The following is a 230,686-nucleotide window of genomic DNA, read 5'->3' as shown; positions in this document are numbered from 1 at the left end:
GGTTTTGTACTGAATTACATCGGTGACCGAACTCCTATTATTAACCAGTTCTTCGGTGGCGGCGCGATTGTCGTTATCTTTGGTTCTTCTTACCTATTCCACAGTGAATGGATATCTGGCGATATCGAACAACAAATCACAACCTTTACCAAAGGCGGCGGTTTCTTGTCATTTTACGTTGCCAGCCTAGTCACTGGCTCTATCCTAGGGATGAGCACTGCAACCCTTAAGAAAGCAGCTCTTAAATACATCCCTGTTATCTTGGGCGCTGTGGCCATTTCTTTCTTGTTTGCAGGTTTGATCGGCTTGTTATTCGGTAAGAACTTATTTGAATCCTTAATGCTGATTGCCTTGCCTATTATGGGTGGCGGCATGGGCGCCGGTGCCGTACCTTTGGTAGAAATCATGTCTGGCCGTACCGGAATGGACGCTTCAGATTTAATGTCTCAAATGGTGCCCGCTCTTGCTATCGGTAATGCCATCGCCATCGTGATCGCAGGTTTACTAAACAAAATTGGCCAAATACGCCCTACTTGGACAGGTAACGGCGAGCTAATCCGCGGAGATGCAACTGCTATCGTTGATAACGAGAAAAAAGAACCTCTAGATGTAGCCAAGCTTGGCCTAGGTGCTTTGATCGCGATCAGCATGTTTTTCTTAGGCACTCTGTTATCAAACGTGATTAGCATGCACACCTACGCACTGATGATTCTTTCGATTGCCTTGATTAAAGTGTCTGGCATCATGCCAGAACAGCTAGAGAAAGCAGCTCATGCTTGGTACACCTTTGTAGTCGGTAACCTAACACCCGCTTTGTTGGTGGGTATCGGTGTGGCTTACACTGACTTGAACCAAATTATCGATGCCCTATCACCTATGTACTTCGCTCTAGTCTTCGCCACTGTTCTCGGTGCGGCGATTGGTGCAGGTCTAGTCGGTCGCTTGATGGGCTTCTTCCCAATCGAATCAGCCATCACTGGTGGACTGTGTATGGCGAACATGGGCGGAACCGGCGATGTTGCGGTATTAGCCGCCAGCCGACGCATGCAACTCATGCCATTTGCTCAAATATCGTCCCGAATTGGTGGTGCCTTCATGCTTATCCTAGCGACATTTGCCATTCAACTTCTCGGTTAAACTTTACACCTGGGCTCTCTATGAGAGCCCTCTTAGCTTCTTTATACTATGGGACACTTTGAACAAACATCGCATCCCATGACCCTAAAGTCCTACCTTAGCGCTATTATCTTAGCGACCATCACCCTGACCATTTTAATTTCAGGGGCGTTGCTGGTATTTGTGACCAAGCAAACCTATATCGACGGTGTCAGCCAACGGGGGATGGAACTTGCCAAAGTCCTAGCTCGTGACGCACGAATTATTCAAGGAGTCCTCACCTCTAATCAAGGTACTGCTACCACGCTACAGGGCTATATCGAACCCATTCGCGCTGAAACTGACGCCTCCTACATAGTTGTTACTAACCAAAATGGCATCCGTCTGAGTCACCCTAATTCAGACCGAGTGGGCAAGACATTTATTGGAGACGACATACTTCCTACATTGGAAGAAGGTCGAGTTCAAACCACGGTTGCCGTTGGCTCACTGGGTCGAGCCATACGAAATTTCGCGCCCATTGAATACGACAATCAAGTTATTGGAGCCATTAGTATTGGTTACCTGGAACAGTCAGTCGCGGAATTACTGTTTGACTATTATCTTGGCGCCACTCTTTGGTTGGCGCTTATATATATAATCGCCATCGCTATCACGCTGGCGATTATCAGCAAATTAAAACGTACCTTTTTGCGCTTTGAGCCAGAAGAAATTGTACAACGCTTTAAAGAGCACAGCTTACTCCTAGATAGCATTCGTGAAGGCATCATTGCCATTGATCGACAGCATCGAATCACCGCCATCAATGGTGCAGCCGCTGGCTGGCTCACATCAGACCATCAAACCCATGAGCTAGTGGGCAGCCCTTTAAACAACCTCTCAAATACCCTATCTCTGCTGATTGTCGAAGCACTGACTAATCGCCATAAATGTTCTGTCACCTTAGGACAACACGAATTCGCTGTGACGCTTTACCCATTAACCGGCGACTCTAACCATTCAGGCTATTTAATTGTTCTCAACCACGAACAAGAAATGTCAGAACTAGAACGTGAGCTTACACGGACGACGGCCTATGCTAACCAGCTTCGTGCCCGCACCCATGAATACAACAACAAGCTTAATGTCATTTCTGGCCTATTACAGGCAAATAAAACCAGTGAAGCAATCAACTATTTACAGCGGGAAAGCGATGCTCATCAGCACATGCTAGGAAACCTAGTTAAAAGCATAGAGAACAGCCCCGTGGCAGGCATGCTACTGGCTAAATACCACTATGCTAATGAACATCAAATCACCTTTACACTAGATGAAGACAGCCAGCTCAAAAATTATGATCAATCAGTGAATGACGACCTCATTACACTCATTGGAAATCTCATTGAAAACGCCTTCTACGCGGTGTTGAACAATAAATCTAATGAGCAAGCTGACGTCACGCTTTTTATTAGTGATCGCACGAACCATCTAATGGTCACCGTAGAAGACTCAGGGGCAGGTATTGATAAAGCGCTCGCTGACCGGGTTCTAGACATGGGCGTCAGTACTAAAGAGGATGCAGCACAACACGGAATGGGGTTATACCTCGTTAATCGTGTGGTAAAGCATTACAATGGCAGCCTAGATTGGGAACGCAGTGAAGACAGTACAACAGTATTCAGTGTGTACCTTGATAAACGAGAGCTCAAAAAATGACCCAATACTCTGTTTTAATCGTGGAAGACGATCCACAAGCAAGTTACACACTTGAACAAGCCATTAATCAGCACCCGCTTTTTAATGTGATTGCTGCCGCTGAAAGTCTTGCTGAAGCGACTATGCATTTAGCCCATCGACCAGATCTGGTTCTGCTAGACATCACTCTACCTGATGGCAGCGGCATGTCGCTTCTAAGAGAAATCCGCCAAACAGACATTACTACCTCCGTGATCATGACAACCGCCGAGCGGGAGTCCAGCACCGTTGCCCAAGCCATTCAACACGGTGTGGTAGATTACCTGGTTAAACCATTACGTTTATCTCGAGTACATCAAGCACTGAATGATTTTGCTGCGTTCCAAAGTAAACTAGACAGTGCGGAGTCGGTTGATCAACTTCAGATCGATGAGCTAATGCGCAAAAATACCACCCAAAACCGCACTCGAAAAACACCGAAAGGAATTGATAGCAAAACCCTAGCCACCATGATGGAGCATATCAAATCCCGTACGGAGCCTTTTTCGGCCCAAGAAATCGGCAATGACCTAGAGCTAAGCCGCATTACCGCACGACGTTACCTTGAGTACTTAGAGGAACAAGGAATGGTCAGCATGAGCCTTAACTACAATACCGGCGGGCGCCCTAAACAGCTGTATCATGTGGTCGCTTCATAAGGGGCAGACTTTGATCGACCTTTGAAGCGTACATTCGCCACCAACAATGACCCAATAACCAAAGCAATTCCGCCCCACTGCAACCAACCCAGCGCCTCAGACAAAAGGGTCATTCCCAACAAGACAGCGACAATAGGGTTCAACAAGCACAACATACCAAAGGCATTCGGGCCAACTTGCTTAATGGCATTCACCGCAATCAAATAACCAATGGCGGTATTTAGAATCACCAACCAAAGCAGTCCCGGAATATGATGAGCTTCAGGCATAGGCGGAGCCCCCTGAAACCACCAAGCCACTGGAAACAGCAACGCCCCAGAAAACAATAGCTGCCAAGTCGCCACGCCTAGAATATCCGTCACCTGCCAATGCTTCGTTAAAAGAGTGGCAATTGCTATCATCAAAGTCGCCCCCAACGCACAAGCAACCCCTATACCGTCTAACTGAGCTGATGGATTCAGAAGCAACATCACCCCCACCAAGCCTATGAGGGCAGATAAAATGGCTTTTAAAGTCGGTGATTGACGCAATACTCCCCACTGAATCAGGATTAGCAATATTGGCAAAGTAGCTCCTAGAGTACCTGCAACTCCCCCGGGTAGACGAAATGCCGCCACCATCAATAGAACAAAAAACACCGCTATATTGAAAAAGCCCAATACAAACACTTTTTGCAGGTTCATGCGCGGCAAGCGACGTACAAACAGTAGCAAAAAGACGCCTGCACCTAAGGCCCGCCAAACCGCCACCCAAAGGACTGGCATATCTGTTAGAAATAACCCCACCGCCGCATAAGTACTGCCCCATAAAATGGGCGCGACCGCTGCCAACCAGTATGCATACATAAATCTTCTCTCTTTGAATTTATCTTTCACAAAAGATACTTTCGAGAAAGATATTGTATTAACACCTAACAATCAAGTATCTTTTTAAAAAGATACTTTTATATAAGAGAGCACCATGAGCGATCACGTGACTAAAATTCTCAACCAATGGGCAAACGTGCGCCCTGACCTTGATTGCACTCCCATGGGCATCATTGGCAGAGTTGGACGGCTAGAGAAGTTCCTGTCTCCGGAAATAGAAAAAGTCATTAGTGATCACAATATGAGTCGCATTGAATTCGATTTGATGGCGACGTTAAGACGCTCAGACACACCACTGACTCCCACAGAGCTGTATAAAGCCACCCTACTTTCCTCCGGTGCCGTGTCTGTGAAACTGGATAAACTGGTGACTCAAGGATGGGTAGAACGGCTACACAACGAGACAGATCGTCGTAGTTGTCGAGTGGCTTTGACCCAACTAGGAAAAGAAATCATCGACCCTGCTGTCAACGCCCATGTGACCAATCAAAAAAAACTCCTCGACAGTCTAACCGCCGAGGAGCATGAGGTATTAGGGAACCTTCTGGGTAAATGGCTTGGGGACCTGGAAAGTAAACACTAGGTCAATGCCAGCGCCACCTTAGTTCAATGTACTCAGTTTTGCGTAACGCTCAGTGGACGCCATACCCACGGCACGCTTAAGTTCATCTGGGGTTTGATAAGCCTGAGTCATTAACTGCTGGCCTTCAATTTCAGAGCTATCTAGGTAGTCATTTGAAATCAACCAATCTTGCAGGGCAACTTGGTCAAGCTGGCCATCCGGTGTTTTTAGCTTCTGCATGTCCTCATCAGACAACTGGGCAACACTGCCCCCTGGTAGGTAAATTGCGCCCGTTACAAAATCAACACCGAAGGCGATGACACCCGGTACAAACCACAACAACAAACCTACCGCATCCAGCGCAACGACCCCTAAATCGAGCTTACCGCCCTTTTGACCATTTCGCTCTGGGTAAATTAAGGTACCACATGCTGCGAGCTGGGAAACAACAAATGATCCAATAACCAGTTTGGTAACGCCTTTAGTCGTGATCTGCATCTTCTCTCTCCATTGCTGTGTTTCTTTACAATTTGACCGCTTATTAGAGAGAGTGCAAGTAAACGGGGGATCATCGCTATTTGTTCCATCTTTCTAACACATTAGTTAGAGATCTAAGTATTTTTCTTACGCTTAAACACTCGTCATAACTACATCTAACTTTTCAGTAATGTATTTTCCAATAGGAAAAGCACTGGTTGCCGCCGGTGACGGGGCATTGCAAACATGCAGACTACGCTTGCTCTGTGCGAACAGAAAATCATGAACCAAGGAACCATCTGACATCACCGCCTGGGCACGGATACCAGCAGGATATGGCGTTAGATCCGAGCGCTGGACACTCGGGCAATACTTCTGCACTTCTTTTAAGTAGCCAGACTTAAACCAGGAATTGTAGGTTTCCTTTAAACCAATCTTCCAATAGCCCTTAATAAGCCGCCAGTAGCCGGCAAAACTCAGCATGGTCGCCATATCAGACATACTGATATTAATCTTGCCGTAGCCTTCCCGCTTCCAGCCTTGTACTGCGTTAGGGCCTACAGTAACTGAGCCATCAATCATGCGGGTTAAATGAACCCCAAGAAAGGGCAAGTCAGGATCAGGAATGGGGTAAATCAAATGATTAACCACTTGATTATGATGAGATGGCAATTGGTAATATTCTCCCCGGAAAGGAACAATTTGAAAGTCGGTCTTAATGCCCAGCATTTTCGTCACTCGGTCCGCCATCAAACCAGCACAAGAGACCAAATAGCGTGCTTCCAAGTTCCCTTTGTTGGTCGTCACTTCTATACCCTCTTCTCTCTCAACCATGTGCTCTACGCAAGTCTGAAGTAACAATTCCCCACCCTGCTCTTCAAAAATCTGAGCCAGTTTGTCACACACCTGTCGATAATTAACGATCCCTGTAGAAGGCACAAAAAGCGCCCCTTCACCCACGATATTAGGTTCCCTTTTAAGCAACTCCTCTTTAGAGAGTTTATGCACTTCTAGATCATTAGTCTGGCAACGCTCAAACAGAGCATCCATTCGCTCTAGCTCAATGTTATTCGTGGCCACAAGCAGTTTGCCGCATTCATCAAATGGAATATCGTGTAGCTGACAAAATGCCTTTGTTGCCGCCGCACCTTCCTTACAAAATTGCGCTTTTAAACTCCCCGGAGCGTAGTAAACACCCGCATGAATCACACCCGAATTGTGACCTGTTTGGTGATGGGCAACTTGCGATTCCTTTTCCACAATCGCGATTCGCCAAGTGGGGTATTTTTGCTGCATCTGCCAAGCGGTTGATAAACCAACGATGCCACCACCAATGACTACCACGTCGAACTGTTTGGATGCCTGCTGATCCATATCTGCTCCATCATTTATACTATTGTTTAGATTAAGTATAAGAGCGAAGGCATTAGGATCCTATGATTGAAGGGGAAAATAGGCCTGATACTTTAGTCTCGGCCTATTTTCTTTGAGGATATTACTTTGCTGACACAGAATAGGTCATGGAGACTTTTCGGGAAGCCTGAAATTGCTCCATAGTTTGACCACGCATGGCAGCATAGACTTCAGGATTAGACAGCCCAAGGACTGCCGCCATTTTCTCAAGACAGAAAAAGATCACTCCATAACGAATCAAACCAATCCAATTTCTTTCTGATACTAGGTTTTTTTCTTCATCGGACAATTCATATTCTTCCATCAAAGCCCGCTGGTCCGTCACAAAGCGCTGGCGATGCTCCGGCTCAATAAGGCGTCTCAGAAACCCATTTAAACGATACGCCCTATGACTTGTCTCTACCGTAAAGGGATAAGTGCCTGATAAAGTGTCTAGCCCGTGAAGCTGCTCAAATGGATCATGATTGACCGCCTCTGTCGACTGCTGCTCTTCAAACACAACCGTTGCAATATTGGTCATGGATGGACAATAGCTGGTCTTATGGACACATTTGATGTCGTTAGACAAAGCACCACGCATAATGAGCCACATAATCACCTCAGCCCCTTCCATACCCCCTTTAATGGCATAGTCTGCATGGGTTAATTCAGTGAGTTTATTTGGGTCCGTTTCTAACAAAGAAAGAAACTCCTGGTCCCACTGCTCATCATTAAAACCACAACGCTCCCCATGCACTTGGTGAGACAAGCCCCCAGTAGCAACGATGGCAACGTTCAAGTCTTCCGGAAAGCTTAAAATAGCCTTGCGAAGCGCTTTACCAAAGTTGAAACAACGTTTGGCCGTCGGTGCAGGGAATTGCAGCACCCCTACTTGAAGAGGTACAACCTTGCCTTGCCACTCTCCAACTTCTCCTGGCACCATCATTGAGAAAGGTGAAAAAAATCCATGATCGAGAGGTTTTTTCTGAAAAGTAGAAATATCAAACTCTTGTGCCGCCATACTGTGGGCAATATGGCGAGAGAGTTCTTGATGGGCTTTGGCTGGCGGAAAATCTCGAGCACCACCCCCTTCATCTGCTGTGCAATATTGATCGTCTATCCCTAAAACAAACGGTGAATAGTGATCAAAAAAGAATGACGTCACATGATCGTTAAAAATGAAAAACAAAACATCCACTTCTTTTTCAGCTACCCATGATTTGAGCTGATCAAACCCTTCAAATATTGGCGACCAAATAGGGTCATTTTGCTTATTCGTGTCTTTTGCAAAAGCAATGGTAGGGGAATGAGACGCCCCTATTCCACCAACGATTCGAGCCATAGAATTTTTCCAGTGAGTTTTTATTATATGGCACCATGATAGATGCTAAAATATTCGAAACAATACTCAAAATATTAACAAACTGTTTCCTATTATGAACAATGCAAACTCCCTTAGAGATCTACCAAGTTTCTATTGGGTCGCGAAAACCCATAGCATCTCCCAAGCTGCTGAGAAGCTCGATGTGTCGAAAGCGACTATTAGCAAAACCATCACTCGATTAGAAGACCGCTATCGGGTTCGTTTATTTGAACGTAACTCCCGCAATGTGCGCCTCACCAGTGAGGGTCATAAATTATTAGAGTACGCCGAGCGTGTCATAGCCCTAGCTGATGAAGCCGACCACACCTTACAAGGGATGAAGTCCTCTCCCCAGGGTAGCGTACAACTGGCAGCCCCTCTGGCCTTCAGCAGAGAAATCCTAGCGCCGAGTTTGATACGTTTTCACCAAGAGTATCCAGACATAAAATTACGTATTCAGACCAGTGCTCACCCAATGGATGTACTTCGTGATGAAATTGATATGGCTGTGATTGTTGGGACTATGGATCATTCTGAATTGATCGCAAAAACCTTGTATAAGGGCTCTTTGAAATGGGTCACGACACCGAATTACCGAGACACCATGGGCACTTGTGTAACCCCAAATGATCTAGAAGCCCACATCCAGTATTGTGAAACTCGCTACAGCGTGAACAAGCTGGCTGTGTATGGACATAACAAGACCTACTACTTGCGGTTAGACGACAAAAATTGCTGTAACGACCCTTTGGTGGTAAGAGAGGCGATTCTTAGAGGCTATGGCATCAGTATGTTGCCAGAACAGTATTGCTCAGAGCATATAGAGAAAGGGGAACTAGTAGAAATATATCGTGATTTTAAGTTAGCGACTGAAGCGGCTCAACTGAACCTAGTCTACCCAAGTAGACTATATCGTTCCAAACGCATTCAAGCCGTGTCTTCTTTTCTGCAAGAAATCTGTGATGCTCTGTAAGAGATCCCTGAATCCCCAAAGTGAACCTATGGTTCAATAGGACATGACTAACATTGAAACTGACAAAACACCCAGGTCCATTTGGTAACATCCAGCGCTGCTGCAACCGTTACTATAGAGATTAATCTCATCTTAAAATCCTTCCTTTATTTCAGGAAAGTATCGAGCAGTTGGTTAGAAATTGCACGCAGCTTTGCTAAAGTCTGACACTCAAAACATAACTTTTGCGCAAAAAAAATCCTCGCCGAAGCGAGGATTTTATTTAGCTAATGTAAGCAGTGCTTACCAGCCAGTGATTTCTTTTAGACCAGCGCCGATGTCCGCTAGAGAGCGTACAGTCTTAACGCCTGCGTCTTGTAGTGCTGCGAATTTCTCATCAGCAGTACCTTTACCGCCAGAAATGATCGCACCAGCGTGACCCATACGCTTACCAGCAGGAGCCGTTACACCAGCGATGTAAGATACAACAGGCTTAGTTACGTTTGCTTTGATGTAAGCAGCCGCTTCTTCTTCTGCAGTACCACCGATCTCACCGATCATAACGATCGCTTCAGTTTGAGGATCGTTTTGGAACATTTCTAGAACGTCGATGAAGTTAGTACCTGGGATTGGATCACCACCGATACCAACACAAGTAGATTGACCGTAGCCAGCGTCAGTTGTTTGCTTAACTGCTTCGTAAGTCAAAGTACCAGAACGAGAAACGATACCTACTTTACCTGGCATGTGGATGTGGCCAGGCATGATACCGATTTTACACTCTCCAGGAGTGATAACACCTGGACAGTTAGGGCCGATTAGACGTACACCTAGCTCGTCACACTTAACTTTACAGTCAAGCATGTCCAGTGTTGGAACACCTTCAGTGATACAAACGATTAGTTTGATACCAGCGTTAGCCGCTTCAAGGATAGAATCCTTAACGAATGGTGCTGGAACGTAGATTACAGATGCTTCAGCGCCTGTTGTTTCTACTGCTTCTTTCACTGTGTTGAATACAGGCAAACCAAGGTGAGTTTGACCACCTTTACCTGGTGTAACACCGCCAACCATTTTCGTACCGTAAGCAATCGCTTGCTCAGAGTGGAAAGTACCTTGGCCGCCAGTGAAACCCTGACAGATTACTTTAGTATCTTTGTTAATTAAAACAGACATTATTTGCCCTCCGCAGCTTTAACAACTTGCTCTGCTGCGTCTTTCAGACTTGTTGCAGCGATGATAGCTAGACCTGAGTTAGCAAGAACTTCACGGCCTTTTTCTGCGTTTGTACCTTCAAGACGTACAACCACAGGCACTTCAACGCCTACTTGCTCAACAGCACCGATAATACCTTCTGCGATCATGTCACAACGAACGATACCACCGAAGATGTTAACCAATACCGCTTTAACATTGCTGTCAGAAAGGATGATTTTGAATGCTTCTGCTACACGCTCTTTCGTCGCGCCGCCACCTACGTCTAGGAAGTTAGCTGGCTTGCCGCCGTGTAGGTTTACGATGTCCATAGTACCCATTGCTAGGCCTGCACCGTTAACCATACAGCCAACGTTACCGTCTAGTGCAACGTAGTTAAGTTCCCACTGTGCTGCATGAGCTTCGCGCTCGTCTTCTTGAGACGGATCGTGGAACTCTTGCATTTTCTTCTGACGGTATACAGCGTTGCTGTCGATGTTGATTTTGCCGTCTAGACAGTGAAGGTTGCCTTCGTCAGTGATAACTAGAGGGTTGATCTCTAGTAGTGCGAAGTCATTGTCATGGAACATTTGAGACAAACCAAGGAAGATCTTAGTGAACTGCTTGATTTGAGTTGGGTTCAAGCCCATTTTGAACGCCATTTCGCGCGCTTGGTATGGCTGAGCACCTACTAATGGATCGATTTCAGCTTTGTGAATCAGTTCAGGAGTTTCCTCAGCAACTTTCTCGATCTCAACACCACCTTCAGTCGACGCCATGAATACAACACGACGTGAAGAACGGTCTACAACTGCACCAAGGTACAATTCGTTGGCTATGTCTGTGCAAGACTCAACTAGGATCTTAGCAACAGGCTGACCATTTTCGTCTGTTTGGTACGTTACAAGGTTCTTACCTAACCAGTTTGCTGCAAAAGCAGAAACTTCTTCGTAAGAATCAACAAGCTTAACACCGCCTGCTTTACCACGACCACCAGCATGCACTTGAGCTTTAACAACCCACTTGTCACCGCCAATTTTCTTCGCTGCTTCCACTGCCTCTTCTGGCGTGTCTACTGCGTACCCTTTAGATACTGGCAGGCCGTATTCAGCAAAAAGCTGTTTAGCCTGATATTCATGTAGGTTCATTTGATTATTCCGCTCATCTTAATGATTGACATAAGCTCTGTCCGAAGACAGAAATGCCGACTGAATCAGCCGGCAAATCGAATTTTTATTTGCGTTTACGGTTTGCTACGTGGATCGCATGTCCATCTACTGCTAGAGCAGCTTCATGTACCGCTTCACTTACTGTTGGGTGAGCGAATACAGTCAAAGCAATGTCTTCAGCTGTAGAACCGAATTCCATAGCAATAACTGCTTGCGCGATCAGATCCGCAGCGTGACCACCGATGATGTGGCAGCCTAGGATACGGTCTGTTTCTTCACATGCAAGCATTTTAACGAAACCATCAGTATCGTTTGCAGCCATAGCACGACCAGACGCAGCAAATGGGAATTTACCCACTTTGTATTTCACGCCTTCTGCTTTTAGTTGCTGTTCGTTCTTACCTACCCATGCAAGTTCTGGGTGGGTGTAGATAACAGAAGGAATGCAGTCGTAGTTCATTTGCGCTTTGTGACCCGCAATGATGTCTGCAACCATTACACCTTCTTCAGAGGCTTTGTGCGCTAGCATTGGGCCACGAACGATGTCACCAATGGCGAACACACCCGGTACGTTTGTACGGCACTGATCATCAACAAACACGAAGCCACGCTCGTCTAGGTTAACGCCAGAGTCACCCGCTAGACAGCCATCAGTAAATGGCTTACGACCAACAGCGACAATAAGCTTGTCGAAAGTTTGCTTCTGTTCTGCACCTTGAGCATCAAGGTAAGTCACTTCCACTTCTTCGCCTTTCACTTCGCTGCCTGTTACTCGTGCACCGACGCGGATGTCTAGACCTTGTTTCTTGAAGATTTTAGCCGCTTCTTTTGCTAGATCTTGGTCACATAGGCTCAGGAACTGGTCTTGTGCTTCTAATACAACCACTTCAGAACCTAGGCGCTTCCATACAGAACCCAGCTCAAGACCGATAACACCAGCACCGATTACACCTAGACGCTTAGGTACTTCACGGAAGTCTAGAGCACCTTCGTTATCAACGATGATGTCACCTGTGCGCGGCGCTGGTGGGATGTTTACAGGTACAGAACCTGTTGCAAGGATTACGTTGTCCGCCTCAAAAGTTTCTACTTTGCCGTCATGGGCAGTGAACTCAACTTTTTTATTAGCTAGCAACTTACCGAAACCTTCAAAGCTGGTCACACCATTGGCTTTGAACAAACCAGCGATACCGCCAGTCAATTGGTTAACGATGTTGTCTTTACGATCAACCATCGCGTTCACATCCATAGACACTTCGCCTACGCCAATACCGTGAACAGAGAATTCGTCTTTTGCATCATGATACTTGTGAGAAGAATCCAACAATGCTTTAGATGGGATACAACCTACGTTTAGACACGTACCACCAAGGCGAGGCTTGTCGTTTTTGTCCAACCATTTTTCGATACATGCTACTTTAAGACCCAATTGCGCTGCGCGGATTGCGGCAACATAACCACCTGGGCCACCACCGATTACGATAACATCAAATTTATTAGACATAGATTTATCCATTGTTGTTTATCGGGGCGTTATGCGCCCCGATAAGTTTCACTCATACACCAAAGTGGGTGCAATTCATTAGATTTCAAGCAGCAAACGAGCTGGATCTTCTAATAGCTCCTTGATTGTTACAAGGAACTGCACCGCTTCTTTACCATCAATCATACGGTGATCGTATGAAAGAGCTAGGTACATCATTGGTTGGATGACTACTTGACCATTTACCGCCATTGGACGTTCTTGGATTTTGTGCATACCCAAGATTGCTGTTTGAGGTGGGTTCAAGATAGGAGTAGACATTAGAGAACCGAAGATACCGCCGTTAGTGATAGTGAATGTACCACCCTGCATATCTTCCATACCTAGCTTACCGTCACGACCACGAACTGCGAAGTCCATGATGTTAGATTCAATGTCTGCAAGGCCCATTGCTTCAGTGTTACGTAGTACAGGTACCATCAAACCACGGTTTGTTGATACAGCAACACCGATGTCTTGGTAACCATGGTAAACCATGTCGTTACCGTCGATTGAAGCGTTTACGGCCGGGTAGCGTTTAAGCGCTTCCGTTGCAGCTTTAACGAAGAAAGACATGAAGCCAAGCTTAGTACCGTTGTGAGTCTTCTGGAACAAGTCTTTGTACTTGCTACGAAGCTCCATGACAGGACCCATGTTTACTTCGTTGTAAGTTGTAAGCATGGCAGCGGTTTGCTGGGCTTCAACTAGACGCTTAGCAATGGTTGCACGCAAACGCGTCATTGGTACACGTTTTTCTACGCGACCATCAGCGCCCAATGCAGGCATTGCTGCTGGTGCCGCTGCCGCAGGTGCAGGAGCTGCTGCTTTGTTTTTAGCTGCTGCTTCAACATCTTCTTTCGTGATACGACCACCTTTGCCAGTGCCTTTTACTTGAGAAGCAGACAAACCTGCTTCTGCTAGTGCTTTACGTGCAGCAGGGCCAGCAATACCATCTTCATCGCCAGACTCTTCTGTAGCGGAAGTCGCTTCAGCGGCTGGTGCCGCAGCCGGTGCTGCATCAGCAGAAGCGCCAGCAGAGAAGTTAGCAAGAACTTCTTCACTTAATACTGTATCGCCTTCAGCTTTAACAATGTCAGCAATCACACCGTCAGCAGGGGCAACGACTTCAAGCACAACTTTATCTGTTTCGATATCAACGATGTGCTCATCACGCTTACACGCTTCACCTGGCTGTTTGTGCCAAGCTGCTACAGTACCGTCGGCAACGGACTCTGGGAACGTAGGTGCTTTAATTTGAACAGTTTCTTTTGCAGAAGACGCTGCTGCCGCAGGTGCTGCAGAGTCTTCTTTAGGAGCTTCTGATTTAGCTGCTGGTGCATCAGTCGCTGCAGCGCCAGAGTCGAATACCGCAAGCACTTCTTCGCTTAGTACGATATCACCTTCTGCTTTCTTGATTTCTTTCAAAACGCCATCAGCAGGTGCAACGACTTCTAGAACAACTTTGTCAGTTTCAATGTCGACAATGTGCTCGTCACGCTTACACGCTTCGCCTGGTTGTTTATGCCAAGTAGCGACTGTGCCATCCGCTACTGATTCTGGAAAAGTAGGTGCTTTAATTTCAATACTCATTTTTTACCCTTATCTCTGACAGGCAATGGTGCTAGCCGACAATCGCGTCGTTAACCAGCGCTTCTTGTTCTTCAACGTGTACAGACATGTAACCCGCTGCCGGAGCAGCAGAAGAAATACGACCAGCAAAGCGGATCTTCAATTTCGGGAACAACTCTTCTAACACACGATTCATACGGTGACGGTTGGCATGCCATGCGCCTTGGTTCTTAGGCTCTTCTTGACACCAAACAAGCTCTTCAACATTTTTGTACGGAGCCAACGCTGCTTCGAAGTCAGCGTATGGGAATGGGTACAACTGCTCAAGACGAATGATCGCCACGTCCTCTTTCGCCAATTCTTCGCGACGGTTAAATAGATCGTAGTAGACCTTACCGCTACAAATAACGATGCGTTTCACATTCTCAGGCTTAACAGCTTCTGACGTTTCTGGAAGAACCGTTTTGAAGCTGCCCTCTGATAGATCTTCAAGAGTCGAAATCGCTTGCTTATGACGTAGCAAACTCTTTGGTGACATGATGATCAAAGGACGACGCATCGGACGAATCGCCTGACGACGAAGGATGTGGAAAATCTGCGAAGGTGTTGTTGGCACACATACTTGGATGTTGTACTCAGCACACAATTGCATGAATCGCTCTAGACGTGCAGACGAGTGCTCAGGGCCCTGACCTTCATAGCCATGTGGCAATAGCATTGTCAGACCACATAGGCGGCCCCACTTATGCTCACCACTGGTAATGAATTGGTCGATTACTACTTGTGCACCGTTAGCAAAGTCACCGAACTGCGCTTCCCAGATCACTAGACCTTTAGGAGAAGTTGTTGAGTAACCGTACTCAAACGCAAGCACCGCTTCTTCAGACAAGTACGAGTCGTACAGATCTAAGGTAGGCTGATCATCAGACAAGTGTTTCAATGGCACATAAGTGCTGCCATCTTTCTGACTGTGAATCACGGCATGACGGTGTGAGAAGGTACCACGACCAGAGTCTTGACCCGTGATACGGATAGGATAACCCTGCTCTAGCAACGTACCGAAAGCCAAAGTTTCAGCATAACCCCAGTTTAGCGGCATCGCCCCAGCAGTCATTTTGTTACGATCTTCATAGATCTTCATAACTTGACGCTGAACGACAACACCATCAGGAACTGTTGTCAGCTTTTTAGCCACTTCTTGAAGTTGAGCAAGTGGATACGAGGTATCCCCCGCATCAGTCCACTCTACCCCAAGGTAAGGCTTCCAATCGACAAACAACTCTGAATTTGGCTCAAGCACCAAACTTTTCGCCACATGACGACCGTTATCCAAATCAGCACGGTTTTCATTAACAAGCTGATCCGCTTCCGCTTCACTCACAACACCTTCACTGATCAAGCGCTCAGCGTATTGAGTGCGAGTAGTTTTCAGTTTGCTAATGATCTTGTACATCAATGGCTGAGTACCAGACGGCTCATCCGTTTCGTTGTGACCACGGCGGCGGTAACACACCATATCAATCACGACATCACGACCGAATTCGTAACGGTAATCCAGCGCTAGCTGAGTCACAAATAACACAGCTTCTGGATCATCACCGTTTACGTGGAAGATCGGCGCTTGAATCATCTTCGCAACATCCGTTGCGTATTCAGTAGAGCGAGAGTCTTCTTGACGGTTTGTGGTGAAACCCACTTGGTTGTTCACAACGATGTGTACCGTACCACCAGTACGGTAAGCACGTGTCTGAGACATCTGGAAGGTTTCCATTACCACACCCTGACCAGCAAACGCCGCATCACCGTGAATGGAAATCGGCACTACCGTTTTACCCGTCTTGTCTTGACGACGGTCTTGGCGTGCACGAACAGAGCCTTCTACCACTGGAGAGACGATCTCTAGGTGAGATGGGTTAAAAGCAAGTACCGTATGTACTTCGCCACCCGCAGTCATCACATTAGATGAGAAACCTTGGTGGTATTTCACGTCACCAGACGTATTCACCAGTTTCTTACCTTCGAACTCATCGAACAAATCTTGTGGGTTTTTACCCAAAGTGTTCACAAGTACGTTTAGGCGACCACGGTGAGCCATACCGATTACAACCTCTTTAGCACCCAGGGCACCAGATCGTTGAATCAGCTCATTCACCATAGGAATCAAGCTTTCACCACCCTCAAGACCAAAACGCTTGGCACCTGGGTAGCGGCTGGCTAGATATTTTTCCAGACCTTCTGCTGCAGTCAGACGCTCAAGCAAGGCTTTGCGCGTGTCGGCAGAGTACTCAGGGCGAGAACGCACGGATTCTACACGCTGCTGCAACCAAGCTTTTTCTTGGGTGTCAACGATGTGCATGAATTCGTAGCCGATCGAGCCACAGTAGGTCTTCTCTAGCTCAGTGACGATGTCTTTAAGAGGCATCGACTCTTGATTAAAGAACAGTGAACCTGTTTTAAATGGGGTGTCAAAATCTGCACCGGTAAGCTGATGGTAACCTAGATCCAAGTCTGCAACTTTATCGCGCTTTTGTAGACCAAGAGGATCCAAAGTCGAGTGCTGATGGCCTCGAACTCGGTAGGCATTGATTAGCTGAAGGACATTGATTTGCTTTTGCTCGTGTTCAGAGCTAGCAGCGACACCTGAAGTAACAGGCATATTGCGGAACTTGTTTTTACCAAGCTCTAAGAATTGTTGTTGAATAACGGAGTGTGGTAGATCGGTCGACTGTGCTTCACTGATTCTAGGCAACTGATCAAAACATTTCCGCCATTCTTCGGATACTGAGTTGGGGTCAACTAAGTAGCTTTCAAACAGCCCCTCAACATATTCAAGGTTACCCCCTGAAAAGTGAGAAGTGCTCCATAGCAACTCCATCAAACTTTCGTGCATTCTCGATCACCCTTTTATGTTCGAGCTAGCTATCACAAAACGTGATAACTCATGTTTTGTCGTACTGGCTACACCTTATACAGATACGCCAGATTATTATTTGCTTTTTACCATACACAAACAGCCCTATTCTAAAACACTAGAAGCTTCCCTTTTAGTGCAAAACAGTACTATTTGGTATTTTTTTCGCAGTCTGAGTAATTTCAACTGCAAAATATTAAATCCTGCACATTTCTATTATTTTTTTGATTTTCACTCGTGCATCAAATAACGCAAAAACGGCGACAATGATCAGATACATCAGAGTCGCCATTTTCCACATTAACCCAAGCGATAGCTTGAGTAATGCTATCGACTCACTTATTAGGTCGCGCGCTGCAACAACATAGAACGAATGCTGCCGATTGCCTTAGTCGGGTTCAACCCTTTTGGACAAACATTCACACAGTTCATGATACCGTGACAACGGAATACGCTAAATGGATCATCAAGATCACTCAAACGCTCCTGAGTCGCGGTATCGCGGCTGTCCGCCAAAAAGCGGTAAGCCTGCAACAGACCAGATGGGCCGACAAACTTGTCAGGGTTCCACCAGAAAGATGGACATGCCGTAGAACAACAAGCACACAAGATACACTCATAAAGACCATCAAGTTTCTCACGCTCTTCAGGGCTCTGAAGACGCTCGATTGCTGGCGCAGGCGTATCGTTGATCAAGAAAGGCTTGATCTTTTCATACTGCTTGTAGAACTGTCCCATATCAACAACAAGGTCACGCACTACTGGAAGACCCGGTAGCGGGCGAAGAACCAGCTTGTTGTTTTTCGCTGCAGCGGATACTGGCGTAATACATGCTAGACCATTTTTGCCAGACATGTTCATACCATCAGAACCACATACACCTTCACGACATGAGCGGCGGTAAGAAATACTTGGGTCTTGTGCTTTCAATAAATTAAGCACATCAAGCACCATCAGGTCTTTTCCTGCTGGCAGCTCGATTTCATAATCCTGCATGTAAGGCGCGTCGTCCTTCTCAGGATTGTAACGATAGATACTCACTAACATTGACATAACTCCTTAGTATGAACGGACTTTAGGTGGGAAAGCTTCCATTGTTTTAGGCGCGAAGTTCACATCACGCTTGGTCACTTTCTTATCAGCTGGATGATACAAAGAGTGCTTCAACCAGTTTTCATCATCACGTTCAGTAAAGTCATTACGGGCATGAGCACCACGGCTTTCTTTACGGAATTCCGCAGGAACCGCTGTCGCTTCAGCCACTTCTAATAAATTCTCAAGTTCAAGAGCTTCGATGCGGGCTGTGTTAAATGCCTGGCTCTTATCTTCAAGGTGTAGGTTTTCTACACGCTTACGGATAAGTTTAAGCTGCTCCAGACCTTTCTGCATGGACTCGCCTTCACGGAATACACCGAAGTAAAGCTGCATCACTTTTTGCAGTTCATCACGAACCTCAGCAACAGATTCACCACCTGTTGTGTTGTTCAAGCGATTCAAACGAGCCATGGCACGTTCAACGTCTGTGTCTGTGGCATCCATGGAATCAAAACCTTCATCCAAAGATTTTTTCACCTGAAGACCCACAGCGCGGCCAAATACAACCAAGTCTAGTAGAGAGTTACCGCCTAGACGGTTAGCACCGTGCACAGATACACATGCAATCTCACCACATGCGTACAGACCAGGAACAACAACGTCCTCACCTGCTTCATTCTGCGTCAACGCTTGGCCACCAACGTTAGTTGGCACACCACCCATCATGTAGTGACAGGTTGGCACAACTGGGATAGGTTCTTTAACCGGGTCAACGTGAGCAAAGGTACGAGATAGCTCAAGGATACCTGGCAAACGCTTGTTCAACGTTTCTTCACCAAGGTGATCCAATTTCAACAACACATGGTCACCTTTCTCGCCGCAACCACGGCCTTCCAAGATCTCAAGAATCATCGAACGCGCCACCACGTCACGACCCGCAAGGTCTTTAGCGTTTGGTGCGTAACGCTCCATAAAGCGCTCGCCATCTTTATTGATCAGGTAACCACCTTCACCACGACAACCTTCGGTTACTAGCGTACCTGCACCGTAAATACCCGTTGGGTGGAACTGCCACATTTCCATGTCTTGCATCGGCACACCAGCACGTAATGCCATGCCAACACCGTCACCAGTATTGATGTGAGCATTAGTAGTAGACTGGTAAATTCGACCAGCACCACCTGTAGCTAGAACGGTTGCTTTCGCTTTCATGTAAACGGTTTCGCCCGTTTCAACACATACCACAACCGCACCAACGATTGCGCCGTCTGCGTTTTTCACCAAATCAGTTGCGTACCACTCATTGAAGAATGTAGTACCACCTTTAAGGTTCGCTTGGTAAAGCGTGTGTAATAGTGCGTGACCTGTACGGTCTGCCGCTGCACAAGTACGTGCAGCCTGTCCGCCTTTACCAAAGTCTTTAGACTGTCCACCAAATGGACGCTGGTAAATACGGCCATTCTCTTTACGAGAAAATGGCAGGCCCATATGCTCAAGCTCAAACACTGCCTGAGGACCAACAGAACACATGTACTCAATTGCATCTTGGTCACCGATGTAGTCCGACCCTTTTACAGTGTCGTACATGTGCCAGCGCCAATCATCATTCGGATCTTCACTTGCAATTGCACAAGTAATACCGCCTTGTGCAGATACTGTGTGCGAGCGAGTTGGGAATACTTTCGTTATACAAGCGGTATCAAGACCAGACTCTGTCAACTGTAGCGCAGCACGCATACCAGCGCCGCCGCCGCCAACAACAATGGCATCAAAAGAAATTGTACGAATATTAGCCATTACCTATAGCCCCCAAAGAACCTGAACACCCCATACGACATAGATAAACATTACTAGGCCACATAGAGATTGAAAGAAGAAACGAACACCTGTTGCTTTAATGTAATCAGTTGACACAGACCACAAACCGATCCAAGAGTGGATACCAACAGACAGAAGCGCCAGCAAGCTAAAGATACGCATTGCCGTGGACTCAAATAAAGCGCTCCACTGGTCATAGGTAAGGTCAGGATTTAGCAATAGGTAACCGATGATAAAAATGCTGTACAAGGACAACACCACAGCCGAAATACGCTGCATCATCCAATCATAAAGGCCTGAACGGCCGAAACTAGTAATTTGCGTTACCATACCCATACCCCTACTAACAGAATCAGAACAACAGCGATCACAAGGTTCGCTTTGGCAGCTAGACGGCCGCTTTCAAGTTCTTCGAAATGCCCCATATCCATGAACAAGTGTTTAACACCTGCTACGAAGTGATACATCAAAGCTGACACCACACCCCAGATAATGAATTTCGCTAAGAAGTTGTTTTGCAATGTTTCAACAACCTGATCAAAACCTTCTTGAGATGACAAAGATTTATCGAACGCATAAAACAAGAACACCAAACCTACGAATAGGATGATCCCTGTCACACGATGCAGGATAGAAACGATTGCGGTTACTGGCATTGATATTGTGGAAATATCAAGATTGACTGGTCTTTTTTTGTTCACGACTCTATACACCACTTTGTTGATTGAATGGTCAATCAGACCCAAGTTCTACTTTCTCCGATGGCTGCTACACTATCAGATTACATAGGCCTCCAAGAAAATCCCATCGATTTGCAAACGACTTTGGGTGTTCGACTCAAACAGCACAAATAACATCGGCAAATCAATGAAATCATCGGTGCGCAATTATAGACTAGGGGAAAAACTTAAGACAAATAGACAGAACAAGGGGTTTTCAATGGTCACCATTCATAAAATGAATGCAACCATAAACAAAACCAATAGTGGTGCAAAATTACAAAAAACAGCACTTACGAAATCAGAAAATAAATCAATAAAATCAAACAGATAACAATAAAACAACAAACTAAATGTAAAAGAACCCCATCGATTACGTAGTTTTCTTACAAAGAAATATTAGCAATATGATATCTAACGTGGAAATTGCCACATTGACTTTATAGTCACTAAGACAGTATTTTTTCCGCACCTTCTGGGCCTGGAGAGTTAATTCAAGACTCTTTGCCCCGGACCAGAGTATGAAGGAGAACAAAAATGGCTGATAAAAAAGCTCGCTTAACAGTAGACGGTCTCGATAAAACCATCGAGCTACCAGTACTTTCAGGTACAGCTGGACAAGATGTAATCGACGTACGTGGCCTAGGTGCTAACGGCGTCTTTACTTATGACCCTGGCTTTATGTCTACAGGCTCATGTGAATCTGCAATCACTTACATTGACGGTGAAGCAGGTGTGCTTCTACATCGCGGTTACAAAATCGCAGACCTAGCTGAAAACTCAAGCTACCTAGAAACCTGTTACCTGTTGCTTTATGGAGAGCTTCCTACTGAAGCACAAGCCGCTGAATTTGAAGAGACAGTTAAAAACCACACGATGGTTTCTGAATCGATGCAAAAATTCCTAGACGGCTTTAGAAATGATGCACACCCAATGGCCATCATGGTTGGCTTGGTGGGCGCTCTTTCTGCTTTCTACCAAGACCATATGGACATCAACGACTCCAAACACCGTGAGATCGCTGCATTCCGTCTAATTTCCAAGATGCCAACACTGGCAGCAATGTGCTACAAGTACTCTAAGGGTCAACCAACCATGTACCCTCGTAACGACCTAAGTTATGCTGAGAACTTCCTACACATGATGTTCGCAACCCCTTGCGAAGAATACAAAGTAAACCCTGTATTCGCTAAAGCAATGGACCGCATCTTCATCCTCCACGCGGATCACGAACAAAACGCTTCCACTTCAACAGTTCGTCTTGCAGGCTCTTCTGGTGCAAACCCATTTGCCTGTATCGCTGCTGGCATTGCAACACTTTGGGGCCCTGCTCATGGCGGTGCCAACGAAGCCGTATTGACCATGCTTGAAGAAATTGGCGATGAAGCAAACATCGATGAATTCATTGCCAAAGCAAAAGATAAAAACGACCCATTCCGCCTAATGGGCTTCGGTCACCGTGTCTACAAAAACTTCGATCCTCGCGCCAAAGTAATGCGTGAAACCTGTGATCAAGTGCTTGCAGAGCTTGGCCAGTCGGACGACCCAATGCTTAAGATTGCGAAACGCCTAGAGCAGATCGCATTAGAAGATCCTTACTTCGTTGAGCGTAAACTTTACCCGAACGTAGACTTCTACTCAGGCATCATCATGAAGGCTATCGGCATTCCGACTTCAATGTTCACAGTAATCTTTGCCATGTCCCGCACAATTGGCTGGATTTCTCATTGGAACGAAATGATCAGCGGCCCATATAAAATTGGTCGTCCTCGCCAGCTATATGTTGGTCACACAGAGCGAGACTACCCGACTAAGAAATAAAATTTTCCAGTCACAAAAAAAGGCGTCCATTGGACGCCTTTTTTATTTCACATCATCAAATGCAGAAAGCATCCGTTACTCGTCATCTTCATAGACAATTTCAGTGATTACTTGAGCTCCGCAGTTAACACACTCACCTTCAATCCATAGACGCTGAGACGTTTCATATTCTTTTGGATTCTTCATACCCAAGTCCATTTCCATACACTGATTACACCAGGTTTGAGCCAAAAAATCCGCCTGCTCTTCTACTGGGCGAGCAAAGAAGTCTTTTGCAATTGGAGTCTCTTCAGGACTATCTGACATTAGTTACTACCTTTATATTCAAACATTTCCACCCGATTCGCATCAGGGTCTAACGCACTCAGAGATTTGGGTGACAACATAGAATTCAAGGCCACACTGTTTCTGAATTTATCCACCGAACCATCAAGCTCAAGCAACAACTCTACACTGTCTCCTTCTATAAGCTGAATACGGCTTTCTCGCACCACACCTACCTTATCTAGATATTGCTTAACATTCTGTAGCGCTTGATAGGTATTCACCCCAGTCACTTTAACAGGCAAAGACTGTCCAGAACCGGCCGAGCGAACCGACGCATAACGATTAGACAAGGCTTCCGCTAATTGCTCAACAATCATCTCATTAGCCACTGCCTCAGATGGTGCATTTACTGACAATCTCTGTGGCACAGCGCCAGGTGCAAACAGTACCCCATCCACATTCACAGCATTTCCGTATTGACCCATGCGCACAGCAAATACAACATCCGTCTGATAGCGCTCACTGGCCTGCAAAATTTCATCTTCAAAGAACCCCCAAAGGGCGCCAGCACTCAGAGCTTCAGCGTCTACCCTATCCTGCAAAGGTGCATAAGTAGGTAAACCAAGCTCCTTACCGTAAGCAAACATCTGCCCCAACTCCGCACTGGGTTGACGTGCACCAGAGACCGTACGCACACCGTCTTTTTCTTGTACTAACCACAGCAAAATACTGGGACGATTACTCCCCCAAACCGCCAAACCGTTGGCATATAGAAATCGATTGATAGATTCACTGTAAAAAGAAACATTAACTTGGCGAGCTGTCTGCAGCTCACCATCGAACTCCACCAAGTCCGGCAAATCTTGAATCCTATGCTGAGCCACCCAACCACGAGCACTCTTATGGGCCGACGCTAACACATCAGAGCCAATCGAAGCTTTTTGCCCAGAAACACGAAAAAGGACCTTGTCTACCGCCTGATTGAAGGCCTGATTCAGCAAATCAGACTCATTTAATCGAGCCGGCAACTGGACGGAAGCCTTGTAAAGATTGGCGACGTTGGCAGCCGATACTGATACAGAGAAAAAAAGTACCCAAGCAAATAAAAAAATATGTCTTAAAATCATAACCTTTCCCTTAGTGAGCACCCTATTCTACTGTCTTCTGTGCAAAGAACCATAGCCCTTATTTTCCACTGTGTTAAAATGCCGCTTTTCCCACTCCATGGTAATAAGGCACAGGCAATGACCGAATCGAATAAAACCTCGATCAGTTACAAAGACGCAGGCGTAGACATCAATGCAGGCAACGAACTCGTTGAGCGCATCAAAGGCGTTAGTAAAAAAACTCGCCGCCCAGAAGTTTTAGGCGGCCTAGGCGGCTTTGGCGCATTGACTCGCCTGCCACAGAAATACAAAAATCCAATCCTAGTTTCTGGTACTGACGGTGTGGGTACAAAACTTCGCTTGGCAATGGATCTAAATAAACACGACACCATTGGCATTGATTTGGTTGCCATGTGTGTCAACGATCTAGTTGTTGCTGGTGCAGAGCCTCTTTTATTCCTTGATTATTACGCAACCGGCAAACTAGATGTGGATGTTGCTGCAGATGTAGTAACTGGCATTGGCGAAGGCTGCCTACAATCAGGCTGCGCCCTAGTTGGCGGGGAAACCGCTGAAATGCCTGGCATGTACCATGATGGTGATTACGACCTAGCGGGCTTCTGTGTCGGCGTTGTAGAAGAAGATGAAATCATTGACGGCAGCAAAGTCCAAGCCGGTAATACTTTGATCGCATTGGGCTCCTCTGGCCCACACTCCAACGGCTACTCACTCATTCGTAAGATTCTAGAAGTAAGCGAAGCCAAGCTAGACCAAGAAGTTGATGGCGTTGCCCTGAAAGACGCACTGATGGCTCCAACAAAAATTTACGTCAAATCCATTCTGAAACTTATGGAGACAATCAACGTAAAAGCCCTTTCTCATATCACTGGCGGCGGTCTTCTAGAGAACATCCCTCGTGTACTACCTGAAGGGGCAGCCGCTTACATTGATGCTGCAAGCTGGACGCGTCCTGCCATTTTCGATTGGCTACAAGAACAAGGTAACGTCGATCAAGAAGAAATGTACCGTGTACTGAACTGTGGTGTTGGTATGGTTCTAGCCATTGACGCAGCAGACGTTGAAAAGACACTGTCTATTTTAACTGCCGAAGGCGAAAACGCTTGGGTTATCGGTGAAATCCGCACCAAAACCGACAAAGAGGTTGTCATCTCTGACCTAGAGGCCTCTGCGTGAGCTTTCCAGTCGTTGTTCTAATTTCTGGCAGCGGCAGCAACTTGCAGGCTTTGATTGATCAAAGCCTGCAAGGGAATCTCGATATTGAGATCAAAGCCGTCATCAGCAACAAAGCATCGGCGTACGGACTAGAGCGCGCACAAAAGGCAGGTATCCCAACTCATGCCCTAAGCCACAAAGACTTTGAGTCACGGGAAGCTTTTGACACAGAGCTCGCTGGACTTATTGATCACTACCAGCCCAAGCTAGTTGTGTTGGCTGGGTTTATGCGGATACTGACGGAAACCTTTACCCGTCGCTATGAAGGAAGAATGCTAAACATCCATCCTTCTTTACTGCCTAAATTCAAAGGCCTCGATACTCATCAAAGAGCCATCGATGCCAATGAAGCTGAACATGGCGTCTCTGTTCACTTCGTCACAGCGGAACTCGATGCTGGCTCTGTTGTCCTACAAGCAAGCACTCTTATCGAAGCTGGCGACACGGCAGATAAATTAGCTCAAAAAGTTCACGCTTTAGAGCATATTATTTATCCCTTAAGTGTAAAGTGGTTCAGCTGCGGACGACTTGAACTTAAAGACGGCTTAGCTTACCTTGATGGTAAACCATTGCCTGAAACAGGCATGAGATACCATCCAGATTTAAGTTAGCAGCAGGAAGTACTAACATGGGCATGATCAAGAAAGTCATATTTTTCAGTTTATTCTTTCAGATTATGCCCGTTTTAGCCTCGACACCTGCTTCGCCGGTTCATTTCATTCCTTCTTTTCAGGCCACTTACAGCACCATCTGGGAAAAAGGCATTAGCTTTAAAGTCGAAGGCAAACAAACCCTCACCCAACAAAAGCCCAACCTTTGGCATTTTGAATTTTCTGCTGACACCCTACTTGCCAGTTTAAGCGAATCCGTAACATTTAGGGCCACCAAAAACGCCATAAGGCCGCTCAACTATCACTATAAATCCCGCCTGCTAAATAAGAAACGAGAAGCCAAACTTACCTTCGACTGGAACAATATGAAGGTACTCAATGACGTAGAGAGCAAGCCTTGGAAAATGGACATCACCAACAAAACCATCGACCGCTTGGGACTACAACTTCAGGTTCGTTATGACCTGATTCATGGCAAAGAAACCTTGAAATACGACGTGGCAGATGGCGGTAAGATAAAGCATTACACCTTCAAAAAAGGCAAAACAGAACAAATCAAAACCAAACTGGGAACACTGGATGTTGTTAAAGTTATTCGCACCGACAACTTAACAGATAAAAGGCAATCTTACTTTTGGTTTGCCCCTGAATACGACTTTTTACTGGTGCGCATGGAACACCATGAGAAAGGCGAATCCTACATACTTGATTTAGAAAAAGTCATCGAACTCTAGCGTAATTGCTCTAGCAGGTTTATGTTGTCCAGTTCAGAATCATTTGCCCAATGATATGACTGACAACCCACATGGTTATAGAAAGCCATTACCCCAAGGCGCTCCGCACTTTTCAAATAGTCATCCAAAAGAGATAAACAACTGACCGGAACCACGCCATGGAGTGGATGATGACCAGATTCAGTGGAAATAAAATGGATCAGATTTGGCGATTTTTGAGCGCACTTAACAAGAGCTCTAATTGCCTGTTGAGATACCTTAGGCGTATCACATGGAAGCACTAATAAGTGGGAAGAGGAAAGTGAATTTTTGGCAGAAGCCAATCCACCTAAAGGGCCTTTATCTGAATACTCATCAAGGTCTGAGATAAGATAGTCAGAATAATCTCTATAAGCTTCTTGGTTTCGATTAACACTGATCAAAACCTTTTCAGAGTAAAGCTCAGCCAGATCCACTGCATATTCAATCAAAGGCCGACCAAGATATTCCTGCAGGCCTTTATCGACGCCAGACATGCGAGTTGCTTTGCCGCCCGCCAAGATCAAAGACTCTAAAGTAAACATAAAGAACCAACTGGTGCCTTAATTATCAAACAACTCCCCTATTGCGCCCCACTTAATGAGTCACCACACCCCGCTGAATAAGGAGAGCTAACGACAAACGATCTTTAACATTAAGCTTCTGATAAATAGCTGTTAAATGAGCTTTAACCGTACGCTCAGTAATCTCCATTTCAGTGGCAATGCGCTTATTACTAAACCCTTGTCCAATATACTCAGCGACTGTCTTTTCTCGCTCAGATAGCTCTTCAAAACCGCTAGAAGTATTGATAGTTACGTTAGAAACCGTCGCAGTTTGCTGAATAAGTTGCTGAATAAAATCCTTGCCGCCCCAGATTTCCCCTGAGTCGATTACGGATAAAACGAGCTTAAGTTGCTCCTTCCCGATAAAAGGCGAACACTGGCCATTTACACCCATAGATAACATTCTAAGCGCCGCAGCTTGACTACGTCGGTTTGGAAAAGCAACCAATTTAAGATTCGTAAACTTTTCTCGGAGCGCTACGACATCTTCTACTTTTTCTGAGAAATCTTCATCGCCAAGATAAACAAAGCAATAGTCAAAATTGCCCTTGGACAATTGATTTACTGTTTGTTCGAAATCAGTGGCTCTTATTTGTTCGACAGACGAGTCTAAAATAGTGGTCCAGTGATTCCATACTGATTCATTTGTGTTCCAGCACAATAGTTTCAAAATTCGCCTCATACCTGCAGTGTGCCCGCTCTATTCTATAAGGGAGCTTAACCAATATACGTTAAGTTTTGTAACACCGATTAGTCATAAAATACAATTTTGTAACTATCTTTCTCTTAACGCATTTTGCTTCGCTTTTAGTATGGGTTTGAGCAAGTAATCTAGTAATGTTTTCTTACCTGTGATCACATCGACAGTCGCCTGCATACCAGGAATAATGGCCAAAGGCGCTTCCTCTGTACCAAGATGACTATTATCGGTACGAACCCTCACAAGATAAAAACTATTCCCTTCTTCATCAACAATCGTATCAGCAGAAATATTTTCTACACGAGCGTGAAGGCCACCAAAAATTGCAAAATCATAAGCTGTTAATTTCACCACAGCCTCTAAGTCAGGTTTAATAAAACCAATGTCTTCTGGGCGAACTTTTGCTTCAATCAAAAGAGAATCTTCAATGGGAACAATTTCCATTAGATTCATCCCTGGCTTAATCACACCACCCACTGTATTAATTTGAATCTGCTTAACAATGCCTCGGACCGGTGAACGAACTTGAGTACGCTCTACTTTATCAGCAAGCGAAACACTGGTTTCTCTGATGCGATCTAACTCGGATCGTGCTTTAGTGAGCTCCTCTTGCGCTTCCGCGCGAAATTTAGCATTGCTCTCTTGAAGTTTGGTTTCTGCTTCTCTTAGGGAAGATCGTGCTCGAGGCAGAGCCAATTGCGTTGCCTGCAACTCCCCTTGCATCTGATTGACTTCCCGCTCCAATTGCAACAGTTCAACACGAGACACTGCCCCCTGCTCAAACGCAGGACGTGTGAGAGAAAGCTCTTCTTGGGCTAACTCAACACTTCCTTGGAGGTTATTTAACTTAGCTTCCTGCTCGACAATCTCTTGCTTTTTCTGATCAATCTGCTGCTCAAAAACCGACCGATTAGCCTGCAACGAATCTTGTCGATTCCGATACAAGTCCATTTCTCGGCTGACGATTTCTGGATATTGATTGCGCATGCGATCCGTAAACACAGGGGGCTTGTTTTCTGCTTCAGCAGTCAGACGTGCCGCACGTACAAGCAGGTTCATTTCTTCTACCTGCTGTTCCCGCAAAGAAGACAAGGCTTCTGTGTTCTCAATAGTCATGAGCAACTGGTCGCGGTCTACCGTTTGACCTACATGGGTATTAATCTCTTTTAGAATGCCGCCTTCAAGGTTTTGAATCACTTGAACCTGACTGGAAGGTATAACCTTCCCTTCTCCTACAGTTACCTCATCCAAGGACGTATAGTTGGCCCACACTAGAGCAGCGATCACAAAAATGAATATAGACCAGAGAATGATTCGACCACCACGTGGGGTTTTCAACATAAACGCGGCGTTACGATCAGACAAGAAGTCGAGATCCGTTTGCGCAACGGATTGGCGCTCTTTGGATTCGTTCATCATTAACTTACCTTCAACTTGCCTTGGCGTAAGGCTTCAAATACTTGAGCTTTAGGACCGTCAGCCACCATCCGACCATTATCCATCACAATAATTCTGTCTACTAAATCTAGCATGGAGGATTTGTGCGTGATAAGAACCAGAGTTTTATTCTGGATTGCTTGAGCTAAGCGTCGCTTCATACGCGCTTCAGTTGTATTATCCATAGAGGCCGTAGGCTCATCCAATATCAGTATATTTGGATCGAACAGTAGGGCACGGGCGATAGCAACACTCTGCCTCTGACCACCAGAAAGCAGCACCCCGCGCTCACCCACAACACTGTCTAAACCTGAAGGTCGTCGATTAGCGAACTCAGAAACACCGGATAAGTCTGCAGCACGAAGCACAGCGTCATCTTCAATGTATGGCACCCCAAGGGTAATGTTGTCTTTAATTGACCCGTAAAACAAGGTGACATCTTGGGAAACGGCGCCGACATTGCGACGCAAGTCCGTGGGATTGACTTGACGTATGTCCACCCCATCAATACGTATCGCACCATCCATTGGCGCATAGAGCCCAGTCATTAACTTACCAAGAGTCGATTTCCCTGAACCAATACGACCGATAATGGCAACTTTTTCACCCGGGTTAATTTTGAAGCTAATATCGCTTACAGCAGCTTGCTCTTGTTCTGGGTAAGCAAAACTCACCGTATCAAATTCAAACTGCCCATCGAACCGAGGACGGTGAACATACTTCACTTCGTCTGGTTGCTCTACCGGAGAGTTCATTATTTCATTGAGAGACTCAAAAGCAGACTTTGCTTGATTATAACGGGTTGATAAAGCTGCCACTTGGGCCATTGGCCCCAATGCTCGCCCAGTCAACATGACACAAGCAATTAAAGCCCCCATACTCATTTCTCGTTCCGAGATCTGGTACACACCAACGATCACCATAATCACAGTCGTTAATTGCTGTGCGACCATTGCAAATGAGGAACAGGATTGGGCCAGTTGACGGGTCTTAATGCCCCAATCAGCAATATTGCCCACAGCACTTTCCCAATGCTGCTGTAGCACACCTTGTGCATTGTTAAGCTTCACGCTTTCTGCATTGGAAAGACTCTCGATCAATACGGCATTTTTTTGCGAAGCCGTTTTCTGACCTTCTTCCACAGATTTACGTAATGGCACCTGGATAATCATAGAGTAGATAATAATCAAAGCGATGGTCACGAGCGGAATGTAGCCCACTGGCCCACCTATCAACCAAATTACCCCAACAATCAAAAACATAAATGGGATATCAACCAAGGTGGTAATAGAGGCTGAAGTAATAAAATCCCTTATGCTCTCAAACTCTTGCAGGTTTTTAGCAAAAGCCCCTACCGACTTAGGACGTGAGGCCATTGTGATATTGTTCACTTTAGAAAAAATGGTGGCAGATATTAAAATGTCGGATTTTTTGCCTGCCACATCAATAAAATAGGCTCGTAACGAGCGCAGTAAGAAATCAAACAAATAGACAACACTGGCCCCAATTGCTAATACCCAAAGGGTATCAAAGGCATTATTTGGCACCACTCGGTCATAGACGTTCATGACGAATAAGGGACTGGCCACCGCAAACACATTTATTAAAAGGGAGGCTATAAACACATCTCGATAAATGCGCCATGAGGATGTAATGGTTCCCCAGAACCAATGGCCTTTTTTACGCTCCTCTCCGGCTTGAGTTTGAGATCGCTTATCAAAGCGATATTGCGGACGAACAAAAAAGCAATAACCGGTATAGCTTTCTATTAGTTCGTCCAATGGCATATGCACTTCCCCCTCGCCAGACTCCGGACGAAAGATTTTCGCAATACGCTGTTTTTGATCCACTTCTAACAGCACACATGCCTGCTTATCTTTTAGCAAGAGAACGGTTGGAAGGACCAACTCAGGAATCTTTTCTAACGAGCGCTTCAAAAAACGCGCTTTGAGGCCAATTCGGCGGGCCGCTCGTAAAAATAAATCCGGCCCCATACTTTCAGTATTAACAGGTAAGCCTGCTGCTATGCCATCAGCTGTATAAGGGTTATTGAAGTATTTACTTAATAGCACCAAACAATCTAAAAGAGGGTTAGGATATTCAATCTTAGTGGGATCAATTTCCCATTGTGCTCCAGTTTCCTGAAGGTTCTCTGACTCTTGCTTTGTTGCTTGGGAACTCGATGTATTCTGAGAGATAGTAGACTCCGTAATCTGCTCAGTAGAACTAGCGGTTTGTTGACTAGAACTAGTCTCTGGTTTTTGTTTCTGGCCCGATTGTTGTTCTGACTGATTTGACAATTTATCTGAAGTCTCAGGTGCGGCCATATTGTCTGAACGAGATTCATTGCTTTTACTGAAAGACAAATCTTCATTCAATAATTCTCTTACATTTTTTTTGGGGGCTTCGCTCACTTTAGCATTTTCACTCTCGGTCACACCTTTACTTTCAGTAGCGTTGGACGGTGTACCTTTATCTCCTGACACTGCCATGCAGCCAACCCCCAAAAAATTGATTTAAACAGAACATCTTATGAATCAAGGATATAATAGACTAGAATAAACCCATCAATCATAGAATACTACGATCATCAGCGATTTATAATTCACTTAACCACATTGGAGGGATGCAACAATGCTCTATGCAAAAGTCAATGAAAACGGCGACATAATTGATGTTGCAACCCAACAGTCAGACGAATATACATTGCTTGTAGCACCGGATAATCCAGTAGTTGCTCAATTACTGGAAGCCAAACTCGACGAGAACTCGTCCCGCGAACTATTAGAAACTTCCGACCAAGATATGATGCGAGTCCTAGAGGACTTAATCGACTTACTGAGCGAGAAACGCATCATTCAATTCACGGAACTTCCTTTAGCCGCCCAGAAAAAGCTGTTAAGTCGTAAGTGGGTACGAGGCATTCAAAAAGGCCACAGTGATGCCCTCATCATCGAAAATGAACTAGACGATGATGCTTTGATTTAAAGCATCATCTCATTCATTTCTTAACCAAAACTTCTTGGACGCCCCACTCCGTAACCCTGAATACCGCTAATATCAAATCCTTTCAGTATTTCGATTTGCTCAGCCGTCTCAACACCTGTAGCAATCACTTCAATCTGCAAGCTATTAAACATTTTACACAAGGTGTGCATAAAGAAAGATTCGGACTCCTTACCTACAGCCAGCTTAGTATAAGAAGGATCTACCTTCACATAATCTGGCATTAGGGTCTGCAGGTATTGGAACGCCGAGAAGTGCTTACCCACATTATCAATCCCCAGCTTAACCCCATGACCTTTCAACGTCTGAGCTAACAAAAAGGCATGATCCTCTGATGCCAAGACTGTCTGCTCTGAGATTTCAAAGGCTAGCTTACCTTTAACCGCTTCCGGCACTTTGGTTAACAATTGATCCAACCAGCTCACAAAGGACATTTTTGCATAGGCTGAAGCAGAAAGGTTAATGGCATAAATACCTTTCACAGAAGGGTGTTCAATGGATTCAATCACCCGCTGAATAATTACTTGGTCGACCTGCTCCCCCAAGTCAAATTGTTCAGCTAAACCGATGAAGTAACCCGCATGATACTGCTTACCCTCGTAAGAAAGACTGGCGTAAAGCTCATGCTGCAACGATTTATTCAGGTCTTCAACACTGGCCACCATCTGGCTGCGCAATACAAAGCTGCGCTTTTCAATGGCGTACTCCAGCATCTCCTTCCACTCTAAACGGCCAATGGCCATTTCGTGACCTGTCTCACTGTCAAACAGACGAACTTGGTTCGGGCCAGCTTGCTTCGCAGCACGCAACGCCGCATCGGTTTGTGCCATGGCATTTGAGCGAGTCACACTGTTATCTATCAACACTGCCCCTATGTTCGCCACGTCTTCCGAGTAACTCACACGAGAACCTGAAAGCTCTTTTAGCTCACCCATTAGATCGTCCGCTAATTTAGCAAGTCGATCTTTATCTATGTTAGGAATGAGCACCACAAAGTCAGCACCACTCATTCGCGCCACTGTGGCATCGGAAAATCCTGAAAGCCCAACATTTAAAATAATGTCTGCAGCACTGCGAATAAAATTGTCCGCCGCCTCATAGCCACGCTCATTGTTAACCTTTGCGAGATCTAAGAGGTTCACCAGCACTAGGCCATCTAACGTACGATCCGTATCATCAAAATGCGCTTTGGCTCGACCTTCAAAAAAGTTCCGATTTCCCAGTCCACTAACAGGATCCTTAAACGCCTTGGCTTGCAACCACTGAGCCGTTTGCGCTTCAGCAGCGAATTCTTTTTCCAATTTCTCCGCCATTCGGTTCATGGACTCCACAACGGATTTTAATTCTCGGGTTTTGGGAAGTTCTGTCATACGAACAAAGCGGCGCTGCTGTATCGCCTCTGCCTGTTTTTCCAACTGCACTAAAGGCTTAAACAACCAGCGCAGTGCCAAACCACCTAATACAACAGAGACCAAGCCGATGACGACAAATGACAACAGCAAGGCCCGTGTTGCTTGCCATAACTGGTAATAGCCATAGCCAGCACTGCCAGTAACATACACCTGTCCCATTTCCGTCCAGCCATTGGAGACGACAGCCCGAGCTGTTGGCACTTCAAAATCGATCATGCTGGTAAACCAAGCCGGCACCCCAATGATTTTAGTGGTGTTACTGCGTTCAATATTGCTATCAGATTCGTAGATATGTACGCGCACATTGGAAAAATAACCACTATCAAATACCGCGTTCACACTACTTTCCACAGATACAAAATCTTCCATGGCCATATAGTCCGAGATCTGCATACTCAAGGTAGTCGCAGAGTCTTGGGTCGTTGAGTGCAACTGATTGACCAAATAATCTTTCGTGCTTTGGAAGTTAATCGCTAACACCACCATCAGCACCAAAGACAGCAGCAATATTATGGTTAATAGAAGTTGTCGAAAAAGAGTCACGCTCGTTCTCCTAGCTTTCCAAATCAGAAAGTCGATTGTTTAAGTCTGTCCATAAACTCAGACGCGATGAGCCACCCACCAATTCACCTCGCCCCTTTTCCTTAGACAGCCATAAGTTCTCGGCATTAAAAGAGTATATCGGCAGCAAATCTGGACGTTTAATTGCGGGCAGTATGGTTTTATTTAAGTTATCTAAAATAACCGGTACGGAAGTAGGCTTGTGATAATAAGCCAGTACCATGTGATGTTGATTCAATGTGATCGCTTTAACATAAACCAAGCGAAGTTTGTCATCGGGAACACCCAGCTCGCGCAAGGCGAAATATTTGGCAATGGTAAAATCTTCACAATCCCCTGCGCCTTTCCCTAAGAACTCTACTGGTGTGGCCCAATAGTCGTTTTTTCCCCACAGGTCGATATCATTCACAAAGCCCATCATGTTAAAGAAGTCATTTACCGCGTTTAACTGATCTATGACGCCTTTGCCTTGGGTATCCTCAACCATGTTACGCCAAGCGATAATGCGTCGCTCAGCGCGTTCTCCGTGCTGTAATCCGATTTTATGGGCGAGCGCCAAATACTTCTGTGAAATATCCGCCTGAAGCAAGGTCGCAATGAACATCAATGGCAAGACGATCAACAACAGTCGAAACATTGTCGTCCGTGCTAGCCAAGTGATGAGTCCGCGGATGCCCACTGCCATTAACGCTACTCTTTAGGACCCTTTGCAGCGAACTGAGCCAGTTGCTCTGGAGAGGCTTCTGCTTGATATTTGGCTTTCCATTGATCATAAGGCTCTTTGTAAACGATTTCTCTCGCTTCATCATACGTGAGCTCTTGACCTTGCTCTTCTGCAGCAGCCACATACCATTTGCTCAGGCAATTACGACAAAATCCCGCCAAGTTCATCAGATCAATATTTTGAACATCTTTACGGGAATCTAAATGCTCTAACAAACGGCGTAACACCGCCGCTTCAATTTCAGTTTTGTTATCCATGTTTACAACTTCTTAATCACGATAAATGTTTATGTTGCTGGGGCTGTTGTGCCCATTGTCTCTCGACCACTGCGGCAAAAAACGACGTCATTGCTTGACTGTCAAACTCAGTTGAAAGCAAGTCTAAAGCATAGGTGGCGGCCTCAAAGGTCGATAATGCATTTTCGCTGGGCGATTTACGAATCACATAATGACTTTTAGGCGGTATGGTAAATGACACCATTGGAAAGCTAGCCAATACATCATGGGTATACAGCATCTTCTTTGCCTTTCGCCAAGTGCCATCTAATAACACAATATTTGAGTAATCTGATGACTCATCCGTTGCCAGGATCTCTAGTGGTTTTGCTTTATCATCAGGATAAAGCAAAACCGTGTTTTTAGTTGTAACGCTTTGCAAGAAAGTGTGCCATTCTTCAGGGTCATCCACTTGCACTATTTGTGCTGGCTTATACCCTAAGATAAACAAACGTGCAGTATTCTTAGCGTGCCTGGATTCCTTTTTATCTTGTAGAATCCAAACCTTAACGGAGCCTGAAAGTGACGGTACCAAATCACATATACATTGTATCGCTGGGTAACTGCAGGCTTCGCAGACACAACGTTTATTAACCATCGCCTCAGCCATCAGCTAAGTTGATCTAAATACGCTTTAACGACATTATCCCAACCCAACTCAAGCGCTTCGACCGTCAAAGCGTGGCCAATGGACACTTCGGTAATGTGACCGGGAGCGCATAACAACCCAACATTTTCCAGGTCAAGATCGTGACCTGCATTAACCTCCAAGCCAATGGACTTCGCGGCTAAAGCGGCCTCTTGGTATTCTTCATTGACGGATGCTTGCTGATCTGTGTGGTAGGCATTGGCATACGCTTCCGTATAAAGCTCTACCCGATCAGCACCAACAGACTTTGCCAATGTCATATTCTCAGGGACGGGATCCATAAAGAGCACCACACGAATGCCTTTATCGCGAAGTTTTGCAATGACAGGGCGTAATGCATCCTGATCGCGCGCCACATTCCAACCATGATCGGAAGTCAGCTGATTTGGGTCATCCGGTACTAGGGTGCATTGATCTGGCACGACCTCTAATACCACCTCCAAAAATTTTGCATCAGGAAAGCCCTCAATATTCAACTCTCGGCCTGGGTATTGTTGTAATAACGTCTTAATGTCGTAGGCATCTTTGTAGGTTGCATGACGCTGATCTGGGCGAGGATGTATGGTGATACCAAATGCCCCTTGATCCAATGTGCGCTTTGCCATGGCAACCACATTTGGGTAGTCACGGCCACGAGAATTGCGCAGCAGGCCAATTTTATTCAGATTAACGCTAAGGTGTGTCATGAGCTGTCCTAGTCTAACTATTTTCCACATCAGTATAAGCCAATGACACAACTAACTTTAAGTACTAATTCTTAGAATTCCTATGGAGCGAAACAGTTATGCTACAATGGCCGCCAATGGTTAGGAGCCCACTTTGAACTACGAATCTTTTACAGACATTTATCAACGTGCCATTAAGCGTTTTGGTTCTGAAGCAGTATTAAAACAACAGTTAGTTGTGCCTAAAAACCCTTCGGAATTAGCGCAAATTTCCGATGATCGTTGGCTTGCTGCATTTACCCAAAAGATTTTTCAATCTGGGATGAACTGGCAAGTAGTACGCAATAAATGGCCAAACTTTGAAGAAGCTTTTTTTGGCTTTGATATAGAAAAAATGCTGCTGATTCACGATGAGATGTGGGAGGCAAAAGCCAAAGACCCTGCAATCATTCGCCACCTTGGAAAAGTAATGACCATTCGTGAAAATGCCCTGATGATCTCAGAGATCCAAGGGAAACACGGCAGTTTCTCAGAATATGTGGCTAATTATCCTGTGGCCTTCATCACTGACCTCTGGGCCCAGTTGAAAAAAGACGGGGCACGCTTAGGTGGAAATACCGGCCCTTATACATTACGCATCATGGGAAAAGACACCTACTTGATGACCCGTGATGTTGAAGGTTACCTGCGTAACACCGAGATCATTACCACAGGCAGAGACACACAGGCCGCGAAAAATGCAGCACAAGCTGCCTTTAATCATTGGCAGCAAGAATCCGGGCTCCCCTACTGTCAAATCAGCCAATGCATAGCATTTGGTGTTAACTGATATTATTTCCACGGAGATCAAATGGCCGATTTAACTATCGACATCGTTGCAGACCCAGTTTGCCCATGGTGCTACCTAGGTTACACACGCCTTAAAGCCGCCATAGAGCATTTGGGAGACGACTTTCGTTTCGACATTCACTGGCTTCCCTTTGAATTACACCCAGATGTGCCTAACAGCGGTGTTCCTCGCGCTGAATATTTGGGTAAAAAGTTTGGCAGCCAAGAAAAGTTAAACGAAGTTACCCACGCACTGCAAAACGTAGGTCAAGAAGCGGGATTAGAATTTAACTTTTCTGAGAAAGACGTAATACCGAACACTAAACTCGCCCATCAGTTTATTGCTCAAGCATCACGCATGAACTTATCAACCGCTATGATGACTGCTTTGTTTTATGCTTATTTCACATTAGGCGAAAACATTGGTGATGAAACTGTAATCACAAAAATAGCCAGAGATGTTGGACTTCAAGACGAAGACATCGAAGATGCTTTGTCACGTGAAGCGGAACTCTTGGTGGAAGAAAAGATGGAACGCCTAGCCAGTTTAAACATCCAGTCTGTTCCGACTTACATCGTCAACGAAAAGTTTTTGGTTCAAGGCGCTCACCCACCAGAGACCTTCGCAGAAATTCTCACGGATATCACTAAAGAAAATGGCGCTTAAAGCGCCATTTTCTTTAGCTGTACAAACAAATTTATGGGGTGCAAGCATTTATTCTTAAAATCTATCAGTATTTTAAAATAAATTAATATCTTTTTGTTGATAACAATTATCACTAACCCTAAAATCATTCTCAATTAGTATTGAGAGTGATTTTCATTTTATGTACGTTTGTCTTTGCAACGCCGTATCCGATAAAACGATCAAGAAATCGATTGCCGATGGCGCAACCTCTATGCGTGATCTTTATCGTGAGCATAATTTAGGCAATCAATGTGGAAAGTGCTGTAAGGATGTGAAGAGTATTCTGAATGAAGAGCTCCTCAAACTTGCAGAGGAGCTTCCTATCGCAGTAGTAGCTTAATTGATTGGTACTTAATTCATTAAAGATCAATCAATAGAAGATTCGCCCATTTGCGACTGTAAGTAATTCTCTAACCCAGCTGAGCCAATCAAATGCTGCTGTGTTTCCAGCCAATCAATCTGCTCTTCTTGCTCATCCTGAATCTTTTCAACAACTTCACGACTCATAAAGTCTTTCTTTGATTCACACAGCTTCACAGCTGCCTGAAGGTCCGGCAGTGTTGCTAGCTCAAACGCCAGATTTGATTCAATCATTTCCACACAATCTTCGCCAATGCGCAGACGCCCGAGATCCTGCAGATTTGGTAACCCTTCCAAAAACAAAATACGCTCAATCAATCGATCAGCATTCTTCATTTTTTGGATAGAGGTTTTGTAATCCGCTTTATCTAGTAATTCAAAGCCTTTGTCTTTAAACATACGGGCATGTAAAAAGTACTGATTAATGCCTACCAGTTCATTTGCGAGTATTTTATTCAAGCTCGCAATGACGTCACGATCACCTTTCATACTCGCTCCTTACATTTGAGATTGAATGTAGTTTTGCTCACCGATGACATCCATCAGACGAAGCTGTTTCTCTAGCCAATAAACATGATCTTCTTCCGTGTCAAACAGCAACTTCTCAAGCATTTCGCGGGTTTGGTAGTCCCCTTCTTCCTCGCAGATAGCAATCACATCACGTACGCAGGCCACCACTTCCAGCTCGAGGGTAAGATCATTTTGCATCATAGAACGCACGTCCGTACCCACTAACAGGTCGCGACGTTTAGTCATGCAAGGAGTGCCTTCTAAAAACAAAATACGCTTAATTAACCAGTCTGAGTGATCCTTCTCTTCATCCATCTCATGGTTAAGGCGCTCATATAATTTTGTGAGTCCCCAATCCTCATACATGCGAGAGTGGATAAAGTACTGATCAATTGCCGCGAGTTCATTTTCCAATAGCTTGTTCATGCTATCGATGACTTTTTGACTGCCTTTCATGTTTAATACCTCTTCAGACTACTGTATTCAAAGTAGCATCAATTTCTTACATTTTAAATTTTTCTAATCTATTACTCTGAGGGTTTACCTTCACCCACTTTTACTTCTAAGGTGTCGATCCTCTGGAAACCACGGGGAAGTTTCAAACCTCGACGCCCACGTTCACCAATGTATTCTTGTAACTCTTTCTCAGCGAAGGATATGAATCGCTTACCACTGTGAGCCAAAAGCAGGTCTTCAGGCTGTACAGACGCCATCGCACACACCCACTCTTCTCGATCCTTCGCACGTGCAGACGAGATACTCAGCATCTTATTGCCTTTGCCTTTTGCCATCTGAGGTAAGGACGCCACGTTAAACACCAACATGCGTCCTTCATTTGATACCACCACCGCACGACTTGTCTCAGGGTCTGCTACTTTCACCGGCGGTAGCACTTTCGCATTAACGGGCAAAGTCAGTGTCGCTTTGCCTGCTTTGTTCTTCGCATGCAAATCACCCAACTTAGCGACAAAGCCATAACCAGCATCAGAAGACACTAGATAATAGGCATCATCAGTATCTAAGGCAGCCGCAACAATATGCGTATCTTTTTCTAATGAAATACGACCGGTAATGGGTTCACCCTGCCCCCGCGCCGATGGCAAAGTGTGCGCTTTAATTGAGTAAGTACGCCCATTGGAAGCAAACAAGACTAAGGTTTGATTTGAGCGCCCTTTAGTAGATAAAAAGAATTCATCGCCGGATTTGTAACTCAAACCACGCTCATCAATATCGTGGCCTTTTGCAGCACGCACCCAGCCTTGTTTGGACAAGACCACTGTAATCGGGTCGTTGGACAACAAGTCTTCTTCGCTAAAAGCTTGTGCTTCTTTTCGCTCAATGATTGGTGTTCGACGCTCATCACCGAAGGCTTCGATCGCCTCTTCAATCTCAGTAATGATCAGCTTTTTAAGCTTACGATCCGACGCTAATAAGGCCTCGAGTTGCTGGCGTTCTTTTTCCAACTCATCCTGTTCGCCACGGATACGCATTTCTTCGAGCTTGGCCAAATGGCGAAGTTTTAACTCTAGAATCGCTTCTGCTTGAGTATCCGTCAGGCCAAAACGCTCCATCAAAACAGGCTTAGGCTTATCTTCCGTACGGATAATCTCAATCACTTCATCAATGTTTAAGAAAGCAACTAACAAACCCTCTAAGATATGTAGACGATTAAGTACTTTATCTAAACGGAATTCTAAACGCTTACGCACGACCCCAATTCTGAATCGCAACCACTCACTAATAAAAGCCGTCAAAGGTTTTACTTGGGGCAAACCATCCAAACCGATCACATTCATGTTTACCCGGTAGGATTTTTCTAAATCCGTGGTGGCAAACAAGTGGGTCATTACACTTTCAACATCCACTCGGTTAGATTTCGGAACAATGACGAAGCGAGTTAGATTCTCATGGTCCGACTCATCACGCAAGTCCACGACCATTGGCAATTTCTTCGCCTGCATTTGAGCGGCGATTTGCTCTAAAATTTTGCTACCAGAAACCTGATGGGGCAATTCATAAACAACGATCTCCCCTTCTTCCATGCGGTATCGAGCACGGGCTTTAACTTGCCCCTTACCGGTTTCATATAAACGACGGATGTCAGAACGTGGCGTGATAATTTCTCCGCCCGTAGGAAAATCAGGCCCTTGGACATACTCCATCAGGTCGTCCAGTTCCGCCTTCGGGTTTTGCAACATGTGAATACATGCCTGCCCTACTTCACGAAGATTATGGGGCGGAATGTCCGTTGCCATACCCACTGCAATACCAGTTGTACCATTTAACAAAAGGTTCGGCAGTCGAGCTGGCAACACTGATGGTTCTTGTAGGGTGCCATCAAAGTTAGGAATCCAATCCACGGTTCCTTGATTTACTTCTTTTAGCAGAACATCAGAATACTTTGATAAGCGGGATTCGGTGTAACGCATGGCGGCAAAAGACTTAGGGTCATCTGGTGCCCCCCAGTTACCTTGCCCATCCACTAATGGATAGCGATAAGAGAATGGCTGAGCCATTAACACCATAGCTTCATAACAAGCACTGTCTCCGTGGGGGTGGAACTTACCTAAAACATCACCCACGGTACGGGCAGACTTTTTGTATTTCGCTGTGGCTTTAAGCCCCAGTTCGCTCATGGCATAAACAATGCGGCGTTGCACGGGTTTTAGACCATCACCAATGTGCGGCAAGGCACGATCCAAAATCACGTACATGGAATAATTGAGATACGCCTTTTCGGTGTAATCTTTTAACGAAAGCGTTTCATTGGCTTCGAAGTTTAACAGGTCACTCAAAAGCGATTTCCTTTACTAGATGAACTCGGAGGCGAAAAGCCTAAGTATATCGATGACTTAACAATGCCAACTACTATAATGAGGCGTCATTTCAGCTGCAACCATTGCCGTGTCTGAATTCAGTAATAGTCTTGGATTTCTTTCCGTTGTAGACTGCAAATACTAGGAAATAAGGAGCAAAGCATCATGATGCAGACGCCTCTGGGCAATCAGGGCTGGCAAAAGATTCTTTACAACACGTCTCGTTTCAGGGTGTACGAAGTACAGTTAACCTTAAATGACCATGCCCAGCACAATTATGTCTTCCCTAGCGATGCCATGCTATTTGTTTGTGATGGTCAGCTGTTTATTCAATCTACTCTGGAAGAGTCTTCCCTTAAGACCAACCAAGCCGTCTGGATACGCCATAACTTATCGGTACGCTGTGTCACAGTATCCCCTAGCACCCGCTTCTTCGTCATTGTCTTTTTAGGTCAAACTTCTCGAGAGAATGCACGATTTGAACGGTTTGCCAGCGGTACGGAAGCAAAGAAGCAGAATCGAAATGGCGTCACCCAATGGACTGTAGGGGATAAGACATCAGCAAAAATAGAATGGCACATGTTTCCACCAGGCCACAAAGAGCCTTTTTACTACCTCAAATCCTCTGAGCAATTTGTTGTGCCCATTAATACTGAACGGGACCTCCTCATTGAATACACAGGTTCTGAACCAGTAGGCATAACGCCAAGCGGCCTGTTAATCCCAGCAGGTAAAACTCGTAGCTTGATTAACAACTCTGATAAGCCCATCACTTTCTTAAGTGTTGCCGCTCCCTTCCCTAAACAAAGCCGGGTACTCAAACTCTCTCGTTCAACGTAGGGTTAACGCTGTCAAAACGTGATCTTCCCAAACACCATTGATTTTAAGGTAATTGCGCGCCATCCCTTCTCTCTCAAAGTTCATCCGTTGTAGAACTGCGGCACTGCGATGATTTCTGGGCATGTAACAGGCTTGAATTCGATCAATATTAAGCTCAGATGAAATGTACCGGATGCCAGCCTGCAATACTTCTTGCATCAAGCCTTTTCCCTGGTGCTCATAGGCAATGCTATAGCCTAAGAAGCAAGACTGGGAAATTCCCCTCACAAACTGTGAATAATTACTGTAAGCCAACATTTCATTTTCGCCTGGTGACAGTAAACACAAGACACAGCCTCGATCTTCAATAAAATCCTTACGCATCTCCTTTATGCGCAGATAGCAGGTTTCTTCTGTGTAGTAGTCATCATTCCGTTGCGGCTCCCATGGGGTCAAATGGTCCTTTTGTTCATTGACGTAGCGATGTAGCAAAGGCATATCCTTAACGTCCAGTAACTTTAAAATGCCTCGAGGAGTCTTAATCACGGGAAAACGCCCACTCTCTTTCCAACTTTGGTTACTCACCGACACATCCTCCTGCACCACTTCCATGAGCTTTAAGCGATATTCATCAAACCAACACTGATTACCAATGGATAGAGTTCGACGCAGCATGGTGTGATTCATCCAAGCCTCAGCTTCCACTTTTGTGCGCCAGTAAATTGTTAACTGAGACCGCTCATCCGCCAGCCATTCAAAATACAAATATCCTGGTTGCCCCTGGGCCAGCTCAATGACTTTTTCTGTCATAACACGAAACATGACATCTTCACGCAGTTCAGAGGTGCTAAGGCTTACAGCAAAATACGGGGTCTCGAACACTAATTCCATGGAAATAAATCCTCTACATCACAAATAAAAATGAACCCACTTTAAAATTGATTGTCTATAATTTATACAACCTGAGATTAAGGACTTTGAGCACTATCTCAGTTTAGGAAACGTTCTAGCGGCAATTAGAAGATTTCCATGAAGTTCAATCGCTCCCACACGTTACATGGCGCTCCCCTTTGCGCCTCTAGGGAAAGTATATTAACCCGCTACAGCTGTAGCGGGTTTTTTTTACATAAAAAAAGCGAGGGACTTCAAGTCGCTCGCTTTTTCAAGTAATGCCTAAGACGGCTTAGGAAACTCGCTCACCATGAGCTTGCTTGTCAGCATGGTAAGAGGAACGCACTAATGGGCCACATGCCGCATGCTTAAAGCCTAGCTCTTTTGCTACCTGCTCGTAACGCTCAAACTCTTCTGGGTGAACGAAGCGATCCATTGGGAAGTGATGCTTAGACGGTTGCAAATATTGACCAATCGTCAACATATCCACATTGTGGGCACGTAGGTCTTTCATCACCTCAACAATTTCTTCAAATGTTTCACCCATCCCCACCATTAAACCAGATTTGGTTGGCACATCAGGACAACGCTCTTTGAATTTCTTCAATAGATCAAGCGACCATTGATAATCAGAGCCAGGACGCACTTGGCGGTATAAACGGGGGATCGACTCAAGGTTGTGGTTGAAGACGTCTGGTGGAGAAACTTGCAAAATATCCAGTGCCACATCCATACGACCACGGAAGTCTGGCACCAAGGTTTCAATCTCAATACTTGGGCTCAACTTACGCGTTTCATCAATACAATCCACAAAATGCTGAGCACCACCATCACGCAAATCATCACGGTCCACAGAGGTGATCACGACGTATTTCAAACGCATGTCACGTATCGCTACAGCAAGCTCTTTTGGCTCATCTTGACTCAATGCATTAGGTCGGCCATGAGCAACATCACAAAACGGACAACGACGGGTACAGATGTCACCCATGATCATGAAGGTAGCGGTACCGTTAGAAAAACACTCCCCAAGGTTTGGGCAGTTAGCTTCTTCACATACTGACGCTAATTTGTGTTCACGCAGAGTGCTTTTAATACGCGCGATCTCTGGTGATGCTGGCATTCGCACTCGTAGCCAGTCCGGCTTACGTGGGATTTCTTCGGTTGGGATAACCTTTACAGGGATACGTGCCATTTTGTCGGCACCACGTAGTTTCTCGCCCTGTACGACTCGCTTTTGCTGAGTTGTCATTCTTATTCACCCTTGTTGGATAGTCGGATGAGAATATCCGAGACGCTCAGCCAGTATATTTGCCAGCTGAACTTTCACCTGCGCCATAGACGTTTCCGGCTGTAGACGCTTCATATCAATCATTTGTAGGCCTTGGTAGCCACACGGATTTATCCGTAAAAAAGGCATGAGATCCATATCGACATTCAATGCCACACCATGAAACGAACACCCTCTTCGTACTCGTAAGCCAAGGGAAGAAATTTTCATTTCATCCACATAAACACCAGGAGCATCCGGCTTGGGGTAGGACGTAATACCGTTCGCTTGCAAAACGTCCACAATAGAATTTTCAATCAGTGTGACTAGATCTCTGACCCCTATTCCACAACGCTTTAGGTCAATCATGATGTAAGCGATCAACTGACCTGGGCCATGATAGGTAATCTGACCACCTCGGTCTGCCTGTATGACAGGAATATCCCCAGCATTAAGCAAATGCTCCGCTTTACCTGCTTGTCCCTGAGTAAACACAGGCGGATGCTCGAGCAACCAAATTTGGTCTGGGTCGTCTTTTGTTCGAGTCTGGGTGAAGGCTTTCATGTCTTCCCAAGTCGACTCGTATGGCACCACACCGAGGTCGCGGCACAGAAGAGTTTTCGGCATGAATTAAATGACCATTTTAACTGCTTCAACAGCCATTAGGTCACCGTGAAGCTTTGCAAGCTGCTCTTCACTTTGCGCATTAATGCGAAAACTGAAGCTAACAAACCGCCCTTTTGAGGAGCGGTTTAAACTGATCGTTGTATCATCGAAGTCAGGTGCATGCTTGCGCACGCACCCGACAACGTTAACTTGAGTGTCGTCAGCATCCATTGCAACGACTTTAATCAGGTAATTTTCACAAGGAAACTCGATTTTAGGCGCATCTGGTGCGTCCTGTGCGATATCACCTGTTTTATTAATTAAAGCCATATAAGCTGTATCACCGTTTAGAACAAGTTCATAAAGAACAATTTGATTTTATCGAATAAGCGTTTAAAGAAGCCGCCTTCTTCCACTGACTCTAATGCTACTACATCTCGCTCTAGCAAGATATTGTCAGGCGTACCAACAATAATTTTACCTAGCACATCACCCGCAGCAATCGGCGCTTCAATTTCTTGTTTCAGCTCAAGAGAGGCTGGAATAGAGTCGGCGTTTTGGCGTGGCATTGTCACCAATACATCTTCAGTAAAACCAACTTTTACAGAATCCGCTTCGCCGCCCCATACCTTAGCATCGCTTAAGGATTGGCCTGCATTATACAGCTTACGAGTCTCGTAGTAACGGAAACCATAGTTCAAAAGTTTTTGTGATTCTGCAGCTCGGGCCTCATCAGACGAAGTCCCCAGAACCACTGTAATCAAACGAGTGCCGTTACGAACTGCTGAAGCAGCCAAACAGTAGCCCGCGGCTTCTGTGTGACCGGTCTTTAAACCATCTACTGTCTTATCTCGCCATAACAATTTGTTGCGGTTTGGCTGACGGATATCGTTGTACGTGAAGTACTTTTCATTGTACATCTTGTAGTTTTCTGGGAAGTGAATGATGGTTGCACGGGATAGCAAGGCAAGATCACGGGCACTTGAGTAATGGTCTTCCGCAGGGAAGCCCGTTGAATTCACAAAGTGGGTGTTATCCATCCCTAATAATCGTGCATGCTGATTCATCAGATCAGCAAAAGCAGATTCACCGCCCGCCACATGTTCTGCTACGGCAACACTGGCATCGTTACCGGATTGAATAATGATGCCACGCATCAGATCTTCTAGGCGCACCTGAGTCCCCTCTCGAATAAACATGCGAGAGCCCTCCATACGCCAAGCTTTTTCACTGATGGTTACTTTATCATCTAAGGTAATATTGCCTTTCGCCAACTCGTACTCGGCAATATAGGCAGTCATCAGCTTAGTCAGACTTGCAGGTGGCAATGGTTCGTCACTGTTATGCTCAACCAAAATATCGCCCGTATAAGCATCCATTAGAATATAACTTTTCGCGGATAATTGAGGTGGCGCTGGGATCAAAGAAGGTGCCGCATTTGCTACGGACACGACGAGGGACATTGCTACAATAAATAGTGAAAAAAGTCGTTTCATACTGGTCAACGTTTTAGCCTGATTCGTGAGGTTGAGAATAATACTAGAGCAAGGTTTGAATCTCTAGCCTCGTAAAAGTTCCCCTAGGGAGTTAACGCTACTTTTACACTTTTACCAAACCCTGCTGACTCAAGTTTCGCTTGCCAAGCTTCTAACTTAGCATTTGAGTCATAGGGGCCAACGAACACACGGTACAATCCATCGTCGGATTGACGAGTTTGAATGTTAATGGCGGTATCGAACTGCTCAAAAAGTTTCTGTTTTAGATTATCCGCGGAGGATTCCTTAGAAAACGCAGCCAATTGCAAATGACTAAACAGAAGGTCATTTGACGGAGCTGACGCCGGTGCGACAACTGGGGAAGGCTCTATCGCCACAGGCGTTGATGGGGCACTTGCCACCGGCTGCTTATTGGTTTTCACAGACACCACTTCGCCTGGCTTCGGCGTAATCGCCTCCACCTTAACTCGAGCAAGCCCCTTATTGTGATAATCCAAGCGAGCCGCCGCGGCATAGGACAAATCAATCAAACGGTCCCCATGGAAGGGTCCCCGGTCATTTACTCGCACAATGACACTGCGCTGATTGTCTAAGTTTGTGACCTTCACGTAGGTCGGCAAAGGCAAAGACTTATGGGCGGCAGAAAAGGCATACATATCGTAGGTTTCGCCGTTAGAGGTTTTATGCCCATGGAACTTATTCCCATACCAGGACGCTGTGCCAGTAGCTGTATAACCTTCCGCCGAGTCCATCACATAATACTTTTTACCCCAAACCTCGTATGGAGATTTATTGCCTCCGCGGCTTTTGGGTTCATATTTAGGAACCAGATCAGGTAAGTGGTCTACATTGACTTCATCAGTTGGGCCGTGATCTTGAAGAATAGAATAACGACCGCCTCCAGAAGCCTTATCGTAGTCAATACTGCTAGACGATGCGCCAGCCTTGGTACCACTAAGGTGTTGAGTGCTCATACAGCCAGCTAAACCAGCCGAGCACATCAAGAAAAACAGTTTAACTACCTTCACTCTGAGCAATCCTATTTGCTAGTTCCAAGACAGCCATGGCATAACGTCGGCTGGGGTTGTAATCCATAATTGTAAAGAAGTTCTCATAGGCAAGCCAATAGGCTTTAGAACCTTCTTTATCCTGTAAACCAATGAGTCCTGCATCTCCATACACATATTCACTGGTGGACCAAACCCCTTTCTCTGACCATTCCCTTAATGTGTAAAGTGGTTTGCGCCCTTTGTTAATCAAATCATCAACCGCTGACTCATCATCCACTCTGGCAGTACTCACGGTATAGGCTCCCGCTTGCCAGCCATGATGTTTCATATAGTTTGCAACGCTACCGATCGCATCAGCATTAGAGCCCCAAAGATCTACGTGATCATTTCCATCATAATCAATCGCTAACTTTAAATAATTACTGGGCATAAATTGAACCATGCCTAATGCACCACTGTAGGAGCCTTTGGTGGTTCCTACCGTCCAGCCTTCTTGGCGCGCCAAAATAAGGTATGCCTCCAGCTCGCTGCGAAAATACTGGCCACGGCGAGGATAATCAAATGCCAAAGTAGCCAGTGAGGTAAAAACATCTCGATTTCCGGTAATACGGCCATAAGACGTCTCAACACCGATCAAAGCGACAATGACAGGCCATGGCACTCCGAACTCCGCCTCTGCTTTATCGAGCCAAGCCTTATTTTTCCGAGCAAAAGCAACCCCATCCCGCACTCTAACAGGGTCTATAAAGCGTTTACGATACTCGTAATATGGGGTAATCACTTCCGGTTGATTATCGGATTTAGTAATGACTTGAACACGTTTCTCTGTTTTCGAGAATATATCAACCAAAAGTTGGCGATCATACTGATGTTTGTTCACCATATGATCAATAAACTCAAGCACTTCTGGCTGTGAAATATAAGTTTTGGGTGTAGGCTCTGAAACAATTGGAGTGGGTTGAGAATCCACCGTAGCTGAACATCCTGTAAGAGCAAGTGTTACGCTCAGTGCAATAATTCGTAAAGACATTACTGGGCCCTTTTATGCGTTTGAATCGACATCAAAATACCAAAGGTCGCCATAATGGTAATAATGGAGGTGCCACCATAGCTGACCAGCGGTAACGGTACACCGACTACAGGCAAGATCCCAGAAACCATGCCAATATTTACAAACATATACACAAAGAAGGTTAAGGTAATACTGCCCGCCAACAGGCGAGCATAGTTATCTTCAGCGTACGCTGCGATGTAAAGCCCCCGAGCGATAACCAACAGGTAAGCACACATAAGCAAGGCGCAGCCAATTAGGCCAAACTCTTCCGCCAACACAGCAATGATAAAATCCGTATGACTCTCGGGAAGGAAATTTAACTGGGCTTGGGAGCCTTCCAGCCAACCCTTACCGTGGACACCACCTGAACCAATCGCAGTCTTAGACTGTATGATGTTCCACCCGGAACCAAGGGGATCGCTTTCTGGGTCTAAGAAGGTTAACACCCGCTGTTTTTGATACTCCCGCATCACCTGCCACAAGCTGTAAGCGGCAATAGGCGCTATCGCAGCCGCACTAAGGATGTAACGCCAACCAAGACCCGCTAAAAATAATGCAAAAATCCCGGACACACCAACCAACAACGCTGTCCCTAAGTCAGGCTGTTTAGCAATCATCATAGACGGCACAGCAATCACAATCAGCACCGTCACAATTTCTTTCAACGTAGGGGGGATAGGACGATGAGCAAAGTACCAAGCCACCATCATAGGCATAACAATTTTCATGATCTCAGAGGGCTGAAAACGCAGTCCACCTGGCAACGCTAACCAACGCTGGGCCCCTTTAGCGCCCACCCCAAACAACAACACTCCAACCAACATGGCGACCAATACAGCAAAGAGTATTGGTGAAGCTCGGCGCATATATTTAGGCGGCAATTGCGCCAGACCTAAACACACAGCCATACCAATTCCGAGACGAAGCACTTGGCGTTCTACCATGGCCACATCCTGACCAGAAGCAGAATAAAGTACAAACAAGCCTCCCGTCATCAGCAACAATAGAGCGAGCAATAACAGAATATCAACGTGAGTCAGCTGCCAGAGCCGAGCATTGGTAAAGGAGACTATACGCTGGTAAAGCGACTTATTCATCGACGCCCCTCAGTGAAATAATCGTAACTGGATGGATAATCGTCGTACAAATAAGCATCAAATAGCGCCTTCGTCAGGTCTGCAGGTTTAGAGCTGCTACCGCCATTTTCAAAGATCGCAAATACGGCAATTTTAGGTTTATCAGCAGGGGCAAAACCAATGAATAGAGCATGGTCATGGAGTCGTTTATCGAGGCTGTCCGCGTCGTACTCTTGGTCTTCCTGTAAACTGAATACCTGCCCTGTACCCGTTTTACCCGCTATTTCATAGTCCGTTCCACGAAGACGACGAGCCGTCCCTTTAGAATCCGTCACAACCTTTTTCATTGCTGTCACCATGCGTTCCCAGTTGCGTTGATCCTTCAGCTTAATTTGATGAAGGTTCGGATTACCTTCTTCAAATTCCGGCTCATGATCTGATACGGATTCCGCCATACGCGGATAAAACATCTTACCGCGCGCAGCCAAAGCAGATGTTGCAGCAGCAATTTGTATCGGGGTGGCCACCATAAAGCCTTGCCCTATCCCCACGTTTACAGAGTCGCCGGGGTACCATGGTTCTTTATAACGGGCCATTTTCCATTCATTGGAGGGCAACAATCCACTACTGACACCATGAAGATCTAAGATAGTCTCTTGACCAAAACCGAATTTAGATAAAAAGGTGTGTATTGGTGTGATCCCCATCTTATGAGCCAGCTGGTAATAGTAAGTATCCACGGACTCTATGATAGAGCGCTCAAGGTCAATCCAACCATGACCTGTACGTTTCCAGTCTCGATAGCGTCGGCCATTAGGGTTTATCTGATAATAACCTCGAGCGTAGTAGCTTTCATCCCAAGTTGAAAACCCGTACTCCAACCCAGCAAGAGCCATAAAGGGCTTAATAGTGGAAGCAGGCGGATACCCTCCACGTAAGGCACGATTAAACAATGGCAGGCGCTTATCGTCCCTAAGACGATCATAGTTTTTAACGGAAATTCCCCGTACAAAAAGATTCGGATCATAGCCTGGCTTAGATACCATAGCCAAGATCCCTCCGGTGTTTGGGTCAATGGCAATGACCGAGCCTTTATAATTGCCAAGCAGATCGTAAGCATATTGTTGTAGCCGGGCATCCAGGTATAAATGAACATCTTGCCCAGGGGTCGGATTCTGTCGTTCGATCTCAGACATAATACGCCCGCGGGCATTGACTTCTACCTTTGAGATACCAGGTTTGCCGAATAAGGTTTCTTCGTAGAACTCTTCTACGCCAGTCTTACCAATAAACAAAGCCCCTTGGTAAGCTAATCGGTCCACCCGTTCTAGGTCTTTGGAGGTAATGCGACCAACATAGCCCACCGCATGGGCGAATGCTTCGCCGTAAGGATAGAAGCGCGTTAGCTGAGCTTCTACTTGCACCCCATCTAACTGAAACAGATCTACGGACACTTTTGCCCATTCCGCATCCGTCAGTTGGGATTTAAGAGTGATGGATTGGTAAGGTCGGCGGTACTCTTTGAGCTTAGAACGGTAGTTTTCCCATTCCTCAGGAGAGATATCAATGACATCAGAGAGCTTCTTCTGGAGCTCGTCAAGATTACCCGCTCGCTCGGGAATCACGGTTAAACTATGAATCGGGCGATTGTCTGCCAAAACAATGCCATTACGATCGTAGATAAGCCCACGTGGAGGTGGCTCAGTCACCAACATAACGCGGTTTTCGTTGGCCTTGGTTTGGTACAGGTCATATTGCATCACCTGCAAATAAAACAAACGAGCCATCAGCACACCAACCATCACCAGGACAAATAACGCAGCAACAATAATACGGCGCTGAGTTAAACGTTGTTCCTGACGGTAGTTACGGAAGACCTGATGATGCTTGCCCAAAATAACACTCTAGCGATGGTACGGATGATTATTCATTAATGTCCAAGCTCGATAAATCTGCTCGGCTAACAAGATTCTAACCATGGGATGTGGCAAAGTAAGCTTTGATAACGACCAGGCTTGATCCGCTCTCGCAGTACAGCGTGGATCAAGACCATCTGGGCCACCCACCAACAGCGAAATGTTGTAACCATCCATACGCCATTGGCCAGTCTGTTCGGCTAACTGCTCCGTTGACCAAGACTTACCCAGCACCTCCAAGGCGATCACTTTATCGCCATTCGGGATAGCCGCCAACATGGCGTCGCCTTCCTTTTGAATGGCTTTAGCAATATCAGTATTTTTGCCTCGAGGTGACATAGGCAACTCAACCAGCTCTAATGCAAAATCTTTCGGCAATCGCTTAGCATACTCTTCGTAGCCTTGCGTGACCCATTTTGGCATTTTTGTGCCGACTGCAATTAAACGAACCCGCATCAAAAACGCCTTAACGCTGCTCTGGTGTGATATTCCACAGTTTTTCTAGGTCGTAGAACGAGCGGGCCTCTTCAGTCATTACATGAACGACCACATCGTATAGATCCACTAGTACCCAATCACTTCCCATCTCGCGACCTTCACTACCTAGAGGCTGGAGGCCTTTACTTTTAGCGTGTTCAACAACGTTTTGACCAAGGGAGTGCACATGACGTTTGGACGTACCGGTACAAATCACCATAAAGTCCATCATGTCTGTTAGTTCACTCACGTTTAGTACCGTGATGTTATCGCCTTTCACATCCTCTAATGCTTCGACTGCCAATTCGAGAATTTGTTCAGCTGATAATTGATCTTGGCTCATAGTTTTGGATAACCCTATTTATATAAAGAATGCGCTTCAATAAAGCGCTGTATTGTCTCAGGCACGAGATACGCAATCGATGCGTTCTCGCGACATAGTTTTCTTACCTGACTGGAGGAAATCGCTAACGGCGTAAAACTTTCCATCCAAATCTTTCCAGCGGGCGCGCATTGTAACTCAGCTACGTTCTGGGCTCGATGTTTTTCATAAAACTCTTCCAAGGTGGAGATAAAATCAGGCTCCCAGCCAGGGCGAGAGATCACCAGAATATGCGCCACGTCTAATAAACTTTGCCACTCAGCCCAGGTTGGCAAGGACAAAAAGCTGTCCATCCCCACTACCATAATGATAGGTTCTTCTTCCCCTAATTCATTACGTAGCTCCTGCAAGGTATCCTTGGTGTAGCTTGGCCCTTCGCGCAGAATCTCGCGGGGGTCTACTTCTAACCGTATGTCTGCTTGAATACCCAGCTCAACCATTTGCAAACGCTGCTCTGGGGTTACCGAAGGCTGATCTTTATGAACCGGCTGAAAACACGGCACCATACGCAGGCTTTTAAAACGAAAGAAGTCCAGAATATCCACAGCCGAACGCAAATGACCATGATGGATAGGATCAAAGGTCCCACCCATCACAACCGTACCGCTGTTTTCATTGACTATTGGGGTAAAAGACTCAATTGTCACGGGTGTGACCATCCCCTAATACGACGTATTTTTGACTGGTTAAACCTATCAACCCCACAGGTCCGCGGGCATGAATTTTATCGGTTGAAATACCAATTTCAGCCCCTAACCCATATTCGAAGCCATCTGCAAAAGCGGTAGAAGCATTAACCATTACGGAAGAAGAGTCTACTTCAGCCATAAATGCACGGGTTTTAGAGTAATTCTGCGACACAATGGCATCAGAGTGGTGGGAGCCATATTGGTTAATATGGGCAATAGCTTCATCCATGTCTGCTACCAACTTGATAGACAATTTAGGAGCTAAGTACTCAGTATACCAATCCTCTTCCGTAGCAGGTGCCGCCTCAATAATGTCACGGGCTTGCTCACACGCTACCAGTTCAACGCCTTTCTGGGCCAATGCATCTGCTAGGCAAGGCAATATCGCTTTAGCCACCTTGGTGTTAACCAATAAGGACTCCATGGCATTACACACACCGTAGCGGCGGGTTTTAGCATTCATAGCGATTTTAAACGCTTTTTCTAAATCCGCTTCGTCATCAATGTAAACATGACAGTTGCCATCCAGATGCTTAATCACAGGCACACGGGCGTCTGCACTGATGCGTTCGATCAAGCCCTTGCCACCGCGAGGCACAATGACATCAACAAATTCAGGCATGGTAATCAAACGTCCAACCGCTTCACGATCAACAGTGTTAATGACTTGCACCGCATCTGCTGGTAAACCAGCCGTCAACAAACCTGTTTGCACGGCCTCAGCAATAGCCTGGTTAGAGTAAAAGGCTTCGCTGCCACCACGTAAAATAGTCGCATTACCTGATTTAAGACACAGACTCGCCGCATCAATGGTTACATTTGGGCGGGACTCATAAATGATACCAATCACACCTAACGGCACACGCATTTTGCCCAGCTGGATGCCTGATGGACGAAACACCATATCTGTAATTTCTCCTACAGGATCTGGCAAGCTAGCCACCTGCTTGAGACCTTCTATCATGCCGTCAATACGTCCGTCATTCAGTTCCAAACGATCCAACAAGGCAGCATCTAAGCCCTTTTGTTTGCCGTTTTCTAAGTCCTTAGCATTCTCTTCTTTCAATCGAGGTCGTGCATCTTCCAAAGCATCTGCCATGGCGAACAAAGCATTATTCTTTTGTTCGGTGGTCGCACGGGTCAATAGTCGTGACGCGGCACGGGCTTTTTGACCAACTTCGTTCATGTAAGATTCTAAGGACATTGCTTTCTCTCTTTTTTGCTTATTAGCGAGTTTACTTCCCTATTCGGGCGCTATAGAAACAGATAGGCGCTATACTAACACATCTTGTAGAATCTCATTCCCAAATATTTGACGTAATTATTCATCCATTCCCATGTCAGAACATTTTAAATTCCAACAAATTGGCATCGCACACTCTTGCTACCAACAGAAATTTGGCATCCCCAGACAACCAGGTCTAGTGACGGAAGCAACGGCGAGCATAGAACTACTCCCGCCTTTCAATCGACTTGATACACTGGATGGGTTAGAGGGTTTCTCCCACATCTGGGTACACTTTATTTTTCACCAATGTATGAATGAGAAATGGAAAGCCAAGATTCGCCCCCCTAGGCTTGGAGGTAAAGAGAAAATCGGTATCTTTGCCTCACGGGCAACCCATAGACCGAATCCCTTGGGGTTATCCGTGGTAGAAGTTAAAGGCATTCGTCAGGAAGGTAAGCAAGTTTTCATCGATATCATTGGTGCAGATCTGCTCGACAAAACCCCGATTGTCGATATCAAACCCTACTTACCTTACGCAGACGCACTCCCCCATGCCAAAGGTGGATTCGCGCCACTGGCCACCCCCCTTACTAACGTTAACTTCAGTGAACTCGCAATAGACCAGCTAAAAGACTATAAAGATATCTATGACAGAGATTTGCAACCATTGATTGAACAGGTCATTGGCCAAGACCCTCGCCCCTCTTATCTAAAGGGGTCCGAGGGCAGAGAGCACGGCAACCAACTGTGGAATGCCAATATAAAATGGGTCGCTAAAGCGAATCAGTTTTGGGTCACCGAAGTGCAGTTCCCAAGGAGCGTAAAAGATGAACAAGTCCAAAATGCTCAACGCCTACAAGACTGTGAATAACTTACAGCCTAAGAGTGACGCCACAATAGGCGACAATTCACAGGAAAAAAAGATCTATCGATCAGAATATGATGAAAGGTTGATCAAAGAGTACCACTTTGCCAAGTTTCAGAAGAATTTACACCAAATTCAGAACAATAAAGAGCTCGCCGAACTGCTCGAAAAAGAGGATTGGAGTGAAGACGACATGAAGACTTTATTAGCCGCTTTTCGTTAACAATTTAACTATACCCATATTTATCCACACCTTCTGTGCATAGTTTATTTGTCAATCAAAGTCTGAAAAAAAGCATAAAAAAAGCGGACCATAAGGTCCGCTTTTTAAAAACATAATCCGTTAATTCGAATTAGTTTTGGTTCTCAAGTTGAGCTTTGATTAGGTCACCGATTGTAGTCGGGCCATTTGTCTCAGCTTGTTGTTTCTCAGAGTGAGATTTCAGTGCTGCTTTCTCTTCAGAAGCGTCTTTCGCTTTGATAGAGATAGCGATAGTGCGAGCTTTACGATCAACGTTTACGATCGCAGCTTCAACAGCATCACCTTCTTTAAGTACAGAAGAAGCATCTTCTACACGCTCACGGCTGATTTCAGAAACTTTCAAGTAAGCTTCTACGCCTTCAGCTAGAGTAACAACAGCACCTTTCGCATCAACTTCAGCAACAGTACCGTTTACGATAGCACCTTTGTCGTTTTCAGCAACGAATGCAACAAAAGGATCTTGCTCTAGTTGTTTAACACCTAGAGAGATACGCTCACGCTCAGCATCGATAGAAAGAACAACTGTTTCTAGAACATCACCTTTCTTGTACTTACGTACTGCTTCTTCACCAGTTTCGTCCCAAGATAGGTCAGATAGGTGAACAAGACCATCGATACCGCCGTCAAGACCGATGAATACACCAAAGTCAGTGATAGACTTGATGGCACCAGAGATCTTGTCGTTCTTGTTGAAAGAAGTAGCGAACTCTTCCCATGGGTTTGGAGTGCACTGCTTGATACCTAGAGAGATACGACGACGCTCTTCATCGATGTCAAGGATCATAACTTCTACTTCATCACCGATCTGAACAACTTTAGATGGGTGGATGTTTTTGTTAGTCCAATCCATTTCAGAAACGTGAACAAGACCTTCTACGCCTTCTTCAAGCTCTGCGAAGCAGCCGTAATCCGTTAGGTTAGTTACACGTGCAGTAACTTTAGTACCTTCTGGGTAACGAGCTTTGATTGCTACCCATGGATCTTCGCCTAGTTGCTTAAGACCTAGAGATACGCGGTTACGCTCGCGATCAAACTTAAGAACTTTAACGTCGATCTCATCACCTACAGCGATGATTTCGCTTGGGTGCTTGATACGCTTCCAAGACATGTCAGTGATGTGTAGAAGACCATCAACACCACCCAAGTCAACGAACGCACCGTAATCAGTAAGGTTCTTAACGATACCTTTAACTTCTTGACCTTCTTCAAGGTTAGCAAGAAGAGTTTCACGCTCAGCGCTGTTAGTCGCTTCCATAACGGCACGACGAGATACAACAACGTTGTTACGTTTCTGATCAAGCTTGATAAGTTTGAACTCAAGTTCAACACCTTCAAGGTGAGATGTGTCACGGATAGGACGAACATCTACCAAAGAACCTGGCAAGAAAGCACGGATGTTAGCGATATCCACAGTGAAGCCACCTTTGACTTTACCGTTGATAACACCCTTAACGATTTCACTTTCTTCGTATGCTTTTTCAAGTACAGCCCAAGTTTCAGCACGCTTAGCTTTCTCACGAGAAAGTTTAGTTTCACCGAAACCATCTTCAACTGCATCTAGAGCTACTTTAACTTCGTCGCCGATGTTAAGAGTGAATTCGCCGGTCTCACTTAGGAATTGAGAACGAGGGATAACGCCTTCAGATTTTAGACCTGCGTGAACTGTTACCCAATCGCTGTCGATGTCAACAACGATACCAGTAACAATCGAGCCTGGCGCCATTTCTACGCTTTTTAGGCTTTCTTCAAACAGTTCTGCGAAGCTTTGAGTCATTGTGATTCCTATATATACGGAACAACTAAATGTTCCCTGCCACATCACCAGCTATATGTGGGGTTAATTTACAGTGATTGCGACGCCAGTGGTTGCTGGTCCTGCCGTCGACTTATTCCTACTATTTTAGCACATTAATTGAGCACAAAAACAGATTAAAACTTAAATGTATGAAGCTTTTGATGCCTCAGAGAGCACAACTTCAACAACTTCATCAATACTCAGGTCAGTGCTATCGATCACCAGTGCACCCGCCGCCGGTACAAGTGGCGCCACAGCACGGTTAGCATCACGCTCATCACGCTCTTTGATGGTCTTAACTAGCTCATCAAAATTGACCTCATCTCCCTTGTCCTGTAGCTGAAGCATACGACGTTGCGCACGCTCTTCTGCGCTGGCAGTCAGAAAGACTTTAATAGACGCCTCAGGGAAAACAACAGTCCCCATATCTCGTCCATCCGCCACCAATCCAGGCGTTTGCGCAAAGGCGCGCTGACGCACCAACAGCCCCTCACGGACTTCAGGGATAGCCGCTAGCTTAGATGCCTGGTTTCCCACTGTTTCAGTACGAATCGCCTGGGTGACCACTTCACCTTCAAGGATTATTTCAACTTTGCCTTCTGGCGTTTGCAGGAACTGAATATCCAAATGCTCCGCTAACACCTTCAACGCTTCTACATCTTCAACTGACATACCATGATGCGACACAGCAAGGGCCAATAAACGATACAACGCACCACTATCAAGCAAATGCCAACCCAGCTTCTCTGCAACGATTTGACTTACCGTGCCTTTACCAGCACCACTTGGGCCATCAATCGTAATAACTGGGGCTTGATTTAACATAAATGTTCCTCTTCCTTAGATGTGTACTGAAGCCTTTAGGCCCAGCATCACAGCAATTTCTTCTAAATTTGGAATTTGTTCTAATATTTTTTGACAGTCACGTACGACAGCGCCGTTTCGACAACGGGCAGAAAGCAATAGGAATGCCAACGCCACTAAATCATTACCCGCACTGTCTAAATCGCCACCTTCAGGCACCTTGCCTGTGATATGCAACACCCCACCTTGCCACTGGCAGTCACCACCGATGTGGTTCACACCATCTACTAAAGTCGTCATACGATCTTCGTAGAAATAAGGCAATTGGGAAATCCCTTCAAATGAGCTATCTCCTTGCGCAAAAACAGCTGCAACCGCTAACAAAGGCAAAAACTCTCGGTATTCATAAACCTCCGCAGGAGAAAGATGAATACCCTTTAGTTTTGCAAACGACACCTTAAACGATCGCGTGCTAAATAATCCTTGAGGCTCTGAAAGCCAATCAATCTGAACCCCCATCTTAGGCAACAGATCAAATAGCAGCCGCCCTCGACCAATGGTGGACACCTCATTGATTTGCAACGAGGAACCAGGCAGTAATACGGCTAGCAAGGCACTCCAGATGACTTGTTGCAAGTCCGAAGGCAAATCAATCTCCGCTCCCTCCAATGGTGAAGGCATAACTTTTAGACATTGAGAGCCTGACATTGAGACACCAAAGGCAGAAAAAAGTCCCCGTGTCTGTGCATCAATAGCTATTTGCCCTTTAAACTCACTGTCTTGCTCTGCGTATAGACTTAACAAAAGCGCACTAGAGACCAACCGAGAAGATGGCGAACCAGGTAACTCTCCGGAGACACTTTTAATCACTGCAGGCGTCACTTTAAAGGGCAGACAATCCGCCGGCGCAGAGGTCACTTGCGCTCCTGAACGGGTTAGCAACTCAAGGAGATGCGTAAAAGGCGTATTTAATAAAGCACCTTCACCAATCACTTCAACTGGGAAATTTTGCCCCGCCAAAATAGGCAGTAATAAATACAAGCTAGTAGCCGATTCATGAACATTGACAGGGGCAATGGGTGCCCGCAACCCAGTTCGACCCACACCATGAATGCGTACAGCCCCATGACCAAACTCTTCAATGACTACGCCCATATCACGTAATGCCTGCATGGTGATTTTGACATCACCTGCTAAATCAACATTACCTAATTCACTGACCCCATCAGACAGGGCGGCCATAATAAGGGCTCTATGTGACAAAGATTTGTCACCAGTGAATTTTATTTCACCATTTACCGCTGAGGCTGGCGCCACGGCCATTGAGATTTGTTTTTGCTGAGGCTTGCCAATGGTACGTTGCTCAAGCAGACGCAAAAAATGATCCCGAGCAGACTTAGCTCGAGTAAACACGCCATACATGGAAGCGCCATCCGCCTCAACGATGGCCTGACGCATTTCAGCAAGACGATCGGTAAATAAATCGAGGGTCGCAAGGGTTGCGTCTTTATTGGCTAAAAACACATCTCGCCACATAACCGGATCACTGGAAGCGATTCGTGTAAAATCACGGAACCCCCCCGCCGCAAAGCGGAAGATATCCTGACTCCGATCGGCATTAGCCAAGGTATCCACTAGGGTATAAGCCAATAGATGCGGCAAATGACTTGAAGCAGCCAATACATGGTCATGATGCTCCACATCCATGCTCACCACATCTGCCCCCACAGCACGCCAAAGACGATGCAAACGGTCCAGTAGCTCAGGATCTGAGTCAGGAAGTGGCGTAACTATCGCCATATGCTTTTCAAACAAATGAGGGTTAGCCGCGAGTACACCACTCTTTTCTGCACCGGCGATAGGATGACCAGGGATAAAGTTCTCTGGGGCAGCACCAAACACTTTCGTCGCCGCAGCCACCACACTCCCCTTAGTGGAGCCAACATCCGTTAACAAGGTATCGGAGCGAAGATGGGGCTTAATCTCAGCTAAGACGGACTCCATGGCTCGCACTGGGGTTGCTAAGATAATAATGTCCATCTTTTGGATGGTGTCAGCATCAAGTTGCGCCGGATAATCAATCACGCCGGTAGAAACACCCAGCGTTAACTCTCCTGCACGACGATCTGCACCAAACAAAGTTGCCAAGCCTTGCTGCTTTAAACTCTTGGCAAATGAGCCACCAATCATCCCTAAACCGACGATCAGGACATTTCCGAACTCTTTATTATCTTGCATTATATTTATCTTTTTTAGCGTTACAGAACAGCGACTGGGTAAGATCCCAACACCTTCACTTCAGAAGCACGCTCGCGCAACTCTTCGATGACGGAACGGCACTGGGCATCTTCGCAATGACCGACAAAATCGATATAAAAAACATATCCCCACTTACTGATTAATGAAGGACGTGTTTCCAATCGAGTCATGTCAACACCGTGACGCTCAAAGGACTCCAGCAGGCGATACAACGCACCTGGCTCATTTTTTGCGCTCACCAACAAAGAGGTTTTATCCTTGCCACTTGGCGGAATTTTTTCATTGCCGATGATTAAGAAGCGAGTCGTATTATCTGGATGATCTTCAATATTCGCTGATACAACGGACAAGCTGTAAAGCTCGCTGGCGATATCACCCGCAATGGCAGCGACAGCCTTACCATTCTTACCTGCTTCTTCTGCCAAGCGAGCACCCTCAGCATTGGAGCTAACCGCCACGCGCTCTGCATGGGGCCAATAGCGGTCCAACCAAGCACGACATTGAGCTAAAGACTGCTGATGAGAATAAATGTGTGTCACATCATCTGGGTTCACATTGGGTGCCACCAAAAGATTATGGTGGATGCGCACTTCCACTTCACCACAGATTTTAAGGCGAGAGCCACGGAAGCTATCCAAAGTATGATTAACAACGCCCTCGGTAGAATTCTCTACTGGCACCACCCCATAGTTGGCTGCCCCTGACTCTACCTCACGGAATACTTCATCAATCGCAGCCATTGGGGCACTTACGATAGAATTACCAAAGTGCTTAAGGGCCGCCTGTTGCGTAAAAGTCCCCACAGGTCCCAAGAAAGCAATACGCATTGGCTTTTCCAGGGCCAAACATGAAGACATAATCTGACGAAAAATCTTCGCCATTTCTTCATTACCAAGGGGGCCTTCATTACGCTCCATGACGCGTCGAAGAACTTGTGCTTCACGTTCAGGGCGATAAAACACTGCGCTCTGCACACCCTGCTCTGCCATTTTAACTTCTGCGACTTTTTCCGCGCACATGGCACGCTCATTGATTAGGCGCTGGATTTGCGAATCGAGAGCATCTATGCGATCACGCAGTAATGGCAGGGTTGTCGGAATATCATCTTTTTTTGTCGACATGGAACGTATCCTATTACTATTAACCGTAACGTTTTTCGAAGGCCGCCATGAATTCAATCAAGGCCTCAACCCCAGCTTTTGGCATGGCATTGTAAATGCTCGCACGCATACCCCCTACAGAACGATGGCCTGCAAGGGTGCGCAATCCAGCGGCATCGGACTCTTTCAAGAAGGTCGCTTCAAGGGATTCGTCTGCTAGAACAAATGGCACATTCATACGAGAACGGTAACGAACATCAATAGGGTTAGAGTAAAAACCGCTATTATCAATAGCACTGTAAAGCATGGCAGCTTTTTCAATGTTGATTTGCTCCATGGCAGCAACACCGCCTTGGGCTTCTAGCCACTCAAACACCAAATCCGCTAGATAGATTGCAAAAGTCGGCGGAGTATTGATCATGGAATCATTTTTCGCCAGATTTTCAAATGACCAAACCGTTGGCAAGACATCATTGTTGCTGCGCGCCAATAGATCCTTACGAATAATATTGATCACCACACCCGCAGGGCCAACATTTTTCTGTGCGCCGGCATAAATCAGACCGTATTTGCTCACATCGATGTTACGAGACAAAATTGTTGATGACAGATCAGCAACAATCGGCAGATCCGTTTCAGGCAAAGCATCAAACTCTAAGCCACCAATGGTTTCATTTGGCGTCAAATGTAGGTAAGCCGCCTTTTCGTCTAACTCAAGGGAGGAGAAGTCAGGCACTGTGGTGTAATTCTGAGCCTTGCTAGAGCCTGATACGACAACATTGGCGTACTTCTTAGCCTCTTTAATTGCTTTCGTAGACCATGCACCTGTATCTAGATAACAAGCACTATCAAAGCCATTAGTTAGGTTGGCCGGAATCTGGGCAAACAGAGCCGAAGCGCCACCCTGAGCAAAAACGATTTCATAGTCATCAGGAATGTTCAGCAACCGAGCCAAGCGCGCTTTGGTCGACGCAAGAATGGAAACAAATTCATCACTACGGTGACTCATTTCCATTACCGACACACCTGTGCCATGCCAATCCAACAATTCTGCTTGTGCTTTTTCTAAAACCGCTTCTGGGAGCGCAGCGGGACCAGAACAAAAGTTATAAACTCGGCTCATTCTGCCTAAAACCTCATAAGGTAAGTGGTATATCTATACAAAAGAAGGCGCACTCGAGGTGCGCCCTGGGGGAACTTTATGCTTCCGTATCAGGAGCCTGATCTTGCGGCTCGTCGTTGACAACATCTTCTATTTCAGAGACTTCACCCTCTGCTGTAGCATCATCATCTTCAACAACACGCTCAACACCGACTAAACGTTCCTCATTAGACAAACGAATCAGTGTGACACCTTGTGTATTTCGACCCTGACAAGAAATCTCGGAAACACGTGTACGCACTAGGGTACCCATGTCTGTGATCAAGATGACTTCATCTGTTTCATCAACTTGAGTCGCACCCACAACAGGTCCATTACGCTCTGATACCTGAATACCGATAACCCCCTGACCACCACGTCCGTAGACAGGGAATTCTTCGGTCATAGTGCGCTTACCGTAACCATTTTCACAGGCCATCAGTACCGCTGTATTTTGCTCTGCGCTAGGCACAATCAAAGACACAACTTTAGCGTCTTCTGCCAGCTTGATACCGCGAACACCTGCAGCCGTTCGGCCCATGGCACGAACATCTGTTTCTTTAAAGCGGATCGTTTTGCCAGAGCTGGAAACAAGCATAATGTCATCCGACCCGGTGGTCTGAGCAACACCTACAAGCGCATCAGTTTCATCCAACTTCAGGGCAATCAAGCCGCTTGAACGAGGACGAGCAAAATGCTCCATTGCTGTTTTCTTCACGGTACCGTTAGCAGTCGCCATGAAGATGTAGCTGCTTGCAGCAACGTCCTCTTCTTCCAATTCAACTTCAGCTTCTGCGTCGGTCTTTTCTGGAGCGGTCAAAGGTAGCAATGCGGAAATATGCTCCCCTTCTGCCAAAGGCAATAGGTTAACAATCGGGCGACCTTTCGATGTACGACTTCCCAACGGAATCTCAAACACACGCAACCAGTACACTTTACCGAAGTTACTGAACAACATAACGGTATCATGACTGCTGGTAACGAGAAGGTGACTGATGTGGTCTTCATCTTTCATACCAGAAGCAGACTTACCACGGCCACCACGTCGTTGTGCTTTATATTCTTCCAAAGGTTGAGTCTTGGCATAACCCGTATCAGAGATGGTCACCACCATTGGCGCTTCATCGATTAAATCTGCGATGGTTAAATCTTGCTTAGAGGTCAAAATCTCAGTACGACGGGTATCACCAAACTGATCACGAGCATCTTCTAGCTCTTCACGAATCACTTCCATCAAACGATCTGGGTTACCCAAGATGTTTAGCAATTCAGCAATCAAATCGATCAACGACTTGTACTCGCCCAATAGTTTTTCGTGCTCAAGTCCCGTTAAACGATGTAAACGAAGATCAAGAATAGCTTGGGCTTGCTCTGGAGACAGGCGGTAAACACCATCATTAAAACCGTAGGCAGCATCCAAATCATCTGGGCGGCAAGCATCGGCACCTGCACGCTCAAGCATGGCGTTAACATTGCCTGGCTCCCAGCTTTCAGAGATCAGCTTTTCTTTCGCTTCAGCAGAGGTTGGAGACTGACGAATCAATTCGATCACACGATCAATGTTAGCAAGCGCAACCGCTAGGCCTTCCAGTACGTGACCACGCTCACGGGCTTTACGTAGCTCGTAAATGGTACGACGGGTAACCACTTCACGGCGGTGTTTCACAAAGCACTCAAGCACTTGCTTGAGGTTCAGTAGCTCTGGACGGCCATCAACAAGGGCAACCATGTTAATACCAAACACAGACTGAAGCTGAGTTTGGGTGAAGATATTGTTCACTACCACGTCTGGGTTTTCACCACGGCGCAGCTCAATCACGATACGCATACCGTCTTTATCAGACTCGTCACGCAGCTCGCTAATACCTTCAATCTTCTTCTCTTTTACCAGCTCAGCAATTTTCTCAATCACTTTAGCTTTGTTTAGCTGGTATGGAATCTCAGTAAAAACAATCGCTTGGCGATTGCCTTTATCCATGTCTTCGACATGATGGCGAGCACGCATGTAGATGCGTCCACGACCTGTTTTGTAGGCCTCCACAATGCCAGCGCGACCATTAATGAACGCACCTGTTGGGAAGTCTGGACCAGGAATAAACTCCATTAATTCATCAATGGTGATTTCCGGGTTATCAATAACGTTCAAACAGCCGTCAATGACCTCACCTAAATTATGAGGCGGAATATTGGTCGCCATACCTACGGCAATACCCGCAGAACCATTTACCAACAGTCCAGGAATACGAGTAGGCAAAACTTCAGGCATAAACTCAGTGCCATCATAGTTTGGCACAAAATCGACGGTTTCTTTTTCCAGATCCATCAGCATATGGTGCGACATACGCGCCATACGAATTTCCGTGTAACGCATGGCGGCTGCACTGTCACCGTCCACGGAACCGAAGTTACCTTGACCATCAACAAGTGTGTAACGCATAGAGAATGGTTGCGCCATACGAACGATTGTTTCGTATACAGCCGAGTCACCGTGTGGGTGATACTTACCGATCACATCACCAACGATACGGGCAGATTTTTTGTAAGGCTTATTCCAATCGTTTTTCAATTCATTCATCGCGTAAAGCACACGACGGTGAACCGGTTTCAAACCATCACGAACATCTGGAAGCGCACGTCCAACGATTACGCTCATGGCGTAATCGAGATAAGAACCTTTCAGCTCGTTTTCGATACTGACGGGAATAATTTCTTTGGCTAATTCACCCATAGATACAACCGTTCCTTATGTTAGGAGCAACATGTGCTCGTCATTGCAGACCGAGCAACTCCGACCATCTTTTTGTAAGCGCGGCATTATACCACAAGCATTTCACGAACACCTCTCCCCAATGGCGCTTTTATTCTCCGATTTCTTTTCACAAACCCAGCACTAAAAATACCTAGTCGCCACTCCCCCAAAACCACTATGCCCTTGGCGATAATCATGAGTTTGTGCGAAAGCAAGCTAAATACTCTGCTTTAGTTTGTGGCAAATTCTATTATCTATATAATGCAAGTCATCCAAATAGCGGTAAGCGTACGAATACCATATATATGCATAGTCACCTTGGCGCCGCCAACACGTTTTACATAGGAATGATGACATGACCACCAAGCAATCTAACGCCACCAATGTTGATCTAGATGAAGTTGCGAAGTTTGAAGCCCTCGCAAGCCGCTGGTGGGACAAAGACAGTGAGTTCAAACCACTGCACGACATCAATCCCCTGCGTGCTAATTACATTAACGAGCGCACTAACCTAGCCGGCAAAAAAGCCATCGATGTGGGCTGTGGCGGCGGTATTTTATCGGAAGCGTTAGCACAAATGGGCGCCCAAGTTAAAGGGATCGACATGGGCGAAGCGCCTTTGGCAGTTGCGAAACTACACCGTGAAGAAAGCAAGCTAGACATCGATTATGAACGCATCACAGCAGAAGAAATCGCAGACCGCGAAGCAGGCCAATACGATGTTGTCACCTGTCTTGAAATGCTGGAGCACGTTCCCGATCCATCCTCTGTTATTCGTGCCTGCATGAAGCTATGTAAACCAGGCGGCCACGTATTCTTCTCTACCATCAACCGCAACCCGAAGGCCTACTTATTTGCCATTGTTGGTGCTGAGTACATCTTGCGTATGCTGCCAAAAGGCACCCACGACTACGCGAAATTTATCCAGCCTGCTGAATTAAGCCAATTTGCCCGTCAAGCCGGATTGGAACTCACTCATATGACTGGCCTAACCTATAATCCTATTACCAAGGTCTATAAACTGAACGACAGAGATGTTTCTGTAAACTACATGATGCACACTCAAAAACCTGACACGAACTAGGAGGCAATTATGCTGGATTACCAAGCCCCTAATGACCTTTTAAAAGACAAAGTCATTTTAGTAACAGGCGCTGGCGATGGTATTGGCAAGGAAGCCGCGCTAACCTATGCAGCCCACGGTGCAACCGTTGTGCTTTTGGGTAGAACGACAAAAAAACTGGAACAGGTTTACGACCAAATTGACAATAGCGGCCACCCCCAAGCAGCCATAGTCCCACTGAATCTTGAGACGGCTGCTGAACACGACTACATGGAACTCGCCAACACCATTAAAAAAGAATTTGGCCGCCTTGATGGCATTTTACACAACGCCAGCTTACTGGGTGCCCGAACGCCTTTAGCTAACTTCGAACCCAGCACATTTGACCAAGTTATGAAGGTGAATGTGACTGCTCAATTTTTGTTAAACCAAGCACTGATCCCATTGCTGCAAGAAGCTCCCAGCGCATCCATTGTTTTCACCACCTCCAGTGTTGGACGTAAAGCCCGTGCATATTGGGGTGCCTACTCGGTGTCTAAATTTGCGACGGAAGCCATGATGCAATTACTGGCTGACGAACTGGAAAGCATCTCTAACATTCGCGTCAACGCGATCAACCCTGGTGCCACCAGAACGAGCATGAGAGCTTTTGCCTACCCAGCAGAAGACCCTAACACACTCAAAACACCTACCGACATTATGCCCCTTTACCTCTATTTGATGGGCAACGACAGTAAAGATATCAACGGCCAATCCCTCGACGCACAACCCAACCGCTCACCATCAGCGTAAGCAGTTGCACTGCATCATGGGTTCGAGATAATCTGAACCCATGATGTATTTACTTTCACAAAACACTTTTTTTCGCCATCTTCTCGTCTTTGTGAGCTTGGTGCTCACGAGCCCCTATTCACTAGGCACAAGCATGCAAAACATCCCCGGCAAAAGCCACTCAGACGCCAATAATTATCATTATTTGACCCTTGATAATGGTCTACAAGTCATCCTTATCTCAGATCCAAAGGCGGAGCGCTTCGCTGCTTCACTAGCCATTGGCGCTGGCAACCAACAAGACCCGAACGAGCACCCTGGCATCGCCCACCTACTGGAACATATGCTGTTCCTAGGCACAGAAAAATATCCAGATGCTGGCGCATACCAAACCTTTATACGAGAACATGGGGGCTCCCATAACGCCTACACCAGCAGCCAAGAAACCAACTTTTACTTTGATGTATTACCTGAGGCCTATCCAGAAGCTTTGGACCGATTTGCCCAATTTTTTGTGGCGCCAACCTTGGATGCAAACTACATCGCAAGGGAAATCAACGCGGTAGACTCTGAATACAAAGCCAAGTTAGATGACGAACGCCGCCGCACGAACGAAGCACAAAAGACCCTGTTCAATCCCCACCACCCTGGCAGCCGTTTTACCGTTGGCAATCTAGAGACTCTCGGTAACATTCCCACTGAAACACTCCAAAGCTATTTACAGAGGTTTTATGAGGATTATTACACCCCCGAGAACATGAGACTCACACTGGTGGCAAACAAATCACCAGAAACACTTGCCAGCTTTGCTCGTACATATTTTTCAGGCATAGAAGCCAGACCCACCCAGATAACACCCGAGCTACCTGCCAAGTTTCTTCAGACTCAGACATTCCAGGCCTTTAAGACCAACACCGAAAAAAGCCAGCTGAAGTTGATGTTTCCCATACCCAGCCAACTACGGCACTACCCCTCCCAGCCATATAGATATGTGAGCTATGTTCTTGGAGATGAATCCAGCAACTCCCTATTCGCAAATCTTAAAGAGCTAGGCTGGGCCCAATCGCTCCATGCTGGCATCAGCCAAGATGACGGCAACCAAGCACTTTTCGCCGTTACCATTAGGCTTACTGATGCCGGAGTTAAGCAACGTAACGCTGTGATAGGAAAGGTTTTCTCAGGGATCAAAAATCTACAGCAAGCGCCAACCAACCCCGATTACCTTCGTGAAATCCGAACCTTAAGCGAGCTAAATTACGCCTACCATGATTACATCCCATCGGTACGACTTGCTCAGGTCGCCTCATCGCGCTCACTAAACATCCCTCCTATGGATTTATTGCACAGCTTCAAAATTGAGCGAGACGCCACAGAAGCAGAAATAGCCCCAGTATTGAACGCACTAACCCCAGACAACCTAGTAATCCAATGGCAACACCATAAAGAGTTCCCAACAGAATGGGCTCAAGACGAACTAACATGGTCAACAGAGCCTTTTTACCAAGGACATTATGCTAATGCGTCCTTTAAAAAGGATTGGTTGCAACAGGACGATGAAACGAGCCAGAATTCAATGTATGGCTTACCTAAAATCAACCCATACATTCCAGAAGATCTCAGCTTAACCCAAGGGACTGACAGCCGCCCCACGGCTATATCTGACACAGAGAGCTTTGATTTTTGGCACAAGAAGAACAGCCAGTACGGCAAGCCCACCGGCATGATCTTTGGCTATTTTGGCTGTTCAGAATCCGCCAATGCCAGACAAAAACTGCTATTGCAACTCTGGGCACGCCTCTTCACCGACGCCATGAGTGAACAAACATATCAACCTTATACCGCAGGGCTAAATTACTCTCTTTACGCCCACAGCAATGGGCTAACCCTTCGCACTCAAGGCTACACAGACAAACAAGATGCCTTTTTCGAACACCTGATTGGTGAGCTAATGACTTTTCAGGCGACTCCTGAGCGCCTTACCATCGCTAAGCAAGAAATCCTAAAAGGCTTCAATAACCTAGATAGCCAACCACCCTATGCCTTAGCGCGCCATTACTTTTCACAAGTCGTGACCAAAGGCAGCTCTTCGATTGAAACGCTTCAAAACCTGCTAACAGACATCAAAACAGATGAGATCAATGACTTTATCCAAACCCATCTGTCTCAATTCCACTTTACCGGCTACATGACAGGGAATTTCGAGAAAGACAACGCGGAAACACTCTCCCAGATCCTGCAGACAAAGCTCAAGGGGCGACTAGGCGCTCACACTTATCAGTATGTGGAATTGAAATCGTTTGCACCAAAAAATCGCTACATCTACCGATTTAACACCCGCAGCGCTGATACCACCTTGCTATACAGCCTTATGGCGACTGACAGCAATGACGCCAGTTACACTGAACGCGCCTACGTTAGGATGATGGCACAACTTATTGGCGCTCGCTTTTACAATGAGTTTCGCACCGAAAAACAATATGGCTACATCGTAGCAGTCACCAACCAAACCATTGAGAAAACACCAGCTCTTGGTTTTTTGGTCCAATCCCCCAACACAGATATCGAAACGTTAGTACAGGAAATAGAGCGCTTTATAGTCGAAAACAAAGACTGGAGCGACAGCTTATCCGATGCGGAGTTCGAACAAGCTCGTACGGCAGTGCTGGCAGCCTTTACCAAAAAGACCACTTCTTTGAGGGAAGATGCACTAGAGGAATGGCCCCATGTGGTGGAGCCGGAACACAACTTTGCAGATCGAGCCAACTGGATTGCGAGCATTGAAGCCCTATCCAAAGACGAGTTTGTAGACTTTGTGAACGCCAAGATCAAGCGTAAGCAATCTGCCAGAGTAGTCATTGCAAACCAGTGGCAAGACACTGAAAACTGGACACCATTGATTATTGATTAATTAGCCGCCAATCAGCTGTTCAAGTCTCTCTTCGTCTGATAACTCAGCCTGCTGAGACTCTTCTGTCGTGGCGCCTGACTCAGGATCACCAAACACCTGATTACCAGGCGTCACTTCACTAAATTGCCCCTCATCCGGCACAACGGATTCTTCAGGATTAAGTGCCTCTTGGTCACGCTCAAGCTTCTCAGCCTGATCGCCAAAAATCCCCACCTCAGGCATCATACTCAGACGACGCTGTTGAATCTCTTCCGGAATATTACCAGTAAACAATACGGTAAATGGCGCCTCTCGAGTCCGGCGATTCACCTCTTCGTAAATCTCCTGCTCACGTTCAGCAGCTTTAGTCATCTCAAGATAGGAGGATTTACTAGGGTTCGCCGATACTACCATGTTGACAATATCTTGATTATTAGGCTGCTCAGCCGGAATGATGGTGACCGTGTCAGGGGAGCTTCGAACAATCTGGTGCTCACCACGGTAAACCTGATTCCCATAGATTACATCCACAGGCTCAACGGTAATTGTCTGAGCAAGTGCAATAGGCATTGAAGTAACCAATAAACTGGCGACGGTATTTTTTAAAAACATTTGCTACTCCGAGATTCCAATTCACTCTAAAGGAACCTCAAGTCAAAAAAAAGGAGGCTTATGTGCCTCCTTTGTTATCGACCGTAACCGAAATATCTTAAAGTGTAATTACATCAAATTCGACCTGAGGGTCCACATCGGCTTCGTAATCCACGCCTTCAACACCGAAACCAAACAACTTCAAGAACTCATCTTTGTAAAGTTGGTAGTCCGTCTCAGCAAATAAGTTCTCATCTGTGATTTGCGGCCAAAGATCACGGCAAGCTTGCTGAACATCTTCGCGCAATTCCCAGTCATCAACACGTAGACGATTGGCATCATCAACCAACTCTGCAGGAACATTGCCATTGTACAGACGCTCTGCAAACAGACGATAAACTTGATCCATACAACCTTCATGCAAACCTTTCTCGCGCATCACCTTGAATACCATAGACAGGTAAAGAGGCATCACAGGAATAGCAGAAGACGCTTGCGTTACCACAGACTTCAATACTGCGACGTTAGCACCGCCGTTTTTCTTAGCCAATTCAGTATCAATAGCCTTAGATGCACGATCCAAATCTTCTTTCGCTTTACCCAAAGCACCATGCCAGTAGATTGGCCAAGTGATGTCAGAACCAATGTAAGAGTATGCGACAGTACGCGCACCTTCAGCTAAAACACCCGCTTCATTCAAAGCCGACATCCAAAGTTCCCAGTCTTCGCCGCCCATTACAGTGACGGTTTGCTGCACTTCTTCTTCTGTTGCTGGTTCAATTTCCGCGTCGATGATCACATCACGGTTTGTATCAATAGCCGTTGAACGGTAAGGTTCGCCAATTGGCTTCAAGACAGAGCGAATCACTTCGCCAGACTCAGGCAGTTTACGAACTGGCGAAGCCAATGAGTAAACCACTAAATCGATCTCACCCAAGTCTTCTTTAATTAGCTCAATAACTTTGTCACGGGCTTCGTTAGAGAAGGCGTCACCGTTAATGCTTTTAGCGTACAAACCCGCTTCATGGGCAGCTTTGTCAAACGCCGCAGCATTGTACCAACCTGCTGTACCCGGCTTTTTCTCTGTGGCTGGCTTCTCAAAGAAGACACCAATCGTCGCCGCACCTGAACCAAATGCTGCTGCAATACGTGAAGACAGACCGTAACCACTTGAAGAACCGATTACCAAGACCTTTTTTGGTCCATCCTTGATCTCACCATTAGCTTTAGTTTTAGCGATTTGATCCAATACGTTTTGCTCACAACCCGTCGGGTGTGTCGTCGTACAAATAAATCCACGAATTTTCGGCTTAATAATCATAGTTAAGTCTCAACGTTATGTTTCCATAGGGTGCTGTGTACGCCATCGTGGGCACCAACACAAAGTTGGCGCACATGATACAATACCTCAACTTACTTGTCCCTTTTCTTTAACCCCCAAGATCCCAGATACCATGAACGTTTTGATAATTGGTTACGTATGGCCAGAGCCAAATTCGTCCGCCGCAGGCAGCCGCATGATGCAGCTTATCAGCGCCATGACAGAACAGACCTGGCAAATCACCTTTGCCTCCCCCGCCCAACAAACCGAACACATGGTTGACCTTGAGCCACTAGGCGTGACCAAGCAGGCGATCCAACTTAACAGCGACACGTTTGATCACTTTATAAAAGAGTTGTCACCGGATCTGGTGATTTTTGACCGCTTTATGATGGAAGAACAGTTTGGCTGGCGGGTTGAAAAGCATGCGCCAGATGCCTTACGAGTACTGAATACAGAAGATCTCCACTCGTTGCGAGATGCGCGTCATAAGGCAGTGAAACAAGAGCGTGAGTTTCAGATACAAGATATGTATTCAGATCTAGGCGTCAGGGAGATTGCCGCAATTCATCGAAGCGACCTGACGTTGATGATTTCAGAATACGAGACCGCCCTCTTAAGCCAGAAGTTTCATGTGCCAGACAGCCATCTAATGCATTTACCCTTCATGCTTCCTCCTGTTGAGAATGCGTTTAAACCTTTCGAAGCACGTCAGGACTTTGTTTTCATCGGCAACTTCCGCCATGCACCAAACTGGGATGCAGTACAACAGCTCAAAAACACCTACTGGCCAGCCATTCGCCAGCGATTACCCGATGCCAAGTTGAATATTTTTGGCGCCTACCCGCCACCCAAAGCCACTCAACTTCACAATGAAAAGCAAGGTTTCTTAATCAAAGGCTGGGCAGAAAACGCCTTAGACGTGATAGAAAATGCCCGCATCATGGTCAGTCCATTACGATTTGGGGCAGGAATAAAAGGCAAGCTAGTAGAAGCAATGCAGGTGGGCACCCCGAGCATCACCACTGCCATCGGCGCCGAAGCCATGCACGGCCTTCTCCCCTGGAACGGCGTTATCACAGATGACACTGAAGAGTTTGTCAATGCAGCTGTCAGCCTCTATCAGGATCAAGACTCCTACACTTTAATGCAGCACAATGGTCGAGAGATATTGCGCCAGAGGTATGATGGTGAGATTTGGAAGGCGCGATTCATTCAACGTATCACCTTACAAATGAGGCTACGTGATACGTTACGGAAGCATCACTTTTTAGGGAAGCTGGTGCGACATCATTCCATGAAAAGCACCCAGTACATGTCACAATGGATCACTCTTAAAAACGAGCGACAAACTGATCCTAGCTAACAAAGGCGCTTTGACTTTCTCGTTGACGGACCTTTTCCATCACCGCAAGTTGCTGCTCTCTCGTCATGGCTCCCCATCGACTGATCTCCATGCCAGTGCGATAGCAACCAAGACAGACGTCGTTATCGTCTAAAAAGCAGACATTGACGCAGGGTGATTTCACCGGTTGATCTGGCTTCGAACTACTCATCTTGTCCTGACTCCTGGGTTTGTGTGGCTTTTTGTTGAGCATTCCATTCCCGCAGGTCTTCGTAGTAAGTGTCCCAGACACATGGGGAGCATTGGCTTTCGCAGCATTCCCAATCTTCTGGCGGGGTCGGTTTTTCGTTCATTGGAATGACTCCATAAAAAAAGCTCTCACACCTTATTATACAAGATGTGAGAGCTCTATATCGAAGCGATTAATATTCAGCGTTGTGATACACGCGCTGAACGTCATCCAGATCGTTTAAAAGGTCTAGGAAACGCTCAAATTGCTCCACGTCTTCACCCGAAATCTCAGTGGTCATTTGCGGAACAAATTGAATCTCATCTACGTCAAACTCAATTTCACCAAACGCATCAAGGATGGCTTGACGAGCTTTACCGTATTCTGTGTTTGGAGTGAATACAGTGACTTTGCCTTCGTCATCAGACTCGATATCAGATACATCAACGTCCGCTTCTAACAAGGCTTCCATAACCCCATCTTCGTCGTCAGAGCTGAAAACAAAAATAGCGGAGTGGTCAAACATGTGAGACACACTACCCTGAGTACCGATTTTGCTTTTTACCTTGTTAAAGCAAGTTCGAACATCACCGTAGGTGCGGTTTGGGTTATCAGAAAGACAGTCTACAATCACCATGGTGTTGCCTGGACCAAAACCTTCATAACGAGCTGTGTCGAAGTCTTCTCCACCGCCACCTTTGGCTTTATCGAGGGCTTTATCGATAACGTGCGCTGGAACTTGATCCTTCTTAGCACGGTCGATCATGCTGCGTAGCGCTAGGTTACCATTAGGGTCAATACCACCCGATTTTGCGCACACATAAATTTCACGTCCGTATTTGCTGTAAACCTTGGCTTTTTGATCCGAGGTCTTCGCCATAGACTCTTTTCGGTTTTGATAGGCTCTGCCCATTACATATTCCTACTGTTCTATCGTTTAGAAAAAATAAATTTTACCGCTTACCGAGACGATAAGAAACTCCCCACACATGAAATGATAGAAGAACCCCCCTCTAATTCTTGATCGAATAATTATTCGGGTTGTCGCTTCTGAAATACTTGAGACAATTAACCGGCGGAAAAATATCAAGCAAGGGGGTACGGCAAGATGATAAGATATCGTTAAATGGTTATTTAATTATATCTTTTTCAACTAAAAACTACTTTAACACTTTGGAGACCCCTAATGTCTACAGCTCTGCATCGTTGGCTACCTTGGCTTCACCTGATAACAGGATCAACGATTAAAGCAGACATTATTGCTGGACTAACCTGTGCCTCCATGTCGATTCCGCAGGGGATCGCCTTTGCCGCCATTGCAGGCTTACCGGCTGAGTACGGCTTCTACAGTGCCATGGTAGCACCTATCATTGCCGTTCTTTTTGGCTCTTCATGGCATATGGTCTGCGGACCCGCCACAGCGATTTCCGCACTTTTATTCTCTTCTCTCGCTGGGCTGTACACGCCAGGATCGGCAGAATTTATTCAAGCCGCCTTAGCGATTACCTTCCTGGCGGGGGTGATTCAGCTCGCCCTTGGATTGGCGAAACTGGGGAATTTGACGAACTTTGTATCCCATGCGGTGATGGTTGGCTTTATTACTGGTGCAGCTTTACTCATCATGTTGAGCCAATTTCAACACGCTTTAACAGCGGAGCTTCCCAGACCAGAATCGATCTTAAGCTTTATTAATGCCCTGGCCCATGTAGGACCTCAAACCAACCTGTATTCCCTCGGTATCTGCGTCATTACTATTGTATCCGCCATGATTATTCGCAAGATATCTAGCAAGCTGCCCCATTACTTGATGGCGCTGATTGCTGGTAGTGTTGCTGGCTATTTAATGCAGGCTGGTGAACACGGCGTTCCTCTAGTGGGCGAGCTAAAAGAGGCAATCCCGCCTTTTGCATTAATTACATTCTCTTCTGATACGTTACGAGAATTAATTCCAGGAGCGGTGGTACTTGCCCTGATCGGGTTACTGGAAGCGGCTTCTATTTCCAAAGCGATCGCCCTCAAAACCCAACAGGAAATCGATACCAATAAAGAGTTTGTCGGACAAGGCATGTCTAATATTGTCGGCAGCCTATTCTCTAATTACATGAGTTCAGGGTCCTTTACCCGAAGCGGCATCAACGTGGAAGCCGGTGCTCGCACACCGTTAGCCATTATTTTTTCCAGCGTCTTCTTATTACTTATTTTGTTACTAATCGCGCCTCTGTTTTCCCATTTACCGATCCCAGCCATGGCGGGCATTATTATTTTGGTGGGTTGGCGGCTGATTGAATTCAAAGAGCTACTGCATTATGCCCACACTAGCCGCAGTGAATTATCCATTGCCTTAGTCACTTTACTCAGCACGATCGGCATTAGCTTAGAGTTCGGCATCTTGGTCGGGGTTGGCTTGAGCTTGGCGCTATTTCTGAATCAGACAGCGAAACCAAATGTGCGCATTCTGGCTCCCATGCAAACCCAAGAGGGTCGCTACTTCCATAACATCATGCATTTTGATTTGGAGACCTGCCCTCAGATACATTTTATCCGTCTAGACGGCCCACTTTATTTTGGTTCTGTGGACTTTATGGCGAAGCAATTTCACGACATAGAAACCCAAATGCCCCACAAGGATCACTGGGTCATCTTGTGCCGTGGCTTATCTGCAATTGATATGCAAGGCGCGCACTTCCTCAAACAGCTTGCTACTCGCCAAGGCAAGAATGGCACCCGAGTACACTTGGTTGCTCGCTACCTTTGGCAATTAGACCGCTTGAACACCTTCGGTGTCATAGAACATGTTGGCAAAACCCATGTCTACCCTGGAAAAGGGATTGCCATTGAGCAAATCGAACGAGATATGGATTTAAACCAATGTGCAAAGTGTGATAAATCTGTGTTTTGGGAATGCAATAGTCGTCGTGAACGGGGCCAAGCAGCGCAGGATCTATCAAATACTCAGCATTGATAGTAATTCCTCATTATTTACTAATGTAAAGATAGCCAGCTTAACCGTTTGGTCGATATAGTAGCATCACAGCTCAATACTTGATCCACCCAACTCACACAGGACAGCAGAAACGACTCTATGATTGGTTCCAAAGGCTTTCAAATCCGTCACAAACTTTTTGTCGTTTTTGTATTGAGCAACGTACTTTTGATCGTCTCCATGTGGCAGGTTTTCCAATGGAGTTTTGATCGCGGTTTCGTCACCTACGCCACGGAGCGTGATCGAGACTTCCTTCAGCAGATGGCCAACCGAACTGCCAATCTTTATATTTATTACGATGACTGGTACTTCTTAGTGCAAGAAAGTCGCCTAGAAAAAGAGTGGCAGACCGCCAAACTGGATAATATTCGCGATTTAATTCCACCACCAAGCACCCCAAATCTGGACTTGATCTACCCTTCGCAATATTACCGCCAACGGTTTTTATTGTTTAACAAAGATCAGCAACCCTTGATTGGTGAAGTCCCCTTTAAGGATGCCGAAACCCATGGGGTAATGGTCGACAATGAATTAGTGGGATATGTGGGCTTACGCTCAATGCGTGCCCTAGTACAAGACCAGACGCTTCGCTTTGTGCGCCAACAAGGTGAAGCCTTCTTATTAATTTCAGCATTTATGCTGACCATTGCCGCCTTGCTAACTTGGCCTCTCGCCCAATGGCTAAGCCGTCCAATTGGTACGGTTAGACAAGCTACGAAACGACTTGCTGCAGGCAAGTTCGACACCCGTATTAAGATTAAAGGCACTGACGAACTAGCGGATTTGGGTGGCGATTTTAACCACCTTGCTTGCACCCTAGAACACATGCGTGAAGCTCGTAAAAAGTGGGTAGCAGACACGGCCCATGAATTGCGCACCCCAGTGGCAATTCTTAGAGGTGAAATCGAAGCCATGCAGGATGGTATTATCAAGGTGACACCAGACTCCTTGAACTCCCTACAGCAAGAAGCGGTTCATATCGCTCGATTAATTGATGACCTGAACCAACTCTCTATGCATGACATGGGCAGTTTAAATTATGATATGGATGATTTGGAACTTAATGACATTTTAGAACAAACCGTTTCTTCGATGCATTTGCCATTTGATGAAGCGGGCATTGAACTAGAACTTGTAATTGTGAAAAAAGCGCCCATCATGATTACGGGTGATGCAGACCGTTTACATCAGTTGTTTTCTAACCTTATGAACAACACGTTGAAGTATACGAACGCACCGGGCAAATTGACCATTACGCTAACTAGGGAAGGCAAGAAAGCCGTTGTATTAATGGAAGATACGCCTCCAGGGGTTAGCGAAGACGATATCAAACGCATTTTTGAACAATTTTTCCGCGTGGAAAATTCACGCAATCGTGCAACCGGCGGGCGCGGCCTTGGCCTTGCCATCTGTGCGAACATTGTCGATGGACACCAAGGTTCTATTTCCGCCTATCAGCCTGATACTGAAGGATTGGGAATACGTATTGAATTTCCTTTAAATTAATATGGACTTGAGAACTATGAGCAAAGTACTGATTGTCGAAGACGAACCTAAATTAGCAGAATTGATGGCCGCTTATCTTGAGCAGGCAGGCTACGAGCACCACCATATTGATCGTGGCGATCAGGTCGTTGACTACCTAAAAAACAACCAAGCAGATCTGATGCTATTGGATTTGATGCTCCCCGGTCTGGATGGGGTTGAAGTGTGTAAACAAGTGCGCCAGTTCAGCGGCATGCCTATCATTATGGTGACCGCTAAAGCAGAAGAAATTGACCGCTTGATTGGCCTAGAAATGGGCGCAGACGATTATGTTTGTAAGCCATTTAGTCCACGTGAAGTTGTTGCTCGTGTAAAAGCGAACCTTCGCCGCGTAGAGCTTGACCAAACTGAAGCCCCTAAAACAGACGGCTTCGATCTGGATGCAGACCGTTTACGTGCAACCTACAAGGGCGAGCTAATCGACCTTACAACCGTTGAGTTCCAATTACTGCAGCTATTAATCAAAGAGCCAGGACGTGTATTTGGCCGTGACTTGATCATGAAGAGCATCTACACCGATAGCCGTGTGGTAAGTGACCGTACGATCGATAGCCACATCAAAAAATTGCGTAAGAAAATTGCTGCTGTTGCACCTGAATTGAATGTCATTCACTCAGTGTACGGTGCTGGTTACCGATTCGAGAACAACGACTAAACCTTAAATGCACGGCAGGCAACATGGATAGTTTTCTATCAGTGGTAGAGTTTTCCATCTCTATCACAGCCCCAATCTTCCTTGTTTTGATTGTGGGTGTTTTTCTAGAACGCATCGGCATGATCAACGATAACTTCGTTGATGTAGCGTCAAAGCTAGTCTTTAACGTTACCATGCCTGCCCTCATTTTTATCAGTATTACCGAGCACTCAAAAAACCCAGGCAGTCACCTGTCCCTTTTGATGTTCGGTGTTATCGCAACCTTTCTAACCTACCTAGTGCTGGAAGTACTTGCCAGCCGATTAATCCCCAAAAAAGCTGACCGTGGCATCATTGTACAAGGGGCGTTCCGCTCTAACATGGCCATCATTGGTCTTGCCTATTGTATTAATGCCTATGGTGACGAAGCGCTGGCCATCGCCTCAATCTACATTGGCGGCCTCATGATCCTGTATAACGTACTGTCGGTCATCACCATTAACCGCTCAATGGGCGCTAACAAAAGCATCAAAGACTCTTTGATCGCTATTGCGAAAAACCCGCTAATTATTGCTATCGTATTGGCCTTAATTGCCACTCAAATCAACCTTAAACTGCCAGATGTCGTCACCCAAGCAGGCAACTACTTTGCCCGGATGACACTTCCTCTCGCACTCTTGTGTGCAGGGGCCTCCCTTCGCTTTAAAGAGCTAAAGCAGGACCTTACCCCAGCAATGCTCTCCACCCTTGGCAAATTGATCCTAATGCCTGTGGTTTTGACACTTGGTGGCTTTCTAGTCGGTTTTCGAGGGATTGAATTGGGTATCCTATTCTTGCTGTCCTCCTCACCTTCCGCTTCGGCTGGCTATATTATGGCGAGAGCCATGAATGGCAATGCCGTTTTAGCCGCCAACATCATTGTCTTAAGCACTCTCTTCTCTTTACTGACGACCAGTTTAGGCGTGACAATTCTTGGATATTTGCAGTTGATGTAAAAGCTTTTTGTAAATTTAAATGAGAAGCACTTGCATTAACTAAAACCATGGTATTAAATAGTAATCATTCTCAAAACTTAAGAGTGATGACACTATGCGAATATCAGCAGACACACTATACGAACCCAGCGGTCACATTGCCGACCATTGGTCTAAGTTCGTCTCTGGTAGCCGTCATATAAAAGCAGCTGCTACCGCCAGCATTCAGCTGATTCAGCAGTCTACGTATGTAAAACAAGCCGTCACTATTGAAGAAAATTTGGCTCCAGGTCTGTATCTAACGTTTACCCACGATGAAGAGACATACACCGCTCACAACATCGTTAGTGCACAAGTAACACCTGTATATGAAGCCGCGACGGTCGATTGGTCTGTCACTCAAAAACAATCCTTTCATTGGTCGCAAATCTATTTAACTTGGGAGTTACTAGCCCAAATCACTGGCGAACAACTAGAAAACGTCATGCACTTCTTTAAACAAAGGGTTGCAATGGAAACAGGTGGAGCCTTTAACCTCACCGTATCCAGTGATCTAGTAGAAGACTTAAGCGCTGTATTTTCTCAACAAGGCAGCAATCTTGCTTTTACAGGCAAACTTTACAGCACCTTGTTTCAAGTGATTGAGCACATTCAAGTAACCAACCACTTATCACAATGTGAAAACTGCCAGAAAAAACTTTTTTCAGGCCAAAATCTTTTGGAAGCCAACTTTAAATTGACAGCGAAAACACTCGCTAGAAATGTTGGATTAACTCGTACAGCATTAGAAATAGGCTTCCCTATTATCACTGGCATGACCTTAACCGAATACCAAATTGAGGCGGCAATCCGCAAAGCCATGTCAAAGCAGTCATCGGATAACAGCTTAGATCTAGCTAAGTTGATCACCGCAGAGACAGGGTTAGCACAAGCGGATGTAGAAAAGGCCTGCGTCAAGCGATTTGGCGTTATGAGTCATCAGCTAGGCAGTATGCAATAACCCTTGAGGACACTATGAGCACAGCGAACAGCATCGGACTATTTTACGGTACAGACACAAGTAATACGGAAATGGTCGGTCAAAAGATACAGGAACAATTTGCAGAGTTAGATCAAGCGGTGGAGCTGCATAATATTACCGATGTAGACGTGACCGCGTTAATGGAATATGACTTTTTGATCTTAGGCATCCCTACATGGGATTTCGGTGGTATCCAGAGCGATTGGGAAGACGTAGGCGATGCCCTGTCGCAATTGGATTTAAATAACAAGGTGATCGCCTTGTACGGCCTAGGGGATCAATTTGGTTACGGCGACTACTTTGTAGACGCTATGGGCTGGCTCTATGAGAAGCTCAAAAACACTGGCGCTACATTTATTGGACAGTGGTCAACGGAAGGCTATGACTTTGAAGCCTCGTTAGCCGCAAACGAAGACAAATCCCAGTTTATTGGACTGGCTATAGATGAGGACCAACAATTTGACCTAACTGATCAACGTATTGAGCAGTGGGTTATACAGCTTTATGCAGAGCAGGCACTGGCAGCCGCGTAAGTTAAAACTGACTGGCTCATGGATTTACACACGACTCATTTGGCTTCCACTCATTCGCTGCCCCGAATGACCAAATTCGTGTAATGACATGATTAACTTACGATAAATTTCTGCATAAAAACACGCTTCCTTCTTTTCTCTCTCTCCTGCTTTTGAGGGAAGCGTGTTTTCTTTTTCTTCTAAGCTTTGTAAGCTTGTCTTCTCAACGAAATCAAGCTGACCTAATGAATATCACCCTTCTCGATCTAATTGTTATCTTTTCTCTTATGCTGATTGGCATCATGGTATGGCAAAACCTAAGCACCCGAGAGTCTGCCCTTAAGCTAGTAAAGCTTCACTGCAAAACACTCGACCTCCAAATGCTAGATGATTCTATCTATGGTGTGTATTGGCGCCCCACCTACCGTGATGGTCAACTACGAATTTTACGTCGTTATAAATTCACTTTTAGTACGGCAGGCGATACCCGCTATAAGGGAGAAATCGAAATGCTTGGCAGACGTCAAACTAAACTTCAGTTAGATCCTCACCGTATTTAATTGTCACTCAGTTACATCAAACTGAATCTGCTAAGTGCTTATAATCATTCGGTTTTAGGAAGAATAGGTAAAGATAGGCACATAAGTATTTACAAAACTCAGACAAAACCCAATACTCTAGCTATGGAATTTTGCCTACTAGAGACGATAGTAGAGCTATAACAAATACAATAATAACTACGCAGGTGATTTTAATGCTGGTAAATCTAAGCTTTAAGGCTAAACTGACGATTCTTTTGAGTGGTGCGATATTAGGTTTCGTAATTGTAACCGTAGTTGCCCTCAATGGAATGAACGCCCAAACATCAGCATCTGAGCGTTTTGAGTCTATTACTAAGGTCCGCAATGACCTCTCCTCCCTCGTAATTTCCAATATGGAATTATACGAGCAACTAGGTACGCTCAGTGACGACTCATATGAGTCTTACCTTTCCACCCTGACAACCAATTCTGAACAGTTTGCCACTGTCATCAATGAAGACATTGAATTAGTTGATAACCCTGAAACAGAAAGCGTATTAGCAGACATCAGCGGTTATTTAGAAAGTTACTCCAGCATTCTTAACGAATTAGTCACCCTAAAACATGATATCGGCTTTACTGCCACCTCAGGCCTAAAAGGCGAAATCTGGAACCTTGGGGAAGTTGTGGTCGAAAAAGTTTCGTTTTTAAGTTTGGTGAAACAAGAGTTCCTGCCAGTCCGTGAAGCAGAAAAGAACTTCATTTTCGAGCCCACCGCTGACAACCAAGCAGCTTTTGAAGAACGTTATGATAAATTCTACGAGCGGGTTGTTAACTTCGGTCTTGAAGAGCGATTTGGTGAGTTCATCGTTGCGTACCATGAAAAAGTGCAGCAGTACGGTGAAGTAATCGGCACTCTGAGCGGCCTTGAAACTCAGTTTGCACAGATTCGTAGTCAATACAATCAAGCCACTAACCAAGCTCAAGAACTATTGCGCTCTGAAGTAGTTGCTGCACGCCAGCAGGCAGCAGATCAATCACAACAGGCCAGCATCAGTGTTATTGTAGTGAGCGTCATCGTTGCTGTCTTAGCAGGCCTCATGATGATGGGAATTGGTCGAAGTGTTAATCAAACTCTTAGCCAAATCATTCGTGACCTGAGCAAGGTCAAAAACGGTGATCTCACTGCAAGACTTCCAGTTAACACCAAGCGTAACGATGAATTTGATTCCCTATGTAGCTCGGTGAATGAAATGACCAATGGCCTTGGCTCCGTTATCGGTGACGTCGTCCACACGACACGTGACGTGAGCGATATGGTGAGCAAACTTAACGGCGCAGTAGGCAACATTGCTTCAAGCAACCGTTCCGTGAGTGAACAGACGAACTCATTGGCTGCCGCCACGGAAGAAATTTCCACCACCATATCGAGCATTTCTCATACAACGGATGAACTGAGTGAGCAATCTAAGCACACCTATGAATCCGCGAAGTTAGGCTCCGAAACGATCAAAGGCGCTTTGTCTAATTTAGGTAAGACCATTGAAGTTGTGAACCAGACAGGCCGTCAGTTAAACGACCTTGGGCAATTATCCAAAGACATCGACAACGTGATCGCCATGATCAATGACCTTGCAAATCAGACCAACCTACTGGCTCTTAATGCTGCAATCGAAGCCGCACGCGCCGGTGAAGCAGGTCGAGGGTTCTCTGTCGTCGCCGACGAAGTACGCTCTTTGGCTGAGAAAACTGTCGATGCAACCGCTAAAATTACAGACATTGTTGGCACCATTCAGGTTTCAACACAGTCTGCAATTACTACCATGGCAAGTGGCCAAGAGAACTTGCGTTCGATTGAAGAATTCAGTGAAAAAGCAGAACTGGCCATTCGTGAAATCGAGCAAAATGCTCAAACCAGCTCAACCTCATCTGCGGATATGGCACGCTCCATTCAAGAAGTAGCGAAGACGGCCGTCCACATGAGTGAAGAAATGGATCGCATAGCTCAGCAGCTACAGCGTGATAATGGCGACATCAACAGTATTGAAGGCAATACTCGTCATATTCACGATCAAGTATCGGCCCTAGACGATAAAACATCCGTCTTCACAACACCTTAAACCCCCACCCTTAGGGGCAATAAAAAACCGGCTCAATTAACTTGAGCCGGTTTTTTTTGTTATATATGAAGCTTAATCTAGAAGTGCGATTACAACGCCGCGAACTCTTTTTCCCAACGCTTAGCTTCTTTCTTGGACGGTCCACCCACCGCATTGACAGCATGACGTAAGCGGGCACGTGTCATGTCTGGCCCCAGAATGGTCATGGAATCGAACACAGAGACAGAAGCCGTTGTACCTGCCACAGCCACAAACAATGGCGCGAAGAAATCTTTAGGCTTGACCTCCATTGCTTGAGCAAGGGACTTCATCTCAGCAAAGATCTTATCTTTTTCCCATGAACGAAGTGCTTCCAGCTTCCACAATGCAAATTGTAACGCCTTACGTAGAGTTTCCTCTTCCATTTTGATGTCAGCGAAGGACTCAGCCGTCACATTCAACTGACCTTTAAAGAAGAAGCCCGCCACATCTGCTACGTCCGAGAAGGTATCAATACGTGGGATGATCAATGGTAAAATAGCGTTCACATAGTCACTATTTAAGCCCCATTCTGCAAATTTCTGAGCAAAGTCTGCTACCGATAAGTCCTCACGAATCCAAACGCCGTTTAGCCACTTAAGCTTCTCCACGTCGAATACCGGGCCACCCAAGGACACGCGCTGGATATCAAAGTTTTCGATCATTTCAGACAAAGCAAATTTCTCACGCTCATCCGGCATAGACCAGCCCATACGACCAAGATAGTTGATCACAGCTTCTGGTAAGAAGCCCATTCGTTGGTAGTACAGAATCGATGTTGGGTTTTTACGCTTGGACAACTTAGATTTGTCAGGGTTACGCAACAAAGGCATATGGCACAATGTCGGCATATCCCAACCGAAGTATTGGTATAAAAGGATGTGCTTAGGCGCAGAGTTAATCCACTCTTCACCACGGATCACATGGGTAATTTTCATTAAGTGATCATCTACCACGTTGGCCAAGTGGTAGGTTGGCAAACCGTCAGCTTTTAATAACACTTGCTGATCAATTTGCGCCCAGTCAATTTCGATTTCCCCACGCAGCATGTCCTGTACGACACAGGTACCCTCTTCCGGCACCTTCATACGAATAACATAAGGCACGCCAGCGTCGATCTTGGCTTGAACTTCTTCTGCCGTCAGTTTTAGAGCTCGACCATCGTATTTTTGAGGCAGGCCTTGCTCTTTTTGCTCAGCGCGCATTTGATCTAGTTCTTCTGGGGTTTCAAAGGCATAGAACGCATGGCCTTTTTCCACTAACTCTAATGCGTAATCTTTGTAAATATCGCCTCGTTCGCTTTGACGGTATGGTCCATGGGGCCCACCTACATCTGGACCTTCTGCCCACTCTAGGCCCAACCAACGCAGTGCATCCAAGATCATTTTCTCCGATTCTGGCGTACTGCGTGTTTGATCAGTATCTTCGATACGTAGAATGAATTCGCCACCCATTTTTTTGGCAAAAGCCATGTTAAACAGTGCGATGTATGCAGTACCAACGTGAGGGTCGCCAGTTGGAGAAGGCGCAATACGAGTTCTTACCTCAGACATATCCTATCTCATTAATTAGGTTAGTGAATCCGCGTATTATATGCTTCTTAGTCGGTATCAGTAAGGGATAAACACATCTTTTCTAAATTGATCCTGAACTTTTAAAACTTGCCCAGATTAAAGAGACCTAAGCCTTAGAAGCAGGTGGGATAGCAAATTGAGAAAGGCGAACACCAACGTCCACATCCGTTCTCAAAGTCACCATAGAACGGGCAAACACGCAGTGCTCTAATTGCCCCTCTAGCAGTTTTTGGAATTTTGTTGGATAGACAGATAGATCCGCAAAAACACTCTCCAAATCAGGCTGTTGGGCGAGAATTTGTGCCGCGGATTTAGGGCCAACGCCTTTCACACCAGGAATATGATTGGTGGTGTCCCCCACCATAGCCCAATAATCAGGTAAGGCTTCACAGGACACCCCATATTTATTTTCCGCCCACATGCGATCGTAGCCTTGCTTAGCGAAATAGTCATATTGAAGGATATTGGGGTGCTTCAATAGCTGGGTATAGCCTTTATCCGTTGAGATAATCATAGCCCCCACACCATGTACACTGGCTTTATAAGCCAAGGTTGCAATCACATCGTCAGCTTCCCAACCCGCTAAGCGTATGCAAGCCCAGCCGTTAAAGCGAAAGGCCTTGGCAAAATCAGGCATGGCTTCGAGTAGGCTATCATCCATCGGCACACGACCAAGCTTATACTCTGGATAAACTTGGTGACGCCATGTTTTTTCAGGAGAATCAAATACTATCGCCACATGACTTGGTGAAAACTGATCCATTAGCTTCACCATGGCATCGATACACAGGTTTTGAGTACGCTCAATACGTCGTTCTGGGTCTGACTCACTTTCTAGCGCAGCGTGTAAGCGGCGAATCAAGTTTAAGCCATCAATGAGTAAAAGCCGGTTGGCCACAATCACCTTCCATGAAGAGTTCTATTTATTAGGAACCATTCTACGTTATTCTGGTAATCAATTGGAGAACGCTAATGACATAAGCTTAACCATTTTAAAGGAGCTCACGATGGATACATTAAAGCGTCTTGATAAGCCACTGCTTACTGGATTACTGCTTTCAGCCATGGCTGCCTATGCTGCACCAGACGCAGTGGTGATTGAGCAGCAAAGCAGCCAGATTACTGAAACACTTAGCGCGCAACAATCTCTTAGCTTTACCCCGATAAACGGCACTTTGATTCCTATGTCAAAAGGGTACAAACCTTTCCAACTGCCTGAATATGCTAATGCATCACTGCAAAATTGGATGGAACACTTGGGGCAACCTGTTGTAGTAGAACACAAGCAACGGGACCTATCATTAGAGGGTACTTTAGAGAGCATTTCTGGCAATTACTTCACATTAAGCGTCAAGCGCGTACCCGCTCGTTACCCTATCTCTGACTTCTATCTTGTACCTAAACTGGCTGCTATTGGCAGTCGTCAAACCCTTAATTACCAAGGTCAACTAACCTATCAAACCGCGGATCTTAGTTGGGCCCCAGAACTTTCACTGGTAGTTGATGACAACCAAGTCCTACTTATCCAGCAGGCAAACATCCGCAACCAGTCCAGCTCATCCTTGGCACTCAATAGCGCTTTGCTACACTACGGCCAATCCGCTAACAATGTACGCCCTATGTATAAAAATGCCATGGCCAGCGACAGCCGTATGGAGCTGGCAAGTGCCCCACCTGAGACCCAATACACCAATAGCGAAATCACCTTGGAGTTAGCAGCTCTAACCTTGCCTGCCACATCAGAGACTTTAGTGGATCTAGGGCAATATAAAGCCCCCATCGACCAGCGCAAAAATGCTGCTTTGGCCTACAGCTATCCGTCTTCCTCTGCAATAACGCTAAACTTTAACCAACAGATTGCTTTTAAAAGCCCCAAGGATCTTATTCCAGGTCAATACAGCACGCTTTGGCACAAGAAACCTTATTACTTAAGCGGCAGTCCCGTCACTCTGGAAAATACCCGTGAAGGCGCAAACGTCACTGCCACTTTAAATAAAAGCCTCGACTTAAAAGGGGAATTAACGCTTATCACGGAAACACAAGACAATAATAAAACCACACAAACATGGGAGCTAACTCTCGAAAACATGTCTCGGCAGGATCAAGCTTATGAGATATCACACCAATTTAACCAAGCCATAAAAGGTGTGTCTCTACGCTCTCTAGAGCAAATATCAGCGAATGCCTTAATGACTTCAGGCAATCTTGCAGCCAACAGCACTTATAAAATTCGCTACACTGTTGACCTACAGAAACGTCAGTAATGACCTTATCAAGGCCGCCTACAATCTAGCTGGGCGGCCACTAAGTACCATTTTTTACACAATAATAAGACTCGATTTGTCAATTCTGTATGATATTGTCAATAGTCATACTAGATATAGCATTTAGAGTAGTGTCCACTACTAACGCTGTAAGGTAATATAAATTTATTTCATATTAAGGCCAGAAAGACATCCATGAAAAAGCATATTATCGCGTCGTTCATAGCAGCGGCAGCTGCTCTTCCCGCCCACTCAGAAAGCCTCGTTCAAGTCTATAACCTTGCTAAGGCCCATGATCCAAGCCTACGTGCAGCTGCAGCCACCTACCGTGCTGACAAAGAACAGGTTGAAGTCACTCGAGGCAATCTTTACCCAAACATTTCATTCAGTGGCAGCTTGGGTTACACAAAAACTGACCCTGATTACCTTGATGATTCCTACAGTAATGTTCAAAACCAACTAGCAGTTAATCTTGATTACCCGATTTATTCACCTGCTTTGGAATATGGTGTTGACGCAGTAGAAATTGCCTACACCAGCTCAGGCATCGAATTCGAACAAGCGGAAGAGACCCTCGCATACAATACCTTGTCAGATTTCTTTGACGTGCTAACCGCCCAAGCCACTCTTGATACCACTCAAGCACAGGTTAAAAGCTACGCGGGTCAGTTGGACCGCGTGAAGAAACAATACGAAGTGGGTTTAGTATCCATTACCGATCTTCAGGACGCTCAAGCAGGCTATGACTCCGTTCGAGTGACGGCTTTGCAAGCTGAAGCCCAGTTAACCATCGCCTTGGAATCCCTATACCAACGCACTGGCCAAACAATCGAAAGCATCCCAAGCCTGTCAGAAGATTACCCAATCACAGTTCCAGCAGGGCTGAATGCTAACACCCTGATTGAGCGTGCTATGACTAATAACAAGAGTATTAAAGTGTTAGATCTGTCTGTTGAAACAGCCCAGAACAACATTAATATTCAAAAGTCTAATGGCCGCACGCCAACAGTCTCCATCACAGGTTCCGTTTCTCGTACAGACAACGATTACAGTGATGCGCCGTCTTCCATGCAAAGCGGTGTTGTGAATTCCGCTGCCATTGGCCTTGGAGTGTCTATCCCACTTTACAGTGGTGGCGCGATCAACGCATCGGTACGTCAAGCGACTGCCTCAGCTGAAGCGGCTTTAGAATCTCGTGAAAGCTCCATCCAAGACATCGAGCTTAGCATTCGTAACGCGGTTCTTACCCTTAAAACCATCGCAGCTCAAGTGGACGCACAACGCCAGCTGATCCGTTCCTCTCAAAGTGCTTTAGAAGCCACTCAAGCAGGTTACGATGTAGGCACACGTAACATCGTTGAGCTATTGGACGCACAGTCTACTTTCTTTGATGCTAAGAACACTTACGAATCACTACGCTACAACTTCGTATTGCAGCAGATCACCCTAGAACAACTTACCGGTGACCTAGATGAAAGCAAGATCGAAGCACTGGACAAGTGGTTGATGTAATCTGACATCTGCACCACAAAAAAGCCCAGCATTAATATGCTGGGCTTTTTTATAGGCCGTCATTGAGACTAAATCACTATTTGCTGATCAACTCAGGACACTGGGAAAACTTCACTAACACCTGATATAAGTTAAAGGCATCTTCGCTGCCCGCCAACTCACGAATAGAGTGCATACCGAAGGTCGGCAAACCGATATCCAAAGTTGCCACCCCAATTTCACCGGAAGTAATCGGACCTATCGTGCTACCACAAGCCATATCACTACGAACAACAAAGGTTTGCACGTCAAAACCAGCCTGTTGCGCCAAATCCTTATACACCGCCGTGGTTTCGCTATTTGTCGCGTAGCGTTGGTTATTATTAACCTTCACTACAGCCCCTTTGTTAATCAATGGCGCATGCAGTTGGTCGTGTTTCGAAGCATAGTTAGGGTGCAAGGCGTGGGCATTGTCAGCCGACACCAACATAGAGCGTTGAATAGTCTGAGTGTATTGCTCTGGAGAAGGTGTTAAGCGACGTAACACATCTTCAAGGAAGGGGCCGTTGGCACCGCAGGCAGACTGACTTCCCACTTCTTCATGGTCGGTACAAATAAGCAACGTTGGACGCTCATCATTAGAAGACAACAAGGCTTGCATACCAACATAGCAGCTCAACAAGTTATCTAATCGAGCACCACAAATGTAGTCCCCATGGAGACCAGTAATAGCGGCTTTTTGTACGTCGTAAAGAGACAACTCAAAGCTTAAAATGGATTCCACAGAGGCATCATCATGTTGACGGGATATTTGCTCTGTTAACCATTTATCTAAATCAAAGTCCTTATCCGAGCCGCACAAAACTGGCAAAATTTCTTCCTGAGGATTGACCTTAAAGCCCTCTGCAGAAACGGTTCGGTTCAAATGAATGGCCAAATTTGGCACCACCGCAATCGGATCTTTAAAATCAATTAAGCGACTTTTCAACGCCCCCTCTTTCGTTTTAAAGGTCACACGTCCCGCCACAGAAAGGTCTCGGTCTAGCCAAGTATGCAGCAACACGCCCCCGTATACTTCCACACCTAATTGATGGTGACCGAAGCGTTCCACATGGGCGTTTGGCTTGAGTTTTAGGCACGGGCTATCCGTGTGCGCCCCAATCATCCGAAACCCCTGATGGGCAAAATCCAAACTCGGAGCCGTAAAAGCGATAATAGAGGAATCATTACGGGTGACAAAATAACGCCCTCCTTCACTTATGACCCACTCATCTTGCTCGTTTAACTCTTGGTACCCTGCGGACTGCAGATTTTGCTTCATGGTAACAACGGCATGAAACGGTGTTGGTGAATCATCAAGAAATGACAATAATGATTGATTAAAACTGGCTTGATTCATAAATTCCTGCTAAGTCAATGATATAAAAAACGACTTTTTCACAACTGGACTGGTCTTGTGGGTACTAGTCTAATATGATTTTAGAACCACAGACAAAACAGTTAAGAGAACCGATCGCGGATGATATATAAACGCCTATTGTTATGTTTGCTTCCCAGCATCGCCCTTATTAGCGGTACTGCGTCAGCCTATGAAAAGCTAGAGCCGCCTCACGATTACGACAAAGTAGCGAAAGAAATCGTCGAGATGCTGGAGAGCGTCCACTATAACAAAACTCCCCTCAACGATGAAATCTCACAACAAGCGTTTGATCATTACCTCGATGCGCTAGACCCTTCACGTAGCTTTTTACTGCAACAGGACATCGACAGTTTATCTAAGTATCGCAATGACTTTGATGACGCCTTACGCAATGGTGAAACTCAGGTCGCCTACGACATCTATAATACCTATCTAGATCGCGCTGAAGTGCGTCTACAATGGATCATTGAACAAGCCCCAGAAATGGTAAAAGGCTTTCAATACGACTTAGATGAATCCTTCAACGCGGACCCAGACAGCCTAGAATGGTCAACCAGCGAAACTCAGCTGAATGATTATTGGCGCAAGCGCATTAAAAACCGCGCCCTAACCATGCGTCTCAACGGCGATGATCAAGAGAAAATCATCGACTCCATCGTGCGCCGCTACAAAAGCCAGCTAAAGCGAATCGAACAAACCAACTCTACCGATGTGTTCCAGAGTTTTGCCAACTCAGTGACTTCGGTTCTAGACCCACACTCTAGTTACTTTGCACCACGAGCTTCTGAAACCTTCAATATCAACATGAGCCTGTCCTTAGAAGGCATTGGGGCAGTTCTGACCATGGAAGATGACTACACCAAGGTGGATCGTCTCATTCCAGGGGGACCAGCAGAGGCCCAAAAAGAACTACAACCCGGTGATCGCATTGTGGCCGTTGGGCAGGAAAACGAACCATTCGTAGATGTTATCGGTATGCGTCTTGACGATGTGGTTGACATGATTCGTGGTGAACGTGGCACAAACGTCATCCTTGAAGTGCTGCCGGCCAAGAGCGCTGGCCAAGCCACTAAAAAGATCACCATCAAGCGCGACAAGGTGAAGCTTGAAGACCAATCAGCCAAGAAAAAAATCGTTGAAGTGGAACGTGGCGGTGAAACCTTCAAAATTGGTGTCATAGAGCTTCCGACGTTCTATTCCGATTTTGCAGCGATTCAACGGGGTGACCGAGATTACAAAAGCTCTACCCGTGATACGAAAAAACTCATCGAAGAACTTCGCCAAGAAGACATCACGGCACTCATCCTCGATTTACGTAATAACGGTGGCGGCTCTCTTCAAGAAGCCAACTCCCTAGCTGGGCTATTCATCCCAGCTGGCCCAGTGGTTCAGATCCGCGATGCTTCTGGTCGAGTGAGTATCCTTGGGGATCAAGATCGCGGTGTGACCTACAGTGGTCCTATGGCAGTATTGACCAACCGCATGAGCGCCTCAGCCTCCGAAATCGTCGCTGGCGCCTTAAAAGACTACGGCCGAGCATTGATTCTAGGGGGGCAAACCTTTGGTAAAGGCACGGTACAAGTGCTTCAGGACATGGACAAAGGCCAGCTTAAAATCACCCAAGCTAAATTTTACCGTGTTTCCGGTGTCAGCACACAGCATAAAGGGGTGATGCCAGACATCAAGTTCCCTTCCTTGCTGGATGAAAATACCGTAGGGGAAAGCGCCCTCGACAACCCTCTACCATGGGATAAAATCCACGAAACCCGTTACCCCGTTTACTGGGACTTCAACGAGTATCTGGACAAACTCACTCAATTCCATAATGACCGTATTAGCAAAAACCCGAATTTCATCGCTTTAGAAGAGCAAATCGACGATGTGAAAGCCCAACAGGAGCGCTACAAAAACATTTCTCTAAACGAGAAAGTCCGCAAGCGCCAATTGGAGCAGGGGGAAGAAAAAGAACTCGCTCGAGAAAACACTCGACGGTCGGCCCTAGGACTTCCCACACTGGACTCCATTGATGACATCGAGCCACTGGAAGACGATGTCTACGCGGAAGAAGCGGCTGAAGTCCTCCTCGACTTTATCGCGGTGTATCAGCAAAGCCAGAAATAACCCACTCAAGCGCCCCACTCGGGGCGCTTTTTGCTGTAAAGACTGGCAATCCAACAGGAAAACCACCGATAATATGTGCCTCAAAAAGTGACGAGCACTTTTCTCCTAACAAACGAAAAAGATACGTATTAAAACCCTATGGCTAAAGCTTCCTCTGACCGCAACACCATTGATCTATTTGGCAAATCCCGAGGCCGCCCACGTACCCAGCCATTAACACGAAAAGACCAATTGAAGGCGAACAAACGCGTTCAAAGACAAAAAGAAAAATCCTTGGGCATGAAACGGGTAGAACTCGTAGTAGACGAAGACACCGTTAAAAAGCTCGATGCCCTGTGCGACATGTCTGGGATTAAACGTTCAGACTGGCTCACCATGCAGATCGCAGTGGCCTTTAACAAAGCCAAGAAAAAACCTATTGCGGATTGAGATCAAACCATGGCAAAGCTTTATTACTACTACTCAGCAATGAATGCAGGCAAATCCACAACATTGCTTCAGTCAGCCTATAACTACGAAGAACGTGGTATGAAAACCTTCTTGCTGACTGCCGCCCTAGATGACCGCTATCAGCAAGGAAGTATCACCTCACGGATTGGCATCCAAGCCGATGCGGAGTTATTTACTCAAGCAACAGACCTGCTAGCACTGATTAAAACGCACCATAACCAAGAAAAAATTGGCTGTGTACTGGTGGATGAATCCCAGTTTCTAACGAAAGAGCAGGTCTATCAATTGTCAGAAGTGGTGGATCGACTTAAGATCCCTGTTTTAGCATTTGGCATCCGTACAGATTTTAAAGGGGAGCTTTTCCCTGGCAGTGAAGCGCTCCTAGCCTGGTCTGATAAACTGATCGAATTAAAAACCATTTGCCATTGTGGTAGTAAAGCCACCATGGTGATCCGTGTTGATGGAAACGGCAACGCAATACGGGAAGGCACACAAGTCGAAATCGGTGGCAATGACCGCTATATTTCTGTCTGTCGTAAACATTTCAAAGCAGCGATCAAGGATTAACAAACATTATGTGGTTTAAGAATCTACAAATCTTTCAATTGAAAGAGACGGAAAACTTCGACAGCAACGCACTGATCGCTAACATTCCAGAACACCCTCTAAAAGAATGCGGCTCCCAAGACGAATTCACTTTTGGGTGGATGCCCCTAATACGTAACAGTGAGCAATGGACCATTGTCAGCGATCGTTGTTTATTACTACGGGCCGGTAAAGAAGAAAAAGTACTTCCCTCTGCAGTGGTTCGAGAAGAGCTGGAAGCTAAGGTCGCAGAGATAGAGTTGGTCGAAGGCCGCAAAGTTGGCCGTAAAGAAAAAGGCGACCTAAAAGACGAGCTAGTCTTTACCCTACGCCCGAGAGCCTTTGCCAAACGCAGTGATATTTGGGCCTACATCGATCTGAAAGCCAAACTACTGGTTCTTAACAGCACCAATGCGGGTATGACAGAACAGCTGTTTAAACTGCTGCAAACCACTTTGGGCAGCTTTCCAATGGTCCCCCTGCAAGCTCAAGTCTCTCCCGCAAGTTTAATGACGGATTGGCTCATGAAAAACGAGCTGCCAGCGAGCCTTGAAACAGGGGACGAATGTGAAATCCAAGACAGCTCAGAAGACAAAGCCAAGATTCGCTTCAAATCTCTTGAACCGCTATCTGAGGACGTTACCCGCCATCTCGAACAAGGCATGAGTGTTAAAAACCTCGCCCTGCGCTGGACCGACAAGCTGTCATTCGTCCTAAACGACGACCTCACTCTGAAAAAAGTAAAATTCGACGACACCTTGAAAGAGTCTGCGTTTAATGATTCACAGGGCGGCACTTTGTCAGATATGGACGCTAACTTCTCACTCATGTCGTTAACCATTCGAGAGTTTTTTGAATCCTATAAAGTGTGGTTTGAGATCGCAGACGAAGAATAAACTTTTCCACAATTTGGGTGGATAACATTGGGGAGAAGCAAGGCTAAGCCTGATCTCACAACAGCCCCGAAATTCGGGCACGATTTGTGCCCATCTATCCCCTCAAATCATCCAGTAGCCACCATTAACGGATCCTTTAAACATGGCCACAGCTCAACAAGAAACACAATTAGCTCAACGAGTTACCGTTATTGGCGCTATTTGGGATGCGCTACTGGGGATACTCAAGATCATCGTTGGCTATCTGTCTCAATCCCAAGCACTTATCGCAGACGGTATCCACTCCCTTTCCGATTTGGTGACGGATGTATTCGTATACATTGCCTCCAGTAATGCCCGCCAAGCCCCAGACAAAAACCATCCTTATGGGCATTTGCGTTTCGAAACACTGACCACCGTTATTTTAGGGGTCGTGTTAATCGTAGTGGCCTCAGGCATCGCCTTTGAAGCCTTTAACAATGATCTCACCCCCACCGCTACTTGGTATGGCATTGGCGCAGTACTACTCACCATTGCAGTAAAGGAAGCTATCTTCCACTACACCAAACACGCAGGGGAAAAAATCGGCAGTCGCCTTCTGGTCGCCAATGCCTGGCATAGCCGCAGCGATGCATTATCTTCGGTAGCCGTATTAGCAGGTCTCATTGGCGTGTATTTTGGCTACGCTTGGGCCGATAAAGTAGCGTCCGTTGTCGTCGCTTTATTCATCGGTAAAATCGCCGTAGAAATGATTTGGGAAAATTTAGCAGAGCTAGTAGATACGTCTCCAGATCCAAAAGTGATTGAACAGATTAAAACGACAGCAGATAGCTTAAAAGATGTTATGGCCCCCCATGACGTGAGAGCCCGCTCCATGGCTGGGAAAATTTTCTTGGATATGCACATCCATGTGCCTGCCCACGCTACCGTGAGTGAAGGCCACTATCTGAGTGACCTCGTGAGCTACACGGTACAAAAAGCACACCCACAAGTGAAAGATGTCATGGTGCACGTGGACACCAACGATCACATCCAATCAGACACCCTTGGAGAAGATCGTGAGGGACAACGCCCCCCAGCATTGAAACTGCCCGCCCGCCATCAAGTATTGGCTGACCTAGGTTTTATTCTTCGGGCTCACAGTGCATATATCGATTTTGACCTGATTCAACTGCACTATATCAATAAGACCTTAAGCATTTATTTAACCGCCAATGCTAACAAGGCACCATCGGACAATTTTAGCCAATTGTCCCAAGCCATTTTGATGGATCTAAATAGCCTGCCTTACGGGCAGGATCACAGAGTCTTCTGGTCCTTCGACGAATAGCCGCATCTATTCGTCGTCTTCCGACTCCTCTTCAGGGAGTGAAAGCTGTTTATTGGTTTTCGCTCCCATGAGTCGCAAGCGTTCCGCCCGGCTCATCAAATTACCACGGCCCATGGCTAACTTTTTCATCGCCTGTTCATGGCTTCGAGTGAGGGCATCAATACGCCCACCAATATCGTCCATATCTTCCACAAAGCCCGCAAACTTGTCATACATGGCTCCTGCTTGACGGGCGATTTCAATAGCATTCTGGCTTTGTTTTTCGTTGCGCCAGATGTTCTGCACGGTACGCAAGGTCGCCAATAAATTAGACGGTCCCGTGATAATAATATTATGCTCAAAGGCTTCAGCAAATAGGCCATTCTCTGCCTGTAGCGCCAAGCCATAAGCGGCTTCAATAGGGACAAACATGATCACAAAGTCCAAGGACTCAATCCCTTTGAGATCATGGTAGTTTTTGGCGCTCAGCTCTTTCATATGGCGACGAATGGCTTCAAGATGCTGACGCAAAGCCTGTTGTTTATCTTGCTCGGTTTCGGCTTCAACATAGGCCAAGTAACTCACCAATACCATTTTGGAGTCGATCACTATTTGCTTGTTATCAGGCAAATGAACAATCACATCTGGCTGGTAGCGTTTGCCCTCCTCCGTATTCAGTGAGACCTGAACCTCATACTCCCGACCCTTTTCTAAGCCGGAGCGTTCTAGAATACGCTCTAAAATCACTTCCCCCCAGCCGCCTTGGACCTTGTTCTGGCCTTTTAGCGCTTCGGTTAAGCTCATTGCGTCGTCACTGATCCGTTGATTAAGTTGCTGTAGATTTTTGATCTCACGCACTAATGAGAAACGTTCACGAGCTTCTGCGTCATAGCTTTTTTCAACCCGTTGTTGAAATTGCTGAATTTGCTGCCCTAAGGGGGATAGCAAAGCATTCAATTGACGCTCATTTTCGGTGGCCAAATGAGCCCCCTGTTGACGCATAATATCTTGCGCCAACTGTTTAAATTGCACTTCGTTCTGCTGCTTCTGTTGCTCTAGGTAACGCTCTTTCTGCTGCCAGATTTCTTGAGCTGCGGCGAATTGTTGCTCAAGGGTTAAAGCCTCTTTTTCTAATTGATGCACCTCTTGCTGAGAGCGCTCCAGCTGCATACGCAAAGAGTCCAGTGACTGCACAGAATTTTCATGCTCAAACTGCCACTTACGCTGGATTCTCTGTACAATAGCCAGCGCAATCATGGCGGTTATGGTGAGCCCAATTACAAATCCTAAGGCAATCCATACAGATTGCTGAAACCAGTCCGTCATAGTCGTTAATCCGCCACTTTACCTTTAAAAACAAGCGCTTTTGAAAAATCGCTAAACGAAGTTTACATGGATTACTATCAGAGCCCAACACACGAACAACGCTTTGATCTGGAAATTAAAAATAGCCAGTTCATCACCACCATTCGTCGCACCAAAGGCCGAGACCAAGCCAAGGGTTTTATTGACGAAATGAACCAGCGTTATCCGGATGCCAACCATAACTGCTGGGCTTTTGTCGCGGGTGCCCCTAACAACGTGCATCTTTGGGATCAAAGTGACGATGGGGAGCCTAAAGGTACAGCAGGCAAACCCATGCTAAATGTCCTGCAGCACTCTAACTTTGGTGAAATCACCGTTGTGGTGACGCGGTATTTTGGTGGCATTAAGCTTGGCGCTGGAGGCTTGGTTCGTGCTTACAGTCAAGCAGTGGTTGACGCCTTAGATCAATTGGAATGGGAAACCATCTATCCCCGACAGCCCGTTTCCATCAAGATAGCCTATCCTTTGTTGGGTAAGGTGGAATATTGGCTGGAAAGCAGCGATATAGAAGTTGAAGAGAAACTTTTCTCAGACGACATTGAATGTAAGCTCGCGGTCATTGAACGCACCTGGCCAGACAACAAACAAGCCTTGATCGATATGTGTCAAGGCAACATCACGATTATTGAAAACGACAAAGAGTAATTATGTATCAAATCGGACAACGATGGAGCAGCCGTAACGAGCCAGATCTTGGCATCGGCATTATCACTGAAAAGCAACACAAATCCTTTGTCTTATTTTTCCCCGATGCGGAAGCCGAGCGTAACTATGCCAACTCTCAAACCAGCCTAGTTCGCCGTACTTTAACCAAAGGTGACCAGCTGTTTTTTGAAGGGGAAGCGTACCAAGTAGAGGATGTTCGTGAATACGATCTGCTGATGGAGTACTACATCGGTGACGAGTGGATCGACGAGTCGGAGATTGAGTTTCCTCGTAACGATAAAAACGAGTTGGACTCCATTCTCGCCCTATCCCCAGCTCGTCGTATGTGGTTCGACCTGCGCCGCAAAACCTTAGAATTTCAAGCCATACATTCTGCTAGCCCAGTCCGTGGCTTAATGGGATTAAAAGCAGAGCTTCTGCCACACCAAATTTACTTGGCACACGATATTGCCAACCGCCCTGCTGCCCGAGCTCTACTGTGTGATGAAGTAGGCATGGGTAAAACCCTTGAAGCGGGCTTGATTTTGCATCATCGAGTGCTAAACGGCCTTTCTCGCCGTGCCTTGATCCTGACACCAACCAACTTACAACACCAATGGTTGGTTGAAATGCTACGCCGTTTCCACCAACCTTTCTCCTTGATCAATGAGTCCGCTTATGAGGACTACATGGAAGGAGACGATAACCCATTTGATGACCAAGCCTTTGTCATCGCCCCAATCGACTGGGTCGCTTCAAACGGTAAAGCCGCTCAACATATGCTGGCGTCCGAATGGGATATGGTGATTGTGGACGAGGCTCACCACTTGTCATGGGACCCAGAAACACCCAGTATCGCTTATCAGCTAGTACAGCGTTTGGCAGAAGCCAGTGAGTCTTTATTACTACTCAGCGCCACCCCAGAACAAACCGGTGAGCTGGAGCACTTTTCACGCCTACAACTTCTGGACAAAGAGCACTACCACAGCTTTGAAGCCTACCAATCCCAGCAGGCCGAATTTAAACAAGCGGCGGAGTTAGCAGAGCAACTGCTACCATTTACGGAAGCAGACAACACCCTAGAGGCTTTAGACTGGAAAGCAGCCTTTGGCCAATACTTCACAGATGTGCAAGCAAAGGACTGGTTTGCAGAACTAGACAGCTCCGATAAAGCAGTCCAAAACCAAGCCGCTGTGGACGGGATAAACTGGTTAATCGACCGTCATGGCACAGGGCGTGAAGTATTCCGCAACACCCGTGCCGCCATTGGCGGTTTTCCTGAGCGTCATTTAAATACTTACCCACTGGCAAACAACGAATACTTTGAGTCAGCACAGCACCACGTATTGCCTGAATCTCAAGTAGATCATGGGCTATGGGAGCATGATCCCCGTTGGGAATGGCTAAAAGAATTCCTCGACACCGCACGTACCAAGGTATTGGTCATTTGTCATACCGCCGATATGGCTCGCTGGTTGAATGACCAACTCACCTTTGCAGGCTTTATCAGTGCTGACTTCCACGAGCAAATGCCTTTGATTCACCGGGATCGCGCAGCGGCCTACTTTGCTGACCCAGAAGGCGCACAAGTATTGGTATGTTCTGAAATCGGCAGTGAAGGCCGTAACTTCCAGTTTAGTCATAACTTAGTCATGTATGACCTGCCGGAGCACCCTGATCTTCTTGAACAGCGCATCGGCCGTCTTGACCGCCTTGGTCAGCGCAATACTGTTGAAATCCACGTCCCTTACTTGGAAAACAGCGTGCAAGAGCGTCTGTGCCATTGGTATCACAAGGCACTGAATGCGTTTAACCGTACCACTGGCGTGGGCGACAAGGTTAACGCATCCTTCAAAGAACCCCTTCAAGCGTACCTGCTTGGGAATGATGACGATGAAGCCCTATTGGACGAAGCCAAGGTCTACCACGAAGCCTTGTTAAAACAGATGGAAGAAGGTCGTAATCGCTTACTGGAAATGACCTCTTGCCGCCCAGGGGAAGCTAAAGTTTTGATCGATAAAATCAATGAACAAGCGACCCATGGCCTCCATGACTACATAGATCAAGTCACCCACGCCTTTAATATTCATGCAGAGTGCATCAACGACACCCCAGAGCAAGCTGCGTGGTTCCTTCGACCTTCCACTGACATGATGCTGGAAGCTCTCCCTGGCATTGAAGAAGAAGGCAAAATGCTCATGCTGGATCGCCGTCAGGCCAGCCAACGTGAAGACGTGGCCTTTGCCACCTGGGAACACCCGCTAATCACCATGCTAATGGATGAAGTGCAAGGCTTTGACTCAGGCAAACTGACCTCTGCGATCTTACCTATTGCTGCTCTGCCAGAAGGTACAGTATTGGTTGAGAGTATGTTTGTCATCGAAACCAGTGGACACCCTCGCTTGAAACTGGCCCAAACACTGCCAATGACGCCCATTTGGCAGCTTTCCGATGCGAACGGTAAGTTCCTACATAACCAATTCACCGCAGACAAATGGGCGGAGAAACTGAAAGGCGTGCCGAATCGCGTGGCAGAACAATGGATTGCTGCATTACGCAGCCAATTGCTGGATATTTTGCAAGCTCACCAGCTCAATGCACAGGATCAAGCACGTCCAACGGTCCATGCAGCCAAAGAAGCGTACCAACGTAAATGGCAAGGGGAAATCGACCGTTTGAGAGAGCTACAACAGCAAAATAGCGCCATTAAGGACGAACAAATTGAGCTGTTTGAAAGCTACTTATCAGAAGGCTTAGGACGCATAGACGAGCACCAAGTTCGCTTGGATGGGATTCGCATCATACTCACCACGAAACCTGGGTAGCGCCCCACGTGCTGGATATTTTATACGAAGATGATTGGCTGGTAGTGATCAACAAACCAGCCAACAGTTTGTCCGTCCCTGGTCGTGGGCCGGACAAATTTGACTCCATCCTAACAAGGGCTCAAAGCCACTATGGGGAAGCGCATCCAATCCATCGATTGGACTGCGCCACCTCAGGTTTAATCCTGATTGCAAGGACCTTAGAGTGCCAGAAGCGCATGTACGCCCAGTTTCGAGAGCGTCATGTGCAAAAGGAATACCGGGCAACCGTACGCGGCGAAATAATGGGCAAGTCAGGTGAAGTACGAAAACCCTTGCGCTGTGATTGGGATCGTCGCCCAAGACAAATGATCTGCACCCAGTGGGGTAAAGACGCCCTCACTAAATGGCAACCAGTTTGGATTGAAAACGGTCAAACTCATGTCAGCTTAACCCCAGTGACAGGGCGCTCCCATCAACTTCGAGTGCACATGCAAAGCCTTGGACACTCCATCGTTGGAGATGAGTTCTACGATCCAGAGAAACAAGACGGAGATACGCGTCTTTTACTCCATGCCTACCGTATCGAGTTTTATCACCCCTTTACCGGCGCCTGGGTCAAATTCGTCGCCCCCTGCCCCTTTTAATACCGCGCAAACAATGACATCAAGAGTCATAGTTTGCGCGACCCCCAACCTATCCCACACCCACCTTTCTACAACACAAATCCAAAGCGCCTTAGCGAGGCAGTCTAATTAAATCTCATCAGGACAAATCCGTGACAACAAATGCATTTGAGAACTATTTTCATGTTCTTTTTTGACACAAAATAGATCATTAAATGATACAAAATAAATCTCAAACAGAAACAATGTGCACAGAATAAATAACAATAAATTCATAATGTTAGAGATTAATTGAAATTTTACGTTTCATCTTTTGATCAATATCAATACAAATTTATGATTGATAAAATCAACATCTGAATCACACATTCAAACAAACCGTTCACTCGCACACCCATAGCGTCGTAGTTGCACTATTTATTACCCACATACCAGTCAGTGGGCGCAATCCTGCAATGTACTGACAATGGGTAGGCCTATTTCATCATTAGCCAGAATTTTGAAAGGATTGCTTTATGAACAGAAGACAAGTGCTCAAACTGTTCGGGCAGGCTACCGCTTCCCTTGCCGTAGCGCCTCACATTAGCGCCAAAGAGCTACATGGTTTCCCTCACGAAACCGCTCTTACCGAAGACCACCTTCCCAACCCTGCACAAACCGGTCGCTTTCGGGTGTTAACCAAGCAGGTTGATCGGGACACCCTATCCGCCGTTTATGACCGTCTTATCCCGGCGGATGAGTATGGTCCGTCTGCGACGGAAGCGGGATGTCTAGAATTCATTGACGATCAATTAGCAGGGGATTACGGCAGCGGTAAAGCCCTATATCTAGAAGGCCCAATGGATCGCGAAAACGAAATAAAGCTTCTTGGGAAGCCACAATTTCTTGCCACGCCTAAAGAGCGCTACCTAACGGGTTTAACAGCGTTAGAAGCTTATTCTCAAAAGCACTATAAGGTTGCCTTCGCGGCCCTTTCTCCTGATCAAGTCGACGAGTTCTTGCTTGCCTTAGAAGCAGACACTATTGACCTAGGGAAGGACATCGATGGCGCCGCATTGTTTGAACTCATGCTGCAAAACGCCCGAGAAGGCTACCTCGCCGACCCCATTTATGGTGGCAACAAAGACATGGCCGGCTGGAAGATGATTGGCTTTCCAGGTGCCCGCTACGACTACCGACCTTACCTTGCCCGCCGAGGGGAAGCATTGAACCTTATCCCAGTCAGCTTGATTCCAAACGATTAACGGAGACTTAACATGACAATAGAACGCAAAAAAGTCGACGCCGTAATCTGTGGCTTAGGATGGGCAGGCTCTGTGATCGCGGAAGAACTTACCCGAGCAGGACTAAATGTACTTGCCATTGAACGTGGTGCTTGGCGAGACACGTCAACGGACTTTCCTCCTGCAGTCGATCCTGATGAATTACGTTGGCAAACACGCCGCTCAATGACTCAGCCAATGAGCGTTGAAACCACGACCTTCCGAAACCGCCCCGATCAAAAGGCGGCACCCGTTCGAGATTGGAACGCTTACCAGTTTGGCTGGAACGTTGGCGGTGCAGGGACTCACTGGGCTGGCATGGCATGGCGATTCAACCCTTGGGACTTTGAAGTCCGCAGCAAGACCATTGAACGCTATGGCGTCGAAAAGACCGAAGGCTTACAACTGCAAGACTGGGGGGTTACCTACGAAGAGATGGAACCCTACTACGATCGTTTTGAACGTATTGCAGGTATTTCTGGCAAAGCGGGCCACCTTAATGGTGAAAAGATCACAGGCGGCAACGTCTTTGAAGGTGCTCGTACACGGGACTACCCTACTCCACCCTTAGAAGACACCCACTGGATGAGCAAGTACCGTAAAGTGGTTACGGACATGGGCTACCATCCATTTACCATTCCAGCTGGCAATTTATCCCAAGCTTACGTAAACCCTCTTGGTATCACCATGGGCCCTTGTACCTACTGTGGTTTCTGTGACTTTCATGGGTGTGGTAACTTTTCCAAATCTTCCCCCCAAGCCTGTATCTTGCCGGCCCTTATGCGCCGCGACAACTTCTCCGTCTTGACCGAGACAGAAGTTTTGCATGCAGTTAAAGACGAAGATGGTCAGACCGTAAAAGGCGTTAACTTTGTCACTAAAGAAGGCAAACTAGGTTTCCAGCCTGCAGACATTGTTATCTTTACCGCCTACCAAATGGATAACGTGCGCCTGATGCTGTTATCCGGAGTGGGCAAGCCTTATAACCCTGCTACGGGTGAAGGCACCATTGGTCGTAACTACAGCTACCAAACCTGTTCATCGGTTACCGGCTTCTTTGATAACGAAAACATGAACCCCTTTATCGGTGCTGGAGCACTGGGTGTTCAGATTGACGACTTCAACGCTGACAACTTCGACCACAGTGATCTGGACTTCATTGGTGGCGCAGGCATCATGGCTTTTAACACCAATGGTCGTCCGATTCAAAACGCTGGTAACGTGCGCCCAGGCACACGTCGTTGGGGCACAGAATGGAAAAAAGCCTATGCCCGCGACTACCAAAACGCCGCTTCAATCTTTTGTCAGGGGACTTCCATGCCCCACAAAGACGCTTATCTAGACCTCGATCCAGAATATAAGGACCGTCACGGTCAGCCGCTATTACGAGTCACTTTTGATTGGAATGAAAACGATCAGAAAATGGCCAAATATGCGACAGACAAAGCCATCGACATCATGAAGCGCGCAGGTGCCGTCGATATCATGGTAGACAACCAAGCAGAAGAAAGCTGGAACCCATATAAACAGCACAGTTCCCACACTATCGGTGGTGCTGTCATGGGAGCGGACCCAAGTACATCTGCTCTAAACCCTTACTTGCAAAGTTGGGATGCCCACAACTTGTTTGTCGTGGGCGCTTCTGCCTTCCCTAACAATGGTGGCTTTAACCCAACGCTGACGGTAGGTGCTCTTGCGGTCCGGGCTGCGCGCGCGATCCACGAGACCTACATTCACAATCCTGGTCCAATGGTTAAGGGGTAAACAACCATGACTCAAACAAAACGCACTATTTTAAAAGTCTTTATTGGGCTAGTTGTGATTGTGGCGGTCGTCGCGGGCGTTCGCCTATGGCAAACACTGGACACATCCAGATCGAATGCTGCGAACGATTCGGTCACCTTGTCGCAGTTTAAAAGCGATGACTTAGAGGCCATCAAACGTGGTCAGTATGTTATGCGCTTGGGGGACTGCTCTGCTTGCCACACCTCTGGTAACGGCTACATGGCTGGGGGCTATGAAGTGAAAACGCCTTTTGGCTCACTTTACAGCTCTAATATCACACCCGATCCAGAAGTAGGCATCGGCAATATGACAGAGCGAGATTTCTTTAACGCTGTGCGTCAAGGTCAAGGCTCCCACGGATTCCTATACCCAGCAATGCCTTACACGGCCTATGTTAATTTCACCGATCAAGACATGCATGACTTATGGGCATACTTCTCTACTGTGGCACCCGTAAACCATGATATCGATGAAACCCAAGACATGCCCTTCCCATTCAATGTTCGTCTGTCTCTGGCGGGTTGGAACATGCTCTTCTTTGACAATGAAGGGATAGAACCCGACCCTCAGCAAAGTGACGAATGGAATCGAGGCCAGTACATTGTCGATGGGGGCGGTCACTGTTCTGCCTGCCATGGTCCTCGCAATTTCTTAGGCGCTGAGATATCCAGTCTGTACATGCAAGGTGGCAACCTCGGTGAATGGTACGCACCAGACATAACTTCCAACCCACATCAGGGTATTGGTGATATGTCTAAAGAGCAGATCATGAGTTACCTAAAAACTGGCACTGACGGTATTGCGGTCGCTTCTGGTCCAATGGCAGAAGCCATTGAACACTCCACCCAATACTTCACAGAGGAAGACTTAGGTGCCATTGCAACCTACTTAAAGAGCATCCCTGCTTCTGAAGAGAAGGCACCTCATCCAGCATTACCTGTGACTGAAAAAATGACACTGAGCTACGAAGTAAACTGCTCTGCCTGTCACGGGCTAGAGGGTGAAGGGATTCAAGGTATGGCCCCTGCTTTTACCAACAACAATGTGATCCGAGCAGATGATCCGACAAACTTGATTCATGCCATGCTGAAAGGGGTTCGAGCAGCTCATACTGAGACCGTTCAAACTGCTGCGGGCATGCCTTCTTTCGCTTGGAAAATGAACGACCAACAGGTAGCTGACATATTGAACTATGTGCGTAATTCTTGGGGCAACACTGCCATTGAGGTGACTGCAGACCAAGTTGGAAGCATGCGTGAAAGTTTAGGTGCGCGACAAAAACTGACAGAAGCCAATTAGGCAACTGATCAGCGCCAGCACCAAAGCCCTGCCGCTGCCCTCGGCAGGGCTTTTTTTGAATTTTGGCACCTTTTAGGTGCTATGAAGCAAAACGCTCCAACCAAATAGTGTGGGCGGCTTGATGCACTAAACTATGACGTGCCGCCACGACACTATGATCATGGTCATACCCACCCCCAATGACACAAGCGACGGAAGCTCCCGAATTCAAAGCATGTTCGATCACATATCGATCTCGAGCCAAAATCCCAGCATCCGTTAAACGCACATACCCAAGGCGATCGTCCTTATGAACATCCACCCCTGCATCGTAAAACACAAAATCCGGCTGGTATTCGGCTAATAGTGCAGGGACATGTTGAGCTAATATGGCCAGATACTCCTCATCTTCCGCGTGCTTAGGGATCGGAATATTAATACCACTGAGTTGTTTCTCTAGGGGGTAGTTTTCTTCACAATGGAAAGACACGGGAATGACGTGAGAACTATCGTTAAAAAATGCCGTTGTGCCATCTCCCTGATGCACATCACAATCGATGATCATCACCTTTTTAGCCCTTCCGGTATGAATCAGATCTATTGCCGCAACTGCTAAATCATTAAAAATACAAAAGCCTGAACCATGATCCGGAAACGCATGGTGGGTGCCACCTGCCAAATGACAAGCAAGCCCATGCTCTAACGCCAAGTGAGCCGTGAGCATGGTGCCAGATACGGCCCGCAAGGTACGTTCCACCAGCCAATCACTCCAGGGTAACCCTATGTCTTTCTCTTCTTGTACGGTCAGTTGACCACGGATAAAACGCTGCACATAGTCCCCAGTATGGGCGCGCATTAGGGCTTCAAGGGACAAGGGAGCGGGTTGATGACAGTTATCTTGTGTCAAAATCCCTAAGCACGAAAGATGCTCCGCCAGCAAGCCAAATTTCGGCATGGGGAATCTGTGTCTATCTGGAAACGGGATACTGTAATTGGGGTGGTATACAAGAGGTAGTTTCAAAACAGCCTAAAGGTCAATCGATAGTGGAAAGGGATACCTTAACGTTATCGACGCTTAGCAACCAGTAGTTTTCGTACCGCACGATTGAAAGCATCCACCAGATGAGGGGGGACGCCTTTGCCACTTTCAGAGTTCACTTTTTGAATGGCGCGCATGGCGCTTTTTTTATACTCATCCCCTGACTTTCCCCACACCACGTCAATAAATTGAACAGCCATGGACAAGATAAAAGCCCCTTGAGGGATCATGCCACCCACTAGACCTTCGGGATAGCCCGAACCGTCAAACCGCTCACGGTATGCACTGACCATTTCAATGGCGGATTCCCAACCATCATGTTTACTGAGTAACTGTGCACCTACCATTGGGTGATTACGCTCGGCCCGTTCCCTGGCTTCGTCGTCGTCCTTACACTTTAGGATCATGGCCATGCCCATATTATGCATGTAGGACGCCGCCGCCAACTGTGCTCGATCAACCGGCGTGGCGCATTCTGAGTTAATCAGTTGGCAAAGTTTGAGAATACGCTCACCCCGCTCTGGAGAATAACCAAGCAGCTTATTCAACCGAGCACTAAACTGTTGAAACTGTTCGATATCAAGCTTTTGAGTGTCTGTATATTCCACTCGAACAATCAGATCTTCCTCAGGCGCTTCTTGTGCCACATGCTCGCTGTCCAACTCGCTCAACAATTCATCCGCTAAGCGTCGGCGCTGGGCTTGGTCTTCTTGTTCGTAAATTCGGTCTAGGTAGGTTTGTAATACGGTTAGCAGCTTGCTGTCAGCACCGTGGTGTTGATGAAGTTGATTTAACAATACAAGCACTTGGTCCAGCACCGTATTAATCAATTCACCAAAAATGGAATCATAACCAATATAGCCCCCGCGCATGCCATCAACGATCTCTTCCAATCGATGTAGAGCACCCACAAGAGGATCTAGGAAACAGACAGAGCAGTTCCCTTTCATACTATGTAACGAGCGAAATAAGGTGTCTAGCTTCTCATGGGAGAAACCAGCTTCCTCTATGTCGTTAATGATCGCTTCGATTTCTTGCTGAGCTTCGAGATAACATTCTAACAAATCATCTTTCAATTCTTTGTCTAACGCCGAGAACTCTTTGCAAGCAAACTGTTCCATATGATCGTTCCAACAGCTTCCACTTCGGTATTAAAGTGCTTATAGGGAGTAATTGTAGTTACAATATACGCCAGTATGAACAATGCGAATGTATATTTCTGCAACAAAACGTGAGGCGATATGGCTGTTTGGCTAATGAAATCTGAGCCCGATGAGTTCTCCATCGATGATCTAAAACGGTTAGGTAAGGCAAACTGGGACGGTGTACGTAACTATCAAGCTCGAAACTTTATGCGCGACATGTCCTTGGGAGATCAAATTTTGTTTTACCACTCGAGCTGTAAGGTGCCGGGGATCGTTGGTACCTCTAGAGTGAGTAAAACCGCCCACCCGGATCCCTCTTGCTGGGATGAAAGCAGCCCATACTATGATGCAAAGTCCACCGAATCTTCCCCCCGCTGGGATCAAGTTGAGCTCACTTATGAAAGTAAGTTCACATTCCCAATCACCTTGAGTGCCATGAAAAACATGGCTGGCCTTGAGGGTTTCAGCTTAATTCAAAAAGGCAGCCGCCTAAGTGTGATGCCCGTAGCGCAAAACTACCTAGACGTTTTAGGAGAAAATAGCTCACATTTTAAACAGACTCCTGCTTGACCTTCTGACCTCGCACCTATAAGTTAGCGACCAACAATACATTATTTCACAAGGATTGTGTTTTATGTCAGGACGACTCTTACCCATATTGGGTGGGTGCGTGTTGCTGCACTTATGGACTCCCGTGCACGCAAGCGACCTTCCCTACCCAGAAAGCCATAACTTTTCCCTAAAGGACAGTGATTTTGACGGTGTATTAGACGCCCAAGATGAATGTCCAAACACGCCTATAGGCATCAAAGTAGATAAGCGAGGCTGCCCTATTGAACCAGAGAGTTCCCAGCCAAACGGACAGTCAAAGGAAAGGGACATGTCTGTCTTAGAAATTAAAGTACCTAATCGACTCTAAATTAGTGGTAGCTACGTTCTCTTTGCTTGAAACTCATACCACGGTCAAAGTAGTAGCGTAGCGCCAATCCCATATAAGGAAAGATATCCGCGTTACCACCTCGCAACACAACCCCAAGAGCTAGGTGTTGGCGATATTTTTGGGGTTGCACAAAAGATTCTAAACGCCACCCTTCGGTAGAATCATAACGTTCCCGGAACAAAGCCAGCTTTTGTCCCTCACTTGGATACCAAATAAGACCCGCCCTAAGAGAAGTGGTTGCCCTAAAGTCATCATCAAATTTGGCGTAATCCCAGGAAAAAGTCACATCTTTTACATAGAGCGCTGCTGTACCGCGAACCACTTGTACCTGCTCAGTTTCATAAGCTCCTGACTTAGATTTCAACTGCAATGTACCCAGTCCAGCGCCAATACGTCCCTCTTTGACCCGGATAAACCCCATACCATTAAATTCTGATACAGCAAAATCCCCCAAATCAGGATCACCAAAGACATAGTTACTGTCTAAGTTAATTTGGCTGGATAAAAAGGATGTCATAGGAATATTCACAGTAAAATCTAAGTTAAATAACTCAACGTCAATCCCCTTGCCGCCTCCCAAGCCTATTTCAAAGTTAGGCAGTTCACGTTCTGCCAGTAACTCTCCTGAGAAGCCCACACAACAGAGCAACGCTGACGTTTTCAAAAATTTCATCTGCTATCCATTTCATAAACTAAGCTTTAAATGATAAGGGTTTTGAAGCCATGCGTCATCGCACAAATACTATGTTGTATAGAATTCACGCACAGAGACTCAGGCACCTATGGGAATCAGGGCAAAACCCCAATATAATGTGCGCCAAAGTCATCTGACTCATTTTTTATTAGGTTTACATTTTTACATGGCGAAAAAACTCTTTATCCAAACACACGGCTGCCAAATGAACGAGTACGACTCTTCACGAATGGCAGATCTACTTGGCGATTCCCACGAAATGGAACTCACAGACAACGCTGAAGAAGCGGATGTTCTGCTATTAAACACCTGTTCCATTCGTGAAAAAGCACAAGATAAGGTGTATCACCAACTGGGTCGCTGGAAAAAGCTAAAAGAGAAGAACCCGAACCTCAAGATCGGTGTTGGTGGCTGCGTTGCATCTCAAGAAGGAGATAATATTCGCAAGCGCGCCAAGCACGTAGATATGATTTTCGGTCCTCAAACACTACATAAGCTACCAGAAATGGTGGATGCGGCCGCTAACGCTATTCCTATTACGGATGTCACCTTCCCAGAAATCGAAAAGTTTGACCATTTACCCGCCCCGAAAGTGGACGGTGCAGAGGCATTCGTTTCTGTCATGGAAGGTTGCAGCAAATACTGTACTTTTTGTGTTGTACCTTATACCCGTGGCGAGGAAGTCAGCCGTCATTTTGAAGACATTCTAAAAGAAGTCGCTCAATTGGCTGAGCAAGGCGTGCGTGAGATCCACCTTCTAGGTCAAAACGTTAACGCCTACCGAGGTGAAAACGCCGCCGGTGAGGAAATGGACCTGGCGGATGTGATTCATGCAGTGGCTCGCGTTGCGGGAGTCGAGCGCATTCGCTTCACTACCTCCCACCCAGTGGAGTTCACCGACAGCTTGATCGAAGCCTTCCGCACCGAACCTAAGTTAGTCAGCCATTTGCACTTACCGGTTCAAAGCGGCTCCAACGCAGTGTTGGCTAATATGAAGCGCGGCCATGATCGTCAATACTACATTGACAAAATCAACCGTATCAAAGCTGCGCGCCCTGGCATTAGCTTGTCTTCGGACTTCATCATTGGCTTCCCTGGGGAAACAGAAGAAGACTTCGTCGACACCATGAATCTGATTCAAGAAATTGGCTTCGATCACTCTTTCAGTTTTGTTTACAGTCAGCGCCCAGGTACTCCTGCGGCTCAACTGGATGACACCACACCAGAAGATGTGAAAAAAGAACGCCTTGCCATCTTGCAGCGTCGTATTGTGCAACAAACCTACGACATCAGTTTAAGCATGGTTGGCAACATTGAACGTATTCTTGTAAGCGGCTACTCCCCCCGTGACCCAGGTAAACTTCAAGGGCGTACAGAGAATAACCGTATCGTAAACTTTCAAGCGGATGACCCACAATTAATCGGTAAATTTGCCGATGTGGTCATTACCGACGCATACCCTAACTCCTTGGTCGGCGAATTTGTCGGATCAGAGTTGGATGCAGATTTCGAATTAACTAAATAAGGTCAATCTTGGACACCACATCAACAACTTCTCAACAATTCCGTTTAGAGCCAGCTGACGCCAATGCGTTAGCGGCTCTATGTGGTCAATTTGACGACCACTTAAAGCAAATCGAGCAACGCTTAGATGTCACGATTCAACACCGTGGCGAGCTATTTGAAGTCTCCAGTGAAGACAGCGAGCACGTGGCAGCAACTAAAGTCTTGATTGAAAGCATCTATCGTGAAGCGCTCGCCCAAAAAGAAATCACCAAAGAAGCGATTCACTTATACCTGCAAGAGTCAGCGATCGAGTCCTTATCAAAAGGTAAGACAGATCGTGATCAGGTTGTGGTTAAAACGCGCAAGGCTTACATCAAGCCAAAGGGCAAAAACCAGCAAAACTATGTCCAGCAGATTCGTAAACACGACATCAACTTTGGTATCGGGCCAGCCGGGACAGGTAAAACCTATTTAGCTGTTGCCTGTGCCGTAGAAGCCCTAGAAGCAGATCGAGTAGAACGCATCATGCTGGTTCGCCCTGCCGTGGAAGCCGGTGAAAAGCTTGGCTTCCTGCCAGGGGACCTGTCTCAAAAAATCGACCCATATTTACGACCACTGTACGATGCCTTGTACGAGATGCTGGGATTTGAACTGGTTGATAAGTTAATCGAGAAAAACGTGATCGAGATTGCCCCTCTGGCATTCATGCGTGGCCGTACTCTGAATAACTCATTCATCATTCTTGATGAGAGCCAAAACACCACTCGCGAGCAGATGAAAATGTTCTTAACTCGTATTGGTTTTGGCTCCACTGCCGTGATTACTGGTGACCGTACCCAGGTAGACTTACCCCGTGGCACCAATTCAGGCCTAGCTCATGCGATGCATGTTTTGAACAATGTGAATGGCATCAGCATGACTCAATTTGCCGCATCAGACGTGGTTCGCCACCCATTGGTACAGCGAATCGTCGAAGCTTATGACAAATTCGATGAGCAGCAAGACGCAGAACGCAAAGAGCGCGATGCACAACGCAAAGCTGAACGTGAAGCAGAGCAATCGTCTAATGAAGGTAACTCCTAGTGGCTGAGCTAGACCTAGACATGCAAAATGCCTGTGAGCAGCTTGATGGCCTTCCAAGTGACGAGGCGTTTTTCACTTGGGCCAAGGCAGCTATGCCTGATCATGGCAACTTCGAAATGACCATTCGTTTAGTCGATGAAGCAGAAAGCCAAACCCTTAATCACGAATACCGTGGCAAGGATAAACCGACCAACGTTTTATCATTCCCATTTGAAGTACCCGATGGCATCGAACTCCCCTTGCTGGGAGATTTAGTGATCTGTCGTCAAGTTGTTGAACGGGAAGCCGTTGAGCAACAAAAGCCCTTAGCCCACCATTGGGCACATATGGTCGTTCATGGCGTGTTGCATTTGCGCGGCTATGATCATATAAAGGATGATGAAGCAGAGGAAATGGAGGCACTTGAAACTCAAATCTTGGCCACCATGTCTATCCCTGACCCCTATTTTGTTAATGAGTGAGTTTCTCCCACTATGAGCGAAGACCGATCGGGAAGTTCGAGCGATCAACAGAAATCTTGGTTTGAACGTTTAGCGCAAGCCTTCCACGATGAGCCCCGTAGCCGTGAAGACATTATTGAACTTCTGCAAACGGCTGTTAAATCCGAAGTCATCGACCGCGATGCTTTTTCTATTGCTGAGGGCGCCTTAGAGGTGTCTGAAGTACAAGCTCGCGACATTATGATTCCCCCATCTCAGATGGTGGTGATCAAATCCGAAGACGACCCAAAAACTTCCATTCGAAAAGTCATCGACTCTTCCCACTCCCGTTTTCCGGTGGTCGGTGAAGATTCTGATGAAATTTTGGGAGTATTACTGGCGAAAGATCTGCTGCCTTTATTGTTTAAAGACGGCGATGTGACCCTTGAAGACATACTAGATCGTTTACGTCCTGCGAACTTCATCCCTGAAAGTAAACGCCTAAATGTTCTGCTCAATGATTTCAGAACTAAGCGCTACCATATGGCCATCGTACTCGATGAATACGGTAGTGTGTCTGGCCTTGTGACCATCGAAGATGTATTGGAACAGATCGTTGGTGAAATCGAAGACGAGACGGATCGTCTAGAAAACGAAGACATCCAAGCGACTGAGCAACAAGGTATCTTCCTAGTACCGGCCTTGGTTTCCGTGGAAGACTTCAATGAATTCTTTAGCACTAATATTAGTGAAGAAGAATTCGACACCATCGGCGGCATCATCGTCCAGCAGTTTGGTCACGTACCTACCCGAGGCGAGGAAATGACCTATGAAGGCTTCCATTTCAACGTTGTGAAGTCTGATGGACGCCGGGTTAAAACCCTACAAGTGACCAAAGTTAGCGAAGAAGACACCATTTAGTCATGAATCAAAATGCCACCTTGAACACATTGGACGTTACAGGGTGGCGTTTACGCCTCCTAACGTCTGTTCAACACTCCCCTATTCGCCATACTCTATTAAGCCTTTTATTAGGTGGTTTAAGCACATTGAGCTTTGCCCCCTTTTACATTTGGCCTATCTATCTCATTAGTGTGGCTTACTTATTTGTTCTATTCCAATTTGCGCCTAACAAGCGCCAAGCCTTCAAATTCGGCTTTGCTAACGCCTTAGGCATGTTTGGCAGCGGCATTTCATGGATTTACGTGAGCATTGCCAACTTCGGTCAAGTGGGAATCCCCATTGCCGTTGGCATCACCTTTGGCTTGATCGCCGTCATGTCCATCTATTGGGGATTGCTGGGTACCAGTTTCAAAGCCTGCCAAAACAAGCTCTCAAGTCGCTTCCATATCGTGTTGTTTTGTTCGCTATTTCTATGCTTTGAATGGATCCGAAGCTGGTTATTTACGGGCTTCCCATGGTTATTACCCGGATACATCACTGAACCTAGCTGGTTGTTTGAACTGCTGCCTGTGGGGGGCATTTGGTTTGTCAGTGCAGTGTGCCTAATTAGCGCCGCAAGCCTTGGACACTTTTTCATCCAACCGACGTATCGTTGGCTGATAGTCACAGGGAGTCTTTGGCTTGGAGCCGGAGCGCTCAATTATGCTCCCCCAGCTTATGTGACACCTGTTGAGCAGCATAAAACAACGCTCATTCAAGGTAACTTAGCCCAAGACGAGAAGTGGCTCGCTGAGAACGCTGGCCCTTCCCTCGCCTACTACCAGCAAGCGACAGTTAATCATTTGGACAGTGATCTGGTGATATGGCCGGAAACCGCCATCACCTATTTACTAAGCCAAGTAGAACCCTATCTAGAAAGCTTTTCTAAAGAATTGGCGGACAGTCAAACCACCCTGATTACCGGCGTCCCTGTTTGGGATAAGAACCAAGGCACCTACTATAATAGCGTCTGGGCTACAGGCAATGGCTTTGGACTTTACCAGAAACAAAAGCTTGTCCCTTTTGGCGAATACATTCCTCTAGCGAGCTGGTTTGGCCCAGTGTTTGATTTATTTGGCATGCCCATGTCCCAGTTCAGCAAGGGAGAAGCCAATCAGCCAACCCTACAAGCGGGCGAGTTGAGCATAGCGCCATTTATTTGCTACGAAGTAGTGTATCCAAGTCTAGTTCGGAACATGGTACGAGACAGTGATGTACTGCTTACCATTAGCAATGATGGCTGGTTCGGGGATTCCATTGGCCCATTGCAACATTTGCAGATTGCCCAATTTAGAGCCAAGGAAGCGGGCCGTTATATGATCCGCGCCACCAACACTGGAGTGACTGCCATCATTGATGAAAACGGCCAAATCACCAGTGAACTGCCCCAATTTGTGCGGGCGACGCTGACCGGAGACATTACGACCTTCTCTGGTAATACGCCTTATGTGATGTGGGGGAATGGGATACTGTTTGCCCTAATGGGACTTTTGTGGGGCTTTGCTCTACTCCCAAACAGAAAGCGCAGCGCAGCTGCAGAGTAGATGGATTTAAGTTAAAGGGAGAAAGGGCTTCTCCCTTTAACAAAATTACTTTACGTTACTATTCCCCTTGGAAATAAAGCACGCCGTAGTGACACACTTCGCAAGTGTCTAACACACCCGCTTCATGGGTATTCTCATGACCACAATCCATACAAATATAGCGTCCTGATTGTGCTTCTTTACCCGCCACAGAACAACGCTCTAAGGGCACTGGGTTGTTATTGGCGTGATTCACCAACCAAAGTAATGCCGCATCCTCACGACGATCCAAATCTTCCAGAAGCTCTTCACTTTCGTCTTTAACCAAATGCCAATTCGCATCCACCCAAGCTTCCACATAGCCCATTTGGTCATGCCAATAGGCACGCATCAGTTCCACGTCCTCTAACAACCAATTCTTCGCGCCAGTTAAAGTTTTCTTCGCTTCTTCGACTAAATCTAAGTCATTATTGGCTTCTTTTTTCATAGATTCTACAACTCCATCGTTATGCGCCTTCTAATCGGTGCGGCATCTATATAAAATAGCGGATAATTCTAACTTCTGTTGGTGAACTTGGACCTCTATGGTCGCAAATCAAACTTTTTATGAAATTGTGACGCAATTCACCAAACACTCTTAACGCCTATCATGGGATGACTGATACACATGCAAGAACAATATAGTCCGCAGCAAATTGAATCTGCTGCACAAAACTATTGGGATGACAACAAAGTCTTTAAAGCCGTAGCGGATTCCAACAAAGAAAAATACTACTGCCTGTCAATGTTTCCTTACCCAAGTGGCCGCCTCCACATGGGGCATGTGCGTAACTACACCATTGGTGATGTGATCTCTCGTTACCAGCGTATGCTTGGAAAAAATGTTTTGCAACCAATGGGTTGGGACGCATTCGGCATGCCAGCAGAAAACGCTGCGATTAAAAACAAGACGGCTCCAGCAAAGTGGACCGACGAAAACATCGCCTACATGAAAGGTCAGCTGAAAAAGCTTGGCTTTGGTTATGACTGGGACCGTGAAATTGCCACGTGCAAACCTGAATACTACAAGTGGGAACAATGGTTCTTCACACAACTGGTAGAAAAAGGCCTAGCTTACAAGAAAACCTCCGCAGTGAACTGGTGTCCTGAAGACCAAACTGTATTGGCTAATGAACAAGTTGAAGACGGTGGTTGCTGGCGTTGTGGCACACCAGTTGTGCGCAAACACATTCCCCAGTGGTTCATCAAGATTACGGACTACGCTGAAGAGCTATTAAACGATCTGGATCAACTAGATGGCTGGCCTGAAAAAGTAAAAGCCATGCAGCGTAACTGGATTGGTCGCTCAGAAGGCCTAGAGTTCAGCTTCGCAGTGGAAGGCAAAGAAGAGCGCCTATCGGTTTACACAACTCGCCCTGACACCATCATGGGTGTGACCTATGTTGCTGTGGCCGCGACGCACCCACTTGCCTTAGAAGCCGCAGAAAGTAATGCCGCTTTGGCAGCGTTTGTAGAAGAAAGCAAACACACGTCTACCACAGAAGCAGACCTTGCTACCGTGGAGAAAAAAGGCATGGACACGGGGTTCAAAGCCGTTCACCCAGTGACGGGTGAATCCGTACCTGTTTTCGCAGCAAACTTCGTACTAATGGACTATGGCTCTGGTGCCGTGATGTCTGTTCCTGCTCACGATCAGCGTGACTTTGAGTTTGCTGAAAAATACGACTTGCCAGTGAAGCAAGTGGTTCAGCCTAGTGGCGAAGAGTCCATTGATTTGAGCAAAGAAGCCTTCACTGAAAAAGGCATCCTTTGTAACTCTGGTCAATTCGACGGCTTAGCTTTTGCTGAAGCATTTGACGCCATTGCTGCATTCATGACTGAAAAAGGCATTGGTGAGCGTAAAGTAAACTACCGCCTACGTGACTGGGGCGTCAGCCGTCAGCGCTACTGGGGAACACCAATTCCAACCATCAACCTCGAAGATGGTACTGTGGTTACGACGCCTCACGACCAACTTCCGGTTGAGCTACCGACAGATGTTGTGATGGATGGGGTTAACTCACCTATCAAGAACAACCCTGAGTTCTCTGCCACCACTTACAATGGTCAGCCAGCTGAACGTGAGACGGATACCTTCGACACCTTCATGGAGTCCTCTTGGTACTTCGCCCGCTACTGCTGCCCAGAGTCTGACGAGGCAATGTTGACGGAAGAAGCCAACTACTGGCTACCTGTTGACCAATACATCGGTGGTGTAGAACACGCTATCTTACACTTGTTGTACGCGCGCTTCTTCCACAAGCTACTACGTGATGCAGGGCTTGTGACATCTGATGAGCCATTTAAACGTCTTTTGACCCAAGGTATGGTGAATAAAGACGGTACCAAGATGTCCAAATCTAAGGGCAACACGGTAGACCCACAGGAAATGATTGAGCGATACGGTGCTGATACAGTTCGCCTGTTTATCATGTTCACTGCGCCACCAGAGCAATCTTTGGAATGGAATGACGCGGGTGTAGATGGTGCTTCTCGTTTCCTACGTCGTCTATGGGCGCTGGCTTACCGCCATACCAATGCTGGCACTCCTGGCCAATTGGATGTAGCTGCTCTAACAGCAGACCAAAAAGTATTGCGTCGTAAAACTCACGAAACCATCAGCAAGGTCAGCGATGACGTTGAGCGTCGCCAAACCTTCAACACGGCTATCGCTGCAGTGATGGAGTTGTGTAATGAGATCAGCAAGTTTGAGGATCAATCTGAACTTGGCCTAGCGGTTGAGCGCGAAGCATTGGAATCTGCAGTACTATTGCTGTCACCAATTGTGCCGCACATCGCTCACCAACTTTGGAGCGAGCTAGGTCACACAGATAACGTTGTTGACACCGCTTGGCCTACGGTAGATGAAGCAGCCTTGGTGAAAGACGAATTAACCATCGTTGTTCAAGTACTAGGTAAGAAGCGAGCAGAAATCACGGTTTCTGCCAAAGCTGACAACAAAGAGATCGAGGCATTAGCCTTAGCGAATGAAAATGTTCAGAAGTTCATTGATGGTAAGACGGTTCGTAAAGTGATCGTAGTACCAGGACGTCTTGTGAACATTGTCGCTAACTAATGGCAATGTGAACTCAATTGGGGATGGCTTAACCATCCCCTTTTACTTTTGATGGATTAACTATGCTTCAACGTCGTGCCAACCTCTGGGTCGCTGTACCATTCTTAGCGTTTTTCTTAACCGCCTGTGGCTTTCACTTACGGGGCCAAGCACCGATTCCTGCCGCACTACAGCAGCTGACCTTAAATCTAGAGACCGGCTCACCAGCGTTCGAACGAGACCTGCGTAATGCCCTATCACGGGCTGATATTTCGGTAGTGGATGCCCTCAATGCCACAGCCGACACTTATGAATTGCGCGTTAACTCATTGAGCACCAGTGATACAATTTTGGCTCGGGACTCTAGCAATGACGTTACCCAAGTAGAACGACGTCTCAGCGCTACCTACTTCATTCGGAACAAAGACGGCAAAGCCCTCTACGGTCCACGCAATGTTAGCACCTCCATTATTTTGGGTAACCAGAACGCAGAAGAAAGCACTAAGTCTGCCTACAACGCCCAGCAAATGGAAAATGCTGGCGGCCAACTTGCGGACGAGCTGGTTTATGACTTGAGCTACGCACCACTTTAATGAAACTTCGACCGGATCAACTCAACAGCGCCTTAGAGAAACAACTGTCTCCCATTTATATTATCTCTGGGGATGAGGTGCTGTTGTGTCAAGAAGCAGCAGACAGCATCCGTAAAGCTGCTCACCACCATGGCATTGAAGAGCGCCTACGCTTTGTGGCGGACGCTCAATTTGATTGGCAAGAAGTCATCAACGAACTACAAGCCCTGTCACTGTTCTCTTCCCGCCGTCTATTCGATATTCAAATAGACAAGCTCGGAGAAAAGCACTCCAAGGCACTTACCCAAGTGGCGGAGCATTTGGGACCAGACAACGTGATCCTTCTATCTCTGCCCAAGGTCGACAGCCGCACCCAGCGAGCGAAGTGGTTTCAGTCGTTAGAGCAGCAAGGCACCTTTATACAAGTTTGGCCAATTGACAGCTCCAGACTGCCTGCCTGGGTACAACAGCGAGCCAAAGGCCTTAATTTACACTTGTCCCGAGACGCTGCTGCAATCCTGTGTGAGCGTGGAGAAGGCAATCTTTTTGCCCTATCCCAAGAGTTAGAAAAGCTCGCCTTGAGTCATGGCCCAGGCGCCCAGCTGGATGCTCAAACCATCACTGAAAGTGTCACCGACTCCAGTCGATACTCCATTTATGATTTAAGCGACAGACTGCTCACCGGTAAATTGAAAGAAGCCCTGCACTGCTTACATCAGTTAAGGGCAGAAGGCGTGGAAGACAGTATCTTACTTTGGCTATACAACCGTGAGCTGGCCACCCTTAATCAACTCGGCGCACTGGCCCAGACTCAAGGTCTCCGCCAAGCCTGCCAACAGCTGCGCATTTGGGATAAACGTATCCCTATCTATGAAAGTGCTTTTAGCCGTCATAACCCTCAAACCATTGCCTACATGCAAAGTTACGTCGCCTTACTGGATCAAAGCATCAAAGGGCTAGACGGCCCAGATATCGAGCTAGGGTTTCGCAACCTCACCCTGATGTATTGCGGTATAAAGCCTGTTACAACGGAGTTGGATCTATAACTATGCTCCCTACAAAACATTGACGCGTATCAAAAAGCCACCTAAGTTTACATAAAGCCCCTAGGTTCACTATCCGCTAAAAATTACACTCATTCTTCTATTATTAAAAATATAGGGATGCGTCTATGTCTTGGTTTAAGAGAACGATATTATCGGAAAAGCATTTTGACGTACGCGAGTATTCTCATCTTGTACAAGTCAGCTCCGCTCAAATCAATTCAGAAAACTTATTGCCCTTATCTTTCGGCCACACTGGCACACAGCTGATACTAGCCTTCATTTCACCTCATTTAGATTTTGAAAACGTGGTGAAGCAGATCCAAGCAGCAACCCCCTTCTGTCATCACGTCATAGGAATTATGACTGCCGGGGAGCTAAACAGCTGTCAAGCCAACCTGTATCAAGAAGCAAGCAACACTTGGGACAATATCGTACTGCAAAGCTTCAGTGCAGACTTATTCGAACAAGTCTGTATACACACGATCCCTCTGCACTGCGAAGACATGCGCAGCGGCAATATTAAGTTAACCAAGGAAGAGCGCATCCGGGCTATTGAGCAAGAGTTTCGCAACATTCAACTCCCCTTCCCGATCCACTTTAATGATACCTTCGCACTGACATTTATCGATGGTTTATCTGCCTCAGAAAACTTCTTTATGCAGGGTATGTACGCCACAGACCTTTTTCCATGTCATTTCATTGGGGGATCCGCAGGAGGAACCTTCGATTTTAAGGAAGCTCTGGTCCATGATGGTACTAAAGTCGCCCATAACTGTGCGGTTGTAGCCTTTGTTAAAATGAAGCCCGATACACGTTTTGGTATTTTAAAGACCCATAACTTCGAGCGTACATCAGAATCCTTTGTGATCGCGGAGGCAGATGCCCTTCGCCGAAATGTCAGCACCGTCATTTCCAAGAAGAGCGGCAAGATCGTAAACATAATTGAGCTTCTGTGCGAACATTTCCATTGTGCCCCAAACGAGCTAGAGGGCAAGCTATCTGGTTATACCTTTGCGGTCAGCATTCGCGATGAATTGTTCATCCGTTCCGTAGCAGCCATTGACACCACGGCAGGCTTGATCCATTTCTTCTGTGATTTGGATTTTGGTGATGAACTGATATTAGTTAAAGCAAAAGATTTTGTGCAAAGCACCCAGCAAGCCTACAAAGACTTCATGCACAATAAACCTAGTCAACCTGTGGCAATGATCGCAAACGACTGTATTTTACGTCGTGTCAATAACACCACAGACCTGAATAACATCAAAGCTTTTAAAGATATCAAAGCTGGCGGTTACTCTACCTTTGGGGAAATCCTTGGTATTCATATGAACCAAACCCTAACGGGGTTATTCTTTTTCAAACATGAACCTGGGGAATCCTTTCACGACTTCTTTGTCGATAACTTCCCTATTCACTATGCTAATTTCCGTGAATATTTTGTTTTAACTCAGCTAAACAGTAAGGGACAGCTAAACAAACTACAGTCAGACTTGATCCATCATCTATCCGAATACCGTCCTTTACTGCAGGAAGTAACGGGTAGTTTTGAACGTGTGACAAGCTACTCCCAATCGACGCAGGATGTCATTACTGAGGTGACGGGGGAATTCTCTTCTTTTAGTGACGCTATTCAAGCTCAAGAATCCGATCGAATTGAAATGATCAACAATGTCAAAGAGCTTAAGGAAAATGCCGAACGTGTCCTTAGTATCTTAAAAGTCATCTCAGGCATTGCAGATCAAACGAATTTATTGGCTCTAAACGCAGCCATTGAAGCAGCTCGAGCGGGAGAAGCGGGTCGAGGGTTTGCCGTAGTCGCCGACGAGGTACGCCAACTTTCCCAAAATACCCAACAGAGCCTAGATCAGACCGGTGAAACCATTAATGCCGTTGCTGGCTCCGTTACCTCAATTGAAAAAAGCATTGAGAAGATTGATGCCTTTATGGGGAAACTGCTTGAAAGCACCACCATCTTATCAAATCAAGTAAGTAGCTTAAGGGACACCTCCAACATGGCCAGCCAGGATGTGCAAAACAGCATTGATGCCATTCAAGGCATGAGTCATAAGGTTGTAGCCATCGACAATGAAGTGTCAGTCATCGAGCGATTAAAAACCACCAATAACTTAGAGTGACCCTATAACTAACAAGGCCTCTAAAGAGGCCTTGTTTTATTCTGACACTTGTTCGTCATCACAGCGATAACTCTGGGATAAGGTATCACCGTCCCATGACTCCAAGATCACATCAAACCCCCACAGACGTTTAAAGTGCTTAATCACTTCCTTAGTATCTTCATTTAGAGGGCGACCTTGATCCATGGTATGTTTCAAGATTAAACTGCGATCCCCGTAGAGATTCACCTTTTGCACCTGAATATTCGGCTCACGATAACTCAAGTTATACTGCTGCGCTAAACGCTGACGAAGGGCCTTAAAGCCTGTTTCGTTATGGATCTCCTTCACTTCCACAAACGGATCCAACACATCATTTTCGATGCCAAAGAATCGGAAATCACGCATCACCTTCGGGGATAAAAACTGCAGGATGAAGCTTTCGTCCTTGAAATTCCGCATGGCGAAATCCAGCACCTCAAGCCAAGGCTTGCCGACCACATCAGGAAACCAATAGGCGTCTTCTTCTGTGGGGGACTCACACATGCGCTTAATGTCAGAGTAAATTGCAAACCCTAACGCATAGGGGTTAATCCCCGAATAATAAGGGGAGTCAAAACTAGGCTGGTACACCACACTGGTATGGGATTGAAGAAATTCGAGGATAAAGCCCTCTCCTACTTTGTGCCGGTTATACAGCTCGTTCATGAGCGTGTAATGCCAAAAAGATGCCCATCCTTCGTTCATGACTTGAGTCTGGCGCTGAGGGTAAAAGTACTGAGCCATCTTACGCACGATTCGAATCAGTTCTCGCTGCCATGGCTTTAGCAAGGGCGCATTTTTTTCAAGAAAATAAAGTAAATTCTCTTGGGGCTCCGCTGGAAAGACCCGCTCTCGCTTCTCTTTCTCTTCTGCTTTATCTAGTACCGGAATGGTTCGCCACAAATCGTTCACTTGTTGCTGCAGAACTTGCTCCCGCTCGTCTTGGCGAGCCCTTTCTTCTGATAAAGAAAGTGGCACTGGACGCTTATAGCGATCCACACCAAAGTTCATCAGCGCATGGCAAGAGTCCAGAGTCAGCTCCACTTCTTCGATGCCGTATTTCTCTTCACACTCCAAAATATACTTCTTGGCGAACACTAAGTAGTCGATAATCGCCGAGGCATCGGTCCAGGTTTTAAACAGATAATTCCCTTTAAAAAAGGAATTATGACCATAGCAGGCATGGGCGATCACCAGAGCCTGCATCATCATATTGTTCTCTTCCATTAAGTAAGCAATACATGGGGAAGAGTTAATGACAATTTCATAGGCCAACCCCATACGGCCACGTTTATAATTCTGCTCCACTTCTAAAAACTGCTTACCATAGGACCAGTGGTGATAACCCAAAGGCATACCAACAGAGGCATAGGCATCCATCATCTGCTCTGAGCTAATGATTTCAATCTGGTTGGGGTAAGTATCGAGGCCGAATTCCGCGGCAATTTTGCCAATTTCTTGATCGTATTGCTCAATTAAATCGAATGTCCAATCTGGCCCCTGAGACAATTGGCTCGGCATATCAGTGTTTGCTCGACTCATGCTGCCTCCTTTGGAATAAATCTCGGAAAACTGGGTAAATATCCCCCACATCGACGATATGCCGCATGGCAAAGCTTTTTGGGTGAGCTGACTGTATTTGCTCGTAGACGTGCCACAAGCTTTGATGATCCCTAGGGGTAATTTCGATATAGGTGAAGTACTGCACCAAATCAATAATGTCTTCTTCTAAGATTTGTTTACAGATCTTAGAATCATCGTCCCAGTTGTCCCCATCTGATGCCTGAGCCGCATAGATATTCCATTGCTCCGGTGAGTAGCGGTCTTTGACAATTTTATCCATCAGCTTCAAAGCACTGGAAACAATCGTGCCCCCCGTTTCTCGGGAATAGAAAAACTCCTCTTCCGTGACTTCTTTGGCACTGGTGTGGTGGCGAATAAACACCACATCGATTTTTTCGTAATTACGATTTAAAAATAAGTACAACAAGATAAAGAAGCGCTTCGCGACATTCTTGGTTTCTTGGGTCATGGAGCCAGACACGTCCATGATGCAAAACATTACCGCTTTGCTACTGGGTTTAGGTTCTTTAACGTGATGGTTGTAACGTAGATCGTAGGTGTCTAAAAACGGTGTACGCTCGATCTTTTGTTTCAACAAAAGTATTTGCTCATCCAACCATACCAATCGGGCTTTTTGCTCGGGTGAACTTGCCTCCTCAATTAACTGCTCGCGTTCCGCCTCAACCTCCGCTAATTTTTTCCGTGAGCCACTGCTCATCACCATGCGGCGAGCATAAGCATTGCGCATGGAGCGTACGATATTGAGCTTAGATGGCGTCCCTTCAGACACCACGCCAGCATGCTTTAAACTGAACTCTTTTAGCTCTTTTAGATCTTTACGCACAAGGTTAGGAAGCGCTAAGTCTTCAAAAACAAAATCCAAAAACTCTTCTTGGGAAATCTGGAAAACAAAATCGTCCTCCCCTTCCCCTTGATTAGACGCATCACCGCTACCACTGCCCTGACCCTGGCCTCCTTGGGGTTTATTAATTCGATCCCCAGGCGCAAACTCTTTGTTCCCCGGGTGAACGATAGAACCAGTCCCCCCTTGGCCGTGGCCAAAGGTGGGTTCATGAATGTCCCGCTTAGGGATGGTAATTTGTTCCCCTCGATCCAAATCCTGAATACTGCGCTGATTGACAGCCTCTTCAACCGCTTTACGGATATGCGCTCGATATCGACGCAAAAATCGCTGACGATTGACGCTGCTTTTGTGCTTCCCATTTAGGCGGCGATCAATTATGTAAGACATGCTTGCACCTCCTTTCTCGACCGTTTTTAGGCAACAACTTCACAACTACCTATTGGGATTTACGCACACGCAAGTACCACTCAGACAGTAAGCGTACTTGTTTTTCAGTATAGCCACGCTCCACCATGCGTTTCACAAACTCATTATGTTTACGCTGATCTTCACTGGAAGACTTGGCACTGAAGGAGATGACTGGCAACAAGTCCTCTGTGTTGGAGAACATTTTGCGCTCAATCACGACTCGAAGTTTCTCGTAGCTGAGCCAGCTAGGGTTGCGGCCAGCATTATTAGCACGGGCCCGCAGTACAAAATTCACCACCTCATTACGGAAGTCTTTAGGATTACTGATCCCTGCAGGTTTCTCGATTTTCTCAAGTTCATCGTTGATGGAAGAACGATTTAAAATGTCCCCAGTTTCTGGATCTCGATATTCCTGATCCTGTATCCAGAAGTCCGCGTAGGTGACATAGCGATCAAAAATGTTTTGACCGTATTCAGAATAAGACTCTAGGTAAGCGGTTTGGATCTCTTTCCCAATGAACTCCACATACCTAGGGGCGATAAACTCTTTTAAGGCCCGCAAATATCTATCATGGCGATCTTGATCAAATTGCTCCTGCTCGATCTGTTGTTCCAGTACATACATCAAGTGGACTGGGTTGGCCGCCACCTCTGTGGGATCGAAGTTAAACACTCGAGATAGGATTTTGAAGGCAAAGCGCGTCGATAAGCCGTCCATCCCTTCGTTTACGCCAGCAGCGTCTTTATATTCTTGTAGGGACTTCGCTTTGGGGTCTATGTCTTTTAAAGATTCCCCGTCATAAATGCGCATTTTTGAGAACACACTGGAATTTTCAGGCTCTTTTAAACGGGACAATACGGAAAACTGAGCCAGCATTTTCAGGGTGTCAGGGGCACAAGGAGCCTTATCAAGAGAAGAGTGTTCAAGCAGCTTCTGATAGATACTCATCTCTTCTGTCACTCGAAGACAATAAGGCACTTTGACCGTGTATACCCGGTCGATAAAGGCTTCGTTGGTTTTATTGTTTTTAAATGCTTGCCACTCAGATTCGTTGGAGTGGGCAAGGATAATGCCATCAAATGGAATGCTCCCTAGCCCTTCTGTGCCGTTAAAGTTACCTTCTTGTGTGGCCGTCAATAATGGGTGGAGCACCTTAATAGGCGCTTTAAACATTTCCACAAACTCCATGATCCCGCGGTTACCCCGGCAAAGACCACCAGAATAGCTGTAAGCATCAGCATCGTTTTGCTCAAAGAATTCCAACTTACGAATGTCTACCTTACCTACTAAGGCGGAAATATCTTGGTTGTTTTCATCGCCAGGTTCGGTTTTAGAAATACCAATTTGTTTGATCGCTGATGGGTACACTTTCACCACACGAAACTGTTGTATGTCCCCACCATATTCTTTTAAGCGTTTTGAGGCCCAAGGAGACATGACCCCTTTTAAGTAACGCTTAGGGATACCGTACTCTTCTTGGAGAATATCGCCATCTTCATTGACATCAAATAAAGATAACGGTGACTCAAACACAGGAGATCCTTTAATGGCGTAAAACGGCACGGACTGCATCAACTCTTTAAGCTTTTCTGCCAAAGAGGATTTACCGCCCCCCACAGGCCCTAATAAATACAGTACTTGTTTAGACTCTTCCAAGCCTTGGGCAGCATGGGTCAGGAAGGCCACGATTTTTTCAATGGAATCTTCCATGCCATAAAAATATTCAAATATTGGATAACGCTTAATCAATTTGTTTGAGAAGATCCGACTGCTTCGTGAGTCCTTGGAAGTATCAATAATCTCTGGCTCACCTATAGCTTTGAGGAGTCTCTCAGGCGCCGAGGCGTATGCGTCAGGATTGGATTTACATAGGGTCAAATACTCGTCGAGTGACATTTCTTCTTCTTTTTGAGCATCAAAACGAGACTGAACATGATCAAAAATACTCATCGCGGCATCCCCTTGTATGTCATTGGGCTCGCGCAAAACGCAGCGGCTACCCAGAAATCGACCGAACTCTCACTAAAAAAGAGCACCATATAATCGGCGAAGATACTTTAGGTGTAGCACAGTCTAGGGACTACTCAAGGAAGAAATAGGCGCATTTACATTTATAAACTTTCGGTAAAACAAAGTGATAGTCGTTTAAGTACCTGAAAACTAAGCATTTCAAATGCTGTTTTTTGAGATTAAGGATATTAATTTGCATAGTTATGTTGCGTAGGGGGATTTTGAGCCCAATTTTTGCTTCTATAGACAATGAACTAACAGGAGACAATCCTTGCTAGTACTTTCACAACACTAGGATTTTGTAGTAATTTAACGAAACAAATGGTTCTTCTTTGGACGCAAATTGTGTCTATATTCCGTTACGCAGTAATAACAAAGCCGTGCCATCTCAACTTTGCGTTGCCACGCTTCACTGCGATAACCTCATACCTCGTGATTAAGGTGGCCTAATGGATTTATCAAAACACGTAAGCGCTTTCCCTTTTATTCAGGACGCTTCTGACAACGTTATAAAGACCCTCACAGAACTGGCCCAAATTAAAACACTTAGCGCCGGCGAGGTGCTTGCACGACAATTCGAAGTGGGCACCCATCTCTATTTTATTATGTCGGGTGAAATATCCATCTCTATTCCTTTACAGGACTCAGGCAAGTCTTATCACGTTGGTTTGCTAAACCAAAAACTTGCCCCGGTAGGCTGGTCTGCCTTTCGCCATCCATCCCGTTATGCCACCAGTTTCCAAGCCACTAAGTCGTCAGAGTTGATTTATTGGCCCATTGTGGAGTTACAAAAGCTTTTAGATACTGAGACAGAGTTTGCCAATGCATTCCTGTCTTTTGTTTACCGGGAGTCTTTGCCCGTATTAACCGGCATTCAAAACTTGACCCGTCCATTTTTTGCCAACGAGTCGCTGGCATTTGACGAAACACGTCCACTGATTAATCCAGAATTACAAAACCAAACCATAAAAGACTCCAGCGCCTTTTTATCCAATACGGCCTTTTTTGATGGTTTCACCCAAACTGAAATTCACGCATTAGCTAAACATGCCTCTATCCTATTAGCTCACCAAGGTGACATTCTTTCTCAGCAAGATCAGCAAGAAGATGGCTTGTACTTCCTTGTAAAAGGTAAGGCTATTGTGAGTTACCAAACTGAATCTGGTGACATCATTACGACCCGAACCATTGCTCGGGAAGGCACTGTACTGGCTTGGTGTACTTCCGATGACAGCCAGCGTAATCGTGCCACGATTATTTCATCTCGAGACACTACGGTTCTTTTCATAAAACGGGACGACTTACTCAGTGTCTTTGAGCAGATGCCAAAATTGGCCATCAAGTATTGGTACCGTCTCATTTGGCTAATCGGCACTCATTTAGTGTCTGCCCGCATGCGCTATCTATCACAAATAGCTGGCGATGAAGTACTTGCGGTAAACAGCATGATCGAGCAAAGCGCTGCGGTGTTGCCCGTCAGCTCACCGCTCTACAAGGTGGGTAATTTATTAAAAAATGCCGTCACCACAGATGAGGCCTTTGGTGTCTTGTACCGTTGCCTGCACTTTGGCTCCCGTATCGAGCGTACGGTGGCAGGTATGAGTCTAGATATTCTTAAAGACCTACAACGGGAGAATGCTTTCTATCGTAAGCTGGCTAGCATTTACGATATGGTTAACACCATGTCCCCTGATGCAAATGCTATGGATGTGCGCCGCTTAGGAACGGAACAATTTAAACAAGCCTTTGCTCAAGTGCCTTATGTGATCAAAGGCTTGGAAAACCTACCTAAGAAACAAGGCAGTCTGTTTATTTATAATCACCTACTAGGCTCCCATGCCACACAGCTAGCAAATGGCTTCCGCTACTCCTTAGATGCCCAGTTCATCAGCTCCATGATCATCTCTAAGCAATATGGCGTATCTGCCCAGCGCGTTGTGCGCCGTAGCAAACAGCATGAATACTGGCGCGATGATTACTATGAGCGCTTTGGCAATATCTTTGTGGACAGCTGGGACTCTCTCACGAAAGGCACAGAAAGCTACGATAAGTTTCTTTCTGAAAGTCAGGCAACGCTTAGTAATAACACGCCCCTATTAATTTCGCCGGAAGGCAAAAGCTTTGCTACTCAGGAATCCCCAGGGGAGTTACTGCCTTACGTATTTGAGTTAGCGGGATCCTTTGGTACTGAGCAAGAGCCATGGATCGTGCCAATTGCCGTTGCCAACTTTGATAAACGAGCTGATCACAACATCTACAGCGTGGTCATCAAGCCAGCGTTTCGTATTTCTGACCGGGTGGACGTCAACGACTCCGAAGCATTGAATGCTTTCTTAAAATCTTATCAAGCTGAGTTTAGAGAAGCGGTACAAGAAGCAGAAGATCTTGCTAAAGAAGTGAAAAAATACCCCATACTCAGCGGCCAAAATGGCTGTAAGTCCAATGTTCTAAGCGTGAACCAGCTGGATATCGAGTTTGAATCAGACGTACGTGAGTTAGAATTCCGCCTTGCTCACAAGCTCTATAAAGAGCCCCCTGTGGCATTTTATGGCAGCTCAACCATCAAGCTTTGGAATGACTTTGAGCCGACATTTGGCAGCCACTCAGCGATTAATTTAGGTTTCAGTGGTGCCACCATCGAAGCTTGCGTGTATTACTTCGAGCGCATTGTGTTACCACGGGCACCAAAAGCCTTAGTACTTTATGCTGGTGACAACGACATCAGCAATAAACACAACAGCAATAAAGTCATTGATATGTACGTGAGCTTGCTAGAGAAAGTAGATCGCCATCTACCGGGCACGCCAGTGGCCATTTTAGGTGTCAAAGTGAGCCCTGCTCGTTCCGACATCAGTGCCACATTGGACAGCACGAATAAGATGCTCAAGCAGTTAGCTAAGACTCGTCCGAACACATATTTCATCGATACCAATGCGTTATTGTTGAACACTGATGGGACAATTAACGAGAAGTTGTTTGAAAGTGACCGATTGCATCTTAACGACAAAGGCTATCAGGCATGGAGTAAAGCCTTAAAGGATCAGACTAAAAACATTTTCTGACCTAAAACACAAAAGGGCTTGGTGTGACGCACCAAGCCCTTTTTCATTTCAACCAGCAGTTCTTTTAGTTAGCAGTCCGTTACTGGGGCAGCAGAAAGTGCTTAACAATGTCCTGGGCAGAACATGGACGGGCAAAGAAGTAACCCTGCAAATACTTACAACCAAAAGAGCGCAACAGCTCCCACTGCTCTTTTGTTTCAACCCCTTCTGCCACCACATCCATAGATAGACTTGTGGCTAGCGCGATAATGGCACGGGCCACATCTCGGTCATAGTCATCCGCGGTGATGCCATCGATAAAGCTTCGGTCAATCTTTAGAGTATTGGCATTCAATTTTTTCAAATAGCCAAGAGAGGTATAACCCGAACCAAAATCATCGACTGACGCTTTAACCCCCATTTTTAGCAACTTATTGAGCACTTCAGTGGCCTTATCTGGGTCCGCCATAATCGCAGTTTCAGTGAGCTCTATATCGATGCAATTGGCTAAAAACGGATAGCGACCTAACACGTCCTCAAACACATTAACTAGCTCCATACGAGTCACATGGGCGGCAGAGATATTCACAGAGATGGGCAACAAGGGGAGCCCCATATCCTTCCAAGTTTGCTGCTGTTTCGCTACGGAATTCACCACCCAGCGATCCAGCTCCAATATCACATTAGACTCTTCCGCAATGGAGATGAAACGATCAGGATAAATTAAACCCAAGCGAGGGTGTTGCCAGCGCACTAAGGCTTCTAATCCAGTCACCTTGCCCGAATCAGACTCCACCTTCGGCTGGTAATGCACCAGCAACTGGTTCTTGGTAATTGCATCACGTAAATCCGATTCAATTTGGATTCGTTCCGGGGTAGCATTTTCTAAAAACTGGCGATGCCAAAATACAAAACACCCCTTGCCTGATTTTTTCGCTTCATAGAGAGAAATATCCGCATAGCGCATGGCGCTGACTAAATCGACCGCATCAGAAGGTAAACTTACAATCCCCATGCTGGCACCGATATAAACCTGTGTATTCAAGACTGAAAATACACGGGATAACCCGTCAATAATGGCCTGACCTATTGCCGCTTTCTCTTCATCAGACAATACACCCACCCAAAGCACCACAAACTCATCGCCCCCCTGGCGGGCAATGAGAGCTGCTTGAGGCACCACCTCTTTTAAACGCTCCCCGACTAAGTAAAGCAAGCGATCCCCAGCGTGGTGGCCTAGGGAATCATTAACGAATTTAAATCGGTCTAAGTCCAAATAGTACAAGGTCAGTGGATTGCGACGAATCGCTCGGGAAGATAACTTTTGGGAAAGAAACTGCTCGAATTGAAAACGGTTTGGTAAGGCCGTTTGGGAATCAAAATAAGCCATTCTATGAAGCTTTTCTTGTGCATTTTTTGATTCAGTAATGTCATTAAAAATGGCGATGAAGTTAGTGATCCGGCCTTGATCATCTCGTAAGGCTTCTAGAGACAACCAAAGGGTTTTTTCAAGCATTGCAGGGGCAGTAAAATAGACTTCTCCAGCCCAATGATTATGTTCAACCACATAACGCCAAATTTCATTAATGGACATATCTTGCGTCCATGCCGTCTTTAACCGGTCATTAATCCCCTGAGGAAATTCATCCATACTCAGTTTAAAGATATCACTGGCCACTTCGTTAAAATCAATAATATTTCGCAGCCGATCCATCAAAACATTTCCCTGCATGGATGACTGGAAAAAGTGAGACGACACTTTCACAAGGTGCTCTGAGGTTCGCAGGTCTGAAATGTCTTGCAGTACCCCAACGATCCGATCTGGCTCCCCATGGGAGGCCACCTCTAACCCACCACGTAAAATCACATGGTAACTTTCCCCATTCACATACAACTGCAACTCGGCTGTGATAGTGGTCCCCCGAGCACGGCATTTTGAAAACTGTTTAATAAGATCTCCACGGTGCTCCACCGCAACCCAAGCCATCACTTTATCAAACGACCATTGGGCACCCTGCTCAGACAGACCTATGAGTGCAAGCAACTCAGGGGATAAGGTAAAGTCAGAGGCATCCAAATTAAATTGCCAAGCCCCCATTTTCGCCATCTCATGAGCACTACTCAACTCACTTTGAATGGCTTCGATAGAATGGCGAGTGCGACGTTCTTCAGTAATGTCTAACAGACTCCAAAGACGGCCGATTAGTTTTCCATGACGTTTTCGAGGGCGCACATTGTAACGAATCCAGCGACCATCATTCAGCAGCAACTCGCCGGAAAAAGCCTCAGTTTGTGCGTGACTTCGCTGAAGAAACTGTAGGAAATTCTCAGGGTTTTCAAGAAAGGTACCAAAGATGTCTAAAAAACCAGACATTGAAATCTCCCCGCCTAATGAGTCAGGAAGCTGCCAAAGGTCTCCAAATGCATCATTAAAGACTAATGCATTTTTTTCAAAGTCCACCAGCACTAACGCTTCAGAAGCAGAAAAGAAAGTCGCTTCAAATAATTCTAGGTGAGAGATTGCAAAACTTTCGCGCTCCTGTAAGACATCAGAAGCAAGATCTACGGAACGCTCTAACAATACAATCTCATCATCTTTTTCACTAATAAGAGTATCGAGCGCTTGAATAAAATCGTAAAAGTTGTCTTGATCACTGTGCTCTGGAAAGAACTTATGCAGTAATTCTTCTAATTTTTTATGCATTATCCCCTCAAACAGCTGGCGGAATCCCGAGCAAGACGCATTCGGGCGCATTTATGCTAATTAATTTCAATTGGAAATTCTAATGTTATTCCACTCTTTTTATAGTTTTATTGATTGACTCCGTAATAAAAAAACGTCAGCATCAGTGTATTAACAAACTTTCAAAGAATTTTTTAATGTCTCTAGTTACTTCTTTAAAACGCAACGGCGATAAACGTAAGGTTAAGAAACTTTACGATGCTGGCGTGCGGATGTAACTTTTAATTCCCGACAGCATGTATGCTGACTCGGGACCTCCTCAAAGCCTACATGCTGTCAACAACCAAACAGAGGTAACAGTATGTTTCACGGCGCGATCACTGCACTTATTACACCCTTTCGCGACAACCAACTGGATGAAGATGCCCTACGTAAAATCGTACGCTGGCAAGTCGACTCTGGCATTGATGGCTTAGTACCGGTCGGAACCACTGGCGAAACGCCAACACTCAGTGCAGCCGAGCACAAACGAGTGATCGAGATTACGGTTGAAGAGGTTAATAAGGCTGTTCCTGTGATCGCCGGAGCGGGCTCCAATAACCCAATCGAAGCCGTTGAATACGCGCGCTATGCTTCCGAAGCCGGAGCGGATGCCACTCTTCATGTGGCTGGCTATTACAACCGCCCAAACCAACGGGGCATCTACGCACATTTTAAACATGTGCACGACAATACTGATCTACCTATCGTTGTTTACAATATTCCCCCACGTGCTGTGGTGGGTGTCGATGTTGCCACCCTAGCTGAGCTTGCCAAGCTGCCACGTATCGTTGGCGTAAAAGATGCGACGGGGGACCTTACTCGCCCCATTCGCGAGCGGGCCTTGATTAACAAACCTTTTAGCTTCCTAAGTGGCGACGATGTCTCTAGCGTTGCCTACAATGTTGGCGGCGGCAATGGCTGTATTTCTGTTTCAGCAAACGTTGCCCCACGCCAAGTTGTTGAGCTACATAGGCTGTGCCGTGAAGGAAAGTTCACCGAGGCCGCACTACTTCAAGACAAGCTTTTCGCCTTGCATTCAGCGCTATTTATCGAGCCAAACCCGACCGGCGCAAAATACGCTATGTCTCTCCTTGGTTTGTGTTCGGAAGAATGCCGCCTACCTATGATGCCATTGGAAGACAGCACCAAAGCCGCGATTCGTGCCGCGATGGAATCCTTGGAGTTAATCTAACTCACCAAATTAAAAAGGCAGCCTAGGCTGCCTTTTTAATTGTGATCAATAATCAACACTCTTCAGTGGTTATTCACCGATGTGCCAGCCATTTGTCATAGGGTAACGACGATCTCTACCAAAGCCTCGTTCCGTAATGCGCACACCCGTTGGCGCTTGACGTCGCTTGTATTCATTCAAGTCCACTAGACGTAACACACGGTACACAGTCTCACGATCAAACTGGTTACTCCCTAGAATAGCCTCTGCGCTCATATCCTGTTCGATATACATGCGTAAGATCTGATCCAGAACCTCATAACTAGGTAACGAATCCTCATCTACCTGATCAGGGGCTAACTCAGCACTTGGCGGACGGGTAATAACACGCTCAGGAATCACATAACCTAGGGTATTACGGTACCAACTCAAGCGGAAAACAAGGGTTTTAAACACATCTTTAAGTACCGAATAACCACCTACCATGTCGCCATATAAGGTGGCATAGCCAACAGCCATCTCACTCTTATTACCTGTGGTCAGTACCATGTAGCCTTTTTTATTAGAGATTGCCATCAAGGTCACACCACGAGTACGGGCTTGTAAGTTCTCTTCAGTGGTATCTCGACCATACCCTTCAAATTCAGGGGCAAGGGTGTTCATAAAAGCCGTCACCATAGGTTCAATAGGCAATACACTGTATTCAACCCCCAGCAATTTGGCTTCTTCTTCAGCATCCTCTAGGCTCATTGAGGAAGTGTAGGTATAAGGCATCATCACCGCTTGAACACGATCCGCACCAATCGCATCAACAGCCACAGCCAAAGACAAAGCCGAATCAATGCCACCACTTAACCCCAACACAATGCCTTTGAAACGGTTTTTCTCAATGTAGTCCCGTAGTCCTGTGACCATGGCTTGGTAAACGCTTGCCTCAACTTCCATCGCCGGAGAAATCTCTCCAGGCATAGGGGCCACCCGATGCTCACGATCTTCAGCCACAGTGAAATCCACCGTATATAGGCCTTTTTCGTACCAAGGGGCTTGGCGAACTTTAACGCCTTTAGCGTCCACCACAAATGAACCACCTTCGTAGACCAATTCATCTTGAGCGCCCATGTAGTTCACATAAACAATTGGCAAACCATTTTCACTGGCCCGTAGTTGTAGCAAACGCTCACGAACGCCCATTTTTTCAATATGGAATGGGGAGGCATTCAAGTTCAAGATCAACTCAGCACCCGCGTCTTTCGCTTGGGCAATAGGCTCTGGATGCCAAATATCTTCACAGATACTTAAGCCAACTTTGGCTCCCTTGATATCGACGATACAGGCGGTCTGACCTTCGTTGAAGTAGCGTTTGTCATCAAACACTTGGAAGTTAGGCAGCTTCTGCTTGGCGTATTCTCCTAGGATATCTCCTTGATAAAACACACCAGCACAGTTAAATAGCTCCCCATCTATGACTCTTGGGTAACCCACCACAACATAAATGTCATCTACCCGGCCTAAGATGTCACTAATTGCTGATTCAATTCGAGTGGCCAGACTGGGACGCAATAGGAGATCTTCCGGCGGGTAGCCAGTCAAAGTTAATTCAGGGAAAACGATCACATCTGCTTTTTGCTCGTCTCTTGCCTTTATAGACTGCTCAATCACAGATTCCGTATTGTTCTTGATATCGCCCACTAGCATGTCTAGTTGGGCCATGGCTACTCGTATGGTCATTTCGTTGCTATCTCGAAAGCTCTGTTAGATGATATGGGCTTTATTGTCGTGGAATTACATAACTAAGGTAAAGGGCATGATCGTACGTTTGTTATTTTTTGTGTTGGTTTTTGCTATTTGCTGGATAGTTTATCGCCAATTCACCAAAGCAATTGCGGGAAAGAATAAGACTCCCGCCAAAAAGAACAAGGACACTCAGGAAGAAGCCATGGTCAAATGTGCCCATTGCGGAACCTTTGTGCCAACCAGCCATGCCATTTATGACCAACACCAAACCCCTTTCTGCTGCATCGAACATAAACAAGAAGCTAGCCGTTAAATCACTGACAAATGGCTCCAACTGGTGCGTTGTTGCTGACGCCACCAACAACGAGCCGTCACCCTATCTAATGATGCACACCAACGCTCAACTGGCAATTTAGAGTGTTGGTGCGCTTGATAAAAGACGGTGGTTTGCCGATTAAGGTCCAATGATTGCCAAGAAGATTCATTCAAGGAACAAAAGTCTACGCAGGCACTCATGCTAGCCTGCCCCATTGAAAGCCTTGATTCAAGGGCTTGAAGAACTTCATGCCATTGACTGTTTCCCCCATCCAGCTGACGCTGTTTCAACCAAATAGATTCTCGAGTTAATGACTGACTTTGATGATGAAGTTGCCATGTGATTGCCGCAATAATCAGAAGCACTGGCAAGGACACCCAGCCACGCATCTGCCGTAATCTCACAAGACACCACCCATAGGTACAATGAGGCTTCCAACTGAGCGACAGGATTCATCGAAGCGCCAAGTGTCACCACGCAATGTTCGATGGGTCTGTTCTGAGCTTGGTTTCATTTGACACTCAGGCAGTTGAATCAGGTACTCAATCAAAAGCCCCATCATCTCTGATACCGGATAAATACCATAGCGGGTAACAATTTCATCCGATCGACCATCTTGGTCTCGATCTAATATTGGGTAAATACGCATAGCGTGCAAATTGGGGAAGAGCTCAATCCCATTGCCCCCTCGTTCAGGCTTGCGCCAAAGGGCATTTTGCTCAAGTTTTCCCTTTGCAAGATACCAATAAAAATCCGACAAAGTACCAACCAGCACAGTGTTATTTAACCCCTGCTGGTTCCCTTTAATTGACGCAACAAATGCCCCATCGGCCTGCGCTAAAACAGTTGCTTGCTGGCTTCCCGAACAAGCACTCACCTGCAGCCTTTGGCCAATGCTAATGCCATCACAAGGCAACCTAACTGAGAGCTTATCCCCTTCTAGCTGGCCATAAGCAGCACATGAGCCAACATCTGCCCCCCTAAGCCAATCTGACTGATGCTCGAAAGAGGATTCAGCAATCCCTTTTGGTCGATTAAAGCTACTACCAATTTCGATGGTGCGACCGTCATCAGAGCATCCAAACCTGCCTAATCTCTGCCATTGGGCATAAAATTGATCCTCTACGCCCCGCTGGAGTGCCATATTGGCTAATAGAGATTCCTGTGTTTTGCCACTATCAGACAAAACGCGAGTCAGAGGAATGAGAGTCCCAAAGACAACAGCTATCAAAGCGAGCCCCACTAGCACCTCCACCATGAGAAAGCCCCGCACTCTAGAAGGAGTCATTGGTAGAGACCATTTTGCAATATGCGTTTAAGCTCAGCCCCGCGGCAATACTGGCAGCTTGGGCCTAGGGCCGACTCTCCTTCCATGGGTAAATGGATATCGAACAGTAGATTAACTTGCTGCTGAAAACGCTCTCGTCGTTCCAGGTCGTGGCTTTGTTTTAGCGCAATTAAACGCTGATTCACGGTCGCTCGGCTGTCTTGGTAAACAGACATTACCACAGCCAAAATAGAAACCGATAACAACACCTCCAACATAACCCAACCTGAGCTTCGACGGGCACTCTTATAACCACTCATCGGCAAGCCTCCGAGTAGTACACATCAGGGTCCAAGTATGCTCGGCCGCTTTGACTCACCACAATTCTTAGGGCCGGATCCCCCTTGGAACACAGATAAAATGAGCCATTTTGATAGGCAGATAAGCCTGTTGGCAGAAATACAATGTATCTGCGGTAAACGGGGAAACCACGCCAAATAATCGTGACCGACGGGAGAAAGATACCACCTACATAAGCAGCGCTGGAGGAACGCTCAGGAGAAAGATAGACATAATTAGACCAGCCTCCATCGCATGATTCCCCACCACACAAATACACTGGGCGACCAGAGTGAATGGCTTGAGAACGGGCTCGATCAATGAGGCTAATCAAGGCCAAAGCTTGATCATGCAGCACTTCGCGTTGACGCCAAGACGCATAATAATCGTAAAGAGTTTTTGAAAGGCCGGACAATGCTAGAAGCGACAACACAGTCACCACCACCAGCACCTCCATAAGCGTAAAGCCCTGTTTGGAGCGTTGCATGACACATTCCTTATGTCTTACGACGCCCTAACATCCTGTCAGGGCGTTAACACCTACTAGGCTGGTTCAGAACTCATGGGTTCTGAAGACTCTGTATCTGAAACAGCCTCTGATTGGGAAGCGATCAAATCCGTGATTCGGGCGATCATCTCTCGTTGATATTGATACATTTCATCCATGCTATCAAGTTTAGAGGCCTGTTCTTCGCGCATGGCCATAATGGCATCCAATGCCGTCGTAGCCGCATCGCGAAAATCTTCAAAAATTTCAGCCGTCTTCTCAGCAAAGGATTCCAGAGCATCACGGTAGGCAACTAAAGGCTCTTGCACGGAACGCATGCCTGAGTTTTGACCGTATGCAGACACCGCTTGAGACGATTTAGCCGTCTGAGATGTACTCAGTGTCATCGAAAACGAAGCTAAAGTGGAAGCATCGAATCCCATATCAAAACTTTTCTGTATTGCACCGGCTACATCACCACTAAAAAACATGTCTGAAACAGAACCCGCTGAGGCCATCATTTCTTTAATGGCGGCTAATTCCGTTTCATTAAGATCTCCCTCTACGGAAAAATCAAATGCAAACTCTTGAGTCTGACTTTCATAGCGAACATAGTTCACGTCATCATCACTAACACTGATCGCTTGCCCAGAGCCATTAGACTGTAGTGCGTACAGGTTAAAGCTGACGATGTCCCCTTCTCGAGTCTTAATCTCAAACTGAGACGAATCTTCGCGGGTGTAGGATTGACTGCTGACTGCTGTCAATTGAGCAGCTTCGACTTGTGTATCACTGTCTAAAAACAGTTTTTCTAAGGCATCGAAACCGTCTGCAACCAGCGTCTCAGTCTCGCTAATACCTTGCTCCACTGGGTCATTTAGCCACCCTAGTGCTTTGAGTTTCTCGGTTGCATCCTCGACGCCCTTCTGTACAGCTGATTTGGCAGTCTCTAGTACCTCAGATAAACGTTCGGAGTCCGCACCATTCTCCTGTAGGTTCTCTAAATAATTACCTACGTGAGACAAGATGCGCTGGGCAACGTTTTCAGGGGAGTAGTCATTTTTAGCGGAGGTAGAATTTGAAGACTGGGTCGTCCCTGTTTCTGCATTAGCACTAAACGTATACTGAACCTGCGTTGTCACACTCTTCTGTAAAATACTCATGCTACGAGACACGCCCGTTGACGGGCTATAGCCGTCGCTACCCCATGACTTTACAGCCTTTTGACTCGCCTGACTGTCTGCCGCCCTTCCTTGCGACAGATAGGTCGACGCTAAATCGCCTAAACCTTTCAATGAATCCGACATATCCCCTCCGAGCGCTAAAACCCCAATTTTGTATACTTATCGACCAGCAGAGAAAAATCTTTAGCATATTTTTTAAACAAAAAGTATTTTTTCTATTCGCGCGGCAATTTGTCGTGGTTTTTGAAAGGGTAAAGAATGATCACACCCTGTCATCATGTGATGCTGCCAACGAGGGTGCTCCTGGGCTAAGGCATCATAATGTTCCCGAAGAAGCGGGTGACTTAACTCCCCTGAAAACAGTAGCACTTGATCCGCATGTTCAAGCAAGTCTTGTCGCAAGCTCGGTTCATTACACATACGCTCCACATAATGAGTCACCGCGTCCAGCGCATAACTGAAGCCAATGGGACGGTGTGCTAGCCGGCTTTGAGTGGTGGCCTCTGCCACCGGATGCTTACGTCGATTTGGCGACACCCCATCCATAAAATGAGCAATACCTTGCTCTACGTCCCCTGTTTCACGAATAGTGTTCGATGCAAGCTTGTAGCGCTGTCGCACATCAGCCAATGTTTGTAGCGAAGCCCTATCTAAACCGGCAGGTTCTAGCAAGGCCATGGTATGGGTATTGCCAGTCTTGGTGGTAAGTGAATGATTAAGGTGTAGCGCCACCAATCCGCCCAGAGAGTAACCAATCGTGTCGAAGGTCTGCCAATTAAGATGGGCAAGCAGCTTCTCAATGTCATCGGACAATTGCTCTACGGTGAGCTGGGCTTCCTGTTTTCCTTGATAAAACGATTCCCCCATACCATTTAGATCAGGCACTAAGAACCAACGCCATTGGGTCAAGTACTCTAACATTGGCCCCCAGGTTAACTCCCCCGCCACCCCTGCACCGTGAAGCATTAAACAACAGCGATCGGTTTTGCTGTTGGGGTTTTCAACCACTCGATAGGCCAACTCAACTTCATCAAGGTGTAAAATTTTTGTCTCAAACACTTTAATTCTTCCTACTTGATCCCACGTTTCAGGTTACTATGGGCACAAATCACTTTTTTGAATACGCAATAAACTCAGATGGTCACTATTATGGCAGAAGTTAGACGCATAAGTTTGCCTTATGTAACGTCTCTTGCAACGCTGTTCCCAAGGGTTAGCGATCTCCCCTACCCCATACTGTTGGACAGCAATCACGATCAATTTCCTGATACGCACTATGATATTTTAAGCGCTGCCCCTAGGGCACTACTCAGTGCAACCTCCGACGACTTCGAACTCACTTGGTATGCAGAGCCCTGTATGACGCTGGCTCCCACCAAAAACCCATTGACGCTTATCGAGCAGTTAGTGCAACAGATGAGCCAACAAACATGGTCAGCAGAGACTCCAACAGGCTTTAACGGTGGTCTTTTAGGTTATTACGGCTACGAAGCAGGCCGATATGTGGAGCATCTTCCCAGATCCGTGACCGAAGACGTGGGCATGCCGAAGATTTTATTAGGCCTGTACGGTTGGGCCATTGTCAGCGATCATCAAACCCAAACTACCACGTTAGTGATCACCCCTTGGTGCCATTTAAGTGAAACAGACCTGCTCGCGAGACTTGAAGGTGACCACACAAGCGCTCCACGGAATTTTGTATTAGAAGGCTCATTTCAAGCCAATATGAGCCCAGAAGGCTACGCTGAACGATTCAGCAAAGTACAAGCGTATATTCAAGCTGGAGATTGTTATCAGGTTAACTTAGCTCAACGTTTTAGCGCACCCTACCAAGGGGCCCCTTGGGATGCCTACTTGGCATTAAAAGCCACCTGCCCAACGCCTTTTTCAGGGTATTTTGAGCTCCCCGATGGACGGGCGGTGCTGTCTCATTCCCCTGAGCGTTTCATCCAGAGTCATGGTGGTCGAGTCGAATCCAAGCCAATCAAGGGGACGCGTCCTAGAGGGCAAACCCCAGAACAAGATCAAGCGTTGGCAGAAGAATTATTAGCATCCGAAAAAGATCGCGCAGAGAACCTTATGATTGTGGACTTGCTGCGCAATGACCTAGGACGCAACTGCGTTGTGGGTAGCGTAAAGGTTCCCAAGCTGTTTGCATTGGAAAGTTATGCCAATGTGCATCATATGGTGTCCACAGTAGAAGGGCGTGTCGCTGAACCAAGCGATGCCATTAAGGTCTTTCAAGAGAGTTTTCCAGGTGGCTCCATTACCGGTGCCCCTAAAGTACGCTCCATGGAGATCATTGATGAATTAGAGCCCCATGAGAGAAGTGTCTATTGCGGCTCAATCTTATACTTCAGCTGTAATGGTGAGATGGACTCTAGTATTACAATTCGCACCCTAGTTGCAGACGGTCAAAACCTGCATTGCTGGGCTGGTGGCGGATTGGTCGCGGACTCCGATGGGGATGCTGAGTATCAAGAAACCTTTACCAAGGTGGGCAATTTGACCCATACTCTAGAAACAGAATTCCTAAGGTAACGAACAGATGATTGATGTGGCTCATTTCTTAGAATCATCGCCAATCACCCCGACCATCGACGAGATACGGGCGGCTCTTGACGCCCAAGCGCCACAGCAAATCTACAATCCAGATCAGTTTATTGCCCCTGAAGCCTACATTCACGATTACCGCGCAGCGGCGGTGTTGATACCTATTTTTCCCTGCCCCGACTCGGGCGACCTAAAAGTTCTACTGACCCAACGCTCATTAAATATGCGCAACCATCCTGGACAAATTGCCTTCCCTGGAGGCAAGCATGACCCTGAAGATGCCAGCATTCAGTATACTGCTTTGCGAGAAACATTAGAGGAAGTCGGCTTGGCTCCGGATTGTTTCGAGTTGATTGGCGAACTGGGTGAGTACTGCTCTATTTCTGGATATTGCATCAAACCTGTGGTGGCTGAAATGACTCGCATGAGCGAACTAAGCTTAAGTGAGGCGGAAGTGGAATGCGTCCACTGGGTGCCATTAAACCACTTACTGAACCCACAAAACTTCCAATACATAGAGCGTAAAATCGGCAATATCACCCGTGGGTATTTCGAAGTGCGCTACCATGATTTACGTATCTGGGGCGTGACAGCAGGGATCATTTTTGGTCTTTATCAAGCGATTGAAAATCATTATCGCTCGTAGGGGCTTTGCATTATAAGTTTAGGCTGGATTTGTATTTTATCTCAGTAATGTAACTTGCTAAGGTACAGCCAACTTGGAATTACATCAGGATAGACAACATGTCCAACTTTGATTTAGACGCCTTCGTGGCAAGCCACAAAGCTGACGAAGCGCAGAAAATTATTCACAGCGCCCTAGCAGAATTCGACAACATCGCGATCTCATTCAGCGGTGCAGAAGATGTGGTATTGATCGATATGGCCGTCAAAGCCAAAAAAGACGTTCAGGTATTTTCCTTGGATACTGGTCGTTTGCACCCTGAAACTTACCGTTTCATCGATACCGTTCGCAAACACTACAACATTAAAATTGATGTAATGTCTCCCGACGCAGAGAAGCTCGAAGCTTTCACTAAAGAAAAAGGGTTCTTCAGTTTCTTTGAGGACGGTCATAAGGAATGTTGTGGCGTACGCAAAGTGGCTCCCCTGCGCAAAAAACTCAATACTCTTAATGCTTGGATCACAGGTCAACGTAAAGACCAAAGCCACGGCACACGTAATCAATTAGCATTTGCTGAAGTAGACTCAGCGTTCAGCAATGACGAGCGCACCTTATTCAAGTTTAACCCCTTGGCAAACTGGTCTTCAGAAGACGTTTGGAACTACATCAAGGTGTTTGAAGTGCCATTTAACGAGCTGCATCAAAAGGGCTTTATCAGCATCGGCTGCGAACCTTGTACGCGCCCAGTACTGCCGAACCAGCATGAACGGGAAGGTCGCTGGTGGTGGGAAGAGTCAGAACATAAAGAATGCGGCCTACACATCGGCAACCTCATTCCAACAAAACAAGCCTAAGCCTGCGTTACAAGCGCTTGTTACGGGTGCCTTAAGTGAATACTTAGGCACTCGTTTTAATGTCTACATCTGACGCAGCGAGATAGTTCTGCCATTTCGCCATAAAGTCTTCATAGCACTGATCCAAATCCAACACATGATTATAGAGCAAGCGCCCAGGCCCTGTGAGCTCCGTTGAGCGACCATGACGGATTAGCAAAATGGTGCCTAACCCTTTTTCAAGCTTCTGAATATGCTGGCTCACCGCCGGCTGAGTTAACCCCAACTGACGAGCAGTTTGAGTGAAGCTACCTGTTTCGACCAAAGTTTTAAATGTAATAAGATGTTGAGTATTAAGCATAATGTTTCCTTATAATAAAAAGCATTATGCCTACTCCAAATGCCCCAGGCATTGACCTACATCGTGTTTTAATGAAAGACTGCCCTTCTTACTAAAATTCTCAAGAAGAACATGATGAGCAACAGTGCCGATTTAGACATCTGGATGGAGCGCCGCTCTGGGCCACGCACCGAAAAAAGTAACGATCACCGCAACGTTTATCAAAGAGACCGAGCACGGATCATTCACAGCGCCGCATTTCGTCGCCTTCAATCTAAAACTCAAATTCTCGCCATTCGTCAAAACGACTACAGCCGAACGCGCTTAACCCACTCATTGGAAGTGGCGCAAATTGGCGGCGGTATTGTTTACCATCTGCAGTCTTCTCAGCCTGAAAACGCTTCATTTCAGAAATGGCTTGCCAGCGAATCCCTCATTGAAACCATATGTTTAAGCCATGACATTGGTCACCCTCCTTTCGGCCATGGGGGCGAAGTGGCATTGAATTTCATGATGATTGACCATGGGGGATTTGAAGGAAACGGCCAATCGTTACGCATCCTAGGTAAGCGCGGCTCCTATTCAGAAGAATTCGGCATGGACGTGTCCCGACGCACCATGCTGGGAGTGATTAAATACCCTGCTCTACATGAAGATGTGGTAGGTAAGTATCCGAACAAACCCACCAATTTACGCCTATTCAGGGCAAAGGACTGGCACCCACCTAAATGTATTTTCGCTGAAGAAGCGCCGTTACTTGATTGGATTTTGGCCCCCTTCAATGAGTCTGATCGCAGTCACCTGTTGAACGTATCGCGCCAAGAGAACAATCGCCACGGACGCACCCAACACGCAAGCTTCGATACTTCCATAATGGATCTGGCCGATGATATTGCCTATGGGGTTCATGACTTGGAGGACGCGATTGTGCTTGGCATGGTCACACGTGACATGTGGCAAGCTCATGTGGCACAAGCCTTAGCCGCCATTGACACGCCCTTTTTAAACGAGCACTTAACCCGTATAGAACAACAACTGTTCAGCAAACAAAGTCATTTGCGCAAAAAGGCCATTGGCGATCTGGTCAGTTGGTTTATCACCTCCTGTGAAGTCACTGAAGCGAATGAGTTCGATCACCCATTATTAAGATACCAAGCAGCCTTACCGGCACCACAGCGACACGCCCTTGATCTACTGAAAGACTTTGAAATGACCCACATTATTCAACGTCCCGAAGTACAGATGTTGGTGTATAAGGGTCAGCAAATGCTGTTAGAAATGTTTGAAGCCCTTGCCGCAGATCCGGCAAGATTACTTCCGAAAGAGCTCGCAAAAGAATGGCGTGCCATTGAAGCAGTCGGAGGAAATGGTCACCGGATTATCTGTGACTACATGGCATCCATGAGTGATGATTATGCTAGCCGCATGTATAAAACTTTGTTCGTACCAAGCTCAGGTTCTGTCTTTGAACCCATATAAGCCTCACGACAAAGATTTACCAAACACCATCAAATCGCCCAATATACCGCCACTGCGCGCGATGTTGGGCAGCATCCCCCATTGCTCATAGCCACAGGATTTAAAAAACTGTTGACTGCGTAGGTTGGCAGACAAGATGTAAGCCACTAGGGTATGAATGTCCATTTGTTGTGCATGATGTTCAACGAATTCAAGTAGCCCTGACGCCAGCCTCTGTCGTTGATACTCCGCTTGGATATAGATTCCTAACTCGACCGCCCCCGCAAACGATGGCAGCCCATAGAAAGACTCTAAGGCACACCAACCCATTACAGTATCCGCATACTCCAACACCCAAAACGGCCGCTCAGGGCTAGAGCTTTCAATCCAATCAATGACGCTATAAAGGGTGACCCCACCTTTGAAGTCCGTTTGCGCTTCCGATTCTAAGAAGATAGATAAGATAAAAGGTGCGTCCTCAAGCTCTGCTGGACGCACCCTCAATTGTTCTCCTAACACTGGGTTAGCCCTGTTCAAGCAGCCTTCTTAAGTCAATCAAGGCAGCATTCGCTCGTGAAATGTAAGAAGCCATAACCAAAGAATGGTTCGCCAAAATACCAAAGCCATCACCATTTAAAATAACGGGTGACCAGACAGAAGCTTGGGTAGCCTCTAACTCACGAATAATTTGACGCAAGCTTACCAAGGCATTTTTATCCTGCAATGTGAACACAAAGTCTACTTCGATGGCTTTCAAAATATGAATTAACGCCCAGCTGGCCCCACGGGCTTCATAAAACACGTTATCAATTTGCATCCATGAGGTTTGCACGTATTGGCGGGCCACACCTTCGGTAGACTGACGGGCGTTTTTATCCCCTGCTAAATCGGTATTTTCACGGACCTTTGCAACACTTGCGGACAAACGCTGGGACAGACTCCCCAAACGAGTAGACACATCGGACAAATATTCGGCAAGGCTGTCAGCGCGGGAATAGAACTGAGCATTATCAGTATTATTCGCCAAACGATCCAAATACTGCATTAGTTCAGCATTGCCTCGGCGGTACTCACTTTCACTGGAAGGTAACGCCCAGCTTTTGTTATCAAAGTTATACTGAGGCTCGGCAATTTTTAGATTTGGGTCTTCCGTAGATTGGGACTGAGAGCGACTAAATTCCTTCCGTAGCGCTCGGGCCATGTCCCGCACCTGCACTAACACCCCGAACTCCCAAGACGGCATGTTATCCATAAACAACCCTGGGGGCAGGATATCATTGCTAATAAACCCACCTGGTTTTTCTAACAAGGTATCCACCAACTGATAAACCGTACTCGTAGTGGTGTAACCCGTGACCAGTTTTTTACTGTTATTCAAGTACCCTTGCGCTTCAGCTCGTTCCTTCGCAGCCGACACCACATCAAACTGATCCGGTTCACTGCTCCAATACATACCTAACCCTGTGATCAACACGAATAGGAATGCAACGCCGATCAATACGCCTTTAAACAAGCCAGAACGATACTGACCTAGTTTTAAAACAGCGAGTTTATCGAGAATTTTCGCCATATTTTTATCCTTATTCGTTCATTTCAACGGTGTATCGAGCACGATGATAAATCATAGCTCGTACTCGGAAGTCCGGTGTTCTGCTATTGAGGATTTGATAAATCAAGCGACCTTCTTTATCACTTGGCCAATTAATCTCAATTGGCTTCTGAAGTGCCAAGATTCGGTCAATAATAGGCTGCATTTTTGCAAGAATTTCCTCTTCACTCAATTGGAATAGGTCTTTTGGCAAAATAAATACATCTTCTGAGGCGTCTGGCACCCTGTCCTGCTTTGTTGCAGTCGCCTTAGGGGTCCCTTGAGCCCGCTTCTCAATACGAGCGACGCGATCGGCTGCAGTACTAATATTGGGATCATCCTGATTCACAAATCTCGCATTGTTCAAGTAGGTATAAGCGGTGTTAAAGTCCCCTCGACCTGCTGACACTATTGCCCAATCCAAATAGGTATCGACAATATTAGAGATACCTAAAATCGCTTCATAGTTGCCAGGATCTCGACCTAAGGCGATTTGGAAATACATGTTGGCATTGTCTTCTTCAGGGGTTAGTAAGCGACGCTCTGACAAAGCGTATTGACCCATTTTGATCAAGCGCATTGTCACCTTATCGGCCGCAGATACCACCTGAGCCTGGGGCTCAGGTTTAATATCATTTATTACTTCTGGAGTCGCTGGCTTCTGATCCACTTGCTTCTCTGACTCTGGAGCTTCCACTTGAACAGGAGCGGATACCGGTGCAGGCGTTGACGCACATGCCACTAAAAACATTGACGAAGTTAGCAATAAAAACGCTTTTTTAGACAAGATAACTCCTAGGTGTTTGGAAACTTCTAACTCGATTGGTAGTCTATAGCGCCTTCGACGCCGAAGAAACCTTCATTGTAAATGATAAATAGGCCCATGAATGCTGCGCCAGCTTTTTGCTCTCATTATCCTGACATACTCCTCACTGATCTTTGCATTCAGTATTAGTTCACCTTTTGGTTCCAGTAGCCAAGAGTTTTTACCCGTAGACCAGGCCTTCATTCTTTCGATTGACAGAGAAGACAACGGGCAGGTCATTGCCCATTGGGACATTGCCGAAGGCTACTACCTTTATAAACATCAGCTTAAGATACAACAGGAATCAGGGCCTGCCCTATCATTCGGTGACATTCCCTCAGGCACCGTTAAAGAAGACCCCTATTTTGGCACAGTAGAAGTGTTTCATGATCAACTAGAGATTCCCTTAAACGCTGCAGGGCTTTCCGCTGCGACGCAAATCGCTTTTTCAATTGGCTATCAAGGGTGTGCAGAGCGCGGACTTTGCTATCCCCCAGAGCTGGCCCCTATGTCAGCTGAGTTCGCCCCATTAAATACCCTAGCCCAAGGGCAAGCCCCTAAAGCCACACCAAAGGTGGCGTTATCTGGTGCGCAAAAAGTGATCCAACTCATGTCAGAAGCAAGCGTCATCAAGACCATCAGCATTATGATGGGCTTGGGATTGTTGCTTTCTTTTACACCCTGCGTACTGCCCATGGTGCCGATTGTCAGCGCTATTGTCGTCGGTAGTAAAGCAAGAGGCTGGACTGGATTAGGCCTCTCGTTTATTTATGTGCTGGGGATGGCTATCACCTATGCTCTAATCGGTGCCTTAGCAGGTTGGTTTGGTACTCAGTTAAACCTACAGGCAGCCTTACAAAACCCAGTGGTTTTAATGACGAGCGCAGTTCTGTTTGCCGTCTTAGCATTAGCCATGTTTGGCGTTTTTGAACTCCGCTTACCCAGCGCTCTTCAAGACAAACTCAACCATGTGTCAGGACAAACTCAACAAAGCCGCTCACGTCTATTTGGCATCTTCTGCACTGGAATGGTTGCAACCCTAGTCGTATCCCCATGTGTTTCTGCACCACTGGCTGGAGTCGTGCTTTACATTAGCTCCAACTCTGATCCCTTGTATGGTGCCTTGGCATTATTTGCCATGGGGTTAGGCATGGGGATTCCCTTACTCGTTGTAGGTGCCTTGGGCAGCACCGTTCTCCCTAAAAACGGCCCTTGGCTGGAAGACATCAAAAAACTAATGGGCTTTGGTATGTTAGCCATGGCAATTTGGCTGGCGACCCGTTGGCTGCCGTTGTCCACACACTTAGCCCTTTGGGGGTTATTGTCCCTAACCATTGCGGCCTATTTCCTTCATCGCGCCATCTCGGGCAACTCGCATCCGGTACGCTGGTTTGTTGGCTTGCTCACCTTAATTATCGCCATGCTGGAACTAGTGGGTGTAACCCTTGGCGAAACGAACCCAACAAAACCTTTGGGGGCAGTACGACAGCTATCAGAAGTCGGCACGAAAACAGCAACCCAAGTGCCCTACTACGCAAAAGTCACCTCTCTGGATGAATTCAAAGCCGTCTTAGAACAGAGCAACAAACCAGTGGTGGCTGACCTATACGCTGACTGGTGCATTAGCTGCAAGGTAACCGAAGAAGAGATATTTAAAGCGGCGGACATTTTACCCTTGCTAGAACAAGTTGCTTTTGTACAAGTAGATGTGACGGATAATACGGATGACAGCAAGGCCTTTTTGCAGGCGTTTAACCTTTACGGCCCTCCTTCCATGTTATTTTTCGATGAAACACAACAATCCGTAGAATCCCTAAAACTTATCGGGGAGCCAACGAAGCAGGAAGTATCTGAGCGTTTACAGGCCATTTTGTCACGCTAGAACACCCGCTGGATTACTACTGATCATTTTTCAAACATAATTGCAAGTTGCAGGTTTTTTACCCTCAAAACTGGACAAAATAGCGCTTTTTACTGATAATTTCCCGCTAATTAGAATTTTACGTGTTTGGGTAAATCTCCATGATGGATTTTCCCCAATTCACACCCAGCCTGCTTAGGAATTCATCCCCTTTGCAGAAATAGACTGATTATTTAGACACAACAAAGAGAGTCAACATGGACATTCGCAAAATCAAAAAACTAATCGAGCTACTTGAAGAATCCAACGTATACGAGATTGAGATCAAAGAAGGCGAAGAAGCAGTTCGAATCAGTCGTGGCGGTGCACCAGTTGCAGCTCCTCAAATGTACGCAGCACCTGCTCCTGTTGCAGCACCTGCGGCTCCGGCAGCAGCTCCAGCAGCAGAAGCTGACGCACCTGCAGCGATCTCTGGTCATACGGTAAACTCTCCAATGGTAGGTACTTTCTACCAGTCTCCAGCACCAGGCGCGAAATCATTTGTTGAAGTAGGCCAAAAAGTAAACGCTGGTGATACCATCTGTATCGTTGAAGCCATGAAGATGATGAACCAAATCGAAGCTGACAAATCTGGTACAATTGGCGCTATCCTTGTAGAAGACGGCGAGCCAGTAGAATTTGATCAACCGCTTGTTACCATCGTTTAATTCTTAGCCAAAGGTTTCGTCATGCTAGATAAAGTATTGATTGCTAACCGAGGCGAAATTGCACTGCGTATTCTTCGCGCTTGTAAAGAACTCGGTATCAAAACTGTCGCTGTCCATTCCAAAATTGACCGCGACCTATTACACGTTCGCCTTGCAGATGAATCCATCTGTATCGGACCAAACCCATCAAAAGACAGCTACCTGAACATTCCTGCACTGATCAGTGCAGCGGAATTGACAGACACGTCTGCGATCCATCCAGGTTACGGCTTCCTAGCAGAAAACGCAGACTTCGCTGAGCAAGTTGAGCGTTCTGGCTTTGCCTTCATTGGCCCTCGTGCTGAAACCATTCGCCTAATGGGTGACAAGGTGTCTGCGATCAAGGCAATGCGTGAAGCAAACGTACCGACTGTACCAGGCTCAAACGGCCCAGTACCATCTGACCCAGATGAGTGTATGCGTATTGCACGTGAAATCGGTTACCCAGTAATCGTTAAAGCCGCTGCAGGGGGGGGTGGTCGTGGTATGCGCGTTGTTCACAACGAAGCCAGCTTACTAAAATCCATCAGCGTCACTCAATCTGAAGCGGGATCTTACTTCGGTGACAGCACGGTTTACATGGAGAAATTCCTAACAAACCCACGTCACGTTGAAGTTCAGGTACTGGCTGATGGCCAAGGTAATGCGGTTCACCTATACGACCGTGACTGCTCTCTACAGCGTCGTCACCAAAAAGTTCTTGAAGAAGCCCCTGCTCCACTACTAGATGAAGAGTCCCGCGCTCAATGTCTACAAGCCTGTGTGGATGCTTGTATCAAGATTGGTTACCGTGGTGCCGGTACCTTCGAATTCCTATACGAAGACGGCCGTTTCTACTTTATCGAAATGAACACTCGTGTTCAGGTAGAACACCCTGTAACAGAAATGGTTACTGGTATCGACATCGTTAAAGAACAGCTTCGTATCGCAAGCGGCTTACCATTGTCCATCACTCAAGCAGATGTGAAACTGAAAGGCCATGCTGTTGAAGCACGTATCAACGCTGAAGATCCTAAGACCTTCATGCCAAGCCCTGGTAAAGTGAACTACTTCCACGCCCCTGGCGGTATGGGTGTACGAGTTGATTCTCATCTTTACAGCGGCTATTCAGTGCCACCTACATACGACTCCATGATCGCAAAAGTTATCTGTTTTGCGGACACTCGTGAAGGTGCTCTTAAACGCTTAGAGGTTGCACTGGATGAGACCTTCGTTGATGGCATCAAGACCAACATCGATCTTCAGAAGAGCCTAGTAACGGATGGCAACTTCATCGCCGGTGGCGTGAACATCCATTACCTAGAGAAGAAACTCGGACTTTAATCGGTTCGCTTACTACACCTCCGTCCGGAGGTGTAGTACCCTCCTTATTTGCATGTACAATCAGACTTTCTAACAGTCACAACTGGACGATTACCTAATGCCTTGGTTGCAAATTCGCGTTCATACAACGCCTGATCACGTTCCGTCTTTTGAAGACTCACTCCTTGAATGCGGTGCCCTAGTGGTGACCTTTGAAGATGTTCACGATGATCCGGTATACGAACCCGATCTCAACACCACTCCCCTTTGGAAGCATACCCGCGTAACCGGGCTGTTCGAAGCTGACGCAGATCTTGAACACATTAGTAGTGTTGTGACCCATAAAGCCGAACACCTAGGTCAATCGAACATAGATCTTAAGATTGAAATTCTTGAAGACAAAGACTGGATTCGAGAATGGATGGACAGCTACCACCCTATCCAATTTGGCAAACGCCTTTGGGTTTGCCCAAGCTGGCGCGAAGTCCCAGACGAAAATGGTGTTAATCTGATCCTTGACCCAGGGTTAGCGTTTGGCACCGGCACACACCCTACCACGGCACTGTGCTTAGAGTGGCTTGACGCCATCGACTGCCAAGATAAGAGCATTATTGATTACGGATGTGGCTCAGGCATTTTAGGGATTGCAGGACTCTTGCTGGGAGCAAGCAATATGGTTGGCATCGACATCGACCCACAAGCCGTAGAAGCCACCCAAGCAAACGCAGAGCGCAACCAAATCACGCCAGATCGCTATGAAGTTAAATTGCCACCTTATGACAGCAATGTGGAAGCAGACATCGTGGTCGCCAACATCCTTGCCGGCCCCTTAGCAGAGCTTTCAGGCACCATTTCCAAACTGGTCAAACCCGGTGGTCTTTTGGCATTATCTGGTATATTGGAAAGCCAAGCCCACTCTGTCGTCGAGGCTTACAAACCTTGGTTTAAAATTGAATCCATCACGGAAAAAGAAGAATGGGTTCGCATTGTAGCGAAGAAGCTATAACGCTGTAAGGAAGTTCACACCCTATGTCAGAAAGCATGATCACTTGTTGTCCTAAATGCTCCACCACATTTCGAGTTACTGAAGACGTACTAAAAATGGCCAAAGGCAAAGTACGCTGTGGTCAATGCTTTCACATCTTTACCGCAGAACCACTCCCAAGCACCCCAAAACCCATTAACAAAGAGCAACCAGCCCCTGTTGCGGCTCCCGAGCCACAAACATACCAGCCATCTGCCCAGAAAACCGCTCCGACAGCCCAAACAGCTCCCACGGAAACAATCAACCACGATGGCACACCGGATCCGGACTGGCTTAACACCCTTTTTAATGAAAGCGATCTAGAGCCCTACACTCCTCCGACGCCTAAAGAACCACAGAAGAAACAAGCCCCTGAGCCCGTTATTGAAGCTGAAACGGACAGTGACCTAGCCCCCTGGGAACTGGAACTAGCAGAGTTGGAAGAGCAGTTTACGACTGGCAATCTACCTCAAGAGCCCGTTTTTAGCGAGCGCTTAAAAGCTCCCCAAAACGAAGAAAAATCTCCTTCAAAGCAAGAGAAAAACCAAGCTACTGAATTCTCTGCATCCAAAACAGACCCAGAACCTGACTACATGCAGGCATTACATTCTCTTGCCCAAGACATTTCTAAACAGGATTCTTTATCGGATAGCGAATACGCCTCAAAAGAATCTATCAAGCAATTGGCAGCAGAATACAGTCTCGCCTCATTAACGGAAGCGGACCAAGCCACTGCACCGAGCAAAAGCCGCTGGGGCTGGTTATGGGGCATGGGCATTCTACTTGCCATAGCAGCACTGATTGCTCAAATCAGCATGGCTTTTTTTGAACAAGGTAGCCGATCACCAGAGTTCCGAGGTGTTTATCGTGTCGCTTGTTCATACTTAGGCTGCACCCTACCAGCATTCGAGGACATTTCAGCCATTAGCATTGAGCATGTACGAGTGCAAAGTCATCCCACCGAAGCAAACACTCTTCAGGTCAATGCCATCATGACCAACACCAGCCACTACGCGCAACCCATGCCAAAACTCGCCCTAGAGTTCTACGATCTCAATGGTAAGCCCGTGGCAGCACGCTTATTTGCGCCCCAAAATTATCTACATAGAGACTTTTTAGACATAACCTACATGCCCCCAAGCACCCCGATTCATATCGTGATTCCAATCCAGGACCCTGGCGCTCGAGCCGTCACCCATCAAATTAAGGCGTACTCTAGCGACACTCGCTCCTACTAATTGTGCATTTCCCTCGGACATTGAAAATAAGCACAAAAAATAGCCAATTTCCCAGTTGTCAAGACTTCAAAAAAGCGAAGTCCCTAGGTATTATTCACGCCCGCTCGACGGTGTAGCAGATCTTTAACAATAGATTCGGTATTTAGACATATCATGGCCTTTAGCATTGGCAATTACAGCATTGAAAAGCCCGTTATCCTTGCCCCTATGGCAGGCGTAACAGACTTACCTTTTCGACGCCTTTGCCATCAGCATGGCGCAGGTTTGGTGGTCTCAGAAATGGTCACATCGGATGTCCGTTTATGGGATACCACAAAAAGCAAAATGCGCTTGGTTCACGATGCTGAGGTATCCCCTCGTTCTGTACAAATTGCCGGCTCAGACCCTAAGATGATGGCCCAAGCAGCGCAACAAAACGTCGCCCTTGGTGCCCAAATCATTGATATCAATATGGGCTGTCCAGCAAAGAAAGTCTTGAACAAAGCGGCTGGCTCAGCCCTTTTACGAGATGAGCCTCTAGTCAAACAAATACTCGAATCTGTCGTAAGTAGCGTTGATGTTCCTGTGACATTAAAAATTCGTACTGGCTGGTCATTAGATGAGCGCAACGGCATCGAAATCGCTCGCATTGCCGAGCAATCAGGTGTTCAAGCATTGGCCGTTCATGGTCGTACTCGTGCCTGCAAGTTTAAAGGCGAAGTCGAATACGACACCATTGCTAAGATCAAACAATCTATCGGTATTCCCGTTTTTGCCAATGGCGACATTAATGATGCCAAGCAAGCCAAATACGTATTGGACTATACCGGAGCTGACGCCGTCATGATTGGACGTGCAGCCCAAGGGCGACCTTGGATATTTCAAGAGATCAATCACTACTTACAGCACGACGAATTGTTACCAGCGCCAACGAGCGAGGCAGTGAGAACAATTGTCCTTAGCCATGTTCAAGCACTGCATGAATTTTATGGCTCACACATGGGGACACGTATCGCACGCAAGCACGTAGGCTGGTATCTGCAAACACTGGACGACACAACACCATTTCGCAGCCAGTTTAATCGCATCGAAGATGCACAAGAACAGCTCGATCTGTTGAACGAATTCTTTGCTTCTAAGTAAATCTAGAAGCATCTCTGGTAAATGAATACCAATACGCAGAGAGCTTTGCGTATCAGTATTCAACAATGGTTAGCTTTATAAATAGAAGGTTATTCTGTGGTAGATCAAACACATACTCAAACGTTTCAAACGGCTTCTTCTGAGCAAGCGCAAACCCTACGTGACAACGTAGAAAAAGCGCTGCAAAACTACTTTGCTCATCTAGATGGCCAACCGGTAACAGACTTGTACCAACTAGTGTTAGCAGAGGTTGAGGCGCCTTTGCTAGAGTCCGTAATGAACTACACTAAAGACAATCAAACCAAAGCGTCGGCAATCCTAGGTCTTAACCGTGGCACCCTACGCAAAAAACTGAAACAGTACGGTATGCTGTAACAAAAAAGGGCGAATACGCCCTTTTTTCGTTTTACCTGTTCCCCAAATTTTATTGACGTTAATCACATTGCGAGAAGCATAATGGCAAACTCAACCACAACCCCTATCAAACGCGCCCTGATCAGCGTATCCGACAAAACAGGCATTGTTGAATTCGCACGAGACTTGGCTAGCCAAGGCGTAGAGATCCTTTCTACTGGCGGCACTTACAAACTTTTGCTGGAAAGCAAGGTACCGGCGATTGAGGTCTCCGACTACACAGGCTTCCCTGAAATGATGGACGGTCGCGTTAAGACGCTTCACCCAAAAGTACACGGTGGCATCCTAGGACGTCGTGATATCGATGGCGCCATCATGCAAGAGCATGGCATCCAAGAAATCGACATGGTTGTGGTCAACCTTTACCCATTCGAAGCGACCATCGCACGCCCAGACTGCGATCTTCCAATGGCGATTGAAAACATCGACATCGGTGGACCAACCATGGTTCGCTCTGCGGCGAAAAACCACAAAGACGTGGCAATCGTTGTGGACCCTGCCAGCTACACAGACATTCTAGCTTCCCTAAAAGAAAACGGCGGCCTAACCTACGACCAGCGTTTTGATCTAGCTGTCAAAGCGTTTGAGCATACGTCTAACTACGATGGCAACATCGCTAACTTCTTAGGCAAGAAAGTCGAAGGCGGCAGTGAAGACTTCCCTCGCACATTCAACTTGCAATTCAACAAGCAAGAAGAAATGCGTTACGGCGAAAACCCGCACCAAAAAGCGGCTTTCTACGTGGAAGCTAACCCACAAGAAGCCTCTATCAGCACGGCTAAACAGCTGCAAGGTAAAGCGCTTTCTTACAACAACATCGCTGACACTGACGCAGCCCTTGAGTGTGTTAAGAGCTTCCAAGAGCCTGCTTGTGTGATCGTAAAACACGCTAACCCATGTGGTGTTGCAACAGCGGCCAACCAGCTTGAAGCCTACGACCTAGCCTTCAAAACGGACCCGACCTCTGCATTCGGCGGCATCATCGCCTTCAACCAAGAGCTTACTGCTGAAACAGCACAAGCGATTGTTGATCGTCAATTCGTTGAAGTTATCATCGCACCTAAAGTTAGCCCAGCGGCCCTTGAAGTGGTTGCCGCTAAACAAAACGTTCGCCTTCTAGAATGTGGTGAGTGGTCAACTGACAAACCCGCTGCACTAGATTACAAACGCGTTAATGGTGGCCTATTAGTTCAAGACCGCGATGACGGTGCCATCGAACTTGGCGATCTAAAAGTGGTTTCTAAGCGTCAGCCTTCTGAAGAAGAACTAAAAGATCTTCTATTTGCATGGAAAGTTGCGAAATTCGTGAAATCTAATGCCATTGTTTACACTAAGAACGGCCAAACAATTGGTGTAGGTGCTGGCCAAATGAGCCGTGTTTACTCTGCTAAAATCGCAGGCATCAAAGCCGCTGACGAAAACCTTCAAGTGGAAGGTTCTGTTATGGCATCTGATGCCTTCTTCCCATTCCGCGATGGTATTGATGCGGCGGCTGCGGCAGGTATCACAGCGGTGATTCAGCCTGGTGGCTCTATGCGTGACGATGAAGTCATTGCGGCAGCAGACGAAGCAGGTATGGCCATGGTCTTTACTGGCATGCGCCACTTCCGCCACTAATTTAGCGAAGGAATTGAAATGAAAGTTCTTATTATAGGTAACGGTGGCCGCGAACATGCCCTAGCATGGAAGGCTGCCCAATCCGCAGACGTAGAAACGGTTTTTGTCGCACCAGGTAATGCTGGCACAGCCCTTGAAGCCAAAGCCGAAAACGTCAACATCGGCGTAGAAGACATCGATGCGCTTGTTGCATTCGCAAAGGATAACCAGATCGGCCTTACTATTGTTGGCCCAGAAGCACCGCTAGTCATCGGTGTTGTGGACGCCTTTGATGCGGCAGGCCTGCCTATCTTTGGCCCAACACAAGCTGCAGCACAACTGGAAGGCTCTAAAGCGTTTACCAAAGACTTCTTGGCACGTCACGAGATCCCAACCGCGGAATACGGTAACTTTACTGATATCCCTTCTGCCGTGGCGTACATCAAAGAAAAAGGCGCACCAATCGTTGTGAAAGCTGACGGTCTTGCGGCAGGTAAAGGCGTTATCCTTGCTCAAACTGAAGCAGAAGCCATCGCTGCTGTAGAAGACATGCTAGCGGGCAATGCTTTTGGTGATGCGGGTTCTCGTGTAGTGGTTGAAGAATTCCTAGTAGGCGAAGAAGCCAGCTTCATCGTTATGGTTGACGGCGAAACCGTTCTGCCAATGGCCTCTAGCCAAGACCACAAAGCTCGTGACAATGGTGATACAGGCCCAAACACTGGCGGCATGGGAGCTTACTCTCCTGCACCTGTGGTAACACCTGAAATCCATGATCGCATCATGAATGAAGTGATTATGCCAACCGTAAAAGGCATGAACGCCGAAGGCAACCGTTACCGTGGTTTCCTATACGCAGGCGTCATGGTGGCCCAAGACGGTACCCCTAAGGTGCTTGAGTACAACTGTCGCTTTGGTGACCCTGAAACTCAGCCAATTATGATGCGCCTACGTTCTGATTTGGTCAGCATGTGTTTGGCGGCCATTAATGGCGAGCTTGAATCTGTTGAAGCAGATTGGGACCCACGTGCTAGCCTAGGTGTTGTCCTTGCAGCAGGCGGCTACCCAGCAGCCTACAACAAAGGCGATGTGATCTCTGGCCACGATGCGTCTTTGCCAGAACACCAAAAAGTATTCCATGCGGGTACCACTTCAAAAGATGGCCAAGTGGTCACCAATGGTGGTCGCGTCCTCTGTGCAGTGTCTCTTGGTGAGACCGTTGCCGAAGCACAAGCGGGTGCTTACGACGTGGTTAAACAAGTGACTTGGGACAAGGTTTACTTCCGTACAGACATCGGCCACCGCGCTGTGTCCCGCGAACAAGCGAAATAAATCATTTAAGCCAAATGTCAAAAGGGCCGCTATTTGCGGCCCTTTTTATTGAATTTGAAGTTGTCTTCGAAGCCGTTACTTCTTTAATCCCGCTTCTTTTTTATCTAACCAAGCTTTGAATTTTTTACCCACCTCAAGCACGATTAGGCCAAATATCACGCCCCCCATCCATTCAAAATCCAGCAAAAAGCCCACGGCCCCCAGCATGCCGTATAGGTAAAGCAGATTTGTCCTAACTTTTCCCTGATGAACTCGGGTAAACCAAGTGATCACAAGCAATGCAATGCACCATAAGACGTAGTACTCCACCAATATTGGATATAGCATTTGTCACCCTAACTAGTTAATAATGTAGGCCTCAGGGAGGCTCTTTTGATTAGACACTTTTTATCTGCGCTTATTTTACTCGCTCTGACCATGTTAACCAATACGGCACTTGGGGTCCCACGGATGGCTCTGGTGGACGATCTTCATCAGCATGTAAACATTGGTGATGTGGGGAGCTATTATATTGATGAAACGGGGCGCATGACCCTGAATGACGTGGATAGTGACGCCATACTTAAACGCTTTATCCCTCTCAATGACCCTTTTATACAATTTGGTGTTGTAGAAGGTAATGTGTGGTTACGGGTGGACATTGCCCAAAAAGTCTCTCAGGGCCACCCTACGGTTTTACACATCAAAGCACCACGACTGCAATCCATTGAGATTTATGCTCCCACCCTAAGCAGCCAAATCATTTACAGCGCAATGGGCGAAGCATTACCTTTTAGCAATCGCATGATCCAATATCCGGATTATATTGTCCCTTTACCGGTCAATGCACCACCGGTCTTTACCCTCTACCTAAAACTGTCTTCACGCTCCCCGATCAACTTGATCGCTGAGATCAAAACCCTGTCAGGGCTTGCCGTTGACACGCAAGTCGACACGCTTATTACGGGGTTTATGTTTGGGGTGCTGTTGCTCTTGTTCATTAGCAACATCTTTTTTTATGTAAAAACCCATCACCCTATGTACCTAATCTATGGCGCAATGCTCGTATGTATTGTCTGTTTGCACTCAGCCCTCCATGGTTTAATTTTTCAGTTATTTCCTAGTTATGTCGGCCTGCAAGAACGCATTTACAACCTCTCCGCACTGGGAGCTGCAGCCATCATCACCTATTTCTCAAGGCTGTATTTAGAAACTAAAACCTATTTACCTAGAATTGATCGAGCCCTATTAGCTCTGGGGTTCTTTAACATCGGACTTGGGGTGGTGTTTGCCTTTGCCCCAGAGCAGCTCAGCGTCAAAATACTGTCGCTGTGCGCATTCATGACGTTAGCAGGTCTACTGTGTGTGTCCCTCTATGCCATTTATAAGCAAGTACCCTATGCATGGCATTACCTGGTAGCGCGATTAACGCTTACTGTTGGCCATACGGCTTGGATACTCAGCCTATATGGCGTGTCACCCAACATTATCTGGTTTGAATGGGGATTAACGGTCTCCTTTATTTTGGAAGCCTTAATCCATTTTGTTGGCATCATTACGCGCCTTAAGCCCTTACTTATTGGCAATGCCAAATCCGAATCCATTGTCGATCAACAAAATGATGTATTGGATGACATTGCCGCTCGATTGCGCCGCCAGACTTCTATGATCAATGCCCATCAAAAAAGCCCTGATCCACAAAGCCAGGCCCATATTAAACGCGCCCAAAGCAACCTAGAATACCTATCTGAGCGAATCCAAGTTCTTAATCAGGTACAGTTGGGAAGCTCGCCGGAGCAAACTAATACTTCACTGAACCTCCAATTGCTGATAGATCGTGCAGAATCTAACTTTAGACAATTGGATCAAGATCGCACTGATATCGAGCTAATCACGCACAATGCAACCACTTGGGAGCTGTACAAAAACACACCTCTGATTAGCCACCTCTACTTTACTATCTTGGATGAATTTAAACACTTCACCGACCAAACTCTCACGGTGACAAGCTCAATTCAAAGCAATGATCGAGAGGGGAGCAAAACCCTTAATATTGTCGTGCGACCTATTACAAGCACCGTCCAAATTAACGACCCAAACGGCTTAGGTATGCGTTATTTTAATGATGTCCTTGATGCCTTAGAAGGGGAAGCAGAGCTTACTGGAGTCGGGCGAAACCGAACCTTGTCTATTAATCTGCCTATCTATGCTCGTTATATTCACCCGAGCGAATTAACACAAAAAACCCACACGGAAGAAGTCAGCCTAGTCATCGTTGGGCAAGACTCTGAGCTTTTAACTCATACGCAAGAATACCTAACAGGAAAACTGTTTGTAATGTCCCATATTGACCAAGTAGATGACATTCACAGCTTACTTAGGTACCGCTCAAAGAACACTAAACTACTTGTGCTATTGTTTGATGATCAAGTGAATTTTGGCGCATCGGATTTGTCGAGCTTCATCAGAGAACTGCAAGATGATGACCACTGCCTATTAATTTCAAATACCATTAAAATGTCGTCAAAACATGCTCGAGCATTAGGCTTTGATAGCTACATCACTCACACCCAAATAGAGTCCAAACTAATCACCGAGCTGGAAAGGTTAATGTGAGTTTGCCATTGCGAAAGATCAATGGATACTGACATCCATATTGAGAAAAGCGCTTCACAGTTCGATAATGTACACATGACTAGGAGATTCCATGGATTGCTTATTCTGCAAACTTGTTAACGGCGACATCCCCGCCACTATTTTGTACCAAGATGACGATGTCATTGCATTCGAAGACATCGCACCACAAGCGCCAACACATTTTCTTGTGATCCCCAAAAAACACATTACAACACTCAACGACATCACCCTAGAAGACGCTCCGGTCATTGGTAAACTGCCCTTAGTAGCCGCCCAGGTGGCGAAAGAAAAAGGCATTGCTGAAGACGGTTACCGTGTTGTGATGAACTGCAACGAAATGGGAGGCCAAACGGTTTACCATATTCATATGCACGTACTGGGCGGTCGCGACATGACTTGGCCTCCAGGCTAAACAGGAAAACCCATGATACGACTCAACAGATTAGATAAAGCCGTTTTACAGCTAGATAGAGCGTTACAAACCTTGGTGCCAAACGCTGCAACATCCGCGCGGCCTTCCCCTGCCCTATCGCAGTTGGACGCCGAGCTGACGCCTGAACAAACCAAGCATGCCACAGGCTTGATGCGTATCAACCATACGGGAGAAGTGTGCGCTCAGGCCTTATATGCGGGCCAAGCCACCACAGCAAAACTAGAGACTGTCCGTGAGGAAATGGAGCACGCAGCAGACGAAGAAATTGATCACCTAGTATGGTGTGAGCAGCGTTTGTATGAATTGGGAAGCCGCCCAAGTGTTTTAAATCCATTGTTTTATGGGGCCTCCTTCTGCATCGGCGCAGGGGCTGGATTGATCAGCGATAAACTCAGCCTTGGGTTCGTTGCCGCCACAGAAGACCAAGTGTGCCTTCACCTAGATAAGCATATGGAAGCCCTCCCAGCCGAGGATCAACGCTCTCGATCCATCTTAGAGCAAATGCACATAGACGAAGCAAAACATCGCCAGATGGCATTGGATTCTGGGGGCTACCAGTTCCCACAACCTGTAATGAAGATCATGACCCAAATTTCGAAAGTTATGACGTTCTCAACTTACCGGATTTAATACTATGAATCGCGACCTACAATCCTTACGCCGGGATTACCAATTTGATGACCTGACCGAAGCCGCAGCGGGTGATGACCCGCTAGCACTGTTTGATACTTGGTTGGATACCGCCATCGATGCTTGCCCAGATGATCCAACAGCCATGATGTTAAACACGGTGGACAGCAACAACAAACCCCATAGTCGCATTGTGCTGCTGAAACAGCGCCAAGGAGATGGCTTTAGCTTTTTCACCAACTATGACAGCAGTAAAGGCACTGACATTGCCAACAACCCAAACGTAGCGCTGACATTTTTTTGGCCAGCTTTATCTCGCCAAGTTCGTATTGAAGGAACCGCTACGAAAGTGGATCGCGCGGTCTCCGAAGCCTACTTCGCTACTCGCCCAAAAGGGAGCCAACTGGCGGCATCGGTTTCGCGACAAAGCAAAGTCATTGACTCCCGTGCAGTCCTCACTGAAGAGTTCAGCAAGCTTGAGCAAACCTTTGCCGACCAAGAAGTGCCTTGCCCACAAAACTGGGGCGGGTACACGGTCAAAGCAAATTTAATTGAATTCTGGCAAGGTCGTCCCAGCCGTCTTCATGATCGTATCGTATTCGAAGCAACGGATAACGGATGGCAGAAGTCACGCAAAGCCCCTTAAGGGGCTTCTTTAACATTCAGCTGTCTTACAAGAGATGGGAAGCAACGGCTTGCATCTCTTTGTCATGTGGGGCTGCTAAGCTCCTTATCTCAACGATCGACTAAGGATCCCCATTGCCAGCCCATCGCCTCGACATGAAACGCTCATCACTATTAGATGCTTATCGTGGACTTGCTGTGCTACTGATGATGGTGTTCCATTTCTGTTGGGATCTGAAAACCTTCGGCTATATGAGCTACTCCCTACAAGATCCCTTTTGGGTCGCTTTTCGCTACGTGATCCTAACCTTATTTTTAAGCGCCGTTGGCTGGTCCAGCTATGTTGCTGTTCAAGGGAGCCAAGCCCCCCATAAATTTCTATTAAACCTGTCAAAAATAGGACTGTCAGCCATTGCGATTTCAATTGGCAGCTACTTGGCACTTCCTAATCAATGGATTTTTTTTGGCATTTTACATTTCATCTTTTTAGCCGCTATTTTGGTACGCCCTTTTGCTGTGCATCCCATCATTGGATGCACTCTTGGGGTGGGAATTGTCGTGGCTACCTATGCCACCCCAGAATTTGACCCGAGCATCATCCGCTCTTGGTTCACCGAGCAAGGGGCCCCCAGATATACCCTCGACTACATTAGTCCTCTCCCTTGGACTGGCGTAGTCTTGATTGGCCTGATTCTTGGATACTATAAGGTCGAACATTTAGCGCTACCTAAATGGCTGGAATTAAAGTGGATCTGTTATCTAGGACGACACGCTTTAGTCGTCTACCTCACCCATCAATTGGTACTTTATCCACTGGTGGCAGGGGTCCATCTGATCAGCAACTGATCAGTATTTAAACAGCCAGAAATCACTTAAAAAAAAAGAAAAAATATCTCCTAAAGGCTTGCTTTTGACTCGTTTCAGAAACGAGAGGGATAGACATGTAAGTGAACACTTCAACCACTCTTTAGGTCAAAAAATCAAACTTTTGCAACTCTTGATTTTAATGGGATTCAGCACTATTGTTCGTCACATCAAATGACAAATTACACTACATCTAGTATCAAGCAGTGATTCTAAATACTATATACAGTATATTCACAGGATTACGACAGGAATGGGAATCTAAGGCATGAGCACTCTTACAGTTACAAAGCGTAACGGAACCACTGAGAACATTAACCTTGATAAAATCCACAAGGTTGTCACTTGGGCGGCTGAAGGATTAGACAATGTCTCCGTTTCCCAAGTTGAGCTAAAAGCTCAAATTCAATTCTTTGAAGGGATTCGCACAACAGACATTCACGAAACATTAATCAAATCTGCTGCGGACCTTATCTCTGAGGACGCTCCGGATTACCAGTACCTAGCGGCTCGCCTAGCCATTTTTCACCTGCGTAAGAAAGCCTTTGGTGAATTTGAGCCACCGCACCTGCAGGCCCATGTACAAAATCTCGTTGAACAAGGTCGTTACGACAGCCAGATCTTGGAGTACTACACCACAGAAGAGCTAGATACTATTAATGGCTTTATCGATCACTCCCGTGATATGAACTTCTCCTATGCGGCCGTTAAACAACTAGAAGGTAAATATCTGGTTCAAAACCGTGTCACTGGTGATATCTACGAAAGCCCACAATTTATCTACATTCTTGTAGCAGCGTGTTTGTTCGCTGAATATGAAAGCAGCCAACGTTTAGATCTTATCAAACGCTTCTACGATGCGGTTTCCCAATTCAAATTGTCTTTGCCGACACCGATCATGTCAGGCATCCGCACTCCAACTCGCCAGTTCAGTAGCTGTGTGTTGATTGAATGTGGCGACTCACTTGACTCCATCAATGCCACGTCGAGCGCCGTCGTTAAATACGTCAGTCAACGTGCCGGTATTGGTATCAATGCTGGTGCCATCCGTGCGCTGGGCAGCCCAATTCGTGGCGGTGAGGCATTCCATACTGGCTGTATCCCGTTTTACAAGCACTTCCAGACAGCTGTGAAAAGCTGTTCCCAAGGGGGTGTACGTGGTGGCGCAGCAACAGTGTTCTACCCTATTTGGCACCTTGAAGTAGAAAGCCTTCTAGTGCTGAAAAACAACCGTGGTGTAGAAGAAAACCGTGTCCGTCATTTGGACTATGGCGTTCAGTTCAACCGTCTGATGTACCAGCGCTTGATCAAAGGTGGCAACATCACTCTGTTCAGCCCATCTGATGTACCAGGTTTGTACGATGCCTTCTTTGCTGACCAAGAAGAATTCGATCGCTTGTACGAAATGTACGAAGCCGATGACAGCATTCGCAAACGCTCCATGAAAGCTTCTGAGCTGTTCACCCTATTTGCTTCTGAGCGTGCGAGCACTGGCCGAATATACCTACAGAACGTTGACCACTGTAATACACACAGTCCGTTCGATCCGAAGGTTGCACCGGTTAAACAAAGTAACTTGTGTCTTGAGATTGCTCTGCCAACCAAGCCATTGAATAAGATCGACGATCCAGAAGGTGAAATCGCCCTATGTACTTTGTCGGCTTTCAACTTGGGTGCCCTAGAGAACCTAGACGAACTAGAAGAGCTTTCTGAGCTTATCGTTCGTGCCCTAGACAGCCTATTGGATTACCAGAACTACCCTGTTCCAGCAGCGCAACGTGCCACTGAACAGCGTCGTACATTAGGCGTTGGCGTTATCAACTACGCTTACTACCTTGCCAAAAACGGTGTCCGCTACTCCGATGGCAGCGCTAATGAGCTGACCCATAAAACGTTTGAAGCGATTCAATACTTCCTATTGAAAGCCTCTAACAAGCTGTCTAAAGAATTTGGTCCTTGCCTTGGTTTTGACGAGACAACCTATGCCAAAGGTATTCTGCCAATCGATACATACAAGAAAGATCTGGATGCTATTGTGTCTCCTGAACTTTACTACGATTGGGAAACTCTTCGTACCGAGATCAAAACACATGGCTTGCGTAACTCAACACTGACAGCGCTTATGCCTTCTGAGACGTCTTCTCAGATCAGTAACGCCACTAATGGTATCGAGCCACCACGAGGTTTCGTTTCTGTTAAAGCCAGTAAAGACGGAATCCTGAAGCAGGTTGTACCTGAGTTCGATCGCCTTAAACAAAACTACGAATTGCTTTGGACCATTCCAAGCAACGATGGCTACCTACAATTGGTTGGCATCATGCAAAAATTCGTAGACCAAGCAATCTCAGCGAACACCAATTATGACCCGCAGAAATTCGAGTCTACTAAGGTGCCTATGAAGCTGATTCTGAAAGACCTGTTGACCGCTTATAAACTAGGCGTTAAAACTCTGTACTACCACAACACACGTGATGGTGCAGACGATCAACAAGACGACATGAATGACTGTGCTGGCGGCGCATGTAAGATCTAAATCACCCGGCCCTGCGTACCTTTGTACGCAGGGCATTTTTCCGCCCAGAATATTTTATTTTTAATGGTTTGAAATACGCCTTTTAAGGACCTCTTTCATCAATGAGTTACTCTACTTTTAATCGCAAAAAATTTGATAGCCTTCAAGAACCCATGTTTTTTGGCGAAAACGTCAACGTTGCACGTTACGACCAACAAAAACACCCTATCTTTGAAAAGCTTATAGAAAAGCAGCTGTCATTCTTTTGGCGCCCAGAAGAAGTAGACCTTTCTAACGACCGTAAAGACTTCCTGAAGCTTGCTGAACACGAGCAGCATATCTTCTTGAGCAACCTAAAGTACCAGACACTACTAGACAGTGTTCAGGGCCGCTCACCAAACGTTGCTCTACTGCCTATTGTTTCTCTACCAGAGCTAGAAACTTGGATCGAAACCTGGTCCTTCTCTGAAACCATTCACAGCCGCTCTTACACGCACATCATTCGTAATATCGTCAACGATCCGACTAAAGTCTTTGACGACATCATCGTTAATGAAGAGATCGCAAAACGTGCTGTCAGTGTGTCTAAGTTTTACGACAACCTGATTGAGATGGTGAACCTTTACAACACCTTAGGGGAAGGTACCCATGAGGTACCAGAGAAAGGCCCAGTTGAAGTGACCATGTACACCCTGAAAAAGGCACTGTACTTGACCCTAGCGTCTGTCAACGTGCTAGAAGCCATCCGCTTCTACGTGAGCTTTGCGTGCAGCTTCGCCTTTGCAGAGCGTACCCTAATGGAAGGTAATGCAAAAATCATTAAACTGATTGCACGTGACGAAGCCCTTCACCTAAACGGCACCCAGCATATGCTGAACCTTATGGCGGCAGGTCGTGATGATCCAGAGATGGCCACCATTGCCCAAGAATGCCAACAAGAAGTCGCTGAGATCTTCATCGAAGCCGCACAGCAAGAAAAAGATTGGGCAACTTACCTTTTCAAAAACGGTTCAATGATCGGTCTAAACGCTCAGATCCTAGGTCAGTATGTTGAATACATCACCAATGTTCGTATGCAAGCCATTGGTTTGGAGCCGTACTTTGAAACCAAGAACAACCCAATCCCATGGATCAATGCATGGCTTGTGAGCGACAATGTTCAAGTTGCACCACAAGAAGCAGAAATCAGCTCTTACTTGGTCGGCCAAATCGACAACGATCTAGATGAGACGGATTTTGACGACTTCGACCTCTAATACAGAACACGAAGATCGCCCCGTACACCGGGTACTACTCGGGAAGAAGCAAATTCTCGTCACCGAAGACGAAGCGCTTCTTCCCCAGCTTGAAAGGGCTGGGGTGCTAGTGGAGTACCAATGTCGTGAAGGGTATTGCTCCTCTTGCGCCATCAAGTTGCTTTGGGGCAAGGTACACTACCCTATTGAGCCCCTTGCATGGGTGCAAAGTGGGTACATGTTGGCCTGTTGCGCCATTGTTAAAAGTGATATTGAAATCGCCTTTTTCTAAGGCGATTTTTGTTCTGCCTGACTAACCGTGCGATAAGCCGCCAAGATGCGGGTCACAGTGGTAATCAAACAAAGAATACCAAAGCCTATTGCAAGATACGCAAAGTATTGCGGCAATAGACACATGACCACAAAAAACGCGATGGTTTCCGCGCCTTCCGTAATCCCACCTAAAAAATACAAAGACTTCTTACCGTATTCCAAGGTGGTTATGCCGTGCTTTTCCGCCATGATAGCAAAGGCCAAAAAGCTGCTACCTGTCCCCATAAAGCTGAAAATCAAAAAGCTGGCAGCCAACGCATTGGTTGCAGGATTTGCCAAGGCAAAGCCCAGTACCACCCCAGAGTAGAAAATAAAATCCAACACTATGTCCAAATAGCCGCCCGCATCGGTCGTGCCTGAGAGCCTTGCTACCGCCCCATCGACCCCATCCAAGACTCGATTCAACAGAATGGCAAACAACGCCCATAGATACGCCTCAAGGCTAATGGCCAGCACTCCCATCATGCCAATAACAAATCCTACCAAGGTCACCTGATCTGCTCGTACACCATAGCGTACCAACAGGTTGGCCACCCTTCTTAATGGCTTATGTGTGAGTGGCATTAAATACTTATCAAACACGAAATCTATCCTTTATCTATCGGTGCGAATTATTAGACGAGTTTGATACCATATTGTCACACCATTGCTTACCTCTAAGGGAAATTTAATGATTCATGCAAAACAATATGGCAGCGATAAACCTGCTTTGGTTGTCCTCCACGGCTTATTTGGCAATGCAGACAACTGGCACTCCCTTGCGCAAAAGTGGCAGGAAGATTTCACCGTATATTGTTTAGACCTGCCAAATCATGGCAAATCTTCCAACCTCTCTCCTGTGTCATACAAGAAAATGGCGGCCGAGATCAACAGCTGGATGGAGGAACAGTCATTAGAGAACATCTTTTTGCTTGGACACTCCATGGGAGGTAAGGTGGCCATGCAGTTGACCCACGATTTCCCTGAGAAGATCAAAAAGCTGATTGTGGCCGATATTGCACCAGTGGATTACCAAGCCAGCCATTTAGAGATATTTAAGGGGCTGACTGAGATTAACGAGCAACACCCCCATAGCCGTAAGGAAGCGGATCAAATCCTAGCGCCCCATGAAGAAAACATGGGCGTGCGTCAGTTTCTTCTGAAAAACCTGCAACGGGGTGACGAAGGCTTTTATATCCACTTAGGTTTAGAGGAACTGAAAGAAGGCTATGACAGCATACTCGCCAAGCCAGAAATAGACAAAGCAACAGACACAAGCACCCTATTCATCAAGGGAGAGCATTCCCCTTATATCCAAGCCAAGTTCCAAGAGCAAACGCTCGCACTCTTTCCCAATGCCAGTGTGAAGATGATTCCCGACACGGGTCACTGGCTGCATGCGGAAAAACCTGTACCTTTTGCAGGCTTAGTAAAGCGGTTCCTCACAACCTGATTCAGGGCACACCCCAAACTCGCTTAGCAGGAAAGCATCCGTTGGCAACACCAACCCATACATCCTAATGAGGTATGGGTTAAACACCACTTGAAGACCTGCTGGGTAAGCGGGTGGCAGTAATCGGGAGCTTTGTTCGAAACTCTGAAGCTGATCCGCTACGGCTTCAAGCTTTCGTGACGTACTGCTGTATAAGGCAAACAATGCCCCCGCTTTCACCAACTGAAGGGAATGGGCTGAAAACAATTTTTTCTTTTGAAACATTAGACGAATGGCGTCTTTTGAGAACTGACTGTCGAACAACTCTGAGTCATAAACCGACATCACCAAATCAGACTCTTCTAACGCGCTACTGAGAGATCGCAAGGAGGCTGCTCGCCCTTCTTCCACCGCAACAAAATTCACTTCACGCCCCAAACGCTCTGCTTCCACTCGAATGACTTCGGTCTGAACAGGTAGCGCTTTACTGTAAATAAAAGCGATCGGAGAACGCCCTTCCCAAAAAGAATTAAGCACCTGCAGTCGCAATGCAACCGGCGCTCCAGAAAACACAGCACTGGCTTGCCCAATGCAGGATTCGGCGGCAGAGTAAAACTCCTCTTCACCAACAAACACCGCAATCACATTGGGAATATTAGGCTGCTCGCAAACAGTTTTGAAACTTGAGAGCCCTACTGCCATGACCACATCGTCCGGATCGAAGGGACGCTTTACATCCCTGAGAACACTCACGGATAAGTCGAAATTAGATTCGAAATTTAACGCCAACACATGGGCAACCGTCTCTCTTCCTTCATGGTAGACGTAGGTTTGCCCTTGCACTGAAGCAAAACTTAAACAGCTTATGAGTATGAGAATAATCCGTTTCATCATCTCTCGATTTATTTAAAAATTTAAATTGGCGAACAAGTAATATCTTGTCCGATTACTCGAAATATTGTTTTTTCTAATATATGAATTTTCATCCAGCCGTTTACTCCCCCCTAAACCAGCACTGAAATCAATCTTTTCATTAGAAACCTTATAGGCAAGCCAAGTATTTAATAACTTGTAGTCATACTCCGCCATATCTTCTCCATAAATATAGCTGGTATTAAACCAAATGTTTTCGTGTAGCGGTGCACTTATGAACAAGGTCGTAACCAATGGCGCTACAGTCACCAATAACTTTTCTTCTTCCGTCTGGGTATCTTGGTAGGCAGCGGTCGCTCGGACCATGGCCCCATTGGAATGGCGCCAATCCACCTCAAACTCTACCCCTTCAATGTCTGCATCATAAGTGTAGCCACGACTTAAACTACCGTCCGCCACAGCATCTTCGTATTTTTTAGTGGAGGGCACCAGCTTACGCAGCTCTTCCCGATAGAAGGATAGATCATAGGTCAAACCCAAACGGGGTACATGCTGAAAATAGCCAATTTCATAGGAGGTAATCTCTTCCGCCTCTTCTCCTGATGCATTCGCTGGTATCGAGCGTATCCCATTGAATACATAAGACCATTGGGCCTGCTGGTCATACAAATCTGGCGTACGATACGCTTTTGATACATTGGCTCGAATGGAAGCCTGTGGGGTTAGTTTAAGGGTGGCACCCAATTGCGGCGAAACATATTCTCCCGTTAACTTACTGTGCTCCCACATGACACCGCCATTGATAATCAATGGATCTAAAGCACGATAACTTAAGTTAGAAGAAGCTCTGAGAAGCTCTTCCGTATAACCGCCGTTAAAGTATGTCTTTGAATACACTTCGTCCTGACGATAAGACAAGGTATTCACAAACCGATAATCATGATTAGGGGTCCAAGTACTTTGCAACTCAATATCATGGCGGGTTTCTTTTAAGTCTGTGACCAAGTCCCCATAATAAATAGTACTGTTATCAACGCTCTGCCCAAACAGCGTGTTGAGGACAATCCCAGCCACGCCAATATCATGGGTTTCTACCTGATCAGATTTTTCATAAAAATATTGAGCTTTTAGTGTGTGTTCCGGGGACAGCACCCCTTCCCATGCCGTCTTGAAGTGCTCCCGTTGATAATCTAACTCAGGCTCATCGTCCACATAGGACACCCCTGTGGTTCGAATTTTGCCCACCACCGCATCCAATTGAGTGACCCCTAGGTCAAAATCAATGGTTTGCTTCTCATCTTCATACACGACCAGCACGTTACCGGTACTGCGCTCATGGCCGTCTTGGCGCGCATTGCCATCAAAGTCTTCTTCATACCCCGCCACATAGCCTTTTGAGCCGGACGCTCGAACACTCCAGTTATCCTTGATCGCACTGTGCTGGGCATACAGTCTCGAATCAAAACCATCTGCGGAATACTGCCCCATGCCATGACTGATATTCACACTTGAACCAAGTGTTTCAAGAGGGCTTCGGGTAATAATGTTAATGACCGCTAGAAAGGAGTTCACACCGTAACTGGAGGCATTAGGACCACGGTTGACCTCAATACGCTCTATGTCTTCAACATTCACAGACAGAGCAGCCCAATCCACACGTGCATAAGCTGAACTGTAAACCGAGCGGCCATTAACCAGTACTTGGATCCGTCGATATCGGTCTAACTCAGTACCATGGAACACCGCAATCTTATCGTAAGAATTAGAATAAGGGCCGACAAAAAAACCAGGAACAAAAAACAGTAGGTCTTCCACATATTGGATGTTCGTCCGACGAATGAACTCTCCATCTAAAATAGACAAGGTCGAAGACACTTCTACCCGAGGTTGCTCCACTTTTGCAGGGGTCACTACTACCGGGATATCTTCAAAAATTAAGCTATCAAGGCTATCAAGACCTTCAAGCTCCTGAGCAGTACCAGTGGTCACTATGAAACCCAAAAAGAGTCCAAATAGTTTACGAGTCATATCACCTCAAATCCGATACGAGTCTGCATAATAGGTCCCTAAAATACGCAAATCTTCAGAAAAAAACCTAAGCTCTTCTAATGCTGCCTGCATGCTTGGTGATTGAAAGTGGGCTTCTACATCCACATAAAACTGAGTCGCTGTAAACTGGCCATCTAGCATATAGCTTTCCAGCTTCAACATATTGATTCCGTATGTCGCAAACCCTCCCATAGCCTTATAAAGCGCTGCAGGAATGTTACGAACTTTGAACATAAAGGAGGTGATGTAGCGCTGTCCCTCCTCGTAAACGGGCATTTTTTGCTGTTTTGAAAACACCAAAAACCGTGTGGTGTTACCCGCCACATCATTAAAATGTTCTTTGAGGATGGTTAGCCCATAGAGCTCTGCTGCAAGTGATGAGGATATCACTGCTAAACCCTGCTCTTGAGACTGGGCCAATAATTTGGCTGCTCCCGCTGTGTCATACATGGCCACAGGGGTAGCATTCAGCAATTGGATATTATTGGAACATTGAGCCAAGGCTTGGGGGTGACTGCCAATACGCTCAATAGCGTCTAATGACAAGCCAGAAGTACCGATGAGGCAGTGGTTAACCGGCTCGAAATGCTCTTTCACCACATACAGTTCGGTGCCCTTGAGCTCCCGGTAGATTTCTTCCACTCGCCCTGCTGTCGAGTTTTCCACCGGTATCATGGCATAATGGGCAACGCCTTCTTCGACTTTTTTAAGGGCTTGGGTGAAACTGGCGCAATGGATCATATGCCAATCTGGAAAGCAGTGTTTACACGCCAAATGGGAATAAGCCCCAGGCTCTCCTTGATAGGCTACCACTTGATCCACATTCAAAATATTATAAGAGTCGCTCATCCTACCGCCACCTGAGATTAAGACCGAAGAAACAGTACCAAATTTATGCACGTTTCAACACAAAATTGACAATAAAAGTAATGATCCCACCTATATGAAGCAGACATCGAGACGTATTTTTATAAAATTGGTTAAGGGTTACCAGTATTTGATAAGTCCAATACTGGGTAATAACTGTCGTTACTACCCCACCTGCTCGGCATACATGATAGAGGCAATCGAGCGATTCGGTATCATTAGAGGCACATGGATGGGATTAAAAAGGCTGTCTCGTTGCCACCCATTCCATGAGGGAGGCATTGATCTAGTGCCCGAAAAGAAGTCCAAGCACTCTAATCAATGTGGTTGTGGCACTAAATCAACTGAAGATTCAGATCGCTGACAACGAGTACTGCTTGGGTACGGTTATTGATTTGTAGCTTTCTAAAAATAGCCGTTATGTGGGCCTTAACCGTCGCTTCGGAGATGTTCAGTTCGTAGGCAATCTGCTTGTTTAATAAACCTTCATGCAGATAACACAAAACCTTGTATTGCTGCGGTGTCAATTCAGCCACTCGGCGCTGCATATCTAGATTAGGAGCAGGAAGGTTATCTAGCTGCTCCGACATGCCATCCGGCAACCAAAGATCTCCTTCTAAAATAGAGGATATGGCTTGAGCATACACCTTGGGTTCACAGGTTTTCGGGATAAAACCCAGGGCGCCCGCCTCGATAACATTGGCAACAACGGCAATCTCTTCACTGCCTGAAATAACGGCGATCGGAACATCTGGGAAATCTGACCGAATACGTATTAAGCCATAAAGATCCCCTGCCCCAGGCATATTAAGATCTAAAAGAAGCAAATCCACATCAGGATTCGCTTTTAAAGCACCTAATGTGGATTCTAGATCTTGTGACTCCTGAATCTCTACGTCACCAATTTGATCTCGTAGCGCACCCGTCAGTGCGCTACGAAACAGTGGATGGTCATCCGCGATAAGAAGTGAAATCACTCGCTTTCCTTAACAAAGACATATGGTTTAGCTATTTAACCTATTATCGATTAAATCATCAACCACACTTGGGTCTGCTAAGGTACTTGTGTCACCTAATTGGTCGTGTTCGTTGGCAGCAATCTTGCGCAAAATTCGACGCATGATTTTACCGGAACGAGTTTTAGGTAGGCCAGTAGTCGCCCAATGTACAAGATCTGGAGTCGCGATAGGACCGACTTCTTGGCGCACCATCATCTTGACAGATTTTGTCAGCTCTTCATCCGGTTCTACACCAGCATTCGGAATAATGTACACATAGATACCCTGACCCTTCAGGTCATGGGGGTAACCCACCACTGCGGCTTCTGCCACAGCTGGATGCGCCACCAAGGCACTTTCAATTTCTGCCGTGCCTAGACGGTGACCCGAAACGTTCAGTACATCGTCCATTCGTCCGGTAATCCAGTAGGCACCGTCCGCATCACGTCGAGCACCGTCTCCGGTGAAGTATTTGCCTTCAAACGTACTGAAGTAGGTCTGCTCAAAACGCTCATGATCACCATAAACGGTACGGGATTGGCCTGGCCAAGAATCTAGGATAACCAAGCCTCCTTCCACTTCTACACCCATTTCAGTGATTTCATTGCCCTCTGCATCAACCAATGCAGGTTGCACCCCATACAAAGGAGACGTACAAGAACCTGGCTTAGGATTGGTTTCCGTTACTCGAGGGGTCATCATCAAACCACCGGTTTCAGTCTGCCACCAAGTATCCACAATCGGGCATTTACCGTTACCAATATTTTTGTGGTACCACACCCAGGCTTCTGGGTTGATTGGTTCACCCACACTGCCCAGCACGCGCAGAGAATCACGGGAGCTGGTCGCCATGGGTTCATCGCCCTTAGCCATCAAGGCACGAATGGCCGTTGGTGCCGTATACAGTTGGGTCACTTTAAATTTGTCGACCACTCGTCCAATACGTCCAGAATCAGGGTACGTTGGCACCCCTTCAAACAGTACACTGGTCACGCCATTTGCCAGAGGCCCGTAGACCATGTAGCTGTGACCGGTAATCCAACCCACATCTGCCGCACACCAGTAAATGTCATCAGGCTTGATATCAAATACAAGGTCATGAGTCAGCGAGGCATACACTAAGTAACCACCCGTTGTATGCACAACACCTTTTGGCTTACCTGTCGAACCAGAAGTGTAAAGGATGAACAATGGATCTTCCGCGTTCATAGCCTCTGGTGCCGCCTCGGTGCCTTCTTGTGCAGCAAGTTCAGCCCAATCCAAATCTCGACCTTCGACCCAGTTCACATCCGCTTTGGTGTAGCGGTAAACGATGACGTTTTCTACTGATGGACACGCATTATTTTCAAGGGCCTTATCGACATTGTTTTTAAGAGGGACGGTGTTACCCGCACGCTTACCCTGATCAGCGGTCAAAACCACTTTCACTGAACAGTCGTTGAGTCGATCAGCAATCGCTGAAGCAGAGAAGCCTCCAAAGATAACGCTGTGGATCGCGCCGATACGAGCACACGCTAACATAGCGTAAGCTGCCTGTGGGATCATCGGCATATAGATGGCAACACGATCACCTTTTTGGACCCCTTGCTTACGTAATAGGTTGGCAAGTCGCCCTACTTCATCGTGCAGAGTTTGATAGGTGACAATACTGTCTTCGCCTTCCACGTCCCCTTCAACATAGAATGCGACTTTATCGGCTTTTTCAGGTAAATGGCGGTCAATACAATTGTAAGCGGCGTTTAACTCACCGTCTTCGAACCATTTAATACTCACATTGCCACGGGCAAAGCTGGTATTTTTAACCTTTGTATAAGGCTTGATCCAATCGATTCGCTGGCCTTCTTTACGCCAAAACTCTTCTGGATTAGAAATGGATTCTTGGTAGCGTTGTTCGAATTCTGCTTGGCTAACATTCGCATTGGAATAAGTGTAATCCATCTGCTCTGTGTAGGAAGATTGTGACATGACTGGCTCCATTGTTATTTTTAATCGGATGCTTTAATCCACTATAAGCCATGAACAATTGTAGGCTATCCCACTTTAGTCTAACGCATGTCACCACATGATCTGTTAGTTCGGGTCAGCTTCTTTAAATTGTCCGGCATAAACAAAAAATGGCAGTTTCACATTTTGCTTTTTCTGAGGGTTTTGCCAAACCTCAGCCACGGCAGACTCTGCCTGTAAAATCCGTTCATCCCCATGGTTTTCCACCATAATTTGTGCCGCGGACCAAGTGCGCATAAAAGCAAATGCCTGAGACATGGTCCAACGGCATTTAAGATCAAACTCAGGGGTTTCTATTGTTTCAAACGGGAATTCAATCGCACGATATTGCTCCCGCAATAACGCAGTTTTCTCAGGCCAGTGAGGTTTAAGAATTGATAAAATATGTTGCCTGACCGCTGTATCTAATTCCGATTCAAACTGAGCCCAGTTGTATCCCCAGATAAAGACTTTACCCCCCGGTTTTAATACCCGTTTTACCTCAACCCAAAAGGCGTCTAACTCAAACCAATGAAGCGCATGGGCAACACATACGGCATCAAAATGATTATCTGGAAAGTGGGTCGACTCAGCAGGTTGCACTGTGTAATTCACATGCCGGTGAGGCGTGGCTTTTGCGATCTGAGCTTCTGAAATATCCGTTGCTTCAACCTGGGAAAAATAGGCAGCAAGATCAATAGAAGCCTGTCCTGTGCCACAGGCACAATCCCATACTCTTTGCGTATTAGGCACCTGACGGCTCAACCAAAAATACAACTCCGCTGGATAAGTTGGTCGAACTCTTGAGTAGATGGCTGAAGTAGACGTATCGAACGTGCGCATAGGTTAGGACTCAGACAACAGGTTTAAGGGGAGTTAAGCAATAATATTATAGTTATAAAGTATTTTTCTGGCGCACTCGACACCTTTCACTTGCTCTCCATGCATTCCCAATTTTCGTGCACTTTCTATGTTCAGCCAATTATCATCGAGAAACAAAATACGTTCTGGCGCAACGCCGAGATCATCGATAACGCGATGAAATATCTTGTCATCAGGTTTCACATGGCCTTCTTGGTTGGAAGCAAAATAACTGTGAAACTGCCCCGCTAATCCCATCTCATCTAATATACGTCCCCAATGGGCATCATTAGTATTGGAAAGCACGGCTTTATGATAGACCGGTGGTATTTGATGCAAGAGTTCTTTAGCACCATCAAATAAGCCAACCGGCCAATCAATAAACGCCTGAATAAACTCTTTAGAAGATCGATCACTTTGCATTTCTTCTAATAAGCCCTCTGCAAACTGCTCTAAAGAGATTAACCCGCGGTCAAAGGCTTTCACTGCGGGAGAATGTAACCACTTTTCCCACATAACAGACTCGTCTTTTGCATTCACCTGAAAAATAGAGCTAAAGCGTTCACTTCCGCCCAAATCGACCAATACATTACCAAGGTCAAATAACACAACATCTATAGTGCCCAAATAAACTCCTTACAGAACAACTAGGTAATATGGATTACAAATAATCACTTAGCGCCACTAGATAAACATTTACTTTGATTAAAGTTTTAGTAAACAATGTCGACATAACATGAGGGATTAACATTTTACACAGGAAACGCTATGAGAAACTCACTTAAATACATGGCTATTTCTACACTGGTTCTGAGTACACCTTTTTGCGTTGCTGAAACAGCAACTCAGACAGCCAGTGTTACCGTACAGAATGCCATTACCATTACCCCTGGCGACATTCTTGATTTCGGCACAGTCTACGCTTTAGCAGATACATCTGGCACCACAGTTGCCACTTTAACCATACCTTCCGATGGCGGTACTTCAACATTCACAGCCACCACTCCCTCGACTGCAAACCTAGTCGAAATCGCTGCGGGGGCTCCAGCAACGTTTACTGTATCCGGAGTAGCCCCTAATACAAATCTAACGCTCAACTTACCAACTTCGGCCATCACCTTGTCAGGCTCTAACTCCGCCACTTTCACAGTTGACTCATTTGAAGCAACTGTCACGACCAGCACAGCGACCGCTTACACTAGTGGTTCACCGAATTTAGCGACAGACTCTACGGGCAATGCGACTTTTGCTGTAGGCGCCACATTAAGCACAACTAACGTAGCGGCTTATACTGATGAAACCTACAGCGGCACTTTTTCTGTGGAAGTAGTTTATTAAGTCTAACGAATGTTGTTGTTGAGAATACCAACCGGCGCAGCACGAGCCATAACCTGGTTCGCCGCTGTGTCGTGTGGAAACACATTCGCCGATATCACCCAGTTAACGCCATTATCGTTTGGTACCGTTGCTGTCTCCGATAACACTGCAGTGCAGACCATTAACGTTACAACCTCAGGGCGAGCATATTACTCTAGCTATGTGCACCCTATTGAAGACGCCCAGCGGGGTGTTTATTTGCTTTCTAACTTTCCTACGAATCAGGTCTTATCGGTTACAACACAAGTCATTTCATCTACTTCAACTAGCAGCCAAGCCTCGACCGAGCAATTCTCCCTAACCAATGTGAACACCACAACCTATATCACCACCGATGCATCAGGTGAAGCGACTATCTACGTGGGAGGCACCTTAAGCACGTCGGGCAGTGGCTCTTCAGCCTTTAGCAACACGCAATACACCGCCCAATTTCAAATAACGGTCAATTATTAATTATGCTCCAATCTCTTTTTTTTCATATCAAAACAGCCGCATTGGTTTTGCTACTTGGTCTATCCGTTGCCCCTAGCTTTGCAGACATACTTATCTCCCCAACCCGTATTACACTGGATGAACGTAACCGGTCCGCCGCAATTACCCTGATCAATCCTGGCAATGAAACTCGTGCCTATAGGATCGGATGGAAGCAACTCATTGCCCTACCCCAGGGTGGGTATCGGGAGCTGACTGAACAAGAAAAACAGCAGTTTTCTTCCATTGAGCGCATTATTCGCGTCAGTCCAAAGCAGGTTACCCTTCAACCCGGCCAACGCCAAACCGTAAAACTATTGTTACGAAAACAACAAGGAATGATGGATGGAGAGTACCGCTCACATTTAACGCTCACAGCCCTACCCCCTTTAGAGAAGAAGGCCGCCCCCAAGCAGCAAGGCCCCAGTTTCCAACTTAACATGCTGACAAGTTACACCTTGCCGATCCTATACCGAGAGGGCAAATTATCGGTAAACCCGAGCATCACTAATCTTTCTTTAGTTACCCAAAAAGATTCAGGCATCACTTACATCAAGGTGGCATTTACCCATAGGGATAAATTTAGTTCCCATGGTCGCTTGATTGCCCTATGGCAACCGAAAGGTGGCAGCCAAAGACAGGTGGGCATTCTTAATGGTTACAACCTATACCCAGAAACCCCAAACGCTCAGATCCAGTTTCCTTGGGAGTCATTCAAGCTTGAGCCAGGTACTCTTACTGTCAGGTTTGAGGGACAACAGGAGTTCTCGGGGCAAGTCTTTAGCACTAAAACACTCACCATCACTCCCCAGATGATTAGGTCAGTCCAATAACCTATGCTACGCCTTTGGAGTCTAATTTTACTATTTTTGCCAACCCTTGGGGTTGCTGCATCCCCCCTTGAGCAATTACGTGACAAATATCGCGAGATTGATGCAGGTAGAGTGGAACTCCCTAGCGTTACAACCCCCATTGCTCCTTTGACAGCAGACCCATCATTGGCATTTGTTCGCATACCCGATGGTGAAGAACTGATCCTAAACTTGACCTATCAAAAACACAGTCTGGGGGATATTTTTGCCATTAAAACCTCCGATGGCGCGCAAATCAGTCTGACTGACTTTACTCGGGCGTTGGATTTCCCAATAGACGTTAATATTGCCCAAGCTAACGCTCAAGGCTGGGCTAGATCTCCAGAGTTTAAGTTTTCTCTAAGTACTCAAGAGGACGATCAAAGTTGGAGCATAGTGTCTGGCACCGAAAAAATGACCGCAACACAAGCAGATATCACCCTAGACGGCGATATTTATGTGGATACCCAGTTGTTAGAAAACTGGTTCGACCTAGCACTGATTGTGAATTACCAGGATTTATCTGTGTCAGTCGTACCAAATACTCCCATTCCCCTAGCTGGAAAATTGGCTCGGCAGGGCCGCTTCGATAGCTTACAAGTATTTAGTAATGAGCCTAAGTACCCACTGCAAGAATACGGCTACTCTCCCATCAGCAGGCCTGTGCTCGATATTCAGTTTCGCGCCAGCACAGCTGAAAACAGCCCCGATTCCCATTCCATGTCAGTCTTAGGCGCTAATGATTTGGCGTATTTTAATACTCAGTACTACTTCACCACTGATGCTGAAAATGACTTAGGGGATGCACGACTATCAGCCTCCCGCTACTCACTCGAAGGGGAATTGCTAGGACCTTTAAGTGCCACAGAAGTACAATTTGGTGATATTCGTGCCACTCGGATTAGCCCGCTCAATGCCGACCCTATTTCCCGAGGGGCGCGAATTAGCAACAGCCCCCTAACCTACCAAGGGGGTAACAGCATTGACCTTACCGGTGATATTCAGCCTGGATGGGATGTGGAGATCTATCGCAACAAGTTACTGGTGGCCAGCCAGATAAATGTTCAGGACGGTCATTACTTTTTCCCCAGTCTACCGCTGGTATTCGGAAACAACGAAATTGAAGTGGTCTTTTATGGCCCTCAAGGGCAAATTGAACGGGATTTTAGAAGCTATTACGTCAGCACCACCAGCAGTGAACAAGGTGAGTTCCGATACGATATTTCTGTCGTAGATGAAGGCTCTCGACTGCTAGATAAATACATTGAAAACACCGATGAAAAACGAGATAGGCTTCTGAGTGCGAAACTTTCTTACGGTCTAACGGATTGGTTCAACCTATATGGCGGCATCAAGCAATACAACAACTCAGAGTTCTCTAATCTGGATGAAACCTCCTTTGGATCCGAGCTGGCATTGTTTGGCAAAGCCTTGTTATCGATTGATTTATTGGACCAAGAAAATGACCAGCACCGTCGCCTGTATCAATTGGATACCCTATTAAGCGGACAATCCGTCAGCTTAATCAATCGTGAGAGTCGCGTTTACGATAGCGAAAACATGGTATGGAATGACTTTAAGTCCCAAGAAGCGCGGATAACCGGAGCACTGTCAAATATTGGCTTATCCTATCAGCAATCAGTCGAATACCTTCAAAATAACGACCAAAACTATTATCGATTAACTAATCAATTAGGTACTCAACTGGGCCGCAGCTACCTCAGCAACCGTTTGGTATGGCTCAGTAATAACGACAACTTAACCACTGGGGATATGCAACTGCAGCGCTACCTAAATGGTTATTTTTGGCGCATAGGCAATCGTTATACCGCCCACCCTGACACAGAAATAGACAGCCTCTACACAGAACTAAGTGGCGACCTCTCTGAGGATACCAGCGGTCGAATCGGCTACACCCGAGATTTTAACAATGATAACAACATCACCAACCTGTCTTTTAGCTGGCGCCCTAATGAATTCAGCCTAACATCTCGACTGGACTTTAATGACAACAGAGGCTGGTCTGCGGGACTATTAGGGCAGATCAGTATTGGAAGCACTTCTAATAGAGTATTCGCTTCAAATCAAACCCTCGTCAATCAAGGCAGTATCTCTGCTTTTGTTTACCATGATCGTAATAATAATGGTGTCTTTGATGGCTCAGATTCGCCGCTACCTGGTGTCGAAGTATTTAGCACTCCGTCCATCAAACAAGCCACTACAGATGGGTCAGGCGTTGCCATATTACCGTCCTTAGCAGCCTTCAAACAAACCGATATTGATATTAACGAAACAACCTTACCAGACCCCTATATGATCCAGCGAAACTCAGGAGTCTCGGTACGCCCCTCTCCGGGAGCCATACAAAGACTGGAAATTCCTATTGTCGTATCCGTTGAAATAGAGGGAACGGTAAGAGAACTCAAAGAAGCAAATACCTCCTCCCCTTTAGCCTATGTACCTATTGAAGTCATTGATCAGTTCGGCATCACCATCAAAGAGTTGCTATCAGAGTTTGATGGCTACTATCTGATCAACAACCTGCCACCTGGAAATTATAGCATTCGAGTAAAACAAGCTTACCTCATTGAGAATGACTGGCTCACACCGAGTCCTGTCACCATCGATGGCACCAGTAAAGACGTCATTAGTGGTCAAGATATCATCCTACGTAAGGCGTTTAATCAACCTGGTTACAGTGCATCACTGGGTGAATTCTCATCAATTGAGACGCTCAACAGTTACTGGAAAGTACTCAATCAAAAATTCCCGAAGCTGCAAAACTTCGAACATTTTTATGCCCATTCGAACGGACAATACACCTTGTATGCAGCCTTTAATAAAGACCGACAATCAGCCGACAGAGTTTGCGAGATAGTTAATCCAGCCAACTGCTCTGTGAAGAGAATAAGACGGCGCTAACGCACCGCCCTGTGTTTACAAACTTAGGAAGGGGTCGCCTTTGTAACGGGTCACTAAGCAGTCCTGCTGCATTTGTTTCAGCATATTGCAAAAGTCGTCACCATAGGCTTTTTTCAAGAAAGGACCCACAATAAGCTGATAATAGGTTTTACCCTTCACCTCAGATCGGTGTATTAAAGGAGCCGTATCAACAAATTCTTCTGGGTACATGCGACTCATTTTGCGCCAGCCCTGGCGGGCAAGAGTTTCGTTGGCATAGGCCGCTAACTGAACACCAAAATATGGGAAGTCACGGTTCTTTTCTTCCTCCCCATAGAAACTCGCCGTCACAGCATCTTTTGGCGGCGCTTGCTTAAATGGCGATATGTTCGATGGCTCCGGAGTCGCCATGGGATCAGGCTCTTTAGCTTGGCTTGAGCCATTACCATTTGGCATATCTGCCAGTGCAGCACTTGGCAACACAGGTGCTGACGAGGTGTTTTCACCTTCCATATCGTCAGAAGCAACCACCGGCGCCTGCTGGGTCAAGCTGTCTTGTGACTCAGGTACGGGCTCCAAAGATTCCACTATCAATTTGAGGTCTGCCTCAAGCGCCAGCACTCGCTCAAGTTGGGGCTTCATGGCCTCCCACTCCTGTTGCTGCGCTTGCAAAGCGGACTGTAGCTGGGCATTGCTCATCACATCTGGATCTTGCTTTTGCGACGCGCACCCCACCATGACCACACAACCAGTAAGAGCCAATAATTGAAATCGTTTCATATAAATACTCCCAATTGACAGGCCCATATTACGATAAAAGAAAGGCGTTTGTCCCATGCACCAATGCTGCATAGCGAGCTGCCTTTCCAATTAAAATCAAAATGGCAGAGTTTAATAGGGGTAACTTGGCAACACCCGCCGCAAGGCAAAGGGCATCTCCAATAATCGGTAGCCAGCTTAACAATAAGCTCCATTGCCCGAACCTCGTAAAGGTGCTTTGAACCCGCTCAAGCCCTGTTTGATTGACCGGAAACCAGCGCCGATCCTGATATTGAAGTAGATAACGCCCCAACCACCAATTGGTCAAGCCGCCTAAAGTATTGCCGACTGTTGCGGTAAAGAGTGCCAACACACTGGCGTCTGGATGCGCCGCAACCAAGGCCAATAAAATGACTTCGGAGCCCCCTGGGAGCAGTGTTGCGGCGAAAAAAGAAGTGAAAAAAAGCCCGACAAGTTCAGGCATTAAGTCGATCATAGAAACAAAGTCCCCTAGGAGACTTATTTCACAACCTCTGGATTTAGCGGCTCTTTATCTTTTGGAGAGATATCCCCAGAGCCTAAAATAAGCTTAGCCATGACCCATGCTGAGGCATAGCAAATGTAACCTGAGAACACGATATCACTTAAGAAGTGCCCTCCTTGTAACACTCGTATCCCACCTACAAACAAGCCCATGAACAGTCCAAACGTCAGCCACATCCGACTTTGGAGCACCCAGCCTAACGCAATGAAAGCAAACCCCATGGCCGCATGACCACTGACAAAAGAGCAATTACGTTCGCATTGATCAGATATAACCCAAGCAGGGGTAAAAGCTTTATCACCGCCTAACTCAACCACATGACGAGGGCGAGCCCGATCCCAGTTATCCTTAAAGCCAGTATGAACAATAATACCTGGGCCGATTAATAGAAATGCGAGCATAAAATACCACTTACGGCGATTTCGCTTATTCCAATCCGGTGCTGCTTTAAACAACGTCATAATCGATAACCACAGAAGTACAGGCACGATCACAGCGGGCATTTCTTTAAACAACCAATAAATAAATTTAACGAAAGGAACATCGTTAGCAGGGAAGCTGCCCGTAACAGGGTTATAAAACCACGAAGAAACGACAACATCGATATTTGGCCAGCCAAGGAAAATGATCAAACAAATAATGAAACTGATGGAGGCATAGCCAAATGGAAAAGGAATCTTCATATCTATTTTTCTGAAATTAACAGCTTTGTTTTTGGTACTCGAGTTTTAAACAGCATTGGAACTAGGTCATCCATTACCAAAACGCTGATTACTCGATCCAGTGTAAACCAAATTACCCCGGATTGGATATAAAAAATCGCCATTAGTTCCACACACTGTTCACATTTGGAAATTAGAGTAGACTCATAGTTCTGGCCGCTGAAAGATCGTAGGACAAATCCTATCCGGTGAGAACTAAGGCCTTAAACTTGCATGTGAACTCTATTACTCATTTTAAAAGGGACCTTTTACATGGCGCTTGATATTCCTAGCGAACTCGACTCCCTCTATCAACACATAGATAAGGTAATTCTTTCCCGCCAGCACCCAGTGACGGGGCTTTTTCCTGCGAGCACCAGTATCAATACCCACGGGGACTACACGGATGCATGGGTACGAGACAACGTCTACTCTATACAAGCTGTCTGGGCTCTTTCTCTCGCTTACAAACGAGCATCAAATCCTGGCAAACGGGCCCATAAGCTAGAGTACGCCTGCATCAAAATGATGCGAGGACTATTGTTTGCCATGATGCGCCAATCCCATAAAGTAGAGCGCTTCAAACAAACCCTTGATCCTAAAGATTCTCTACACGCTAAATATGACACCAAAACAGGCCTTGAAGTGGTCGCCGATGACGCCTGGGGCCATCTGCAAATCGACGCGACTAGCTTATACCTGCTCACCCTTGCCCAAATGACAAAATCAGGCAGCAAGCTCATTTACTCAGAAGACGAAATGAACTTCATTCAAAACCTGATCTACTACATTTCACGGACTTACCGCACGCCAGACTTTGGTATTTGGGAACGGGGTAACAAGGTCAACAATGGTAAAGCAGAAATCAACGCTAGCTCCGTGGGCATGGCGAAAGCCGCACTGGAAGCATTAGACGGCCTAAACCTATTTGGTGCGGATGGCCCTGAGTGGGCTGTGGTGCACTCCTTCGCGGATGCGGTTACTCGAGCAGGTTCCGCTCTAGAGGCCTTATTACCCAAAGAATCCCGATCGAAAGAAGTGGATGCAGCCCTACTAAGCATTATCGGCTTCCCCGCTTTTGCTGTGAATGACGAAAAACTAAAACGCCGTACTCGCCAAGAGATATTAGACAAACTTGGGGGAAATTATGGCTGTAAACGCTTCTTATTAGATGGTCACCAAACCGTGCTAGAAGACCACAGCCGTATCTATTACGAATACGACGAGCTGATTAATTTTGAGCACATAGAGTCCGAATGGCCCCTATTCTTCACTTACTTGTACATTGATCGATTGTTCGCACGGGATTGGGAAAGCGCTAACTATTATCGCTACAAGCTAGAGACCCTCATGGTTGAACGTGATGGAGAAATGCTGCTTCCTGAGCTTTATTACGTAGAAGAAGCCAATATCCTTGCGGAAAAAGCCAACCCAGGCTCACAACCTCGAGTCGCCAACGACAACCTTCCCCTTGTTTGGGCTCAAAGTCTCTACTTGGTCGGACGAATGCTCGATGACGAACTCATTACCACTGACGACCTCGACCCCCTTGGTCTCCATCGTAAGCAGCACAACCGCAAAAACGTCAATATTTCCATGGTTGTGCTCGCTAAAAACAACAAAATAAAGCAACAGCTTCTAGATGCAGGCTGTCTGTGCCAAACCGTTGATGAAATCAGTCCGATTCAAACCATCAGCTCAGAACAATTGATCAAACTCTATGTGAACGTCGGAGCCTCAAAGGGATTAGGCCTAAGTGGTCGCCCCACCCGTGCACTGCATACCTTAGCCATTGCCCAGCCCTACGTGGTGAATGATCAACGTTGCCTCTGCTTAGCCTGGTTCCAAAATGAAGACAGAGATTATCGCAAAACTGATCCCGCTCTGTTTGAGCAGCACATACGTAATGAGCTGTCGATTCTCTCTGAGTACTGGTATTACCCTGGGAATGCGGTATTCGCCATTCTAATTGATGAAGCTTTGGCGGAAATGGAAGGTGCGAGCCACCTTTTCGAATTCATAAAAAAATTGCAGAATCGAGAGTTTAGCGAATTTCGTGTGATCCCTCAGTCAGCCAAAAATGCTTTCAAATCGGGAAGCCGCCGTTACATGAGATTCGAGATGCCCCATGGCAGTGAGCTAGGGGCTCGGTTACCTGTCTACGAGTCTCCATGGCCACTGGGCATGGATCAAGAGGCAACACTGACTGAGATTCCTACACTGTCTACAGACCAACTGGTCGACGCACTAGCCAACCGTCCATCCTTGAAAGATGCTACGGAGATTTTACTAGAACTAGGGCATCGTAATGAGCTAGATAAAAGCGTCGTACAAGACGAAATTCACACCACTGTTCGATCCATTTTGTACTCTGTATACACCAATGCTTTGATCCATCGAAGCTGGCAGTGCGTGCGTAAACTATTCTCCTTGATGATCCATCCCACCACGGATATGGCAACCCATATTGCAGAAATCACGGTGCGTCAGCGTGTTCTCATCATTGGAGAAAACTCAAAAAACCAATCCAGTATTACGGCCCCATTGAATCGAGAAGAAGTCTTTGACCTATTCAAGAAACACGCAGTGGATGGCCTCACAAACGTGGTGTATCACGAACTATTAGCCATCACCGGAACCCTACTCAAGATCCACCCTGAATACTTCAGCGGTGTGCGGACGATTCGCCTACAGAACCTTGCTTACCTGTGTGCGTATCAGCTCAATGAAGAGGTAGAGCAGAACACTCCAGACATTATGAACACACTGTCTAATTGTTCACCCATGGCCTTGTACGAGACCTTATGTGATGTGTTGATTAAAAAACATAAAGAGTACACCCACGTGGTAGCCAGTGTGCGATATCACCAACGGGTAGACAGTGCAGAAGGCAAAGCCAAAGACATAGACTGGTTCGAGTGGCGTACAGGCCAAGGTCTGATCACGAAAATGCCTGAGGAAATGCTGCTAAAACTGTGGGACAGCTTAAGTCAAACCGGCCGTATCGTTTTCGGCGATCTGCAGAGTAATACGGTGTTAGAAAGCAAGGCCACCCTTAGCTCTATGACGCCAGGGGAAGACACTTTTGCCTTATTAATAGAATCCCTGACCTCAGACATCACCCCAAGTTGGTATAAGTGCCTAATATTTGAAGGCTTGTATGCCTTTATCCAGTTCTGCGAGCAACACCCAGAAGGAAACTTTATAGATGAGGTGAATTTACCCGTTTTAGTTTCCAAAGCGGCATTGGATCATGTACAACAGTATAAGAACGATCATCCTGAGGTGAGCGATTATGACATGGCATTGGATGAGTTCGCCCAATTGACGCCTAACAAGGTGAATCACTACCTAAGTTGGGCAGTGACAAAATTGCATAGCCAGCAGCACACCTCACCTAAAAAATAATATTGGTTGGAGAAGTTAATGGATCTTCTGAACGACGTTGTAAACGCTCGCTGTTCCGACCCTTTCAAATGCTTAGGCGTTAAGCCTAATGCTAAAGGCAAAGGTAAAACACTTACTGTTTGGCGCCCGGAAGCTCGCCTCATAGAAGTACTTAAAATCGATTCAGACACCCTTATCGGTGAGATGGAGGAAACCACCCTAAAAGGTGTGTTCGAACTCCCTTGGCCAAACACACTCGAGACAGAACATTATCGTTTGAGGATCACTTATCCCGACAGTAGCTTTACCATAGTCGATCCTTATCAGTTTCCTTCGACCACCTTCAACGATCCCGAATATCACAGCGCCACGTTATACAAAAAAGAGGGCGCTATCCCAGCTTCTGCTGAAGTCACCCAAGAACTGCATATTGATGGCACACGCTTTGGCGTCTACGCCCCTGCGGCCCGCTCGGTAGCAGTGGTAGGCGACTTCAACGGCTGGGATGGTCGCATACATCCTATGTCCAGTAATGGGGATGGCGTTTGGCGACTCTTTATTCCAGATGTAAAGCCCGGCGCTCGCTACAAGTTCGAAATCCGGGCCGCGAATGGTGACATCCTGCCCCACCGAACCGATCCATTTGCCCAGTACATCGAGCAGTTCCCATCATTTGCCAGTGTCGTCTGCAAACCAAACAGCTATTCTTGGCAAGATAAGCAATGGACAGAGCGACCTATCGAAGACACCTACGAAACCCCAATGAGCATTTATGAGATACATCTTGGCTCTTGGCGTAAACACATGGATGGTACGTCGTTAAGCTACACGGAACACACTCAGCAACTGGTCGACTACGTGGTTGAGATGGGCTATACCCATGTTGAAATGCTACCCGTTATGGAACACCCATTTGATGGCTCATGGGGTTACCAGCCGGTTGGATTGTTTGCTCCAACCTCCCGCTACGGCACAGTAGATGAATTCAAAGCCTTGGTGGATGCACTCCACCAAGCAGGTGTTGGCGTGATTATGGATTGGGTGCCCGCCCACTTCCCCACCGATGGTCATGGCCTTGGCAACTTCGATGGTTCCAAACAATACGAATACCCAGACCCTAAGAAAGGCTGGCATACGGAGTGGAACTCCCTGATTTACGATTTTGGCAAAGAGCATGTCATTGATTACTTAATCAGTAACGCGAATTTCTGGCTGGAAGAATTCCACATTGATGGACTGCGAGTCGACGCGGTCGCCTCTATGTTGTACCTAGATTACTCTCGCAAAGACGGAGAATGGGTGCCAAACGTAGACGGCGGCAACCAAAACTACGAAGCGATTGCCTTTTTACGCCGCCTCAACGAAACCGTCTACCTCAACCATCCCCGCTGCTTCACCATTGCCGAAGAGTCCACGGCTTTCCCTGGCGTGTCCAAACCGACCTACATGAATGGTCTCGGCTTTGGCTTTAAGTGGAACATGGGCTGGATGAATGACTCCTTAGAGTACATCAGCAAAGACCCCATCTACCGCCAGTACCACCAAGGAGAGCTGACGTTCTCCATGGTTTACGCCTACGATGAACAATTCATTTTGCCTATTTCCCACGATGAAGTGGTACATGGGAAAGGCTCAATGATTGCTAAAATGCCGGGGGATGCTTGGCAGAAGTTTGCTAACTTGCGTGCTTTTACCAGCTACATGTACTTCCACCCGGGTAAGAAGCTTAATTTTATGGGCAACGAGCTGGCCCAGGGTATGGAATGGAGTCATGAACGCTCTCTGGATTGGCATCTGCTTGATGTGGACTTCCACAAAGGCCAACAGCAACTGACGAAAACCTTGAACCACCTCTACAAGGACGAGCCAGCCCTCCATCTTGACCATTCCCCTAGTGGCTTTGAGTGGATCAGCTTAGACGATTCTGCTAATTCAATATTAGCCTTCATTCGTAAAGCGAAAGGCTCTTGTGAACACATTATTGTGGTAGTGAACTTCACCCCGACACCACAGGAAAACTACTGTATTGGAACCCCTATGGCAGGTCGTTATGAGTGCATCTTTAACTCTGATGATGAAGCATACACAGGCAGCAACTACCCAGTGGCAGCGTCATACAACACTCAGAACACCCCAAGTCATGGACGTGACCAAAGCCTGACTTTGCAAGTTCCGCCCTTGGCGGCCGTTGCTTTTAAATGGGTCGAGTAACACAAACGCGTTAATCATATATTGGAGAACACCATGACACGGGAATGGCAAACCACATCAGGAACCCCCTTACCGCTAGGCGCAACGGTGACGGCTAACGGTGTGAACTTTGCCGTGTTCTCCGAATACTCAAGCCAGCTTTATCTGTGTCTTTTTGACCAGGAAGGTGTCGAAATTAGCCGCTTGCCTTTTACCCACAAGTCTCGCGGCATCTGGCATATGGAAGTCATGGACGTGCACGAAGGCCAGCAATATGGTCTACGTGCAAGTGGCCCATTTGAGCCAGACAAGATGCACTTATTTAACGAGAGCAAACTGCTCATTGACCCTTACGCAAAATCTCTGAGTGATCGTTTGGTATTCCATCCAGACCAAGTCACCTTTGATGCATCAGGCGGTGCGGATCACAAAGACTCCGCCCATTGTGTCCCCAAGTCCATTGTCCGCTCAGTGCCACCCAAAGCACACAACAAGCCCTCGCGCCCCAAGGCATCGGCCCGTAGCCTATACGAAATGCACATCAAAGGCTTCACCCAGCAACTAGAGATTGATCCTGTACTACAAGGCACCTATTTAGGGGTCTGCAGTGACCTTGCCATCAAGCATCTTAAAGAACTTGGCATTAGTACCATTCAACTTATGCCCTGTTTTGCTTTTGCCGACGAAGTCCATCTGCTCGATAAAGAGCTCAATAACTACTGGGGCTACAACCCAATCAATTTCTTTACCCCTGATGATCGCTACGCTATTGAAGACCCGGTCACGGAATGTCAAACCATGATTGCCACCCTCCATGAGGCGGGGTTCGAAGTCATTATAGACGTGGTATATAACCACACGGCAGAAAGTGAACTGGATCATGGCACGACCTGCTACCGAGGGTTAGACAATGCGCTCTATTATCGCCATGAGGGGGGCAAATATCTTAATTACACAGGCTGTGGTAATTGTGTGGACACCTATCAGCCTTCTACCATTCGACTAGTCTGCGACAGTATGCGCTATTGGGTCGAAATCATGGGAGTGGACGGTTTTCGCTTTGACCTTGGGGTCGACTTAGGACGAGAAGATCATGACTTCTCACCAAAAGCTCCCCTGCTGCAAGCCATTTTGCAAGACCCTATCCTGAGCACCACCACACTGGTTATGGAGCCTTGGGACATTGGTCCTGGTGGCTATCAAGTGGGGCAGTTCCCCCGTAGTTTTATTGAATGTAATGATAAATATCGTGACACGGTGCGGCGCTTTTGGCGAGGTGACGCCACCGTAGTGCCAGAATTCGCCACCCGCATCATGGGCTCCAGAGACCTATTTCACAAAGGCTACAAATGCGCCCTACACTCAGTGAATTATGTCACCTACCACGATGGCTATACGCTACATGATCTGGTGTCTTATCATCGCCGACACAATCTAGCCAACCATGAAAACAACCGAGACGGCCATACGGATAACATCAGTCAAAACTTCGGCATCGAAGGAGAAACCCAAGATCCAAGAGTTTTAAAAGACCGTCTGACTCAGCAAAAATGCTTTATTGCAACTCTCCTACTTAGCCAAGGGACACCGCACTTTTTAGGGGGCGACGAACTCTCCCATACCCAACAGGGCAACAATAATGCCTATTGCCAAGACAATAAAATTACTTGGTTAGATTGGTCCCCGACCTCCGCCAGCCAAGAGTTAACAAACACCGTTAAATCATTACTGGCAATCCGTAAGCAATATCCTATCTTGGCAGAGGCCATTCTGCCGGATGATGGCTTGTATCAACACCAAATTTCAGATGAGGTCACCTGGTACAACGAGTTTGGCAAAACCATGACAGGAGCAGACTGGGAGGATGCGGAAAGAGACTATCTATCCCTAGTGCTATATAACAACCAATCAAACGAAGCACTCTGGCTCGTCTTCTATCGAGAGGATTTTGAGCTCCAGATTGAATGCCCTCAACCGTATACCTTGGATACCCTGTTATATTCCACTGGAGAGCAAACTTTAACAGGTCAAAATATTACTTTAGACACTCGCTCAGTGCTGCTATTTAAGCTAAAGTCAAACACTGAATAACGTGTTCTAAAGGCAGCAATAGTGGTAGTAAGGACACATTTAAAATAGGAACAGGTTTGTGGCAGAAGTAAGCGTCCCCGATTTTAAAAATTTAGATAAAGCCAACGAAAAGCAAAGCGACAAAAAATCCAGCAAACGCGTTCTAATCATCGAAGACATCGGTGAAATGCGCCTTATGCTCAAGTCTCTTATGACCAGTTTAGGTTACTCTAAAATAGATATTGAGCCCTCTGGACAAGCAGGACTTAAACGGATTCTCAGCGGTCGTTATGACATCGTTCTATCTGATTACAATCTTGGTGGCAGCGTAGATGGCCAACAGATACTTGAAACCACACGCAAAACTTACTCCCTAGACCATTCAACCATTTTTATGATGATTACCGCTGACACCGCTTATGAAGCAGTGGTCAGTGTTCTCGAATACCAGCCGGATAGCTATCTGGTGAAGCCCTTTCCACCTGAAGCTTTTATGCGTCGTTTAGGGCGTGTGATCCAGCAAAAGAAATCCTTCGAAAAGCTCAATCAAGCACGCATGAAAGAAGACTGGGACGAGGTGATTGTCCAAGCAAAAGAAGTCATGACCGTCCATAAGCCCTATGGCAGCTTGTGCCTCAAAGCTATCGGTGAAGCCCTATACGCTAAAGGGGAATACAAGGCGGCTAAAACCCACTATATGCTCATCACCCAGAAGCACAAAAATTTAGCTTGGGCATACTTTGGTATTGCCCAATGTGAAATGGCTTTGGGCGCCTTTGCAGGGGCAGCTAAAAATCTAGAAACCACGGTAAACCTTAGCCGACATTTTTTATCTGCCTATGATCTCTTAGCGGACGCCTATGAGGAACTCAACCAACTGAGTGATGCTCAACAAGCCCTACGAACGGTGCTTGAAGTCTCTCCACGGTCTCCTGAACGCAGTAAGCGCTTAGGGGATATCAGCGCCAAGCTAAAAGATTGGTATACCGCGGAGCAAGCTTATTCACGAGTGATACGTTTAAGTCGGGAAACCGCTGAAGAACATGTAGAGATGTATTATGATCACCTACAATCCATTACCAACCTGATCGCATCCGGAGACGAAAGTAAAACTCTTAATGAGAAGTTCAAACGCTCTCTTATTCGTCTTCGTATTATTGGCAAAGCCAGCCCCACCGCCGTAACTAACTCGTTCCGCATTGAAGTACAACAATACGTCACCCGCAATCACCTTGGGGAAGCGGTCAAAACTTGGAAAAACTGGCACAGACTGATCCAAGAAGGTCGTGCCTCACCTCTAACACAAGCCCAAGAAATGACATTAAAGAAAAAACTCGGGCTTCTTTAATTAGAATGAATTCATGCAAAATGCTCAACACCCTTATGGGGCTTTGACACCAGATACCGTAATTGATGCGGTGGAATCTGTCGGCCTCTTTTCAGACTTTCGTCAATACCCCCTAAACAGCTACGAAAACCGCGTTTATCAAGTAGGTATTGAAGACAGTGCCCCCTTGATTGTGAAGTTTTATCGGCCAAACCGCTGGACCTCTGAACAGATCCAAGAAGAACATGATGTGCTGTTAATGCTAAAAGACCAAGGGGTATCTGTTGCGGCACCTTTGTCTTTCCATGGACAAACCTTGTTTGAACACAAAGGCTTCTTTTTCTCCTTAACGGAAAAACAACGGGGCACACCACTAGAAGCGGGTGATCTGGACCAGCTCTTTGCTATTGGCGAGCTAATTGGCGAATTGCATCACGCCACCGAATCCTGGCAAACCCAGCACCGTCCTAATATTCAAGCCTCAGGACACATCCAGCAATCCAGTGAGTTCATCCTACACAGCGGCTTTTTACCCAAAAAGCTCACCAGTGGTTATCAAAGCTTGATTCAGGAAGTACTGACGTTAACGACCAAAACCCAGCAAAACAGCCCTGCCAAGGTTCGCTTTATTCATGGAGATTGCCATCGTAGCAACCTATTGAATACGGACAATGGCTTAGTACTGTTAGATTTTGATGATTGCCGTATGGGCATGGCGGTACAAGACCTGTGGCTGCATGTATCGGATTCCGATGCCAAACAGCAGCAACTGAGTGAATTGATTGAAGGTTACGAAAGCCATCATTCGTTTGATACCAGAGAATTGGATCTAATTGACGTTTTTATGGCTGAGCGCCACATCGCCTATAGCGCATGGATCGCCGAACGCTGGGCTGACCCTGCCTTTCCTACCATCTTCCCGCACTTTACCGGGGAAGACTTTTGGCGACAGCATGTTGGTGATTTAGAAGAAATGGTTCGACAATGGGGAAAATGGCGCTAATCAGCGCCATGAGACACACGAATCTCAATCAAATTATTATCTGGATCATTAATAAACAGCGAATGCAGTCCTGCTTCAGGGGTCGATTCATCTAGGATAATGATTGATTCTTTTGCCAGATGGGTGCGAATCTGGTCAAGACTCCAATCACTAGTGAAACAAAAGCTTCCTGCACCTTCTAGTGCATGATGGCGAATCTCTTGTCCTAATACTTGAAAATAAATGGTTTGAGTACCACAAGCCACCGCTTGCCCAGAACTCACAGCAGGCAGCCCTAGCACGCGCTGATAAAATGATACAGCACGTTCCACATCTAATACCGTCAACACAAGATGCTCAAAGCGATTAATCACAATGCTACCCTCAACGTCGATCACGGCATGCAATCACTTCGATTGCATCACATCCTTAAACAAGGTTTGTAACGACTGCTTCCCAGACACCAACTGGTCTTTTTTTACACGGGAAAGCTGCTTAATCCGATACTCCACCTGCATGGCCATACGTTTGTCCAATACAGATTCTGACCAAACCAATTGTAGGGGCCCTTTGCCTTTTAGATAGCGAGCCCCTTTGACTTTACCCTGCGTATGCTCATCAAAACGGCGCGTCAAATCCGTGGTAACCCCAGTGTAAAGGGTATTAAGTCGAGTTTTAATGATGTACACGAACCAAGGTGTTGCCGTCATACTCACAGTTCAATCAGGAATTTCGAATCTGATTAGTCTCGCATCTCACGAAGTGTTTTTCTACACACATCGATCAGGAAATTCCCCCCATTCGCTTTACGCGTTTCCGCCTGTCTTGATGACTCGCAAATGCCCACATCTTTTAACGTCTCGTCAGAACAATGGCGCAGCTGTTGGCGGGTTTTAAACTGTCTCGCACTCTCTTTTATGGAATGGATCAAAGCAATCACTATCATAGGTCACCTCCGTGACAACGTTTTCTAAGCCTGACCATAGAATAGCCATTGCCTGATATCCGCTGCAGACCCAGACAGATACGATTTTTTCCATACAGAAAACCCTAATCACATCTGTATTGTCGAAAAAAGCCCATTCTGTATGGAATAAATCCCCAAGTGACTGCCTATAATGGCGTATTAGCACCAAGATTAGGGGGAATTCATGAGTCTGTATGGGGAATTAGCTAACCGTTTGCGGGAACACATTGAGCATGGGTTTTATAAGCGTGGAGACAAGCTCCCCTCTGTAAGACAGCTTGCAACGGAACACGGGGTCAGCATTTCAACCGTACAAGAAGCCTATCGTGTTCTTGAAATGGAACGCCTGGTAGAAGCTCGCCCCAAATCTGGCTATTTTGTTCCTCGAGAATCCACTAACGATCGCCTACCGGAAACTTCCAGACCGCCCCAACGTCCACTGGAAGTGTCCCAATGGGAGCAAGTGCTAAACCTGTTGTCTAACCGACCAGCAAACACACGTATCCAGCTGCAGCACGCTGCACCCGTGATGATCGGCAACACTATAAAACCCTTGCTTAAATCACTATCTGAGCTGCACCGATCACGCCCTGAATGGGGACTAGGATACGGTGACATACGAGGTCATATTGATTTACGGGAGCAACTGTCTCGCTTAGCGGTATCGTCAGGCTGCCAATTACACCCAGACGACCTAGTGGTCACTTCCGGCTGTCAGGAAGCCTTATCTGTCTGCCTTAGAGCCGTAACGGAACCGGGAGACATAATCGCCATAGAATCCCCCTGTTTCTATGGTGCTATGCAAGCCATCAAGGCTGCCAACTTAAAAGCGCTCGAGATTCCCACTCACCCAGAGCACGGCATCAGCCTTGAAGCCTTAGAATTGGCCTTGGATCAATGGCCAATCAAAGCCATATTAGTCACGCCAACCGCCAATAACCCCCTTGGCTTCGTGATGCCTGAAGACAAAAAGCAGGCCCTTTACAAGTTAGCGCAACAGTACGATATCGCCATCATAGAAGACGACATTTACGGTGATCTGACCTACGAATTTCCTCGTCCCCGTTCCATAAAAGCATTCGACAATGATGGGCGGGTATTACTCTGCTCCTCATTCTCCAAAACTGTCGCACCAGGGATGCGGGTAGGCTGGATCGCAGCTGGACGCTATCGAGACAGAGTCACCCACATCAAATATGTTAGCAGCTCCATGTGCCCTACCTTGTCCCAGCTGGCGTTAGCAAAATTCATGCGTCAAGGTGGCTACGATCGCCATATTCGCAAGATGCGTACACTCTATGCGGACAGTCGCGATCATTTATTGGAGGCTATCCAGCGCCACTTACCCAGCAGCACTCGGGTGACTCGCCCCGCTGGAGGCTTTGTCCTCTGGGTCGAATTTGCACCCGAAATCGACACGGTAGCACTGACTGAAAAAGCGCAAAATAAAGGGGTGGCCATTGCTTCAGGGGCACTATTCTCCGCCACAGGTAAATACCGAAGTTGCTGTCGTTTGAACTATTCAGACCAAACACCAGTCCTAAGGGAAGAAGGCATTAAAATACTGGCTGAACTGATACGTACTGAGTATCCGGGCGCCTATTCATAAGCCACTGTAAATATTGTGCAAATAATATAGGCTATTGTCTTAGCTACTTAATTTTGGGCGGTTTCTCAGTACACTGCCCCTTTACGATCAAATGGACAATTGAATGGCGCGACCCTTCTTTTCAGCTAAGACCAGTTTACTGACATTAAGCTTCAGCATTTTGGTCGGATGCAGTGCCACACCTGAGCGGCATAATTACAGCGAGACCGCTCATGAAGCCTTAACGACAGAAAACACAGCCTTGTTTGGCGAGCCGCAAACACGCTCAGAAGTTCTCTTACTTGAAGACATTATTAATGACCCTTTTTTAGATGAACTGACCAAGCAGGCACTGCAAGGCAACCCAAGTCTCCAAAAAACAGCCCTGTCCCTAGAAGCCAGCGCTTGGAACATTAAAAGCCTCCGCGGAGAAAGCTTACCCAGCGCGAGCGCAAGTTTATCTGCCCAAGAAAGCAGCGATAGCGACACCACATATAGTGCTGGCCTAAGTGTCAGTTGGCAGCTTGATCTGTGGTCAAAGCTTAATGACAGTCGCTCCGCTGCGGAAAAAACCCTCGCCAGTGATGCGGAAACCTTCCGCGCCAGCCAAGCCACGTTAGTAGGTAATGTGATGAAGAACTGGTTGCTGCTCATCGCCAATCAAAGAGCCATCGACATCGAACAACAGCGTTTGATCCTGTTAGAAACCAATGAAAAACTGATCATTCAGCGCTTTCGAAATGGCTTAGGCACCTTAGAAGGATTGGACGAAGCCAAAACGTCTACCTCCCAATCCCGTGCAGACTTGGCGGAATACCAAGAAACACTGGCCAGCAACCAACGGGCGATGAAGCTATTGCTTGGCGATAACAAAGACTTCCCCATGCCGCCATCAAAAGACTATCCAGAAGTGTATGTCTCCCTTGACGAGCTCCCTGCCCAAGACCTTTCTGCTCGTCCGGACATTCGTGCGGCCTACCTTGCCATTGAGGCGGCGGACCTAGAGGCTAATGTGGCCTTTAAAGACATGCTGCCATCCCTTAGCCTCAGTGCCACATTAAGCGACAGTGGCCCTTCATTAAGAGACGCTCTATTTGTCTCTCCTGTTTGGTCTTTGCTGGGGCAGTTGACCGCCCCACTCTTCCAAGGAGGACAACTAAAGGCTGCCAGTGAAATTGCAAAATTAGACGTGGCACAGAGCTACCAAGACTACCGCAGCACCCTACTGACAGCAGTAAACGAAGTAGAAGACGCCTTAGGACAAGAGAAAGTGATTAACACCCAACGTATGCATATTAGGGATGCACTGACCACTGCCGAAAGCAATCTTTCCCTTTATGAACAAAAGTATCGGGGCGGCTTAGTGGAGCTCAGTGATTTAATCAGTGCTCAGCAATCCGTCTACGACCTAGAAGCACAGCTCGATACTCTGCAATACGAACAATTGACCAACCGCGTCGATCTCGGTTTAGCCCTTGGCTTAGGAGTTAAAAACCCATGAAACGAATATTGCCTTGGCTAACCCTAGCAATCGCCCTTGCTCTATTAGTGGGCATTTATCTCTATGTACAACATGCTATTGAGGCCAATAATTCCCGAATTGCTCAACCCCGTCCACCGGCAAAGGAAAACCCTTTAAACGTGACCGTAGTGACAGTATCGCCAGCAAAACATGCAGCTCAAATCCAAGCGGTAGGGCTTGCGTCACCGCGCTATGACCTCACCCTAACCAATCAGGTCGCCGGCGAAATCATTACTATGTCACCCTCCTTTGATGTGGGAGAACAAGTGCGTCAGGGGCAAACTTTACTGACCTTAAGAAACGTGGAGTTAAGCGCAGATCTTGCCAGTGCTCAAAATGACGTGGCCACGTCAGAACTGGCGTTAAAAGAAGAACAACGCCAAGTAGAACAAGCCAATGCAGAATGGCGTGCTGCTGGCTTAGAAGGTGAACCCGCTTCCGATCTCGTTCTAAGAGCACCACAGTTGGCCGCCGCCCAAGCCGATCTCACCTCTGCCAAAGCTGCCCTAGCACTGGCTCAAGACAATGTTAAGAAGCTTAAGATCACCGCTCCCTTCGATGGCATCATCACCGCTCAGAATGCGTCTCCAGGTGAATACTTAAGCAGTAACTCAGAGCTTGCCACCCTATACAGCTCAGACGAAGTGTCGATTGAGTTGCAACTCAGCGCACAAGATTGGAATAAGCTACCAACAGGTCAACAAATGCTTGCCCAAAACTGGCAAGCCAGCATTCGCAGTATCGATGGACAGCAACAATGGCAAGGTTATGTGAAGCGTGTGGGATTACATGTGAATTCAGAATCAGGCTTGCGTAGCTTATACATTGCCGTTGATCGCCCCCTTGAACTAACCCCCGCTTTGCTACCCGGTAGCTACGTATCTGTGATCGTTCAAGGAATGGAAACCGACAACCTATGGCAGCTTCCCAACTCAGCACTGAGTCAAAAAAGCCAAATTTGGTATGTGAATGCAGACAATCGCCTCGCTAATTTCGATGCGACACCTCGCTTTGTGGATCAAGATTACGTGTACATAGACGTACCAGAGAACCTTGCCCAAGCCCCTCAAAAGATCTTAACTCAACCCTATAACAGCTACCTAAAGGGCATGCTAGTGACGCCTGAAGAAGTGGTGTCACCATGAATCCAGAAAATGCTCGCGGTATCATTCCCTGGTTTGCTAACAACCCTGTTGCAGCCAACCTGTTATTAGTTCTAGTGATCGCTTTAGGCGTCCTCAACATGGACAGTCTAAATCGGGAAGCCTTCCCGAGTTTAACCCCCAACCGAGTGGCGATTTCCATCAGTTACGACAGTGGTTCCGCCCAAGCCACTGAAGAAGGGGTAGCCATCCCGGTGGAGCAAGCACTACAAGGTGTGTTAGGGATTAAAAACCTCACCACAGCGTCGACGGGCTCCAGTATGTCTGCAAGCATCGAAATGCAGGATGGGTATGATATCGATACGCTACTAGACGATGTAAAAGACAATTTGGACCAAGTCACGTCTTTTCCAGATGAGGCCGACCCTGCGGTCGTCTCCAAAGCCATGAGGGAAGAACACGCCATTTGGATTCAGCTTCACGGGGCGACAGATCGTCGTACGCTACAGACCCTTGCCACCGAACTAGAGTCCGACTTACTGGAAAACCAGTACATTAATTCCGTTTCCATCAGTGGCTGGCTTGACCCCACCATTATGATAGAGGTGGATCGTCGCAAGCTAGAAGCCTACAACCTTACCCTGAGTGAAGTGGCTACCGCCATCAATAATGAGTCTAGCCCTTCCACCGTTGCCACCTTGCGAAATGAAGACATATATCTACACGTCCGAGCTTCAGAACAAGCCTATGTGAAAGCAGACTTCGCGGCCATTCCGATCTTAAGCCTTAGCACTGGTGGCAGCCTGCGTCTGGGGGATATTGCCAATATTCGTGATGCCTTTGATGAGGACGACTTTGTTCTGTCCCGCTTCAATGGCGAATCAAGCCTCGCTTTACAAGTGATCACTTCAGGGCAAGATGACATCACCAACTCCGTTAACGGTGCTAAAAGCGTAGTTAACGATTGGTTAGAGGCGGGACGTTTACCTCAAGGGGTATCCCTGTCTACTTGGTATGATCGCAGTGAATCCATAAACGACCGATTATCCTTAATGATTCAAAACGCCATCACAGGCATTCTTTTTGTGTTTATCATGCTGGCGGTATTTTTAAACCTCACCGTGGCTTTCTGGGTCGCCATGGGCTTGCCGTTTATCTTCTTTGGCACCCTATTCGCCATGGGGTTAGAGAGCATCGATCTGACCCTAAACATGTTTACCACCTTTGGATTTATTATGGCCCTTGGTATTGTCGTTGACGACGCCGTGGTCATTGGGGAGAGCGTCTACTCAGTACGCTCCAAGGAAGGTGACACCCTAGCGAATACCATCAAGGGGACTATGCGTGTCGCGGTCCCTACGCTATTTGGTGTGTTCACGACGGTGGCAGCGTTTTGGGCGCTCTCCAACATTAGCGGCCGCTTAGGGCAGCTATATGCCCAATTTGCTGCGGTGGTCGCAATCTGTTTAGTGCTTTCCGTTGTGGAATCCAAGCTGATTTTGCCAGCCCACCTTAGTCACCTTAATACCCAACGTCGCAAAACCGACAACCCGCTTCTTAAAGCTTGGGGCGCCATACAACATGGGGCTGATGCCAGCTTACAATGGTTCAATGAGCGCATTTATTTCAATTTAATCAAACAGTCCATTCAGCACAGATACGCCATTCTGGTGGCCTTTATCGCCCTTTTTGTTTTGGTTGTATCTATGCCACTCACTGGCGCTATGCGAATGAGTTTTTTCCCGAATATTCCAGGGGATACTATTCGTGCCAGCGTGACCATGTATAACGATGTGAGTTATGGGCAGACGAGTCGTGTTCTGTCCCTAATGGAAAACACAGCCCACCAAGCAGACCGAAACTTGCTGAAAGGTGCGTCCGATTCAGGCATCGAAAACTTCCAAATCACCTCCAGTGATGACCAATCTGGTAACTTACGAATAGAACTCAACAGCGATGCACCCTATACGGCGGCCGCCTTCGCACAGGAATGGCAGAAGCTAACCGGCTCCCCAGAAGGCGTCAGCAATCTACGAATCCGAAGTGCTTGGGAATCTGTAGATGCGCTACGGGTAGAACTACGGGGCAGTGATAACAACGTGCTCAGCGGAGCCATGACCACCTTTATAGAAAAACTCAATGCCGTGCCTGCGGTACGTGGCATTGAAGAGAGCGATGCTGCCACAGAGTCAAGGCTGGTCCTAAACCTCAATGATCAAGGACGCGCACTGGGCCTGACCACTAGCGGGTTAGCAAGCCAGATTTCACGCAATTTTGATGGTCAGGTCGTGCAAAAATATCAACGTGATAACAATGAGATCGAAGTCCGACTTGGCTATCCAAGTGACCAGCAGGAAAGTCCGGCTAACATTCTCAATACGCAAGTGACATTAGATGATGGCACTCGAGTGCCATTGGCATCCGTTGCCAGTCTGACGCAGGAAACAGCGCAAACTAAGATTACTCGGATTGATGGCAAGCGTTCGGTTTACCTTTCTGCCGAAGTGGATAAAGATCAAATGTCATCCACTGAGGTGGTCGCCTATCTTAAAAGCGCCATTGAGCCAGAAATGAAACAGCGCTTTCCATCCGTGGATCTTTATTACTCAGGGGAAGCAGAACAAAGGGCTGAAACCCAATCTTCCATGATTCAGATGTTCGCCATCGCCATGTTGATCATCTATGGCTTACTGGCGATTCCATTGAAATCCTATAGTCAGCCTCTGATCATTATGATGGCGATCCCCTTTGGAGTGGTCGGCGCTTTATTGGGGCATTGGTTCAATGATCTGGCCTTAGGGATCTTCTCCCTCAATGGCATCATTGCCTTGTCGGGTGTGGTCGTAAATGACAGTTTGCTGTTAACGTCACGGTTTAACGAACTGCGTAAAGAAACCATCCATATAAAGCGGGCGATTGTTGAAGCCTGTCAAAGCCGTCTACGAGCCGTTCTACTCACGTCGATCACGACCTTTGCAGGTTTGGTACCGATTCTTGGAGAAACCTCGCGACAAGCTCAGGTAATGGTGCCCGCGGCGGTGTCTCTGGCCTACGGCATTTTATTCGCTACCTTAATAACCTTAGTACTGATACCGGTTATGCTCATGATCAAAGAGGATTTGACCTACGGCATAAACAAATTCAAATCCTTGTTTCGCTCGAAGGAAGATGTACTACCTTAGACACTGGCTCAGTATTCGTTCAGCTTAATGGAGGGGCTTAACCAAATAGGCAAGCTGTAAAGCAGCGTCTTTTGGTTGCCCCATTTTCATATGCTCGGGAAAAGGTTCAACGTAGTCCATGGGCTCATAGCCTCGCCGAATAAGGTATTGGAGCACATCTTCCCGAGGGAATAAGATAGAGATACTCGCCAAGGTCACACCAAAGAGGTTACGACAATCTTGCTCTAGTTTTTTTAGTGCCGCATCCCCCACTCCCTGTTGTTGTACATAGGGATGTACCGCTAACGATGTAATGTAGGCCTCATTGGCGGCAATGCTGGCATGTATGGTCGCCACAATAATGTCATTACGACGATGCACATACACAACTCCTTGACGGTCTTTGATTTGAGAGCGCACCTGAGCCACACTCAGGCGAGGCCCGTCCACCCATGCTCGCTCATCAGTCCAGCCCCCTTCCCCACGGTAAGCGTTATTTATAAGCGTGGTGATTTCGTCCGCATCATCTAGCTGCGCCATTTCAAAATGTACTTGATTGGAACGCATATCGCCTCCCTTTAAATATCTTTTGAATAGTCTAATCCTTTGCCAAACAGCAATTGCGTAAATACCGTTTATTTTTATTTTAGATTAATAAATTGATTCTGTACTTGGTCAGTATTTCGCAGGGATTTACGACTCTTCGACTAAAGTCTCAATTCTTCTTTACACGGGCACTGCTACATTGAATGTGCAAATAAAAATAACAAAGGAGATCGACTGTGTCGGATCATACTCAAAACCAAGAAAACTACTGGAAGGCGAACGTCAGATTGATTTTTGGCTGTTTAATCGTTTGGGCATTCGTGTCTTACGGTTGCGGTATTCTGCTTCGTCCTTTGCTTGCAGGCATCGAAATCGGGGGAACAGATTTAGGATTCTGGTTTGCTCAACAGGGCTCCATCATCAGCTTCATCATTTTAGTGTTTTTCTACGCTTGGCGTATGAATGCGCTAGATAAAGAATTCGGGCTTGAGGAGTAATCAGCATGAGTCAGTTTACTATTAACTTGTTGTTCGTAGGGGCGTCCTTCGCACTCTACTTTGGTATCGCCATCTGGGCGCGTGCCGGCTCCACCAAAGAGTTCTACGTTGCTGGCGGTGGTGTTCACCCTGTCATGAATGGTATGGCAACGGCCGCTGACTGGATGTCTGCTGCATCCTTCATTTCGATGGCGGGCCTAATCGCTGCTGGCGGTTACGCTAACTCTACCTTCCTAATGGGCTGGACGGGTGGCTATGTATTGCTTGCAATGCTGTTGGCACCTTACCTACGTAAGTTCGGTAAATTTACCGTGCCAGACTTCATTGGTGATCGTTTCTACTCCAAATCGGCCCGTCTTGTGGCCGTTGCCTGTTTGATCATTGCGTCGGTAACCTACGTAATTGGTCAAATGACAGGTGCAGGGGTGGCGTTCTCTCGCTTCTTAGAAGTAGACAAAGACACTGGCTTAATCATCGCTGCTGTAGTGGTATTCTTCTACGCCGTATTAGGTGGTATGAAGGGCATCACTTACACTCAGGTGGCACAGTACTGTGTATTGATTGTGGCTTACACCATTCCAGCCGTGTTCATCTCCTTGCAACTAACAGATACCTTCATTCCAGCTATTGGTTTGTTCTCTGAACACACTCAATCTGGCATGCCTTTACTACAGAAACTGGACGAAGTGGTACGTGAACTTGGTTTCCGTGACTACACAGCCGACGTAGACAACAAGGTCAACATGGTTCTGTTCACCTTATCTTTGATGATAGGTACCGCTGGTCTACCTCACGTAATCATTCGTTTCTTCACGGTACCTAAGGTAGCAGATGCACGTTGGTCTGCGGGTTGGGCACTAGTATTCATCGCGTTGCTTTACCTAACTGCACCAGCAGTAGCATCTATGGCACGCTTGAACCTAATGACAACCATTTACCCAGAAGGTCCAACAGCTGAATCCATTCAATACGATGAGCGCCCTGATTGGATTCAAACTTGGGAGCAAACGGGTCTAATCAAATACGAAGATAAAAACGGCGACGGCCGCATCCAGTTCTACAATGACACCCCTGCTTTTGCTGATGAAGCAACCGCACGTGGCTGGGCTGGCAACGAGCTAACGGTTAACCGTGACATCTTAGTATTGGCAAACCCAGAGATCGCGAACCTACCAGGTTGGGTAATTGGTTTGATCGCAGCGGGTGGTTTGGCAGCAGCATTGTCTACTGCAGCAGGTCTACTACTGGCGATTTCCTCTGCGGTAAGTCATGACTTGATCAAAGGTTCTATCAATCCAGACATTACTGAGAAAGGTGAGTTGTTGGCGGCTCGTATTTCCATGTTCTTTGCCATCATTGTTGCCACCTACCTAGGCATGAATCCACCAGGGTTCGCGGCTCAGGTGGTTGCATTAGCCTTCGGTATTGCAGCAGCGTCTATCTTCCCTGCGCTGATGATGGGTATCTTCTCTAAACGTGTTAACAGTAAAGGTGCCGTATTCGGTATGCTAGCAGGCCTAGGCTGTACGCTGGTTTACATCTTTACTTACCTAGGTTGGTTCTTCATCCCAGGTACAAACACATTAGCGAATACACCTGATAACTGGTTGTTTGGTGTTTCACCATTGTCATTCGGTGCCATCGGTGCGGTGATTAACTTCGCAGTTGCCTTCATCGTGTCAAGCATGACCGAAGACGTACCAGAAGAGATCCAAGAACTTGTCGAAAGTGTTCGTTACCCTAAAGGGGCTGGCGGCGCAGTCGATCACTAATCGTTAGCCTAAGCTGACTGAGCCTAGCCCCACTTGGGGCTAGGCATTTAACAAGATGATAATAAGAAGGTGACTTTATGCTTTGGGAATTAATCGCGACCATCTGTGCAGGCCTTGCTGGTGCGGGTATCGCCCTATTCGTCCGTAAGCTGTCGTTAAAGAAAGCACCCAAATGGCTAGTCCCTGCCTTTGCTGGCATCGGCATGCTCAGCTTCCAGATTCAAAGTGAATACACTTGGTATTCTCATCAAGCAAGCTTACTACCTGATGGCGTTGTCGTCGTCAAAACCGTAGAAGAAGAAGCCCCATGGCGTCCATGGAGCATGTTTTACCCACAGACCACTCGTTTCATTGCCGCCGACATTAACAACGCTGCACAAAACAACGTCAATGATGATATCTATCTGGTGGATCTGTATTTTTTCGAGCGTCGCTTGTCTGCTAAGCGCGTCCCTCAAGTCGTCCATTGTGGCGCGGGTGCTAGAGCGGATTTCACAAATAAATTAAGCATCCCAGCAGGAGACACTGTGAGCTCTTCTGAATGGCAAAGCCTAGCCAGTGACGATCCATTGTTAAAAGCGGTATGCCAAAAACCTTCCGCATAATGAATCCCATTCATTCCAAATTCAGAAACAGCGTTTGCACTGTCTGAACATTTGATCAAAATAGAAGGCTCTTAGATAAGGGCCTTTTATGCATTTTACCGAGCAAGAACGAGAAACACTCTACAAGGTTATTTTTAATCGCCGCGATGTGCGCCGTGAGTTTCTACCTGATCCCATTCCAGAAGCGGTTATTCAGCGATTGCTCAAGGCAGCCCATCATGCACCGAGTGTCGGTTTCATGCAGCCATGGGACTTTATTGTCATCACCCAATCTGATACCCGACGCCGCATCAAAGAAGGCTTTGAGACCGCTAATCGCGAGTCCGCAGATTTGTTTGACGGTGAGCGTAAAACCAAATACCAATCCCTTAAGCTCGAAGGCATTATGGAGGCCCCTTTAGGCATCTGTATCACTTGTGACCGCCAACGCACTGGCAATGTGGTGCTAGGAAAAACCATCAAACCTGAAATGGATCTTTTTAGTGCTGTGTGTGCAGCACAAAACCTTTGGCTTGCGGCCCGAGCAGAAAACTTGGGCATGGGATGGGTGAGCATTTTGCACGACGACGTACTTTACGAAGCCTTAGGTATTCCAGAGCATTTGGAGATTATCGGCTACTTTTGCATCGGCTATGTCTCAGAATTCCAACCATCTCCTGAATTGGAAAAATATGGTTGGCAGTCCCGTCGCGACATCTCTCAAGCCATACATTACGAAAAATGGTCAAACACCGAAAAAGACCAATAGTTTAGTTTTTCTCATCTATCTAGAGAATTTATATCGTTTGTTTAGGCGGCTTTGGAAGCCTATTATTAGCCTATCAAATGAACAAATCCTCGGAGGATAGTATGAGCAACAAAACATTAGTGGAAATGATTGAAGACATCGATACGTCTTACCTTACTGAACAAGAGAAAAACGCTGCCATCGTTAGCGCACAGACTTCTGAAATTCTTGTAGGTTCTGTATTTGCTGCCGTTGCATGGGTTAAAAAAGTAGCTTCTAAAGGCTTCTCAATCGGTTCAGCTAAACCATCTCACGCATAATCTAATGCGGTTTTTAGGTTTCGAGCGCAAGAATTAACATAAAAACGCGCTTACCTAACCTACTTCTTTCTCTGCCCTCCTCTTCGAACATTAATTTTATTTCATCCCACTTAATTTCATCCCTCTTAATAACCATTAAATAGATCCCGAGCTTATTTTTATTCAAGCATACTTTTTTCAGGCACAAAAAAGAGCCACCCAGTTTCCTAAGCAGCTCTCTTTCATAAGCGTTCAATCAGACCATTAGATCTTAGTGGTGGTGACCACCTTCTCCATGAACATGACCGTGCTCGATTTCTTCAGCACTTGCTTCGCGTACTTCAACCACTTCAACTTCAAAGCTTAGTGATTTGCCCGCTAATGGATGGTTGCCATCTAGCAAGATGCCGTCTTCTTCTACACCGATCACAGTAACAGGTTGTTGGCCGTTTGGTGTTTGCGCCATAAACTGCATGCCAACTTCAATAGAGTCAACACCTTGGAAGTTTTCACGTGGCACTTTTTGGATCAGTTCTTGGTGTACAGGGCCGTAGCCTTCTTCTGCAGACACTTCAACTTGCATTGCATCGCCAGCTGCTTTGCCTTGAAGGGCATTATCAAGACCTTCAATGATATTACGAGCACCGCTTAAAAAGACTAGTGGCTCTTGACCTGCAGAGGAATCTAGCACTTCGCCATTTTCATCTTTCAGGGTGTAGTGCATGCTAACAACTGTGTTTTGCGCAATTTGCATTATCTTCTCCTAACATGGATTTGGGAACGAGTGCTTGATAAAAGCAAAATCGTTTTGCGTAACACCGCCACATCACGAACCCTAAGTTTATTCATGTTTAATGGTAACTAAGCCATTGGCCGATGACTACCGTATAGGTCGTTTTATCAGAAATTTGTCACTTATCGCTTAGTATTTAGTCAATAATCACTTTATATGATGTGTTTTGCATATAGGAAAACGAATAATGAGCACATACTATCCAAGCATTTCTCCTGCCTGTATGTGATGTTCGCGACAGATTTCAACGTCGAACACGACTAACGTCTAAAGGCATGGGTCGCGCCCTATGCTACATTAAACGGATTCCAACACTCAGCTAGCAAATGGACCCCATGCAAACATGACGGCTTTTTGGATCATTCTTGCGATACTCTATATTCTCGGCCTCTTTTGGATCGCCACATGGGGCGATAAAGACAGCCCAGCAGCGAAACGACTGACCCGTCATCCGTTGGTTTACAGTCTCTCCCTTGCCATTTACTGTACCGCGTGGACCTTTTATGGTGCCATTGGTGAAGCCACACGCTCTGGGTGGAGCTATCTCCCCATCTTGCTTGGCCCGATTTTGCTGTATCTATTCGGCTTTCGAATTTTAAAGAAGATGATGTTTGTCAGTCATCGCCAAAACATCACTTCTGTGGCGGACTTTATCTCCTCCCGTTACGGTAAACGTCCCCTGACAGCACCTTTGGTCATCCTTATCTGCATGTTGGCGATCATCCCTTATATCGCCTTACAGCTTAAAGCCATTGGGGCGAACTTGGCTTTGTTCGTTAACCAAGACGAATCTTCCGCAAGCTTGGTGGTTTTCATTTCGACTGTCTTGATCGGCGTCTTTGCCATCTTATTTGGCACGCGCAAGGTGGAAGTCACAGAGTACCGCTCAGGTATGATGCTCGCCATAGGCAGCGAATCCTTGTTTAAACTGATCGCTATCATTGCCGTAGGACTAGTAGCCATCTACGCCGCCCAACACAGCTCAGTTGAAGACTTTGCTGCCGAGGTTGATTTAGCTGCCTGGCAGTTAGAGACCTTCACCTCATTCCCGTTTATTATGCAGACCTTGATGGCGGCAGCGGCGGTGATTTGTTTGCCAAGGCAGTTCCACGTCACCATCGTGGATCATCAAAACAGTCGCCAGTCTCGTACTGCCCGCTGGGTGTTTCCATTTTACCTCATGATCTTTGCGGTCCTGATTCCACCTATTGCTCTGGTGGGACAAAGTCTATTTGGTAGCTCAGTGAATGGGGATACCTATGTCATCCAGTTCGCTTTAGAATCCAATAACTTGCCATTGCAAATTCTCATTTTCCTTGGGGGCATGTCAGCCACCACGGCCATGGTGATCATAGCTACCTTTGCCCTCAGTATCATGATCAGCAACGATGTGATCTTGCCACTGATGATCGCCCGCAGCAGTACGAAACGCCGTGGATTACCGACCTATAACCGACGTATTTTGTTAGTACGCCGAATTGCCATGGTAGGCATCTTGGCCCTTGCTTATCTTTATTATCAAGAGATGGCCAATAGCGAATCCTTGGCCAACACAGGCTTGATTGCTTTCTCCTTGGTCTTTCAATTGGTACCGGCCGTATTAGGTGGTCTCTATTGGAAACGCGGCCATGCCTACGGTGTCTACGCAGGGCTGACGTTGGGCTTCTTATTTTGGTTGCTCTGGATGATGCTTCCGATCACTGGCAGCATTGATCTAACGAACTTTGATGGCTATGACTCCCGTACTGAGCTAATCAGTTATGGTGCTTTGATCAGCCTGATTGCCAATACGGTGGGCTACATCTTTGGTTCATTACTGGCCACTGAACGATTGGTAGATCGTATTCAAGCAACTGCCTTTGTGTCGCCCACTTCGGAAGTTGAAAACCGCTTCTTTAAACCCAAAAGCAAGGCCATCAACAGCGACTTATTTGTGTTATTAGAAACCTTCCTTGGGGAGCAAAAGTGTGCCGAGGTCATTCGTACTTTTGAACAGAACTACAACGAAAGCTTGCCAACCAACCAAACGCCCTCCCGCCGTTTTGTGGACTACTGTGAACGGGTATTAGGGGGGGTTTTAGGAGGTTCTTCTGCCCGCACCATAGTCAACTCGCTGCTAGTAGATAAACAAATCAAAATCGAAGAAATGGTGACCTATTTAGATGAGGCCACCCAAGCCATCCAGTTTAACCAAAACCTACTCTTCGTCTCTTTGGATAACCTTGATCACGGCATCAGCGTAGTGGATAAGGACCTGCGCATGGTGGCATGGAACCAAACCTATATGGCCCTCTACCCCTACCCTGAAGGCATGCTCAAGATCGGTCTTTCTGTGGAAGAGCTGATTCGCTATAACGCTGAAAATGGGGAATGTGGTGTGGGCGATGTGGAAGAGCTGGTCAACAAACGACTTGAACATTTACGTAAAGGCACAGGTCACAGATTTTTACGCCGTCGGGCCAACGGCCGTGTCATCGAAATGGTAGGTAATCCCCTGCCAAACGGTGGCTTTGTCACCTCGTTCACCGATGTCACCGAGCACATTGAAAGTCAGCAAGCTCTTAAAGACGCGAATATCGACTTGGAAAAACGCGTAGTCGCCCGTACTCAAGAAGTGCAAAGTATTAACCAAGAGCTGGTTCAAGAGATTGATAGACGGGCGCAAGCGGAGCAACAATTGATCAATGCCAAGGCGGAAGCAGAACACGCCAACGCGTCAAAGACGGAGTTTTTGGCCTTAGCCAGCCACGACATATTACAGCCATTGAATGCCGCTAAGCTGTATCTAGGCGCTCTACAAGAGAGTGACATTCCGGACGATTCCAGTACCACACTGAATAAGCTGGCCGCCTCACTAGAGTCCACCGAAACACTGATCGCAACCCTATTAGAAATCGCTCGACTCGACCAAGGAGCCATCAAACCAACTTTAGTTGATGTGGACATTGGCCCAATCATCGACCCCATCGTGGCGGAATTTGGTGTCATTGCCCAGAGCAAACACCTAAAAATGTCTACCCATATTCGCCCTTGTCGTGTCCACTCAGACCCGGTGTATTTGCGGCGCATTATTCAAAACTTTGTCTCTAATGCCGTCAAGTACACGGAAAAAGGCCGAGTACTCATCTCAGTACGCTCTGTGAAAGACCATATTCGAATTCAAGTTTGGGACACAGGGGTAGGTATTCCAGCCACAGAACAAGCCAAGGTTTTTGAAGACTTTTACCGCTGGGAAAACAACAAAGAGCCAGGCATGGGGCTGGGACTTGGCTTAGTTCGAAGAATGCAGCGACTACTTGGAGTCACCACAGAGGTGCGCTCGGTTCCCCATAAGGGCAGCTGCTTTACCATCTTGGTGCCTAAGGCAAGCAGTCAAGTCAGCACAGCCTTGCCGATAGATAAGGAAACGCGCTCCGCTATTAACAAAGATCTGGCCATGTGCCACGTATGGTGTGTGGACGATGATCCTAATAACCTAGAAGCTATGAGCACCCTGCTAGAAAAGTGGCATTGTACCTATCAGACTTTTAGTCGTTACCAAGATGCTCTGAATGCCTCAACTGAGCAGATTCCTGAGCTGCTGCTGATGGACTATCAACTGGACGATCATCAAGATGGGATTGAGCTGATTAAAGCTCTGCGTCAGCGCTTCAATCAACCCATTCCAGCGGTTCTGATCACAGCTGTACGCTCAAATGAGCTAGGAGAAACCTGCCAAGCAGAGGATATTTCCTACATGCCAAAACCAGCAAAGCCCGCAAAATTACGGGCTTTGGTACAGCATATCGTTGGCAAGCGCAGTCCCCCTTAAAAAGAATCTGCGCTTTTTGAGGATTCGTTAAGCACGATGAAGGGGCTGTAAGCCACAGCCCCGCAAGATCACATCGCTTAAGGTGTCACCCACGCGAATCAAATCACTTTCGTCATAGCCTTCCGCCCCTGTTAGCGCAAGGATTTGCGACTCAAAGTCTGCATAATGTTGGGTCGTAGACCAAATCATAAAGATCAGCGCCACAGGGTCCACACGGCGCATTTTACCCGCCGCAATCCAGCCTTCAATCACAGCAGTACGGGATTCAAACCATGGCCGTAAATCTTCTTTTAGATAATCACCAATATGCTGCGCCCCTTGAATGACTTCCTGAGCAAAGATTCGCGATGATCGACCACTTTCAAAGCTTTGACGCAATTTAGTACGGATAAAACTGTCCAGTACAGTGGCTGGATCATCCTCTACCGTCGCCTTATCAAATAAATCATTCCAACTATCGGCAATGTTATTCAATACTTGTTTGTAGAGATTTGCCTTAGATTGGAAGTAATAAACGATATTGGGCTTAGGTAAGCCTGCTCGCTCCGCTATGTGCTGCAAACTCGCACCACCAAACCCCTTCAATCCAAATTCAATTTCAGCCGCTTCTAAAATGCGCGAGAAGATCTCTTCACGGTTGGCCTGACGCTTACTCATGGTAAAATTGGTTCCTTACTCTATCCACGTATGTGATCAAGGTGATCTTTCTTAAGAAGTCGCGCCATGTAGTGTGGGCGACTTAGCACTTAAATTCCTAATAAGGCTTTCATGTCCGCAGCGCTGGTGAGTTTGCCTTCGTCTTCGATGTTTGGAAATACCGCTAAGGTGATGTTGTCCTTTTCAAGGCTTGGCAACCACATTGTGGTGAAGGTTTCGTAGGACACTTCCACGGGCTCACAATCGTCCCACTCATCAATGGCCCATTGGGCAGCAAAATCCGCATCGGGCCATACCATGACGCAGTCCCCTTCGTCGGTTTCTACCATCACGAAGCCTTCTTCGTTACTGAGACTCCACACCTGTTGCGATTCTTTTACCGTTTTAACAAAGTGCTCAAGACGCACATCATCAGGTGACGCTAGTAGTTGTATACGTTGGTCTAAAGACAGTTCTTCACTCATGATTCAATACTCTTTAAAGTTAAAATAAGGCGACTTCTGCGTCGGTCAAGGAGCGGTAGGCGCCCTCTTCTAAACCGTCTAATGTCAGGGTGGCAATCTTTTCTCGATGTAAAGCCACTACCCGGTTGCCCGTAGCGGCTAACATGCGTTTTACCTGATGGTATTTACCTTCAGTAATCGTCAGCAGAATCTCTTTATCATCCACACGAAGCGCTTCAACCGCTATAGTTTTGCCATTTTCATTGTTCAACTGGACACCTTCACACAGCTCAGTCAGTGCCAGATCAGAGACTGGATCAGCCGTCCACACACGGTATTGTTTGCTGCATTCATGGCGGGGTGAAGTAATACGATGGAGCCATTGCCCGTCCGTAGACAGTAACAGTAACCCAGTTGTATCTAAATCCAAACGTCCTACCACCCGCAGATCTTTTTGGTCTGACTGAGCAATCAAATCCAATACTACAGGGTGTTCGCCATCTTCTGTGGCACACACATAGCCCATAGGCTTATTCATGACGAAATACTTCTCTCGCGGCCAAGGAAGGGCTTCATCGCCGTAAAACACATCATCTTTTGCCACCACTGTATGGTTGGCTTTCTTAATTTCCTTGCCATTCACCGTAATTTTCCCACGGCTAATGAGAGTTTTAGCTTCTTTTCGAGATAGACCTAAGGTGTGAGACACATAAAAGTCCAAACGGACAGAAGGATCATTAAAGGTTTTAGACATATAAATCTTGGGTAGGCTCAATGGATTTGTAGTAGATTGCGCAGTCATAGTAAGTACCCATAACTGTGCGGGAATATTGTGGGACTTCGCCGACTTTTTGCCATGCCTGCTGCGATAAAATGGTTTCTGCTAAATCACCCACTCGAGTATCACAAGTAAGCAATTCGGTGTTCAGGGACGCAGCAACCTTCTCTGCCCCCTGCAGCAGGGCTTTGCCTAGCCCTTGACCTTGGTAGTCAGAACGCACCATCCATTTTTCAATACCAGCACGATGTAACGCATTGGCCTTTGCAGAAAGCTCTAGCTGGATCGCCCCCACCACAGTTTCCTGTTCGCGGACGAGAACAATTTGGCGGGCATTTTGTTGCATTTCATCATTGATACTTTGCCAGTAATCAATGGCTTCTTGCTCACTTAAAGGGGGGAGAAAACCAATTGCTGCGCCGTTATCAACTGCGTCAATTAACAGGGCGACAAGATCATTCAAATACGGAGTAAGGGTATCAACCTTGAATAGATCCAACGGTGCGGTCCTTTATTTATCAGAGATACGACAATGATACCTGACCGACACCGTTTAAGGAACGATGATAGGAAAAGCTAAGGAGCGACTAGATAGCGACCCGGCTTGTGATTCATCACCAACATAAAGTTCAACAACACAGCGCCAAAGATAGACATGGCAATCAGGGATGGCTCAACGATAAAAATAGATAAAAACACCACACAGCAGTCTACTGTCATCATAAACTTACCAATAGGTACGCCGCGAGTTTGGAATAAATAACGGGCCAGAATGTTCAAACCACCTAAGCTTGCGTTATGGCGAAACAACATCACAAAACCCACACCAATTAAGAAGCTTCCAGCAATGGTGGCATAAAAAGGGTTAATGTTTTCTAACTGTAAAAACATGGGAGTGATGTCCGAAAAGGCAGACACCAGAAACACAGCCGCGAATGTTTTAAGGGTGAAATCCCAACCAATACGACGGATAGCCAACCAATAAAATGGCAAGTTGATCACAAAGAACACTTGGCCAAACGTAAAAGATGAAATGTAACTAAACAAGAAAGCAAGACCTGCTGTCCCGCCTGTTAACAACCCCACTTGGGTATAAAAATTAATGCCCAATGCGATCATTAATGTCCCTGCAATGATTGCTTGTGCATCTTCCAGCCAAGTATGTCGTTGAAGATCTGAAACGGCAGCAGACATGTGCATCCCTCAAAATAGTCAGGTGAATAAAACGCTATTTTAATCTTGGGATGAACAACACTCTATGGGGTGGGCGATAGGAAAAATAGCCCAGCCCCATTTTGTGTACAAATTTCTGTACAGTTAACGACGAATCAATAGAAACACCAGCACACAGGACATCACCAGCAGAATGCCCGTTAAAACATCCAACATCATAGATCCAGCCTCCTTTCCCTACCCCATTGCTGAAGTAGCGAGAGCAAAGTTGCCTAAGCGCTTACCCGCTTCCACCTTAGAGCCATAAGTCTGTTTAAAAAGGTCCCACTCAAAACGAATGTGGGAGGCAGTCCGATCAATCAAAGTACGGTCATCGGAAGGCAAGTTTGGTGCATTAATCACCTGCTCTAAGAAAGACACACCTTGAGAAAAATACCCATCTGCCTGTGACCATTCCTTCATGGAGACAGACACTTCTGCAAGATTGAGATAACTCACGATAACCGCTGATACGGCGGACTCAGCATCATTATCAAAGTCTGATGGAAAGGTGGCTTTAGCACAGGCTAAAGCCTTTTGGTTTAACTCGTGGGCATCAACAAAAGCGGCTCTGGATTGGGCTTCGTTGGCTTGTCTTGTGAGGTGCTGCCAGTAGATCATCGGACTCTCCCTTTCTTCTAATGAAAATGATTATCATCTAAAGATAGCAGAAAGTCCAACTTGTTGAGAATAATTCTCAAATTACCATTCAATTCCTTGCTGAGCTTTGACACCCGCAGCAAAAGCATGACGCTCATTTGATATTTTGCTGTGAGTATCGACGGAATCCAGCAACTCTCGGGGTGCCGTACGGCCCGTCATCATGACATTTTGGTGGGCTGGACGATTGGCCAAAGCAGTCAATAATTCTGCCACATCAAGGTAGCCGTATTTGTACATGTAAGTAATTTCGTCCAACAGCACAAAGTCTACATTGGCATCACTTAACGCCTCTTTCGCAACCGTCCAAGCTTGATTAGCAGCCTCCTGCTCTAACTCAGGATTTCGGGTTTCCCAAGTAAAGCCATGGCCCATAACATGGAAGCTCACCTGTGGATGGCTACCAAAGAACAACTGCTCCCCTGTCGCTTTACGTCCCTTAATGAACTGCACTACTGTACTTTTTTGACCATGCCCAATGGCTCGCGCCATGGTGCCAAAAGCACTGGAACTTTTGCCCTTGCCGTTGCCCGTTAGCAAAATGGTAACACCTCGCTCTTCGGTCGCTGCGGCGATGCGCTGATCCACCACTTCTTTCTTTTTTAGGCGTTTAGCCATGTCGATTTGCGCTTGTTCTTCCGGAGTACGCTCAGTAGTCATGATTCTCTCTTTTTTTATACAACAGCCAGCTTGGGTAATAGAGGCCTTTATGAATTGCGAAGAGTCTCAGTATAAAGATCAGTAACGCACCGTAAATGGAGTTATATTCATGAAAAGGCACATTTCTTTCCAGTAGCACCACCAGCAGGGCCCCTAAAAAGGCAGGCGTAGCGTAAAACTCTTTCCCTAGCACCAAGGGAGGTCGAAAGCTCAACAAATCCCGGATCATGCCACCGGCCACACCAGTAATCACCCCCATGGTAATGGCAATCATGGGTGAAAAGCCCAAGCTCAAAACACGCTCTGTAGCCACCACTGTAAACAGGGCCAGTCCAAAAGAATCCGCGTAATGGAACACTTGCTGGCGATTTTCGATTACTCGAACCCCAAAGAATGCAAACACAGATGACAAAAAAGCCACCCACAGATAAGACGTGTCTTGCACCCAATACACAGCATCCACCCGTAAAATCACATCACGAATGGTGCCACCACCTAAGGAAGTCACCATGCCCAACAGCACAATGCTAAACAAATCCATATCTCGTTTGCCCGAGGAGATCACCCCCGTAATGGCAAACGCCGCAATACCAATCATTCCTAAAATATAAAGCAGCATCTGTTTCTCGTTATTCTGTCCAATCACCTGCCCCTAATCGATGGAGCATAGCGTATCCTTCACCAACCTCAAGCTCTGTAATGCTCGAATAGGTAGGACTGGTACGATAGCACTGGGCCAAGGGCATCTGACAAAAATGGGCCACTAACACCTTAATCACCCCAGCATGAGTAAACAAAATGGTGTCTTGGTTAGCTTTAAGTGTAGGGGTAAGCCAGTCCAGTACCCGCTGGCTCAGCATGGCCAATGATTCACCACCATAAGGGGTCGCATTCTCCAGATCATTACTCCATTGCTCGATTTCTGCACGGGAAATGTCCGACCAACAGATGTTTTCCCAGGAACCAAAGTCTAGCTCCGCGAGCGCTGCTACCTCTTGTGAGTCCGACATCACCGCCTGTGCTAACAAAGCCGCCCGAGACAAAGGACTGTGGTAACTCTGCCAAGCCACATCGCCATGGTAATGATCAAGCCATGTTTTTATGGCTTGGACATCATTTTGCCAACCTGCCAGTAATGGCACATCCGACTGGCCATAACACAGACCTTTGGTCACATCGGGCTTTGGGTGTCGAATCAAAAGCAGTTTCATCAAGCACTCCAGCCAAGCAAGACAAACAGTATGAGAAGCTCAGCCAACTGTTCGGAAGCCCCAAGGGTGTCGCCATTGAATCCACCAATACGCGCTTTCAAATAGCGACGGATGGCAACACCTAACACACCCAAGGCGAACAAAACTTGCGTCAAATCCCAAAGCCCCACCAATGCCCAGGCCAGCACTAAGGAAACCAGTAACCAAACCCAGCCACGTCTGCCCAGCTCATCAATCATGGCTTGCGCTTTACTCTGACCGGCTGAAACATAGGTTAGGGATTGCATTAACACCAAAGGTAACCAACGGGCACCTAGATGTACCATGAGCCATCCCGCTAGCTGAGTAGTCGTTGAGCCCTGGGATAGCCATATGGAAACAAGCCACCACTTTAGGGCGAGACTAAAAAAGCCAGCCAATACACCGTATGAGCCCACTCGAGAATCTTTCATAATGGTCAGACGTTGCTCTGGCGTCCAACCACCTACGAGACCATCAGCGGCATCCATTAAACCGTCTTCATGGAACGCGCCGGTTAAGAGCACTGCAGAGAGCAGCATGAGGATTCCTTGAAACCCTGCTGACCAACCACTAAACAGCAAGGGCCAAGCACTGAGCAACGCCACCACAAGGCCGACCCATGGTAAAAAGCACACGCTCGGCGTGTGCTTTTCTGTGCGGTCCCAATCAACTTTAACGGGTAACCGAGTGTAAGTGGCAAGGCTTCTGGTAAAGCCCTGCCAATCCTCAACCCATTTAGGAGACATTAGTAACCCCTGCCGCCTCAAAGCTTGCCATATTATTAAAAAAGGTCACCGCGCTTTGAATAATCGGATAAGACAGAATGGCACCCGAGCCCTCACCTAAACGAAGGTCCAATTTTAGAATTGGTGTCGCATCAAAGGCTTCTAGCAACACCTGATGGGCTTGCTCATTAGACTGATGGGCAAAGATGGCGTACGCCACAACCTCTGCCTGAACTTGCTTTGCAAACAGCAGGGCCACCGTACAAATAAAACCATCTACTACATAAGGCTTTTTCAATTCTGCACTGCGTAACATAGCTCCCGCCATAGCCAGGATCTCTAAACCACCCACTTGGGTCGCCACTTCCCAAGGCGCCCATTCTCCTGCCGGCTTGTTCAGTTCACTGGCAGCACGCTGCAAGGCCTGATCAATGATCAGCGCTTTTTTAGACACGCCTTCTGAATCTAGCCCTGTGCCACGTCCAGTGGTTTGCTTCGCTTCTACACCACTGATGGCACTTAGCATGCAAGAGGAGACTCCTGTGTTACCAATGCCCATTTCACCAAACATGAGTAACTCAACGCCCTCATCCACAGCGTCTGTGACCTCTGCTGCGCCAGCTTCCAGGGCGCGGTTGACCTCGTCTAACGTCAATGCCGCGGTTTCTGAAAAGTCTTTACTGCCATAGGCGACCTTACGCTGAGACAATAATGGATGATCAGGCATGTCTACCTTCACCCCCACATCCACCACTTTTAATGGCACATTATGTTGCTGAGAAAACACACTCACCGCGGCACCACCGGCCAAGAAATTCCCAACCATCTGTGGTGTCACTTCTTGTGGAAAAGCGCTAATACCTTTAGCAACCGCCCCATGATCTGCCGCAAAAACAATCATTTTGGCTTTATTAACACTGGGCACCAGGGTGTTTTGGATTCGTGCGATCTGAAACGCAATAGACTCCAGACCACCAAGGGCACCCAACGGCTTGGTTTTCATATCAATTTTGTGTTGGATTTGGTCATCTAGCACACCGTCGATAGGCGCCACGTTAAATGTCTTTAACACTTGTTTCTCCAATTTCTCACAACGCTCGTAGGCAGATGATGCCTTAGCCGTTTGCTTTTGCCGCCCGTTGACGAACCACTTCATACAAGCAAACACCGGTTGCCACAGACACATTTAAGCTGCTCACGACTCCCGCCATCGGCAACTTAACCAAGTAATCGCATTGCTCACGGGTAAGACGGCGCATACCATCCCCTTCTGCTCCCATTACGATAGCAGTAGGAATCGTAAAGTCGTGCTCATAAACCGTCCCAGTGGCTTCTCCAGCAGTACCGAAAATCCAAACTCCAAGATCCTGGAGCTTTTTCATGGTGCGGGCAAGGTTGGTGACGGTAAACACTGGCATGCTTTCCGCTGCACCACAGGCCACCTTACTAACGGTTGCATTTAAAGGCGCTGATTTATCTTTTGGCATCACCAAAGCATGGGCTCCGGCAGCATCTGCACTACGCAGGCAGGCCCCTAGATTGTGAGGATCGGTTACCCCATCAAGGATGATGATCAGTGGCACTTCATCCAGGTTTTTAACCAAGTTTTCTAGGTCTTTTTCATCACCCGCTTTGGTGACTTCTGCCAAAGCTACGACCCCCTGATGGACAATACGCTCTTTGCTCTTGCTAAACAGCTGGTCCAAGTCTTTGCGGGGCACCACTTGGATGCGCAGACCTTGAGACTGACACAGCTTCACAATACGTTGTGTCTTCTTATCGTCACGCCCTTCTTGTAGGCGCACTTCTTTCACTTTACCTTTTTGACCTAACGCGTTTTCCACCGCATGTAGGCCGTATACCCAATCTAAATCTGCCATGTGGCTGTTGATCTCTTTATCTGTGTTCGCCGCTAACGGCCAAGGTGCCAGAGGATTTAATCTCTGGCCCGAGGCTTAGCGTTGGCTTTTTTCTTTGGTTTGGCTTTCGCTTTTTTCGCTTTGGTCCCAGTGGTCTTTTTTGCCCCACTGGCAGCCGCCTGCTTCTTCGACTTTTTCAAACGCACCTTTTTGCCTTTAGAAATTTCTTTCTTTTTCGGCTTACGTTTTGGTGCAGAATCAGACTCTTTGCTCTCTGACTTTTCGGCTGCTTTATTAGGGGCAGATTTTGGCTTAACACGCCCGCCAAGCTCCATTGGAGGCAACTGAGCCAACTGCATTTCAAGTTCAGACAGATCATCACGATTCATTCGTGACGCTGGCTTAGGACGCTCATCCAGTTTCTGCAGATCAATTTTGCGCTGCTCTAGGTTTACGCTTAGAACAGATACACGAATCTTGTCCCCAAGGCGGAACACCTTACCAGTACGCTCACCAATCATGGCTTGATGTTCTGGGTCATGGACAAAAAAGTCATTACCTAAACCGGATACATGGACCAGACCGTCCACATACAAACCACCTAACTCGACAAATAAGCCAAATGGGGTGACCGCAGTCACGATGCCATCAAAGGCCTCACCTAAATGCTGCTCCACGTATTGGCACTTCAACCATGACTCTACGTCGCGAGTGGCTTCATCGGCACGGCGCTCAGTGGTAGAACAAGTCTCCCCCAACAAATCCATATCGGCATCGTCGTAGCCGTAGATTTTATTCGCCTTCAACATTGGGGTACCTGGCACCTTGTAAACTTGACGCAGTTTGGGAGCCCCTTCACCACGAATCAGGTAACGGATCGCTCGGTGAACCAATAAATCAGGGTAACGACGAATTGGGGATGTGAAATGGGTGTAGGCTTCATAGTTCAAACCAAAGTGCCCAAGATTATCCGGCTGATAAACAGCCTGAGACATGGAGCGTAATAGCATGGTTTGAATACTGCGCACATCCGCTCGATCACGGACCTTTTCGGCTAGATCCGCGTAATCCGCTGGAGATGGCTTAGAACCACCGCCTAATTCCAGACCCAAGACAGATAAGTAAGTGCGCAAGGCAATTAGCTTCTCTTCTTTTGGACCTTCGTGAATACGGAATAACGCAGGCAAGTTCGCCTTGATCAATAACTCAGCGGTGGCCACGTTGGCACACAGCATACATTCTTCGATCAATTTATGGGCGTCGTTACGTTCTACCGGAACGATCTGGTCAATCTTGGCGTTCTCATCAAACACCATGCGCGTTTCGACCGTATCAAAGTCCATGGCTCCACGATCTTCACGGGCTTCACGAAGAACTTTGTACAAACCGTATAAGTCATCAATGTGTGAAACAATGCCTTGATAACGTTCACGGAGCTCTTCCCCTTGATCGTCTATCTCAGGTGCGATCATCTTAGCGACCTTGGTATAGGTCAGACGAGCATGGGAGTTGATCAGGCCTTCATAAAACTTAAAGCCACGCATCTTACCGCGACTGGTCAAAGAGATCTCTGCCACCATGGCAAGGCGGTCCACATCTGGGTTCAAAGAACACAAGCCGTTAGACAGTACTTCTGGCAACATAGGCACTACGCGCCCAGGGAAATAAACCGAGTTCCCCCGTAAGATGGCTTCTTCGTCTAATGCCGTGCCCTTTTTCACGTAATGGGATACGTCGGCTATGGCGACAAATAACTTCCAGCCACCGGGCGTCTTTTCACAATACACCGCATCGTCAAAGTCGCGGGCGTCTTCACCATCAATGGTGACAAAAGGCGTCTCACGCATGTCCACTCGGTGCAGTTTGTCTTCTTCTGCTACTTCAGTGGTTAGGTGGCGAGTCTGTTGCGCCACAGCTTTGGGAAATTCGTTAGGGATCTCGTAGTTATGAATGGCGACGTCAATCTCTAACCCTGGCGCCATAAAGTCCCCAAGGATCTTTTTAACAATGCCTTTGGCTGCTTCTCGGCGCTCGGCATAGCTCACGATCTCAACCAACACATATTGACCATGCTTTGGTGTTAAACCAGAACCTTGTTCGATCATAATGTCTTGGGAAATACGAGGGTTTTCTGGTGTGACAAAGGCCGAACCGCTTTCTTCATAGTAGCGGCCGACTAATTGGCTGTACTTACGCTCTTTGACTTCCACCACCACAGCGTCTTGACGGCCACGCATGGTTTTGCCGGATAAACGTACGACAACTAGGTCCCCGTCCATCACAGACTGCATCTGACGCTGGGACAAAAATAAATCATCATCATCCTTGCGTAGCAAGAAGCCATGACCCTCTTTGTTGCCTTGCACATAACCTTCTATAAGGTCGCTGCTTGCAATAGGTGAATAGGCGTCATCGGCGTTGCTGGTTAGCTGATGATCTCGGCACATGGCGATCAAACGACGACGCGCAGCTTCGATGGAATCCTCATCGGTTAGATTAAAGGCTTCACATAACTCTGGATGGGTAACAGGTCGCCCTACTGAGGCAATGTGTTCCAATATGAATTCGCGACTTGGTATAGGGTTGTCATATTTTGACGCTTCCCTATCTCGAAATGGGTCTTGAATATTTTTTTTACTCAAACGATACCGTCCTATTATTAAGAAGAGATCTATTCTTCCGCTCTTCTTTTGAATGTACTTACTATGCGGTAAGTATAAGTTATTCTTAAAAAATACTCTCTACAGGCCGCATCAATCTTCACTAAAGCTTCATCATCTCAGGAAATTTTAGGGCGCTTGTTTGTAATTACACAACAAAATGTCCCTAAATCCCGTTTTTTCGTAGCTTAGCTTCCAACTTGCCAAGCAACATAGTCACTGTTTTTGTGCTTTTAAAGTGCACTTTCCTGCCAGTTTGCGCCAAATATCCGTAAAACATCAAGTTATTCGATAGGTTTAGAGTGCTTCAGCTAGCTACGATTACGGCGCAAATGCATCTCAGCCATGACTTTGGTGGAAATTTCTTCCACAGACAGGTGCGTGGTATTCAAAAAGGGAATCCGTTCTTGGCGATAAATCGCCTCTACCTCGTCAATTTCGTATCGGCACTGGCGAGGGGATGCATATTTACTCGCCGCCATTCGCCCTGTTCGAATTTCGTGCAAGCGATTAGGATCGATCGTTAGACCATAGAGCTTCGCACGATGAGGGCGCAGAACCGCTGGCAGTCCCACACTGGCAAAGTCATCTTCGTTTAAGGGGTAGTTGGCCGTTTTGATGCCGTACTGCATGGCGAGATACAAACTGGTGGGAGTTTTGCCAGAACGAGATACTCCCAGCAGAATAATTTCTGCTTCATCGAAATGTTTGATAGAAACCCCGTCATCATTGGCAAGGGCATAGTTCACGGCATCAATTCGACTGTCGTACACACCTTGCTTCATGCCATGGGCTTTCTGTGCTTGGGGCTGAGCTGGCACACCCAGAGCCTTTTCAATCGGCGCTAATAAGTCGCCAAATAAGTTGTAACTGTGACTGTTTCCAGACTCGATAATGGCACGAATCTCAGGATCTGAAATGGTGAAAAATACCAGTGTGTTATCCCCTCGCTCATCTTCTTCTTGAAGCTGTTTACAGAAGCCTCGCGCCTGATCCACCGTCGTTAAAAACGGTACACTCTCCTTTTCTACGTTCACATCAAAGAAGGACAACATGGCCGAACCAAACACTTCTGCGGTAATAGCAGTACCATCCGAGACGAAATAGATTTTCACTTAATACACCTATTTTGTTGTTATACAACGACATTTAAAAAATCGATTGAAATAAAACAACATCGAATAATCGATTTTATTCATTCATCGAGCTCTTTTTACAATGAACTCCGTCATCAAGGTTTGGCAAGACACGATGACATCCATGATAAGAAAATTTACGTGACAACTTTGGAGTTCACAGTGAGCAAATTTATTAAGTGGTTTAGCGATTTACGCCTCGATGATGTAGGCGAAGTAGGCGGAAAGAACGCATCTCTTGGGGAGATGATTTCCAATCTTTCAGACCTGGGTATCCAAGTACCAAACGGTTTCGCTACGACTGCTTATGCTTATCAAGCCTTCTTGCAAGAAAGCGGCTTGAACCAACAAATCCACGATTTACTTGATTCCCTAGACGTGGACAACGTCCAAGCTCTGGCGGAAGCCGGTAAGAAAATTCGCCACTGGATCGAGACCGCTAGCTTCTCCGACGAGTTCAACCAAGAAATCGAAAAAGCTTACACCGAACTCTCCGAAGACAACACAGGTGCCTCTTTCGCTGTACGTTCTTCTGCTACTGCTGAAGATCTGCCGGATGCATCCTTTGCAGGTCAGCAAGAAACCTTCCTAAACGTGGTAGGTCTCGACAGCATTAAGGCCTCTATCAAGCAAGTTTTTGCTTCCCTATTTAACGACCGCGCCATCTCCTACCGCGTTCACCAAGGCTTTGAGCACAAAGGTGTAGCATTGTCCGCAGGCATCCAGAAAATGGTGCGCAGTGACATTGGCGCCTCCGGTGTACTCTTCACCCTTGATACGGAGTCAGGCTTTGACGAAGTAGTGTTCATTACAGCCGCTTACGGTCTGGGTGAAATGGTCGTACAGGGTACGGTTAACCCTGACGAGTACCATGTTCACAAGCCAACCTTGGCAGCGGGACGCCCAGCAGTCGTTCGTAAAACCTTGGGCGGCAAATCCCAAAAAATGGAATACGCGGATGCTGGAAGCGACGAGCTGGTAAAAATTGTTCCTGTCTCTCTGACGGATCAAAATCGCTTTGCCCTCAGCAATGAAGAAATCGAAGACCTAGCACGCCAAGCACAAATCATTGAGCAACATTACCAACGTCCAATGGACATCGAATGGGCGAAAGACGGTGAAGATGGCAAGCTATACATAGTTCAAGCGCGTCCTGAGACCGTTCGCTCCCAAGCTAACGCACAAAGCATGGAGCGTTACTCACTAAAACAAACTGGCCCTGTGCTCGTGACTGGCCGTGCGATTGGTCACAAGATCGGTTCTGGCAAGGTGAAAGTACTCAGCTCTATTAACGAGATGGACCGTATCGAAGTAGGGGACGTTTTAGTCACCGACATTACTGACCCAGATTGGGAGCCTATTATGAAAAAGGCTTCTGCTATCGTTACCAACCGTGGTGGCCGCACCTGCCATGCCGCCATCATCGCTCGCGAACTGGGTATTCCAGCGGTTGTTGGTACAGGGGACGCCACCACATCACTGAAAAATGATCAGTCAGTCACCGTATCCTGCGCACAAGGGGACATGGGATTTGTCTACCAAGGCAACCTAGAGTTCGACGTAATCACCTCGGAAGTGGGCAACATGCCAGATCTACCGGTCAAAGTCATGATGAACGTGGGCAACCCTAACCGTGCTTTTGATTTCGCCATGCTGCCTAACGCAGGGGTTGGCCTCGCGCGATTAGAGTTCATCATTAACCGTATGATCGGCATTCACCCGAAAGCCCTGTTGAACTTTGATGACATGGACGCAGGTCTTAAAGAAGAAATTAACCATCGTATTGCGGGTTACGCTGGCCCAGTGGAGTTCTACGTTGAAAAGTTGGTGGAAGGTGTTTCTACCCTCGCCTGCTCCTTCTCTAACAAGCCTGTGATCGTGCGTTTGTCTGACTTTAAGTCAAACGAATACCACAACCTGGTAGGCGGCCCTCGCTTTGAGCCCGATGAAGAGAACCCAATGCTTGGCTTCCGTGGGGCCGCACGCTACTTGGACGACTCTTTCCGAGACTGTTTCGCCCTTGAGTGTGAGGCCATCCGCCGTGTTCGTAACGACATGGGGTTCACTAACGTACAGATCATGATCCCCTTTGTTCGTACGTTAGAAGAAGCACAACAAGTGACCGAACTGCTGGCAGAACAAGGCTTAGCTCGTGGTCAAAATGGCCTTAAAGTCATCATGATGTGTGAGCTACCTTCTAATGCCCTCTTGGCGGATGAGTTCTTGGAATACTTCGATGGCTTCTCTATTGGCTCCAATGACCTGACTCAGCTAACTCTCGGCTTAGATCGTGACTCAGGCTTGATTGCAGACAAATTTGATGAGCGTAACCCTGCGGTTAAGAAGCTACTCAAGCTGGCGATTGAGGCCTGTAAAGCACAAGGCAAATACGTGGGCATTTGTGGTCAAGGCCCATCAGACCACGCAGATTTTGCGGATTGGTTGGCTGCCCAAGGCATCGAAAGTGTTTCTCTCAACCCAGACACTGTGGTTGAGACCTGGCTGCACCTTAACGAAGTGCTAGAAGGCTCTTCGCTAAGTCAGAACGCTGTATAGTCACAGCACTCTCTAGGTATATTAGCCCCGCCCTGTGCGGGGCTTTTTTTATCGAAATGCAAACGATTCAATACCTAAAATCTCGGCTGTTGGACATTGAAGCCCTTCACCGATGGACTTTCCAAATAATGGCTAAAGTATTCGACAAAGTCTTGATCAACGACTTCTCTCTGAGTCTGACTGGCATGACGCAAATATAAGGTGCCATGAATGCGAAAGGCTAAGGCTTGATGGGTAATATTAAGATGAGTCCCGATCAATTCTGTTACGTCATAATTTGGACGAACAACACTAATGACGGCGCCACTTGGGATGCGGTCGAGCAAGGCGTGGTTCACCTCCCCTTGTTCGTTAAATAAGGCTGTAAGAGGCACATAAGCCGTGCTCACCTGTTCTACCTTCAACTGAGAGCCCAACCTATGTAACTCACGGAGTCGCTCAGTTTTATCAACCTCTGGGGGCAACCCTTGTAAACGCTCAACCCCCATCGCTTTATACCATGCCGGCTTATTAATGGTGGTTACCGCCTGCTTGGTGGCCTCTCCTGCTACCTCAAAGGTGACATCTCGCAAGATATTTTGATTGTTAATCAACCAATCAGCGCTGGCAAAGTGGTTACGGGTGACAAAGGATACCTGACCGTCTTGATAACGTATGGCCCTCATCTGGGAATCAAAGGTTTCCTGAGAGGAAGATAAGGCGCCTGCCAACACGGTTTCCACGTAGGTGGTGCAATCAAACACATCAAAGCGGTAAAGAGGATCACGATCAAAGCGGCCGTCTTTGCCCTCCCCTAGGTTCCCATCAACATAAAGGGCGCCTAGAAACCCTTCACTGATACGCCCCATGCGTTGTTCACTGCTATAACTGCTATGGGGCAATTGCTCTAGTAACTGATAAAACTGATCGGGAGTTTGTGCTTGAGTGTGACTTACTGACAAACACATCAGCCAAACAGGCAAGATGTAGTTTTTGGTGGTAGCTAATTTCATAATCCCTCGATAAAACGCGTGATCTCCATAACCCCACATCAATGGCTGCTATCGCAACATTATGGGGAAAGGCATTATGAAACTAACTGAAAAGGTTCTCAACGTAATTGACTGTCTTTACTTCCACTGCGGTTGTATAAGCTCTTTACCTTATCGGAATCTTCTATCTCCGACTGGCACTGAATACACAAGCGCACCCCAGGGATGGCGACCCGACGACGTTCTGGGATCTCCGCCTCGCACTCTTCACAATGGGCCAAACTATCCCCCACTGACAAACGGCTGCGGGCTCGCTCAACGGCAGAATTCACCGTTGCATCGATTTGATCTTGTACCGCGCCATCATGCGCCCAACCACTGGCCATAACACCCCCGACAATAGACATATGAATGAAACATAGCCTTGAGTATAAAAACCACGAAGGTAATCGACAACAAAGAAAAAGTACTTAGGAAATGATTAAAAGTTGGGGAGGTTTTAAAACTAGGATATTGCCGTGAATTACAGGCATAAAAAAATCACCAAATGGTGCCCGGGACCGGAATCGAACCGGTACGATATTTCTATCGCAAGATTTTAAGTCTTGTGCGTCTACCAATTTCGCCACCCGGGCATAACTAAACTGAAATGGAGGCCGGAGTCGGAATCGAACCGGCGTACACGGAGTTGCAGTCCGCTGCATGACCACTCTGCCATCCGGCCTCAATCAGTTTACCTTAAGAGATGGAGCGGGAAACGAGGCTCGAACTCGCGACCCCAACCTTGGCAAGGTTGTGCTCTACCACTGAGCTATTCCCGCGTCTCAAAAGATGGTGCGTATTTTATAGAACCTGGTTCACACGTCAAGAAAAAAAACCAAATAAATAACTAACTTAGCCACTTTTTATAAAATTGATTAAGCTTCGATCAATGGTGGTTACAGATCGTCCTATTTTTCCGATTTCAGCTCTGGCCAAGCTGCTTTTAGGTAGACATACATGGACCATAGGGTAAGAAGAGCCGCCACAACAAGCACCCCTTCTCCAACATGAGCCCATAAGGTGCCAGGAGCATTCCCTAATAAAATGAAGATGGCAATCATCTGCATGGTGGTTTTGAATTTACCAACAAAGGACACGGCCACACTAGCACGCTTACCTATTTCTGCCATCCACTCCCGTAGTGCCGAAATAACAATTTCACGACCAACAATCACGGCGCTGGCTAAGGTCATTAAAGGGTTATCATAGGCTGCCACCAAAAGAACTAAAGCTACAGACACCATGACTTTGTCCGCTACTGGGTCAAAGAAAGCGCCAAACGGAGTGGCCTGATCCAACTTACGTGCTAAAAAGCCATCTAACCAATCTGTAATAGCCGCCACCGCAAAAATTCCTGCACTTAAATGAAAGCGCCCTTCCCAGGGTAAGTAATAGATCACAACCAAAACTGGGATTAAAAAGATCCGAAGTGACGTCAAAAGATTTGGAATGTTCATAACTGCCTTGAAAATAAAAGTAATGTTGTGGTGGCGTAAGCTTAACTTTTATGGAGGTACAGGTATATCTCTTGCGCTTTATTTCCACCGATACCTTTGACTTTTGCTATGTCGTCTTGACTGGCAGCCAATAATTCTTGGTAACCGCCAAACGCTGTCAGCAATTCTTTGCGTCGTTTGGGACCAATACCTGGGATGTTTTCCAAGGCAGAATGACGACGCTTTTTGTCTCGTCGACGTCTGTGGGTCGTAATAGCAAACCGGTGAGCTTCATCACGAATATGTTGAATCAAATGCAATGCTGAAGAATCAGGAGGCAAGACCACTTCATCTTCTTTAGAACCAATATAGAGGGTTTCTAAACCGGGCTTGCGGGTATCACCTTTAGCCACGCCTAATAAGAAGATATCCACGAGCCCAAGCTCTTTCAACACATCTTGTGCTTGCTTTAATTGCCCTTTACCACCGTCTATTAGCAAAACGTCTGGGGGTGGTAGTTCACCCTCTTTCACTCGCTTATAACGGCGGGTAAGTGCTTGATGCATGGCGGCATAATCGTCCCCAGCTGCCACCCCCTCAATATTAAAAGAGCGGTAACGTTTTTTGTCCGGACCTTCAGGGCCAAACACGACACAGGAGGCGACTGTCGCTTCGCCACTGGAATGGGAAATATCAAAACACTCCATATGCGTAGGTGGCTCTTTAAAGCCCAGCACCTTTTGCAAAGCGGTAATACGGCTAAAGTGATTGCGTTTATCTGATAATCGGGCCTGTAGTCCCTGCTCCGCGTTAAGCTTGGCAAGGTCCAACCAACGGGCCCGTTGGCCTCGTACATTATGGGTAATTTCGATTTTCTTGCCAGTGGTCTGCAATAGAGCATCAGCAATGGCCTCTTCATCATCTAGGGCATGGCTCAAGATGATCGACTTGGGCAGCTCGTTAATACCACCAATGTAGAGTTGCGCTAAAAAGGACGAAAGAAGCTCGGACTCGATGATTTCAATAGGCATCTTAGGATAATGGCTTTTACTGCCTATGACTTTACCTTGGCGCACCATCATTACATGAACACACAAACCACCCGGCTGGATGATAGCTGCGATCACATCCGCATCACCGGTCTGGCCATAGACATTCTGCTCTTCTTGAACATGCTTCAGCTGGATGATTTGATCCCGCAAAGCCGCCGCCCGCTCAAACTCCATATCTGTGGCCGCTGCCGTCATTTGCTGTGTAATTTCAGCGGTTAGCTCTTGGTTTTTGCCTTCTAAAAACATGCGCGCATGGCGCACATCTTCTTGGTATTCCGAATCAGTAATCAGATTGACACAGGGAGCAGAACAACGTTTGATTTGGTACTGCAAACAGGGACGCGTGCGGTTGGAATAAACAGAGTCTTCACATTGACGTACTTTGAAGACCTTTTGCATGGTAATCATGCTTTCTTTTACCGCTGTACCGCTCGGATAAGGCCCATACAATTTCCCTTCTTTGCTTTTGGTGCCACGGCGAAACAATATGGCCGGATGCTCATGATTTGAGATCAAGATATAAGGATAGGACTTATCATCTCGCAGGAGAATGTTGTATGGGGGACGGTGCTGTTTAATGAGCGTTTGCTCGAGCAGCAGAGCCTCCGTTTCACTTTTGGTGACTGTGATTTCGATGGCATCAATACGACTGACCAGCGCCATGGTTTTAGTCGTAAGCCCTGTGGCTCGAAAATAACTTGAAACGCGATTTTTAAGGTTCTTCGCTTTGCCCACGTACAGTAATTCATCTTTGCCATACATGCGGTAAACACCAGGGCGCGACGTAAGGTTCTGTACAAAATGCTTTGGATCGAAGTCTTGCGACACTAACAACTACCTTTTACTTAGACTAAGCCAAGTACATTATACCTCATAGCAAGACGGGCAAGTGAATCGCCACTAGTTCAGTAGACACTTCTCAGTCATCTTTTCGAACAGTTTCTCATACTCAACAGGT

207 protein-coding genes, 3 tRNA genes and 1 pseudogene (1 of these 211 cut by a window edge) are annotated in these 230,686 nt (G+C 46.7%); 98 read left to right on the top strand and 113 right to left on the bottom strand.

What is annotated here, in order from left to right; genetic code table 11:
* The 3 genes from ACFQ45_RS16095 to ACFQ45_RS16085 all read left to right on the top strand — a co-directional run.
* On the top strand, window positions 1-1,137 hold the 3' portion of the coding sequence (locus tag ACFQ45_RS16095; protein ID WP_377369540.1) for a 2-hydroxycarboxylate transporter family protein. 147 nt of this gene lie to the left of the window's left edge; 1,137 of the gene's 1,284 nt are visible here — the last part of the coding sequence; its start codon lies off the left edge, out of view; it ends in the stop codon at window positions 1,135-1,137.
* Window positions 1,138-1,215: 78 nt separating this feature from the next.
* Window positions 1,216-2,811 (top strand): ATP-binding protein, encoded by a 1,596-nt coding sequence (locus ACFQ45_RS16090; protein ID WP_377369538.1) that lies wholly within the window; start codon window positions 1,216-1,218, stop codon window positions 2,809-2,811.
* Window positions 2,808-3,488, top strand: a complete 681-nt coding sequence (locus tag ACFQ45_RS16085) for a response regulator (protein ID WP_377369536.1) — start codon at window positions 2,808-2,810, stop codon at window positions 3,486-3,488. The genes ACFQ45_RS16090 and ACFQ45_RS16085 overlap by 4 nt, the downstream gene beginning before the upstream one ends.
* On the opposite strand, the gene ACFQ45_RS16080 is transcribed toward ACFQ45_RS16085, so the two are convergent.
* Window positions 3,470-4,333 (bottom strand): DMT family transporter, encoded by an 864-nt coding sequence (locus tag ACFQ45_RS16080; protein ID WP_377369534.1) that lies wholly within the window; start codon window positions 4,331-4,333, stop codon window positions 3,470-3,472. The genes ACFQ45_RS16085 and ACFQ45_RS16080 overlap by 19 nt on opposite strands.
* A gap of 115 nt (window positions 4,334-4,448) precedes the next feature.
* Here ACFQ45_RS16080 and ACFQ45_RS16075 point away from each other — a divergent pair, with 115 nt between their 5' ends.
* On the top strand, window positions 4,449-4,937 hold the full coding sequence (locus ACFQ45_RS16075; protein WP_377369532.1) for a MarR family winged helix-turn-helix transcriptional regulator: 489 nt from the start codon (window positions 4,449-4,451) through the stop codon (window positions 4,935-4,937).
* Between the two features lie 18 nt (window positions 4,938-4,955).
* Here ACFQ45_RS16075 and ACFQ45_RS16070 read toward each other — a convergent pair whose 3' ends face one another.
* The 3 genes from ACFQ45_RS16070 to ACFQ45_RS16060 all read right to left on the bottom strand — a co-directional run bounded on the left by ACFQ45_RS16070 (window position 4,956) and on the right by ACFQ45_RS16060 (window position 8,127).
* Window positions 4,956-5,414 (bottom strand): hypothetical protein, encoded by a 459-nt coding sequence (locus ACFQ45_RS16070; protein ID WP_377369530.1) that lies wholly within the window; start codon window positions 5,412-5,414, stop codon window positions 4,956-4,958.
* Window positions 5,415-5,546: 132 nt separating this feature from the next.
* Window positions 5,547-6,767 carry an L-2-hydroxyglutarate oxidase gene (gene lhgO / locus ACFQ45_RS16065; protein WP_377369528.1) on the bottom strand — a complete coding sequence of 407 codons (1,221 nt, stop codon included), beginning with the start codon at window positions 6,765-6,767 and terminating at the stop codon, window positions 5,547-5,549.
* Between the two features lie 121 nt (window positions 6,768-6,888).
* The gene (locus tag ACFQ45_RS16060; RefSeq protein WP_377369526.1) at window positions 6,889-8,127 is read right to left on the bottom strand and encodes a gallate dioxygenase; all 1,239 of its coding nucleotides are present in this window, start codon (window positions 8,125-8,127) and stop codon (window positions 6,889-6,891) included.
* Window positions 8,128-8,221: 94 nt separating this feature from the next.
* Here ACFQ45_RS16060 and ACFQ45_RS16055 point away from each other — a divergent pair, with 94 nt between their 5' ends.
* Window positions 8,222-9,121 carry a LysR family transcriptional regulator gene (locus ACFQ45_RS16055; protein WP_377369524.1) on the top strand — a complete coding sequence of 300 codons (900 nt, stop codon included), beginning with the start codon at window positions 8,222-8,224 and terminating at the stop codon, window positions 9,119-9,121.
* Window positions 9,122-9,403: 282 nt separating this feature from the next.
* On the opposite strand, the gene sucD is transcribed toward ACFQ45_RS16055, so the two are convergent.
* The 10 genes and pseudogenes from sucD to sdhC form a co-directional block, all read right to left on the bottom strand.
* Window positions 9,404-10,276: a succinate--CoA ligase subunit alpha gene (sucD, locus tag ACFQ45_RS16050; protein WP_067210799.1), complete on the bottom strand. Its 873-nt coding sequence runs from the start codon at window positions 10,274-10,276 to the stop codon at window positions 9,404-9,406.
* Entirely contained in the window at window positions 10,276-11,442 is a 1,167-nt protein-coding gene (gene sucC / locus ACFQ45_RS16045) for an ADP-forming succinate--CoA ligase subunit beta (RefSeq protein ID WP_377369521.1), read from the bottom strand. Before sucC ends, sucD begins: the two co-directional genes overlap by 1 nt.
* A gap of 85 nt (window positions 11,443-11,527) precedes the next feature.
* Window positions 11,528-12,967 carry a dihydrolipoyl dehydrogenase gene (gene lpdA, locus ACFQ45_RS16040; protein ID WP_377369519.1) on the bottom strand — a complete coding sequence of 480 codons (1,440 nt, stop codon included), beginning with the start codon at window positions 12,965-12,967 and terminating at the stop codon, window positions 11,528-11,530.
* Window positions 12,968-13,045: 78 nt separating this feature from the next.
* A complete protein-coding gene (gene odhB, locus ACFQ45_RS16035) occupies window positions 13,046-14,239 on the bottom strand; it encodes a 2-oxoglutarate dehydrogenase complex dihydrolipoyllysine-residue succinyltransferase (protein WP_377369992.1) in 1,194 nt (397 codons plus the stop codon).
* Between the two features lie 123 nt (window positions 14,240-14,362).
* Window positions 14,363-14,575, bottom strand: a pseudogene (locus ACFQ45_RS16030) (biotin/lipoyl-containing protein); the annotation flags it as partial.
* A 31-nt stretch (window positions 14,576-14,606) separates the two neighbouring features.
* A complete protein-coding gene (locus ACFQ45_RS16025) occupies window positions 14,607-17,444 on the bottom strand; it encodes a 2-oxoglutarate dehydrogenase E1 component (protein WP_377369517.1) in 2,838 nt (945 codons plus the stop codon).
* Between the two features lie 363 nt (window positions 17,445-17,807).
* Window positions 17,808-18,512 carry a succinate dehydrogenase iron-sulfur subunit gene (locus tag ACFQ45_RS16020; protein ID WP_452600469.1) on the bottom strand — a complete coding sequence of 235 codons (705 nt, stop codon included), beginning with the start codon at window positions 18,510-18,512 and terminating at the stop codon, window positions 17,808-17,810.
* Between the two features lie 12 nt (window positions 18,513-18,524).
* Entirely contained in the window at window positions 18,525-20,297 is a 1,773-nt protein-coding gene (sdhA, locus tag ACFQ45_RS16015; RefSeq protein ID WP_377369513.1) for a succinate dehydrogenase flavoprotein subunit, read from the bottom strand.
* 3 nt (window positions 20,298-20,300) lie between these two features.
* Window positions 20,301-20,648: a succinate dehydrogenase, hydrophobic membrane anchor protein gene (sdhD, locus tag ACFQ45_RS16010; protein WP_377369511.1), complete on the bottom strand. Its 348-nt coding sequence runs from the start codon at window positions 20,646-20,648 to the stop codon at window positions 20,301-20,303.
* Entirely contained in the window at window positions 20,642-21,019 is a 378-nt protein-coding gene (gene sdhC / locus ACFQ45_RS16005) for a succinate dehydrogenase, cytochrome b556 subunit (RefSeq protein WP_377369509.1), read from the bottom strand. Before sdhC ends, sdhD begins: the two co-directional genes overlap by 7 nt.
* A 555-nt stretch (window positions 21,020-21,574) precedes the next feature.
* Between sdhC and gltA the strand changes: the two genes are divergently transcribed.
* Window positions 21,575-22,858 (top strand): citrate synthase, encoded by a 1,284-nt coding sequence (gene gltA, locus ACFQ45_RS16000; protein WP_377369507.1) that lies wholly within the window; start codon window positions 21,575-21,577, stop codon window positions 22,856-22,858.
* Between the two features lie 75 nt (window positions 22,859-22,933).
* On the opposite strand, the gene ACFQ45_RS15995 is transcribed toward gltA, so the two are convergent.
* Window positions 22,934-23,164 (bottom strand): hypothetical protein, encoded by a 231-nt coding sequence (locus ACFQ45_RS15995; protein ID WP_377369505.1) that lies wholly within the window; start codon window positions 23,162-23,164, stop codon window positions 22,934-22,936.
* Window positions 23,164-24,252, bottom strand: coding sequence for a DUF2066 domain-containing protein (locus ACFQ45_RS15990; RefSeq protein ID WP_377369503.1), 1,089 nt, complete (start codon window positions 24,250-24,252; stop codon window positions 23,164-23,166). The genes ACFQ45_RS15995 and ACFQ45_RS15990 overlap by 1 nt, the downstream gene beginning before the upstream one ends.
* Before the next feature lie 117 nt (window positions 24,253-24,369).
* On the opposite strand from ACFQ45_RS15990, the gene purM reads away from it, so the two are divergent.
* From purM to ACFQ45_RS15975, 3 genes are read left to right on the top strand one after another with little or no spacing between them, the layout of a single operon-like run.
* On the top strand, window positions 24,370-25,425 hold the full coding sequence (gene purM / locus ACFQ45_RS15985) for a phosphoribosylformylglycinamidine cyclo-ligase (RefSeq protein WP_377369501.1): 1,056 nt from the start codon (window positions 24,370-24,372) through the stop codon (window positions 25,423-25,425).
* Window positions 25,422-26,075, top strand: a complete 654-nt coding sequence (purN, locus tag ACFQ45_RS15980) for a phosphoribosylglycinamide formyltransferase (protein ID WP_377369499.1) — start codon at window positions 25,422-25,424, stop codon at window positions 26,073-26,075. The genes purM and purN overlap by 4 nt, the downstream gene beginning before the upstream one ends.
* A 17-nt stretch (window positions 26,076-26,092) precedes the next feature.
* Entirely contained in the window at window positions 26,093-26,809 is a 717-nt protein-coding gene (locus ACFQ45_RS15975; protein ID WP_377369497.1) for a DUF3108 domain-containing protein, read from the top strand.
* Here the strand turns inward: ACFQ45_RS15975 and ACFQ45_RS15970 are convergent.
* The 4 genes from ACFQ45_RS15970 to ACFQ45_RS15955 form a co-directional block, all read right to left on the bottom strand.
* Window positions 26,806-27,372 (bottom strand): molybdenum cofactor guanylyltransferase, encoded by a 567-nt coding sequence (locus ACFQ45_RS15970; protein ID WP_377369495.1) that lies wholly within the window; start codon window positions 27,370-27,372, stop codon window positions 26,806-26,808. The two genes, ACFQ45_RS15975 and ACFQ45_RS15970, sit on opposite strands and share 4 nt — an antisense overlap.
* 52 nt (window positions 27,373-27,424) lie before the next feature.
* Entirely contained in the window at window positions 27,425-28,063 is a 639-nt protein-coding gene (locus ACFQ45_RS15965) for a response regulator transcription factor (protein WP_377369493.1), read from the bottom strand.
* Between the two features lie 105 nt (window positions 28,064-28,168).
* Window positions 28,169-29,512, bottom strand: a complete 1,344-nt coding sequence (locus ACFQ45_RS15960) for an HlyD family type I secretion periplasmic adaptor subunit (protein WP_377369491.1) — start codon at window positions 29,510-29,512, stop codon at window positions 28,169-28,171.
* Window positions 29,512-32,022 carry a type I secretion system permease/ATPase gene (locus ACFQ45_RS15955; RefSeq protein WP_377369490.1) on the bottom strand — a complete coding sequence of 837 codons (2,511 nt, stop codon included), beginning with the start codon at window positions 32,020-32,022 and terminating at the stop codon, window positions 29,512-29,514. Before ACFQ45_RS15955 ends, ACFQ45_RS15960 begins: the two co-directional genes overlap by 1 nt.
* Before the next feature lie 142 nt (window positions 32,023-32,164).
* Between ACFQ45_RS15955 and ACFQ45_RS15950 the strand changes: the two genes are divergently transcribed.
* Complete coding sequence (locus ACFQ45_RS15950; RefSeq protein WP_377369488.1) at window positions 32,165-32,518, top strand: hypothetical protein; 354 nt, start codon at window positions 32,165-32,167, stop codon at window positions 32,516-32,518.
* A 20-nt stretch (window positions 32,519-32,538) separates the two neighbouring features.
* Here ACFQ45_RS15950 and ACFQ45_RS15945 read toward each other — a convergent pair whose 3' ends face one another.
* The 5 genes from ACFQ45_RS15945 to ACFQ45_RS15925 are packed head-to-tail and all read right to left on the bottom strand — an operon-like array spanning window position 32,539 to window position 36,843.
* On the bottom strand, window positions 32,539-34,491 hold the full coding sequence (locus ACFQ45_RS15945) for a bifunctional diguanylate cyclase/phosphodiesterase (RefSeq protein ID WP_377369486.1): 1,953 nt from the start codon (window positions 34,489-34,491) through the stop codon (window positions 32,539-32,541).
* Window positions 34,492-34,501: 10 nt separating this feature from the next.
* Window positions 34,502-35,194, bottom strand: coding sequence for a transglutaminase-like cysteine peptidase (locus tag ACFQ45_RS15940; RefSeq protein WP_377369484.1), 693 nt, complete (start codon window positions 35,192-35,194; stop codon window positions 34,502-34,504).
* A gap of 5 nt (window positions 35,195-35,199) precedes the next feature.
* Window positions 35,200-35,490, bottom strand: a complete 291-nt coding sequence (locus ACFQ45_RS15935) for a DUF1244 domain-containing protein (protein WP_377369482.1) — start codon at window positions 35,488-35,490, stop codon at window positions 35,200-35,202.
* Window positions 35,491-35,506: 16 nt separating this feature from the next.
* Entirely contained in the window at window positions 35,507-36,106 is a 600-nt protein-coding gene (locus ACFQ45_RS15930) for a tRNA-uridine aminocarboxypropyltransferase (protein ID WP_377369480.1), read from the bottom strand.
* 11 nt (window positions 36,107-36,117) lie between these two features.
* Complete coding sequence (locus ACFQ45_RS15925; protein ID WP_377369478.1) at window positions 36,118-36,843, bottom strand: pyridoxine 5'-phosphate synthase; 726 nt, start codon at window positions 36,841-36,843, stop codon at window positions 36,118-36,120.
* Window positions 36,844-36,976: 133 nt separating this feature from the next.
* Between ACFQ45_RS15925 and ACFQ45_RS15920 the strand changes: the two genes are divergently transcribed.
* The 3 genes from ACFQ45_RS15920 (at window position 36,977) to ACFQ45_RS15910 (ending at window position 38,678) form a co-directional block, all read left to right on the top strand.
* A complete protein-coding gene (locus tag ACFQ45_RS15920; RefSeq protein ID WP_377369476.1) occupies window positions 36,977-37,651 on the top strand; it encodes a DNA-3-methyladenine glycosylase I in 675 nt (224 codons plus the stop codon).
* A gap of 21 nt (window positions 37,652-37,672) precedes the next feature.
* On the top strand, window positions 37,673-38,317 hold the full coding sequence (locus ACFQ45_RS15915) for a DsbA family oxidoreductase (protein WP_377369474.1): 645 nt from the start codon (window positions 37,673-37,675) through the stop codon (window positions 38,315-38,317).
* 160 nt (window positions 38,318-38,477) lie between these two features.
* The gene (locus tag ACFQ45_RS15910; RefSeq protein ID WP_377369472.1) at window positions 38,478-38,678 is read left to right on the top strand and encodes a (2Fe-2S)-binding protein; all 201 of its coding nucleotides are present in this window, start codon (window positions 38,478-38,480) and stop codon (window positions 38,676-38,678) included.
* Window positions 38,679-38,704: 26 nt separating this feature from the next.
* Here the strand turns inward: ACFQ45_RS15910 and bfr (ACFQ45_RS15905) are convergent, their stop codons facing one another.
* The 3 genes from bfr (ACFQ45_RS15905) to parC all read right to left on the bottom strand — a co-directional run bounded on the left by bfr (ACFQ45_RS15905) (window position 38,705) and on the right by parC (window position 42,003).
* A complete protein-coding gene (gene bfr, locus ACFQ45_RS15905) occupies window positions 38,705-39,187 on the bottom strand; it encodes a bacterioferritin (RefSeq protein ID WP_377369470.1) in 483 nt (160 codons plus the stop codon).
* 9 nt (window positions 39,188-39,196) lie between these two features.
* Window positions 39,197-39,664 (bottom strand): bacterioferritin, encoded by a 468-nt coding sequence (gene bfr / locus ACFQ45_RS15900; protein WP_377369468.1) that lies wholly within the window; start codon window positions 39,662-39,664, stop codon window positions 39,197-39,199.
* A 71-nt stretch (window positions 39,665-39,735) separates the two neighbouring features.
* Complete coding sequence (parC, locus tag ACFQ45_RS15895; RefSeq protein ID WP_377369466.1) at window positions 39,736-42,003, bottom strand: DNA topoisomerase IV subunit A; 2,268 nt, start codon at window positions 42,001-42,003, stop codon at window positions 39,736-39,738.
* A 186-nt stretch (window positions 42,004-42,189) separates the two neighbouring features.
* Here parC and ACFQ45_RS15890 point away from each other — a divergent pair, with 186 nt between their 5' ends.
* Window positions 42,190-42,864: a hypothetical protein gene (locus tag ACFQ45_RS15890; RefSeq protein WP_377369464.1), complete on the top strand. Its 675-nt coding sequence runs from the start codon at window positions 42,190-42,192 to the stop codon at window positions 42,862-42,864.
* Here the strand turns inward: ACFQ45_RS15890 and ACFQ45_RS15885 are convergent.
* The 13 genes from ACFQ45_RS15885 to ACFQ45_RS15825 all read right to left on the bottom strand — a co-directional run bounded on the left by ACFQ45_RS15885 (window position 42,856) and on the right by ACFQ45_RS15825 (window position 54,914).
* Window positions 42,856-43,734, bottom strand: coding sequence for a GNAT family N-acetyltransferase (locus ACFQ45_RS15885; protein WP_377369462.1), 879 nt, complete (start codon window positions 43,732-43,734; stop codon window positions 42,856-42,858). The genes ACFQ45_RS15890 and ACFQ45_RS15885 overlap by 9 nt on opposite strands.
* A 292-nt stretch (window positions 43,735-44,026) precedes the next feature.
* Window positions 44,027-44,986, bottom strand: a complete 960-nt coding sequence (gene lipA, locus ACFQ45_RS15880; RefSeq protein WP_377369460.1) for a lipoyl synthase — start codon at window positions 44,984-44,986, stop codon at window positions 44,027-44,029.
* A gap of 6 nt (window positions 44,987-44,992) precedes the next feature.
* Window positions 44,993-45,631 (bottom strand): lipoyl(octanoyl) transferase LipB, encoded by a 639-nt coding sequence (lipB, locus tag ACFQ45_RS15875; protein WP_377369458.1) that lies wholly within the window; start codon window positions 45,629-45,631, stop codon window positions 44,993-44,995.
* A 3-nt stretch (window positions 45,632-45,634) separates the two neighbouring features.
* Window positions 45,635-45,940 carry a YbeD family protein gene (locus ACFQ45_RS15870; RefSeq protein WP_377369456.1) on the bottom strand — a complete coding sequence of 102 codons (306 nt, stop codon included), beginning with the start codon at window positions 45,938-45,940 and terminating at the stop codon, window positions 45,635-45,637.
* Window positions 45,941-45,957: 17 nt separating this feature from the next.
* Complete coding sequence (locus tag ACFQ45_RS15865) at window positions 45,958-47,106, bottom strand: D-alanyl-D-alanine carboxypeptidase family protein (protein ID WP_377369454.1); 1,149 nt, start codon at window positions 47,104-47,106, stop codon at window positions 45,958-45,960.
* Window positions 47,107-47,189: 83 nt separating this feature from the next.
* Window positions 47,190-48,134: a septal ring lytic transglycosylase RlpA family protein gene (locus tag ACFQ45_RS15860; RefSeq protein ID WP_377369452.1), complete on the bottom strand. Its 945-nt coding sequence runs from the start codon at window positions 48,132-48,134 to the stop codon at window positions 47,190-47,192.
* Window positions 48,121-49,146, bottom strand: coding sequence for a lytic murein transglycosylase B (gene mltB, locus ACFQ45_RS15855; RefSeq protein ID WP_377369450.1), 1,026 nt, complete (start codon window positions 49,144-49,146; stop codon window positions 48,121-48,123). The genes ACFQ45_RS15860 and mltB overlap by 14 nt, the downstream gene beginning before the upstream one ends.
* Window positions 49,146-50,267, bottom strand: coding sequence for a rod shape-determining protein RodA (gene rodA / locus ACFQ45_RS15850; protein ID WP_377369448.1), 1,122 nt, complete (start codon window positions 50,265-50,267; stop codon window positions 49,146-49,148). Before rodA ends, mltB begins: the two co-directional genes overlap by 1 nt.
* The gene (mrdA, locus tag ACFQ45_RS15845) at window positions 50,264-52,141 is read right to left on the bottom strand and encodes a penicillin-binding protein 2 (protein ID WP_377369446.1); all 1,878 of its coding nucleotides are present in this window, start codon (window positions 52,139-52,141) and stop codon (window positions 50,264-50,266) included. Before mrdA ends, rodA begins: the two co-directional genes overlap by 4 nt.
* A 9-nt stretch (window positions 52,142-52,150) precedes the next feature.
* A complete protein-coding gene (rlmH, locus tag ACFQ45_RS15840; RefSeq protein ID WP_377369444.1) occupies window positions 52,151-52,618 on the bottom strand; it encodes a 23S rRNA (pseudouridine(1915)-N(3))-methyltransferase RlmH in 468 nt (155 codons plus the stop codon).
* A gap of 10 nt (window positions 52,619-52,628) precedes the next feature.
* Complete coding sequence (rsfS, locus tag ACFQ45_RS15835) at window positions 52,629-52,982, bottom strand: ribosome silencing factor (RefSeq protein ID WP_377369442.1); 354 nt, start codon at window positions 52,980-52,982, stop codon at window positions 52,629-52,631.
* A 14-nt stretch (window positions 52,983-52,996) separates the two neighbouring features.
* On the bottom strand, window positions 52,997-53,668 hold the full coding sequence (nadD, locus tag ACFQ45_RS15830; RefSeq protein ID WP_377369440.1) for a nicotinate-nucleotide adenylyltransferase: 672 nt from the start codon (window positions 53,666-53,668) through the stop codon (window positions 52,997-52,999).
* Window positions 53,658-54,914: a glutamate-5-semialdehyde dehydrogenase gene (locus ACFQ45_RS15825; RefSeq protein ID WP_377369438.1), complete on the bottom strand. Its 1,257-nt coding sequence runs from the start codon at window positions 54,912-54,914 to the stop codon at window positions 53,658-53,660. Before ACFQ45_RS15825 ends, nadD begins: the two co-directional genes overlap by 11 nt.
* Before the next feature lie 133 nt (window positions 54,915-55,047).
* On the opposite strand from ACFQ45_RS15825, the gene tsaA reads away from it, so the two are divergent.
* Both tsaA and ACFQ45_RS15815 read left to right on the top strand, forming a co-directional pair.
* Window positions 55,048-55,809 carry a tRNA (N6-threonylcarbamoyladenosine(37)-N6)-methyltransferase TrmO gene (gene tsaA, locus ACFQ45_RS15820; protein WP_377369436.1) on the top strand — a complete coding sequence of 254 codons (762 nt, stop codon included), beginning with the start codon at window positions 55,048-55,050 and terminating at the stop codon, window positions 55,807-55,809.
* Window positions 55,766-56,026: a hypothetical protein gene (locus ACFQ45_RS15815; RefSeq protein ID WP_377369434.1), complete on the top strand. Its 261-nt coding sequence runs from the start codon at window positions 55,766-55,768 to the stop codon at window positions 56,024-56,026. Before tsaA ends, ACFQ45_RS15815 begins: the two co-directional genes overlap by 44 nt.
* Window positions 56,027-56,156: 130 nt before the next feature.
* On the opposite strand, the gene rpsA is transcribed toward ACFQ45_RS15815, so the two are convergent.
* From rpsA to gyrA, 6 genes are all read right to left on the bottom strand, one after another.
* Complete coding sequence (gene rpsA / locus ACFQ45_RS15810; protein WP_377369432.1) at window positions 56,157-57,839, bottom strand: 30S ribosomal protein S1; 1,683 nt, start codon at window positions 57,837-57,839, stop codon at window positions 56,157-56,159.
* A gap of 162 nt (window positions 57,840-58,001) precedes the next feature.
* Window positions 58,002-58,685 (bottom strand): (d)CMP kinase, encoded by a 684-nt coding sequence (gene cmk / locus ACFQ45_RS15805; RefSeq protein ID WP_377369430.1) that lies wholly within the window; start codon window positions 58,683-58,685, stop codon window positions 58,002-58,004.
* Between the two features lie 15 nt (window positions 58,686-58,700).
* Entirely contained in the window at window positions 58,701-60,902 is a 2,202-nt protein-coding gene (locus tag ACFQ45_RS15800) for a prephenate dehydrogenase/arogenate dehydrogenase family protein (RefSeq protein ID WP_377369428.1), read from the bottom strand.
* Between the two features lie 20 nt (window positions 60,903-60,922).
* Window positions 60,923-62,044: a prephenate dehydratase gene (gene pheA / locus ACFQ45_RS15795; RefSeq protein WP_377369426.1), complete on the bottom strand. Its 1,122-nt coding sequence runs from the start codon at window positions 62,042-62,044 to the stop codon at window positions 60,923-60,925.
* Between the two features lie 19 nt (window positions 62,045-62,063).
* Entirely contained in the window at window positions 62,064-63,146 is a 1,083-nt protein-coding gene (gene serC, locus ACFQ45_RS15790) for a 3-phosphoserine/phosphohydroxythreonine transaminase (RefSeq protein WP_377369424.1), read from the bottom strand.
* A gap of 76 nt (window positions 63,147-63,222) precedes the next feature.
* Window positions 63,223-65,892: a DNA gyrase subunit A gene (gene gyrA / locus ACFQ45_RS15785; RefSeq protein ID WP_377369422.1), complete on the bottom strand. Its 2,670-nt coding sequence runs from the start codon at window positions 65,890-65,892 to the stop codon at window positions 63,223-63,225.
* A gap of 376 nt (window positions 65,893-66,268) precedes the next feature.
* On the opposite strand from gyrA, the gene ubiG reads away from it, so the two are divergent.
* The 3 genes from ubiG to ACFQ45_RS15770 all read left to right on the top strand — a co-directional run bounded on the left by ubiG (window position 66,269) and on the right by ACFQ45_RS15770 (window position 70,655).
* Window positions 66,269-66,997 carry a bifunctional 2-polyprenyl-6-hydroxyphenol methylase/3-demethylubiquinol 3-O-methyltransferase UbiG gene (gene ubiG, locus ACFQ45_RS15780; RefSeq protein ID WP_377369420.1) on the top strand — a complete coding sequence of 243 codons (729 nt, stop codon included), beginning with the start codon at window positions 66,269-66,271 and terminating at the stop codon, window positions 66,995-66,997.
* Between the two features lie 9 nt (window positions 66,998-67,006).
* Window positions 67,007-67,768, top strand: a complete 762-nt coding sequence (locus tag ACFQ45_RS15775; protein WP_377369418.1) for a YciK family oxidoreductase — start codon at window positions 67,007-67,009, stop codon at window positions 67,766-67,768.
* Between the two features lie 133 nt (window positions 67,769-67,901).
* Complete coding sequence (locus tag ACFQ45_RS15770) at window positions 67,902-70,655, top strand: insulinase family protein (protein WP_377369416.1); 2,754 nt, start codon at window positions 67,902-67,904, stop codon at window positions 70,653-70,655.
* Here ACFQ45_RS15770 and ACFQ45_RS15765 read toward each other — a convergent pair whose 3' ends face one another.
* On the bottom strand, window positions 70,656-71,246 hold the full coding sequence (locus ACFQ45_RS15765) for a hypothetical protein (RefSeq protein ID WP_377369414.1): 591 nt from the start codon (window positions 71,244-71,246) through the stop codon (window positions 70,656-70,658).
* 97 nt (window positions 71,247-71,343) lie between these two features.
* Window positions 71,344-72,546 carry an enoyl-ACP reductase FabV gene (fabV, locus tag ACFQ45_RS15760; RefSeq protein ID WP_377369412.1) on the bottom strand — a complete coding sequence of 401 codons (1,203 nt, stop codon included), beginning with the start codon at window positions 72,544-72,546 and terminating at the stop codon, window positions 71,344-71,346.
* Window positions 72,547-72,679: 133 nt separating this feature from the next.
* On the opposite strand from fabV, the gene ACFQ45_RS15755 reads away from it, so the two are divergent.
* Window positions 72,680-73,912: a glycosyltransferase gene (locus ACFQ45_RS15755; protein WP_377369410.1), complete on the top strand. Its 1,233-nt coding sequence runs from the start codon at window positions 72,680-72,682 to the stop codon at window positions 73,910-73,912.
* Here ACFQ45_RS15755 and ACFQ45_RS15750 read toward each other — a convergent pair.
* The 3 genes from ACFQ45_RS15750 to ACFQ45_RS15740 form a co-directional block, all read right to left on the bottom strand.
* Window positions 73,905-74,102, bottom strand: coding sequence for a DUF1289 domain-containing protein (locus ACFQ45_RS15750; RefSeq protein WP_377369408.1), 198 nt, complete (start codon window positions 74,100-74,102; stop codon window positions 73,905-73,907). The genes ACFQ45_RS15755 and ACFQ45_RS15750 overlap by 8 nt on opposite strands.
* A complete protein-coding gene (locus tag ACFQ45_RS15745; RefSeq protein ID WP_377369406.1) occupies window positions 74,095-74,244 on the bottom strand; it encodes an oxidoreductase-like domain-containing protein in 150 nt (49 codons plus the stop codon). The genes ACFQ45_RS15750 and ACFQ45_RS15745 overlap by 8 nt, the downstream gene beginning before the upstream one ends.
* A gap of 69 nt (window positions 74,245-74,313) precedes the next feature.
* Window positions 74,314-75,033, bottom strand: coding sequence for a YebC/PmpR family DNA-binding transcriptional regulator (locus ACFQ45_RS15740; protein ID WP_377369404.1), 720 nt, complete (start codon window positions 75,031-75,033; stop codon window positions 74,314-74,316).
* Window positions 75,034-75,306: 273 nt separating this feature from the next.
* On the opposite strand from ACFQ45_RS15740, the gene ACFQ45_RS15735 reads away from it, so the two are divergent.
* From ACFQ45_RS15735 to ACFQ45_RS15700, 8 genes are all read left to right on the top strand, one after another.
* Window positions 75,307-77,082 carry a SulP family inorganic anion transporter gene (locus ACFQ45_RS15735; protein WP_377369402.1) on the top strand — a complete coding sequence of 592 codons (1,776 nt, stop codon included), beginning with the start codon at window positions 75,307-75,309 and terminating at the stop codon, window positions 77,080-77,082.
* A 120-nt stretch (window positions 77,083-77,202) separates the two neighbouring features.
* The gene (locus ACFQ45_RS15730; RefSeq protein ID WP_377369400.1) at window positions 77,203-78,609 is read left to right on the top strand and encodes an ATP-binding protein; all 1,407 of its coding nucleotides are present in this window, start codon (window positions 77,203-77,205) and stop codon (window positions 78,607-78,609) included.
* Window positions 78,610-78,625: 16 nt separating this feature from the next.
* The gene (locus ACFQ45_RS15725; protein ID WP_377369398.1) at window positions 78,626-79,303 is read left to right on the top strand and encodes a response regulator; all 678 of its coding nucleotides are present in this window, start codon (window positions 78,626-78,628) and stop codon (window positions 79,301-79,303) included.
* Window positions 79,304-79,326: 23 nt separating this feature from the next.
* On the top strand, window positions 79,327-80,277 hold the full coding sequence (locus ACFQ45_RS15720) for an AEC family transporter (RefSeq protein ID WP_377369396.1): 951 nt from the start codon (window positions 79,327-79,329) through the stop codon (window positions 80,275-80,277).
* Between the two features lie 94 nt (window positions 80,278-80,371).
* On the top strand, window positions 80,372-81,256 hold the full coding sequence (locus ACFQ45_RS15715) for a hypothetical protein (protein WP_377369394.1): 885 nt from the start codon (window positions 80,372-80,374) through the stop codon (window positions 81,254-81,256).
* 14 nt (window positions 81,257-81,270) lie between these two features.
* Window positions 81,271-81,810 carry a flavodoxin FldB gene (gene fldB, locus ACFQ45_RS15710; protein ID WP_377369392.1) on the top strand — a complete coding sequence of 180 codons (540 nt, stop codon included), beginning with the start codon at window positions 81,271-81,273 and terminating at the stop codon, window positions 81,808-81,810.
* A 224-nt stretch (window positions 81,811-82,034) separates the two neighbouring features.
* Window positions 82,035-82,349: a DUF3301 domain-containing protein gene (locus tag ACFQ45_RS15705; protein ID WP_377369390.1), complete on the top strand. Its 315-nt coding sequence runs from the start codon at window positions 82,035-82,037 to the stop codon at window positions 82,347-82,349.
* A 194-nt stretch (window positions 82,350-82,543) separates the two neighbouring features.
* Window positions 82,544-84,430: a methyl-accepting chemotaxis protein gene (locus tag ACFQ45_RS15700; RefSeq protein WP_377369388.1), complete on the top strand. Its 1,887-nt coding sequence runs from the start codon at window positions 82,544-82,546 to the stop codon at window positions 84,428-84,430.
* A gap of 89 nt (window positions 84,431-84,519) precedes the next feature.
* Here ACFQ45_RS15700 and gltX read toward each other — a convergent pair whose 3' ends face one another.
* Together gltX and xni are read right to left on the bottom strand one after the other, a co-directional pair.
* Window positions 84,520-86,001: a glutamate--tRNA ligase gene (gene gltX, locus ACFQ45_RS15695; RefSeq protein ID WP_377369386.1), complete on the bottom strand. Its 1,482-nt coding sequence runs from the start codon at window positions 85,999-86,001 to the stop codon at window positions 84,520-84,522.
* 127 nt (window positions 86,002-86,128) lie between these two features.
* Window positions 86,129-86,920 carry a flap endonuclease Xni gene (gene xni, locus ACFQ45_RS15690; RefSeq protein WP_377369384.1) on the bottom strand — a complete coding sequence of 264 codons (792 nt, stop codon included), beginning with the start codon at window positions 86,918-86,920 and terminating at the stop codon, window positions 86,129-86,131.
* 109 nt (window positions 86,921-87,029) lie between these two features.
* On the opposite strand from xni, the gene ACFQ45_RS15685 reads away from it, so the two are divergent.
* The gene (locus ACFQ45_RS15685) at window positions 87,030-88,286 is read left to right on the top strand and encodes a hypothetical protein (RefSeq protein ID WP_377369382.1); all 1,257 of its coding nucleotides are present in this window, start codon (window positions 87,030-87,032) and stop codon (window positions 88,284-88,286) included.
* Between the two features lie 195 nt (window positions 88,287-88,481).
* Window positions 88,482-89,798, top strand: coding sequence for a TolC family outer membrane protein (locus ACFQ45_RS15680; RefSeq protein ID WP_377369380.1), 1,317 nt, complete (start codon window positions 88,482-88,484; stop codon window positions 89,796-89,798).
* A gap of 76 nt (window positions 89,799-89,874) precedes the next feature.
* Here the strand turns inward: ACFQ45_RS15680 and ACFQ45_RS15675 are convergent, their stop codons facing one another.
* On the bottom strand, window positions 89,875-91,176 hold the full coding sequence (locus ACFQ45_RS15675; RefSeq protein ID WP_377369378.1) for a M18 family aminopeptidase: 1,302 nt from the start codon (window positions 91,174-91,176) through the stop codon (window positions 89,875-89,877).
* Between the two features lie 120 nt (window positions 91,177-91,296).
* Between ACFQ45_RS15675 and ACFQ45_RS15670 the strand changes: the two genes are divergently transcribed.
* From ACFQ45_RS15670 to ACFQ45_RS15650, 5 genes are all read left to right on the top strand, one after another.
* Entirely contained in the window at window positions 91,297-93,318 is a 2,022-nt protein-coding gene (locus tag ACFQ45_RS15670; RefSeq protein ID WP_377369376.1) for a carboxy terminal-processing peptidase, read from the top strand.
* A 138-nt stretch (window positions 93,319-93,456) separates the two neighbouring features.
* A complete protein-coding gene (gene ybfE / locus ACFQ45_RS15665) occupies window positions 93,457-93,747 on the top strand; it encodes a LexA regulated protein (RefSeq protein WP_377369374.1) in 291 nt (96 codons plus the stop codon).
* 9 nt (window positions 93,748-93,756) lie between these two features.
* Window positions 93,757-94,335 (top strand): thymidine kinase, encoded by a 579-nt coding sequence (locus ACFQ45_RS15660; protein ID WP_377369372.1) that lies wholly within the window; start codon window positions 93,757-93,759, stop codon window positions 94,333-94,335.
* An 8-nt stretch (window positions 94,336-94,343) separates the two neighbouring features.
* Window positions 94,344-95,249 carry a recombination-associated protein RdgC gene (locus tag ACFQ45_RS15655; RefSeq protein WP_377369370.1) on the top strand — a complete coding sequence of 302 codons (906 nt, stop codon included), beginning with the start codon at window positions 94,344-94,346 and terminating at the stop codon, window positions 95,247-95,249.
* A 142-nt stretch (window positions 95,250-95,391) separates the two neighbouring features.
* Window positions 95,392-96,558: a cation diffusion facilitator family transporter gene (locus ACFQ45_RS15650; protein ID WP_377369368.1), complete on the top strand. Its 1,167-nt coding sequence runs from the start codon at window positions 95,392-95,394 to the stop codon at window positions 96,556-96,558.
* A 6-nt stretch (window positions 96,559-96,564) separates the two neighbouring features.
* Here ACFQ45_RS15650 and rmuC read toward each other — a convergent pair whose 3' ends face one another.
* A complete protein-coding gene (rmuC, locus tag ACFQ45_RS15645) occupies window positions 96,565-97,863 on the bottom strand; it encodes a DNA recombination protein RmuC (RefSeq protein WP_377369366.1) in 1,299 nt (432 codons plus the stop codon).
* 66 nt (window positions 97,864-97,929) lie between these two features.
* Between rmuC and ACFQ45_RS15640 the strand changes: the two genes are divergently transcribed.
* From ACFQ45_RS15640 to ACFQ45_RS15615, 6 genes are all read left to right on the top strand, one after another.
* Window positions 97,930-98,547, top strand: a complete 618-nt coding sequence (locus ACFQ45_RS15640; RefSeq protein ID WP_377369364.1) for a YigZ family protein — start codon at window positions 97,930-97,932, stop codon at window positions 98,545-98,547.
* Window positions 98,548-98,549: 2 nt separating this feature from the next.
* Window positions 98,550-101,372, top strand: a complete 2,823-nt coding sequence (gene rapA / locus ACFQ45_RS15635) for an RNA polymerase-associated protein RapA (protein ID WP_377369362.1) — start codon at window positions 98,550-98,552, stop codon at window positions 101,370-101,372.
* A gap of 8 nt (window positions 101,373-101,380) precedes the next feature.
* Window positions 101,381-101,998: an RluA family pseudouridine synthase gene (locus ACFQ45_RS15630; RefSeq protein WP_377369361.1), complete on the top strand. Its 618-nt coding sequence runs from the start codon at window positions 101,381-101,383 to the stop codon at window positions 101,996-101,998.
* Window positions 101,999-102,492: 494 nt separating this feature from the next.
* On the top strand, window positions 102,493-103,221 hold the full coding sequence (locus tag ACFQ45_RS15625) for a gluconate 2-dehydrogenase subunit 3 family protein (protein ID WP_377369359.1): 729 nt from the start codon (window positions 102,493-102,495) through the stop codon (window positions 103,219-103,221).
* A gap of 12 nt (window positions 103,222-103,233) precedes the next feature.
* Window positions 103,234-105,003, top strand: coding sequence for a GMC family oxidoreductase (locus tag ACFQ45_RS15620; protein WP_377369357.1), 1,770 nt, complete (start codon window positions 103,234-103,236; stop codon window positions 105,001-105,003).
* A 6-nt stretch (window positions 105,004-105,009) separates the two neighbouring features.
* The gene (locus ACFQ45_RS15615; protein WP_377369355.1) at window positions 105,010-106,323 is read left to right on the top strand and encodes a c-type cytochrome; all 1,314 of its coding nucleotides are present in this window, start codon (window positions 105,010-105,012) and stop codon (window positions 106,321-106,323) included.
* Between the two features lie 79 nt (window positions 106,324-106,402).
* Here the strand turns inward: ACFQ45_RS15615 and ACFQ45_RS15610 are convergent, their stop codons facing one another.
* Entirely contained in the window at window positions 106,403-107,257 is an 855-nt protein-coding gene (locus ACFQ45_RS15610; RefSeq protein ID WP_377369353.1) for a histone deacetylase family protein, read from the bottom strand.
* 110 nt (window positions 107,258-107,367) lie between these two features.
* A complete protein-coding gene (locus ACFQ45_RS15605; RefSeq protein ID WP_377369351.1) occupies window positions 107,368-108,462 on the bottom strand; it encodes an HD domain-containing phosphohydrolase in 1,095 nt (364 codons plus the stop codon).
* Window positions 108,463-108,582: 120 nt separating this feature from the next.
* Here ACFQ45_RS15605 and ACFQ45_RS15600 point away from each other — a divergent pair, with 120 nt between their 5' ends.
* Window positions 108,583-109,056, top strand: coding sequence for an EVE domain-containing protein (locus ACFQ45_RS15600; protein WP_377369349.1), 474 nt, complete (start codon window positions 108,583-108,585; stop codon window positions 109,054-109,056).
* Between the two features lie 64 nt (window positions 109,057-109,120).
* On the top strand, window positions 109,121-109,405 hold the full coding sequence (locus ACFQ45_RS15595; protein WP_377369347.1) for a hypothetical protein: 285 nt from the start codon (window positions 109,121-109,123) through the stop codon (window positions 109,403-109,405).
* A gap of 1 nt (window position 109,406) precedes the next feature.
* Here the strand turns inward: ACFQ45_RS15595 and ACFQ45_RS15590 are convergent, their stop codons facing one another.
* Window positions 109,407-110,099, bottom strand: coding sequence for a hypothetical protein (locus ACFQ45_RS15590; protein WP_377369345.1), 693 nt, complete (start codon window positions 110,097-110,099; stop codon window positions 109,407-109,409).
* A 187-nt stretch (window positions 110,100-110,286) separates the two neighbouring features.
* Between ACFQ45_RS15590 and miaB the strand changes: the two genes are divergently transcribed.
* The 5 genes from miaB to lnt are packed head-to-tail and all read left to right on the top strand — an operon-like array spanning window position 110,287 to window position 115,614.
* Complete coding sequence (miaB, locus tag ACFQ45_RS15585; protein ID WP_377369343.1) at window positions 110,287-111,645, top strand: tRNA (N6-isopentenyl adenosine(37)-C2)-methylthiotransferase MiaB; 1,359 nt, start codon at window positions 110,287-110,289, stop codon at window positions 111,643-111,645.
* Between the two features lie 8 nt (window positions 111,646-111,653).
* Entirely contained in the window at window positions 111,654-112,709 is a 1,056-nt protein-coding gene (locus ACFQ45_RS15580; RefSeq protein WP_377369341.1) for a PhoH family protein, read from the top strand.
* Between the two features lie 20 nt (window positions 112,710-112,729).
* On the top strand, window positions 112,730-113,170 hold the full coding sequence (ybeY, locus tag ACFQ45_RS15575) for an rRNA maturation RNase YbeY (RefSeq protein WP_377369990.1): 441 nt from the start codon (window positions 112,730-112,732) through the stop codon (window positions 113,168-113,170).
* A 12-nt stretch (window positions 113,171-113,182) separates the two neighbouring features.
* A complete protein-coding gene (locus ACFQ45_RS15570; RefSeq protein WP_377369339.1) occupies window positions 113,183-114,049 on the top strand; it encodes an HlyC/CorC family transporter in 867 nt (288 codons plus the stop codon).
* Between the two features lie 2 nt (window positions 114,050-114,051).
* Entirely contained in the window at window positions 114,052-115,614 is a 1,563-nt protein-coding gene (gene lnt / locus ACFQ45_RS15565) for an apolipoprotein N-acyltransferase (RefSeq protein WP_377369337.1), read from the top strand.
* A gap of 58 nt (window positions 115,615-115,672) precedes the next feature.
* Here the strand turns inward: lnt and ACFQ45_RS15560 are convergent, their stop codons facing one another.
* Window positions 115,673-116,080: an Rpo12/RPC10 RNA polymerase subunit family protein gene (locus ACFQ45_RS15560; protein WP_377369335.1), complete on the bottom strand. Its 408-nt coding sequence runs from the start codon at window positions 116,078-116,080 to the stop codon at window positions 115,673-115,675.
* Window positions 116,081-116,260: 180 nt separating this feature from the next.
* Between ACFQ45_RS15560 and leuS the strand changes: the two genes are divergently transcribed.
* The 4 genes from leuS to ACFQ45_RS15540 all read left to right on the top strand — a co-directional run bounded on the left by leuS (window position 116,261) and on the right by ACFQ45_RS15540 (window position 122,443).
* Entirely contained in the window at window positions 116,261-118,708 is a 2,448-nt protein-coding gene (gene leuS / locus ACFQ45_RS15555) for a leucine--tRNA ligase (RefSeq protein WP_377369333.1), read from the top strand.
* Between the two features lie 62 nt (window positions 118,709-118,770).
* Complete coding sequence (locus ACFQ45_RS15550; protein ID WP_377369331.1) at window positions 118,771-119,280, top strand: LPS-assembly lipoprotein LptE; 510 nt, start codon at window positions 118,771-118,773, stop codon at window positions 119,278-119,280.
* Window positions 119,280-120,305, top strand: coding sequence for a DNA polymerase III subunit delta (gene holA, locus ACFQ45_RS15545; RefSeq protein ID WP_377369329.1), 1,026 nt, complete (start codon window positions 119,280-119,282; stop codon window positions 120,303-120,305). The genes ACFQ45_RS15550 and holA overlap by 1 nt, the downstream gene beginning before the upstream one ends.
* A 125-nt stretch (window positions 120,306-120,430) precedes the next feature.
* A complete protein-coding gene (locus ACFQ45_RS15540) occupies window positions 120,431-122,443 on the top strand; it encodes a methyl-accepting chemotaxis protein (protein ID WP_452600468.1) in 2,013 nt (670 codons plus the stop codon).
* A 36-nt stretch (window positions 122,444-122,479) separates the two neighbouring features.
* Here ACFQ45_RS15540 and ACFQ45_RS15535 read toward each other — a convergent pair whose 3' ends face one another.
* From ACFQ45_RS15535 to ACFQ45_RS15525, 3 genes are read right to left on the bottom strand one after another with little or no spacing between them, the layout of a single operon-like run.
* Window positions 122,480-124,006 carry a SpoVR family protein gene (locus ACFQ45_RS15535; protein ID WP_377369327.1) on the bottom strand — a complete coding sequence of 509 codons (1,527 nt, stop codon included), beginning with the start codon at window positions 124,004-124,006 and terminating at the stop codon, window positions 122,480-122,482.
* Window positions 123,987-125,279 carry a YeaH/YhbH family protein gene (locus tag ACFQ45_RS15530; RefSeq protein WP_377369325.1) on the bottom strand — a complete coding sequence of 431 codons (1,293 nt, stop codon included), beginning with the start codon at window positions 125,277-125,279 and terminating at the stop codon, window positions 123,987-123,989. Before ACFQ45_RS15530 ends, ACFQ45_RS15535 begins: the two co-directional genes overlap by 20 nt.
* Before the next feature lie 49 nt (window positions 125,280-125,328).
* Window positions 125,329-127,251, bottom strand: coding sequence for a PrkA family serine protein kinase (locus ACFQ45_RS15525; protein WP_377369323.1), 1,923 nt, complete (start codon window positions 127,249-127,251; stop codon window positions 125,329-125,331).
* Window positions 127,252-127,760: 509 nt separating this feature from the next.
* Here ACFQ45_RS15525 and ACFQ45_RS15520 point away from each other — a divergent pair.
* Complete coding sequence (locus ACFQ45_RS15520; protein WP_377369321.1) at window positions 127,761-130,373, top strand: cyclic nucleotide-binding domain-containing protein; 2,613 nt, start codon at window positions 127,761-127,763, stop codon at window positions 130,371-130,373.
* Between the two features lie 79 nt (window positions 130,374-130,452).
* Here the strand turns inward: ACFQ45_RS15520 and ACFQ45_RS15515 are convergent, their stop codons facing one another.
* Window positions 130,453-133,056 carry a sensor domain-containing protein gene (locus tag ACFQ45_RS15515; protein ID WP_377369319.1) on the bottom strand — a complete coding sequence of 868 codons (2,604 nt, stop codon included), beginning with the start codon at window positions 133,054-133,056 and terminating at the stop codon, window positions 130,453-130,455.
* Window positions 133,057-133,396: 340 nt separating this feature from the next.
* Here ACFQ45_RS15515 and dapA point away from each other — a divergent pair, with 340 nt between their 5' ends.
* Entirely contained in the window at window positions 133,397-134,269 is an 873-nt protein-coding gene (dapA, locus tag ACFQ45_RS15510; protein ID WP_377369317.1) for a 4-hydroxy-tetrahydrodipicolinate synthase, read from the top strand.
* Between the two features lie 69 nt (window positions 134,270-134,338).
* Here dapA and ACFQ45_RS15505 read toward each other — a convergent pair whose 3' ends face one another.
* A complete protein-coding gene (locus tag ACFQ45_RS15505; RefSeq protein WP_377369315.1) occupies window positions 134,339-135,976 on the bottom strand; it encodes an NAD+ synthase in 1,638 nt (545 codons plus the stop codon).
* A 76-nt stretch (window positions 135,977-136,052) separates the two neighbouring features.
* Between ACFQ45_RS15505 and ACFQ45_RS15500 the strand changes: the two genes are divergently transcribed.
* Window positions 136,053-136,295 carry a PP0621 family protein gene (locus tag ACFQ45_RS15500; RefSeq protein WP_377369313.1) on the top strand — a complete coding sequence of 81 codons (243 nt, stop codon included), beginning with the start codon at window positions 136,053-136,055 and terminating at the stop codon, window positions 136,293-136,295.
* Here the strand turns inward: ACFQ45_RS15500 and ACFQ45_RS15495 are convergent.
* The 6 genes from ACFQ45_RS15495 to ACFQ45_RS15470 all read right to left on the bottom strand — a co-directional run bounded on the left by ACFQ45_RS15495 (window position 136,292) and on the right by ACFQ45_RS15470 (window position 140,634).
* Entirely contained in the window at window positions 136,292-136,702 is a 411-nt protein-coding gene (locus tag ACFQ45_RS15495; protein WP_377369311.1) for a hypothetical protein, read from the bottom strand. The genes ACFQ45_RS15500 and ACFQ45_RS15495 overlap by 4 nt on opposite strands.
* Window positions 136,699-137,586, bottom strand: coding sequence for a hypothetical protein (locus tag ACFQ45_RS15490; protein ID WP_377369309.1), 888 nt, complete (start codon window positions 137,584-137,586; stop codon window positions 136,699-136,701). Before ACFQ45_RS15490 ends, ACFQ45_RS15495 begins: the two co-directional genes overlap by 4 nt.
* Window positions 137,583-137,885, bottom strand: a complete 303-nt coding sequence (locus tag ACFQ45_RS15485; RefSeq protein ID WP_377369307.1) for a hypothetical protein — start codon at window positions 137,883-137,885, stop codon at window positions 137,583-137,585. The genes ACFQ45_RS15490 and ACFQ45_RS15485 overlap by 4 nt, the downstream gene beginning before the upstream one ends.
* A complete protein-coding gene (locus ACFQ45_RS15480; RefSeq protein ID WP_377369306.1) occupies window positions 137,882-138,391 on the bottom strand; it encodes a GspH/FimT family protein in 510 nt (169 codons plus the stop codon). The genes ACFQ45_RS15485 and ACFQ45_RS15480 overlap by 4 nt, the downstream gene beginning before the upstream one ends.
* 56 nt (window positions 138,392-138,447) lie before the next feature.
* Window positions 138,448-139,698, bottom strand: coding sequence for a DUF5610 domain-containing protein (locus ACFQ45_RS15475; protein ID WP_377369304.1), 1,251 nt, complete (start codon window positions 139,696-139,698; stop codon window positions 138,448-138,450).
* A 72-nt stretch (window positions 139,699-139,770) separates the two neighbouring features.
* The gene (locus tag ACFQ45_RS15470) at window positions 139,771-140,634 is read right to left on the bottom strand and encodes an alpha/beta fold hydrolase (RefSeq protein WP_377369302.1); all 864 of its coding nucleotides are present in this window, start codon (window positions 140,632-140,634) and stop codon (window positions 139,771-139,773) included.
* Between the two features lie 90 nt (window positions 140,635-140,724).
* On the opposite strand from ACFQ45_RS15470, the gene pabB reads away from it, so the two are divergent.
* The 3 genes from pabB to ACFQ45_RS15455 all read left to right on the top strand — a co-directional run bounded on the left by pabB (window position 140,725) and on the right by ACFQ45_RS15455 (window position 143,607).
* Window positions 140,725-142,116 carry an aminodeoxychorismate synthase component I gene (pabB, locus tag ACFQ45_RS15465; protein WP_377369300.1) on the top strand — a complete coding sequence of 464 codons (1,392 nt, stop codon included), beginning with the start codon at window positions 140,725-140,727 and terminating at the stop codon, window positions 142,114-142,116.
* Window positions 142,117-142,123: 7 nt separating this feature from the next.
* Window positions 142,124-142,774: a CoA pyrophosphatase gene (locus ACFQ45_RS15460; protein ID WP_377369298.1), complete on the top strand. Its 651-nt coding sequence runs from the start codon at window positions 142,124-142,126 to the stop codon at window positions 142,772-142,774.
* Window positions 142,775-142,872: 98 nt separating this feature from the next.
* Window positions 142,873-143,607, top strand: coding sequence for a phosphoadenylyl-sulfate reductase (locus ACFQ45_RS15455; RefSeq protein WP_377369296.1), 735 nt, complete (start codon window positions 142,873-142,875; stop codon window positions 143,605-143,607).
* Window positions 143,608-143,650: 43 nt separating this feature from the next.
* Here the strand turns inward: ACFQ45_RS15455 and ACFQ45_RS15450 are convergent, their stop codons facing one another.
* A complete protein-coding gene (locus ACFQ45_RS15450) occupies window positions 143,651-143,947 on the bottom strand; it encodes a LysR family transcriptional regulator (RefSeq protein ID WP_377369294.1) in 297 nt (98 codons plus the stop codon).
* A 114-nt stretch (window positions 143,948-144,061) separates the two neighbouring features.
* Here ACFQ45_RS15450 and ACFQ45_RS15445 point away from each other — a divergent pair, with 114 nt between their 5' ends.
* On the top strand, window positions 144,062-145,405 hold the full coding sequence (locus ACFQ45_RS15445; protein ID WP_377369292.1) for an anti-phage deoxyguanosine triphosphatase: 1,344 nt from the start codon (window positions 144,062-144,064) through the stop codon (window positions 145,403-145,405).
* Window positions 145,406-145,408: 3 nt separating this feature from the next.
* Here ACFQ45_RS15445 and ACFQ45_RS15440 read toward each other — a convergent pair whose 3' ends face one another.
* Genes ACFQ45_RS15440 through ACFQ45_RS15430 form a run of 3 tightly spaced genes read right to left on the bottom strand, consistent with a single transcriptional unit; the run spans window position 145,409 to window position 147,759 of the window.
* Window positions 145,409-145,921, bottom strand: coding sequence for a GNAT family N-acetyltransferase (locus ACFQ45_RS15440; protein ID WP_377369290.1), 513 nt, complete (start codon window positions 145,919-145,921; stop codon window positions 145,409-145,411).
* On the bottom strand, window positions 145,908-146,954 hold the full coding sequence (locus ACFQ45_RS15435; protein ID WP_377369288.1) for a DUF2333 family protein: 1,047 nt from the start codon (window positions 146,952-146,954) through the stop codon (window positions 145,908-145,910). Before ACFQ45_RS15435 ends, ACFQ45_RS15440 begins: the two co-directional genes overlap by 14 nt.
* Window positions 146,955-146,964: 10 nt before the next feature.
* A complete protein-coding gene (locus ACFQ45_RS15430; RefSeq protein WP_377369286.1) occupies window positions 146,965-147,759 on the bottom strand; it encodes a hypothetical protein in 795 nt (264 codons plus the stop codon).
* A 100-nt stretch (window positions 147,760-147,859) separates the two neighbouring features.
* Here ACFQ45_RS15430 and dsbD point away from each other — a divergent pair, with 100 nt between their 5' ends.
* The 9 genes from dsbD (at window position 147,860) to purD (ending at window position 158,409) form a co-directional block, all read left to right on the top strand.
* On the top strand, window positions 147,860-149,659 hold the full coding sequence (dsbD, locus tag ACFQ45_RS15425) for a protein-disulfide reductase DsbD (RefSeq protein WP_377369284.1): 1,800 nt from the start codon (window positions 147,860-147,862) through the stop codon (window positions 149,657-149,659).
* A gap of 236 nt (window positions 149,660-149,895) precedes the next feature.
* Entirely contained in the window at window positions 149,896-150,345 is a 450-nt protein-coding gene (gene accB, locus ACFQ45_RS15420) for an acetyl-CoA carboxylase biotin carboxyl carrier protein (protein ID WP_377369282.1), read from the top strand.
* A 21-nt stretch (window positions 150,346-150,366) separates the two neighbouring features.
* Window positions 150,367-151,707 (top strand): acetyl-CoA carboxylase biotin carboxylase subunit, encoded by a 1,341-nt coding sequence (gene accC, locus ACFQ45_RS15415; RefSeq protein WP_377369280.1) that lies wholly within the window; start codon window positions 150,367-150,369, stop codon window positions 151,705-151,707.
* Between the two features lie 97 nt (window positions 151,708-151,804).
* On the top strand, window positions 151,805-152,692 hold the full coding sequence (gene prmA / locus ACFQ45_RS15410; protein ID WP_377369278.1) for a 50S ribosomal protein L11 methyltransferase: 888 nt from the start codon (window positions 151,805-151,807) through the stop codon (window positions 152,690-152,692).
* Window positions 152,693-152,715: 23 nt separating this feature from the next.
* A complete protein-coding gene (locus ACFQ45_RS15405) occupies window positions 152,716-153,948 on the top strand; it encodes a zinc-ribbon and DUF3426 domain-containing protein (protein ID WP_377369276.1) in 1,233 nt (410 codons plus the stop codon).
* 153 nt (window positions 153,949-154,101) lie between these two features.
* On the top strand, window positions 154,102-155,070 hold the full coding sequence (dusB, locus tag ACFQ45_RS15400; protein WP_452600467.1) for a tRNA dihydrouridine synthase DusB: 969 nt from the start codon (window positions 154,102-154,104) through the stop codon (window positions 155,068-155,070).
* 96 nt (window positions 155,071-155,166) lie between these two features.
* Window positions 155,167-155,445: a DNA-binding transcriptional regulator Fis gene (fis, locus tag ACFQ45_RS15395; RefSeq protein ID WP_377369274.1), complete on the top strand. Its 279-nt coding sequence runs from the start codon at window positions 155,167-155,169 to the stop codon at window positions 155,443-155,445.
* 81 nt (window positions 155,446-155,526) lie between these two features.
* Entirely contained in the window at window positions 155,527-157,101 is a 1,575-nt protein-coding gene (purH, locus tag ACFQ45_RS15390; protein WP_377369272.1) for a bifunctional phosphoribosylaminoimidazolecarboxamide formyltransferase/IMP cyclohydrolase, read from the top strand.
* Window positions 157,102-157,119: 18 nt separating this feature from the next.
* The gene (purD, locus tag ACFQ45_RS15385) at window positions 157,120-158,409 is read left to right on the top strand and encodes a phosphoribosylamine--glycine ligase (protein ID WP_377369270.1); all 1,290 of its coding nucleotides are present in this window, start codon (window positions 157,120-157,122) and stop codon (window positions 158,407-158,409) included.
* Window positions 158,410-158,484: 75 nt separating this feature from the next.
* On the opposite strand, the gene ACFQ45_RS15380 is transcribed toward purD, so the two are convergent.
* The gene (locus ACFQ45_RS15380) at window positions 158,485-158,736 is read right to left on the bottom strand and encodes a hypothetical protein (protein ID WP_377369268.1); all 252 of its coding nucleotides are present in this window, start codon (window positions 158,734-158,736) and stop codon (window positions 158,485-158,487) included.
* Window positions 158,737-158,781: 45 nt separating this feature from the next.
* Between ACFQ45_RS15380 and ACFQ45_RS15375 the strand changes: the two genes are divergently transcribed.
* The 8 genes from ACFQ45_RS15375 (at window position 158,782) to yfaE (ending at window position 167,615) form a co-directional block, all read left to right on the top strand.
* Window positions 158,782-161,004 carry a 7TM diverse intracellular signaling domain-containing protein gene (locus ACFQ45_RS15375; RefSeq protein WP_377369266.1) on the top strand — a complete coding sequence of 741 codons (2,223 nt, stop codon included), beginning with the start codon at window positions 158,782-158,784 and terminating at the stop codon, window positions 161,002-161,004.
* Between the two features lie 91 nt (window positions 161,005-161,095).
* Window positions 161,096-161,437: a histidine triad nucleotide-binding protein gene (locus tag ACFQ45_RS15370; RefSeq protein ID WP_377369264.1), complete on the top strand. Its 342-nt coding sequence runs from the start codon at window positions 161,096-161,098 to the stop codon at window positions 161,435-161,437.
* A 12-nt stretch (window positions 161,438-161,449) separates the two neighbouring features.
* The gene (coq7, locus tag ACFQ45_RS15365) at window positions 161,450-162,088 is read left to right on the top strand and encodes a 2-polyprenyl-3-methyl-6-methoxy-1,4-benzoquinone monooxygenase (RefSeq protein ID WP_377369262.1); all 639 of its coding nucleotides are present in this window, start codon (window positions 161,450-161,452) and stop codon (window positions 162,086-162,088) included.
* 4 nt (window positions 162,089-162,092) lie between these two features.
* Complete coding sequence (pdxH, locus tag ACFQ45_RS15360; RefSeq protein ID WP_377369260.1) at window positions 162,093-162,734, top strand: pyridoxamine 5'-phosphate oxidase; 642 nt, start codon at window positions 162,093-162,095, stop codon at window positions 162,732-162,734.
* Between the two features lie 113 nt (window positions 162,735-162,847).
* Window positions 162,848-163,558 (top strand): heparan-alpha-glucosaminide N-acetyltransferase, encoded by a 711-nt coding sequence (locus tag ACFQ45_RS15355; RefSeq protein ID WP_377369258.1) that lies wholly within the window; start codon window positions 162,848-162,850, stop codon window positions 163,556-163,558.
* A 286-nt stretch (window positions 163,559-163,844) separates the two neighbouring features.
* On the top strand, window positions 163,845-166,109 hold the full coding sequence (gene nrdA / locus ACFQ45_RS15350; protein WP_377369256.1) for a class 1a ribonucleoside-diphosphate reductase subunit alpha: 2,265 nt from the start codon (window positions 163,845-163,847) through the stop codon (window positions 166,107-166,109).
* Window positions 166,110-166,210: 101 nt separating this feature from the next.
* Window positions 166,211-167,344, top strand: coding sequence for a class Ia ribonucleoside-diphosphate reductase subunit beta (nrdB, locus tag ACFQ45_RS15345; protein ID WP_377369254.1), 1,134 nt, complete (start codon window positions 166,211-166,213; stop codon window positions 167,342-167,344).
* Window positions 167,325-167,615, top strand: a complete 291-nt coding sequence (yfaE, locus tag ACFQ45_RS15340) for a class I ribonucleotide reductase maintenance protein YfaE (protein ID WP_377369252.1) — start codon at window positions 167,325-167,327, stop codon at window positions 167,613-167,615. Before nrdB ends, yfaE begins: the two co-directional genes overlap by 20 nt.
* Here the strand turns inward: yfaE and ACFQ45_RS15335 are convergent.
* Window positions 167,612-168,238, bottom strand: a complete 627-nt coding sequence (locus tag ACFQ45_RS15335) for a CDP-alcohol phosphatidyltransferase family protein (protein ID WP_377369250.1) — start codon at window positions 168,236-168,238, stop codon at window positions 167,612-167,614. The two genes, yfaE and ACFQ45_RS15335, sit on opposite strands and share 4 nt — an antisense overlap.
* Before the next feature lie 88 nt (window positions 168,239-168,326).
* Here ACFQ45_RS15335 and ACFQ45_RS15330 point away from each other — a divergent pair, with 88 nt between their 5' ends.
* Window positions 168,327-169,088, top strand: a complete 762-nt coding sequence (locus tag ACFQ45_RS15330; protein WP_377369248.1) for an alpha/beta fold hydrolase — start codon at window positions 168,327-168,329, stop codon at window positions 169,086-169,088.
* On the opposite strand, the gene ACFQ45_RS15325 is transcribed toward ACFQ45_RS15330, so the two are convergent.
* From ACFQ45_RS15325 to ACFQ45_RS15315, 3 genes are read right to left on the bottom strand one after another with little or no spacing between them, the layout of a single operon-like run.
* The gene (locus ACFQ45_RS15325; protein WP_377369247.1) at window positions 169,062-169,958 is read right to left on the bottom strand and encodes a hypothetical protein; all 897 of its coding nucleotides are present in this window, start codon (window positions 169,956-169,958) and stop codon (window positions 169,062-169,064) included. The two genes, ACFQ45_RS15330 and ACFQ45_RS15325, sit on opposite strands and share 27 nt — an antisense overlap.
* A gap of 15 nt (window positions 169,959-169,973) precedes the next feature.
* On the bottom strand, window positions 169,974-171,968 hold the full coding sequence (locus ACFQ45_RS15320) for a TonB-dependent receptor plug domain-containing protein (RefSeq protein ID WP_377369245.1): 1,995 nt from the start codon (window positions 171,966-171,968) through the stop codon (window positions 169,974-169,976).
* Between the two features lie 6 nt (window positions 171,969-171,974).
* The gene (locus tag ACFQ45_RS15315) at window positions 171,975-172,838 is read right to left on the bottom strand and encodes a prephenate dehydratase (protein WP_377369243.1); all 864 of its coding nucleotides are present in this window, start codon (window positions 172,836-172,838) and stop codon (window positions 171,975-171,977) included.
* Between the two features lie 94 nt (window positions 172,839-172,932).
* Here ACFQ45_RS15315 and yidD point away from each other — a divergent pair, with 94 nt between their 5' ends.
* On the top strand, window positions 172,933-173,220 hold the full coding sequence (gene yidD, locus ACFQ45_RS15310; RefSeq protein ID WP_377369241.1) for a membrane protein insertion efficiency factor YidD: 288 nt from the start codon (window positions 172,933-172,935) through the stop codon (window positions 173,218-173,220).
* Here the strand turns inward: yidD and ACFQ45_RS15305 are convergent.
* The 4 genes from ACFQ45_RS15305 to ACFQ45_RS15290 all read right to left on the bottom strand — a co-directional run bounded on the left by ACFQ45_RS15305 (window position 173,192) and on the right by ACFQ45_RS15290 (window position 177,325).
* A complete protein-coding gene (locus ACFQ45_RS15305; protein ID WP_377369240.1) occupies window positions 173,192-173,833 on the bottom strand; it encodes a LuxR C-terminal-related transcriptional regulator in 642 nt (213 codons plus the stop codon). The two genes, yidD and ACFQ45_RS15305, sit on opposite strands and share 29 nt — an antisense overlap.
* A gap of 27 nt (window positions 173,834-173,860) precedes the next feature.
* The gene (acs, locus tag ACFQ45_RS15300; RefSeq protein ID WP_377369238.1) at window positions 173,861-175,819 is read right to left on the bottom strand and encodes an acetate--CoA ligase; all 1,959 of its coding nucleotides are present in this window, start codon (window positions 175,817-175,819) and stop codon (window positions 173,861-173,863) included.
* Between the two features lie 105 nt (window positions 175,820-175,924).
* Window positions 175,925-176,680, bottom strand: a complete 756-nt coding sequence (locus ACFQ45_RS15295) for a class I SAM-dependent methyltransferase (RefSeq protein WP_377369236.1) — start codon at window positions 176,678-176,680, stop codon at window positions 175,925-175,927.
* A 33-nt stretch (window positions 176,681-176,713) separates the two neighbouring features.
* Window positions 176,714-177,325 carry an HAD family hydrolase gene (locus ACFQ45_RS15290; RefSeq protein WP_377369234.1) on the bottom strand — a complete coding sequence of 204 codons (612 nt, stop codon included), beginning with the start codon at window positions 177,323-177,325 and terminating at the stop codon, window positions 176,714-176,716.
* 141 nt (window positions 177,326-177,466) lie between these two features.
* On the opposite strand from ACFQ45_RS15290, the gene ACFQ45_RS15285 reads away from it, so the two are divergent.
* From ACFQ45_RS15285 to ACFQ45_RS15270, 4 genes are all read left to right on the top strand, one after another.
* Entirely contained in the window at window positions 177,467-178,036 is a 570-nt protein-coding gene (locus ACFQ45_RS15285; RefSeq protein ID WP_377369233.1) for a DUF4402 domain-containing protein, read from the top strand.
* Window positions 178,037-178,102: 66 nt separating this feature from the next.
* Window positions 178,103-178,528, top strand: a complete 426-nt coding sequence (locus tag ACFQ45_RS15280; RefSeq protein ID WP_377369231.1) for a DUF4402 domain-containing protein — start codon at window positions 178,103-178,105, stop codon at window positions 178,526-178,528.
* A gap of 2 nt (window positions 178,529-178,530) precedes the next feature.
* On the top strand, window positions 178,531-179,379 hold the full coding sequence (locus tag ACFQ45_RS15275; protein WP_377369229.1) for a fimbrial biogenesis chaperone: 849 nt from the start codon (window positions 178,531-178,533) through the stop codon (window positions 179,377-179,379).
* Between the two features lie 3 nt (window positions 179,380-179,382).
* On the top strand, window positions 179,383-182,319 hold the full coding sequence (locus ACFQ45_RS15270) for a hypothetical protein (protein WP_377369227.1): 2,937 nt from the start codon (window positions 179,383-179,385) through the stop codon (window positions 182,317-182,319).
* A gap of 15 nt (window positions 182,320-182,334) precedes the next feature.
* Here ACFQ45_RS15270 and ACFQ45_RS15265 read toward each other — a convergent pair whose 3' ends face one another.
* Genes ACFQ45_RS15265 through ACFQ45_RS15255 form a run of 3 tightly spaced genes read right to left on the bottom strand, consistent with a single transcriptional unit; the run spans window position 182,335 to window position 184,284 of the window.
* Window positions 182,335-183,078, bottom strand: coding sequence for an SPOR domain-containing protein (locus ACFQ45_RS15265; RefSeq protein ID WP_377369225.1), 744 nt, complete (start codon window positions 183,076-183,078; stop codon window positions 182,335-182,337).
* A gap of 28 nt (window positions 183,079-183,106) precedes the next feature.
* Window positions 183,107-183,553 (bottom strand): YqaA family protein, encoded by a 447-nt coding sequence (locus ACFQ45_RS15260; RefSeq protein WP_377369223.1) that lies wholly within the window; start codon window positions 183,551-183,553, stop codon window positions 183,107-183,109.
* Between the two features lie 23 nt (window positions 183,554-183,576).
* Window positions 183,577-184,284, bottom strand: coding sequence for a phosphatase PAP2 family protein (locus tag ACFQ45_RS15255; RefSeq protein WP_377369221.1), 708 nt, complete (start codon window positions 184,282-184,284; stop codon window positions 183,577-183,579).
* A gap of 291 nt (window positions 184,285-184,575) precedes the next feature.
* Here ACFQ45_RS15255 and ACFQ45_RS15250 point away from each other — a divergent pair, with 291 nt between their 5' ends.
* Genes ACFQ45_RS15250 through ACFQ45_RS15230 form a run of 5 tightly spaced genes read left to right on the top strand, consistent with a single transcriptional unit; the run spans window position 184,576 to window position 194,279 of the window.
* Complete coding sequence (locus ACFQ45_RS15250) at window positions 184,576-187,710, top strand: glycoside hydrolase family 15 protein (protein ID WP_377369219.1); 3,135 nt, start codon at window positions 184,576-184,578, stop codon at window positions 187,708-187,710.
* An 18-nt stretch (window positions 187,711-187,728) separates the two neighbouring features.
* Window positions 187,729-189,900 (top strand): 1,4-alpha-glucan branching protein GlgB, encoded by a 2,172-nt coding sequence (gene glgB / locus ACFQ45_RS15245; RefSeq protein ID WP_377369218.1) that lies wholly within the window; start codon window positions 187,729-187,731, stop codon window positions 189,898-189,900.
* A 33-nt stretch (window positions 189,901-189,933) separates the two neighbouring features.
* The gene (gene glgX, locus ACFQ45_RS15240) at window positions 189,934-191,970 is read left to right on the top strand and encodes a glycogen debranching protein GlgX (RefSeq protein WP_377369216.1); all 2,037 of its coding nucleotides are present in this window, start codon (window positions 189,934-189,936) and stop codon (window positions 191,968-191,970) included.
* A gap of 58 nt (window positions 191,971-192,028) precedes the next feature.
* Window positions 192,029-193,297 carry a response regulator gene (locus ACFQ45_RS15235; protein ID WP_377369214.1) on the top strand — a complete coding sequence of 423 codons (1,269 nt, stop codon included), beginning with the start codon at window positions 192,029-192,031 and terminating at the stop codon, window positions 193,295-193,297.
* A 13-nt stretch (window positions 193,298-193,310) separates the two neighbouring features.
* Window positions 193,311-194,279, top strand: coding sequence for a serine/threonine protein kinase (locus tag ACFQ45_RS15230; protein WP_377369212.1), 969 nt, complete (start codon window positions 193,311-193,313; stop codon window positions 194,277-194,279).
* Here ACFQ45_RS15230 and ACFQ45_RS15225 read toward each other — a convergent pair.
* The 3 genes from ACFQ45_RS15225 to ACFQ45_RS15215 are packed head-to-tail and all read right to left on the bottom strand — an operon-like array spanning window position 194,276 to window position 195,204.
* Window positions 194,276-194,656 carry a VOC family protein gene (locus tag ACFQ45_RS15225; protein WP_377369210.1) on the bottom strand — a complete coding sequence of 127 codons (381 nt, stop codon included), beginning with the start codon at window positions 194,654-194,656 and terminating at the stop codon, window positions 194,276-194,278. The two genes, ACFQ45_RS15230 and ACFQ45_RS15225, sit on opposite strands and share 4 nt — an antisense overlap.
* A 9-nt stretch (window positions 194,657-194,665) precedes the next feature.
* The gene (locus ACFQ45_RS15220; RefSeq protein ID WP_377369208.1) at window positions 194,666-194,968 is read right to left on the bottom strand and encodes a GIY-YIG nuclease family protein; all 303 of its coding nucleotides are present in this window, start codon (window positions 194,966-194,968) and stop codon (window positions 194,666-194,668) included.
* A gap of 32 nt (window positions 194,969-195,000) precedes the next feature.
* Complete coding sequence (locus tag ACFQ45_RS15215; RefSeq protein ID WP_377369206.1) at window positions 195,001-195,204, bottom strand: DUF1127 domain-containing protein; 204 nt, start codon at window positions 195,202-195,204, stop codon at window positions 195,001-195,003.
* Window positions 195,205-195,409: 205 nt separating this feature from the next.
* On the opposite strand from ACFQ45_RS15215, the gene ACFQ45_RS15210 reads away from it, so the two are divergent.
* The 4 genes from ACFQ45_RS15210 to ACFQ45_RS15195 all read left to right on the top strand — a co-directional run bounded on the left by ACFQ45_RS15210 (window position 195,410) and on the right by ACFQ45_RS15195 (window position 202,620).
* Entirely contained in the window at window positions 195,410-196,834 is a 1,425-nt protein-coding gene (locus tag ACFQ45_RS15210) for an aminotransferase-like domain-containing protein (RefSeq protein ID WP_377369204.1), read from the top strand.
* A gap of 103 nt (window positions 196,835-196,937) precedes the next feature.
* Complete coding sequence (locus tag ACFQ45_RS15205) at window positions 196,938-198,314, top strand: TolC family protein (RefSeq protein ID WP_377369202.1); 1,377 nt, start codon at window positions 196,938-196,940, stop codon at window positions 198,312-198,314.
* On the top strand, window positions 198,311-199,480 hold the full coding sequence (locus tag ACFQ45_RS15200) for an efflux RND transporter periplasmic adaptor subunit (protein ID WP_377369201.1): 1,170 nt from the start codon (window positions 198,311-198,313) through the stop codon (window positions 199,478-199,480). The genes ACFQ45_RS15205 and ACFQ45_RS15200 overlap by 4 nt, the downstream gene beginning before the upstream one ends.
* Window positions 199,477-202,620 carry an efflux RND transporter permease subunit gene (locus tag ACFQ45_RS15195; protein ID WP_377369199.1) on the top strand — a complete coding sequence of 1,048 codons (3,144 nt, stop codon included), beginning with the start codon at window positions 199,477-199,479 and terminating at the stop codon, window positions 202,618-202,620. The genes ACFQ45_RS15200 and ACFQ45_RS15195 overlap by 4 nt, the downstream gene beginning before the upstream one ends.
* 24 nt (window positions 202,621-202,644) lie before the next feature.
* Here ACFQ45_RS15195 and ACFQ45_RS15190 read toward each other — a convergent pair whose 3' ends face one another.
* Window positions 202,645-203,166: a GNAT family N-acetyltransferase gene (locus tag ACFQ45_RS15190; protein WP_377369197.1), complete on the bottom strand. Its 522-nt coding sequence runs from the start codon at window positions 203,164-203,166 to the stop codon at window positions 202,645-202,647.
* A 215-nt stretch (window positions 203,167-203,381) separates the two neighbouring features.
* Here ACFQ45_RS15190 and ACFQ45_RS15185 point away from each other — a divergent pair, with 215 nt between their 5' ends.
* The 5 genes from ACFQ45_RS15185 (at window position 203,382) to ACFQ45_RS15165 (ending at window position 207,066) form a co-directional block, all read left to right on the top strand.
* Window positions 203,382-203,642, top strand: coding sequence for a DUF4212 domain-containing protein (locus tag ACFQ45_RS15185; RefSeq protein WP_377369195.1), 261 nt, complete (start codon window positions 203,382-203,384; stop codon window positions 203,640-203,642).
* A 5-nt stretch (window positions 203,643-203,647) separates the two neighbouring features.
* Window positions 203,648-205,414, top strand: a complete 1,767-nt coding sequence (locus ACFQ45_RS15180; protein ID WP_377369193.1) for a sodium:solute symporter family protein — start codon at window positions 203,648-203,650, stop codon at window positions 205,412-205,414.
* Window positions 205,415-205,491: 77 nt separating this feature from the next.
* Window positions 205,492-206,019, top strand: a complete 528-nt coding sequence (locus ACFQ45_RS15175; RefSeq protein WP_377369192.1) for a hypothetical protein — start codon at window positions 205,492-205,494, stop codon at window positions 206,017-206,019.
* Window positions 206,020-206,107: 88 nt separating this feature from the next.
* Window positions 206,108-206,767 (top strand): 5,6-dimethylbenzimidazole synthase, encoded by a 660-nt coding sequence (gene bluB / locus ACFQ45_RS15170; RefSeq protein WP_377369190.1) that lies wholly within the window; start codon window positions 206,108-206,110, stop codon window positions 206,765-206,767.
* A 101-nt stretch (window positions 206,768-206,868) separates the two neighbouring features.
* Window positions 206,869-207,066, top strand: a complete 198-nt coding sequence (locus ACFQ45_RS15165) for a hypothetical protein (RefSeq protein WP_377369188.1) — start codon at window positions 206,869-206,871, stop codon at window positions 207,064-207,066.
* A 250-nt stretch (window positions 207,067-207,316) separates the two neighbouring features.
* Here ACFQ45_RS15165 and ACFQ45_RS15160 read toward each other — a convergent pair whose 3' ends face one another.
* Window positions 207,317-207,799, bottom strand: coding sequence for an FKBP-type peptidyl-prolyl cis-trans isomerase (locus tag ACFQ45_RS15160; protein ID WP_377369186.1), 483 nt, complete (start codon window positions 207,797-207,799; stop codon window positions 207,317-207,319).
* Window positions 207,800-208,181: 382 nt separating this feature from the next.
* Here ACFQ45_RS15160 and ACFQ45_RS15155 point away from each other — a divergent pair, with 382 nt between their 5' ends.
* Complete coding sequence (locus ACFQ45_RS15155; RefSeq protein ID WP_377369184.1) at window positions 208,182-211,649, top strand: hybrid sensor histidine kinase/response regulator; 3,468 nt, start codon at window positions 208,182-208,184, stop codon at window positions 211,647-211,649.
* A 27-nt stretch (window positions 211,650-211,676) separates the two neighbouring features.
* Here the strand turns inward: ACFQ45_RS15155 and ACFQ45_RS15150 are convergent, their stop codons facing one another.
* The 14 genes from ACFQ45_RS15150 to ACFQ45_RS15085 form a co-directional block, all read right to left on the bottom strand.
* On the bottom strand, window positions 211,677-212,306 hold the full coding sequence (locus ACFQ45_RS15150) for a TetR/AcrR family transcriptional regulator (RefSeq protein WP_377369182.1): 630 nt from the start codon (window positions 212,304-212,306) through the stop codon (window positions 211,677-211,679).
* Window positions 212,307-212,395: 89 nt separating this feature from the next.
* Window positions 212,396-212,770, bottom strand: coding sequence for a DUF2750 domain-containing protein (locus ACFQ45_RS15145; RefSeq protein WP_377369180.1), 375 nt, complete (start codon window positions 212,768-212,770; stop codon window positions 212,396-212,398).
* A gap of 19 nt (window positions 212,771-212,789) precedes the next feature.
* Complete coding sequence (locus tag ACFQ45_RS15140) at window positions 212,790-213,503, bottom strand: pseudouridine synthase (protein ID WP_377369178.1); 714 nt, start codon at window positions 213,501-213,503, stop codon at window positions 212,790-212,792.
* The gene (locus ACFQ45_RS15135) at window positions 213,496-214,026 is read right to left on the bottom strand and encodes a GNAT family N-acetyltransferase (RefSeq protein WP_377369176.1); all 531 of its coding nucleotides are present in this window, start codon (window positions 214,024-214,026) and stop codon (window positions 213,496-213,498) included. The genes ACFQ45_RS15140 and ACFQ45_RS15135 overlap by 8 nt, the downstream gene beginning before the upstream one ends.
* A gap of 77 nt (window positions 214,027-214,103) precedes the next feature.
* Window positions 214,104-214,721 (bottom strand): YitT family protein, encoded by a 618-nt coding sequence (locus ACFQ45_RS15130; RefSeq protein ID WP_377369175.1) that lies wholly within the window; start codon window positions 214,719-214,721, stop codon window positions 214,104-214,106.
* Between the two features lie 216 nt (window positions 214,722-214,937).
* Window positions 214,938-215,360, bottom strand: coding sequence for a hypothetical protein (locus tag ACFQ45_RS15125; RefSeq protein WP_377369173.1), 423 nt, complete (start codon window positions 215,358-215,360; stop codon window positions 214,938-214,940).
* Window positions 215,361-215,441: 81 nt separating this feature from the next.
* Window positions 215,442-216,059 carry a cob(I)yrinic acid a,c-diamide adenosyltransferase gene (gene cobO / locus ACFQ45_RS15120; protein WP_377369171.1) on the bottom strand — a complete coding sequence of 206 codons (618 nt, stop codon included), beginning with the start codon at window positions 216,057-216,059 and terminating at the stop codon, window positions 215,442-215,444.
* Entirely contained in the window at window positions 216,049-216,678 is a 630-nt protein-coding gene (locus ACFQ45_RS15115; RefSeq protein WP_377369169.1) for a trimeric intracellular cation channel family protein, read from the bottom strand. The genes cobO and ACFQ45_RS15115 overlap by 11 nt, the downstream gene beginning before the upstream one ends.
* Window positions 216,679-216,688: 10 nt before the next feature.
* A complete protein-coding gene (locus ACFQ45_RS15110) occupies window positions 216,689-217,270 on the bottom strand; it encodes a histidine phosphatase family protein (RefSeq protein WP_377369167.1) in 582 nt (193 codons plus the stop codon).
* Window positions 217,270-218,037 carry an adenosylcobinamide-GDP ribazoletransferase gene (locus ACFQ45_RS15105; protein WP_377369165.1) on the bottom strand — a complete coding sequence of 256 codons (768 nt, stop codon included), beginning with the start codon at window positions 218,035-218,037 and terminating at the stop codon, window positions 217,270-217,272. Before ACFQ45_RS15105 ends, ACFQ45_RS15110 begins: the two co-directional genes overlap by 1 nt.
* On the bottom strand, window positions 218,027-219,172 hold the full coding sequence (cobT, locus tag ACFQ45_RS15100; RefSeq protein ID WP_377369163.1) for a nicotinate-nucleotide--dimethylbenzimidazole phosphoribosyltransferase: 1,146 nt from the start codon (window positions 219,170-219,172) through the stop codon (window positions 218,027-218,029). Before cobT ends, ACFQ45_RS15105 begins: the two co-directional genes overlap by 11 nt.
* Window positions 219,132-219,896: a 23S rRNA (guanosine(2251)-2'-O)-methyltransferase RlmB gene (gene rlmB, locus ACFQ45_RS15095; protein ID WP_377369161.1), complete on the bottom strand. Its 765-nt coding sequence runs from the start codon at window positions 219,894-219,896 to the stop codon at window positions 219,132-219,134. The genes cobT and rlmB overlap by 41 nt, the downstream gene beginning before the upstream one ends.
* A gap of 56 nt (window positions 219,897-219,952) precedes the next feature.
* Window positions 219,953-222,517, bottom strand: coding sequence for a ribonuclease R (gene rnr / locus ACFQ45_RS15090; RefSeq protein WP_377369159.1), 2,565 nt, complete (start codon window positions 222,515-222,517; stop codon window positions 219,953-219,955).
* Window positions 222,518-222,846: 329 nt separating this feature from the next.
* A complete protein-coding gene (locus tag ACFQ45_RS15085) occupies window positions 222,847-223,650 on the bottom strand; it encodes a pyruvate, water dikinase regulatory protein (RefSeq protein ID WP_377369157.1) in 804 nt (267 codons plus the stop codon).
* Between the two features lie 183 nt (window positions 223,651-223,833).
* On the opposite strand from ACFQ45_RS15085, the gene ppsA reads away from it, so the two are divergent.
* The gene (gene ppsA / locus ACFQ45_RS15080; RefSeq protein ID WP_377369155.1) at window positions 223,834-226,227 is read left to right on the top strand and encodes a phosphoenolpyruvate synthase; all 2,394 of its coding nucleotides are present in this window, start codon (window positions 223,834-223,836) and stop codon (window positions 226,225-226,227) included.
* Between the two features lie 74 nt (window positions 226,228-226,301).
* Here ppsA and ACFQ45_RS15075 read toward each other — a convergent pair whose 3' ends face one another.
* From ACFQ45_RS15075 to uvrC, 7 genes are all read right to left on the bottom strand, one after another.
* Window positions 226,302-227,219: an N-acetylmuramoyl-L-alanine amidase-like domain-containing protein gene (locus tag ACFQ45_RS15075; protein WP_377369153.1), complete on the bottom strand. Its 918-nt coding sequence runs from the start codon at window positions 227,217-227,219 to the stop codon at window positions 226,302-226,304.
* Between the two features lie 98 nt (window positions 227,220-227,317).
* Window positions 227,318-227,584 carry a DksA/TraR family C4-type zinc finger protein gene (locus ACFQ45_RS15070; RefSeq protein ID WP_377369986.1) on the bottom strand — a complete coding sequence of 89 codons (267 nt, stop codon included), beginning with the start codon at window positions 227,582-227,584 and terminating at the stop codon, window positions 227,318-227,320.
* Between the two features lie 162 nt (window positions 227,585-227,746).
* Window positions 227,747-227,833, bottom strand: a tRNA-Leu gene (locus ACFQ45_RS15065).
* Between the two features lie 15 nt (window positions 227,834-227,848).
* A tRNA-Cys gene (locus tag ACFQ45_RS15060) sits at window positions 227,849-227,922 on the bottom strand.
* 22 nt (window positions 227,923-227,944) lie between these two features.
* Window positions 227,945-228,019: transfer RNA gene (locus ACFQ45_RS15055), tRNA-Gly, on the bottom strand.
* A gap of 129 nt (window positions 228,020-228,148) precedes the next feature.
* Window positions 228,149-228,697: a CDP-diacylglycerol--glycerol-3-phosphate 3-phosphatidyltransferase gene (pgsA, locus tag ACFQ45_RS15050; RefSeq protein WP_377369151.1), complete on the bottom strand. Its 549-nt coding sequence runs from the start codon at window positions 228,695-228,697 to the stop codon at window positions 228,149-228,151.
* A gap of 41 nt (window positions 228,698-228,738) precedes the next feature.
* Window positions 228,739-230,556, bottom strand: a complete 1,818-nt coding sequence (uvrC, locus tag ACFQ45_RS15045; protein WP_377369149.1) for an excinuclease ABC subunit UvrC — start codon at window positions 230,554-230,556, stop codon at window positions 228,739-228,741.
* Between the last annotated feature and the right edge of the window lie 130 nt (window positions 230,557-230,686).

This window comes from Rhodanobacter aciditrophus, from assembly GCF_042679525.1.
In the GTDB taxonomy this organism is placed as follows: Bacteria; Pseudomonadota; Gammaproteobacteria; order Pseudomonadales; family Marinomonadaceae; genus Marinomonas; species Marinomonas aciditrophus.
This window is presented reverse-complemented; position numbering and strand designations above follow the sequence as displayed.

Bases quoted from the DNA above. Each gene is read 5' to 3' on its own strand.
- ACFQ45_RS15195 (WP_377369199.1), top strand. From the start codon at position 199,477: ATGAATCCAGAAAATGCTCGCGGTATCATTCCCTGGTTTGCTAACAAC.
- prmA (WP_377369278.1), top strand. From the start codon at position 151,805: ATGCCTTGGTTGCAAATTCGCGTTCATACAACGCCTGATCACGTTCCG.
- fldB (WP_377369392.1), top strand. From the start codon at position 81,271: ATGAGCACAGCGAACAGCATCGGACTATTTTACGGTACAGACACAAGT.
- ACFQ45_RS15960 (WP_377369491.1), bottom strand. From the start codon at position 29,512: ATGATGAACGAATCCAAAGAGCGCCAATCCGTTGCGCAAACGGATCTC.
- lpdA (WP_377369519.1), bottom strand. From the start codon at position 12,967: ATGTCTAATAAATTTGATGTTATCGTAATCGGTGGTGGCCCAGGTGGT.
- ACFQ45_RS15610 (WP_377369353.1), bottom strand. From the start codon at position 107,257: ATGCCGAAATTTGGCTTGCTGGCGGAGCATCTTTCGTGCTTAGGGATT.
- ACFQ45_RS16055 (WP_377369524.1), top strand. From the start codon at position 8,222: ATGAACAATGCAAACTCCCTTAGAGATCTACCAAGTTTCTATTGGGTC.
- ACFQ45_RS15540 (WP_452600468.1), top strand. From the start codon at position 120,431: ATGTCTTGGTTTAAGAGAACGATATTATCGGAAAAGCATTTTGACGTA.
- ACFQ45_RS15480 (WP_377369306.1), bottom strand. From the start codon at position 138,391: ATGCAACGCTCCAAACAGGGCTTTACGCTTATGGAGGTGCTGGTGGTG.
- lipB (WP_377369458.1), bottom strand. From the start codon at position 45,631: ATGCCGAAAACTCTTCTGTGCCGCGACCTCGGTGTGGTGCCATACGAG.
- ACFQ45_RS15260 (WP_377369223.1), bottom strand. From the start codon at position 183,553: ATGATCGACTTAATGCCTGAACTTGTCGGGCTTTTTTTCACTTCTTTT.
- ACFQ45_RS15615 (WP_377369355.1), top strand. From the start codon at position 105,010: ATGACTCAAACAAAACGCACTATTTTAAAAGTCTTTATTGGGCTAGTT.
- ACFQ45_RS15405 (WP_377369276.1), top strand. From the start codon at position 152,716: ATGTCAGAAAGCATGATCACTTGTTGTCCTAAATGCTCCACCACATTT.
- ACFQ45_RS15105 (WP_377369165.1), bottom strand. From the start codon at position 218,037: ATGTCTCCTAAATGGGTTGAGGATTGGCAGGGCTTTACCAGAAGCCTT.
- ACFQ45_RS15325 (WP_377369247.1), bottom strand. From the start codon at position 169,958: ATGAAACGGATTATTCTCATACTCATAAGCTGTTTAAGTTTTGCTTCA.
- ACFQ45_RS15180 (WP_377369193.1), top strand. From the start codon at position 203,648: ATGAGTCAGTTTACTATTAACTTGTTGTTCGTAGGGGCGTCCTTCGCA.
- rlmB (WP_377369161.1), bottom strand. From the start codon at position 219,896: ATGGCAGATTTAGATTGGGTATACGGCCTACATGCGGTGGAAAACGCG.
- accC (WP_377369280.1), top strand. From the start codon at position 150,367: ATGCTAGATAAAGTATTGATTGCTAACCGAGGCGAAATTGCACTGCGT.
- ACFQ45_RS15175 (WP_377369192.1), top strand. From the start codon at position 205,492: ATGCTTTGGGAATTAATCGCGACCATCTGTGCAGGCCTTGCTGGTGCG.
- ACFQ45_RS15730 (WP_377369400.1), top strand. From the start codon at position 77,203: ATGATTGGTTCCAAAGGCTTTCAAATCCGTCACAAACTTTTTGTCGTT.
- purM (WP_377369501.1), top strand. From the start codon at position 24,370: ATGACCGAATCGAATAAAACCTCGATCAGTTACAAAGACGCAGGCGTA.
- ACFQ45_RS15940 (WP_377369484.1), bottom strand. From the start codon at position 35,194: ATGGCAGTGGGCATCCGCGGACTCATCACTTGGCTAGCACGGACGACA.
- ACFQ45_RS15490 (WP_377369309.1), bottom strand. From the start codon at position 137,586: ATGACTCCTTCTAGAGTGCGGGGCTTTCTCATGGTGGAGGTGCTAGTG.
- rmuC (WP_377369366.1), bottom strand. From the start codon at position 97,863: ATGACGGACTGGTTTCAGCAATCTGTATGGATTGCCTTAGGATTTGTA.
- cobT (WP_377369163.1), bottom strand. From the start codon at position 219,172: ATGAAGTGGTTCGTCAACGGGCGGCAAAAGCAAACGGCTAAGGCATCA.
- ACFQ45_RS15865 (WP_377369454.1), bottom strand. From the start codon at position 47,106: ATGAAACGACTTTTTTCACTATTTATTGTAGCAATGTCCCTCGTCGTG.
- nrdA (WP_377369256.1), top strand. From the start codon at position 163,845: ATGAGCACTCTTACAGTTACAAAGCGTAACGGAACCACTGAGAACATT.
- ACFQ45_RS15815 (WP_377369434.1), top strand. From the start codon at position 55,766: ATGAACAAGTCCAAAATGCTCAACGCCTACAAGACTGTGAATAACTTA.
- purH (WP_377369272.1), top strand. From the start codon at position 155,527: ATGGCAAACTCAACCACAACCCCTATCAAACGCGCCCTGATCAGCGTA.
- ACFQ45_RS15995 (WP_377369505.1), bottom strand. From the start codon at position 23,164: ATGTCAGATAGTCCTGAAGAGACTCCAATTGCAAAAGACTTCTTTGCT.
- ACFQ45_RS15450 (WP_377369294.1), bottom strand. From the start codon at position 143,947: ATGCTTAATACTCAACATCTTATTACATTTAAAACTTTGGTCGAAACA.
- ACFQ45_RS15380 (WP_377369268.1), bottom strand. From the start codon at position 158,736: ATGCTATATCCAATATTGGTGGAGTACTACGTCTTATGGTGCATTGCA.
- ACFQ45_RS15935 (WP_377369482.1), bottom strand. From the start codon at position 35,490: ATGGATAACAAAACTGAAATTGAAGCGGCGGTGTTACGCCGTTTGTTA.
- glgX (WP_377369216.1), top strand. From the start codon at position 189,934: ATGACACGGGAATGGCAAACCACATCAGGAACCCCCTTACCGCTAGGC.
- ACFQ45_RS16080 (WP_377369534.1), bottom strand. From the start codon at position 4,333: ATGTATGCATACTGGTTGGCAGCGGTCGCGCCCATTTTATGGGGCAGT.
- tsaA (WP_377369436.1), top strand. From the start codon at position 55,048: ATGTCAGAACATTTTAAATTCCAACAAATTGGCATCGCACACTCTTGC.
- ACFQ45_RS15285 (WP_377369233.1), top strand. From the start codon at position 177,467: ATGAGAAACTCACTTAAATACATGGCTATTTCTACACTGGTTCTGAGT.
- ubiG (WP_377369420.1), top strand. From the start codon at position 66,269: ATGACCACCAAGCAATCTAACGCCACCAATGTTGATCTAGATGAAGTT.
- accB (WP_377369282.1), top strand. From the start codon at position 149,896: ATGGACATTCGCAAAATCAAAAAACTAATCGAGCTACTTGAAGAATCC.
- dapA (WP_377369317.1), top strand. From the start codon at position 133,397: ATGTTTCACGGCGCGATCACTGCACTTATTACACCCTTTCGCGACAAC.
- ACFQ45_RS16025 (WP_377369517.1), bottom strand. From the start codon at position 17,444: ATGCACGAAAGTTTGATGGAGTTGCTATGGAGCACTTCTCACTTTTCA.
- rodA (WP_377369448.1), bottom strand. From the start codon at position 50,267: ATGAATAAGTCGCTTTACCAGCGTATAGTCTCCTTTACCAATGCTCGG.
- ACFQ45_RS15890 (WP_377369464.1), top strand. From the start codon at position 42,190: ATGATGCAGACGCCTCTGGGCAATCAGGGCTGGCAAAAGATTCTTTAC.
- ybfE (WP_377369374.1), top strand. From the start codon at position 93,457: ATGGCTAAAGCTTCCTCTGACCGCAACACCATTGATCTATTTGGCAAA.
- ACFQ45_RS15370 (WP_377369264.1), top strand. From the start codon at position 161,096: ATGGATTGCTTATTCTGCAAACTTGTTAACGGCGACATCCCCGCCACT.
- yidD (WP_377369241.1), top strand. From the start codon at position 172,933: ATGAAGCAGACATCGAGACGTATTTTTATAAAATTGGTTAAGGGTTAC.
- ACFQ45_RS15330 (WP_377369248.1), top strand. From the start codon at position 168,327: ATGATTCATGCAAAACAATATGGCAGCGATAAACCTGCTTTGGTTGTC.
- pheA (WP_377369426.1), bottom strand. From the start codon at position 62,044: ATGTCGACAAAAAAAGATGATATTCCGACAACCCTGCCATTACTGCGT.
- lhgO (WP_377369528.1), bottom strand. From the start codon at position 6,767: ATGGATCAGCAGGCATCCAAACAGTTCGACGTGGTAGTCATTGGTGGT.
- ACFQ45_RS15255 (WP_377369221.1), bottom strand. From the start codon at position 184,284: ATGAAGATTCCTTTTCCATTTGGCTATGCCTCCATCAGTTTCATTATT.
- pdxH (WP_377369260.1), top strand. From the start codon at position 162,093: ATGAATCGCGACCTACAATCCTTACGCCGGGATTACCAATTTGATGAC.
- ACFQ45_RS15165 (WP_377369188.1), top strand. From the start codon at position 206,869: ATGAGCAACAAAACATTAGTGGAAATGATTGAAGACATCGATACGTCT.
- sucC (WP_377369521.1), bottom strand. From the start codon at position 11,442: ATGAACCTACATGAATATCAGGCTAAACAGCTTTTTGCTGAATACGGC.
- ACFQ45_RS15535 (WP_377369327.1), bottom strand. From the start codon at position 124,006: ATGAGTCGAGCAAACACTGATATGCCGAGCCAATTGTCTCAGGGGCCA.
- ACFQ45_RS15220 (WP_377369208.1), bottom strand. From the start codon at position 194,968: ATGACGGCAACACCTTGGTTCGTGTACATCATTAAAACTCGACTTAAT.
- ACFQ45_RS15145 (WP_377369180.1), bottom strand. From the start codon at position 212,770: ATGAGTGAAGAACTGTCTTTAGACCAACGTATACAACTACTAGCGTCA.
- ACFQ45_RS15445 (WP_377369292.1), top strand. From the start codon at position 144,062: ATGAGCAACAGTGCCGATTTAGACATCTGGATGGAGCGCCGCTCTGGG.
- ACFQ45_RS15475 (WP_377369304.1), bottom strand. From the start codon at position 139,698: ATGTCGGATTCATTGAAAGGTTTAGGCGATTTAGCGTCGACCTATCTG.
- ACFQ45_RS15190 (WP_377369197.1), bottom strand. From the start codon at position 203,166: ATGCGTTCCAATCAAGTACATTTTGAAATGGCGCAGCTAGATGATGCG.
- ACFQ45_RS15685 (WP_377369382.1), top strand. From the start codon at position 87,030: ATGGATACATTAAAGCGTCTTGATAAGCCACTGCTTACTGGATTACTG.
- ACFQ45_RS15735 (WP_377369402.1), top strand. From the start codon at position 75,307: ATGTCTACAGCTCTGCATCGTTGGCTACCTTGGCTTCACCTGATAACA.
- rlmH (WP_377369444.1), bottom strand. From the start codon at position 52,618: ATGCGGGTTCGTTTAATTGCAGTCGGCACAAAAATGCCAAAATGGGTC.
- purD (WP_377369270.1), top strand. From the start codon at position 157,120: ATGAAAGTTCTTATTATAGGTAACGGTGGCCGCGAACATGCCCTAGCA.
- mltB (WP_377369450.1), bottom strand. From the start codon at position 49,146: ATGTCTTTACGAATTATTGCACTGAGCGTAACACTTGCTCTTACAGGA.
- ACFQ45_RS15910 (WP_377369472.1), top strand. From the start codon at position 38,478: ATGTACGTTTGTCTTTGCAACGCCGTATCCGATAAAACGATCAAGAAA.
- ACFQ45_RS15115 (WP_377369169.1), bottom strand. From the start codon at position 216,678: ATGCTGCTTTATATTTTAGGAATGATTGGTATTGCGGCGTTTGCCATT.
- ACFQ45_RS15745 (WP_377369406.1), bottom strand. From the start codon at position 74,244: ATGAACGAAAAACCGACCCCGCCAGAAGATTGGGAATGCTGCGAAAGC.
- ACFQ45_RS15650 (WP_377369368.1), top strand. From the start codon at position 95,392: ATGGCCACAGCTCAACAAGAAACACAATTAGCTCAACGAGTTACCGTT.
- ACFQ45_RS15775 (WP_377369418.1), top strand. From the start codon at position 67,007: ATGCTGGATTACCAAGCCCCTAATGACCTTTTAAAAGACAAAGTCATT.
- ACFQ45_RS15270 (WP_377369227.1), top strand. From the start codon at position 179,383: ATGCTACGCCTTTGGAGTCTAATTTTACTATTTTTGCCAACCCTTGGG.
- ACFQ45_RS15500 (WP_377369313.1), top strand. From the start codon at position 136,053: ATGATCGTACGTTTGTTATTTTTTGTGTTGGTTTTTGCTATTTGCTGG.
- ACFQ45_RS15750 (WP_377369408.1), bottom strand. From the start codon at position 74,102: ATGAGTAGTTCGAAGCCAGATCAACCGGTGAAATCACCCTGCGTCAAT.
- ACFQ45_RS15520 (WP_377369321.1), top strand. From the start codon at position 127,761: ATGGATTTATCAAAACACGTAAGCGCTTTCCCTTTTATTCAGGACGCT.
- ACFQ45_RS15485 (WP_377369307.1), bottom strand. From the start codon at position 137,885: ATGAGTGGTTATAAGAGTGCCCGTCGAAGCTCAGGTTGGGTTATGTTG.
- ACFQ45_RS15125 (WP_377369173.1), bottom strand. From the start codon at position 215,360: ATGATCTACTGGCAGCACCTCACAAGACAAGCCAACGAAGCCCAATCC.
- ACFQ45_RS15670 (WP_377369376.1), top strand. From the start codon at position 91,297: ATGATATATAAACGCCTATTGTTATGTTTGCTTCCCAGCATCGCCCTT.
- ACFQ45_RS15515 (WP_377369319.1), bottom strand. From the start codon at position 133,056: ATGCATAAAAAATTAGAAGAATTACTGCATAAGTTCTTTCCAGAGCAC.
- ACFQ45_RS16085 (WP_377369536.1), top strand. From the start codon at position 2,808: ATGACCCAATACTCTGTTTTAATCGTGGAAGACGATCCACAAGCAAGT.
- ACFQ45_RS15740 (WP_377369404.1), bottom strand. From the start codon at position 75,033: ATGGGCAGAGCCTATCAAAACCGAAAAGAGTCTATGGCGAAGACCTCG.
- miaB (WP_377369343.1), top strand. From the start codon at position 110,287: ATGGCGAAAAAACTCTTTATCCAAACACACGGCTGCCAAATGAACGAG.
- ACFQ45_RS15320 (WP_377369245.1), bottom strand. From the start codon at position 171,968: ATGACTCGTAAACTATTTGGACTCTTTTTGGGTTTCATAGTGACCACT.
- coq7 (WP_377369262.1), top strand. From the start codon at position 161,450: ATGATACGACTCAACAGATTAGATAAAGCCGTTTTACAGCTAGATAGA.
- ACFQ45_RS15315 (WP_377369243.1), bottom strand. From the start codon at position 172,838: ATGAGCGACTCTTATAATATTTTGAATGTGGATCAAGTGGTAGCCTAT.
- ACFQ45_RS15295 (WP_377369236.1), bottom strand. From the start codon at position 176,680: ATGCGCACGTTCGATACGTCTACTTCAGCCATCTACTCAAGAGTTCGA.
- bfr (WP_377369468.1), bottom strand. From the start codon at position 39,664: ATGAAAGGCAGTCAAAAAGTCATCGATAGCATGAACAAGCTATTGGAA.
- ACFQ45_RS15680 (WP_377369380.1), top strand. From the start codon at position 88,482: ATGAAAAAGCATATTATCGCGTCGTTCATAGCAGCGGCAGCTGCTCTT.
- rpsA (WP_377369432.1), bottom strand. From the start codon at position 57,839: ATGACTCAAAGCTTCGCAGAACTGTTTGAAGAAAGCCTAAAAAGCGTA.
- ACFQ45_RS15720 (WP_377369396.1), top strand. From the start codon at position 79,327: ATGGATAGTTTTCTATCAGTGGTAGAGTTTTCCATCTCTATCACAGCC.
- ACFQ45_RS15600 (WP_377369349.1), top strand. From the start codon at position 108,583: ATGGCTGTTTGGCTAATGAAATCTGAGCCCGATGAGTTCTCCATCGAT.
- dusB (WP_452600467.1), top strand. From the start codon at position 154,102: ATGGCCTTTAGCATTGGCAATTACAGCATTGAAAAGCCCGTTATCCTT.
- ACFQ45_RS15560 (WP_377369335.1), bottom strand. From the start codon at position 116,080: ATGAAAAAAGAAGCCAATAATGACTTAGATTTAGTCGAAGAAGCGAAG.
- ACFQ45_RS15210 (WP_377369204.1), top strand. From the start codon at position 195,410: ATGAGTCTGTATGGGGAATTAGCTAACCGTTTGCGGGAACACATTGAG.
- ACFQ45_RS15435 (WP_377369288.1), bottom strand. From the start codon at position 146,954: ATGGCGAAAATTCTCGATAAACTCGCTGTTTTAAAACTAGGTCAGTAT.
- ACFQ45_RS15460 (WP_377369298.1), top strand. From the start codon at position 142,124: ATGATTGATGTGGCTCATTTCTTAGAATCATCGCCAATCACCCCGACC.
- serC (WP_377369424.1), bottom strand. From the start codon at position 63,146: ATGAGCCGAGTTTATAACTTTTGTTCTGGTCCCGCTGCGCTCCCAGAA.
- ACFQ45_RS15620 (WP_377369357.1), top strand. From the start codon at position 103,234: ATGACAATAGAACGCAAAAAAGTCGACGCCGTAATCTGTGGCTTAGGA.
- ACFQ45_RS15970 (WP_377369495.1), bottom strand. From the start codon at position 27,372: ATGTTTACTTTAGAGTCTTTGATCTTGGCGGGCGGCAAAGCAACTCGC.
- ACFQ45_RS16070 (WP_377369530.1), bottom strand. From the start codon at position 5,414: ATGCAGATCACGACTAAAGGCGTTACCAAACTGGTTATTGGATCATTT.
- ACFQ45_RS15550 (WP_377369331.1), top strand. From the start codon at position 118,771: ATGCTTCAACGTCGTGCCAACCTCTGGGTCGCTGTACCATTCTTAGCG.
- acs (WP_377369238.1), bottom strand. From the start codon at position 175,819: ATGTCACAATCTTCCTACACAGAGCAGATGGATTACACTTATTCCAAT.
- ACFQ45_RS15140 (WP_377369178.1), bottom strand. From the start codon at position 213,503: ATGTCTAAAACCTTTAATGATCCTTCTGTCCGTTTGGACTTTTATGTG.
- gltX (WP_377369386.1), bottom strand. From the start codon at position 86,001: ATGTCTGAGGTAAGAACTCGTATTGCGCCTTCTCCAACTGGCGACCCT.
- ACFQ45_RS15925 (WP_377369478.1), bottom strand. From the start codon at position 36,843: ATGACACACCTTAGCGTTAATCTGAATAAAATTGGCCTGCTGCGCAAT.
- nrdB (WP_377369254.1), top strand. From the start codon at position 166,211: ATGAGTTACTCTACTTTTAATCGCAAAAAATTTGATAGCCTTCAAGAA.
- ACFQ45_RS15075 (WP_377369153.1), bottom strand. From the start codon at position 227,219: ATGAAATTAGCTACCACCAAAAACTACATCTTGCCTGTTTGGCTGATG.
- ACFQ45_RS15990 (WP_377369503.1), bottom strand. From the start codon at position 24,252: ATGATTTTAAGACATATTTTTTTATTTGCTTGGGTACTTTTTTTCTCT.
- ACFQ45_RS15570 (WP_377369339.1), top strand. From the start codon at position 113,183: ATGAGCGAAGACCGATCGGGAAGTTCGAGCGATCAACAGAAATCTTGG.
- ACFQ45_RS15205 (WP_377369202.1), top strand. From the start codon at position 196,938: ATGGCGCGACCCTTCTTTTCAGCTAAGACCAGTTTACTGACATTAAGC.
- gyrA (WP_377369422.1), bottom strand. From the start codon at position 65,892: ATGGGTGAATTAGCCAAAGAAATTATTCCCGTCAGTATCGAAAACGAG.
- cmk (WP_377369430.1), bottom strand. From the start codon at position 58,685: ATGTTAAATCAAGCCCCAGTTATTACGATTGATGGCCCAAGTGGTGCT.
- ACFQ45_RS16020 (WP_452600469.1), bottom strand. From the start codon at position 18,512: ATGTTAGTGAGTATCTATCGTTACAATCCTGAGAAGGACGACGCGCCT.
- ACFQ45_RS16075 (WP_377369532.1), top strand. From the start codon at position 4,449: ATGAGCGATCACGTGACTAAAATTCTCAACCAATGGGCAAACGTGCGC.
- ACFQ45_RS16090 (WP_377369538.1), top strand. From the start codon at position 1,216: ATGACCCTAAAGTCCTACCTTAGCGCTATTATCTTAGCGACCATCACC.
- ACFQ45_RS15525 (WP_377369323.1), bottom strand. From the start codon at position 127,251: ATGAGTATTTTTGATCATGTTCAGTCTCGTTTTGATGCTCAAAAAGAA.
- ACFQ45_RS15130 (WP_377369175.1), bottom strand. From the start codon at position 214,721: ATGTCTGCTGCCGTTTCAGATCTTCAACGACATACTTGGCTGGAAGAT.
- ACFQ45_RS15230 (WP_377369212.1), top strand. From the start codon at position 193,311: ATGCAAAATGCTCAACACCCTTATGGGGCTTTGACACCAGATACCGTA.
- dsbD (WP_377369284.1), top strand. From the start codon at position 147,860: ATGCTGCGCCAGCTTTTTGCTCTCATTATCCTGACATACTCCTCACTG.
- ACFQ45_RS15705 (WP_377369390.1), top strand. From the start codon at position 82,035: ATGAATATCACCCTTCTCGATCTAATTGTTATCTTTTCTCTTATGCTG.
- ACFQ45_RS15765 (WP_377369414.1), bottom strand. From the start codon at position 71,246: ATGTTTTTAAAAAATACCGTCGCCAGTTTATTGGTTACTTCAATGCCT.
- ACFQ45_RS15930 (WP_377369480.1), bottom strand. From the start codon at position 36,106: ATGGTTAATAAACGTTGTGTCTGCGAAGCCTGCAGTTACCCAGCGATA.
- ACFQ45_RS15110 (WP_377369167.1), bottom strand. From the start codon at position 217,270: ATGAAACTGCTTTTGATTCGACACCCAAAGCCCGATGTGACCAAAGGT.
- lipA (WP_377369460.1), bottom strand. From the start codon at position 44,986: ATGACAACTCAGCAAAAGCGAGTCGTACAGGGCGAGAAACTACGTGGT.
- pabB (WP_377369300.1), top strand. From the start codon at position 140,725: ATGGCAGAAGTTAGACGCATAAGTTTGCCTTATGTAACGTCTCTTGCA.
- holA (WP_377369329.1), top strand. From the start codon at position 119,280: ATGAAACTTCGACCGGATCAACTCAACAGCGCCTTAGAGAAACAACTG.
- ACFQ45_RS15700 (WP_377369388.1), top strand. From the start codon at position 82,544: ATGCTGGTAAATCTAAGCTTTAAGGCTAAACTGACGATTCTTTTGAGT.
- ACFQ45_RS15200 (WP_377369201.1), top strand. From the start codon at position 198,311: ATGAAACGAATATTGCCTTGGCTAACCCTAGCAATCGCCCTTGCTCTA.
- ACFQ45_RS15505 (WP_377369315.1), bottom strand. From the start codon at position 135,976: ATGACCATACGAGTAGCCATGGCCCAACTAGACATGCTAGTGGGCGAT.
- ACFQ45_RS15755 (WP_377369410.1), top strand. From the start codon at position 72,680: ATGAACGTTTTGATAATTGGTTACGTATGGCCAGAGCCAAATTCGTCC.
- fabV (WP_377369412.1), bottom strand. From the start codon at position 72,546: ATGATTATTAAGCCGAAAATTCGTGGATTTATTTGTACGACGACACAC.
- ACFQ45_RS15595 (WP_377369347.1), top strand. From the start codon at position 109,121: ATGTCAGGACGACTCTTACCCATATTGGGTGGGTGCGTGTTGCTGCAC.
- ACFQ45_RS15070 (WP_377369986.1), bottom strand. From the start codon at position 227,584: ATGGCCAGTGGTTGGGCGCATGATGGCGCGGTACAAGATCAAATCGAT.
- bluB (WP_377369190.1), top strand. From the start codon at position 206,108: ATGCATTTTACCGAGCAAGAACGAGAAACACTCTACAAGGTTATTTTT.
- ACFQ45_RS15950 (WP_377369488.1), top strand. From the start codon at position 32,165: ATGCTCTATGCAAAAGTCAATGAAAACGGCGACATAATTGATGTTGCA.
- ACFQ45_RS15605 (WP_377369351.1), bottom strand. From the start codon at position 108,462: ATGGAACAGTTTGCTTGCAAAGAGTTCTCGGCGTTAGACAAAGAATTG.
- ACFQ45_RS15160 (WP_377369186.1), bottom strand. From the start codon at position 207,799: ATGCAAATTGCGCAAAACACAGTTGTTAGCATGCACTACACCCTGAAA.
- leuS (WP_377369333.1), top strand. From the start codon at position 116,261: ATGCAAGAACAATATAGTCCGCAGCAAATTGAATCTGCTGCACAAAAC.
- ACFQ45_RS15715 (WP_377369394.1), top strand. From the start codon at position 80,372: ATGCGAATATCAGCAGACACACTATACGAACCCAGCGGTCACATTGCC.
- gltA (WP_377369507.1), top strand. From the start codon at position 21,575: ATGGCTGATAAAAAAGCTCGCTTAACAGTAGACGGTCTCGATAAAACC.
- sdhD (WP_377369511.1), bottom strand. From the start codon at position 20,648: ATGGTAACGCAAATTACTAGTTTCGGCCGTTCAGGCCTTTATGATTGG.
- rsfS (WP_377369442.1), bottom strand. From the start codon at position 52,982: ATGAGCCAAGATCAATTATCAGCTGAACAAATTCTCGAATTGGCAGTC.
- ACFQ45_RS15265 (WP_377369225.1), bottom strand. From the start codon at position 183,078: ATGAAACGATTTCAATTATTGGCTCTTACTGGTTGTGTGGTCATGGTG.
- ACFQ45_RS15725 (WP_377369398.1), top strand. From the start codon at position 78,626: ATGAGCAAAGTACTGATTGTCGAAGACGAACCTAAATTAGCAGAATTG.
- ACFQ45_RS16060 (WP_377369526.1), bottom strand. From the start codon at position 8,127: ATGGCTCGAATCGTTGGTGGAATAGGGGCGTCTCATTCCCCTACCATT.
- ACFQ45_RS15655 (WP_377369370.1), top strand. From the start codon at position 94,344: ATGTGGTTTAAGAATCTACAAATCTTTCAATTGAAAGAGACGGAAAAC.
- sdhA (WP_377369513.1), bottom strand. From the start codon at position 20,297: ATGGCTAATATTCGTACAATTTCTTTTGATGCCATTGTTGTTGGCGGC.
- ACFQ45_RS15660 (WP_377369372.1), top strand. From the start codon at position 93,757: ATGGCAAAGCTTTATTACTACTACTCAGCAATGAATGCAGGCAAATCC.
- ACFQ45_RS15640 (WP_377369364.1), top strand. From the start codon at position 97,930: ATGGATTACTATCAGAGCCCAACACACGAACAACGCTTTGATCTGGAA.
- ACFQ45_RS15885 (WP_377369462.1), bottom strand. From the start codon at position 43,734: ATGGAATTAGTGTTCGAGACCCCGTATTTTGCTGTAAGCCTTAGCACC.
- ACFQ45_RS15870 (WP_377369456.1), bottom strand. From the start codon at position 45,940: ATGGCTTTAATTAATAAAACAGGTGATATCGCACAGGACGCACCAGAT.
- pgsA (WP_377369151.1), bottom strand. From the start codon at position 228,697: ATGAACATTCCAAATCTTTTGACGTCACTTCGGATCTTTTTAATCCCA.
- ACFQ45_RS15800 (WP_377369428.1), bottom strand. From the start codon at position 60,902: ATGCAAGATAATAAAGAGTTCGGAAATGTCCTGATCGTCGGTTTAGGG.
- cobO (WP_377369171.1), bottom strand. From the start codon at position 216,059: ATGACTACTGAGCGTACTCCGGAAGAACAAGCGCAAATCGACATGGCT.
- sucD (WP_067210799.1), bottom strand. From the start codon at position 10,276: ATGTCTGTTTTAATTAACAAAGATACTAAAGTAATCTGTCAGGGTTTC.
- ACFQ45_RS15530 (WP_377369325.1), bottom strand. From the start codon at position 125,279: ATGTCTTACATAATTGATCGCCGCCTAAATGGGAAGCACAAAAGCAGC.
- ACFQ45_RS15675 (WP_377369378.1), bottom strand. From the start codon at position 91,176: ATGAATCAAGCCAGTTTTAATCAATCATTATTGTCATTTCTTGATGAT.
- bfr (WP_377369470.1), bottom strand. From the start codon at position 39,187: ATGAAAGGTGATCGTGACGTCATTGCGAGCTTGAATAAAATACTCGCA.
- ACFQ45_RS15155 (WP_377369184.1), top strand. From the start codon at position 208,182: ATGACGGCTTTTTGGATCATTCTTGCGATACTCTATATTCTCGGCCTC.
- ACFQ45_RS15625 (WP_377369359.1), top strand. From the start codon at position 102,493: ATGAACAGAAGACAAGTGCTCAAACTGTTCGGGCAGGCTACCGCTTCC.
- ACFQ45_RS15975 (WP_377369497.1), top strand. From the start codon at position 26,093: ATGGGCATGATCAAGAAAGTCATATTTTTCAGTTTATTCTTTCAGATT.
- ACFQ45_RS15590 (WP_377369345.1), bottom strand. From the start codon at position 110,099: ATGAAATTTTTGAAAACGTCAGCGTTGCTCTGTTGTGTGGGCTTCTCA.
- lnt (WP_377369337.1), top strand. From the start codon at position 114,052: ATGAATCAAAATGCCACCTTGAACACATTGGACGTTACAGGGTGGCGT.
- ACFQ45_RS15770 (WP_377369416.1), top strand. From the start codon at position 67,902: ATGCAAAACATCCCCGGCAAAAGCCACTCAGACGCCAATAATTATCAT.
- rapA (WP_377369362.1), top strand. From the start codon at position 98,550: ATGTATCAAATCGGACAACGATGGAGCAGCCGTAACGAGCCAGATCTT.
- ACFQ45_RS15250 (WP_377369219.1), top strand. From the start codon at position 184,576: ATGGCGCTTGATATTCCTAGCGAACTCGACTCCCTCTATCAACACATA.
- ACFQ45_RS15915 (WP_377369474.1), top strand. From the start codon at position 37,673: ATGGCCGATTTAACTATCGACATCGTTGCAGACCCAGTTTGCCCATGG.
- ACFQ45_RS15955 (WP_377369490.1), bottom strand. From the start codon at position 32,022: ATGGCAGTGTCAGGAGATAAAGGTACACCGTCCAACGCTACTGAAAGT.
- ACFQ45_RS15275 (WP_377369229.1), top strand. From the start codon at position 178,531: ATGCTCCAATCTCTTTTTTTTCATATCAAAACAGCCGCATTGGTTTTG.
- ybeY (WP_377369990.1), top strand. From the start codon at position 112,730: ATGCAAAATGCCTGTGAGCAGCTTGATGGCCTTCCAAGTGACGAGGCG.
- ACFQ45_RS15215 (WP_377369206.1), bottom strand. From the start codon at position 195,204: ATGATAGTGATTGCTTTGATCCATTCCATAAAAGAGAGTGCGAGACAG.
- ACFQ45_RS15825 (WP_377369438.1), bottom strand. From the start codon at position 54,914: ATGTCCTTAGAATCTTACATGAACGAAGTTGGTCAAAAAGCCCGTGCC.
- ACFQ45_RS15150 (WP_377369182.1), bottom strand. From the start codon at position 212,306: ATGAGTAAGCGTCAGGCCAACCGTGAAGAGATCTTCTCGCGCATTTTA.
- glgB (WP_377369218.1), top strand. From the start codon at position 187,729: ATGGATCTTCTGAACGACGTTGTAAACGCTCGCTGTTCCGACCCTTTC.
- ACFQ45_RS15455 (WP_377369296.1), top strand. From the start codon at position 142,873: ATGTCCAACTTTGATTTAGACGCCTTCGTGGCAAGCCACAAAGCTGAC.